General features: G+C 63.6%; 171 protein-coding genes, 1 rRNA gene, 2 pseudogenes, 2 CRISPR repeat arrays and 3 riboswitches. Of the genes and pseudogenes, 96 read left to right on the top strand and 78 right to left on the bottom strand.

The features are described 5' to 3' along the window. Nucleotides 1-222: 222 nt before the first annotated feature. The 4 genes from gyrB to dnaA are packed head-to-tail and all read right to left on the bottom strand — an operon-like array spanning nucleotide 223 to nucleotide 6,383. Nucleotides 223-2,643 (bottom strand): DNA topoisomerase (ATP-hydrolyzing) subunit B, encoded by a 2,421-nt coding sequence (gene gyrB, locus PSOLE_RS02860; protein ID WP_074856731.1) that lies wholly within the window; start codon nucleotides 2,641-2,643, stop codon nucleotides 223-225. Nucleotides 2,644-2,647: 4 nt separating this feature from the next. Beyond that, complete coding sequence (gene recF / locus PSOLE_RS02855) at nucleotides 2,648-3,751, bottom strand: DNA replication/repair protein RecF (RefSeq protein WP_074856728.1); 1,104 nt, start codon at nucleotides 3,749-3,751, stop codon at nucleotides 2,648-2,650. Beyond that, on the bottom strand, nucleotides 3,751-4,854 hold the full coding sequence (gene dnaN, locus PSOLE_RS02850) for a DNA polymerase III subunit beta (RefSeq protein ID WP_003458432.1): 1,104 nt from the start codon (nucleotides 4,852-4,854) through the stop codon (nucleotides 3,751-3,753). Before dnaN ends, recF begins: the two co-directional genes overlap by 1 nt. Before the next feature lie 38 nt (nucleotides 4,855-4,892). After that, nucleotides 4,893-6,383: a chromosomal replication initiator protein DnaA gene (gene dnaA, locus PSOLE_RS02845; RefSeq protein ID WP_074856725.1), complete on the bottom strand. Its 1,491-nt coding sequence runs from the start codon at nucleotides 6,381-6,383 to the stop codon at nucleotides 4,893-4,895. Between the two features lie 520 nt (nucleotides 6,384-6,903). Between dnaA and rpmH the strand changes: the two genes are divergently transcribed. The 15 genes from rpmH (at nucleotide 6,904) to PSOLE_RS02775 (ending at nucleotide 32,588) form a co-directional block, all read left to right on the top strand. Beyond that, nucleotides 6,904-7,038 (top strand): 50S ribosomal protein L34, encoded by a 135-nt coding sequence (gene rpmH / locus PSOLE_RS02840; protein WP_002551315.1) that lies wholly within the window; start codon nucleotides 6,904-6,906, stop codon nucleotides 7,036-7,038. Between the two features lie 13 nt (nucleotides 7,039-7,051). Continuing rightward, nucleotides 7,052-7,456 (top strand): ribonuclease P protein component, encoded by a 405-nt coding sequence (gene rnpA / locus PSOLE_RS02835; protein ID WP_003465119.1) that lies wholly within the window; start codon nucleotides 7,052-7,054, stop codon nucleotides 7,454-7,456. Then, nucleotides 7,449-7,694: a membrane protein insertion efficiency factor YidD gene (yidD, locus tag PSOLE_RS02830; RefSeq protein WP_003465117.1), complete on the top strand. Its 246-nt coding sequence runs from the start codon at nucleotides 7,449-7,451 to the stop codon at nucleotides 7,692-7,694. The genes rnpA and yidD overlap by 8 nt, the downstream gene beginning before the upstream one ends. Nucleotides 7,695-7,696: 2 nt before the next feature. Continuing rightward, nucleotides 7,697-9,442: a membrane protein insertase YidC gene (yidC, locus tag PSOLE_RS02825; RefSeq protein ID WP_074856721.1), complete on the top strand. Its 1,746-nt coding sequence runs from the start codon at nucleotides 7,697-7,699 to the stop codon at nucleotides 9,440-9,442. A gap of 177 nt (nucleotides 9,443-9,619) precedes the next feature. Next, nucleotides 9,620-10,987, top strand: coding sequence for a tRNA uridine-5-carboxymethylaminomethyl(34) synthesis GTPase MnmE (gene mnmE, locus PSOLE_RS02820; protein WP_074856718.1), 1,368 nt, complete (start codon nucleotides 9,620-9,622; stop codon nucleotides 10,985-10,987). A gap of 183 nt (nucleotides 10,988-11,170) precedes the next feature. After that, the gene (locus PSOLE_RS02815) at nucleotides 11,171-12,376 is read left to right on the top strand and encodes a tyrosine-type recombinase/integrase (RefSeq protein WP_074856715.1); all 1,206 of its coding nucleotides are present in this window, start codon (nucleotides 11,171-11,173) and stop codon (nucleotides 12,374-12,376) included. Between the two features lie 275 nt (nucleotides 12,377-12,651). Further along, entirely contained in the window at nucleotides 12,652-13,752 is a 1,101-nt protein-coding gene (locus PSOLE_RS02810; RefSeq protein ID WP_074856712.1) for a Fic family protein, read from the top strand. A gap of 9 nt (nucleotides 13,753-13,761) precedes the next feature. Next, nucleotides 13,762-19,035: a DEAD/DEAH box helicase gene (locus tag PSOLE_RS02805; protein ID WP_074856709.1), complete on the top strand. Its 5,274-nt coding sequence runs from the start codon at nucleotides 13,762-13,764 to the stop codon at nucleotides 19,033-19,035. Between the two features lie 6 nt (nucleotides 19,036-19,041). Beyond that, nucleotides 19,042-21,831 (top strand): helicase-related protein, encoded by a 2,790-nt coding sequence (locus tag PSOLE_RS02800; protein WP_074856706.1) that lies wholly within the window; start codon nucleotides 19,042-19,044, stop codon nucleotides 21,829-21,831. After that, the gene (locus PSOLE_RS02795) at nucleotides 21,831-23,258 is read left to right on the top strand and encodes an ATP-binding protein (protein ID WP_074856703.1); all 1,428 of its coding nucleotides are present in this window, start codon (nucleotides 21,831-21,833) and stop codon (nucleotides 23,256-23,258) included. Before PSOLE_RS02800 ends, PSOLE_RS02795 begins: the two co-directional genes overlap by 1 nt. Next, a complete protein-coding gene (locus PSOLE_RS02790) occupies nucleotides 23,255-28,147 on the top strand; it encodes an Eco57I restriction-modification methylase domain-containing protein (protein WP_223084750.1) in 4,893 nt (1,630 codons plus the stop codon). Before PSOLE_RS02795 ends, PSOLE_RS02790 begins: the two co-directional genes overlap by 4 nt. 3 nt (nucleotides 28,148-28,150) lie before the next feature. Beyond that, nucleotides 28,151-30,094 (top strand): coiled-coil domain-containing protein, encoded by a 1,944-nt coding sequence (locus tag PSOLE_RS02785; RefSeq protein ID WP_074856700.1) that lies wholly within the window; start codon nucleotides 28,151-28,153, stop codon nucleotides 30,092-30,094. Further along, on the top strand, nucleotides 30,091-30,591 hold the full coding sequence (locus tag PSOLE_RS02780; protein WP_244597233.1) for a hypothetical protein: 501 nt from the start codon (nucleotides 30,091-30,093) through the stop codon (nucleotides 30,589-30,591). The genes PSOLE_RS02785 and PSOLE_RS02780 overlap by 4 nt, the downstream gene beginning before the upstream one ends. Then, nucleotides 30,569-30,859, top strand: a complete 291-nt coding sequence (locus tag PSOLE_RS24515; protein ID WP_244597232.1) for an HNH endonuclease — start codon at nucleotides 30,569-30,571, stop codon at nucleotides 30,857-30,859. The genes PSOLE_RS02780 and PSOLE_RS24515 overlap by 23 nt, the downstream gene beginning before the upstream one ends. Before the next feature lie 13 nt (nucleotides 30,860-30,872). Beyond that, nucleotides 30,873-32,588 carry a DUF262 domain-containing protein gene (locus PSOLE_RS02775; RefSeq protein ID WP_074856697.1) on the top strand — a complete coding sequence of 572 codons (1,716 nt, stop codon included), beginning with the start codon at nucleotides 30,873-30,875 and terminating at the stop codon, nucleotides 32,586-32,588. 48 nt (nucleotides 32,589-32,636) lie between these two features. On the opposite strand, the gene PSOLE_RS02770 is transcribed toward PSOLE_RS02775, so the two are convergent. Further along, nucleotides 32,637-33,500, bottom strand: a complete 864-nt coding sequence (locus PSOLE_RS02770) for a phage integrase N-terminal domain-containing protein (protein ID WP_074856694.1) — start codon at nucleotides 33,498-33,500, stop codon at nucleotides 32,637-32,639. Nucleotides 33,501-34,083: 583 nt separating this feature from the next. Then, a complete protein-coding gene (locus PSOLE_RS02765; RefSeq protein ID WP_074856691.1) occupies nucleotides 34,084-35,253 on the bottom strand; it encodes an STY4528 family pathogenicity island replication protein in 1,170 nt (389 codons plus the stop codon). Nucleotides 35,254-36,385: 1,132 nt separating this feature from the next. On the opposite strand from PSOLE_RS02765, the gene mnmG reads away from it, so the two are divergent. The 18 genes from mnmG (at nucleotide 36,386) to PSOLE_RS02675 (ending at nucleotide 53,250) form a co-directional block, all read left to right on the top strand. After that, a complete protein-coding gene (mnmG, locus tag PSOLE_RS02760; RefSeq protein ID WP_074856689.1) occupies nucleotides 36,386-38,278 on the top strand; it encodes a tRNA uridine-5-carboxymethylaminomethyl(34) synthesis enzyme MnmG in 1,893 nt (630 codons plus the stop codon). Continuing rightward, nucleotides 38,275-38,922, top strand: a complete 648-nt coding sequence (gene rsmG, locus PSOLE_RS02755) for a 16S rRNA (guanine(527)-N(7))-methyltransferase RsmG (protein WP_088339289.1) — start codon at nucleotides 38,275-38,277, stop codon at nucleotides 38,920-38,922. Before mnmG ends, rsmG begins: the two co-directional genes overlap by 4 nt. Before the next feature lie 11 nt (nucleotides 38,923-38,933). After that, entirely contained in the window at nucleotides 38,934-39,722 is a 789-nt protein-coding gene (locus PSOLE_RS02750; protein ID WP_074856684.1) for a ParA family protein, read from the top strand. Nucleotides 39,723-39,733: 11 nt separating this feature from the next. Then, nucleotides 39,734-40,603: a ParB/RepB/Spo0J family partition protein gene (locus PSOLE_RS02745; protein ID WP_003465100.1), complete on the top strand. Its 870-nt coding sequence runs from the start codon at nucleotides 39,734-39,736 to the stop codon at nucleotides 40,601-40,603. A gap of 133 nt (nucleotides 40,604-40,736) precedes the next feature. Beyond that, nucleotides 40,737-41,135: a F0F1 ATP synthase subunit I gene (locus tag PSOLE_RS02740; protein ID WP_003465098.1), complete on the top strand. Its 399-nt coding sequence runs from the start codon at nucleotides 40,737-40,739 to the stop codon at nucleotides 41,133-41,135. 16 nt (nucleotides 41,136-41,151) lie between these two features. Continuing rightward, entirely contained in the window at nucleotides 41,152-42,003 is an 852-nt protein-coding gene (gene atpB, locus PSOLE_RS02735) for a F0F1 ATP synthase subunit A (protein WP_003465096.1), read from the top strand. Nucleotides 42,004-42,075: 72 nt separating this feature from the next. Continuing rightward, entirely contained in the window at nucleotides 42,076-42,315 is a 240-nt protein-coding gene (atpE, locus tag PSOLE_RS02730) for a F0F1 ATP synthase subunit C (protein WP_003284846.1), read from the top strand. Between the two features lie 89 nt (nucleotides 42,316-42,404). Next, nucleotides 42,405-42,875, top strand: coding sequence for a F0F1 ATP synthase subunit B (locus PSOLE_RS02725; RefSeq protein ID WP_074856681.1), 471 nt, complete (start codon nucleotides 42,405-42,407; stop codon nucleotides 42,873-42,875). Nucleotides 42,876-42,887: 12 nt separating this feature from the next. Further along, nucleotides 42,888-43,424 (top strand): F0F1 ATP synthase subunit delta, encoded by a 537-nt coding sequence (locus PSOLE_RS02720; protein WP_074856679.1) that lies wholly within the window; start codon nucleotides 42,888-42,890, stop codon nucleotides 43,422-43,424. A 15-nt stretch (nucleotides 43,425-43,439) separates the two neighbouring features. Beyond that, nucleotides 43,440-44,984, top strand: coding sequence for a F0F1 ATP synthase subunit alpha (atpA, locus tag PSOLE_RS02715; RefSeq protein ID WP_074856677.1), 1,545 nt, complete (start codon nucleotides 43,440-43,442; stop codon nucleotides 44,982-44,984). Nucleotides 44,985-45,032: 48 nt separating this feature from the next. After that, nucleotides 45,033-45,896 (top strand): F0F1 ATP synthase subunit gamma, encoded by an 864-nt coding sequence (gene atpG, locus PSOLE_RS02710; protein ID WP_003465092.1) that lies wholly within the window; start codon nucleotides 45,033-45,035, stop codon nucleotides 45,894-45,896. A gap of 49 nt (nucleotides 45,897-45,945) precedes the next feature. Continuing rightward, nucleotides 45,946-47,322 (top strand): F0F1 ATP synthase subunit beta, encoded by a 1,377-nt coding sequence (atpD, locus tag PSOLE_RS02705; protein WP_012020331.1) that lies wholly within the window; start codon nucleotides 45,946-45,948, stop codon nucleotides 47,320-47,322. Between the two features lie 79 nt (nucleotides 47,323-47,401). Beyond that, complete coding sequence (locus tag PSOLE_RS02700) at nucleotides 47,402-47,836, top strand: F0F1 ATP synthase subunit epsilon (protein WP_003465090.1); 435 nt, start codon at nucleotides 47,402-47,404, stop codon at nucleotides 47,834-47,836. A 123-nt stretch (nucleotides 47,837-47,959) separates the two neighbouring features. Further along, entirely contained in the window at nucleotides 47,960-49,318 is a 1,359-nt protein-coding gene (gene glmU / locus PSOLE_RS02695; RefSeq protein ID WP_074856674.1) for a bifunctional UDP-N-acetylglucosamine diphosphorylase/glucosamine-1-phosphate N-acetyltransferase GlmU, read from the top strand. Nucleotides 49,319-49,374: 56 nt separating this feature from the next. Beyond that, the gene (locus PSOLE_RS02690; RefSeq protein WP_074856671.1) at nucleotides 49,375-49,986 is read left to right on the top strand and encodes a LysE family transporter; all 612 of its coding nucleotides are present in this window, start codon (nucleotides 49,375-49,377) and stop codon (nucleotides 49,984-49,986) included. A gap of 73 nt (nucleotides 49,987-50,059) precedes the next feature. Continuing rightward, nucleotides 50,060-50,830, top strand: coding sequence for a DeoR/GlpR family DNA-binding transcription regulator (locus PSOLE_RS02685; RefSeq protein ID WP_003465087.1), 771 nt, complete (start codon nucleotides 50,060-50,062; stop codon nucleotides 50,828-50,830). A gap of 10 nt (nucleotides 50,831-50,840) precedes the next feature. Beyond that, nucleotides 50,841-52,691, top strand: coding sequence for a glutamine--fructose-6-phosphate transaminase (isomerizing) (glmS, locus tag PSOLE_RS02680; RefSeq protein ID WP_003465085.1), 1,851 nt, complete (start codon nucleotides 50,841-50,843; stop codon nucleotides 52,689-52,691). Nucleotides 52,692-53,061: 370 nt separating this feature from the next. After that, a complete protein-coding gene (locus PSOLE_RS02675) occupies nucleotides 53,062-53,250 on the top strand; it encodes a hypothetical protein (RefSeq protein ID WP_139204916.1) in 189 nt (62 codons plus the stop codon). Between the two features lie 222 nt (nucleotides 53,251-53,472). Here the strand turns inward: PSOLE_RS02675 and cobM are convergent, their stop codons facing one another. Beyond that, a complete protein-coding gene (cobM, locus tag PSOLE_RS02670) occupies nucleotides 53,473-54,228 on the bottom strand; it encodes a precorrin-4 C(11)-methyltransferase (protein ID WP_003464890.1) in 756 nt (251 codons plus the stop codon). Continuing rightward, nucleotides 54,225-54,662, bottom strand: a complete 438-nt coding sequence (locus PSOLE_RS02665) for a cobalamin biosynthesis protein (protein WP_074856665.1) — start codon at nucleotides 54,660-54,662, stop codon at nucleotides 54,225-54,227. Before PSOLE_RS02665 ends, cobM begins: the two co-directional genes overlap by 4 nt. An 86-nt stretch (nucleotides 54,663-54,748) precedes the next feature. After that, a riboswitch (cobalamin riboswitch) is annotated at nucleotides 54,749-54,943 on the top strand. 94 nt (nucleotides 54,944-55,037) lie between these two features. Between PSOLE_RS02665 and cobW the strand changes: the two genes are divergently transcribed. The 6 genes and pseudogenes from cobW to PSOLE_RS23555 all read left to right on the top strand — a co-directional run. Beyond that, nucleotides 55,038-56,087 (top strand): cobalamin biosynthesis protein CobW, encoded by a 1,050-nt coding sequence (cobW, locus tag PSOLE_RS02660; RefSeq protein WP_074856661.1) that lies wholly within the window; start codon nucleotides 55,038-55,040, stop codon nucleotides 56,085-56,087. Between the two features lie 74 nt (nucleotides 56,088-56,161). Continuing rightward, on the top strand, nucleotides 56,162-59,908 hold the full coding sequence (gene cobN / locus PSOLE_RS02655) for a cobaltochelatase subunit CobN (protein WP_074856658.1): 3,747 nt from the start codon (nucleotides 56,162-56,164) through the stop codon (nucleotides 59,906-59,908). 235 nt (nucleotides 59,909-60,143) lie between these two features. Beyond that, entirely contained in the window at nucleotides 60,144-61,145 is a 1,002-nt protein-coding gene (locus PSOLE_RS02650; RefSeq protein ID WP_074856655.1) for an ATP-binding protein, read from the top strand. Then, a complete protein-coding gene (locus tag PSOLE_RS02645; RefSeq protein ID WP_244597231.1) occupies nucleotides 61,127-61,876 on the top strand; it encodes a vWA domain-containing protein in 750 nt (249 codons plus the stop codon). The genes PSOLE_RS02650 and PSOLE_RS02645 overlap by 19 nt, the downstream gene beginning before the upstream one ends. Beyond that, complete coding sequence (gene cobF, locus PSOLE_RS02640; RefSeq protein ID WP_074856651.1) at nucleotides 61,873-62,634, top strand: precorrin-6A synthase (deacetylating); 762 nt, start codon at nucleotides 61,873-61,875, stop codon at nucleotides 62,632-62,634. Before PSOLE_RS02645 ends, cobF begins: the two co-directional genes overlap by 4 nt. 23 nt (nucleotides 62,635-62,657) lie before the next feature. After that, a pseudogene (locus PSOLE_RS23555) lies at nucleotides 62,658-62,840 on the top strand (IS30 family transposase); the annotation flags it as partial. Here PSOLE_RS23555 and PSOLE_RS02630 read toward each other — a convergent pair. Together PSOLE_RS02630 and PSOLE_RS02625 are read right to left on the bottom strand one after the other, a co-directional pair. Continuing rightward, nucleotides 62,837-63,826, bottom strand: a pseudogene (locus tag PSOLE_RS02630) (MFS transporter); the annotation flags it as partial. The pseudogenes PSOLE_RS23555 and PSOLE_RS02630 overlap by 4 nt on opposite strands. A gap of 101 nt (nucleotides 63,827-63,927) precedes the next feature. Next, nucleotides 63,928-64,839, bottom strand: a complete 912-nt coding sequence (locus PSOLE_RS02625) for a LysR family transcriptional regulator (RefSeq protein ID WP_074856645.1) — start codon at nucleotides 64,837-64,839, stop codon at nucleotides 63,928-63,930. Between the two features lie 140 nt (nucleotides 64,840-64,979). Between PSOLE_RS02625 and PSOLE_RS02620 the strand changes: the two genes are divergently transcribed. Further along, a complete protein-coding gene (locus PSOLE_RS02620; protein ID WP_074856643.1) occupies nucleotides 64,980-65,723 on the top strand; it encodes an SDR family oxidoreductase in 744 nt (247 codons plus the stop codon). An 83-nt stretch (nucleotides 65,724-65,806) separates the two neighbouring features. Next, a complete protein-coding gene (locus tag PSOLE_RS02615; protein WP_003464862.1) occupies nucleotides 65,807-66,376 on the top strand; it encodes a flavin reductase family protein in 570 nt (189 codons plus the stop codon). Nucleotides 66,377-66,388: 12 nt separating this feature from the next. On the opposite strand, the gene PSOLE_RS02610 is transcribed toward PSOLE_RS02615, so the two are convergent. Further along, nucleotides 66,389-67,000, bottom strand: coding sequence for a LysE family translocator (locus tag PSOLE_RS02610; RefSeq protein WP_074856640.1), 612 nt, complete (start codon nucleotides 66,998-67,000; stop codon nucleotides 66,389-66,391). 94 nt (nucleotides 67,001-67,094) lie between these two features. On the opposite strand from PSOLE_RS02610, the gene PSOLE_RS02605 reads away from it, so the two are divergent. Continuing rightward, entirely contained in the window at nucleotides 67,095-68,075 is a 981-nt protein-coding gene (locus PSOLE_RS02605) for a GlxA family transcriptional regulator (protein ID WP_074856637.1), read from the top strand. 81 nt (nucleotides 68,076-68,156) lie between these two features. Here PSOLE_RS02605 and PSOLE_RS02600 read toward each other — a convergent pair whose 3' ends face one another. From PSOLE_RS02600 to cobG, 5 genes are all read right to left on the bottom strand, one after another. Beyond that, on the bottom strand, nucleotides 68,157-68,999 hold the full coding sequence (locus PSOLE_RS02600; RefSeq protein WP_003464855.1) for an AraC family ligand binding domain-containing protein: 843 nt from the start codon (nucleotides 68,997-68,999) through the stop codon (nucleotides 68,157-68,159). A gap of 454 nt (nucleotides 69,000-69,453) precedes the next feature. Then, the gene (gene cobJ / locus PSOLE_RS02595) at nucleotides 69,454-71,103 is read right to left on the bottom strand and encodes a precorrin-3B C(17)-methyltransferase (protein ID WP_074856634.1); all 1,650 of its coding nucleotides are present in this window, start codon (nucleotides 71,101-71,103) and stop codon (nucleotides 69,454-69,456) included. Between the two features lie 123 nt (nucleotides 71,104-71,226). Beyond that, complete coding sequence (locus tag PSOLE_RS02590) at nucleotides 71,227-71,967, bottom strand: precorrin-2 C(20)-methyltransferase (protein ID WP_074856631.1); 741 nt, start codon at nucleotides 71,965-71,967, stop codon at nucleotides 71,227-71,229. Next, nucleotides 71,967-72,593: a precorrin-8X methylmutase gene (locus tag PSOLE_RS02585; protein WP_003464850.1), complete on the bottom strand. Its 627-nt coding sequence runs from the start codon at nucleotides 72,591-72,593 to the stop codon at nucleotides 71,967-71,969. Before PSOLE_RS02585 ends, PSOLE_RS02590 begins: the two co-directional genes overlap by 1 nt. Next, the gene (cobG, locus tag PSOLE_RS02580; protein WP_074856628.1) at nucleotides 72,586-73,899 is read right to left on the bottom strand and encodes a precorrin-3B synthase; all 1,314 of its coding nucleotides are present in this window, start codon (nucleotides 73,897-73,899) and stop codon (nucleotides 72,586-72,588) included. The genes PSOLE_RS02585 and cobG overlap by 8 nt, the downstream gene beginning before the upstream one ends. Nucleotides 73,900-73,992: 93 nt before the next feature. Then, a riboswitch (cobalamin riboswitch) is annotated at nucleotides 73,993-74,317 on the bottom strand. 180 nt (nucleotides 74,318-74,497) lie between these two features. On the opposite strand from cobG, the gene cbiE reads away from it, so the two are divergent. From cbiE to PSOLE_RS02510, 14 genes are all read left to right on the top strand, one after another. Further along, nucleotides 74,498-75,700, top strand: a complete 1,203-nt coding sequence (gene cbiE, locus PSOLE_RS02575) for a precorrin-6y C5,15-methyltransferase (decarboxylating) subunit CbiE (protein WP_074856625.1) — start codon at nucleotides 74,498-74,500, stop codon at nucleotides 75,698-75,700. Then, nucleotides 75,697-76,425: a cobalt-precorrin-6A reductase gene (locus tag PSOLE_RS02570; protein WP_074856622.1), complete on the top strand. Its 729-nt coding sequence runs from the start codon at nucleotides 75,697-75,699 to the stop codon at nucleotides 76,423-76,425. The genes cbiE and PSOLE_RS02570 overlap by 4 nt, the downstream gene beginning before the upstream one ends. Before the next feature lie 192 nt (nucleotides 76,426-76,617). Then, nucleotides 76,618-77,316, top strand: a complete 699-nt coding sequence (locus PSOLE_RS02565; protein ID WP_074856619.1) for a (2Fe-2S) ferredoxin domain-containing protein — start codon at nucleotides 76,618-76,620, stop codon at nucleotides 77,314-77,316. Between the two features lie 102 nt (nucleotides 77,317-77,418). Further along, a riboswitch (cobalamin riboswitch) is annotated at nucleotides 77,419-77,612 on the top strand. A gap of 334 nt (nucleotides 77,613-77,946) precedes the next feature. Beyond that, complete coding sequence (locus tag PSOLE_RS02560) at nucleotides 77,947-80,055, top strand: TonB-dependent receptor (protein ID WP_074856616.1); 2,109 nt, start codon at nucleotides 77,947-77,949, stop codon at nucleotides 80,053-80,055. Next, on the top strand, nucleotides 80,055-80,825 hold the full coding sequence (locus tag PSOLE_RS02555; RefSeq protein ID WP_074856613.1) for an ABC transporter ATP-binding protein: 771 nt from the start codon (nucleotides 80,055-80,057) through the stop codon (nucleotides 80,823-80,825). Before PSOLE_RS02560 ends, PSOLE_RS02555 begins: the two co-directional genes overlap by 1 nt. Then, complete coding sequence (locus PSOLE_RS02550; protein WP_088339287.1) at nucleotides 80,825-81,853, top strand: ABC transporter substrate-binding protein; 1,029 nt, start codon at nucleotides 80,825-80,827, stop codon at nucleotides 81,851-81,853. Before PSOLE_RS02555 ends, PSOLE_RS02550 begins: the two co-directional genes overlap by 1 nt. Continuing rightward, complete coding sequence (locus tag PSOLE_RS02545) at nucleotides 81,850-82,857, top strand: FecCD family ABC transporter permease (protein ID WP_074856610.1); 1,008 nt, start codon at nucleotides 81,850-81,852, stop codon at nucleotides 82,855-82,857. The genes PSOLE_RS02550 and PSOLE_RS02545 overlap by 4 nt, the downstream gene beginning before the upstream one ends. Before the next feature lie 84 nt (nucleotides 82,858-82,941). Next, entirely contained in the window at nucleotides 82,942-84,126 is a 1,185-nt protein-coding gene (gene cfaB, locus PSOLE_RS02540; RefSeq protein ID WP_074856606.1) for a C17 cyclopropane fatty acid synthase CfaB, read from the top strand. Nucleotides 84,127-84,166: 40 nt separating this feature from the next. Beyond that, nucleotides 84,167-85,924, top strand: coding sequence for a sensor histidine kinase (locus tag PSOLE_RS02535; RefSeq protein ID WP_074856604.1), 1,758 nt, complete (start codon nucleotides 84,167-84,169; stop codon nucleotides 85,922-85,924). 232 nt (nucleotides 85,925-86,156) lie between these two features. Beyond that, nucleotides 86,157-87,497, top strand: coding sequence for a sigma-54-dependent transcriptional regulator (locus tag PSOLE_RS02530; protein WP_074856602.1), 1,341 nt, complete (start codon nucleotides 86,157-86,159; stop codon nucleotides 87,495-87,497). Between the two features lie 638 nt (nucleotides 87,498-88,135). Then, nucleotides 88,136-89,089: a TAXI family TRAP transporter solute-binding subunit gene (locus PSOLE_RS02525; RefSeq protein ID WP_074855728.1), complete on the top strand. Its 954-nt coding sequence runs from the start codon at nucleotides 88,136-88,138 to the stop codon at nucleotides 89,087-89,089. Between the two features lie 243 nt (nucleotides 89,090-89,332). Next, nucleotides 89,333-91,360: a TRAP transporter permease gene (locus PSOLE_RS02520; protein ID WP_074855730.1), complete on the top strand. Its 2,028-nt coding sequence runs from the start codon at nucleotides 89,333-89,335 to the stop codon at nucleotides 91,358-91,360. Then, a complete protein-coding gene (locus PSOLE_RS02515) occupies nucleotides 91,357-91,764 on the top strand; it encodes a DUF1850 domain-containing protein (RefSeq protein WP_088339286.1) in 408 nt (135 codons plus the stop codon). Before PSOLE_RS02520 ends, PSOLE_RS02515 begins: the two co-directional genes overlap by 4 nt. A gap of 141 nt (nucleotides 91,765-91,905) precedes the next feature. Beyond that, complete coding sequence (locus PSOLE_RS02510) at nucleotides 91,906-92,418, top strand: DUF3617 domain-containing protein (RefSeq protein WP_074855732.1); 513 nt, start codon at nucleotides 91,906-91,908, stop codon at nucleotides 92,416-92,418. Between the two features lie 3 nt (nucleotides 92,419-92,421). Here the strand turns inward: PSOLE_RS02510 and PSOLE_RS02505 are convergent, their stop codons facing one another. Both PSOLE_RS02505 and cls read right to left on the bottom strand, forming a co-directional pair. Further along, on the bottom strand, nucleotides 92,422-93,147 hold the full coding sequence (locus PSOLE_RS02505) for a substrate-binding periplasmic protein (RefSeq protein ID WP_074855734.1): 726 nt from the start codon (nucleotides 93,145-93,147) through the stop codon (nucleotides 92,422-92,424). 58 nt (nucleotides 93,148-93,205) lie between these two features. After that, complete coding sequence (cls, locus tag PSOLE_RS02500; RefSeq protein WP_074855736.1) at nucleotides 93,206-94,651, bottom strand: cardiolipin synthase; 1,446 nt, start codon at nucleotides 94,649-94,651, stop codon at nucleotides 93,206-93,208. Nucleotides 94,652-94,933: 282 nt separating this feature from the next. On the opposite strand from cls, the gene PSOLE_RS02495 reads away from it, so the two are divergent. Further along, nucleotides 94,934-96,601 (top strand): BCCT family transporter, encoded by a 1,668-nt coding sequence (locus PSOLE_RS02495; protein ID WP_074855738.1) that lies wholly within the window; start codon nucleotides 94,934-94,936, stop codon nucleotides 96,599-96,601. A 354-nt stretch (nucleotides 96,602-96,955) separates the two neighbouring features. Here the strand turns inward: PSOLE_RS02495 and PSOLE_RS02490 are convergent, their stop codons facing one another. Further along, a complete protein-coding gene (locus PSOLE_RS02490) occupies nucleotides 96,956-98,344 on the bottom strand; it encodes an L-serine ammonia-lyase (RefSeq protein ID WP_074855740.1) in 1,389 nt (462 codons plus the stop codon). 183 nt (nucleotides 98,345-98,527) lie between these two features. Here PSOLE_RS02490 and PSOLE_RS02485 point away from each other — a divergent pair, with 183 nt between their 5' ends. Beyond that, nucleotides 98,528-99,430: a LysR family transcriptional regulator gene (locus PSOLE_RS02485; protein WP_074855742.1), complete on the top strand. Its 903-nt coding sequence runs from the start codon at nucleotides 98,528-98,530 to the stop codon at nucleotides 99,428-99,430. Between the two features lie 286 nt (nucleotides 99,431-99,716). Here PSOLE_RS02485 and PSOLE_RS02480 read toward each other — a convergent pair whose 3' ends face one another. From PSOLE_RS02480 to folE2, 4 genes are all read right to left on the bottom strand, one after another. Continuing rightward, nucleotides 99,717-99,878 (bottom strand): DUF2986 domain-containing protein, encoded by a 162-nt coding sequence (locus PSOLE_RS02480; RefSeq protein WP_074855744.1) that lies wholly within the window; start codon nucleotides 99,876-99,878, stop codon nucleotides 99,717-99,719. Between the two features lie 61 nt (nucleotides 99,879-99,939). Further along, complete coding sequence (locus PSOLE_RS02475; protein WP_074855746.1) at nucleotides 99,940-100,647, bottom strand: 3'-5' exonuclease; 708 nt, start codon at nucleotides 100,645-100,647, stop codon at nucleotides 99,940-99,942. Further along, entirely contained in the window at nucleotides 100,644-102,563 is a 1,920-nt protein-coding gene (locus PSOLE_RS02470; RefSeq protein ID WP_074855748.1) for a DUF294 nucleotidyltransferase-like domain-containing protein, read from the bottom strand. Before PSOLE_RS02470 ends, PSOLE_RS02475 begins: the two co-directional genes overlap by 4 nt. A gap of 236 nt (nucleotides 102,564-102,799) precedes the next feature. Further along, entirely contained in the window at nucleotides 102,800-103,690 is an 891-nt protein-coding gene (folE2, locus tag PSOLE_RS02460) for a GTP cyclohydrolase FolE2 (protein WP_074855750.1), read from the bottom strand. Nucleotides 103,691-103,761: 71 nt separating this feature from the next. Here folE2 and dksA point away from each other — a divergent pair, with 71 nt between their 5' ends. The 3 genes from dksA to PSOLE_RS02445 are packed head-to-tail and all read left to right on the top strand — an operon-like array spanning nucleotide 103,762 to nucleotide 106,049. After that, entirely contained in the window at nucleotides 103,762-104,184 is a 423-nt protein-coding gene (gene dksA, locus PSOLE_RS02455) for an RNA polymerase-binding protein DksA (RefSeq protein ID WP_074855752.1), read from the top strand. A 15-nt stretch (nucleotides 104,185-104,199) separates the two neighbouring features. Then, nucleotides 104,200-105,405 (top strand): zinc metallochaperone GTPase ZigA, encoded by a 1,206-nt coding sequence (zigA, locus tag PSOLE_RS02450; RefSeq protein WP_074855754.1) that lies wholly within the window; start codon nucleotides 104,200-104,202, stop codon nucleotides 105,403-105,405. Further along, nucleotides 105,405-106,049, top strand: coding sequence for a DUF1826 domain-containing protein (locus PSOLE_RS02445; protein WP_074855755.1), 645 nt, complete (start codon nucleotides 105,405-105,407; stop codon nucleotides 106,047-106,049). The genes zigA and PSOLE_RS02445 overlap by 1 nt, the downstream gene beginning before the upstream one ends. Before the next feature lie 384 nt (nucleotides 106,050-106,433). Here the strand turns inward: PSOLE_RS02445 and PSOLE_RS02440 are convergent, their stop codons facing one another. Continuing rightward, complete coding sequence (locus PSOLE_RS02440) at nucleotides 106,434-106,784, bottom strand: hypothetical protein (RefSeq protein ID WP_021487380.1); 351 nt, start codon at nucleotides 106,782-106,784, stop codon at nucleotides 106,434-106,436. 95 nt (nucleotides 106,785-106,879) lie between these two features. Here PSOLE_RS02440 and PSOLE_RS02435 point away from each other — a divergent pair, with 95 nt between their 5' ends. Further along, nucleotides 106,880-107,860, top strand: a complete 981-nt coding sequence (locus PSOLE_RS02435) for a CobW family GTP-binding protein (protein WP_074855757.1) — start codon at nucleotides 106,880-106,882, stop codon at nucleotides 107,858-107,860. A gap of 34 nt (nucleotides 107,861-107,894) precedes the next feature. Further along, a complete protein-coding gene (locus PSOLE_RS02430; RefSeq protein WP_003464779.1) occupies nucleotides 107,895-108,773 on the top strand; it encodes an alpha/beta fold hydrolase in 879 nt (292 codons plus the stop codon). A 94-nt stretch (nucleotides 108,774-108,867) separates the two neighbouring features. Here the strand turns inward: PSOLE_RS02430 and PSOLE_RS02425 are convergent, their stop codons facing one another. After that, nucleotides 108,868-109,263, bottom strand: coding sequence for a DUF3301 domain-containing protein (locus PSOLE_RS02425; RefSeq protein ID WP_003464776.1), 396 nt, complete (start codon nucleotides 109,261-109,263; stop codon nucleotides 108,868-108,870). A 172-nt stretch (nucleotides 109,264-109,435) separates the two neighbouring features. On the opposite strand from PSOLE_RS02425, the gene PSOLE_RS02420 reads away from it, so the two are divergent. Next, a complete protein-coding gene (locus tag PSOLE_RS02420; RefSeq protein ID WP_074855759.1) occupies nucleotides 109,436-109,969 on the top strand; it encodes a TFIIB-type zinc ribbon-containing protein in 534 nt (177 codons plus the stop codon). Nucleotides 109,970-109,997: 28 nt separating this feature from the next. On the opposite strand, the gene PSOLE_RS02415 is transcribed toward PSOLE_RS02420, so the two are convergent. Further along, nucleotides 109,998-110,489 carry an acyl-CoA thioesterase gene (locus PSOLE_RS02415; RefSeq protein ID WP_074855761.1) on the bottom strand — a complete coding sequence of 164 codons (492 nt, stop codon included), beginning with the start codon at nucleotides 110,487-110,489 and terminating at the stop codon, nucleotides 109,998-110,000. A gap of 84 nt (nucleotides 110,490-110,573) precedes the next feature. Between PSOLE_RS02415 and PSOLE_RS02410 the strand changes: the two genes are divergently transcribed. Both PSOLE_RS02410 and PSOLE_RS02405 read left to right on the top strand, forming a co-directional pair. Then, nucleotides 110,574-111,293, top strand: a complete 720-nt coding sequence (locus PSOLE_RS02410; protein ID WP_074855763.1) for a hypothetical protein — start codon at nucleotides 110,574-110,576, stop codon at nucleotides 111,291-111,293. Further along, entirely contained in the window at nucleotides 111,290-112,552 is a 1,263-nt protein-coding gene (locus PSOLE_RS02405) for a hypothetical protein (protein WP_074855764.1), read from the top strand. The genes PSOLE_RS02410 and PSOLE_RS02405 overlap by 4 nt, the downstream gene beginning before the upstream one ends. A gap of 47 nt (nucleotides 112,553-112,599) precedes the next feature. On the opposite strand, the gene PSOLE_RS02400 is transcribed toward PSOLE_RS02405, so the two are convergent. Together PSOLE_RS02400 and PSOLE_RS02395 are read right to left on the bottom strand one after the other, a co-directional pair. Further along, nucleotides 112,600-113,967: a glutamine synthetase family protein gene (locus tag PSOLE_RS02400; protein ID WP_074855766.1), complete on the bottom strand. Its 1,368-nt coding sequence runs from the start codon at nucleotides 113,965-113,967 to the stop codon at nucleotides 112,600-112,602. Between the two features lie 90 nt (nucleotides 113,968-114,057). Next, a complete protein-coding gene (locus PSOLE_RS02395) occupies nucleotides 114,058-115,449 on the bottom strand; it encodes an aspartate aminotransferase family protein (RefSeq protein WP_039965443.1) in 1,392 nt (463 codons plus the stop codon). Between the two features lie 240 nt (nucleotides 115,450-115,689). Between PSOLE_RS02395 and PSOLE_RS02390 the strand changes: the two genes are divergently transcribed. Beyond that, on the top strand, nucleotides 115,690-116,343 hold the full coding sequence (locus PSOLE_RS02390; RefSeq protein ID WP_074855768.1) for a GntR family transcriptional regulator: 654 nt from the start codon (nucleotides 115,690-115,692) through the stop codon (nucleotides 116,341-116,343). Nucleotides 116,344-116,496: 153 nt separating this feature from the next. Here the strand turns inward: PSOLE_RS02390 and PSOLE_RS02385 are convergent, their stop codons facing one another. Continuing rightward, on the bottom strand, nucleotides 116,497-116,904 hold the full coding sequence (locus PSOLE_RS02385; RefSeq protein WP_074855771.1) for an SMI1/KNR4 family protein: 408 nt from the start codon (nucleotides 116,902-116,904) through the stop codon (nucleotides 116,497-116,499). Between the two features lie 104 nt (nucleotides 116,905-117,008). Between PSOLE_RS02385 and PSOLE_RS02380 the strand changes: the two genes are divergently transcribed. Continuing rightward, nucleotides 117,009-117,479, top strand: coding sequence for a GNAT family N-acetyltransferase (locus PSOLE_RS02380; RefSeq protein WP_074855773.1), 471 nt, complete (start codon nucleotides 117,009-117,011; stop codon nucleotides 117,477-117,479). Nucleotides 117,480-117,757: 278 nt separating this feature from the next. Here PSOLE_RS02380 and PSOLE_RS02375 read toward each other — a convergent pair whose 3' ends face one another. The 5 genes from PSOLE_RS02375 to uvrD form a co-directional block, all read right to left on the bottom strand. Further along, a complete protein-coding gene (locus PSOLE_RS02375) occupies nucleotides 117,758-118,612 on the bottom strand; it encodes a Tim44 domain-containing protein (RefSeq protein WP_074855775.1) in 855 nt (284 codons plus the stop codon). 165 nt (nucleotides 118,613-118,777) lie between these two features. Then, nucleotides 118,778-119,359, bottom strand: a complete 582-nt coding sequence (locus tag PSOLE_RS02370; protein ID WP_074855778.1) for a TetR/AcrR family transcriptional regulator — start codon at nucleotides 119,357-119,359, stop codon at nucleotides 118,778-118,780. 177 nt (nucleotides 119,360-119,536) lie between these two features. Next, nucleotides 119,537-120,619: a TRAP transporter substrate-binding protein gene (locus PSOLE_RS02365; protein WP_074855780.1), complete on the bottom strand. Its 1,083-nt coding sequence runs from the start codon at nucleotides 120,617-120,619 to the stop codon at nucleotides 119,537-119,539. A gap of 234 nt (nucleotides 120,620-120,853) precedes the next feature. Continuing rightward, nucleotides 120,854-121,948, bottom strand: a complete 1,095-nt coding sequence (locus PSOLE_RS02360; RefSeq protein ID WP_003464762.1) for a TRAP transporter substrate-binding protein — start codon at nucleotides 121,946-121,948, stop codon at nucleotides 120,854-120,856. A gap of 23 nt (nucleotides 121,949-121,971) precedes the next feature. Next, nucleotides 121,972-124,155, bottom strand: a complete 2,184-nt coding sequence (gene uvrD / locus PSOLE_RS02355) for a DNA helicase II (protein ID WP_074855781.1) — start codon at nucleotides 124,153-124,155, stop codon at nucleotides 121,972-121,974. Nucleotides 124,156-124,443: 288 nt separating this feature from the next. Here uvrD and PSOLE_RS02350 point away from each other — a divergent pair, with 288 nt between their 5' ends. Continuing rightward, complete coding sequence (locus PSOLE_RS02350; protein WP_074855783.1) at nucleotides 124,444-127,326, top strand: GGDEF and EAL domain-containing protein; 2,883 nt, start codon at nucleotides 124,444-124,446, stop codon at nucleotides 127,324-127,326. A 33-nt stretch (nucleotides 127,327-127,359) separates the two neighbouring features. On the opposite strand, the gene PSOLE_RS02345 is transcribed toward PSOLE_RS02350, so the two are convergent. After that, nucleotides 127,360-127,785: a VOC family protein gene (locus PSOLE_RS02345; protein WP_074855859.1), complete on the bottom strand. Its 426-nt coding sequence runs from the start codon at nucleotides 127,783-127,785 to the stop codon at nucleotides 127,360-127,362. Nucleotides 127,786-127,928: 143 nt separating this feature from the next. On the opposite strand from PSOLE_RS02345, the gene PSOLE_RS02340 reads away from it, so the two are divergent. Further along, nucleotides 127,929-128,783 (top strand): LysR substrate-binding domain-containing protein, encoded by an 855-nt coding sequence (locus PSOLE_RS02340; RefSeq protein ID WP_074855785.1) that lies wholly within the window; start codon nucleotides 127,929-127,931, stop codon nucleotides 128,781-128,783. A 119-nt stretch (nucleotides 128,784-128,902) separates the two neighbouring features. Here the strand turns inward: PSOLE_RS02340 and PSOLE_RS02335 are convergent, their stop codons facing one another. The 7 genes from PSOLE_RS02335 to PSOLE_RS02305 all read right to left on the bottom strand — a co-directional run bounded on the left by PSOLE_RS02335 (nucleotide 128,903) and on the right by PSOLE_RS02305 (nucleotide 134,579). Next, complete coding sequence (locus tag PSOLE_RS02335) at nucleotides 128,903-129,673, bottom strand: MetQ/NlpA family ABC transporter substrate-binding protein (protein ID WP_003464754.1); 771 nt, start codon at nucleotides 129,671-129,673, stop codon at nucleotides 128,903-128,905. Between the two features lie 64 nt (nucleotides 129,674-129,737). Continuing rightward, nucleotides 129,738-130,406, bottom strand: coding sequence for a methionine ABC transporter permease (locus tag PSOLE_RS02330; RefSeq protein ID WP_003464751.1), 669 nt, complete (start codon nucleotides 130,404-130,406; stop codon nucleotides 129,738-129,740). Then, nucleotides 130,406-131,413 carry a methionine ABC transporter ATP-binding protein gene (locus PSOLE_RS02325; RefSeq protein WP_003464748.1) on the bottom strand — a complete coding sequence of 336 codons (1,008 nt, stop codon included), beginning with the start codon at nucleotides 131,411-131,413 and terminating at the stop codon, nucleotides 130,406-130,408. The genes PSOLE_RS02330 and PSOLE_RS02325 overlap by 1 nt, the downstream gene beginning before the upstream one ends. A 172-nt stretch (nucleotides 131,414-131,585) precedes the next feature. After that, nucleotides 131,586-132,431: a PA5502 family lipoprotein gene (locus PSOLE_RS02320; protein WP_074855787.1), complete on the bottom strand. Its 846-nt coding sequence runs from the start codon at nucleotides 132,429-132,431 to the stop codon at nucleotides 131,586-131,588. Between the two features lie 89 nt (nucleotides 132,432-132,520). Continuing rightward, on the bottom strand, nucleotides 132,521-133,309 hold the full coding sequence (znuB, locus tag PSOLE_RS02315) for a zinc ABC transporter permease subunit ZnuB (protein WP_003464741.1): 789 nt from the start codon (nucleotides 133,307-133,309) through the stop codon (nucleotides 132,521-132,523). Then, nucleotides 133,309-134,097, bottom strand: a complete 789-nt coding sequence (znuC, locus tag PSOLE_RS02310) for a zinc ABC transporter ATP-binding protein ZnuC (protein WP_074855789.1) — start codon at nucleotides 134,095-134,097, stop codon at nucleotides 133,309-133,311. Before znuC ends, znuB begins: the two co-directional genes overlap by 1 nt. Beyond that, complete coding sequence (locus tag PSOLE_RS02305; RefSeq protein ID WP_074855791.1) at nucleotides 134,094-134,579, bottom strand: Fur family transcriptional regulator; 486 nt, start codon at nucleotides 134,577-134,579, stop codon at nucleotides 134,094-134,096. The genes znuC and PSOLE_RS02305 overlap by 4 nt, the downstream gene beginning before the upstream one ends. A gap of 66 nt (nucleotides 134,580-134,645) precedes the next feature. Here PSOLE_RS02305 and znuA point away from each other — a divergent pair, with 66 nt between their 5' ends. Then, complete coding sequence (gene znuA, locus PSOLE_RS02300; protein WP_074855792.1) at nucleotides 134,646-135,584, top strand: zinc ABC transporter substrate-binding protein ZnuA; 939 nt, start codon at nucleotides 134,646-134,648, stop codon at nucleotides 135,582-135,584. Nucleotides 135,585-135,897: 313 nt separating this feature from the next. On the opposite strand, the gene PSOLE_RS02295 is transcribed toward znuA, so the two are convergent. Next, the gene (locus PSOLE_RS02295; protein ID WP_003458619.1) at nucleotides 135,898-137,271 is read right to left on the bottom strand and encodes an IS1182 family transposase; all 1,374 of its coding nucleotides are present in this window, start codon (nucleotides 137,269-137,271) and stop codon (nucleotides 135,898-135,900) included. A gap of 93 nt (nucleotides 137,272-137,364) precedes the next feature. Here PSOLE_RS02295 and PSOLE_RS02290 point away from each other — a divergent pair, with 93 nt between their 5' ends. Next, a complete protein-coding gene (locus PSOLE_RS02290) occupies nucleotides 137,365-138,606 on the top strand; it encodes an MFS transporter (RefSeq protein WP_074855793.1) in 1,242 nt (413 codons plus the stop codon). A gap of 14 nt (nucleotides 138,607-138,620) precedes the next feature. Here PSOLE_RS02290 and zwf read toward each other — a convergent pair whose 3' ends face one another. Further along, nucleotides 138,621-140,063 (bottom strand): glucose-6-phosphate dehydrogenase, encoded by a 1,443-nt coding sequence (gene zwf, locus PSOLE_RS02285; RefSeq protein ID WP_074855795.1) that lies wholly within the window; start codon nucleotides 140,061-140,063, stop codon nucleotides 138,621-138,623. Nucleotides 140,064-140,333: 270 nt separating this feature from the next. On the opposite strand from zwf, the gene hexR reads away from it, so the two are divergent. From hexR to PSOLE_RS02265, 4 genes are all read left to right on the top strand, one after another. After that, nucleotides 140,334-141,200: a transcriptional regulator HexR gene (gene hexR, locus PSOLE_RS02280; RefSeq protein WP_003464720.1), complete on the top strand. Its 867-nt coding sequence runs from the start codon at nucleotides 140,334-140,336 to the stop codon at nucleotides 141,198-141,200. 96 nt (nucleotides 141,201-141,296) lie between these two features. Continuing rightward, nucleotides 141,297-141,509, top strand: coding sequence for a PA3496 family putative envelope integrity protein (locus PSOLE_RS02275; RefSeq protein ID WP_003464717.1), 213 nt, complete (start codon nucleotides 141,297-141,299; stop codon nucleotides 141,507-141,509). Nucleotides 141,510-141,720: 211 nt separating this feature from the next. Further along, nucleotides 141,721-142,179 (top strand): (2Fe-2S)-binding protein, encoded by a 459-nt coding sequence (locus PSOLE_RS02270; RefSeq protein WP_003464715.1) that lies wholly within the window; start codon nucleotides 141,721-141,723, stop codon nucleotides 142,177-142,179. Nucleotides 142,180-142,193: 14 nt separating this feature from the next. Next, the gene (locus tag PSOLE_RS02265) at nucleotides 142,194-144,431 is read left to right on the top strand and encodes a xanthine dehydrogenase family protein molybdopterin-binding subunit (protein WP_003464713.1); all 2,238 of its coding nucleotides are present in this window, start codon (nucleotides 142,194-142,196) and stop codon (nucleotides 144,429-144,431) included. Nucleotides 144,432-144,699: 268 nt separating this feature from the next. On the opposite strand, the gene PSOLE_RS02260 is transcribed toward PSOLE_RS02265, so the two are convergent. Both PSOLE_RS02260 and PSOLE_RS02255 read right to left on the bottom strand, forming a co-directional pair. Further along, a complete protein-coding gene (locus PSOLE_RS02260; RefSeq protein WP_074855796.1) occupies nucleotides 144,700-145,887 on the bottom strand; it encodes an XdhC family protein in 1,188 nt (395 codons plus the stop codon). A gap of 71 nt (nucleotides 145,888-145,958) precedes the next feature. Continuing rightward, on the bottom strand, nucleotides 145,959-146,933 hold the full coding sequence (locus PSOLE_RS02255) for a LysR family transcriptional regulator (RefSeq protein WP_074855798.1): 975 nt from the start codon (nucleotides 146,931-146,933) through the stop codon (nucleotides 145,959-145,961). Nucleotides 146,934-147,087: 154 nt separating this feature from the next. Between PSOLE_RS02255 and PSOLE_RS02250 the strand changes: the two genes are divergently transcribed. The 4 genes from PSOLE_RS02250 (at nucleotide 147,088) to PSOLE_RS02235 (ending at nucleotide 152,157) form a co-directional block, all read left to right on the top strand. Then, on the top strand, nucleotides 147,088-148,503 hold the full coding sequence (locus tag PSOLE_RS02250) for an acetyl-CoA carboxylase biotin carboxylase subunit (protein ID WP_074855799.1): 1,416 nt from the start codon (nucleotides 147,088-147,090) through the stop codon (nucleotides 148,501-148,503). 8 nt (nucleotides 148,504-148,511) lie between these two features. Then, entirely contained in the window at nucleotides 148,512-150,323 is a 1,812-nt protein-coding gene (oadA, locus tag PSOLE_RS02245) for a sodium-extruding oxaloacetate decarboxylase subunit alpha (protein WP_074855802.1), read from the top strand. A 588-nt stretch (nucleotides 150,324-150,911) separates the two neighbouring features. After that, on the top strand, nucleotides 150,912-151,853 hold the full coding sequence (locus PSOLE_RS02240) for a sodium-dependent bicarbonate transport family permease (RefSeq protein ID WP_059391093.1): 942 nt from the start codon (nucleotides 150,912-150,914) through the stop codon (nucleotides 151,851-151,853). A gap of 1 nt (nucleotide 151,854) precedes the next feature. Next, nucleotides 151,855-152,157 carry a P-II family nitrogen regulator gene (locus tag PSOLE_RS02235; RefSeq protein ID WP_017676155.1) on the top strand — a complete coding sequence of 101 codons (303 nt, stop codon included), beginning with the start codon at nucleotides 151,855-151,857 and terminating at the stop codon, nucleotides 152,155-152,157. Between the two features lie 175 nt (nucleotides 152,158-152,332). On the opposite strand, the gene PSOLE_RS02230 is transcribed toward PSOLE_RS02235, so the two are convergent. From PSOLE_RS02230 to PSOLE_RS02215, 4 genes are all read right to left on the bottom strand, one after another. Further along, nucleotides 152,333-153,061 carry a carbonic anhydrase gene (locus PSOLE_RS02230; protein ID WP_003464702.1) on the bottom strand — a complete coding sequence of 243 codons (729 nt, stop codon included), beginning with the start codon at nucleotides 153,059-153,061 and terminating at the stop codon, nucleotides 152,333-152,335. A 34-nt stretch (nucleotides 153,062-153,095) separates the two neighbouring features. Next, nucleotides 153,096-153,389 (bottom strand): carbohydrate kinase family protein, encoded by a 294-nt coding sequence (locus PSOLE_RS25100; RefSeq protein ID WP_039965432.1) that lies wholly within the window; start codon nucleotides 153,387-153,389, stop codon nucleotides 153,096-153,098. A 38-nt stretch (nucleotides 153,390-153,427) separates the two neighbouring features. Beyond that, nucleotides 153,428-154,489 carry a PA0069 family radical SAM protein gene (locus PSOLE_RS02220; protein ID WP_074855805.1) on the bottom strand — a complete coding sequence of 354 codons (1,062 nt, stop codon included), beginning with the start codon at nucleotides 154,487-154,489 and terminating at the stop codon, nucleotides 153,428-153,430. A gap of 75 nt (nucleotides 154,490-154,564) precedes the next feature. Continuing rightward, the gene (locus tag PSOLE_RS02215) at nucleotides 154,565-155,551 is read right to left on the bottom strand and encodes a bile acid:sodium symporter family protein (RefSeq protein ID WP_003464696.1); all 987 of its coding nucleotides are present in this window, start codon (nucleotides 155,549-155,551) and stop codon (nucleotides 154,565-154,567) included. A gap of 81 nt (nucleotides 155,552-155,632) precedes the next feature. Here PSOLE_RS02215 and PSOLE_RS02210 point away from each other — a divergent pair, with 81 nt between their 5' ends. Continuing rightward, nucleotides 155,633-156,424 (top strand): AraC family transcriptional regulator, encoded by a 792-nt coding sequence (locus PSOLE_RS02210; RefSeq protein ID WP_074855807.1) that lies wholly within the window; start codon nucleotides 155,633-155,635, stop codon nucleotides 156,422-156,424. 69 nt (nucleotides 156,425-156,493) lie between these two features. On the opposite strand, the gene PSOLE_RS02205 is transcribed toward PSOLE_RS02210, so the two are convergent. Continuing rightward, nucleotides 156,494-156,787 (bottom strand): YheV family putative zinc ribbon protein, encoded by a 294-nt coding sequence (locus PSOLE_RS02205; RefSeq protein WP_003464693.1) that lies wholly within the window; start codon nucleotides 156,785-156,787, stop codon nucleotides 156,494-156,496. Beyond that, nucleotides 156,784-158,832, bottom strand: coding sequence for an oligopeptidase A (gene prlC, locus PSOLE_RS02200; protein WP_074855810.1), 2,049 nt, complete (start codon nucleotides 158,830-158,832; stop codon nucleotides 156,784-156,786). The genes PSOLE_RS02205 and prlC overlap by 4 nt, the downstream gene beginning before the upstream one ends. A gap of 120 nt (nucleotides 158,833-158,952) precedes the next feature. Here prlC and PSOLE_RS02195 point away from each other — a divergent pair, with 120 nt between their 5' ends. Beyond that, the gene (locus PSOLE_RS02195) at nucleotides 158,953-159,495 is read left to right on the top strand and encodes a gamma carbonic anhydrase family protein (protein ID WP_039965430.1); all 543 of its coding nucleotides are present in this window, start codon (nucleotides 158,953-158,955) and stop codon (nucleotides 159,493-159,495) included. Further along, complete coding sequence (locus PSOLE_RS02190) at nucleotides 159,492-159,992, top strand: GNAT family N-acetyltransferase (RefSeq protein WP_003464687.1); 501 nt, start codon at nucleotides 159,492-159,494, stop codon at nucleotides 159,990-159,992. The genes PSOLE_RS02195 and PSOLE_RS02190 overlap by 4 nt, the downstream gene beginning before the upstream one ends. Nucleotides 159,993-160,159: 167 nt before the next feature. Continuing rightward, nucleotides 160,160-163,311: direct repeats of the CRISPR family, unit length 28 nt; unit sequence TTTCTGAGCTGCCTACACGGCAGTGAAC. 130 nt (nucleotides 163,312-163,441) lie between these two features. Here the strand turns inward: PSOLE_RS02190 and cas6f are convergent. The 4 genes from cas6f to csy1 are packed head-to-tail and all read right to left on the bottom strand — an operon-like array spanning nucleotide 163,442 to nucleotide 167,388. Then, complete coding sequence (gene cas6f, locus PSOLE_RS02185; protein ID WP_074855812.1) at nucleotides 163,442-164,005, bottom strand: type I-F CRISPR-associated endoribonuclease Cas6/Csy4; 564 nt, start codon at nucleotides 164,003-164,005, stop codon at nucleotides 163,442-163,444. Between the two features lie 2 nt (nucleotides 164,006-164,007). Then, the gene (gene csy3 / locus PSOLE_RS02180; RefSeq protein WP_074855813.1) at nucleotides 164,008-165,027 is read right to left on the bottom strand and encodes a type I-F CRISPR-associated protein Csy3; all 1,020 of its coding nucleotides are present in this window, start codon (nucleotides 165,025-165,027) and stop codon (nucleotides 164,008-164,010) included. Nucleotides 165,028-165,032: 5 nt separating this feature from the next. Further along, the gene (gene csy2 / locus PSOLE_RS02175) at nucleotides 165,033-166,034 is read right to left on the bottom strand and encodes a type I-F CRISPR-associated protein Csy2 (protein WP_003464680.1); all 1,002 of its coding nucleotides are present in this window, start codon (nucleotides 166,032-166,034) and stop codon (nucleotides 165,033-165,035) included. Next, on the bottom strand, nucleotides 166,027-167,388 hold the full coding sequence (gene csy1, locus PSOLE_RS02170; RefSeq protein ID WP_074855815.1) for a type I-F CRISPR-associated protein Csy1: 1,362 nt from the start codon (nucleotides 167,386-167,388) through the stop codon (nucleotides 166,027-166,029). Before csy1 ends, csy2 begins: the two co-directional genes overlap by 8 nt. Nucleotides 167,389-167,636: 248 nt before the next feature. Here csy1 and PSOLE_RS02165 point away from each other — a divergent pair, with 248 nt between their 5' ends. Together PSOLE_RS02165 and PSOLE_RS02160 are read left to right on the top strand one after the other, a co-directional pair. After that, nucleotides 167,637-167,978: a helix-turn-helix transcriptional regulator gene (locus PSOLE_RS02165; protein ID WP_004425370.1), complete on the top strand. Its 342-nt coding sequence runs from the start codon at nucleotides 167,637-167,639 to the stop codon at nucleotides 167,976-167,978. Beyond that, nucleotides 167,978-169,243 carry a type II toxin-antitoxin system HipA family toxin gene (locus tag PSOLE_RS02160; protein WP_074855817.1) on the top strand — a complete coding sequence of 422 codons (1,266 nt, stop codon included), beginning with the start codon at nucleotides 167,978-167,980 and terminating at the stop codon, nucleotides 169,241-169,243. The genes PSOLE_RS02165 and PSOLE_RS02160 overlap by 1 nt, the downstream gene beginning before the upstream one ends. Nucleotides 169,244-169,374: 131 nt before the next feature. Here the strand turns inward: PSOLE_RS02160 and cas3f are convergent, their stop codons facing one another. Together cas3f and cas1f are read right to left on the bottom strand one after the other, a co-directional pair. Continuing rightward, complete coding sequence (cas3f, locus tag PSOLE_RS02155; protein WP_074855819.1) at nucleotides 169,375-172,725, bottom strand: type I-F CRISPR-associated helicase Cas3f; 3,351 nt, start codon at nucleotides 172,723-172,725, stop codon at nucleotides 169,375-169,377. Beyond that, the gene (cas1f, locus tag PSOLE_RS02150) at nucleotides 172,722-173,690 is read right to left on the bottom strand and encodes a type I-F CRISPR-associated endonuclease Cas1f (RefSeq protein ID WP_004425364.1); all 969 of its coding nucleotides are present in this window, start codon (nucleotides 173,688-173,690) and stop codon (nucleotides 172,722-172,724) included. Before cas1f ends, cas3f begins: the two co-directional genes overlap by 4 nt. A gap of 114 nt (nucleotides 173,691-173,804) precedes the next feature. Beyond that, nucleotides 173,805-174,194: direct repeats of the CRISPR family, unit length 28 nt; unit sequence TTTCTGAGCTGCCTATTCGGCAGTGAGG. A 263-nt stretch (nucleotides 174,195-174,457) separates the two neighbouring features. Here cas1f and PSOLE_RS02145 point away from each other — a divergent pair. Then, nucleotides 174,458-175,420, top strand: coding sequence for a hypothetical protein (locus PSOLE_RS02145; RefSeq protein ID WP_074855824.1), 963 nt, complete (start codon nucleotides 174,458-174,460; stop codon nucleotides 175,418-175,420). 65 nt (nucleotides 175,421-175,485) lie between these two features. Next, nucleotides 175,486-176,133 (top strand): HAD family hydrolase, encoded by a 648-nt coding sequence (locus tag PSOLE_RS02140; protein WP_004425362.1) that lies wholly within the window; start codon nucleotides 175,486-175,488, stop codon nucleotides 176,131-176,133. A 74-nt stretch (nucleotides 176,134-176,207) separates the two neighbouring features. Here the strand turns inward: PSOLE_RS02140 and PSOLE_RS02135 are convergent, their stop codons facing one another. Both PSOLE_RS02135 and PSOLE_RS02130 read right to left on the bottom strand, forming a co-directional pair. After that, on the bottom strand, nucleotides 176,208-176,438 hold the full coding sequence (locus tag PSOLE_RS02135; protein ID WP_074855826.1) for a DUF1161 domain-containing protein: 231 nt from the start codon (nucleotides 176,436-176,438) through the stop codon (nucleotides 176,208-176,210). Between the two features lie 63 nt (nucleotides 176,439-176,501). After that, complete coding sequence (locus tag PSOLE_RS02130) at nucleotides 176,502-177,563, bottom strand: aminopeptidase (RefSeq protein ID WP_074855829.1); 1,062 nt, start codon at nucleotides 177,561-177,563, stop codon at nucleotides 176,502-176,504. Between the two features lie 124 nt (nucleotides 177,564-177,687). Between PSOLE_RS02130 and PSOLE_RS02125 the strand changes: the two genes are divergently transcribed. Beyond that, complete coding sequence (locus PSOLE_RS02125; protein ID WP_004425353.1) at nucleotides 177,688-178,110, top strand: PA0061/PA0062 family lipoprotein; 423 nt, start codon at nucleotides 177,688-177,690, stop codon at nucleotides 178,108-178,110. A gap of 262 nt (nucleotides 178,111-178,372) precedes the next feature. Here the strand turns inward: PSOLE_RS02125 and PSOLE_RS02120 are convergent, their stop codons facing one another. The 6 genes from PSOLE_RS02120 to PSOLE_RS24895 form a co-directional block, all read right to left on the bottom strand. Further along, nucleotides 178,373-179,374 carry an LLM class flavin-dependent oxidoreductase gene (locus PSOLE_RS02120; protein WP_074855831.1) on the bottom strand — a complete coding sequence of 334 codons (1,002 nt, stop codon included), beginning with the start codon at nucleotides 179,372-179,374 and terminating at the stop codon, nucleotides 178,373-178,375. Nucleotides 179,375-179,509: 135 nt separating this feature from the next. Continuing rightward, nucleotides 179,510-181,105, bottom strand: a complete 1,596-nt coding sequence (locus PSOLE_RS02115; RefSeq protein ID WP_074855832.1) for a methyl-accepting chemotaxis protein — start codon at nucleotides 181,103-181,105, stop codon at nucleotides 179,510-179,512. Next, nucleotides 181,102-183,354 carry a putative bifunctional diguanylate cyclase/phosphodiesterase gene (locus PSOLE_RS02110; protein ID WP_074855834.1) on the bottom strand — a complete coding sequence of 751 codons (2,253 nt, stop codon included), beginning with the start codon at nucleotides 183,352-183,354 and terminating at the stop codon, nucleotides 181,102-181,104. Before PSOLE_RS02110 ends, PSOLE_RS02115 begins: the two co-directional genes overlap by 4 nt. A gap of 158 nt (nucleotides 183,355-183,512) precedes the next feature. Continuing rightward, nucleotides 183,513-183,818 carry a hypothetical protein gene (locus tag PSOLE_RS02105; RefSeq protein WP_039965426.1) on the bottom strand — a complete coding sequence of 102 codons (306 nt, stop codon included), beginning with the start codon at nucleotides 183,816-183,818 and terminating at the stop codon, nucleotides 183,513-183,515. A 70-nt stretch (nucleotides 183,819-183,888) separates the two neighbouring features. Further along, a complete protein-coding gene (locus tag PSOLE_RS02100) occupies nucleotides 183,889-184,167 on the bottom strand; it encodes an antibiotic biosynthesis monooxygenase family protein (RefSeq protein ID WP_244597230.1) in 279 nt (92 codons plus the stop codon). 293 nt (nucleotides 184,168-184,460) lie between these two features. Then, nucleotides 184,461-184,586: a hypothetical protein gene (locus tag PSOLE_RS24895; RefSeq protein ID WP_255312126.1), complete on the bottom strand. Its 126-nt coding sequence runs from the start codon at nucleotides 184,584-184,586 to the stop codon at nucleotides 184,461-184,463. Between the two features lie 395 nt (nucleotides 184,587-184,981). On the opposite strand from PSOLE_RS24895, the gene PSOLE_RS02090 reads away from it, so the two are divergent. From PSOLE_RS02090 to PSOLE_RS02080, 3 genes are all read left to right on the top strand, one after another. After that, nucleotides 184,982-185,953, top strand: a complete 972-nt coding sequence (locus PSOLE_RS02090; RefSeq protein WP_004425336.1) for a TAXI family TRAP transporter solute-binding subunit — start codon at nucleotides 184,982-184,984, stop codon at nucleotides 185,951-185,953. A gap of 147 nt (nucleotides 185,954-186,100) precedes the next feature. Next, the gene (locus PSOLE_RS02085; protein ID WP_074855836.1) at nucleotides 186,101-188,659 is read left to right on the top strand and encodes a TRAP transporter permease; all 2,559 of its coding nucleotides are present in this window, start codon (nucleotides 186,101-186,103) and stop codon (nucleotides 188,657-188,659) included. A gap of 266 nt (nucleotides 188,660-188,925) precedes the next feature. After that, entirely contained in the window at nucleotides 188,926-190,434 is a 1,509-nt protein-coding gene (locus PSOLE_RS02080; RefSeq protein ID WP_074855838.1) for a uracil permease, read from the top strand. 22 nt (nucleotides 190,435-190,456) lie between these two features. Here PSOLE_RS02080 and PSOLE_RS02075 read toward each other — a convergent pair whose 3' ends face one another. Beyond that, nucleotides 190,457-191,587 (bottom strand): PilT/PilU family type 4a pilus ATPase, encoded by a 1,131-nt coding sequence (locus PSOLE_RS02075; protein WP_074855839.1) that lies wholly within the window; start codon nucleotides 191,585-191,587, stop codon nucleotides 190,457-190,459. 279 nt (nucleotides 191,588-191,866) lie between these two features. On the opposite strand from PSOLE_RS02075, the gene PSOLE_RS02070 reads away from it, so the two are divergent. Beyond that, on the top strand, nucleotides 191,867-192,517 hold the full coding sequence (locus PSOLE_RS02070) for a substrate-binding periplasmic protein (protein WP_241197973.1): 651 nt from the start codon (nucleotides 191,867-191,869) through the stop codon (nucleotides 192,515-192,517). A gap of 4 nt (nucleotides 192,518-192,521) precedes the next feature. Here the strand turns inward: PSOLE_RS02070 and PSOLE_RS02065 are convergent, their stop codons facing one another. Continuing rightward, nucleotides 192,522-193,427, bottom strand: coding sequence for an AEC family transporter (locus PSOLE_RS02065; protein ID WP_074855841.1), 906 nt, complete (start codon nucleotides 193,425-193,427; stop codon nucleotides 192,522-192,524). 68 nt (nucleotides 193,428-193,495) lie between these two features. Here PSOLE_RS02065 and PSOLE_RS02060 point away from each other — a divergent pair, with 68 nt between their 5' ends. Further along, entirely contained in the window at nucleotides 193,496-193,900 is a 405-nt protein-coding gene (locus PSOLE_RS02060; RefSeq protein WP_074855843.1) for a GFA family protein, read from the top strand. Nucleotides 193,901-194,066: 166 nt separating this feature from the next. On the opposite strand, the gene PSOLE_RS02055 is transcribed toward PSOLE_RS02060, so the two are convergent. From PSOLE_RS02055 to PSOLE_RS02015, 9 genes are all read right to left on the bottom strand, one after another. After that, nucleotides 194,067-196,022, bottom strand: a complete 1,956-nt coding sequence (locus PSOLE_RS02055) for a DUF7844 domain-containing protein (RefSeq protein WP_074855845.1) — start codon at nucleotides 196,020-196,022, stop codon at nucleotides 194,067-194,069. Continuing rightward, nucleotides 196,019-196,339 (bottom strand): DUF2388 domain-containing protein, encoded by a 321-nt coding sequence (locus tag PSOLE_RS02050; protein ID WP_017676111.1) that lies wholly within the window; start codon nucleotides 196,337-196,339, stop codon nucleotides 196,019-196,021. Before PSOLE_RS02050 ends, PSOLE_RS02055 begins: the two co-directional genes overlap by 4 nt. A gap of 145 nt (nucleotides 196,340-196,484) precedes the next feature. Next, nucleotides 196,485-196,808, bottom strand: a complete 324-nt coding sequence (locus PSOLE_RS02045) for a DUF2388 domain-containing protein (protein WP_074855847.1) — start codon at nucleotides 196,806-196,808, stop codon at nucleotides 196,485-196,487. 83 nt (nucleotides 196,809-196,891) lie between these two features. Then, the gene (locus PSOLE_RS02040) at nucleotides 196,892-197,095 is read right to left on the bottom strand and encodes a DUF1127 domain-containing protein (protein WP_074855850.1); all 204 of its coding nucleotides are present in this window, start codon (nucleotides 197,093-197,095) and stop codon (nucleotides 196,892-196,894) included. Between the two features lie 224 nt (nucleotides 197,096-197,319). Next, nucleotides 197,320-197,535: a DUF1127 domain-containing protein gene (locus tag PSOLE_RS02035; protein WP_017676107.1), complete on the bottom strand. Its 216-nt coding sequence runs from the start codon at nucleotides 197,533-197,535 to the stop codon at nucleotides 197,320-197,322. Between the two features lie 358 nt (nucleotides 197,536-197,893). After that, nucleotides 197,894-199,330 (bottom strand): NAD(P)(+) transhydrogenase (Re/Si-specific) subunit beta, encoded by a 1,437-nt coding sequence (locus tag PSOLE_RS02030; RefSeq protein ID WP_074855852.1) that lies wholly within the window; start codon nucleotides 199,328-199,330, stop codon nucleotides 197,894-197,896. A gap of 2 nt (nucleotides 199,331-199,332) precedes the next feature. Continuing rightward, the gene (locus PSOLE_RS02025) at nucleotides 199,333-199,647 is read right to left on the bottom strand and encodes an NAD(P) transhydrogenase subunit alpha (RefSeq protein WP_072425293.1); all 315 of its coding nucleotides are present in this window, start codon (nucleotides 199,645-199,647) and stop codon (nucleotides 199,333-199,335) included. A gap of 11 nt (nucleotides 199,648-199,658) precedes the next feature. Then, entirely contained in the window at nucleotides 199,659-200,780 is a 1,122-nt protein-coding gene (locus PSOLE_RS02020) for a Re/Si-specific NAD(P)(+) transhydrogenase subunit alpha (RefSeq protein ID WP_074855854.1), read from the bottom strand. A 467-nt stretch (nucleotides 200,781-201,247) separates the two neighbouring features. Continuing rightward, the gene (locus tag PSOLE_RS02015) at nucleotides 201,248-202,144 is read right to left on the bottom strand and encodes a LysR family transcriptional regulator (protein WP_074855856.1); all 897 of its coding nucleotides are present in this window, start codon (nucleotides 202,142-202,144) and stop codon (nucleotides 201,248-201,250) included. Between the two features lie 180 nt (nucleotides 202,145-202,324). Here PSOLE_RS02015 and PSOLE_RS02010 point away from each other — a divergent pair, with 180 nt between their 5' ends. Continuing rightward, nucleotides 202,325-203,503 carry an acyl-CoA dehydrogenase gene (locus PSOLE_RS02010; RefSeq protein ID WP_003464657.1) on the top strand — a complete coding sequence of 393 codons (1,179 nt, stop codon included), beginning with the start codon at nucleotides 202,325-202,327 and terminating at the stop codon, nucleotides 203,501-203,503. A gap of 56 nt (nucleotides 203,504-203,559) precedes the next feature. Then, nucleotides 203,560-204,783 carry a CaiB/BaiF CoA transferase family protein gene (locus tag PSOLE_RS02005; protein ID WP_074855858.1) on the top strand — a complete coding sequence of 408 codons (1,224 nt, stop codon included), beginning with the start codon at nucleotides 203,560-203,562 and terminating at the stop codon, nucleotides 204,781-204,783. 62 nt (nucleotides 204,784-204,845) lie between these two features. Here PSOLE_RS02005 and PSOLE_RS02000 read toward each other — a convergent pair whose 3' ends face one another. Further along, nucleotides 204,846-205,256: a hypothetical protein gene (locus PSOLE_RS02000; protein ID WP_249044918.1), complete on the bottom strand. Its 411-nt coding sequence runs from the start codon at nucleotides 205,254-205,256 to the stop codon at nucleotides 204,846-204,848. 153 nt (nucleotides 205,257-205,409) lie between these two features. On the opposite strand from PSOLE_RS02000, the gene PSOLE_RS01995 reads away from it, so the two are divergent. Further along, nucleotides 205,410-205,501, top strand: a 16S ribosomal RNA gene (locus PSOLE_RS01995); the annotation flags it as partial.

Below are 205,501 nucleotides of genomic sequence, written 5' to 3'. Positions count from 1 at the left end.
TGCCTTCCGCTAGCACTTCCCCTTGCCGGGCGTGCAGAGGACTTTCACCTCCAAGTCGTCCGGTTCACCACCACAGTGAACCGAACAGCGCCAGTCACGGCGCTACGCGCCATGCCTGGCGCACCCAAAGAAAAACCCCGGCTCTAGGCCGGGGTAGTGACAGAAATTGTCATGACAATAACTTGCACAAACATGACAATTTATCTGCCCGTCGATAAATGATTAGAAATCCAGGTTAGACACCGCCAGGGCGTTTGACTCGATGAAGTCGCGGCGCGGCTCCACAGCGTCGCCCATCAGGGTGTTGAAGATCTGGTCGGCGGCGATGGCGTCCTCGATGGTCACCTTGAGCATGCGGCGCACTTCCGGGTCCATGGTGGTTTCCCACAATTGATCCGGGTTCATCTCACCGAGACCTTTGTATCGCTGGATGCTGTGACGCTTGGTGCTTTCGGTCATCAGCCAGTCCAGCGCTTCTTTGAAGGAGCTGACCGGTTTCTTGCGCTCGCCACGCTGCACGTAGGCGCCTTCTTCCAGCAGGTTATTCAGCTGTTCGCCCAGGGTAGTGACGGTCTTGTAGTCATTGCTGGCGAAGAAGTCGCGGTTGAAGGTAGTGTAGCTGGTAAGGCCGTGAGATTTGACCTCGACCTCCGGCAGCCACAGGTGACGCTCGCGGTCTTCACGCAGACTGGCACTGTAGGTCTGGCCTGACTTCTCGGTAGTCTTCAGACGTGCAGCGAAGCCTTCCAGCCAGTTTTGCATGAAGGCCTGATCAGCGAGCTGCTCCAGCGGAATGCGCGGCAGATAGACGAAGTGCTCGGTGATGTCCTTGGGATAGACACGCGACAGTCGATCCAGGGTTTTCATGACGCCACGGTATTCGCCCACGAGCTTTTCCAGCGCGCCGCCGGACAGGCCTGGGGCATTCTCGTTGACGTGCAGGCTGGCGTCTTCCAGAGCCGACTGGGTCATGTATTCCTCCATGGCCTCGTCGTCCTTGATGTACTGCTCCTGTTTGCCTTTCTTCACCTTGTACAGCGGCGGCTGGGCGATATAGATGTAGCCGCGCTCGATCAGCTCCGGCAACTGACGGAAGAAGAAGGTCAGCAGCAGGGTGCGAATGTGCGAACCGTCGACGTCAGCATCGGTCATGATGATGATGTTGTGGTAGCGCAGCTTGTCGATGTTGTACTCGTCACGGCCGATACCACAGCCGAGCGCAGTGATCAGCGTGCCGACTTCCTGCGAGGAAATCATGCGGTCGAAACGCGCGCGTTCAACGTTGAGGATCTTGCCCTTGAGCGGCAGGATCGCCTGGGTCTTGCGGTTGCGGCCCTGCTTAGCAGAACCGCCCGCGGAGTCACCCTCCACGATGTAGAGTTCGGACAGCGCCGGGTCTTTCTCCTGGCAGTCGGCCAGTTTGCCGGGCAGCCCGGCGATGTCCAGCGCCCCCTTGCGGCGGGTCATCTCACGCGCCTTACGCGCTGCTTCACGGGCACGTGCTGCATCGATCATCTTGCCGACCACAGCCTTGGCTTCGTTGGGGTTTTCCAGCAGGAAGTCGGCAAAGTACTTGCCCATCTCCTGCTCGACCGCGGTCTTCACCTCGCTGGAGACCAGCTTATCCTTGGTCTGCGAGCTGAATTTCGGGTCCGGCACCTTGACCGAGATAATTGCAGTCAGGCCTTCACGGGCATCGTCACCGGTGGTGGCGACCTTGAACTTCTTCGCCAGACCTTCGGCTTCGATGTAGTTGTTCAGGTGTCGGGTGAGGGCAGAGCGGAAGCCCGCCAGGTGAGTACCACCGTCACGCTGGGGAATGTTGTTGGTGAAGCAGAGGATGTTCTCGTTGAAACTGTCGTTCCACTGCAGGGCGACTTCGACACCAACACCGTCTTCTTCACGCTGCACACTGAAGTGGAATACCTGGTTGACTACGGTCTTGTTGGTGTTCAGGTACTCAACGAAGGCTTTCAGGCCGCCCTCGTACTTGAACAGCTCTTCCTTGCCGGTGCGTTCATCACGCAGCAGAATCCCCACGCCGGAGTTGAGGAAGGACAGTTCGCGCAGACGCTTGGCCAGGATGTCCCAGCTGAAGTGGATGTTGGCGAAGGTTTCTTCGGAGGGCTTGAAGTGGATTTGCGTGCCGGTACCGTCGGTATCCCCGACAGCAGTCAGGGGGGCTTGCGGCACACCATGCACATAGGTCTGTTCCCAGATCTTACCGCTACGGCGGATGGTCAGTACCAGCTCCTTGGAGAGGGCATTGACCACCGAGACACCCACACCGTGCAGGCCGCCGGATACCTTGTAGCTGTTGTCGTCGAACTTACCGCCGGCGTGCAGCACGGTCATGATGACCTCGGCCGCCGAGACGCCTTCTTCCTTGTGCATATCGACCGGAATACCACGGCCGTTGTCACGCACGCTGATCGACTCATCCGGGTGGATGGTGATGGTGATTTCGCTGCAATAGCCTGCCAGCGCTTCGTCGATGGAGTTATCGACCACCTCGAACACCATGTGGTGCAGACCACTACCATCGTCAGTGTCACCGATGTACATCCCGGGACGTTTGCGTACGGCGTCTAGTCCTTTCAGCACCTTGATGCTGGAGGAGTCGTACGTTTGGTTCTCGCTCATGCCTTCACTCCCGATGGTCTTGGGTCTGGGTGATACGGCCATGTTCCACGTGGAACATGGCAACCGGCGTATCCGTCTGCCAGCCTTCCCTCAACAATTCATGATCCACACAGGTGATGAACACCTGGCAGCGCAAATCTTCCAGCAACCGGCACAATGCCTGACGATGCTGTTCATCCAGCTCCGACGGTAGGTCGTCCACCAGATAGATACACTGGCCACGCTTGGCTTCGTTGACCAAGTGGCCTTGGGCGATGCGCAAAGCGCACACCACCAGTTTCTGTTGTCCTCGCGACAGAATCTCTGCCGCGTTATGCCCCGCCAGGCGCAGACGCAAATCGGCGCGCTGAGGTCCAGCCTGGGTGTGCCCGAGTTGCTGGTCACGGAACAGGGAAGTGGCGAGCACCTCACTCAGCTCTCGATCCTTGTCCCAACCTCGGTAGTAACTCAGGGTCAGACCTTCCAACTGCAGCAGCTCGGCAAGGGTTCGTTCGAACACTGGTTTCAAAGCCTGAATATAGGCTCGCCGATAGGTGTCGATCTCCTCGCTGGCACTGCATAGCTCGCGGTCCCATGCGGCCTGCGAAGCACCGTCAAGTATACCATGGCGCAGCCACGAGTTCCGCTGCCGTAGGGCTTTCTGCAGGCGTTGCCAGGCGCCGAGAAAGCGATGTTCCACGTGGAACACACCCCAATCGAGAAACTGCCGGCGAATCTTCGGGGCACCTTCAAGCAGTCGAAAACTATCGGGGTTTATCAGCTGTAGTGGCAACAGATCGGCTAGCTGCGCAGCGCTACGCGCATTCTGCCCATCAATACGAATCAGCAGCTCACCCTGACGATCGCGAGAGATACCCAGATTGCACGAGCCTCCCCCGGCCAACTGAACCTGACCGAAAATGGTGCAGGCGGGTTGTTCGTAATGGATGACTGGCTGCAGGCGGGTACTGCGGAAGGAGCGGGCGAGGCCGAGCAGATGGATCGCCTCGAGCACGCTGGTCTTGCCGCTGCCGTTGGCGCCGTGGAGGATGTTGATGCGGGAGGAGGGGGAGAGGGTCACCGGATGCAGATTGCGTACCCCGGTGACCGTGATACGGCTTAGGGACATTAAAGACGCATCGGCATGACAACGTAGGCAGAATCGTCGTTGTCGGCTTCCTGCAGCAGGGCACTGCTGTTGGAGTCGGAGAGGATCAAGCGCACCTGCTCGGTGCCCATCACGCCCAGCACATCCAGCAGATAACTGACGTTGAAACCGATCTCCAGGCCGCTGCCCGCATAGTCGACAACGATCTCTTCCTCGGCCTCTTCCTGCTCAGGGTTGTTGGCTTGAATCTTCAGCAGACCAGATGCCAGGGTCAGGCGAATGCCACGGTATTTCTCGTTGGACAGAATCGCGGTGCGGCTGAAGGCTTCGCGCAAGCCCTGACGATCCGCCAGCACCAGTTTGTCACCACCACGCGGCAGCACGCGCTCGTAATCCGGGAACTTGCCGTCGACCAGTTTCGAGGTGAAGGTGAACTCGCCGGTGTTGGCACGGATGTGATGCTGACCGAGAACGATGGCGACTTCGGCGTCCTGTTCGGTGAGCAGGCGAGCCAGTTCGAGAATACCTTTGCGCGGCACGATGACCTGATGCTTGCCTTCCTGCTGGATGACCGCTTCCATGGAGCACATGGCCAGACGGTGACCGTCGGTAGCGACCGCTCGCAGCAGACCGCTCTGTACTTCCAGGAGCATGCCGTTGAGGTAGTAGCGCACATCCTGCTGGGCCATGGCGAAGCTGGTGCCTTCGATCAAACGACGCAGCTTGGCTTGCGGCAGATTGAAGGTCAGCGAGCCTGGGCCTTCCTCGACGGTAGGGAAGTCGTTGGCCGGCAGAGTCGACAGGGTGAACCGGCTGCGCCCGGCCTTGACCAGCAACTTCTGCTCGTCGACGCGAATGTCAATCAGCGCGTCGCTCGGCAGGCTCTTGCAGATATCCATCAGCTTGCGCGCCGGCACGGTGATCTCACCCGGTTCGGCGGCATCTTCGAGTGTGACGCGGCCAACCAGTTCGACCTCGAGGTCGGTACCGGTCAGCGACAGCTGCTGGCCTTCGACCACCAGCAGGACGTTAGACAGAACCGGCAGCGTCTGGCGTCGTTCCACGACACCGGCGACCAGTTGCAGGGGTTTCAACAGGGCTTCGCGTTGAATAGTGAAATGCATGGTCTAGTCCCTTGCCTCGTGGAGCTGCATTGATTTGATCAGGTAGTCAGGGTGCGCAGCAGGTTCTTATAGTCCTCGCGGATGTCCGCGTCGGATCCCCTAAGTTCAGCAATCTTACGGCATGCATGCAACACCGTGGTGTGATCGCGGCCGCCGAAGGCCACACCGATTTCCGGCAGGCTGTGATTGGTCAGTTCCTTCGACAATGCCATAGCCACCTGACGCGGCCGGGCGATCGAGCGCGAACGGCGCTTGGAAAGCAAATCGGTGATCTTGATCTTGTAGTACTCAGCGGTGGTGCGCTGAATATTATCGATGCTGACCAGCTTGTCCTGCAGGGCCAGCAGATCCTTGAGCGACTCACGGATCAGCTCGATGGTGATGTCGCGGCCCATGAAGTGCGAGTGGGCGATCACACGCTTCAGCGCGCCTTCCAGTTCGCGCACATTGGAGCGAATGCGCTGAGCGATGAAGAACGCCGCATCGTGCGGCAGATCGACCTTGGCCTGGTCGGCCTTCTTCATCAGGATCGCCACGCGGGTTTCCAGTTCCGGTGGCTCGACGGCCACGGTCAGGCCCCAGCCGAAGCGCGATTTCAGTCGCTCTTCCAGGCCTTCGATCTCTTTCGGGTAGCGGTCGCTGGTGAGAATCACCTGCTGACCCCCTTCGAGCAGCGCGTTGAAGGTGTGGAAGAACTCCTCCTGGGAGCGCTCCTTCTTGGCAAAGAACTGGATGTCGTCGATCAGCAGCGCATCGACCGAGCGGTAGAAGCGTTTGAATTCGTTGATGGCGTTGAGCTGCAACGCCTTGACCATATCGGCGACGAAGCGCTCGGAGTGCAGGTACACAACCTTGGCGTTGGGGTTCTTCGCCAGCAGGTGATTACCCACAGCATGCATCAGGTGAGTCTTGCCCAAGCCAACGCCGCCATACAGGAACAGCGGGTTGTAACCGTGCTTAGGATTGTCCGCTACCTGCCAGGCTGCAGCGCGCGCCAACTGGTTCGACTTACCCTCGACGAAGTTATCGAAGGTAAAGGTGCGGTTGAGATAGCTGGTGTGCTTGAGGCCACCTTCGACCTGTACGGTACGTTCGGTGCGTGGCGCCACCGCGGGGGTCGGCGGTTGTGGCGCGGCTCCGCCCATGGAGTCGAAGCTGGCACGCGACGGCTCCTGCTGTGCAGGCGGCGGCACCGGCTTGCTGACGGATGCGGCGGCCTGAACCTGAGCGGCACGCGCAGCAGCAGGCAAAGGGGCCGTTGGCGCGACACGGGCAGTCGCTGCACGCTTGCTGCCTATTAATAAGGAAAGCGCAGGAACCAGACCGCCAGCGCGCTCACCGAGCAACTCGAGCAAACGGCCCAGGTACTTCTCGTTGACCCAATCGAGTACGAAACGATTCGGCGCATACACGCGCAGCTCGTCGCCTTCGGCTTCAACCTGCAGAGGACGGATCCAAGTGTTGAATTGCTGGGCCGGCAACTCGTCGCGCAAAAGCTCGACGCATTGCTGCCATAGTTCCACTGACACTGACTATCCCCTATCCAGGCGGCGATGCAAAAACAGCCGCCATTGTACCGGCCAACGACCGAGTTATCCACACAACAGGGACTAGATGGCCAAGTAAAATCAAAGCCTTAGTTCCATTCATCAGATTTATCAGTAGCTGCGTAAGCATTGTGGATAAGCCCCCCATAAGCTTCTGTAAAAGCCTGGGGATGAACGTGCGGATAACCCTGCTGTGGGTAACACGGCATTCTATCCTCAGGCTGTCTGCAGGACACGCACAGACGAACCACGCCTTTTGGACAGACTTATCATCGCCGGAAGAGCAAGCAGCGCGCAGCAGCCAAAGGGTTGTCCACAGACGCCGACAGCACCATTCAACATAAACATAGAAAAAGAGCTTTAAACCCTTTTCCTTCTTTCTATTTCTATCTAGCGAATAAGGTTGGTTGGAAATTGACCTGCAGCGTGGCTTTCTCTAGAATTGCCGGTCTCTTAAAACCGGGGTCATACCGACCCTAGTCGATCACCCAGGTAACGCACCATGAAACGCACTTTCCAACCCAGCACCATCAAGCGCGCTCGCACCCACGGTTTCCGTGCCCGTATGGCCACCAAGAACGGCCGCGCCGTCCTGTCGCGTCGTCGCGCCAAGGGCCGCAAGCGTCTTGCTGTCTAATTAATCCAGACAGGTGGTGAGTCGAGGCTTCGGCCGGGAAAAGCGACTGCTGACTCCCCGGCAATTCAAGGCAGTCTTCGACTCCCCAAGCGGTAAAGCTCCGGGCAAAAGTGTCCTGCTGCTAGCGCGCGATAACCAGCTTGATCATCCCCGCCTAGGTTTGGTGATCGGCAAAAAGAGCGTCAAGCTCGCCGTCGAGCGCAACCGCATCAAGCGTCAAATCCGCGAGTCCTTTCGCCTCAATCAGGACAACCTGACAGGCTGGGACATCGTGGTGGTCGCCCGCAAAGGGCTAGGCGATCTGGAGAATAGCGAACTTGCTCAGCAGTTCGGCAAACTCTGGAAACGCTTGGCCCGAAGCCGGCCCAGTCGCGACGCAGACTTATCCCCCGGGACAAGCGACAATCCCCATGCGTAAAGCGGCTCTAGCCTGTATTAAGGTGTATCGCTACGCCATCAGTCCGCTGATGGCCAGTCATTGTCGCTTCTATCCCAGCTGCTCCTGCTATGCCTACGAAGCCATCGAGCAACATGGCTTCCTGCGTGGTGGCTGGCTGACAGCGCGCCGTCTCGGTCGCTGTCACCCCTGGAATGCCGGCGGTTTCGATCCAGTTCCACCCGTTAAAACATCCCGTTCCCCTTCGATGGCCGAATAATCATGGATATCCAACGTTCGATCCTGATCGTCGCCCTGGCAGTCGTGTCCTACCTCATGGTCCTGCAATGGAACGAGGACTATGGCCAGGCTGCCCTGCCAGCCGAGGTTAGTACCTCGACCGCTGCGACGCCTGCCCTGCCCGACACCCCTGCTGCAACCGCCAGCACCAGCGGCGACGACATTCCCACTGCCGTGGCCGAGCCGACTGCTGCTGCCGTTGCGCCTACCGCCGCTGTCAGCGACGAGCTGATTCGCGTCAAGACCGATGTGCTGGACCTGGCCATCGACCCACGTGGTGGCGATATCGTGCAGCTGCGTCTGCCGCAGTACCCGCGTCGTCAGGACCGCCCGGACGTTCCGTTCCAGCTGTTCGATAACGGCAACGAGCGTACCTACCTGGCACAGAGCGGCCTGATCGGTCCGAACGCACCGGACAAATCCAGCGGTCGTTCCCTATGGAGCAGCGAGAAGCAGAACTACGAGCTGGCCGAAGGCCAGGACAGCCTGGTGGTCGATCTCAAGCTCAGCGAGAACGGCGTCAACTACATCAAGCGCTACAGCTTCAAACGCGGCCTCAACCCGCAGTGCTCGGCGCGTGAGCAACAGTTGAAGAAGCCTGGCTGCATCGATCCGTCCGCCTATCAGGTTGACGTGCGTTACCTGATCGACAACCAGAGCGAGCAAGCCTGGAGCGGTAACCTGTTCGCCCAGCTCAAGCGCGACAACAGCGGCGACCCGTCCTCGACCACCGCTACCGGCACCGCCACCTACCTCGGCGCGGCACTGTGGACCCCCGACGAGCCCTACAAGAAGGTGTCGATGAAGGACATGGACAAGCAGCCCTTCAAGGAAACCGTACAGGGCGGCTGGGTCGCCTGGCTGCAGCACTACTTCGTCACTGCCTGGGTACCGAGCAAGGACAGCACCAACCTGGTACAGACCCGCAAGGACAGCCAGGGTAACTACATCGTCGGCTTTACCGGCCCGTCCGTGCAGGTCGCAGCCGGCGCGCAGGGCGAAACTGGCGCGATCCTCTATGCCGGTCCCAAGCTGCAGGAGCACCTGGCCACCCTGTCGCCGGGTCTGGAACTGACCGTCGACTACGGCTTCCTGTGGTTCCTGGCGCAGCCGATCTTCTGGCTGCTGGAAGCGATCCACAGCGTGCTCGGCAACTGGGGTTGGTCGATCATTGTCCTGACCATCATCATCAAGCTGATCTTCTTCCCGCTGTCGGCTGCCAGCTACCGCTCCATGGCGCGTATGCGCGCCGTATCGCCGAAACTGCAGGCGCTGAAGGAGCAGTTCGGCGACGACCGCCAGAAGATGTCCCAGGCGATGATGGAGCTGTACAAGAAGGAGAAGATCAACCCGCTGGGCGGCTGCTTACCGATCCTGGTGCAGATGCCGGTATTCCTCGCCCTGTACTGGGTACTGCTGGAATCGGTCGAGATGCGTCAGGCGCCCTGGCTGCTGTGGATCACCGACCTGTCGATCAAGGATCCGTTCTTCATCCTGCCGATCATCATGGGCGCGACCATGTTCATCCAGCAGCAGCTCAACCCGACGCCGCCGGACCCCATGCAGGCCCGCGTGCTGAAGCTGATGCCGATCATCTTCACCTTTTTCTTCCTGTGGTTCCCGGCTGGTCTGGTGCTGTACTGGGTGGTCAACAACATCCTGTCCATCGCCCAGCAGTGGTACATTACGCGCAAGATCGAAGCGGCAGCGAAAACGGCCAACGCCTGATTCGCCAAGGCTTCCAAGCATCAAGCAAACGCCCCATGATTGGGGCGTTTTGCTATCCAAGCATTTATCGTAGGAGCGAGCTCTGCTCGCGAATCGCTGCATCCACAAGCTTCGCAAGCAGAGAATCAGGCTTCCCCCTCGCTCCCATATTCAGCCGTACGCATCGAGTAAACCGCCATGAGCCATGCCCGAGACACCATTGCCGCCGTCGCCACTGCCCAGGGTCGGGGTGGTGTGGGCATCGTGCGGGTATCCGGTCCTCTTGCAGGTCAATTGGCTAAGGCCATTTGCCGACGCGAGTTGAAGCCGCGCTTCGCTCATCACGGGCCGTTCTATGGCGAGAGCGAGCTGACGCTGGATGAAGGTCTGGCCATCTACTTTCCTGGCCCCAACTCCTTCACTGGTGAAGACGTACTGGAACTTCAAGGCCACGGTGGCCCGGTGGTGCTCGATCTGCTGCTGCGCCGCTGCATGGCGCTGGGGGCACGCCTGGCGCGACCTGGTGAGTTCAGCGAACGCGCCTTCCTCAATGACAAGCTCGACCTGGCTCAGGCCGAGGCCATCGCCGATCTGATCGAAGCCAGCTCCGAACAGGCCGCACGCAATGCCCTGCGTTCGCTGCAGGGCGAGTTCTCCAAACGCGTGCATGCACTGACCGAGTCTTTGATCCAGCTACGCATATACGTCGAAGCCGCCATTGATTTTCCCGAAGAAGAGATCGACTTTCTCGCCGATGGCCATGTGCTGAGCCAGCTCGACAGCGTGCGTACAGACTTATCCACAGTATTGCGCGAAGCGGGCCAGGGCGCCCTGCTGCGCGACGGTATGACCGTGGTCATAGCCGGCCGACCCAATGCCGGCAAGTCCAGCCTGCTCAATGCCCTGGCTGGGCGTGAAGCCGCTATCGTCACTGATATCGCCGGTACCACCCGCGACGTCTTGCGCGAACATATCCATATCGACGGCATGCCCCTGCACGTGGTCGATACAGCGGGTCTGCGTGATACCGACGATCAGGTCGAGCGCATCGGTGTGGAGCGTGCGCTCAAGGCCATCGGCGAGGCCGATCGCGTACTACTGGTAGTGGACTCCACTGCGCCGGAAGCCGCCGAACCCTTTGCTCTCTGGCCAGAGTTTCTGGAGCAGCGTCCGGATCCAGCACGGGTCACCCTGATCCGCAACAAGGCCGACCTTTCCGGCGAAGCGGTAGCGCTGCAAACCAGTGCCGATGGCCACGTCACACTCAGCCTGTCGGCCAAATCTACCGATGGCCTCGATCTGCTGCGCGAGCACCTGAAGGCCTGCATGGGTTATCAACAGACCGCAGAGAGCGGCTTCAGCGCTCGGCGGCGCCACCTCGAAGCGTTGCTGAAGGCGCAGCAGTACCTTGAGCACGGCCGCAACCAGCTCACTCTGATGGGCGCCGGCGAACTGCTGGCCGAGGATCTACGCATGGCCCAGCAGGCATTGGGCGAGATCACCGGCGCCTTCAGCAGCGACGACCTGCTGGGGCGGATCTTCTCCAGCTTCTGCATCGGGAAGTGAGGTGGGGTCCATGGACGTCCATTGATGTCTGCTGATACGCCTGTAATCCGCATAAATAAAGGGATTTTTGTCTACTGAGTGATTCGGTGATACAGTCAAAGCCACTCACTTTTATGTCCAAGTTTAGTTCCAAGTAGCGGGTTTATTGCTTTCTTCCCTCTACTTGGACATACGGAGGATGAGATGGCACTGACCGACAACGCACTCAAGGCGCTCAAGCCCAGAGACAAGACCTACACGGTCACCGACGATCGGGGGCTTCATGTGGAAGTCTTCCCGACCGGGGGCATCGTCTGGCGTTACCGCTACCGCCTGAATGGCAAGTACGAGAAGCTGACGCTGGGCAAATACCCCGCGCTGACTCTGAAGAATGCTCGCCTGAAACGGGATGAGGCGGCCCAGCAAGTAGCAATGGGCGAATCGCCAGCAAAGAAGAAACAGCAAGCCAAGGTGGCTGGTGCAGAAGACGCCACCGTGGCCAACTTCGCCGAACGCTTCTTCAAGGATATCCAGTCACGCGACCGCAAGGACGTGACCATGCCGCGCCGCTACCTAGAAAAGGACATCCTGCCCCACATCGGCAGCAAGCCGGTCCGGGACATTACCGCCGAGGACGTGCGCGGCGTCATCTGGCGCAAGAAAGAACAAGGCTTCGACGCCGCTGCTGGTCAGGTGCGTGGCCTGCTCAAGCGCATGTTCGACTACGCGCTGACCTGCGGGCTGGTACAGTCCAACCCGGTGATGGCCTTGCCGATGCGGCACGTCTACCGTTCAGTCGCTCGTGATCGGGCACTGACACCGGAAGAAATCAAGCTGTTCCTGCGCGCCATGCAGACCTCCAACATCCGCCGCCAGTTCAAGATCGCCTTCCAGTTGATCCTGATGACGCTGGTGCGCAAGTCCGAGCTGATGCTGGCGCAGTGGAAGGACGTGCATCTGGACGAAGGCGAATGGCACATCCCGGTTGAGAACTCCAAGACCGGCAAACCGCACATCGTCTACCTGTCCATCCAGGCGCAGACACTGTTCAAGGAACTCAAGCCGCTGGCCAGCAGCAGCGTCTGGGTGCTGCCAGGGCGTGGCACCCTGGCCAAGCCCTTCGCCAGCAACGCGCTGAACCAGGCACTGAAGGTGTCATTGCAGGGGCAGGAGATTCCCGCCTTCACCATCCATGACCTTCGGCGCACTGCTTCGACCTTGTTGCATGAGCAGGGCTGGCCTTCGGATGTGGTGGAAAAGGCGCTGAACCACACCATCGGCGGCGTGCGCGGCGTCTACAATCGGGCGGAGTACGCCGAGCAAAGGCGAGAGATGTTGCAGGCGTGGTCGGACTACATCGACGGGCTGGCGCCGTCGGGGAATTTGGTGATCGGTGCCGCTTCGGCTTAAGGGGGCCTTTTCCGGGTAGGGCCGTTGTCCCTTGGGCGCCATTCCCTTGCCTTCCCTTTGCGTTCTGATCCTTGCTGTCGGGGCAGTTATCAACCATTGGTTGACAACTGCCTTGGGAGCTCCGGTTAGCCATGCTTGCTGCGCAAGACTCTCATGGCCTGTTTTGCGCTCAGGAAATGGAGGTAATCAAACGATAGAATAGGGTATTTTCCATATTCAATGCCCTATTTAAAGGGTACAATTACCCCATTTACACAGCCTGGACTTGCCTTTCCATGCACTCGCTCACACCCGAGTACCTTGACGCGCTTCGCTTCGATGGCACCCAGGCCGCCACGTTGCGCACACTGGGCGAGTACCAGGGCAAGCAGCAGCTCTACGTAGCGCAGTCGCCCGAAGCCCTCAAAGGGCTACGCCAGATCGCGGTGGTGGAGTCCAACGAATCGTCCAACCGGCTGGAAGGCGTTGTCGTCGCACCCTCGCGGTTGAAGTCCCTGGTCATCCGCAACGCAACACCAAAGAACCGGTCGGAGCAGGAGATCGCCGGCTACCGTGATGCCCTGGCGCTGATCCACGAATCGGCCGCGCACATGCCCTTCAGCGAGGGCGTAGTGCTGCAACTGCACACCCTGCTGTACCGCTATATGCCGCAGGCGGGCGGGCGCTGGAAGGCTACCAATAACGACATCATCGAACGCCACCCTGACGGCACGTCGTGTCTGCGCTTCCCACCAGTGGCTGCGCACCTGACACCCATGGCCATGGCCGATCTGACTGGCCGCTACGCCACCGCCCTGGACCAGCACCTGGCCGACCCTCTGGTACTGGTGCCGCTGGCGATGCTCGACTTCCTGTGCATCCATCCCTTCCCTGACGGCAACGGCCGCATGTCCCGCTTGCTGACCTTGCTGCTGCTCTACCACTTCGACTATGCCGTGGGGCGCTATATCAGTCTCGAACGCATCTTCGAGGACACCAAGGAAGGTTATTACGAGACGCTGGAAGCCAGCTCTCAGGGCTGGCACCAAGGGCAGCATGACGTCAAACCCTGGCTCGACTACTTCTGGGGTGCCTTGCTACGGGCCTACCGTGAGTTCGAGGAGCGTGTCGGCACCATCGAGCGTGGCCGCGGCAGCAAAGGCGACCGGGTGAGGACGGAAGTTCTGGGGCGCACCCTGCCGTTTTCGATTTCCGAGATTGAAGAAGCCTGCCCGGGTGTGAGCCGGGACATGGTGCGGCTGGTGCTGCGAGCGATGAAATCAGAGGGGTTGATCGAATCGACCGGCAAGGGGCGGGGGGCGAAATGGAAGCGCATCACAGCAGGCACCTCCGGTAGTACAGCGGTTCTGGCGATTGGCCACAAGATGGATCAGTGAGGACTCTCCATGGATAACGTTTTCCAGTTCCGCGATCAGCTCATCGAACGATACGGCAGCTTTTCCCGCAGTTTTGTTCGCATCGCTGCGCCTGATATCCAGGCCGAGGTCGAGCATCAATATGCGCAAGGCCGCTACTGGCCTGAGCCGCTGGTACAGATCAACCCGAATTACCAACGCAAGGGCACGGTGCAGAACCTGGCGGCACAGGGGGTCTTGCATGCTGCCTGCGCAGAGATCTTCCAGGTCGGGAAGTCTGAAGGTTCGCCAGAACCCCTGCATCTTTACAAGCACCAGATGGAAGCCTTGGCCAAAGGCCAGGAACGCCAAAGCTATGTGGTCACGACCGGAACGGGGTCGGGGAAGTCCCTGTCCTTTTTCATCCCGATCATCGACCGCATTCTCAAGGCCAAGCAATCCGATGGCAAAGCACGTACCAGGGCCATTGTCATCTACCCGATGAATGCCCTGGCCAACAGTCAGCTGGAAGAACTCGACAAGTTTCTGCATGGCTATGCGCCAGAGCGTCGTCCCTTCACCGTCAAGCGCTACACCGGCCAGGAAAGCAAGGCGGAACGCAGCGCCATCGCGGATGACCCGCCCGATATCCTGCTCACCAACTTCATGATGCTGGAGTACATCCTGACCCGCTTCGACGAAGTGGATCGGCGTGTGGTGGAACACTGCGAGGGACTTGAGTTCCTGGTGCTGGATGAGTTGCATACCTATCGTGGCCGTCAAGGGGCGGACGTTGCCTTGCTGGTGCGGCGCCTGCGAGAGCGCTTGAAAGCCGAGCAACTGGTCTGCATCGGCACGTCGGCCACCATGTCCAGCACAGGTAGCCAAGCCGACCGCAACCGCGTGGTGGCCGATGTGGCCAGCAAACTTTTTGGCACCCAGATCAGCGAGCATGACGTCATCGGCGAGACCTTGGAGCGCGTCACCAACCCGCTCAAGGACGTCAACGCCATCCGCACAGAACTACTGGCGGCCGTTACGCGAAAGCAGGATATCTGGGCTGACTTCGATGCCTTTCGCAATGATCCGTTATCCATCTGGGTGGAATTGAACCTGGGTATCGAACTGCCTGCCGACGAGCCGCCAAGGCGCGCGAGACCCATGACGCTGGAAGAGGCAAGCCGCCGTCTCGCCGAAGACGCGGGCTGCCAGCCTGAAGCCGCTCGCACCGCCCTGCAGCGCTTTCTGGTGGCTGCCCATGATGTGCGCACGCCCCAGGGCAGGCCGCCTTTCGCGTTCAAGCTGCACCAGTTCATCAGTGGACCGGGCAAGGTGCTCACCACGTTGGAAGAGCGGGGTAAGCGCCATGTCACGCTCGATGCCCAGCGTTTCGCACCTGGGCGGCAACAAGAGAATGTGCTGCTTTACCCCACGCACTTCTGCCGCGATTGCGGCCAGGAGTACCTGCCTGTCTGGCACACGCAGCAACCGGTCAGCTTCAGCCCGCGTGAAATCGACGACATCGCGGCAGAAGACGACGCCAGCTATGGCTTTCTGTGCCCTTTGGTGCCCGGCCAGCAATACGGCGGCCTGCTCGAAGACCTGCCGGAAACCTGGATCGACCTCAGCCGTAGCGAGCCCAAAGTCAAGTCAGCCTACAAGAATGCCGTTCCCTATATGGTCACGGTCGATGCCAAAGGGCAATCGGGCTCGGGGACGGAGTTCTGGTTCATTCCGGGAAAGTTCCGCTTCTGCCTGAACTGCGGCACGACACACGAAGCCCACGGCAAGGATGCCAATCGCCTCTCCAGCCTGTCCGGCGAAGGCCGCTCCTCGGCCACGACCATGATTGCCCTGGCGGCCTTGCAGCAATTGTTCGCACTTTCCGAACCTGCGCCAGGGCAGCCTGACCCACGCAAGTTGCTTGGGTTTACCGACAACCGCCAGGATGCCGCCCTGCAGGCGGGGCATTTCAACGACTTCATTTTCCTGCTCACGCTGCGCGCCGGCTTGATCGGCGCACTACAGGGCAGCGGCGGCCAGCTCGATGAAGAACACTTGGCCGAAAGCGTATTCAAGGCCCTCGGCTTTCAAGGGGTCGATGAAGCCACCTTGGTGGAATATCTGCGCACCCCCAAACTCATGGGACTGGCCCGACAAGAAGCGCAACGCACATTGCGCTTCATCATCGCCTACCGGCTACTGCGTGATCTGCGGCGTGGCTGGCGCTTCAATAATCCGAATCTGGATCAACTCGGCCTGTTGCGGATTCGCTATCGAGACCTGGATGCCTTTTGCGCCGACGCCAGCATCTTTGCTGCAAACAGCACCTTGACCAAATTGACGGCAGTGCAACGGACAGTTCTGTTCGAATTACTGTTCGACACCTTGCGCCGCCATCTGTGCCTGGAAAGTCGTTACCTCGACCCGGTCGAGCAGGACAAGGCACGCACCAGCGCCCACACCTACCTGAATGAACGTTGGGCCTTCGCGCCCGACGAGAAACTCGATACCGGCCGCCATCTCATCCTCGGCAAGCGCCCGGAATACAAGGGCAAGCCGCGCACCGACCTGGTGACAGGTGGTCCACGTTCCCGACTGCTGCGGCAAATCAAGACAGACAAACTTTGGCGAGACAGCGCTTGCGCCAGCGAGGTCATTCAGTGGAAAGATGCTGAGTGGGTCGAGCTGATCGAATACATGCTCAAGGCAGCCGGCAACTATGGTTACGTGCAAAAACATGCCATTGATTCGCAGCTCGCAGGCTGGCGCCTGAACGCGGCTGCCCTGGACTGGTGCCTGATTGCCGATCAGCCGCAAACTGATAGCAATCGGATCAACCAGTATTTCCGCACCTTGTATCTCGGCATTGCCGACCTGCTGCGTCAGCCTTCGCATCCGCTGTTCGACTTCGAGGCCCAGGAACACACCGCCCAGGTGGATGCGCCACGCCGGCAACTGCTGGAGCAGCGTTTTCGCTACACCGAAAAAGACAGGCAGGACTGGGCGCAGAACCCGGCCCACGAAGCGCCGTTGGAACGTCTGCCGGTGATGTTCTGCTCCCCCACGATGGAGCTTGGCGTGGATATCTCCGCGCTCAACACCGTGTACCTGCGCAATGTGCCGCCGACCCCCGCCAACTACGCCCAGCGCAGCGGCCGTGCGGGTCGCTCGGGTCAGCAGGCGCTGGTCATCACCTATTGCGCGGCGCTCAGTCCGCATGACCAGTGGTTCTTCCACAATGCAGAGCAAATGGTGCATGGCGTCGTGCGCGCGCCAACCCTCGACCTGAGCAACCGCGATCTCATCGACAGCCATCTGCAAGCGGTCTGGCTGGCCAGCACCCAGGTGCCGCTGGACGACAGCATTGCGCCCATGCTGGATCTCGACCAACCTGGAAAACCACTGAAACAGCCCTTGCACGAAGCATTGCGGGCGCAGGCTGTCCAGCAGCGGGCCTTGGCCAGTGCCGACCGGGTCATCAACCAGCTTGAGGGCGAGCTTGAAGGCAGCGCCTGGTTCACGCCTGACTATGTGCGCCAGGTCATCGACAACGCGGCGCAAGCGTTCTCTGGGGCGCTGGAGCGCTGGCGCGTGCTGTTCGATGCCACCCGCCAACAGATGGATATGGCTGATCGCATCGTCAAGAGCCATACCGCCTCGCACACTGAACGCCAGAATGCCCAGCGCCGTTACGGCGACGCCGCGCGCCAGTACGCCGTGTTGCTCAAGTCCGGCAACGGCCAGAACAACGACTTCTACACCTATCGCTACTTGGCCAGCCAGGGCTTCCTGCCCGGCTACAACTTCCCGCGCCTGCCGCTGATGGCCTGGATTCCTGCCCGTGGAGGTCAGACGGTCAACGGCAAGGATGACGAAGGCAGCATGGTCAGCCGGCCGCGCTTCCTGGCCCTGTCCGAATTCGGCCCCCGCAGCCTCATTTATCACCAGGGCCGCATGTACCGCGTGGTGCGAGCCAAACTCAATGTAGGCAATACAGACCACATTTCCGGCAACAGCCAGTTGGCCACCATTGCCTCGTTGGTGTGCAGCCAGTGCGGCTACGGCCATCTCGGCGAGCCGGGCGGCGAACAGCCGCTGGTCAATCGCTGCGAGAACTGCGACGCCTTGCTCACCGAGCACGATTGGGTGCGCGAGCTCTACCGCATCGAAACCGTGGAGACCGTGGCCACCGAGCGCATCTCCATCAACGACGAGGAGCGCCAGCGTCAAGGCTTCGAGCTGCAAACCACTTACCGCTTCCTGCCCGGCCCCGATGGCCGTATCCAGCAGCAGAAGGCCACGATCCAACAAGGCGAGGACGTGCTGGGCGAGCTCACCTACGCGCCCGCTGCGCAAATCTGGCGCATCAACCGCGGCTGGCGCAGGCGCAAGGACAAGGAGCAACTGGGCTTCTACATCAACCCCATCACGGGCACCTGGAGCAAGCAGGATGCACCGGATGCGGAAGACGACCAGGGCGGCGACGATGCCTTGCTGGAAAAGGTGCCCAACCAACGCATCGTTCCCTTTGTGGAAGATCATCGCAATCTGCTGATCTTCGCTCCCGTACATGCCTTGCCTCTGGAGGCCATGGCCACTTTGCAGGCCGCGCTCAAGCGCGGTATCGAAATGACCTTCCAGATCGAGGAATCCGAACTGGTGGTCGAGCCACTGCCGAAGTCTGACGAGCGCCGCGCCTTGCTGTTCTACGAAGCGGCGGAAGGCGGTGCGGGTGTGCTCACACGCCTGGCAAACCATCGCGACGACCTTGCACTCGTCGCCAGCAATGCCCTGCAACTGATTCACCATCGCAAACCGCAGAGTGGCATTTGGACGCTGGACGATCTGCCGTCGCTGGAGCAGACCGATGAACTGGGCAATCATCAATGCGAGGCCGGCTGTTACCAATGCCTGCTCTCCTACTTCAACCAGCCGGATCACGAACACATCAACCGCCGCAATGCGGATGCGCTGAAACTGTTGGTCGCGCTGGCCAATGCTCAGGTGCAGCCCGTAACGAATAGCCCGGCCACCGTTGCCGCAACGACTTCAGAAGACGAGCTGCTCGACATCTGGCTGTCCGAACTCCGCCAGGCCGGGGCTAGACAACCTGATGCGGTCAATGTACCCGTCAACAATGGCGCGGCCATCGCCGCAGCCCAGTACAAGGCATCCCGTGCTCTGGTGTTTCTGTCCGCGGTGGATGAGCAGACCGCCAGCGTATTGCAGGACAAAGGCTGGCAGGTGCTCGATTTCTCGGACGCTTCACGCTGGCCACAACAATTCGCCGCGCACGCCGATGTGTTCGGTTCCAAGGAATAAAGGCGCATGACGATCCTCGAACACGACTTTCTACCCGGCAACCTGGTGCGCGCCCGAGGCCGCGAATGGGTGGTGCAGAGCGACTCCCGCCGCGACTGGTTGCGCCTGCGTCCATTGAGCGGCGCCGATGACGAAAGCATCGCCCTGATCCCCGAGTTGGAACTGCATCCCGTCGAACCTGCCACCTTCGACTGGCCCGATCCCGCACGCGCCGGCAACCACGCCGCCGCGCTGTTGCTACGCGATGCCTTGCGCCTCACCCTGCGCGCCGGCGCTGGGCCGTTCCGCTCCTTCGGCAACATCGCTGTCGAGCCGCGCGGCTACCAGCTTGTGCCGCTGCTGATGGCCTTGCGCCTGTCCACGGTGCGCCTGCTGATCGCCGATGACGTGGGCATCGGCAAGACCATCGAAGCCGGTCTGATCGCCCGCGAACTGATGGACCGTGGCGAAATCGCCCGCCTGGCCATCCTCTGCCCGCCACACCTGGTCGAACAATGGCAACGTGAGCTGGAGGCCCGTTTCAACCTGCATGCCATCGCGTTGACCTCGGCATCCGCATCGCGCATCGAACGCGACCTTCCGCATGGTGCGCGCCTGTTCGACCATCATCCCGTGGTGGTCGTCAGCCTGGACTACATCAAGAGCGAACGCCACCGCGAACAGTTTCTCGCCACCGCCCCCGAGTGCATCATCGTTGACGAGGCCCACACCTGCGCCAGCAGCGGCGCGGGCAAGCAATTGCGCTTCGAGTTGCTGCAACGCCTTGCCCGTGACGCGCAGCGACACCTGATTCTGCTGACCGCCACCCCTCACTCCGGTGACGAAACCGCCTTCTACAACTTGCTGTCGCTGCTCGATCCACGCTTTGCCGCCTTGCAAGGCCGCATGACAGCCTCCGACCCGCTGCGTCAGGAACTGGCGCGCCACTTCGTCCAGCGCCGTCGCAAGGACATCGTTGAATGGCAGGCCGAGACCCATGACGGACGAGGTTTTCCCCGCCGCATGAAAACCGAGCTGACCTACCAGCTCAGCGGCGAATGGGGCGCGTTCTTCGACGCCGTGCAGGATTACTGCCGCGAACTGGCTGAAACCATTGAGCAGCAAGAACAGCAAGGCGGCGCGCGCCTCATCTGGTACGCCACCCTGGCATTGTTGCGCTGCGTGGCATCGTCGCCCGCGGCCGCCGTCAAGGCCCTGACCACGAGGCTGGAAGGAACCCTGCCTGACGACGCCCTCCTCAGTGATGAACGCTTGCACGATGGCGAGGCCGATGATCTTTCCGGCAGTGATCTGGAGCCGCCCGCCCAGGTGCAGGATGCCGCGCCGCGCCTGCAAGCCCTGATCGCCGACGCGCAACGTCTTTCCGGCAAGGCCGGTGATCCCAAGCTGGCCGCGCTCATCCGGCATATTGACCTTCTTGTGAAGGATGGCTACCACCCGGTGGTGTTCTGCCGCTACATCGCCACCGCCCATTACGTGGCCGAACACATCAAGGCCGCTTTTCCGAAGGCCACCGTCGATGCCGTCACCGGCGAACTCACCCCCGAAGAACGCCGCGAGCGCGTGGACGACATGGAGGATGCCGAGCAACGCATCCTGGTCGCCACCGACTGCCTCTCCGAAGGCATCAACCTGCAACATCTGTTCACCGCTGTTGTTCACTACGATCTGGCCTGGAACCCCACTCGCCACGAACAGCGCGAAGGCCGCGTCGATCGTTTCGGTCAGCAAGCCGATGAAGTGCGCTGCACCATGCTCTACGGGCAGGACAACCCGGTGGATGGCTTCGTGCTCAACGTCATCCTGCGCAAAGGCGAGGCCATCCAGAAGGAACTCGGCGTGCTGGTGCCTCTGCCCGAGGACGAAGCCCGCATCAACCAGGCGCTGGTCAAAGCCGCGCTGATGAAACGCAGTGACAGCCGCGCCGCATCGCCCCAGGCGGCGTTCGACTTTGGCGAACCCGAACAGTTGCTGGCCCCGCTGCAAGCGCAATGGCAAGACGCCCTGGAAAAGGCCAAGGCCAACCGCACCGTCTTTGCCCAGCGCCGCATCAAGCCCGACGAAGTGCTGCCCGAATGGCACAAGCAGCAGCAGGCCCTGGGCACCCAGACTGACGTGCAGCGCTTCCTGCAAAGCGCCAGCGTGCGCTTGGGGTCGCCACTGGAAATCGGCCGCAAGCAAACCGCCCGTTTCCTGCCGCAACACCTGCCCGAAGCCCTGCGCCAACGCTTGGCCGACGAAGGCATAGACAGACCCCAGGTGATCGACTTCAGCGAACTGCACCGCAGCCATCCGCTGGTCGGCTTGCTGGCCCAACACCTGCTGGAAGACGCACTCGGCGGCGAACGTCCACTGGCCGCCCGTTGCGCCGCCACGCTGACCAATGACGTGGAAGTCGTCACCACCCTCTACCTGCTGCGCCTGCGCCACCAGCTCAGCTACGTGCGCCGCCGCGAGCCGTTCCAGATGATGGCCGAGGAAACCGTGGCCCTGGCCGTGCAAGGCCGCAACACGCCGCAATGGCTGGCCAATGACAGTGCCAGCCGTCTGCTCGAATGCACCCCCAGCGGCAACTTGCCGCCCGAGGCCGTGCAGCGTGAAGTGCGCGCCGCGCTGGATTATCTGGCTGCTCATCCACAGCAGTTGCAGGCACTGGCCGAGCAACGCGCCGCAGCGCTGCTGGCCGACCATCAGCGCGTGCGCGAAGCCGCCCGGGACATTGGCCAGTACAGCGTCAGCCCCTGCCTGCCCGTGGATGTGATGGGTGTGTACGTATTGCTGCCGGACGCTCTCTGATGATGCACGAGCCGCCCATGACAGAGACCGAAACCACCGAGCTCAAAAAGTCTCTGGCCGAACTGAAACAGGGGCTGGTTTCGCTGACCGCCATGCTCAACAAGCACGGCCAGGGCGAACTGTGGTTCGGCATTGCGCCAAACGGTAAAGCCGTGGGGCTGGAGATCAACGAAAAAACCCTGCGTGATGTCTCCCAGGCCATTGCCGCGCATATCGAACCCGCTATCTATCCACAAATCACCCAGCAGCTCATTGAGGGTAAGCATTGCCTGCAAATCAAGGCCGAGGGCTGGCAGCAGCCTTATCTGGCCTATGGCCGTGCCTACATGCGGGTGGCCGATGAAGATAAAAAACTCAGTGCCAGCGAACTGAAAAACCTCATCCTGCAAAGCAACCAGGATGCGCTGCGCTGGGAAAACGAACCCAGCGGCCTGGCGCTGGAACAATTGAACCCCGAAAAAATCAGCCGCTTCCTTGCACGCGCCGGCCTGCCGCCAGACAGCGTCGCCAACGCCCTGGAAAAGCTCGACCTGTTGCGCCAGGGTGCGCCCATCAACGCCGCCAAACTGTTTTTTGCCCACCAGCCCATCCAGTTGCGCTGCGCGGTATTTGCCACCACCACCAGCTCCACCATCATCGACCGTCATGATTTCGACGGCGATATCCTCGAACTGATCGAAGAAGCCGAAAAATACGCCCTCAAAAACATCCACATCGGCATGCGGCTGGAAGGCTTGCGCCGCGTGGACGTGCCAGAAATCCCCCTCAAGGCCATCCGCGAAGCGCTGGTCAACGCCTTTTGCCACCGCGACTGGCGCGACCCCGACTTTGTGCAGGTTGCCGTGTTCAAGGATCGCCTGGAAATCCGCAGCCCCGGCAGCCTCTACGGCAACCTGACCTTTGACGAGATACGCCAGGGCAACGTCTCCCGCCGCCGCAACCCGAAAATCGCAGAGCTGCTGCGCCGCATTCATCTGGTGGAAGCCTGGGGCCGAGGGGTGCCGTTGATTCTGGAAAACGCCCCGGATGCCAGCTTCATCGAAATCGGCGGGCTGTTCATTACCCGCTTCAAGCGGCCATCGGCGCTGGAGGTTGGTGCAGAAACCAGTACAGAAACCGTTGATACTAGTAGAGAAACCAGTACAGAAACTCTGAAAACTAGCAGAGAAAACGCCAAGACTGGTAGAGAAACCAGTACAGAAACTGCCCCTTCCGATGCACTGGCAGGGCTTTCAACAGCGCAAAAAATCCTGCACCACCTGCAATTGACACCGGCCAGCACCGCCAAAGACCTTGCCCAAAAAATCGGCATCACGGAAAAGGGCGTTCGCTATCACCTGGAGCAACTGAAGAAACAGGGCAGGCTGCGCCACGTTGGCCCGACCAAGGCTGGCCATTGGGAAATTCTGGGGGAGACCAAATCATGAAACGCATCCGCAAAACCCAGGCCACGCTCAACCTGCCCACCCTCAAGCTCGAAGGTGGCCTGTTCCTGCCCGACCAACTGGAAAAAGCCGCTCAGGGCCGCGCCAGTGCCCAGAGCGAGGCCGACTACGGCACCCCCAAAGGCGTCAAGCTCAAGGACGAATACAGCCGCGCTTTCCAGATCGCCTGCGCCCAATGGCAGCACTTTGCCGCGCAGATGGAACGCGCCGACGTCGATGCCGCGCAGCTCACCACCGCTTTCGTCCACGAACTGTTGCGCGACGCCTTTGGCTACACCACCTTGCAAGCCACGGCAGCACAGCCAGTGGGCGAACTGAGCTACCCGGTCAGCCTGATGGCAGGCAGCTTGCCTGTCCTGGTGGCACCACACACCCTGGGCCTGGACGAGGCCGACGCACGATTTGCCGTGCAGGGCGGCGGCAACCGCAGGAAAGCCCCGTTCCAGGCCATGCAGGAACTGCTCAACGCCAGCGAACCGCTGCAATGGGGCATCGTCAGCAACGGCAAGCAACTGCGCCTGCTGCGCGACGCGGCCAGCCTTACCCGCCCCAGCTTTCTCGAAGTCGATCTGGCCGACCTTCTGGGTGGCCAGCGTTATGCCGAATTCGCCAACGTTTGGCGTCTACTGCATGCCAGTCGCGCATTCCGCCTCGGCCAGGGCGCTATGGCGTGCATCTGGGAACAATGGCGCAGCGAAGGCCAGCAGGAAGGCACCCGCGTACGCGATGGCCTGCGCGATGGCGTCGAGCAGGCGCTGCTGACCTTCGGTCAGGGCTTCCTGCAACACCCCGACAACCACGCCCTGCGCACCGCCCTGCATGACGGCACACTCAGCAAGGACGCCTTTTTCCAACAACTGCTGCGCCTGGTCTACCGGCTCATCTTCGTCTTCACCGTGGAAGAGCGCGGCCTGCTGCATCCGCAGGACGATAGCGCCGAAGCACAAACCGCCCGCCGCGCCTATGCCGAAGGCTATGCCCTGGCCCGCCTGCGCGAGCTGTGCCTCAAACGCCGTGCCCGCACCCGGCACGACGACCAGTGGCAGGCCATCCGCATCGTCTTCCGTGGCCTGGCACAAGGCGAGCCGCGTCTGGCCTTGCCCGCCCTGGGCGGCCTGTTCGCTCCCGCGCAATGCCCAGATCTGGATGCCGCCAGCCTGGACAACGCCCACCTGCTGGCCGCCCTGCAGCACCTGCGCTGGGCCAAGCCGACCGGCGCGCAAAGCCTGGTGCCGGTGGACTACCGCAACATGGGCCCGGAAGAGCTGGGCAGTGTCTACGAAAGCCTGCTGGAACTGGTGCCCGCCATCGACCTGCCCGCCCGCACCTTCGGCTTCGTCGGCCGCACCGAGGAAGGCAGCACCGCCGGCAACGCCCGCAAGCTCACCGGCAGCTACTACACCCCCGACAGCCTGGTGCAGGAGCTGATCAGGAGCGCGCTCGACCCCGTCATCGAACAGCGTCTGGCAGCCAACCCGGCCAACCCCACCGAGGCGCTACTGGCCATCCGCGTCATCGACCCGGCCTGTGGCAGTGGCCACTTCCTGCTCGCCGCCGCTCGCCGGCTGGCGGAAAAACTGGCCCAGTTGCGCAGCCTGGAAGGTGGGCAGGAAGGCGCCATCCAGCCGCAGGACTACCGCCATGCCCTGCGCGAAGTGGTGGCCCGCTGCATCTACGGGGTGGACCGCAACCCCATGGCCATCGAACTGGCGCGCATGGCGCTGTGGCTGGAAGGCTACGAGGAAGGCCGCCCGCTGGGCTTTCTCGACCACCACCTGCAAGTGGGCGACGCCCTGCTGGGTCTGACCGACCTGAACGTGCTCGAGCAAGGTATCGCCAAGGATGCCTTCAAGCCCTTGAGCGGCGACGACAAGGACGCCTGCAAGGTACTGGCCAAGGCCAACGCCGCCGGTCTCAAGCAGATTGCCAGGGACCTGCAAGGCAAGCAGATGCTGCTGAGCGTGGACAACTGCAGCGGCCTCGATGCCCTGCGCGCCATCGAAACCCTGCCCGCCGACACCCCGGAGCAGGTGGCCGCCAAGGAACAGGCCTGGCGCCGCTTTCTGGAAGACTCCGCCCACAGCCCGCTCGCCCACGCCGCCGATGCGCTGGTGGGCGCCTACCTGCTGCCCAAGACGGAGGACACGGCAGAAACCGTGCCCACCAGCATCACCCTGCATGCGCTGCTGACCGACCCGCAACGCGCCCAGACCGAGCACGCCGCGCCCATCGCCGCCGCACGCGCGGCCTGCGAACAGGCGCGCGTGTTCCACTGGCCGCTGGCCTTCCCGCAGGTGTTTGCGCAGGGCGGCTTCGACTGTGTGCTGGGCAATCCGCCGTGGGAGGTGTCGCAGATGGGCGAGGAGGAATTCTTCGCCACGCGAGCACAGCACATTGCAGAACTGGCGGGCGATGCGCGCAAACAAGCCATTGCTGCACTGCCTGAAACCGATCCGCGTTTGTGGGATGAGTTTGTCAAAGAAAGCCAACGGATTGCGGCCGCCAACAACTTCTATCGGGAATCGGGACGCTTTCCGCTGACGGCTGTTGGCAAGCTCAACACCTATCCCTTGTTTGCCGAAACCATCCTGCAAATCCATGCCGACAGTGGCCGCGCCGGCTTCGTCGTGCCCACCGGCATCGCCACCGACGACAGCACCAAAGCCTACTTCGGGCACATCACCCAGAACCGGCGGCTGGTCAGCCTGTACGACATCGAGAACCGCGAAAAGCTGTTCCCCGCCGTCGATAGCCGCATGAAGTTCTGCCTGCTCACCCTGGGCGCAGCGGACCAGGCCGAATTCGTCTGCTTCGCCACCCAGGTCAGCCAACTGGCCGACCCGCGCCGTCGCTTCACCCTCACGCCCGACGAATTCCGTCTCATCAACCCCAACACGCTCACCTGCCCGGTGTTCCGCAGCGAGCGCGACGCGGAACTGACCAAGAAGCTCTACCGCGCCGCCCCGGTGCTGATGCGCGATGCCGTGATCGCAGGCGAGGGCAAGCAGGCCAAGGTGGTGGAACCCGCGCAAAACCCGTGGGGCATTACGTTCTCGCAAGGTCTATTCAACATGACCAGCGCAAGCCACCTGTTCAAGGACGAGCCAGCTGCCGATCGCCTGCCGCTGTACGAGGCCAAACTGATCCACCAGTTCGACCACCGCTGGGCCACCTACACACCGGACGGCAACAGCCGTGATGTCACGCCGGCGGAAAAGGCCGACCCGGCTTTCACCGTCACCCCGCGCTACTGGGTGCAAGCCCGCGAAGTCTGGCTGCGCGTCGCCCGCCTGCCCGAAGGCTTGATGAAGGCCCTCAAGGACGGCAACCCCCAGGCCACCGTGCTGTGTGTCACCCAGTTGCTGTTCGGGCGCTACCTGGCCGAACAACGCCAGACCCATCCCGGCCTGCGCCTTTACCCGGCCTGGCAAGGTTTCGTCAAACAGCATCCGTATGCGCAACAGGTCTCGCCGTGGTCCTTGGGGCTATGTGGCAATAACCCCACCGTGCTGCAACCACTCAATGACGACTACTTGCCCGGTGCGCCCGAACCGGAAGTGGTGCGCTACACAGAAGGGGCACGCAACGCCACCGGCTGGATTGCCATTGATCCGCAGATTGAAGAAGCCATGCTGAGATTGGCTGCTGATTACTGCCATCTACCCGCACCGGATGAGCCATTGGCAGACGAGCAGGCCGTGCTCGCCCTCGCCGAACGCTGGTTGCAGGCCGCCTGCCCACAGTGGCTGATGGGTTGGCGCGATATCACCAATGCGACCAATGAGCGGACGGTGATTGCGTCGGCGGTGCCGTTGGTGGGGGTGGGCCATACCATGCCGTTGTTCACCACGACCGCAAATGCTCAATTGGCGGCCTGCCTGCTGGGCAATCTGTGCTCACTGGTGCTTGATTACTGCGCTCGCGTGAAGGTGGGCGGTACACACCTGACGTATGGCTACTTGAAGCAGTTTCCTATCCTGCCACCCGAACACTACACCGAGGCTGACCTCGACTTCATCGTCCCGCGTGTGCTGGAGCTGACCTACACAGCCTGGGATCTGCAACCCTGGGCCGAGGAGTTGATAGGTGGATGGAAAACGGAAAATGGCGATTGGAAGCTTGGTACTCCCGACGCCATCCGTCGCTCGCCGCTGGTCCCATTCCCCTGTGATCCAGACCGTCGCGCCTATCTCCGTGGTCAATTAGATCAGTACTACGCCAAACTCTACGGCCTCACCGAGGAGGAACTACGCTATATCCTCGATCCCACCGACGTCATGGGCGAAGACTACCCCAGTGAAACCTTCCGCGTTCTCAAGGAAAAAGAAATTCGTGAGTATGGCGAATACCGCACGCGACGGCTGGTGCTGGAGGCTTGGGAGCGCTTGGAACAAGCACCCCCGGCCATCATTCCGCAAGCCCAACCTGCTCGCCCGAGCACGCCATTCCGTACCTATGCAGCGGGCTACACACCCGCTACCGAAGCTGAAGACTGGCTCGCGGGTTTAGTCTGCGACATTCTCCTTCAGACAGGTACTTGCGATGATGTTCGCCTGCGCCAGATTCTGCTGACAGACTTGCCGGAGCATATTCCGCACAGGGAGCTTCTGAGTGAGTGGCTGAAGCCGATCAAGAACGAGCGGTGGTCACATATCTGTGCCTGGCTGCGCAGCCTGTTGGGGGTGCCGACCACAGAACCTCTGTCTATCCGTGATGCGAAAGGTCTGGCACAGGTGCTGGGCGACAGTCGTACGGCATCGCTTGCCAGCGCCTTGATTGAGGCAAGGAAACAACAGGAGTTGGCTTTGGAGCAGGCATTGGCCGCACCAGAAACGCCCATGCAAACGGAAGGTCTGCAAAAAAGGGGATAAGGGATGAACGCTGTCGGTATGCCAGAACCATTTTCTACAAAGCCTCGCCTATGGGTAGAGACGTTGTGGCTGCTGGAGTCACTGACAGCGGATGAACCCTTGCGCGAAATACCGCTGCACCGCGGCCTCAACCTGATCGTATCGCCACCAGGAAAAGGCAGCTCTGGGCATGGCGTGGGAAAAACCGCTTTTTGCCAATTGCTGCGGTTCGCACTGGATGACCCCCTCTGGTCCGAGGGGTCAGCCTTGCGCGATGAACTGCTGCAAAGCGAGGATTTGAAGGAGGGGGCTGTTGCCGCCCGTGTGCATATTGGCGGGGAAGTATGGACAGTCTTGAAGCCGTGGCGACACCAGAAGATGTACCGCGCTTCCCGTCATGCGGATTGGCGGCAGCTGGCCGCAGGTAACGCTGAGAACGAATACCACGCTTACCAGAATGCACTGCGACAGCATTTTGTCGAAACCTTGCCGGTTCAGGAGTTGCCTGGCTCCGGGCAGCCTATTGAATGGCACCACATTCTGGCCTGGTGCTCCCGTGACCAGAACGCCCGATACCAGCATTACTTCCAATGGCGTGCGGAAGGTGTCCGGTTCAGTTTGCCGGCGAAGTCGCCATTGGCTCTCATACAGATCGTATTAGGTATGCTGCACGACGCCACGACGCTGCGTGATCTGGATAGCGCAGCAAAAGCGGTAGAAACCCATAAGGCGAGACTGGAGCAACTGCGAGAGGAACCTACGCGTTTGCTGAACCATGTGCGCCGGCAATTGGCCAACCGCCTTGAAGCGCCAATCAATACACCCTTCCGGCAGGAAGGATTGATCGAGCATCCCAACTTGATTGGTATCGCCAGGCAACGCCACGAAGCCTATCAGCAGGAACTGCGATCAATCGAGGAAGAGCGAAAGGCACTTGTACACGAACGCCAGTCCTTGCTGGAAAAGCGTGCCCCGCTGAAAGGCAATCTAGACGTCATTGCCAATGAAATAGCCCAGGTAGAAGCGTTGATTGCTGGCGATATCGAGCGGTTAGAGGCGTTGCAAAACGAAGCAGCATCACTGCAAAAGAATCTCTCCAAGCATTGCGACGCAGGAAATCGCCTGCTCAAGGAGTGTCACTATGTTACTCAGCGCATCGAACTGGTTCAGATTGACCGAAAGCAGCGCACCTTGAGTTATCAGCAAAACAAAGAATCCCTTGAGCGCAGTCTGGTTGCGCTGCGCCGCCGCCGGAATGGGCTGATTGACGAGATGGCACCGCTGGATAAAGCACTTGCCGCTATTGATGGAAGAAGTGCTGATATGGACCAGAGGTACGCCCAAGCAATGGTGGCTGATCAGCTGCTCACGGAGGCTATCGAGAGCTACGAATATTATGAAAGCCTTGCCTCTGGAAAGTCACAATCAACCGAAATGGATGCGTTACAACGCAAGCTGGATGAACATCGGCGTCGTTGCAATCAGTTGAAGCTACAGCTCGAACAACAGCGCCAGATGGTAGCGGGGCGCCGCCAGGCAATCAGCGACGCCATGATGGCTGTTGCCAGATCACTGCCTTCCTTCACGTGGGGCGTTTTCAACGATCAAGAAGAACACCGCAATCACCCCTTTCGAATGGGGCCGAGACACTCGACCACCTACAAAGTTCTGGAGATTCTCGCAGGTGATGTGGCCTGCTTGCTCGATAGCACTCAGGAGCAAAGCTTCCATCCCGGGTTTCTATTGCACGATTCTCCCCGCGAAGCGGAGATGAGCGAAGACATACTCTGGGCCCTGCTCGAACATGTCGCAAAAAAAGGTGGAGACTCGTTGCAATACATCGTTACCACTTCAACTGAACCACCTGAATCACTCCAGATTTATGAGCGGCACAGGCTCTCAACAGAGAGCGTGGACGGACTTCTTTTCCGTAAGCGCTTGGGTGCCGAACAGGCAACGATGGCATGAACCCACTGCAACGCACCCTCATCGAAAAAGCCGGCCACGACAATGGCTTCGAGCACGTGCTATCTCCGGCAGGCGATGCGGTGACACTGGCTTCGGCCCGTCATCGCAGCCAGGCGGTAGTGACGGCATCGGCCGATGGCTTCGGCTTGCGCCTTCAACCGGCTACGCCCGCGCTGCTGCCGGAACTGTTGCGTAGTTTCCAACCGCGGGCCGGAGCTGATGACGTGTTTTGTGTGCCGACCCTGCCCGATTTGGCGGCTCTCCTGCGTCGCACGGCCAGTTTGTCGCAGGCCTTGCCGAATCAGGCCGTGCGCGACTACCACACGGCCGTCGCGCAGGCTGTGGAGGCACTGCCTGTCGAGAACCGGGGCACGGAAGTCGAACGCCTGGTGCGCCAGCGCGTGGGGCAGGCGCGTTACCGCGATGCCTTGCTGACCTACTGGGGGGGGTGCCTGCGCGGTGACCGGCGTCACCGTGACCGAGGCACTGCGCGCTAGCCATGCCAAACCCTGGGCCGAATGCGCCGACGACGCCGAGCGGCTGGATGCCTTCAACGGCTTTCTGCTGGTGGCCAATCTCGATGCGCTGTTCGACCGCTTTCTGATCAGCTTCGACGATACCGGACATTTGCTGACCAGCGCCCGCCTGTCCCAAAGCGATCTGCCTGGGCTTGGCATTCATTCGGGAATGACGTTGCGCTGGCTGACCAGGGAGCACCGGCATTATTTACAGTGGCACCGCGAGCGCTTCCTGCTCGGTGCCTGATCGAAGGAAAAACATGGCCAAGGCCGAAGCAAGCGTCGAAGAGCTGGTATCAATGATCGAGCGGGGCGAACTGCGCTTGCCAGAGATGCAGCGCCAGTATGTGTGGCGCTCCACGCGAGTGCGCGATCTGCTGGATTCGCTGTACCGCGGCTACCCATCGGGCGCAATCCTGCTTTGGGAAACGGATGAAGCTGTGCCGCTGCAGGATTTCGCGGTCAGCCAGAGCACGAATCCTTACCAGAGCACGCGGCTTCTGCTGGATGGTCAGCAGCGTCTGACATCGCTCTCTGCCGTCATTCGCGGCGAGCCAGTATCGGTACGCGGCCGTCGTCGGCCGATCGACTTGCTGTTCAACTTGGAACATCCCGACCAGTTGGCGGTCGTGACCGAAGTGGAAGAGAACGGCGACGACGAGGACGATGTTGACGACGATAGCGAACTGATTGGCGATGAGACGGACTCGACCGAGGACGAACTGCTCAAGCGCTTCAACAAGATGACTTTCGTGGTGGCCACGAGGAAGCTGGAGCAGTTGCCGCATTGGGTGAAAGTGTCGGAAGTGTTCAAGACCGACAACGATGCGCCGTTCCTCAAACGTGCGGGCATCAGTGGTTTTGACGATCCTCGTTATGAGAAGTACAGCCAGCGCCTGGCCCGGCTACGTGGCATCCGCAAGTACGTTTATCGGATGGATGTACTGGAACGGACGCTTTCCTACGATGAGGTCACGGAAATCTTCGTCCGGGTCAATTCACTGGGAGCCAAGCTGCGCAGTTCCGACTTGGCTCTGGCGCAGATCACCGCCAAGTGGCGGCACTCGCTGCAGACGTTCCAGGATTTTCAGAAGGCCTGTGCCAAGACGGGCTTTGACCTCGATCTCGGTTTGCACCTGAAGAACCTGATGGCGTTTGCCACCGGTCAATCGCGTTTCCAGATCGTGGGTAGCCTGAGTGTGGAGAAGCTGCAGAAGGCGTGGAAAGAAGCCTGCGAGGGCATGGAATTCGCGCTCAACTTCCTGCGTAGCAATCTGGGCATCGATAGCCCGGCGCTGCTGTCGTCGCCCTTCCTGCTGGTGGTGCTGGCGTATTTCGGACACAACCGCAACTATGCGCTGAGCAACAATGAGGCCCGCCAACTGCGCTATTGGGCGCTGATGGCCAATGCCAAAGGCCGCTTCTCCCGAGGCTCCAGCGAAACCATTCTGGATCAGGATTTGGCAAGTATTCGTCAGGGCGGAGCGGTGAGCGAGCTGATTGACCGGCTGCGCCTGCAGTTCGGCCGCCTGGACATTACCGCGGAGGAGCTAGAAGGCCGCAACCAGCGCAGCGCGCTGTTCAAGACCATGTTCCTGGCTTTCCGCGCTGCCGGTGCGAAAGATTGGCGCAGCCATCTGGCCATTGCTCTGGATCATTCGGGCGCCCAGCATCGCTTGCAGTTCCATCACATCTTTCCCAAAGCCGTATTGAAGACCAGCTTCACTGCCCGCGAGGCGGATGACATCGCCAATCTGGCCTTCATCGGCGGCAAGACGAATCGCGCGATCAGCGACAAGGCCCCGGCGGTTTACCTGCCCCCGCTGGTGGACCAGCTTGGCGAGCCAGCGTTCGCAGCACAGTGCATCCCGGTCGAGGCATCGCTGCTGGAAGTGGAAAGCTACAAGGCTTTCTTGCTTGAGCGACGCAAGAGGATTGCAACGGCGCTGAATACGTTTGTTGGGCCTGCAGATTGAGCCGGTGGACGGCTGTGTATATAGGCCAGGGGGCTCATACTGCCTGACCTAGCTACCGAGGTAGATGGCAGTGATTTGAACGCGCTCGTGTCCCACCTCACGGCTGATGGTTTGGCGAGCACGGCTGTCTTCCATACGTTGTGTTGGGCTTAATGCCCTGACTGAAGGCCCACCCGCCGCCGGTGCCTTCCATCCCGTCAGCACCTCATACCGCATCTGCGCGTACCGATGCCGCAGTCCGTGCATGTTGCTCAACCCTGCCGCCTTGCATTGCCCGTCGTAGACGTGCCGCTGCTGGATGTAGGTCTTGTTCGCAGGGATCAGCGAGCCCAACCCTGTCAGCCGGTGTGCTTCGTCCAGCACCGTCCGCTGCTCCGGTGTCGTGATCGGTACCGTCCGGTCGCGCCCGCCCTTGGCCCATGAGCCTTTGATGGCGATGTGATCGCCACGGTCGGCATAGCGGGGCTGGAACTTGATGGATTCCTCTCGCCGCAGACCGAAGGCCGCTTGCAGACGCAGGCTCATGCGAACGTGTGGATCGGTGATCCTGTCCAGTCCGTCGCCCAGTTCCTTGGCCTTGCTTTCGCCGGTCACATAGCGCCGCTCGGGAATGCCCAGCTTGGTGTTGTCCGCTGGCAGGATGCCTGCCTTGCCGACCTTCTCGGCCCACCAGCGCAGGTGAGCCATGCGGTTCTTCAGTGTGCCGGCCGACAGGCCTTCGGCTTGCCAGCGCTGCAACAGGGCTTCGACGTGCTTGCCCTTGAGCGAGGTCGCCCGCATCTGGCGGAAGCCTGCTTCGCGCAGTTGGCGTGCGGCCAGGCTCAGTGAGCGCTGCCGGTCGGCCTGGGTGGCGTGGCTGCCGTCGCGGTTGCGCTGGCAAAGCTGGCGCAGGGTGTAGGTCAGGTCGTCCATTGCGATGTTGTTTCGTCGGTTGTCGGGGCTGAGAAGCGAACGGTCAGTGTTTTTGCCAACTCGCCAAGGCGAGATCCCCGAAGGGCAAGGGCCAGGTGCTCAGTTCACCTGTGGCCTCGAATGAGGCGTCCGCCTTGCTTCCTGTGGGAAGGCCGGGCGGAAGAGTTGCAAGGGACGACAACGCGATGTGCTGGGATAGGTACCTCCTGTGGAGTGGTGGAAACGAGCTGACAGACCGCGCGAGGTCGGGCGACCCGCGACGAGTGGCTGGAGCGCCGGATGTGTATTGCGACGATGGCGGGACGAACCACGCCGAGGATGAGGAAGGCTCTGCCCATCGGTAGGGCGGCACACAGAGCGAGCCGGGGTGTGCCAGGGATGGTTCCGTCCGGCGAGCCGGGTCGGCGCTTGCAGGAACCTGCGCCAGGGTTCCGGTGTTCATACCCACCGGCAGGTTGTTGCTGGGCCAGTGTCCCGGGGCATCGTCATGTGCGCCGCCATCAATGCGATGCCGCGCCAACCCGCATTGTTGCTGCAGTTCGCCGGGCCGTCACTGCGGCGGGCAGTGACGGCCCTATCTGTCTCATGCCGAGCCCAGGGACCCCAGCCGTGCAGCAGCAGGCGTGTTTCCCAGGGCTGTTGGCAGCATTTCGCTGCCAGCCATGCACCCGATGATCTGCCCGATGGGCAGCGATGGCGTCTTCAGCATGCGCCGGATCTGATCCAGATGCCGTTGCGCCACCTCGCGCGACGCAGGTTTTGCAGCTTGGTTGCTGGACGATGGAGAAGGGGCAGGCGGCGAGCCATGCTGGCTGTTGCTGACGGCCTGCACGGGTGTCTGCTGCGGGGCGGATTTGCGCGCCGCCCAGAGCTTGAAGACGCCTTCCACGGCCTTCTTGATCAACCCGTAGAGGTAGGCGATGGCGTTGTGCACACCACCTGATTCGCAGCGCACGTCCCACTCGGCCAGTACCGCCAGGCGTTGCTCCGGAGGCAAGCCCCTGAGACGCGCGGTGAGAACCCGTTGCTGATCCTGTGGCAGTTGCCGGAAGCGGGCCGGCACATACGGCCCAGATCCCTGCACTTCGGGTGGTGAGCGGTACGTACGTACTTCTTTTAATACTTCTTTTTCTACAGTACGTACTGTTGCTGCAGATGCCGGAACGGGTTTCGGAATGCCGCTGCTGGCTTCGGGAACGAGGGCATCGCGCGCAGTTGAGCCACCAGGATTGCCCGGATCATGGTCATCGTCATGCTGCTGCAGGCGCCTGATCCGCTCTTGCATCGTTGCAGGCAGCTTTTCCAACCTGTCCGGATGGCGCATGGCCTCATCGAGAATGGACTGCGCCAACTGGCGAATCGTCGCACTGGCATGGCCGAGCGCCCGTTCCAGCAGGGGCAGGTAATCCTCGTCCTCCAGGCAGGCCTCGTCGAACGCGAGGGGCTGATTCCGTACCGCGTAGCGGCTGGCCATCGAGAAGCCGGTCATCGGATTGCGGCGGTATTCGACCAGCGCAATCCACGTGGACAGCCGCAGGCACAGCACAGCCTTGGACACGGTTTCAAGGGCCGCCCGCTTGCAGCCCGGTGCGCTGGGCAGGTATTTGCGTAGCGCGTCGTAGCTGAGGACCACGGTGCCGTCGCTGCTGGCCAGCGCACGGAAAGTCAGCCAGGCGTTGCGCTCCAGCGGCGTCAGCCGCTCATCGAGCAACAGAGCTTTCGGGGTGATGATGTCTGAAGTTTGGTGTGGCATGGTGAGGCTCCTGTCGGTATCGGCCAACTGGCCAAAGGAGCCGCCATCTCACCCCGACATCACCGCTGCCGCAGCCATCAATCCGAACTGCGCGCCTCCCGTTTTTTCGGGCTGAAGCAGGGTGCAACATCCTTGGTGCTCCGGATCAGGAGGTGGGAAAATGAGCACGCTGCAGCGCATTGGACGTTGCTGAACGTCGATGGCCGGGTTCGCTGCCTCAGATCAGGTTGTCCGCTGACACGTTGCACCGGGAACAAGCAGAGCGAGGAGCGTCCAAGACAGGCCATTCGCCGCTACAAAGGGACACGCTTGGTATTTGGGTCCAAGAATAGGTCCAAGCGCGTTGCGGGACCGCCATGAGTACTTTGAAAATCAACGACATGCGGCGAAAACGCCACTTCTGCATCGGCAAGTGAAACCTTCCTCCATGCTCTTGCCAACAGGGCTCTTGTAGGAGCGGATTTATCCGCGAAAGCGCATGCGTGCCCGCCATTAATCTTTCCCCTCCTTGTCATTCCCGGGTTTTCACCCGGGTTAAGAACCCTTGCGCGTCGTCTTGATTCGCGGCGGGGCATCCACTCCTTCACACATCTGACTGGACTTACGCGCCGGGCAGATTTCCCCACAAACGAGCTTGCTGGATCACCAATGAATGGGCTGCTGTTGCGCATCTACTGAGTTATTCAGGCCCAAATAAACCCTGTGGAAAACCGCCCCTGAACCCTGCCCATAACCCTCTGACAAAGCTGGGCGTAACCACCCCTGTGGATAACTGGCACTTCCATCCACAGTGGTTCAGCAGCTTTCTCAGTGGAAGCGAGCAGGATCGACACAGGCTTATCATTCGCTATACACCTCTAAAAGCAAGGGTTACAGATGGTTATCCACAGAAAGGGCTTGCTCTATACATAAACATAAAGAACAAGCTTTATAAAAATTCTCTCTTTCTATTCTTTATAAGCCTGAGCGTATTTCTCACGGGTCAGAGGGTGATCAGTTAAGCAGGTCGATGGGAAAGTCCAGCGCTATCCGGTTGGCTATTTTTTGTGCAGAAGGCTTCATTCAGCAGCCTTAAGTCCCTATACTTGCCGCCTTTCTTTCAGACCCCTTCTCAACAGGCACGAGGTGCGTGGTGGATTTCCCTTCCCGTTTTGACGTGATCGTGATCGGTGGCGGTCATGCCGGTACCGAAGCAGCCCTGGCTGCAGCACGCATGGGCGTGAAGACCCTGCTGCTCACCCACAATGTCGAGACCCTCGGCCAGATGAGCTGCAACCCGGCCATCGGTGGGATCGGCAAGAGCCACCTGGTCAAGGAAATCGATGCACTTGGTGGTGCCATGGCCACTGCTACCGACAAGGGTGGCATCCAGTTCCGTATCCTCAACAGCCGCAAGGGCCCAGCCGTTCGCGCCACACGTGCGCAGGCCGACCGCGTGCTGTACAAGGCTGCGGTACGCGAAATTCTGGAAAACCAGGCCAACCTGTGGATTTTTCAACAGGCAGCTGATGATCTGATTGTGGAAAACGCTCAGGTCAAGGGCGTGGTCACCCAGATGGGCCTCAGGTTCCACGCGGATTCCGTGGTGTTGACCACAGGCACTTTCCTCGGCGGACTTATCCACATTGGTCTGCAGAACTACTCCGGCGGCCGTGCCGGTGATCCGCCCTCCATCGCTCTGGCGCATCGCCTGCGTGAGTTGCCACTGCGCGTCGGTCGCCTGAAGACCGGCACGCCGCCACGCATCGACGGTCGTTCCGTGGATTTCTCGGTGATGACCGAGCAACCGGGTGATACACCCACGCCGCTGATGTCCTTCCTCGGCAAGCGTGAGCATCAGCCCAAGCAGATCAGTTGCTGGATCACCCATACCAACGCCCGTACCCACGAGATCATCGCCGCCAACCTCGACCGCTCGCCGATGTACTCCGGGGTGATCGAAGGTGTTGGCCCGCGCTACTGCCCGTCGATCGAGGACAAGATCCATCGCTTCGCCGACAAGGACAGCCACCAGGTGTTCATCGAGCCGGAAGGCCTGACCACCCATGAGCTATATCCCAATGGCATCTCCACCTCGCTGCCGTTCGACGTGCAGCTGGAGATCGTGCGCAGCATCCGTGGCATGGAGAACGCGCATATCGTGCGTCCGGGCTACGCCATCGAATACGACTACTTCGACCCGCGCGATCTCAAGTACAGCCTGGAAACCAAGGTCATCGGCGGTCTGTTCTTCGCCGGGCAGATCAACGGCACCACCGGCTACGAAGAGGCCGGTGCGCAGGGCCTGCTGGCCGGCTGCAATGCGGCGTTGCGCGCGCTGGGCAAGGAGGCCTGGTGCCCGCGTCGTGACGAAGCCTACATCGGCGTGTTGGTCGACGACCTGATCACCCTGGGCACCCAGGAGCCGTACCGCATGTTCACCTCACGTGCCGAATACCGGCTGATCCTGCGCGAGGACAACGCCGACCTGCGCCTGACCGCTAAGGGGCGCGAACTGGGCCTGATCGATGACGAGCGCTGGGCAGCTTTCGAAGCCAAGCGCGAAGGCATCGTGCAGGAAGAGCAGCGCCTGAAGAACACCTGGGTGCGCCCGGGCACGCCGCAGGGCGATGCCATTGCAGCACGCTTCGGCACGCCGCTGGCCCACGAATACAACCTGCTCAACCTGCTAGCTCGCCCGGAGATCGACTACGCCACGCTGATCGAACTGACCGACGCGCCGGTTGTGGATAACCAGGTGGCCGAGCAAGTCGAGATCAAGACCAAGTACGCCGGCTACATCGACCGCCAGCAGGACGAGATCGCCAAACTGCGGGCCAGCGAAGACACCAAGCTGCCGGATGATCTGGACTATGCCTCGATCTCCGGGCTGTCCAAGGAAATCCAGTTCAAGCTCGGCAGCACCCGCCCGGCCACGCTTGGCCAGGCTTCACGGATCCCCGGGGTCACCCCGGCGGCGATTTCCCTGCTGCTGATTCATCTGAAAAAACGTAGCGCCGGACAGAAGCTGGAGCAGAGCGCCTGATGTCGGTCACTCAGCGTCACGCCGAAGAACTGCTGCAGGGTGCCCGCGAACTGGGTATCGAGCTCAGCGCGTTGCAACAGGAACAACTGCTCGCCTACCTGGGCCTGCTGATCAAGTGGAACAAGGCCTACAACCTTACCGCGGTGCGCGACCCCGACGAGATGGTCTCGCGCCATCTGCTCGACAGCCTGTCGGTAGTCCCCTTCGTGGCCGAACGTGGGGATAACTGGCTTGACGTCGGCAGCGGCGGCGGCATGCCCGGTGTACCGCTGGCGATCATGTTCCCCGAGCGCCGCTTCACGCTGCTCGACTCCAACGGCAAGAAGACTCGTTTTCTGGTGCAGGTGAAGCTGGAGCTGAAACTCGCCAACCTCGAGGTTGTCCACAACCGGGTCGAAGCGTATCGACCGGAGCAGCCTTTCGACGGCATCAGCTCGCGGGCTTTCAGCAGCCTGGAAGATTTCAGCAACTGGACGCGCCACCTCGGCAACGCCGACACGCACTGGCTTGCGATGAAGGGCGTGCACCCGGATGACGAGCTGCAGGCGCTGCCGACGGACTTCCGTCTCAGTGCCACGCACGTGTTGCGGGTTCCCGGTTGCCAAGGCCAACGCCATCTGTTGATACTGCGTCGCTCGGTCTAAGGGGAAAGAAGATGGCCAAGGTATTCGCGATCGCCAATCAGAAAGGCGGCGTGGGCAAAACCACGACGTGCATCAACCTGGCTGCTTCACTGGTAGCGACCAAGCGCCGCGTGCTGCTGATCGACCTCGACCCGCAGGGCAATGCGACCATGGGCAGCGGCATCGACAAGCACGCCCTCGAGCACTCGATCTACGACGTGCTGATCGGCGAATGCGACCTGGGCCAGGCCATGCAGTTTTCCGAACACGGTGGCTACCAGTTGCTGCCGGCCAACCGCGATCTGACCGCTGCGGAAGTGGCATTGCTGGAAATGAAGATGAAGGAAAGCCGCCTGCGTTATGCTCTGGCGCCGATCCGCGAGAACTACGATTACATCCTCATCGACTGCCCGCCGTCGCTGAACATGCTGACCATCAACGCCCTGGTCGCCGCCGATGGCGTGATCATCCCCATGCAGTGCGAGTATTACGCGCTCGAGGGCTTGTCCGATCTGGTCAACAGCATCCAGCGCATCGCCCAACTGCTCAATCCCAAGCTGCAGATCGAAGGTCTGCTGCGCACCATGTACGACCCGCGTATCAGCCTGACCAACGACGTCACCGCTCAGCTCAAGGAACACTTCGGCGACAAGCTGTATGACGCCGTGATTCCGCGCAATGTGCGCCTGGCCGAGGCGCCGAGCTTCGGCATGCCGGCGCTGGTCTACGACAAACAATCCCGTGGGGCCATTGCCTACCTGGCTTTGGCCGGCGAGCTGGTGCGCCGTCAGCGCGCCGCCGCGAAAACCGCTACCGCTTAAGGAACATCCGCATGGCTGCGAAGAAACGAGGTCTGGGTCGAGGTCTGGACGCCCTGCTTGGCGGCAACACCGTCAGCGCACTGCAGGAAGAAGCCGCCCAGGTCGACACCCGTGAGCTGCAATACGTGCCGCTGGAGCTGATCCAGCGCGGCAAGTACCAGCCGCGTCGTGACATGGACCAGACTGCGCTGGAAGAACTCGCCGCATCCATCCGCGCCCAGGGCGTGATGCAACCCATCGTGCTGCGTCCCATCGGTAACGGCCGTTTCGAGATCGTTGCCGGTGAACGCCGCTGGCGGGCCAGCCAACTGGCTGGTCAGGACAAGATCCCGGCCATGGTCCGTGATCTGCCGGATGAAGCCGCCATTGCCATGGCGCTGATCGAGAACATCCAGCGCGAAGACCTCAACCCCATCGAGGAAGCCGTGGCCCTGCAGCGCCTGCAGCAGGAATTCGAGCTGACCCAGCAGCAGGTCGCCGATGCCGTCGGCAAATCCCGCGTCACCATCACCAACCTCCTGCGTCTGATCGCCCTGCCCGAAGAGATCAAGACCCTGCTCGCTCATGGCGATCTGGAAATGGGCCATGCGCGTGCGCTGCTCGGTTTGCCCCTGGAACAGCAGGTCGAAGCGGCGCGACACGTTGTCGCACGCGGCCTGACCGTTCGTCAGACCGAGGCGCTGGTGCGCCAGTGGCTGAGTGCCAAACCGGCCCCGGTCAAGGCCAAGGCCGATCCGGACATCAGCCGCCTGGAGCAGAAGCTCGCAGAGCGTCTGGGCTCGCCGGTACAGATCAAGCACGGCAGCAAGGGCAAAGGACAACTGGTGATCCGCTACAGTTCACTCGACGAATTGCAGGGCGTACTGGCGCACATTCGTTGAAACAAAATGTTTGTAGTGCCAGTCGGAAATAACTACCTGAGTGTTGAACCCTGACTGGCCTGCTCCTATACTCGCCGCGCTTTTTTGACTGCGGACAATTATTTACGCAGCCTGCTGCGACGATGGAATTCAGGTGAACATACACAACAGAACACCCTTCCATCGTCTCCCGGCTTTTCGCGTATTGCTGATTCAGGCAATGGTCGTAGTAGTGACCGCTGTCTCATGTGGGTTGGTTTTTGGTATTGTCGCCGGCTACTCCGCGCTGTTCGGTGGTCTGATTGCGCTGTCGGCGAACGTGTATTTCGCGTACAAGGCTTTTCGTTACTTTGGCGCACGCTCGGCCAGGGCGATCATTCAGTCCTTATGGTCTGGGCAGATGGGGAAACAAATTCTGGCAGCAGCGCTGTTTGCGCTGGTGTTTGTGGGAGTGCGACCGCTGGAGCCGGTTGCCCTGTTCGTCGGTTACGTGCTGGTCCTAGGCACTTCCGCGAGCGCGCTCCTGCTGATGAAAAATAATCCGAAGCATTGAGCATTGAGGCGCGCACATGGCGAGTACCCCGGCGGAATATATTCAGCATCACCTGCAAAACCTGACCTACGGCAAGCTGCCGGCTGGCTACGAACGCGTTGACGGAACCGTGATCGACCAGGCCACCTGGACCATCGCGCAAACTTCGGCTGAAGCACAGGCAATGGGCTTCATGGCCGTCCACCTGGATACCCTGGGCTGGTCGCTGTTCGCGGGCTTTCTGTTCATCTGTATCTTTGCCATGGCTGGCCGCTCGGCTACCGCGGGTGTGCCCGGCAAGTTGCAGAACCTGGTAGAGATGGTCGTCGAGTTCGTCGAAGGCATGGTCAAGGACACCTTCCACGGTCGCAATCCTCTGATCGCGCCGCTGGCTCTGACCATCTTCATGTGGATCCTGCTGATGAACAGCCTGAAATGGATCCCCGTCGACTACATCCCCGGCCTGGCTGGCCTGCTTGGTCTGCCGGCATTCAAGATCGTCCCGACAGCCGATCCGAACGGTACCTTCGGTGTGTCCATCGGCGTGTTCTTCCTGATTCTGTTCTATAGCGTCAAGGTCAAGGGCTTCAGTGGTTTCAGCAAGGAGCTGGCATTCACTCCCTTCAACCACTGGTCGCTGGTGCCTTTCAACCTGTTCCTAGAGATTCTCGGTCTGCTGACCAAGCCGCTGAGCCTTGCGCTGCGTCTTTTCGGCAACATGTATGCAGGTGAGGTGGTGTTCATCCTCATTGCGCTGCTGCCGTTCTACGTACAGTGGACCCTGAATGTGCCGTGGGCGATCTTCCACCTCCTGGTGATCCCGCTGCAGGCCTTCATCTTCATGGTGCTGTCGATCGTGTACCTGAGCGCGGCCCACGAGGACCATTGAGACGCGAAAGCGACCGTAAACCCTTAGCAAACTTGAACTGCAACTCTAACCTCTGAAAACCTAGGAGTAATCATGGAACTCGTAATCATCGCTGCCGCCATCATCATTGGTCTGGGCGCTCTGGCCACCGGTATTGGCTTCTCCCTGCTGGGTGGCAAGCTGCTGGAATCCACTGCTCGTCAACCTGAACTGGCTCCGCAGCTGCAAACCAAGACCTTCATCATGGCTGGTCTGCTCGACGCCGTGCCGATGATCGGCGTTGGTATCGCGATGTACCTGATCTTCGTTGTTGCCCCTGGTATGGCTGCTTAATTCGCTGACCCGTCCGAGCGGCAGGGCGTTGCCCTGCCGGTTAGGCTTCAGCACCCGGGAAACAACGAGATAGCACGAGGTAAATCGCTGTGAACATTAACCTGACCCTGTTCGGTCAAACGATTGCCTTCGCTATTTTCGTCTGGTTCTGCATGAAGTTCGTATGGCCGCCGCTGACGCAGGCCATGCAGGAACGCCAGAAGAAAATCGCAGAAGGTCTGGATGCTGCCGGGCGCGCCGAGCGCGATCTGCAGTTGGCCCAGGAACGCGCTGCCCAGATGCTTCGTGAAACCAAAGAGCAAGCTGCCGAGATTCTCGACCGGGCGAACAAGACCGCCAACGCAATCGTCGAAGAAGCCAAGGCTCAGGCCCGCTCCGAAGGTGAAAAGCTGATCGCTGGCGCCAAAGCCGAAATCGATCTGGAAGTGAATCGTGCCAAGGATCAACTGCGTGCACAGGTAGCGGCTCTGGCCGTTGCAGGCGCCGAGCAGATCCTGCAGTCCACCGTGGACGGCGCTGCGCACAACGATCTGGTCGCAAAACTGGCCTCTCAACTCTAAGCGAGGCTCGCGATGATCAATACCAACACGCTCGCTCGGCCCTACGCGAAAGCTGCGTTTGAGTTTGCCAGTGCTGCACAGCAGGCCGATGCCTGGCTGAACATGCTGTCGTTGTCGGCAGCTGCCGTTCAGACGCCGGCCGTGGCTCAGCAGTTGGTCAACCCGGCGTTGACCGATGAGCAGAAAGTCAATGTACTGGTGCAGATTTGTGCCGGTCACATCGACGCTTCGTTCAGCAACTTCCTGCGTTCGCTGGGCAGCAACGACCGACTGTCGCTGTTGCCGGTGGTACGCGAACAATTTGCCGTGCTGAAGGCTGAAGCCGAACGCGCCCTCGATGTTGAGGTCGAGTCGGCTTTCGAGCTTAATGCCGAACAATTGCAAACTCTGGCTGCCGCCCTTTCCAAGCGGCTCGATCGCACCGTCCAGCCCAAGCCCGTGGTCAATCCCGCCCTGATCGGCGGCGTTGTCATTCGTGCAGGTGACCTGGTCATCGACGGTTCGGTCCGCGGCAAGCTGAACAAGCTGGCCGAAGCGTTGAAATCCTGATTTGAGGGAACTGGCATGCAGCAACTGAATCCTTCCGAAATTAGCGAAATCATCAAGCAGCGCATTCAGTCGCTTGATGTAACCGCTCAAGCCCGTAATGAAGGCACCATCGTCAGCGTTTCCGACGGTATCGTGCGCATTTACGGCCTCGCCGACGTCATGTACGGCGAGATGATCGAATTCCCGGGTGGCGTCTACGGTATGGCCCTGAACCTGGAGCAAGACTCCGTGGGTGCCGTGGTACTGGGTAGCTACCTGACTCTCGCCGAAGGCATGAGCGCCAAGTGCACCGGCCGCATCCTGGAAGTCCCGGTTGGTCCGGAACTGCTGGGCCGCGTTGTCGACGCACTGGGTAACCCGATCGATGGCAAAGGCCCGATCAACGCCGCCGCTAGCGACGCCGTTGAAAAGGTTGCGCCGGGCGTGATCTGGCGTAAGTCGGTCGACCAGCCGGTGCAGACCGGTTACAAGTCGGTCGATGCCATGATCCCGGTAGGCCGTGGCCAGCGTGAGCTGATCATCGGTGACCGTCAGATCGGTAAGACTGCTCTGGCCGTCGACGCCATCATCAACCAGAAAGACAGCGGCATCCGTTGCGTCTACGTCGCCATTGGTCAGAAGCAATCGACCATCGCCAACGTAGTCCGCAAGCTGGAAGAAGCTGGCGCCCTGGCCAACACCATCGTGGTTGCAGCGTCGGCTTCCGAATCCGCTGCGCTGCAGTTCCTGGCTCCTTACGCCGGCTGCACCATGGGTGAATACTTCCGTGACCGCGGTGAAGATGCCCTGATCGTGTACGACGACCTGTCCAAGCAAGCCGTTGCCTACCGTCAGATCTCCCTGCTGCTGCGCCGTCCGCCAGGCCGTGAAGCCTACCCGGGCGACGTGTTCTATCTCCACAGCCGTCTGCTGGAGCGCGCTTCGCGCGTTTCCGAAGAGTACGTCGAGAAGTTCACCAATGGCGCCGTGAAGGGCAAGACTGGCTCGCTGACCGCTCTGCCGATCATCGAAACCCAGGCCGGTGACGTTTCCGCGTTCGTTCCGACCAACGTGATTTCGATCACCGACGGTCAGATCTTCCTGGAATCGGCCATGTTCAACTCGGGTATCCGTCCGGCCGTCAACGCTGGTATCTCGGTATCCCGTGTCGGTGGCGCGGCTCAGACCAAGATCATCAAGAAGCTCTCCGGTGGTATCCGTACCGCTCTGGCTCAGTACCGTGAACTGGCTGCTTTCGCCCAGTTCGCTTCTGACCTGGACGAAGCCACCCGCAAGCAGCTCGAGCACGGTCAGCGTGTCACCGAGCTGATGAAGCAGAAGCAGTATGCGCCGATGTCCATTGCCGAAATGTCAGTGTCCCTGTACGCAGCCGAGCGTGGCTTCCTGCAGGACGTCGAAGTCGCCAAGGTCATCAGCTTCGAGCAGGCTTTGATCGCCTTCTTCAAGCGTGATTACGCCGACCTGATGGCGAAGATCAACGAGAAAGGTGACTTCAACGACGAGATCGACGCTGGCCTGAAAGCCGGTATCGAGAAGTTCAAGGCCACCCAAACCTGGTAACCGCAGCGGGGGCTTCGGCCCCCGCCTGCTTGAACCAAAAGGTGTGAAATGGCAGGCGCAAAAGAGATTCGCAGCAAGATTGCGAGCATCAAAAGCACGCAAAAGATCACCAGCGCCATGGAAAAAGTGGCGGTCAGCAAAATGCGCAAGGCTCAACAGCGCATGGCTGCCGGTCGCCCCTACGCCGAGCGTATTCGTCAGGTGATTGGTCACCTGGCCAACGCGAACCCGGAATACCGCCACTCGTTTATGGTGGAGCGTGATGTAAAGCGCGTCGGTTATATCGTGGTGACTTCGGATCGTGGTCTGTGCGGTGGCTTGAACATCAACCTGTTCAAGGCGTTGTTGAAAAGCCTGAAGGAATGGCGCGACCAGAAGGTCGAGGCCGATTTCTGCGTGGTAGGCAGCAAGGGCGCGAGCTTCTTCCGCAGCAACGGGGGCAACGTGGTTGCCGCCATTAGCAAGCTGGGTGAAGAACCGTCCATCAACGACCTGATCGGTAGCGTCAAGGTCGTGCTGGATGCCTACGCCGAGGGTCGTATCGACCGCCTGTATCTGGTGTCGAACAAGTTCGTCAACACCATGACGCAGAAGCCGGAAGTGCAGCAGTTGCTGCCGCTGGCCGCCAGCGATGCGCAGGGTGTACAGAAAGGTATGTGGGACTACGTGTACGAGCCGGATGCCCAGCAACTGCTGGATGCCCTGTTGGTACGCTACATCGAGTCGCAGGTCTATCAGTCCGTGGTCGAGAACAGCGCGTGCGAACAGGCTGCGCGGATGATCGCGATGAAGAACGCAACCGATAACGCCGGTGATCTCATCAAAGACCTGCAGCTGGTTTACAACAAGGCGCGTCAGGCAGCGATCACCCAGGAAATTTCGGAAATCGTCGGCGGCGCTGCCGCGGTTTAAGAACGGTTCAACTGTTTAGAACAGTTGAAAAAAGTCAGAGGAACCAAAGATGAGTAGCGGACGTATCGTTCAAATCATCGGCGCCGTTATCGACGTGGAATTCCCGCGCGATCAGGTGCCGAACGTATACGAAGCCCTGAAGGTACAGGGCGCTGAAACCACCCTGGAAGTCCAGCAGCAGCTGGGCGACGGCGTGGTACGTACCATTGCCATGGGTTCGACCGAAGGCCTCAAGCGTGGCCTGGACGTCAACAGCACTGGCAAGGCCATCTCCGTACCGGTCGGTAAAGCGACCCTGGGCCGGATCATGGACGTGCTGGGCAACCCGATCGACGAAGCCGGCCCCATCGGTGAAGAAGAGCAGTGGGAAATCCACCGCGCTGCACCGAGCTATGCCGAGCAAGCCGGTGGCAATGACCTGCTGGAAACCGGGATCAAGGTTATTGACCTGGTCTGCCCGTTCGCCAAGGGTGGTAAGGTCGGTCTGTTCGGTGGCGCCGGTGTCGGCAAGACCGTGAACATGATGGAACTGATCCGTAACATCGCCATCGAGCACAGCGGTTATTCCGTGTTCGCCGGTGTAGGTGAGCGTACTCGTGAGGGTAACGACTTCTACCACGAGATGAAGGACTCCAACGTTCTCGACAAGGTAGCCCTGGTCTACGGTCAGATGAACGAGCCACCAGGCAACCGTCTGCGCGTCGCGCTGACCGGTCTGACCATGGCCGAGAAGTTCCGTGACGAAGGCCGTGACGTTCTGCTGTTCGTCGACAACATCTACCGTTACACCCTGGCCGGTACCGAAGTATCCGCACTGCTCGGCCGTATGCCGTCGGCAGTAGGTTACCAGCCGACCCTGGCCGAAGAGATGGGCGTTCTGCAGGAGCGTATTACCTCCACCAAGAAAGGCTCCATTACCTCGATCCAGGCCGTCTACGTACCTGCGGACGACCTGACCGACCCGAGCCCGGCGACCACCTTCGCCCACTTGGACGCCACCGTCGTACTGAGCCGTGACATCGCTTCCCTGGGTATCTACCCGGCCGTTGACCCGCTGGACTCCACCAGCCGTCAGCTGGATCCGAACGTGATCGGCCAGGAGCACTACGAGACCGCTCGTGGCGTTCAGTATGTTCTGCAGCGCTACAAGGAGCTGAAGGACATCATCGCGATCCTGGGTATGGACGAACTGTCCGAAGACGACAAGCTGCTGGTAGCGCGCGCTCGTAAGATCCAGCGCTTCCTGTCCCAGCCGTTCTTCGTGGCTGAAGTCTTCACCGGTGCCCCGGGCAAGTACGTGTCCCTGAAGGACACCATTGCCGGCTTCAGCGGCATTCTCAAAGGCGATTACGACCACCTGCCGGAACAAGCGTTCTACATGGTAGGCGGCATCGACGAAGCCATCGAGAAAGCCAAGAAACTGTAAGTAATGGGTGCGCCCTCCAGAGGGCGTCCGCGCCGGAGCGGGCAGCAGCCCGATCCGGCCTCTCAACCGAGGCATTGTTATGGCTATGTCAGTCCACTGCGATATCGTCAGTGCGGAAGAAGAGCTGTTCTCGGGGCTGGTGGAAATGGTCATCGCCCACGGTCACCTCGGTGACCTGGGTATCCTGCCGGGCCACACCCCGCTGCTGACCGATCTCAAGCCGGGTCCGGTGCGAGTGATCAAGCAGGGTGGCACCGAGGAGGTGTTCTACATCTCCGGTGGCTTCCTGGAGGTTCAGCCGAGCATGGTGAAGGTACTTGCCGACACCGCTGTTCGCGCCGGCGACCTGGATGAAGCCGCCGCCATCGAGGCGCGCAAGGCGGCCGAGAAGGCGCTGAGCGAAAAGGGCACCGAGTTCGACTACGGCAGTGCGGCAGCACGCCTGGCCGAGGCAGCTGCCCAGCTGCGCACCATCGAAGAAATGCGCAAGAAGTTCGGCGGCCGCATCCGCTGATCGCGTATCGCGGTATCACGTAAAGGGGCGACTTAGGTCGCCCCTTTACGTTTCTGGCAAAATAGCGCTTTCTTCGCGCGGCCCTCTGGCCGCGGCCAACTCTTGCCCAGCAAGGAGCTTTCTATGAGTCTGGATATCGTCATTCTTGCCGCTGGCCAGGGCACGCGCATGCGTTCGGCGCTGCCCAAGGTACTGCACCCGGTCGCCGACAAACCCATGCTCGGGCATGTCATCGACACCGCACGCAGCCTGCAGCCGCAGAGCATCCAGGTGGTGATCGGGCATGGCGCCGACACCGTGCGCGAGCGCCTGGCCGCCGATGACCTGAATTTCGTCATCCAGGCCGAGCAGCTGGGTACCGGCCATGCCGTGGCTCAGGCTCTGCCACAGCTCAGCGCCGAGCGCGTGCTGATTCTCTATGGCGACGTGCCGCTAATCGAGCCTGCCACCCTGCAGCGCCTGCTGGCCCTGGTCAGCGATGATCAGTTGGGCCTGCTCACCGTCGAGCTGGCTGACCCGACCGGTTACGGCCGTATCGTCCGTGATGAGGCCGGCGTGGTGCAGGCCATCGTCGAGCACAAGGACGCCAGCGACGCGCAGCGGCAGATCCGCGAAGGCAATACCGGCATCCTCGCCGTACCGGGCAAGCGCCTGGCCGACTGGCTGGGGCGTCTGTCCAACAGCAACGCCCAGGGCGAGTACTACCTGACCGACGTGATCGCCATGGCCGTTGCCGATGGCCTGACCGTGGCCACCGAGCGTGCCGCCGACGAGATGGAAGTGCTGGGTGCCAATGACCGCATTCAGCTCGCGCAGCTCGAATGCCATTACCAGCAGCGTGTGGCTCGTCGCCTGATGGCTCAGGGCGTCACCCTGCGCGATCCGCATCGTTTCGATGTGCGTGGCGAAGTCAGCATTGGCCGCGACGTGACCATCGACATCAACGTCATCCTCGAAGGCAAGGTGGTGATCGAGGACGATGTGCAGATCGGCCCCAACTGCGTGATCAAGGACTCGGTGCTGCGCAAGGGCGCCATCGTCAAGGCCAACAGCCACCTGGAAGGTGCCGAGATGGGCGAGGGCGCCGACTGTGGTCCGTTCGCCCGCCTGCGTCCCGGCACCAAACTGGGCGCCAAGGCTCATGTGGGTAACTTCGTCGAGCTGAAGAACGCCGTGCTGGGGCAGGGCGCCAAGGCCGGCCACCTGAGCTATCTGGGCGATGCCGAGATCGGTGCGCGCAGCAATATCGGCGCCGGCACTATCACCTGTAACTACGACGGTGCCAACAAGTTCCGCACCATTATGGGCGAGGACGTATTCATCGGCTCCAACAGTGCCCTTGTGGCGCCTGTCACGCTGGGCGACCGTGCGACCACGGGTGCCGGTTCGGTAGTGACCAGCGATGTGCCGGCCGATATGCTGGCAGTGGGTCGGGCCAAGCAGCGCAATATAGAAGGCTGGAAGCGCCCCACCAAGAAGTGAACCCGATCGGGTCTGGGTGACCGGGCCTGTGGATAACCTGCCGGAGACAGTCCTGTATGCTCGGTGTGACGGATTACGCTGCCTTCGTGGTGGCCTTCATCATTCTTCTGGCCATTCCCGGGCCGGGTAACCTGGCCTTGATTCTCTCCACGGGCAAGGGCGGCATTCGCGGTGGTCTGGCCTCGACTTTCGGCATCATCTTTGGTGATCAAGTGTTGCTGTGGTTGGCGGTAGCCGGTGTCGCCGCGCTACTCAAGGCCTATCCGGCAGCCTTCCATCTGGTGCAATGGCTTGGCGCCGGCTATCTGGTCTACCTCGGCCTGCGCATGATCCTGGCCAAGCCGGGGGCGGCGCCGACACTGGAGATCAAGCCGCGCCAGTACCTCTGGCAAACCCTGGTGATCACGGTCTTCAACCCCAAGGCCATCATTTTCTATATTGCCTTCTTCCCGCTGTTCATCGATCCGCAGCGGCATCAGGGCTTGATTACGTTCGGTTTCATGGCCGTGACCATCATGGCGCTGACCTTTCTCTACGGCTTGCTCGTCGTACTGCTGACGCACTTTCTCGCCGAGCGCATGCGCTCCAACCCGCGTATCGCCCGTGGTCTCGAGAAGCTGGCGGGGCTGTGCCTGGTCGGCTTCGGGGTCAAACTGACATTGAACTGATCGACGGACGCTTGCGGGCTTTTCGATCATATGTTTTGATTCGCGCCATTATCTTTCGAATCGAAACTTAAGCATGTCGAAGCGCAACACGCCGCAACGTCGTCACACCATCCTCGCCTTGCTCGCCGAGCAGGGCGAAGTGAGCGTGGACGCCCTGGCCCAGCACTTCGCCACCAGCGAAGTGACCATTCGCAAGGATCTCGCCGCTCTTGAAAAGAACGGCCTGCTGCTGCGTCGCTACGGCGGCGCGGTGCCGGTGCCGCAGGAGCTGATCAGCGAGCCGACGCAGCCCATTTCTCCCTACAAGCAGGCGATTGCCCGTGCCGGCGTGGCGCGCATCCGCGAACACGCACGCATCATCATCGACAGCGGCACCACCACGGCGGCGATGATCCCGCAGCTTGGCTACAAGCCCGGGCTGGTGGTGATGACCAACTCGCTCAATGTGGCCAACGCCCTGCGCGAACTCGAACACGAGCCGGTGCTGCTGATGACCGGCGGTACCTGGGATCCGCACTCGGAATCCTTCCAGGGCCAGGTGGCCGAACAGGTGCTGCGTTCTTACGACTTCGACCAACTGTTCATTGGCGCCGACGGCATCGACCTGGAGCGTGGTACCACCACCTTCAACGAGCTGCTCGGTCTGTCGCGGGTGATGGCCGAGGTGGCTCGCGAAGTCATCGTCATGGTCGAGAGCGACAAGATCGGCCGGCGCATTCCCAATCTGGAACTGCCCTGGAGCAGCCTCCACACCCTGATTACCGACGAGCGCCTGGATACCCAGGCCGCCGAACAGATACGCGCGCGTGGCATCCAGCTGATCCTCGCGCCGCTGGAAAACTAAGGAGAGCCCCATGTGTGGAATCGTAGGCGCCATCGCCGAGCGCAATATCACCCCTGTCCTGGTCGAAGGCCTCAAGCGCCTGGAATACCGCGGTTACGACAGCGCCGGTGTAGCGCTGCTGACCGAGCAGGGTGCACTGGATCGCCGTCGCCGGGTCGGCAAGGTCAGCGAACTGCAGGCCGCGCTGGACGCCGAGCCGCTGGCCGGGCGTCTGGGCATCGCCCACACTCGCTGGGCCACCCACGGTGCGCCGAGCGAGCGTAACGCCCACCCGCATTTTTCTGGTCATGAGCTGGCGGTAGTACATAACGGCATCATCGAGAACCACGAAGAGTTGCGTGAGCGCCTCAAGGGCCTGGGCTATGTCTTCAGCTCCGATACCGACACCGAAACCATCGTCCACCTGCTCGAGCACAAGCTGCAGCAGTTCGGCGACCTTGCGGCCGCGCTCAAGGCTGCAATCCCGGAACTGCACGGCGCATACGGCCTGGCCGTGATCAGTGCCAAACAGCCGGATCGTCTGCTCGCTGCGCGCAGTGGCAGCCCGCTGGTGATCGGTCTCGGTCTGGGGGAAAACTTCCTCGCCTCCGACCAGTTGGCCCTGCGCCAGGTCACTGACCGTTTCATGTATCTGGAAGAAGGCGATATCGCCGAAATCCGCCGTGACAGTGTGCAGATCTGGGACGCCGCCGGTCAGCCGGTGCTGCGTGAAGCCGTGCAGTACCACGAAGGTGCCGAAGCCGCCGACAAGGGCGAGTACCGCCACTTCATGCTCAAGGAAATCCACGAGCAACCGAAGGTGGTGCAACGCACCCTGGAAAGCCGTCTGGGCAGCGATCATGTACTGGTGCAGGCCTTCGGCGCGCAGGCGGCCGAGCTGTTCGCCAAGGTGAAGAACGTGCAGATCGTTGCCTGCGGTACCAGCTACCACGCTGGTATGGTCGCCCGTTACTGGTTGGAAGAGCTGGCTGGCATTCCCTGCCAGGTCGAGGTGGCCAGCGAATTCCGTTACCGCAAGGTGGTGGTGCAGCCGGACACCCTGTTCGTCAGCGTCTCGCAGTCCGGCGAAACCGCCGACACCCTGGCCGCGCTGCGTAATGCCAAGGAGAAGGCGCCGGGGCAGGGCGGCTACCTGGCCAGCCTGGTGATCTGTAACGTCGGCACCAGCTCGCTGGTACGCGAATCCGACCTGTGCCTGCTGACCCAGGCCGGCCCGGAAATCGGTGTGGCCTCGACCAAGGCCTTCACTACCCAGCTGGTCGGCCTGATGCTGCTGACCCTGTCCCTCGGCCAGGTGCACGGCACCCTGGACAAGGCGCTGGAAGCGCAACTGGTCGACGAACTGCGTCGCCTGCCGACCCGTCTGGGCGAAGCCCTGGCCATGGACAAGACCGTGGAGAAAATCTCCGAACTGTTCGCCGAGAAGCACCATAGCCTGTTCCTCGGCCGTGGCGCGCAGTATCCGGTGGCCATGGAGGGCGCGCTCAAGCTCAAGGAAATCTCCTACATCCACGCCGAGGCCTACCCGGCCGGCGAGCTCAAGCACGGTCCTCTGGCCCTGGTGGATGCCGACATGCCGGTGGTCACAGTCGCGCCGAACAACGAGCTGCTGGAAAAGCTCAAATCCAATCTGCAGGAAGTGCGTGCACGGGGTGGCGAACTGATCGTCTTCGCTGATCAGCAGGCCGGCATGAGCAACGGCGAGGGCACTCATGTGGTGGCCATGCCGCATATCCACGACCTGCTCGCGCCGATCCTCTACACCGTGCCGCTGCAGCTATTGTCGTACTACGTCGCCGTACTCAAGGGCACCGACGTCGACCAGCCGCGTAATCTGGCCAAGAGCGTGACAGTCGAATGAAGCGTGAGGACGTGATCAAGCGGTTGTGGGATGCAAATAAAGTTTCATCCTTAGAAATAAAGTGTCATCCCGAGCAATCGGGTTCTGGCCTTGTCCGCCCCTGGAACCCCCAATGATTGCGGCCTGCAAGGCCGCAATCAGGGAGGAAATTAGCAAGGTCACAATAGAAATCAACGACTTACGATTTCAGGTAAGGATGACACTTTATTCGCATGGCTCCGGGGTTTTCCGACCATTTGAAGGCCGCTGCGAGGCATTAGGATGAGACTTTAGGTACAGGTCGGGCAGTGAGCTTCCCAGCCAGCCCAGCAAATCGTTCCCGTTAGGATGAAACTTTATTTGCATCCCACAGCGGTTGGCTGATGGCGTGGTGTTCCACACCCAGGTCATGGTCAACCCGGCCAATACCAGCGAATGGATCGTGTTCTTCAACAAGGATGCGGGGCGCAGCTTCTTTCTGGTGGACGCTGCCGAGCAGGTGCAGACCTTTACCAGTCTGGATGCGTTGATGGTTGAGCTGCGTGGCTTGGGTATCAAACGGGTGGAAGTACAGCTCTGAGCAGTTGCTCACAGTTGGCGTGGATCAAGCTGTGGATATCCTAGTGACAGTTGGCTGAAACCCTTGAAAATAGGGCTCTACAGCCAGTTGTACAGAAAGTGCTCGCCAGCTCGCCCACTATCCACAGGGTGATTGGATAAGTCGCTTCCTATGCTGTTGATAAGGCTCTGAAAGCCGCACGAAGAAAGGCTTTCAGCGCTTTGTACGGTTTATCGCCAGGGTTCAGGCACTGCCGGGGCGGTAGAGGTGCCGATGCGCTGCGTCATACAGCGCAGATTCCGCAAAGGCGCCTGGATCGAGCACGCGGCCGACCAGGATCAGCGCCGTGCGGCGGAAGTCTTTGGCGGCGACCCTTTCTTCGATATCGCTCAGTGTGCCCAGCACCCAGTCCTGATCCGGCCAGCTCGCTCTGTGGATAACCGCGATGGGGCAGTCGGCGCCATAGTGCGGCAGCAGTTCTTCGACGATGGCCGGTAGATGGCGCACACCGAGGTGGATGGCCAGGGTTGCGCGGTGTCGCGCCAGGTCGTGCAGTTGCTCGCCCTCGGGCATCGGCGAGGTGGTGCCGTAGCGGGTGAGGATCACCGTCTGAGCAATGCCGGGTAGGGTCAGCTCGGATTCCAGCAACGCCGCACAGGCAGCGGTGGCGGTAACGCCGGGAATGATCTCGAAGGGAATGCCGAGCGTGCGCAGTTCGCGAATCTGTTCGCCAATGGCGCCGTATAGCGACGGGTCGCCCGAGTGCACGCGGGCCACGTCCAGGCCGCGTTCATGGGCCTGGCGTAGCAGCGTGATGATCTCGCCCAGGTGCAGCTCGGCGGTGTTGACTACCTGCTCGGCGCTGTGACCCTGCAGCACGGCTTCGGGCACCAGCGAGCCGGCATAGAGAATCACCGGGCAGCTGTGGATAAGTCGCTGACCCTTGACGGTGATCAGTTCAGGATCGCCGGGGCCGGCACCGATAAAGTAGACAGTCATGCAGGTTCTCTATCGAAGGTGGCCAGTGCACAGGTGGCGCTGGCGCTGCGGGTTTTCTCTCCGAGCAGGCAGGGCGATGTGCCCAGGCGCGCTGCCAATGCCAAGGCACAAGGCTCCGCTACGGCGGGACTGCCTGTGGCTGCTTGAGTCAATGCACTGCCGGCGGTCATGGCTTGATAGGTGCTCAGTTGCTCGGGTGCGAAGAACACCAGCTCCAGAGCTAGGTGCTCGGCCAGGCCGTGCAGGCCGGCTTCGTCGCGCTTGTGAGCGATGCTGGCCAGGGCGGCGAGGTTGTTCACCGTCAACTCATGCAAAGCCAGGCTGTGGATAAGCAGGTCGAGCAGCTCGTCCTGGCTGCAGCCACGGCGGCACCCCAACCCGGCGACGACCAGTGTCGTTGAGGCGGATAGGCGATCTGAGGGGGTCGGCAACATGAGTGATGTTCGGGCTGTGCGGTGGCGTAGCTCATCATGGCACCTGCCAACGGTCAACCGCGATTGACCGGCCGCTGCGGCCTGCGTAGCCTTCTCGCTTTCGAGGTTCTTCCCGGCATGGCGCCGGGGAGCTAAGAGGGAACAGGGTCGATGCCCTGGCTGCCCCCGCAACTGTAAACGGTTATGCCCTTCGTTAGACCACTGCCAACCGGCGGGAAGGTGAAGGGATGCGCGTAGCGCAAGCCGTGAGCCAGGAGACCTGCCTCGACTGATAGCCACTTGCTCGGACGGGGTGATCCGACGCGGCCAGCACGCCCTTGCGTGCTCGCCTGCGCGTACCCGTCCGCCGAACTTACCGACGCCACGGGGCCCTCCATGAAAACCCTCGCCAAACTGCCTGTCACCATCGTCACCGGTTTTCTCGGTGCCGGCAAAACCACGCTGTTGCGCCATCTGCTGTCCAACGCTGGCGGTCGTCGTATCGCGGTGATCGTCAACGAGTTCGGCGAGCTTGGCATCGATGGCGAAATCCTCAAGCAATGCTCCATCGGCTGCAGCGAGGAAGAAGCCAACGGCCGTGTTTTCGAGCTGGCCAACGGCTGCCTGTGCTGCACCGTGCAGGAAGAGTTCTTCCCGGTGATGCGCGAGCTGGTGGCGCGCCGCGGTGACCTTGACCATATCCTCATCGAGACCAGTGGCCTGGCGCTGCCCAAGCCTTTGGTGCAGGCCTTCAACTGGCCGGAAATCCGCAACGCCTGCACGGTCGACGCGGTGATCACTGTGGTCGACAGCCCGGCGGTGCTCGCCGGCACCTTCGCCGCCTTCCCCGATCAGGTGGACGAGCAGCGCAAGCTCGACCCCAACCTCGACCACGAATCGCCGCTGCACGAGCTGTTCGCCGACCAGTTGGCCAGCGCCGACCTGGTGATCCTCAACAAGGCCGATCTGCTCGACGCCGAGGCACTGGCCGCCGTGCGCGCCGAGGTGGCCGAAGAGCTGCCGCCGGCAGTCAAGGTGATCGAGGCGCACGGCGGCGAACTGCCGCTGGACGTGCTACTCGGCCTGAACAGCGAAACCGAGCTGCATATCGACAGCCGTCGCACCCACCATGACGATGAAGACGAAGACCACGATCATGAGGAATTCGACTCGTTCCACGTGGAACTACCGGAAACAGAGGAGGCGCGCCTGCTGGCTGCGTTGAAGGACGCTGTGGCCAAGTACGGCATCCTGCGTGTGAAAGGCTTCGCTGCCATCCCTGGCAAACCCATGCGTCTGCTGGTGCAGGGCGTTGGCCAGCGTTTCGACCGCCACTTCGACCGCGCCTGGCAGGCCGACGAGCCGCGCCTGAGCCGCCTGGTGGTGATCGGCCAGCAGCTCGACCGCGCGGCTATCGAAGCCGAGCTGAAGGCGGCGCTGGCTTGATAATGATCGCCCGCAAGCGGGCTCCTACACACCCTGTAGGAGCCCGCTTGCGGGCGATGTACTTGGATTCGTAGATGCACTTACTGCGCACCCAACCCGGCGCTCAACTGCCGGCAGACAGCATCGCCGACCTCGGCCAGACGCCTGCCGATCTGGTGATCCTGTGCACGGGTGATTCGCACCTTTCCCTGTTAGCCGAAGCCGCCCGGCAACTGCCGGACGACTACCCCAGTCTGCGTCTGGCCAGCCCGGCGCAACTGAGCAACAACGCCTCGGTGGATTATTACGTCGAGCAGGTGCTGCAGCATGCCAAGGTCATCCTGATCTCGGTGCATGGCGGCGTGAGCTACTGGCGCTACGGCGTCGAGCGTCTGGTTGAGCTGGGTGCGCGCGGTGCCACGATGATCATGGTGCCGGGCGACGACAAGCCCGACCCGGAGCTGAATGCCCTTGGCAACGTCGCCGAAGAAGACAGCCAGCGCCTGTGGCAATACCTGCGCCAGGGCGGGCTGAATAACGCCCGCCAGCTGTTTCGCTGCATCGGCAGTCGTTGGTTGGGGCGTGGCGACAGTTGGCAGGAGCCGCAGCCGCTGCCGCGTGTCGGTCTCTATCACCCGCAGTGCAGCCTGGCGACGCTGGCCGCCTGGCAGGCGCAGTGGCGACCGGACGCGCCTGTGGTGGCGCTGCTGTTCTATCGCAACCATGTGCAGTCGGCGAACACCGTCTTCGTCGATACCTTCTGCCAGCACCTGTTCGGCCAGGGCCTTAACCCGCTACCCATTGCTGTGGCCAGCCTCAAGGAACCTGCCTGCCTGGATCAGGTGCAGGCCTGGCTGGATGACACCGACGCCGCGCTGATCATCAACACCACCGGCTTCGCCCTATCCAACCCCGAGGCGCCGCAGGCGCGGGTCTTCCGCCGCGATATCCCGGTACTGCAGGCCATCTGCTCGCTGGACAACCACGCGCAGTGGCAGGCCAGCACTCAGGGCCTGGGCTCGCGTGACCTGGCCATGCATGTGGTGTTGCCCGAGCTGGATGGCCGGCTGATCGGCACCGCCATCAGCTTCAAGGGGCTGGCCTGGCGTAGCGAGCGCAGCCAGAGCGATGTGGTGTGCTACCAGGCGCATGAACCGGGTATGGCTTATGTCGCGGAACTGGCGCGGAACTGGTGCCAGTTGGCGATCAAAAGCAACGATCAGAAGCGAATCGCGCTGATTCTTGCCAACTACCCGACCCGTGATGGTCGTATCGGCAACGGCGTCGGCCTGGATACGCCGGCCGCCGCGCTGAATATCCTCCTCGCCCTGCAGTCCCAGGGCTATCCGGTGGATAACCTACCGGACAGCGGCACCGCACTTGTCCACAGCCTGCTCGGCGGTGTCACCAACGACCTCGACGGCCTGGATACGCGCCCCTGTGCGCAAAGCCTGGCGTTGGACGACTATCTGAAGTTTTTCCACAGCCTGCCGGCGGCCAACCAGCAGGCGGTGCGCGAGCGCTGGGGTGAGCCGCAGGACGATCCCATGTTCCGCAGCGGGCGGATGATGGTTGCTGGCCTGCGTTTCGGCCTGACCTTCGTCGGCATCCAGCCGGCACGCGGTTATCAGCTCGATCCGGCGGCGGTCTACCACGACCCCGATCTGGTGCCGCCACACGGCTATATCGCCTTCTACGCCTGGCTGCGCACGGCGTTCGTCGCCGACGCGCTGATCCATGTCGGCAAGCACGGCAATCTGGAGTGGCTGCCGGGTAAGAGCGTCGGCCTCTCCGAGGGCTGCTGGCCGCAGGCGCTGATCGGCCCGCTGCCCAACGTCTATCCCTTTATCGTCAACGATCCGGGCGAGGGCGCGCAGGCCAAGCGCCGCACCCAGGCAGTGATCATCGACCACCTGATGCCGCCGCTGACTCGTGCCGAAAGCTATGGCCCGCTACGCGATCTGGAGCGCCTGGCCGACGAATACTATGACGCCAGCCAGCTCGACCTGCGCCGAGCCGTGGAGCTGCGTGGCGAGATTCTGGCCAAGGTGCGCGAGGCCAGCCTCGACCGCGAACTGGGTCTGCAACTTAACGATGACGGCGACAGCTGGTTGCCGCAGCTCGACGCCTACTTGTGCGACCTCAAGGAATCGCAGATTCGCGATGGCCTACATGTGTTCGGTGAGTCGCCGACTGGCCAGCTGCGCCGCGACACCCTGCTGGCGCTGCTGCGCATTCCCCGTGGTGATGGCCAGGGCGCCAATGCCAGCTTGCTGCGGGCCCTGGCCCGTGGCCTGGAGCTGGGCCTTGATCCGCTGGACTGTGATATGGGCCAGCCCTGGGAGGGGCTGCGTCCACAGGCGTTGCAGGTTGTGGATAACAGTCTTTGGCGTACCATCGGCGATACCCGCGAGCGTCTGGAACTGCTGGCGTTGAGGCTGATCGAGCAGCGCCTGGCGGGGGTGACCTGCGGCGACTTCGGCGCCGAGGTGGCGCTGATTCTCGACGGCCTGGCCGAGCATATCGCGCCGCTGCTGGATGCCTGTGGCGACGCCGAGATGGGCGGCCTGCTGGCGGCGCTGGAGGGACGTTTCGTGCCGGCTGGGCCAAGCGGTGCGCCCAGTCGCGGGCGCCTCGACGTACTGCCCACCGGGCGCAACTTCTTTACTGTCGACGTGCGTCACCTGCCCACGCCCACCGCCTGGCGCCTCGGCGTGCAGGCGGCGGATCGCCTGCTCGAACGACACCTGCAGGACGAGGGCGATCACCTGCGCCAACTCGGCCTGTCGGTATGGGGCACGGCGACCATGCGCACCGGTGGCGACGATATCGCCCAGGCACTGGCGCTGATGGGTGTGCGCCCGGTATGGCAGCCCGGCAGCCAGCGTGTCGAGCGCTTCGAGGTGCTGCCGCTAGAGCAGCTCGGTCGGCCTCGGGTGGACGTGACCCTGCGCGTGTCGGGCTTCTTCCGCGATGCCTTCAGCAACCTAATTCGCCTGTTCGACGAGGCCGTGCAGGCGGTGATCGAACTGGATGAACCGGAAGATATGAACCCGCTGTCGGCGAGGGTCTGGCGCGAATCGCTGGTACTCAAGGACAGTGGCCTGGATGAAGCCGAAGCGCGGCGGCAGGCCGGTTGGCGGGTGTTCGGCGCCAAGCCGGGCGCCTATGGCGCCGGGGTGCAGAACGCCATCGAGGAACGCCTGTGGCAGAGCCGTGCGGATCTCGCTGAGGTCTACCTCAACTGGGGCGGTTACGCCTACGGCAGCGGCGCCGAGGGGCTGCCTGCGCGGCAGCGCTTCGTCGACCGCCTGGAGCAGATGCAGGCGGTGCTGCACAACCAGGACAACCGCGAGCACGACATCCTCGACTCCAACGACTACTACCAGTTCCAGGGCGGCATGCTGGCGGCGGTGGAAACCCTGCGCGGGCTCAAGGTGGCCAGCTACTTCGGCGACAACAGCCAGCCGGACACGCCGCGCATCCGCAGCCTCAAGGAAGAACTCAATCGCGTGGTACGTGCTCGCGCCGCCAACCCCAAGTGGATCGCGGGCATGAAGCGCCATGGCTACAAGGGCGCCTTCGAACTGGCCGCGACCATCGACTACCTGTTCGCCTTCGACGCCACCAGCGAACTGGTCGATGACCACCAGTACGCGCTGCTCACCGATGCCTACCTGCTCGATAGGGATACCCGCGACTTTATTCAGCAACACAACCCTGGCGCGCTCAACGACATCCTCGAACGCCTGCTGGAGGCTCAGCAGCGCGGCCTGTGGGAGAATCCCGGCGAATACCGAGAGGCGCTGGAAAACCTGCTGCTCGATAGTGAGGAGTCATGAAGCGCTTGAGTGCGGGGGGGTTGTGCTCCCTCTCCCGCTTGCGGGAGAGGGCTGGGGAGAGGGTGGTTCAGGTCGCTCGGTGTCGCTGGATAAACCCTCTCCCCCGGCCCCTCTCCCATAAATGGGAGAGGGGAGGAATCCCTCTGATCCGCTGCAATCGCCAATTGCCCGCACCGCCATTCCCGGATTTTATCCGGGCTACCGTCGGAACCATGTTTATCCACAGGCCAGAGCCATGACCGAACATCACTTCCCCCTCGCCGCCGTGGTCGGCGCCGATTCGCTGAAGCTGGCGCTGTGCCTGGCGGCCATCGATCCGGCCATCGGCGGCGTGCTGATCGAGGGCCCGCGCGGTATGGCCAAGTCCACCCTGGCCCGTAGCCTGGCCGATCTGCTCGACGGTGGCCGCTTCGTCACCCTGCCGCTGGGGGCGAGCGAGGAGCGCATCGTTGGCACCCTGGATCTGGACGCGGCCCTCGGCGAGGGCCGCGCGCAGTTTTCCCCAGGCCTGCTGGCCCGTGCCGATGGCGGCGTTTTGTATGTGGATGAGGTCAACCTGCTGCCCGATCATCTGGTCGATCTGCTGCTCGATGCCGCCGCCAGTGGGGTCAACCACGTCGAGCGCGACGGCATCTCCCATCGCCACGCCGCGCGCTTCGTGCTGATCGGCACCATGAACATCGAAGAGGGCGAACTGCGCCCGCAACTGCTCGACCGCTTCGGCCTCAACCTGGCGCTCGATGGCCAGCCGCAGCCGGCTGAGCGCGCCGAGATCGTCCGTCGCCGTCTGGCCTTCGATGCCGACCCCGCCGCTTTTCTGCAACGCTGGCAGGATGAGCAGGATGCCCTGGCGATGCGTTGCCAGAACGCCCGCCAGCGCCTGGCGGATATCCCGCTGGATGACGCCGCCCTGGGCGAGATCAGCCAGCGCTGCTTCGCTGCCGGTGTCGACGGCCTGCGCGCCGATCTGGTCTGGCTGCGTGCCGCTCGTGCCCATACGGCCTGGCGTGGCGCGGCGGGCATCGAGCCTGTGGATATCGAGGCGGTGGAGGACTTCGTTCTGCGCCATCGCCGTCGCCAGCAACAACCGCCGGCTGCCACACCGCCCGAGCAGAGCCAGGCGCCGCAGCAGGCGCAGGAACAGAGCCAGGGCGAGAGCCAGTGGGGCGAGCTGCCGGCGCAGCCGCAGGCCATGGGCGAACGGCGCGTGCCGCCGCGTTGGCCAAAAAAGTCCTGAGCATCCGCCCGCGCACAGCCACTGGCGCGGATGCCCGTAACCGGCCCGGACGACTCGGCGGAGGCCTGCGCGGTGCTGCGCGTAGCGGCGTGGCCGGTCGTATCGACTGGGCGGCCACTCTGCGCCAGGGCCGGCCGCAATGCCGCGAACAGTTGGTGCTGCGCCCGCGCAGCCAGCAGGCTGAGGAACTCTGGCTGGTGCTGGTCGATGCCTCTGCCTCGATGCGCCGGCATAGTGCTCTGAGCCTGGCCAAGGGCGTGCTCGCCGAGCTGTTCGACAACGCCTATCGCCAGCGCGCGCGCCTGGCCGTGCTGCAGGCCGGCGGCCGCGAGGCACAATGGTTATGGCAAGGGCGCAAGGCCAGCGCCGAGCTGCACCGTTGGCTGCACGAGTTGGGTGCGGGAGGCGGCACGCCGCTGCTCGATGCACTGAATCAGGCGGGTGACTGGCTGCTGCGTCGCCAGCGGGCGAAACCGAGCGAACGCCAGCGCCTGCTGATCCTCACCGACGGCCGCTTGCGTGATCAGTCAAATCTGGCGCCGCTGCCGTGCCCAACCCTGCTGCTCGACACCGAGCGTGCGCCAATCCGCCTGGGCCGCGCCCGGCAACTGGCGCAGGCGCTGCAGGCCGAGTACCAACATATTGATGATTTACTGCCTGTAGGAGCCGAGGACGCTGATCGCCGGCAAGCCGGCTCCTACGGGTTGTCCGTTACCTGGAGAACCCCATGAAAACCCTGCTGCTGGTCGGCATCGGCGCCGGCGACCCGGACTACATCACCTACCAGGCGATCAAGGCGCTGCGCCGCAGCGACGTGATCTTCCTGATGGACAAGGGCCCGGCCAAGCACAAGCTCAACGCCCTGCGCCGGGAAATCTGCGCGCGCTTTCTCGAAGGCCACACGCCGCGTTTCGCCGAAGGCCAGCAGCCGGAGCGCGAACGCGAGGCGGCGGACTACCGCGCTAGCGTCGACGAACTCAACCGCGACAAGCAGGCGGTGTTCGAGCAGCTTATTGACGAGCAGATGGCCGATGGCGAAACGGCGGCTTTCATGGTCTGGGGCGACCCGTCGCTGTATGACAGCAGCATCCGCATCATCGAGGCCATCGCCGCGCGCCGTAGCGATTTCGCCTATGACGTGATCCCCGGCATCACCAGCCTGCAGGCGCTCACGGCGCGGCATCGCATCCCGCTCAACAGCATTGGCCGCGCCGTGGAAATCACCACCGGCCGCCTGCTCGCCGAAGGCTGGCCGCAGGGCGTGGACAGCGTGGCGGTGATGCTGGACGCCAAGGACACTTACCGCCGCTTCGTCGGCCAGGGCCTGCATATCTACTGGGGCGCCTATGTCGGCACTGCCGATGAAATCCTGATCGCCGGGCCGCTGGATGAGGTGGCTGAGCGCATCGTCACCACCCGCGCCGAGGCGCGGGAGCGCAATGGGTGGATCATGGATAGTTATTTGTTGCGTAAGGATCGGGTGGCGTAGGGGCACGCTGGACGTTAATTACGCAGGCCCGCCGTCAGGTGTGTCGACCGAAGCGAAAGCTGTTGCCGGGTGGTGAGCGCTTCGAGTTGGTGGCGCATATGCTGCGTGAGCGTTTGTCTCCCGAGCAGATTGCCGGCAAGCTGCGCAGCATGAACATTCCCAGCCTCAGAGAGGCCTACGTCTGTCGCGAGACGATCTACGGGGCGGCCAGGGTAAAGGCCGGATACACCGCGACGATCAACGCCACCACGGCAGTCAGGATGGTGCGGCGGCGCCCGACGCGATCCGAATAGCGCCCGACGAAGGGACACAGCAGGGCGGCGAAGAACAGCGCGATCAGGCTGGCCAGCAAAGCCACCGGCCGTGCTGCGCCACCGACCACCTGCATGTAGGTGGTCAGGTAAGTGGTGAACATGTAGAACGACAGCGCCGTGGCGGAGATGAACGCCGACAGGCAGAGCACGGTGCCGCCGTGCTCGCGCAAGGTTTCGCGCAGTGGTGAATGTTCGGGATGAGGTTGCGCAGCCAGGGCCTGGAAGGCCGGTGATTCGTCCAGACGCAGACGCATGTACAAGCCGACCAGACCCAGCGGCGCAGCGATCAGGAAGGGCACGCGCCAGCCCCAGGCCTGCATCTGCGCTTCGTCCAGCCACAAGCCCATGCCGAATACCAGGCCGGCGGCGCAGGCGAATGCCATGAAGGTCGAGACCGGCACGAAGCTGCCATAACGGGCTTTCTGCTCGGTGGGCGCATGCTCCATGACGAAGGCGCAGGCACCGGCGTATTCGCCTCCGGCGGAGAAACCTTGCAGGCAACGCGCCAGCGCCAGCAGCAGCGGGGCGAACAGGCCGATGCTGGCGTAGGTGGGCAGCAGGCCGATCAGCGTGGTGGCGCCGGCCATCAGCAGCACGGTGATCGACAGCACGCGCTTGCGTCCGATCCGATCACCGAGAATGCCGAAGACGATGCCGCCCAGTGGGCGCAGGGCGAACGACACGGCAAACACGGCGAAGGTCTGCAGCAGCGCCAGGGTCGGATTGCCCGGCGGGAAGAACAGCGAAGCGATGGTCACGGCGAGAAAACCGTAGACGGCGAAGTCGAACCACTCGACGAAGTTACCGATGGCCGAGGCGGCGATCACCTTGTGCAAGGTGGCCGGGCTGACCTGCTGGCCCGTGTGGATGGCATTCATGTAACGCTCCTGATCCCTGATTTAGACGGCTTCAGGCAGGTTACGGAGCGATAGCCGGGGTGGGCGCTTCGCAGGCGACAGCGGCGTTGTCGTGAGCGACCTCAGCCCTGGGGAAACTGCGCCGGATTGGAGAAGCAGGCGCGCAGGTGATCGAACACCAGACGCACCCTTGGCGGCACCGGGCCCTGCTGTGGGCGGTAGATGAACAGCTGCCAGGGATCGGGCGCCTGCTCGGTCAGCACCGCCTGCAGGCGGCCGTTCTCCAGGTACGGTTGCGCCAGGTAGGCGGGTAACTGGCCGTAGGCCAGGCCGGCGAGCACGGCTTCCAGCTCGGCTTCAGGGTCGTCGCACACCAGCGCTGGCGCGGGCGGATGCAGGCTGGGGCCGTGAGCGAATGTCCACGGCCAGGGGCGGCCGTTCTTGCGGTCGATCAGCACCGACAGCGGCCGCTGCTGCAACTCGTCGAGGTCACGCGGCGCACCGCTGGCGGCGATCAGTTGCGGTGTGGCCACCACCTGCAACGGTACGGGTGCGAGGGCGCGGGCGACGTAGCGGCTGTCACGCAGGAAGCCGACGCGGATGCCGATGTCGATCTGCGCTTCCACCGCGTCGGTGATCTCGTCCTCCAGGCGCAGGTTCAGCACCAGCTGTGGGTGCTGCTTGAGCAAGGGCTGCAGGAACGCCACCAGAAAGCGCTTGCCAATGGCCTGCGGCGCGGTGATGCCGATGCGCCCGGCGATGGCCGATTCGGCCTCGGCGCGATGGCCGCGAAACAGCGCATCGAAGTCTTCCAGCATCTGCCGGGCGCGCAGCGCGTAGGCCTCGCCAAAGGCGGTGATATGCACCTGGCGGGTGTTGCGGTGGAACAGAATCTCGCCGAGTTCTTCCTCCAGCGCCTTGATCGCACGGGTCACCGCCTGCGGAGAAATCCTCAGGCGAGTCGCCGCCTCGCGGAAATTGCTGCAGTCGGCCGCGCTGCAGAAGATGCGGATCATCTCCATGCGATTGAGCATGTCGGGGCGCCTTCATATTCCAGAATATGGAATATTTTAATCCAAACTCTTCCATTCATTGAAACGGGAATCGCCTATAACGTGAGCTCATGTCCGGCGTATGGCGTGGACACTCCAATCAATCGAGAGAGGGCTTACCCATGAGCAACAATATTTCCGGCAAGGTCGTGGTCATCACCGGCGCCAGCAGCGGCCTGGGCGAAGCCACCGCCCGTCATCTGAGCAAGTTGGGCGCCAAGGTGGTGCTGGGCGCACGGCGCAAAGAGCGTCTCGAGCAACTGGTCAGCGAACTGGTTGCCGCTGGTGGCGAGGCCGTGGCCTACCAGACCGACGTGACCCGCGCCGACGAGGTCAAGGCACTGATCCAGGGCGCACTGGACACCTTCGGCCGCGTCGATGTGCTGATCAACAACGCCGGCCTTATGTCCATTGCACCGATGAGCGATGTGCGCGTCGAGGAGTGGGAGCGCATGATCGACATCAACATCAAGGGCGTGCTGTACGGCATCGCCGCGGCGCTGCCGGTGTTCCAGCAGCAGAATGCCGGGCACTTCATCAACATCGCCTCGGTGGCCGGGATCAAGGTGTTCAGCCCCGGTGGTACCGTCTACAGCGGCACCAAGTTCGCCGTGCGCGCCATCTCCGAAGGCCTGCGCCATGAAGTGGGCGGCAGCATCCGCACCACCACCATCGAGCCGGGCGCGGTGGATTCGGAGCTGAAGTTCGGCAGCTCGCACCAGCAGAGCCGCGACTTCGTCGTCGACTTCTACAAGCAGGCGATTCCGGCGGAATCGGTGGCACGCGCCATTGCCTACGCCATCGAGCAGCCGGCTGACGTCGACATCAACGAGATCGTTCTGCGTCCGACCACGCAGGAGTTCTGATCCATAACCGCTGTTGCAGGCGCTTGCGATGCTGGTTCACCCGAGCCAGCATGCAGGCGCCTTTTTCGCTTTCAGGAGTCTGCATGAGCGCGTCCATTCATTCCGTCGACCTGGCCAAGGCCTACCGTCTACTCAACCACGGGCCGACCGTGCTGGTGTCGGCGCGTCATCAGGCTGTGGATAACGTCATGGCGGCAGCCTGGTGCTGCGCCCTGGATTTCGATCCGCCGAAGCTGACCGTGGTGCTGGACAAGGCCACCCGCACCCGCGCGCTGATCGAAGGCAGCGGCCTGTTCGCCATCCAGGTGCCGACCGTGGCTCAGCTGCAACTGACCCAGGCGGTGGGCAGCGCCAGCCTGGCCGATGATCCGGCGAAGCTGGCCCATGCCGGGGTCGAGTTGTTCGAGATGGCAGGCCACGATGTGCCATTGGTGGCCGGCTGCTCCGCCTGGCTGGTCTGCCGGCTGATCGATGAGCCGCATAACCAGCAGGCCTACGACCTGTTCATCGGCGAGGTGATCGCGGCCTGGGCGGACGAGCGCGTGTTCCGCGACGGCCGCTGGCATTTCGAAACGGCCGACCCGAGCCTGCGCAGCCTGCATCACGTCGCGGGCGGGCACTACTACGCGATTGGCGAGGCGCTCAAGGCCTGATGTCGGGCGTGCTCAGCGCGCCAGCGGTAGCGCTACACCGATCAGCACGAAGAGCACGCCGCAACTGCGGTTGAAGGTGCGGCCGCCGCGTTGCAGCCAGGGCCGTACGCGGAAGGCCAGCAACGCCAGCAGCAGCTCGACGAGGAACTCGACCACGGCGAAGGTCGCTGCCATCACCACGAACTGCACGGCCAGGCCACGCTGCGGGTCGACGAACTGCGGTAGAAAGGCGCCGTAGAACAGGATCACCTTGGGATTCGACAGCGCCGACAGCAGGCCTTGGCGAAACAGCCGGCTGGCGCTGGGGCGCACACCGCTGTCGGCCAGGGTCAGGGTCATCGGTGGCGAGCGCCACAGCTGCACGCCCAGCCAGATCAGGTAGGCGCCGCCGATCCACTTCAGCGCCAGCAGCGCGTTGGGCGCGGTCTTGAGCAGCGCACTGAGGCCGAACATGGCCAGTGCGATCAAGGTACTGAAGCCAACCACACCGCCAAGGATGGTGGCCAGTGCCATGCGCGAGCCGTACAGCCCGCCGTGGGTCAGCGCCAGAAGGCTGTTGGGGCCGGGCGTCAGAGCCAGGCCAAGGGTGGCGACGAAGTAGACGAGCCAGAGTTCTAGAGCCATGCGGGTCTCCTGTTTGGGCGCGGCCAGTCTAGTCAGCGGCAGGTACTTGAATAAGGTAGATTCTGGCTATCTAGCAGTTGATTCTGGACATAACATGGCCGAAAGCCCCGATCTGCGTTTTCTCCTGTTGCCCTTGCCGGAGTTCGCCCTGCTGCCGTTTGGTGGTTTTCTCGACAAGTTGCGTTTTAGCGCCGACGACGAGGACTACAGTCGCCAGCGTTACTGCACCTGGACGATTCTCGGCCTGCAGCCAGGGCATGTGCTGTCCAGCAGCGGTGCGGCGCTGCGTATCGAGGCGACGCCGGACGAGCTGAAGCTGGCCGACTACGACTATCTGGTGTTGTTCGGTGGGCGCAACGCACAGGCCACCGCTGCGCTGGCGCCGGCCTACCAGCCGTTGCTGCGTCGCGCCGCACGCGCCGGAGTGAAGCTGGTGGCGATCGACAATGCCAGCTTCCTGCTCGCCGCCTGCGGCCTGCTCGACGGTCATCGGGTGGCAGTGCACTGGCGCCATGAGGCGGAATTCCGTGCCAGCTTCCCGAACTTGCGCCTAGCCCGCGAGCGCCTGTACTGCTTCGATGGCGCGCGGATCTCCTGCGCTGGCGGTACGGCGGCCATCGACCTGGCGGTGGAGCTGTTGGCCCAGGGCAGCGGCCGGGCGCGGGCGCTCAAGGGCCTGGCCGACATGCTGGTGGACGAGACGCGCAGCGGCCAGCACGCGCTGCGTTCACTGCACACCACACCGAGCGGCGAGCGCCATGTCGACCGCGCCATCGCCCTGATGCGCCACGGTCTGGCCAGTGCCGATGGCATCGAGCAGTTGGCGGCCAGCGTTGGCATCAGCCGGCGTCAGCTGGATCGCCTGTTCCACGCCAGCCAGGGCATGAGTGCGCGCGAATACTGGAACGAGCTGCGCCTGCAGCATGTGCGCTGGCGCCTGCTCAACTCCAGCCACAGCCTGGCGCAACTCGCCGACGAGATCGGCGCCGGCGATGCCAGCCACCTGGGCAAGCTGTTCCGCCAGCGTTTCGGTGTTGCGCCTGGCGCCTTCCGCCGTCAGGGCGGTGTGTTGTAGGAGCCGCGCCCCGCGGCGAATGCTGCGGATAAGCTCGGTATCGCGGCATCGCCGCAATCGCTTCGCGCCGGGGCGGCGCTCCTACAGGCTTGCCAGCGGCGGCAGCCACACTGAAGCCAGTAGCAACAGGGCCATGCTGCGGTTGAACAACAGCAGCCGGGCCGGTTGTCGCAACAGGCGCGCGCCGCCGACGCCCAGCACACCCCAGACCAGCAGGCAGGGCGTGGATACCAGCAGGAACAGCGTCGCGTAGCTCGCCACCGCGCCGAACGAGGCCTGGCCGTCGAGGAAGATCGCCGTGACCGAGATGCTCATCAGCCAGGTCTTGGGGTTGATCAGTTGCAGGCCAGCGCCCTGGGCGAAGCCCTGGCGCCGGTCGACGCCGCAGACTCGCGCCAGTTCGTCGAGGCCGATGTTCTGGTGAAAGTGCGCATGCAGATAATCGCGAGCACGCAGGGCCACACTGGCGATCTGTGGGTTGCCCGACAGGCGCTGGCGCCAGTGCAGACTGCGCGAGATACGTTCCAGCAGCGCATCCAGCGTGGCGTCGCGCACCATGCGTGGCTCGCCGTCGCGCAGCGCCTGCAGGGCGTTGGCAATACACGGCAGCAAGCCAGGATCGTCCGGCTGGGTGCGCCGCACGCCGGGCAGGCAGTCGGCGGGTGCCTGCTCGAACAGTCCCGGCAATGCCTTTTCCAGCCAGGCTGGTTCGAGGTAGAGCGTGGAATAGGTGAAGCCACCCGGCGTCGGCGCGTGGCCGTCATGGATATCGCCGGGTTCGAGGAAGAAGGTCTGGCCGGGCACGCTACTGAACAGCGCGCGGCGGCAATGAAACTGCTGCACACCCTGCTCGGTAAAGCCGATCAGGTAGCTGTCATGCCAGTGTGGATCGTAGGCGTGCCCCTCGAAATGCGCGCGGATCACCTCGATGCCGGTATCGGCATCCTGCTTGAGGTCGACCCATGATTGCGCGTTCGTCGACTGTTGCCTGTCGTTGCTGTGAACGCCCGAGCTTAGCGCGTCCGACGCGCAGGGCTAGAAGGTTTGTGCAGACGCGCTTTTCGTAGGAGCCGGCTTGCCGGCGATCAAGGTGTCCGACGGTGCTGTATCGCCCGCAAGCGGGCTCCTACGGGTCGGGATATCGGCACTTGGTGCGTGGGTCTGTGAGGTGTGCGCAGACGCGCTTTTCGTAGGAGCCGGCTTGCCGGCGATCAAGGTGTCCGACGGTGCTGTATCGCCCGCAAGCGGGCTCCTACGGGTTGGGATACCGGCACTTGGTGCGTGGGTCTGTAAGGTGTGCGCAGACGCGCCGTTCGTAGGAGCCGGCTTGCCGGCGATCAAGGTGTCCGACGGTGCTGGATCGCCCGCAAGCGGGCTCCTACAGATCGGGATACCAGCGCGGCGTATAGACCCACTCGCCGCCATCGGCGCGCGGGAAGCGGCGGGTCTGACTGGAGCCGATGATCACCAGGGTGCGCATATCGACCAGCTCCGGCGTCAGCTCGCCGAGGGTGAGGGTGCGCAGGGCTTCGGCCGGGCGGCCGATATCGCGGCCGAGCACCACCAGCGTTTCTGGCGTGCGGTGCTGGCGCAGCAACTCCAGCGCGCGGCCGAGCTGCCAGGGGCGCGACTTGGAGATCGGGTTGTAGAAGGCCATGGCCAGATCGGCTGCGGCGGCATGCTCCAGGCGCTTCTCGATCACCGCCCAGGGCTTGAGGTTGTCGGACAGGGAGATCAGGCAGAAGTCGTGGCCCAGCGGTGCGCCGGCCTTGGCGGCGGTGGCCAGGGCGGCGGAGACGCCCGGCAGCACCTCCAGTTCGACGCCGTGCCAGGCCTCGTTCTGCGGGCTTTCCAGCGCCTCCATCACCGCCGCGGCCATGGCGAACACGCCGGGGTCGCCCGAGGAGATCATCACCACCCGGCGGCCAGCGGCGGCCAGCTCGAAGGCGTGAGCGGCGCGCTGCAACTCTTCGCGGTTGTCGCTGGGATGCACGCATTGATCGGCGCGCAGCGGGCCGGCCATCTTCACGTAGGTGTCGTAGCCGAGTAGGTCTTCGGCCTCGTCGAGGGCACGGCGCACGGCGGGCGTCATATGTTCGGCGGCGCCGGGGCCGAGGCCGACCACGCTGAGGCGGCCACGGCGCTGGCCGAGGCGTTCGATATCCAGTGGTTGTTCGCCCAGCAGCAGGCGCAGGCCGTCGCCGGCATGGTGCTCGGGCGGCAGCTCGGCTGTGCTGTGAATAAAGCGCAGTGGCAGGTTCAACTCGGCTGCAGCAGCGTGTAGCTCGGCATTGGCCATCCAGTCTTTGTCCGCGAGCAAAACGGCCAGCGCTTGCGGCGCCAGGTTGGCATCGCTATACGCCTGCTGCAGGCGAGCCGGTAGGTCGGCGCCGGGGCGTTCGATAAGTGCGGCGGCGCTGCGCGGGTGGATCAGCAGTTCGTCCGGCTGCGCCGGGCGTGCCTGCGCGGTGATGTGGATTACACGATCGGCAGCGTTATCCACAGGCAACTGCGCGGCTTCCAGCCAGGGCGCCTGGCCTTCGATGCGGACCGTCTCGCCGCCGAGCAGGTCGCTGACGAAGCGCTTGCCTTGTTGTAGGTCGGCCAGCGCGTAGCCGGCCGGTGGTTCCAGCAGACAGGTGCCGAAGCGCAGCTCGCCGCTGGTGGTGATGGCCGGCGTCACACCCAGGTGCGCGGCGATCTCGCGGGCCAGGCGGTTGACCCCGGCCAGGCCGCCGAGCAACGGCACCACGGCGCTGCCGTCTTCGGCCAGGGCCAGTACCGGCGGCTCGGCGCCTTTTTCCGCCAGCAGCGCGGCCAGGCTGCGGATGACGATGCCGGCGGCGCACAGCACCAGCAGCGGCTGGCCGGCGCGATACAGGGCGCGCAGGTGTTCGCCGAAGTCGTCGTAGTGACGTTCGGCGCCATCGGCACGGCCGCGCAGGCCATGGATCACGGCCTGTGGATAAAGTGACTTGAGGCGTTGTGCAGTGGCCAGCGCGCTGGCGCCGAGGATGACGATGTTCATGCGGTAAATCCTTGCAATCCGGGGAATGGGTTTCCCGGGGTGCATCCGTATACGGTCTTGAGACGGGTAGGGCGGGTGCAACCCGCCAGCTCGCTGCAGGCGGGTTGCACCCGCCCTACGGCATTACCCCCGCCATTTCTGCCCAGGCACCAGAATCATGGAAAAGTACGGCGAATCCATCGGCTCCACCTCGTCCAGCGGCACTATCTTCTGGCTGGCCATGGTCGCGCGCTCGACGTAATGGGCGCGGTCGTCCAGGCCGAGCTTGCGCAGCACGCGGCGCACCTTGTCGAAGTTGCGCCCGAGCTTCATCACAACCGCCGCTTCGGCGTCGCGCAGGCGCTGTTCCAGCTCGTCTTCCGGCAGCACGCCAGAGAGCACGCTCAAGCTCTGGTTGCGGTAGACCAGCGGCGTGCCCAGCACCGAGGCGCAGCCGAGCATGGAGCAGACGCCGGGCACCACCTCCACCTTGTAGCGGTCGGCCAGGCGGTCGTGCAGGTACATGTAGGAGCCGTAGAAGAACGGGTCGCCTTCGCAGATCACCGCCACGTCCTGGCCGGCGTCCAGTAATTGGGCGATCTGCTGCGCGCAGGTGTCGTAGAAGTCGGCGATCACATCCTCGTAGCTCAGCGGCGGGGCGAGCTTCTCGGTGGTCACCGGGTAGACCAGCGGCAGGCGCTGCTGGGCGGCGTCCAGATGTTCCTCAATGATGCTGAAGGCGTTACCGCCATGGCCGGCATTGTGCTTGGCCTTGGCCACGAAATAGGCCACCACGGGCGCCGATTTCAGCAGGCGCAGCGCCTTGAGGGTAAGCAGCTCGGGGTCGCCGGGGCCGACGCCCAGGCCAAGCAGACGGCCAGCCATCACTCCACCTCCGAGGCGAGGGCGTTGACTGCCGCCACTGCCATGGCGCTGCCGCCGCGGCGACCACGGACGATCACGTAGGGCACGCCACGGCTGTCTGCGGCCAGCGCATCTTTCGATTCTGCCGCGCCGATAAAGCCCACCGGCATGCCGATGATCAGCGCCGGTTTCGGCGCGCCGGCGTCGAGCATTTCCAGCAGGTAGAACAGCGCGGTGGGCGCATTGCCGATCACCACCACGCTGCCTTCCAGATGCTCGCGCCAGTGCTCCAGGGCCACCGCCGAGCGGGTGTTGCCGACTTCGCGGGCCAGCTCCGGTACGCCGGCGTCGTGCAGGGTGCAGATCACCTGGTTGTTCGCCGGCAGGCGCGGGCGGGTGATGCCCTCGGCGACCATGCGCGCATCGCAGAGGATCGGCGCGCCGGCTAGCAGGGCGGCGCGGCCAGCGGCGCCAGCACCGGGGGAGAAGCGCAGGTCCTCCACCACATCGACCATGCCGCAGGCATGGATCACCCGCACGGCGAGTTTTTCCAGGTCGGCGGGAATGCCGTTGAGGTTGGCCTCGGCGCGGATGGTGGCGAAGGAACGGCGGTAGATTTCCTGGCCGTCGCGGATGTAATCAAGCATCGGGGGTTCCTGCGGGGTGTTGGCGGGCGAACCAGGCGCCGGCTTCGTCGATGGTCATGGCTGGCACCAGCAGACGGCCGAAACCGGGCGCCTCGGGTGTGCGTTGGTAGAGCTGGTAGTGATCGGGCGTGCTGGCCAGCAGGGTATAGGGCAGCACGCGGGCGCTGGCGCAACTGCGCGGGCAGGCGCTGAGATGCACCTGCGGGCGGGCGCCGCTTTCGCGCAGCAGCTCCGCCAGGTGCAGGGCGTGGTGTTTGCTATCGGCCAGGCCGCGCTCGCAGGCCGCCGCGCCGGTGCAGGCGACCAGGCCGAGCAGCGGTTCGTCGATATGCGTCAGCAGGCCGAGCTCGCCTAGCGCCGCCAGCAGCTCACCGCTGGCGGCTTCCGGCACATTGCCCAGCAGCACGCCCTGCCAGGGCGTCAGGCGTAAATTTCCATCGCCGTGGTGCTCGCTCAGTTGGGCCAGCGTCAACAGTTGCTCGGCGTGCAGCCGGCCTAGTTGGGCGCCAGCAGCGACCATACACAGGCCGCTCTGCGCCTGTGGATAAATACCAGCCGGGACGTGGTCGAGCGGAGCGCTCTGCTGCCAATTGACCGGCACCGGTTGCAAGGGAAAATCCAGACGTGCTTGCAGACGTTGCAGCAGTTCGTCGGCTGGGATCTGTTGCAGCAACTGGCGCATGCGCGATTGCTCGGGTGTCGCCAGTTCGAGGAACAGCTGCAGGAGTTGGCGCACCAGCTCTACGCCGTGTGTCGCTTCGATGCGCGCCAGCGGCGTCTCGACAGGGCAGCCGGCCAGGCCCAGCAGCAGGTGCTGCTCGTTCTCGGCGACCAGCCATAGATCGTGCGGGTGTTCGCGCATGGCCAAGGTTTCGCCGCCATCCAGTTGCAGGGCGAACTTGGGCGACAGTGCGTGCAGCACCGGGGTGTCCTGCAGCAGGTCGAGCAACTGATTGGCCAACGGGCGCACGTCCATCCGCGCCTGTGGGTCAAGGCCGGCGGCGGGGCTGAGCAGCAGGTTGCGCACATCGTCTGCGTCTGCCACGCGCGGGCCAAGTCCGGCGCTCAGCAGGGCGTCGATCAGCGCGCTTTCCTGGCCAGGCAGCACGCCGCGAACCTGCAGGTTGCTGCGGTTGGTCAGCTCCAGCACGCCGCTGGCACAGTGCCTGGCCGCCTCGGCAATCGCCCGCGCCTGGGCGCAGCGCAGCACGCCGCCAGGCAGCTTGATGCGGCAGATGCCGCCATCGAGCGCGGGGACGATGCGCAGCAGGCCGGGGCAGGCGGAAGGGCGGACGGATGTGGGCAAGCGGTCACCTGTGGATAACGACGCGGCGACCGAACCAGCGAAATCCCATAGGGGACTCCATGGCATCGGTACACCCCGCCCGATGTTGGCACTCGCGACCAGCGTTCGTCGGCAGGTCTCCTGGCTGACAGGTCTTGATCCGCTGCGCCTTCCCGGTACAGGCCGTTGAAAAACTATCTGCGTTGGCAATACGGCGTTAAAAACGGCCTCAAAATGCTCATTTACAACACGTAAACTGCGCTTTTTCGGTCGTTTTTGCCTTGTCTTGCCTGCCTCGCTTACGTTTTTCAGCGGCCTGTTTCCAGTGGCCGATTGCGTAGGACTCGCTGTTTACAGTTGCGGGGGCAGCCACGGTTTTACCGTGTTCCCTCTTGGGGAAACTCTGAAATGACCATTTACCGTCACTCCCGCGAAGGCGGGAGCCCAGGTAGTACTGAGATTATGGATTCCCGCCTGCGCGGGAATAACGACTATTTCAGAGTTTCCTTAGGCCCTTTACTGAGTCGTATCGACTCAAGGGCACCGACGAAGGCGCTATTATGCCCGCTTTGCCCCGAGCGCGGACAGGCGCTCCGTCGGGCCTGTGCGAGGACATTGGATGAAACCCTGGTTGACCCTGGTTGGCATCGGCGAAGACGGCTATCCCGGCCTGGGCAAGGCCGCGCGCCGCGCACTGTTGGCGGCCACGCGTATTGTCGGTGCACCGCGCCAGCTGGCGCTGTTGCCACCGTGCATCACGGGCGAGCGGGAAACCTGGCCGAGCCCCTTCGATCTGCAACCGCTGCTGGCCCGGCGTGGCGAGGCGGTGTGCGTGCTGGCCAGCGGTGATCCGATGTTCTATGGCGTTGGTGCCAGCCTGGCGCGCCAGGTGCCGGTCGACGAACTGCAGGTTTTGCCGGCGCCGTCCTCGGTGTCGCTGGCAGCGGCGCGTCTGGGCTGGCCGCTGCAGGAGGTGGAGGTGGTCTCCTTGGTCGGCCGGCCGCTGACCACGCTCAACGCCCGGTTGTATCCCGGTACGCGCCTGCTGGTATTGAGCGCCGATGGCGATACGCCTGCGCTGGTTGCCGAAGCGCTGCGTGCGCGCGGTTTCGGCGCCAGCCGCCTGAATCTGCTGGAGCACCTTGGCGGCCCCAACGAGCGCCGTATCGATGGCCTGGCCGCGAGCTGGAACCTTCCGCGTGGCGCCGACCTCAACCTGCTGGCGGTGGAGTGCCTGGCTGATGCCGGGGCGCAACTGTTGCCACCAACTTGCGGCCTGCCGGACGAGGCCTACCGCCACGACGGCCAACTGACCAAGCGCGACGTGCGCGCGGTCACCCTGGCGCGCCTGGCCCCGCTACCCGGCGAGCTGCTGTGGGATGTCGGTGCCGGTTGTGGCTCCATCGGCATCGAGTGGATGCGCGCACACCCGGCCTGCCGGGCCATCGCCATCGAAGCCAACGAGGGGCGCCAGGAACATATCCGCCATAACCGCGACACGCTCGGCGTACCCGGCCTGCAACTGGTCGCCGGGCACGCGCCTGAGGCGCTGGATGGACTGCCCGCGCCGGAGGCGATCTTTATCGGCGGTGGCGTCACCGTGCCCGGCGTGCTGGACGCCTGCTGGGACGCGCTCAAGTCCGGCGGGCGTCTGTTGGCCAATGCCGTGACCATTCAGAGCGAGGCAGCGCTGGTCGCCTTCCGCGAACAGAATGGCGGTGAGCTGCTGCGTCTTACCGTGGCCCAGGCGCAGCCGCTGGGCGGCTTCGACACCTGGCGCGCGGCGCTGCCGATCACCCTGCTGGCGGCCTATAAATCGTGACGGCGCGTATCCTGTTGCTCGGTGGCACCACCGAGGCGCTGCGTCTGGCGCGTCGACTGGGGCCGGAAACCATCTACAGCCTGGCCGGCCTTGGCCGGGTGCCGGATGACCTGGCCTGCCGCGTGCGCGTCGGCGGCTTTGGCGGTGCCGATGGCCTGGCCGCCTTTACCGCCAGCGAAGGCATCGAGCTGCTGCTGGATCTGACCCACCCCTATGCGGCGCAGATCAGCCATAACGCGGCCCGCGCTGCAGAACTGGCGGGCGTGCCCTGCTGGGCATTGCGTCGCCCTGGCTGGCAACCCGGCGCGGGTGACGACTGGCGCGAGGTGGAAGGCTGGGATGAACTGACCCGTGCACTGGCGCCTTTCGAGCGGCCGTTTTTCACCTCCGGGCGTGAGCCGCTGGCGCATCTGCATGAAATACCCGAACACCAGCACTGGACGGTACGCTGCCTGCAGGCCGAGCCGGCGCCGCCGCGCGCAGAAGTGATCGGCGCACGTGGGCCGTTCTCGCTGGATGAGGAGCGCGCGCTGTTCGCCCGTATCCGCTGCGACGTGCTGGTGAGCAAGAACAGCGGCAGCGCCTCCACCGAACCCAAGCTGCAGGTCGCCCGTGAGCTTGGATTGCCGGTTTTGCTGTTGCGTCGCCCGCAGTTGCCGGTGGTAACGCGTGATTTCGCGGAGTTGGACGCTCTCTACGAGGCGCTGTCCTTGTCGGGCGGGTGAAACCCGCCCTACGCTTGACGCAACGCCGCCTGCCATTGCCAGTGGTGACGCGCGAGTTCACTGAGTTGGATGCCTGGGGCGAAGCGCTGCTTCTGTAGGGCGGGTGAAACCCGCCACTGCCGATCTGGCGGGTTGCAGCCGCCCTACGCTTGCCGTTGCGCTGCTAGACTGCCGGCCCTTTTGGAGACTGTCATGAGCCAAGCCCCTTACGCGCGCATCCTGTTCATCGGCCCCGGCCTGGGGCGTGGTGCATCGTCCGAGCGTCTGCAGCAGCGCATTGAAGCGTTGCTCGGCGAGGCGCATCTGCATGACAGCGAGCAGGATGGCTTCTGGCAGGCCATCGATGAGGCGCCACGCCCGTTGCTGGTGGTCGATCTGGAGCCACGCGCCGATGCCGCGCACCGCGACTGGCTGCGCGAGTGCATCGCCGAACGCGGTAACGGGAGCGAGGTATTCGTGGTTTGCAGCGCCATGGAAGATGCCTGGCTCGATGGCCTGAGCGCACTGCTGGCGCATCGTCAGGCGCATCTGCCCTGCAGTGACGTGCCGCCCGTGCCTGCGCACCACGCCTGGTCGCAGATCCCGCCACACGCCCAACGCCTGCTGCTGTGCAATGGCCCGCGCTGCACGCGCAAGGGTGCGTTGGGCCTGTGGAAAACCCTGCGCCAACGGCTCAAGGCAGCAGGCAAGCTGGAGTGCGAGGGCGGTGTGCATATCACCCGCAGCCAGTGCCAGTTCCCCTGCGACCTGGGCCCCACCGCGAGTCTATATCCACAGGGCGAGTGGTACGGCATCCAGGACGAGGCGGCGGTGATTCGTCTGGTCGATGAGCGCCTGGTAGCGGGCAGGGCGCTGCCGGAGTTGCGTATCGATGAGCAGGGCAACAATTAGCAACTCGGATTACGCCTGCGGCCAATCCAGGCTACGAGCAATCGCCGCTAAAGCACCTCCCACAATTGCCCCCGCGCCTTGACTTGAGCGGGTGCGGGTGGTCATATCCGCCCCGCTTCAGGTGTCTCACGCCGCCGCGCGTGAGGTGAAACGGGAAGTCGGTTGAAGTCCGACGCTGCCCCCGCAACGGTAAGCGAGCGACCGCATCGATACGCCACTGTGCGCCACGCGCATGGGAAGGCGATGCGTTCATGACCCTCGCAAGCCCGGAGACCGGCCTGGAGTCGTTTGTGTCTGGCAACCCGCGGTGGGCGGGCGTTGACTCCAGTATGGCGCCGCCGTGCCCCTGTCTGCTGTTGCGCATTTCCATCGGATTGCCGTGCCTTTTCTCTTTGCGATGGAAGCAATATGGCGCGCCATTTCCGCTACAAGAACCTCTCTTCTGCATGCCTGAACGAAGGGCGTGAGCCCGTCTCGGGCTACCTGCGAAAAACGATAATGTTATGTTATAACAATAACATTATCGCCTCAGGCACTGACTGCGAAGCGTCAAGGCTGGCCGCCTTCAACTCGCACACCCGGAGCCTGGAGCGTCCTGACGACTCTCCTGGAAGATCCGGAATCACTCACGTGCAGCACCTTCTACGCCTCTGCTCCCTGCCATTCGCGCTGCTGCTTGGCGGTGTGGCCATGGCCAGCGAATCTCCTGTCGATCTCCCTGCCGTCACCGTCCAGGCGCATGCTGCCGAGGAAGGCGAGAGCGATCTGCATACACCTACTACGTCCGGCTCGCGCCTGGAGCTTTCGGCCCTGCAAACGCCGGCCAGCACCAGCAGCCTGAGCGGCGCCGAGGTACGCGGGCGCAACAACCTGACGGTGCAGGACGCCGTGACCCGCACGCCGGGTATCAGCAGCATCGGCTCGCCCGGCAATGGCGGCACCGCGCTGTCGGCGCGCGGCTTCACTGGCCATTCGGCGACCATGCAGCTGTACGATGGCACCCGCCAGTACGTCGGCGCCGGCACCGTGACCTTCCCGGTGGACACCTGGTCTGTAGCGCGCATCGACGTGCTGCGCGGCCCGGCTTCGGTGCTCTATGGTGAGGGCGCCACCGGCGCGGTGATCAACGTAGTGCCGAAGAAGCCCTTCGCCGGCGAGATCCGCAACCAGCTGCGCCTCGGCTACGGCAGCGACGACCGCCGTCAGGCTGCGCTGGACAGCGGCGGTTCGCTGAGTGACGAACTGAGCTACCGCTTCAACATCAATCAGCAGGCCAGCAATGGTTGGGTCGACCGCGGTGATTCGGACAGCCTGGCGCTCAGCGCCGCCCTGCGCTGGGACGCCCATGACGACCTGAGCTTCACCCTGTCCCACGACCATGGCGACCAGAGCCCGATGCGTTATCTCGGCACGCCGCTGGTGGCCGGCAAGTACCGCGAGAGCATCCGCGAGCGCAATTACAACGTCGCCGACGCGGATATCCGCTACAACGACCAGATCACCCGCCTGGTGACGGACTGGCGCATCAACGACGCGCTCAGCGCCAGCAACCAGCTCTACTACATCAAGACCCAGCGCTACTGGCGCAATGCCGAGGCCTATCGCTGGCAGCCGGGTGATACGGTCGAGCGCAGCGAGTTCTACCGGATCAAGCACACCCAGGAGCAGGTCGGCGACCGCCAGACCTTCACCCTCGATCACGCCCTGTTCGGCCTCGATAGCCGCACGGTGGTCGGTGTGGATTACAACCGCATCCACTTCGCCCGCCAGCACGATTTCGCCAGCAGCTTCAGCGACAGCGTGCCGCTGGCCGGCTCCGGCGGCGGTCAGTACCAGAGCACCGACCCGCTCGGCTACGGCCCGCGTGAGCGCAACCTGGCGCGGCAGTTCTCGCTGTTCGCCGAGAACCGCACCCAGCTGACCGAGCGCCTGTCGCTGGTCACCGGGGTGCGCCGGGATCAGGTGCATCTGCAGCGCGACAACCTGATCGATGGCAGCAGCGCCGACCGTAGCCTGAGTGGCGACAACTGGCGCGCCGGGCTGGTCTTCGCGCTGACCCCGGAGCTGTCGCTGTACGGTCAGTACGCCACCAGCACCGAGGGGGTGAACAACCTGCTGACCCTGAACCCGACTCAGCAGCAGTTCGACCTCAGCGAAGCCAGGCAGAGCGAAATCGGCCTCAAGCAGATGTTCTGGGGCGGGCAGGGCGAGTGGACGCTGGCGGCCTACCATATCGTCAAAAAGAAGCTGCTCAGCCGCGAAACCCCTACCTCGCCCACCGAGCAGATCGGCCAGCAGTCTTCCGATGGTCTGGAGGCCACCCTGGAATTGGCGCTGGGTCGGGGCTGGCAGGTGTCGGCCAACGCCGCCTTGGTGCGCGCCGAGTACGACGACTTCATCGAAGGTGGTGGCGACCGCAGCGGCAAGCGCCCGACCGATGTGCCCAAGCGCACCGCCAACCTGTGGCTGAACAAGGCGCTTGGTGGCGGCGTGGATGCCGGCATCGGCGCGCGTTATGTCGATGCGCGGTATGCCGATACGGCCAACACCGCCAAGGTCCCTGGCTACACCGTGGTCGATGCCAACGTCGCCTGGCAGGCATTGCCGGACGTGCGCCTGGGCCTGGAGCTGAACAACCTGTTCGACCGCCAGTACGCCACCACCGCCAGCAGCGACGGCGAGCAGTGGTATCTGGGGGCGCCGCGTTCGTTCTTCGTCACCGCGGATTACAGCTTCTGATGACTCCGCGTTTGCGTATTCAGGCGCTGGCCTGGTCGCCCGACGGCCAGCGTCCGCTGCTCGACGGCATCGACCTGGACGTCGGCGATGGCGAGCTGCTGGGGCTGATCGGCCCCAACGGCAGCGGCAAGACCAGCCTGCTGCGCTGCGCCTATCGCTTCCAGCGGCCCAGCGCCGGCCAGGTCAAGCTGGACGGCGAGGCGCTGTGGCAGCGCCCGCCGCGCTGGAGTGCGCAGCGCGTGGCCGTGGTGCTGCAGGAATTTCCGCAGGACTTCGGCCTGCGCGTGCACGAGGTGGCGGCCATGGGCCGTACGCCGCACAAGGGGCTGTTCGATGGCGACGATGCCGAGGATCGGCGCCTGGTGGATGAGGCGCTGGCCCGTGTCGGTTTGAGCGGCCTGGCGCAGCAGCCCTTCGCCTGCCTCTCGGGTGGCGAGAAGCAGCGCGCTCTGCTCGCCCGTGCCCTGGTGCAGCAGCCGCAAGTGCTGATCCTCGACGAGCCGACCAACCACCTCGATCCGCGCTACCAGCTCGAACTGCTGGGCCAGATCAAGGCGCTGGGCCTGGCGACACTGGCCAGCTTCCACGACCTCAACCTGGCGGCGGCCTTCTGCGACCGCCTCTGCGTGCTCGACCAGGGCCGTCTGGTGGCCATCGGCACGCCTGCCGAGGTGCTGACCGCCGAGTTGCTGCGGCAGGTGTTCGGCCTGCAGGCGCTGGTCGATACCCATCCACTGGCGGGTTATCCGCGCATTACCTGGATTGTTTGATGAAGCGTTTACGCACGGTTGCATCTGTAGGAGCGAGCTCTGCTCGCGAACCCTGGGGAACGACAGAAGCTTCGCGAGCAAAGCTCGCTCCTACACTCATTGGCGTGATCCTGCTGGCGCTGGCCAGCCCCGCCTGGGCCGCCACCGTCACCAGCTGCGATCGCCAACTGACCATCGAGCGACCGCCGCAGCGTGCGGTCAGCCACGACATCACCCTGACCGCCATGCTCCTGGACCTCGGTCTGAGGCAGCGCATGGTCGGCTACAGCGGCATCAGCGGCTGGAAGACCGTCGAGCCGGCCATGCAGGCGCAGCTCGATGGGCTGCCCGAACTGGCCGCGCGCTATCCGTCGCTGGAGAATCTGCTCGATGCCGACGCCGACTTCTTCTTCGCCGGCTGGAACTACGGCATGCGCATCGGCGGCGAGGTCACCCCGGCCAGCCTGGCGCGCTTCGGCATCCCGGTGTACGAGCTGAGCGAGTCCTGCGCGCACGTTATGCCCAAGCGCGTCGCCAGCCTGGACGATGTCTATACCGACCTGCGCAATCTCGGGCGCATCTTCGCCGTCGAGGATCGTGCCGAGACCCTGGTACAGGGCATGCAGGCGCGGGTAGCGGCGGTAAGTGCGCAGCTCGGTGAGCAACCGACACGGCCGCGGGTGTTCGTCTACGACAGCGGCGAGGACCTGCCCTTCAGTGCCGGCCGCCTGGGCATGCCGCAGTCGCTGATCGCCGCGGCCGGTGGGCGCAACGTGATGGACGGCGTAGCGGCCAACTGGATGCAGGTAGGCTGGGAAGCCGTGGTCGAGCAGGACCCGGAGCTGATCCTGATCGTCGACTATGGTGAGCGCACGGCTACGCAGAAGCGCGATTTTCTCCTGCAGCACCCGGCGCTGCAGGGCGTCACGGCGATTCGCGAGCAGCGCTTCGTGGTGCTCTCCTATCTCGCCGTCACACCGAGCCTGGACAACGTCGCCGCCATCGAAACCCTGGCTGCCGCGCTGCATCCCGAGGCCTTCGCGCAGTGACGCGTTTTCGCTTGCTGCTGCTCGGCCTGGCGGTATTGCTGGTGCTGTCCTGTGCGCTGTCGCTGGTCTTCGGCGCGGCTCAGGTGCCGCTGGAGCGCGTGCTGGCAATACTCGCTCGGCAGCTGTTCGGCATCGAGCCCGCAGTGGCGGTGAGCGTCGGCCAGGACAGCATCGTCTGGCAACTGCGCGCGCCACGGGTGTTGCTCGGCGCGCTGGTGGGCGCCGGGTTGGCGCTGGTGGGTACGGCGCTGCAGGCGGTAACGCGCAACCCGCTGGCCGACCCGCACCTGCTCGGCGTCAGCTCTGGCGCAGCCTTCGGTGCGGTGCTCGTGGTGCTTTATCTGGGCGAGTTCGCCGGGATGCTCAGCCTGCCGCTGGCGGCCTTCGTCGGCGCCATGGCGAGCATGCTGCTGGTGCTGGCCATCGCCAGTCGCGGCGGTCGGCTGCACAGCGAGCGCCTGCTGCTGGCCGGCGTGGCGGTGTCGTTCGTGATGATGGCGGCGAGCAACCTGTTGCTGTACCTGGGCAACCCGCACGCGGCCAGCTCGGTGCTGTTCTGGATGCTTGGCGGCCTCGGTCTGGCGCGCTGGGAGCTGCTCTGGCTGCCGGCGCTGTGCCTGCTGCTGGCGCTGGCGGTGCTGCTCGGCCTGGGTCGCGCGCTGAATGCGCTGATGGCCGGCGAGCAGAGCGCGGTGAGCCTGGGCCTGGAGCCACGGCGGGTACGTCTCGTGGTGTTCGTGGTGGCCTCGCTGCTCACCGGCGTGCTGGTATCGCTGTCCGGCGCCATCGGTTTCGTCGGGCTGATGCTGCCGCACGTGGCGCGCTTTCTGGTCGGCGCCGAGCATCGTCGCGTGCTGCCGGTGGCGGCGCTGCTGGGGGCGCTGTTCCTGGTCTGGGTCGATGTCGCCGCGCGCACCTGGCTGGCACCGCAGGATCTGCCCATCGGCATCGTCACCGCCGCCATTGGCGGAGCATTCTTCGTGGCCCTGCTCAGGCGCCGCTAGTCGCCAGGATCGAACTGCTGCAAGGGCGCAAAGGTCATCTAAGCTAGTCTCTGTAACACAGACTCCTGGCCAGGAGGGATGCCCATGCTCGCGCAACTGCCCACCGCACTTCGTGATCTACGACTGCCGCTGCGCCTGAAACTGTGGGACGGCAAGCAGATCGACCTTGGGCCCAAACCCAGGGTGACGCTGGTGGTGAAAGATCCCTCGCTGGTCACGCAATTGGCCCACCCCAGCCTGGATGCATTGGGCGCTGCCTATGTCGAGGGGCGTGTGGATCTGGAAGGCCCCATCGAAGAGGCCATCGAGGTTGGCGATGCGCTGAGTACGGCGCTGCTCGGGGATGAATCCACACCAGCTGAGCCATACGCCGCCCACGACAAACGCAGCGACGCCGAGGCCATCAGCTACCACTATGACCTGTCCAACGAGTTCTACCGACTTTGGCTGGACCGCGACATGGTCTACTCCTGCGCCTACTTCGAAACCGGTCAGGAAGACCTGAACCAGGCCCAGCAGGCCAAGCTGCGCCACCTGTGTCGCAAGCTGCGTCTGCAGCCGGGTGACAGGCTGCTCGACGTCGGTTGCGGCTGGGGCGGCCTGGCGCGTTTTGCCGCGCGCGAGTTCGACGTCGAGGTCTACGGCATCACCCTCAGCCAGGCGCAGCTGGAGCTGGGCCTGCAGCGCGTGGTCGAGGAAGGTCTGGAAGGGCGCGTGACCCTGGAGCTGCTGGATTACCGTGACCTGCCGCAGGACGGACGCTTCGACAAGGTGGTCAGCGTCGGCATGTTCGAGCACGTCGGCCACGCCAACCTGCCGCTGTACTGCCAGCGTCTGTTCGGCGCGGTCAAGGCCGGCGGCCTGGTGATGAACCATGGCATCACCTCGCGCTTCACCGACGGCCGTCCGGTCGGTCGTGGCGCCGGTGAGTTCATCGACCGCTACGTGTTCCCGCAAGGTGAGCTGCCGCACCTGGTGACCATCAGCAAGGCGATCAGCGAGGTCGGGCTGGAGATCGTTGATGTCGAGAGCTTGCGCCTGCACTACGCGCGCACCTTGCAGCTGTGGAGCCAGGGCCTGGAGCGGCAGCTGCAGAAGGCCGCGCAGTGGGTACCGGAAAAGTCCCTGCGTATCTGGCGCCTGTACCTGGCCGGCTGCGCGTACGGCTTCCAGCATGGCTGGATGAACCTGCATCAGATCCTGGCGGTGAAACCGCGCGATGACGGCGGTCATGATCTGCCGTGGACCCGTGCTGACCTGTATTCGTGATGGAGTAACATGCGGCTCGTATTGATCCCGCGAGCCGCCTATGCCCTTGCCGCAGCGTCCCCGTTATCGCTCCCGCGTTCTGCTCACCGTCCTGGCGATTCTTGCCGGCCTGCTGCTGAGCCTGTGGCTGGGTGGACGCTATGCCGAGCAGCGCGCCTGGGACGAGCGCAGCATCGAGGCGCGCGGGCAACTGCAGCTCTATGCCCAGTCGATCCGCACCCTGGTCGAGCGCTTCAGCTCGGTACCCGAGGTGCTGGCGCTGGACAGCGACATTCGTAGCCTGCTGCGCGCACCGCATGATCGTCAGCTGCGCCTGGCGCTGAACCAGCGCCTGGAGCGACTCAACGCGGCGGCCGGCTCCACCGTGCTGTACCTGCTCGATGCCCAGGGCGAAACCCTGGTGGCCAGCAACTGGCGCGACTGGAGCAGCTTTGTCGGCAACAACTACGCCTTCCGGCCCTATTTCCAGAACGCCCTGCGCGATGGCGGCGCACGCTATTTCGCGGTGGGCGTGACCACCGGTATTCCCGGCTATTTTCTCTCCCACGTGGTGCGCGATGCCAAGGGCGAGCTGCTCGGCGTGCTGGTGGTCAAGCTGGAGCTGGAGGACCTGCAGCGCGAATGGGTCGGCCAGCCCGGGGTGCTGATGGTCGCCGACAGCTATCAGGTGGTGATCCTCAGCAACAAGCCGATCTGGCGCTTCCGCGCTCTGCAGCCGCTCGACGAACAGGCGCGTGCCGAACTGGTGGAGGTGCGCCGCTACGCCGAGCAGGCGCTGCAGCCGCTGGCGCATCAGGTGCATCGGCACATCGACGACGATGCTGACTGGGCACGCGTCGATGGCCCCGACGGTAATCGCGACTATCTCTGGCAGCGTCTGCACATGCCCGAAGAGGGCTGGAACCTGCATCTGCTCAGCGAGCCGGTCGGTCTGGCGGACAGCGTGCGCAGCTATCGCCTGGCTGCTGCCGGGGTATGGATGACCCTGGCCTTCCTCCTGCTATTCCTTATCCAGCGGCGCAAGAACCAGCGTTTGCAGGCCGGTATCCGCGAGCGCCTGGAGCGCGAGGTGGCGCTGCGCACCGCCGAGCTGCGCCAGGCCCAGGAAGGCCTGGTGCATGCCGCCAAGATGGCCGCGCTGGGGCAGATGTCGGCGGCGCTGGCGCACGAGATCAACCAGCCGCTGACCGCCCTGCAGATGCAGCTCGGCAGCCTGCGCCTGCTGCTCGACAGTGGTCGGCCGGAAGCGGTGCGCGACGGCCTGCAGCGCATCGATGGTCTGCTGCAGCGCATGGCGGCGCTGACCGGCCACCTCAAGACCTTTGCCCGCAAGACCCCGGCCGGCCTCAGCGAGCGCCTGTGCCTCGGTGACGTGCTGGAGCAGGCCTTGCAGCTGCTGGCGCCGCGCATGCGCAACGAGCAGATCGAACTGCGCACGCAGATCGACGATGACGCCGAAGTGCTCGGTGATGCCATTCGCATCGAGCAGGTGATTCTCAACCTGCTGCACAACGCCCTCGATGCCATGGCCGAGAGCGAGCCGCGCGTTTTGCTGGTGCGCATCGCCCGCGAAGGCGACAGCTGCCTGCTCAGCGTCGAGGACAGTGGCGGCGGCATCGCCGAGGAAACCCTCGGGCGGGTGTTCGAACCCTTCTTCACCACCAAGCCGGTGGGGCAGGGGCTGGGGCTCGGGCTGGCGGTGTCCTACGGTATCGTGCGCGATCTCGGCGGCACGCTGGAGGCGCACAACGGCGAGCTGGGTGCAGTGTTTACCTTGCGTTTGCCCGCCGCGCCGTAACCCGGATTGCTGCGCGTAGGCCTTGTAGGAGCCCGCTTGCGGGCGATGCTCCGCGCCACAAAGGCCTATCGCCGGCAAGCCGGCTCCTACACGGGGCATATCGGTGGGCCTGGGGTGGGTTGGTGCTCGCTGCGCGGCGCTGCCTGATCGTAGTGTGCGCGGTGCGCACCGGTCGTTGCCCCGGATTGCATTCGTCGGGCTACACTGCCCGCCGTTCTCAAGAGGAGGTGCCATGAGCGCTCAGGTCATAGTGGTCGACGACGAAGCGGCGATTCGCGAGGCGGTGCAGCAGTGGCTGGAGCTGTCCGGTTTCGACGTACGTACCTGCGCCAGTGCGGCCGAAGCCTTGGCTCTGGTCGACCGCGACTTCCCCGGCATCGTCGTCAGCGATGTGCGCATGCCCGGCAGCGATGGCCTGCAATTGCTGGACAAGCTGCTGCAGGTAGACACCGACCTGCCGGTGATCCTGGTCACCGGTCATGGCGATGTACCCATGGCGGTACAGGCGCTGCGTCAGGGTGCCTATGACTTCATCGAGAAACCCTTCACCCCCGAGCGTCTGCTCGACAGCGTGCGCCGCGCGCTGGACAAGCGCCGGCTGGTTTGCGAGAACCGCCAACTGCGTCGGCAGGTGGCCGACAAGGGCCGTATCGAGAGCCAACTGATCGGCATTTCGCGGCCGATGGAAAACCTGCGGCGGCAGATCCTCGAACTGGCCGGCACCTCGGTCAACGTGCTGATCCGCGGCGAGACCGGCAGCGGCAAGGAGCGCGTGGCGCGCAGCCTGCACGATTTCAGCCCGCGTGCCAGCAAGGCCTTCGCCGCGCTGAACTGTGCGGCGATTCCCGAGACCATCTTCGAAAGCGAGCTGTTCGGTCACGAGAGTGGCGCCTTCACCGGCGCCCAGGCACGGCGCATCGGCCGTATCGAGCATGCCGATGGCGGTACCCTGTTTCTCGACGAGGTGGAGAGTCTGCCGCTGGCGCAACAGGTCAAACTGCTGCGCGTGCTGCAGGAAAAGACCCTGGAACGCCTCGGCTCGAACAAGAGCATCCAGGTCGATCTGCGAGTGATCAGCGCGGCCAAGCCGGATCTGCTCGACGAGGTCAAGGCCGGGCGTTTCCGCGAGGACCTGGTGTACCGCCTCAACGTCGCTACCCTGCATATTCCGCCGCTGCGCGAGCGCCGCGAGGACATTCCGCTGTTGTTCGAACATTTCGCCCACGAGGCGGCGCTGCGTCATGGGCGCGAAGCGCCGCCACTGGCGCCGAGCGAGCTTGCTCGGTTGCTCGGTCATGACTGGCCGGGCAACGTCCGTGAGCTGATCAACGCTGCCGAGCGCCATGCCCTGGGGCTGTCCAGCCCGCCGCCGGCCGAGCGCTTTGCCGGCCAGGCGCTGGCGCAGCAGATGGAAGCCTTCGAGGCGCAGTGCCTGCACAACGCCTTGCTGCAGTGCCAGGGCAACATCACCGCGGTGATGGAAATGCTGCAGCTGCCGCGCCGCACCCTCAACGAGAAGATGCAGCGCCATGGCCTGGCGCGCGGTGATTACCTGCCTGGCGGCGAAGAATGAGCACGCGCTATAGGAGCCGGCTTGCCGGCGATCTTGGGCGGCTGCTCACCTTGGGATGTTCTGAAAAGGCCACTTATCGTCACTCCCGCGAAGTCGGGAGCCCTGGTGATTTGCAGATTCTGGGTGCCCGTCTGCGCGGGCATGACGGTTTCCCTTGACCTGTGGCAGCCCCGCCCCGGGCGACGCTTTTGGGTAGGAGCTTGGCATTGCGCGATGGCCGCCATTCGCCGCGGGGCGCGGCTCCTACAGGGCGCGTGACGTGATAAGCGGATTTTTGCCGACCCTGTCACGGATGTAGGCGATTTCCCGCTCAATGACCCATTGGTCTTTAGATGTAACCCCTCTATCTCGGGCTTTCCAGGCCCTGGCACGGCATCTGCTATGACAGTTGCAGCCGCGCAGCATCTTGCCGACGTGGCGACCATAACAACGACAAGAGGTCAGCCCATGAACTGCCATGCCCCTCGCGCCATGCCGCATTCGCTGCCGTGCATGGGCCGCCTTCCTACCGCGCCCGCTGCGGCTCTTGTCCGACGCTGCACCCTGCGCTGCTGATCGCGCAACGTCGACGTCGCCTGTGCGGCGTCGTCTAGAGTGAAACTCTGCATATAGCCAATAACAACGACGGAGATACTTCCATGCGACTGACCAAGAAAATCAGCCTGTTCGCCGCTGCCGCGGCCATCACTGCCAGCACCGCAGTGCTCGCTGCCCCGACTTTCATCAACGTGCTCACTGGCGGTACCAGCGGTGTGTACTACCCGATTGGCGTGGCCCTTTCGCAGCTCTACAGCAACGGCATCGAGGGCTCCAAGACCTCGGTCCAGGCGACCAAGGCGTCGGTGGAAAACCTCAACCTGCTCGAAGCCGGTCGCGGTGAGCTGGCCTTCGCCCTCGGTGACTCGGTCGCCGATGCCTGGAACGGCGTCGAAGACGCTGGCTTCAAGGCGCCGCTGAAGAAGATCCGCGCCATCGCCGGTACCTACCCGAACTACATCCAGATCGTTGCCAACGCCGAATCCGGCATCAAGACCCTGGAAGACCTCAAGGGCAAGCGCATCTCCGTGGGCGCGCCGAAGTCCGGCACCGAGCTCAACGCTCGCGCCATCTTCGAAGCCGCTGGCCTGACCTACAAGGACATGGGCAAGGTCGAGTTCCTGCCGTACGCCGAGTCGGTCGAGCTGATCAAGAACCGTCAGCTGGACGCCACCCTGCAGTCCTCCGGTCTGGGCATGGCCGCCATCCGTGACCTGGCCTCGACCATGAAGATCAGCTTCGTCGCCATCCCGGCCGAAGTGACCGCGAAGATCGACAACGCCGCCTACGAGGCTGCCACCATTCCGGCCGGCACCTACGACGGCCAGGACGCTGACGTACCTACCGTGGCCATCACCAATATCCTGGTCAGCCATGAAGGCGTCTCCGACGAAGTGGCCTACCAGATGACCAAGCTGATGTTCGACAACCTCGGCCGTCTGGGCACCGCTCACTCCGCCGCTCAGGACATCAAGCTGGAGACTGCCACCCAGAACCTGCCGATCCCGCTGCACCCGGGTGCCGAACGCTTCTACAAGGAAGCCGGCGCGCTGTAATACCGGTTCAGGCCGCGGCATGGGTCGCGGCCTGCTTGCTCTGTATCCACGCCGATGTTGCTTTTGTAGGAGCGGATTCATCCGCGATGTTCGCGAGGAAATCGCGGATGAATCCGCTCCTACAGCGCACAGGCTGGAGCGGACAGAGCCCCCAGAATCGCGAATAAAACCGGCGTTCATGGACGGTGGGTTTTGTTGGCGACTCTGTCACCGCAATCAAAGTAGTCATGAGGTTTGCACTCCATGAGTGAGCAGAATCAGGGTATGGGCGCCAGCCCGTCCGACTGGCCGAAGGCGTTGTTCGCCGTCGCGCTGCTGTTTTCCATCTTCCAGATCGTCACCGCCGCTTTCCACCCGGTATCTACCCAGGTGCTGCGCGCGGTGCACGTCGGCTTCCTGTTGCTGGTGGTGTTCATCAGCATCCCGGCTTTCGGCGCCAAGCGCCCTTGGCAGCCTCTGGCCTGGCTGCTCGGCCTGGCCGGCATGGCCACGGCGGCCTACCAGTGGTATTTCGAGGCGGACCTGATCCAGCGTTCCGGTGACATGACCACCAGCGACATGATCATCGGCATAACCCTCATCGTGCTGGTGTTCGAGGCCGCGCGCCGAGTCATGGGCATCGCCCTGCCGATCATCTGCGCGCTGTTTCTTGCCTATGGCATGCTCGGCCAGTACCTGCCGGGCGAGCTGATGCATCGCGGCTACGGCTTCGACCAGATCGTCAACCAGCTGGCCTTCGGTACCGAGGGCCTGTACGGCACGCCGACCTACGTGTCGGCTACCTACATCTTCCTGTTCATCCTGTTTGGCGCCTTCCTCGAGCAGGCCGGGATGATCAAGCTGTTCACCGATTTCGCCATGGGCCTGTTCGGCCACAAGGTTGGCGGCCCGGCCAAGGTGTCGGTAGTGTCCTCGGCGCTGATGGGCACCATCACCGGGTCCGGCGTGGCCAACGTGGTCACCACCGGCCAGTTCACCATTCCGCTGATGAAGCGCTTCGGTTATCGCCCGGCCTTCGCCGGTGGCGTCGAGGCCACCTCGTCGATGGGCAGCCAGATCATGCCGCCGATCATGGGCGCCGTGGCCTTCATCATGGCCGAGACCATCAACGTGCCGTTCTTCGAAGTGGCCAAGGCCGCGCTGATCCCGGCGCTGCTGTACTTCGGCTCGGTGTTCTGGATGGTCCACCTGGAGGCCAAGCGCGCCAACCTGCGCGGCCTGCCCAAGGACGAATGCCCGAACCCGTGGAAGGCCGTGCGCGAGCGCTGGTTCCTGCTGATCCCGCTGTTCATCCTCATCTACCTGCTGTTCTCCGGGCGTACCCCGCTGTTCTCCGGCACCGTTGGCCTGGCGTTGACCGCCATGGTCATCCTCGGCTCGGCGATCATCCTGCGGGTATCGTCCAAGGTCATGCGCTTCGCCTTCTGGATCGCCCTCGGCGTGCTCTGCGCCGGCTTCTTCCAGCTGGGTATCGGCGTGGTGTTCGGGGTTATCGCCCTGCTGGTGGCGGCCTGCTGGTTCGTCAAGGGCGGCCGTGAAACCCTGACCCTGTGCCTGCACGCGCTGGTCGAAGGTGCGCGCCATGCCGTACCGGTGGGTATCGCCTGTGCCCTGGTCGGCGTGATCATCGGTGTGGTGTCGCTGACCGGGGTGGCGTCCACCTTCGCCGGCTACATCCTCGCCATCGGCCAGGACAACCTGTTCCTGTCGCTGGTGCTGACCATGCTCACCTGTCTGGTGCTGGGCATGGGTATTCCGACCATCCCCAACTACATCATCACCAGCTCGATTGCCGCGCCGGCCCTGCTGGAGCTGGGCGTGCCGCTGATCGTCTCGCACATGTTCGTCTTCTACTTCGGCATCATGGCCGACCTCACGCCGCCGGTAGCGCTGGCCTGCTTCGCCGCTGCGCCGATCGCCAAGGAGCGTGGTCTGAAGATCAGCTTCTGGGCGGTGCGCATCGCCGTGGCCGGCTTCGTCGTGCCGTTCATGGCGGTCTACTCGCCGGCGCTGATGCTGCAGGGCGACAGCCTGCTGGCAACTGTCTACGTCGGTTTGAAGGCAATGCTGGCTATCGGCATCTGGGGTGCCGTGTTCACCGGCTACCTGCAGGCCAAGCTGACCTGGTGGGAACGCATTCTGGGCCTGGCCGCCGGTGCCAGCCTGATTCTCGCCACCCCGATCAGTGACGAAATCGGCTTTGCCCTCAGCGCCATCTTCATCGCGCAACACGTCTGGCGCGCTCGCCGTGCCGAGGCGGCGACGGCGTGATCGGCCTGTGCCTGGGGTTGGCCGGCGTGGTATGGGCAGAGTTGCCCACGCCGGCCTTCACCCTGGCCTGGACCCACACCATCGAGAAGGTGCGCTGGGAAGAGGATTACCGTGTCACCGCCGAGGGCCTGGTCCTCGGCGAGGCGCGGGTCAAGGGTTCCGGCGCCGGAATGGAAATTCCCGACGGCGCCGAACTGCGCAATGGCAGCTGGCACTACCAGCGTCAGCTACCGCCTTTGCAACCCCTGCGAGTCGGGCGTACGCCTGAAGCCGGGGATTACCAACTGTGTTTCAACCAGCGTTGTCGCCCGATGAGCGATTGGCTCGGCCCGCCACAAGCGAGCCAGCCGGCGTTGGAACTCTGGAGCTGTGAGCTGAGCTCCCCTGCGGCTGACGCGGGCTAGGTTCGCCAGAGCGGACTCAGGCTTCCGGCGCCACAAGTGCCGGATCAAAAGAAGGAAACCCCCATGCGGCGCGAGCCGGTGGGGGTTTTGTTCATCTGCGGCCTGCTAGGCTTGGCTAACCACCTGCCCAGGAGACCCGTCATGCGCCCTATCTTTCGTTTCACCCTCCCGCTCGCTCTCTGTCTGTCGCCCGTCGTGGCCAGCGCTCTGGATCTGCAGCCCGGTGTCTGGGAAGTCAGCTCGCACAACATGCAGGTGGGCGGTCAGGCCATGCCCGGCATGGAGGAAATGCTGGCGCAGATGCAGAACCTGCCGCCCGAGCAGCGGCAGATGATGGAGAGCATGATGGCCGAGCAGGGCATCAAACTCGGTGCCGGTGGCGTGCAGATGTGCCTCACCGCCGAGCAGATCAAGGCTCAGGAAATCCCCCTGCACGATCCCGACTCCGGTTGCAGCAACGAGATTCTCGAACGCAGCGCGACGCTATGGAAATTCCGCTTCAACTGCCCGGATGCTCAGGGCGAAGGGGAGACGCGTTTCGTCAGTGACAAGGAATTCACCACCCAGGTCAAAGGCACTTACAACGGCCAGCCGAGCAGCATGGAAAGTCGAGCTCGTTGGGTAGGGGCGGATTGCGGGGCGCTGAAGCGCTGATGCTCACAGCCCGTGGCGACGGCGGATTTCTCCCACCAGCGCGGCTCGCTCTTCGAGAAAACGGTTGAACGCCTCGATCAGTTGCGGGTGGTGGATGCTCGACAGGTAGTAGTGATCTTCCACGTGCGGCAGCTCTGGGTCGAACACCAGGCTGTCGGCTGCCATGCGCATCTGCCTGAGTTGGTGAGCCACTACCCTGGGGTTGAGGTAGACCGCGTCGACGCGGTCACTGCTTGCCATGCGCAGCAACGAGTCGATCTGGTTGGCCTGGATCAGGCGGATTTTTCCGGCGCGGATGTCCGGCAGGTAGGGCCAGGGCGTGAAGCCATTCTGCGTGCCAAGCAGTTCGATGCGCTGCTGGCCCTGACCGAGGTGCTGCGGCTTGACCAGAATGCCGTCGACATAAGGCGCTGCCGGGGCGCTGTAGTGGATGTCATGGCCGGCTTTCTGGTCGGCGTTCCATTGTGGGTGATCGGGGAACTTGAGGTCGATCCGGCCAGACAGGAAACCGCCGAGCAGGCGCCTGACCGGCAGCGGCATGTAGACGAAGCGATAGCCATGCTCGGCGGCGAAGGCGTCCAGCAGATCGCGTGCATAGCCACGGTATTCGCCGTTCTCCACATCCGAGTAAGGCTGATAGGGCTGCAGTTCGACACCGACGTGAATCTCCTCCTGTGCCAGAGCGGGCAGGACGAACAGGCAGAGCAGCAGGGCAAAGCACTTGGTCATGGTAGGCGGGTTCTCGCTGACAGCTAACAGCGGCTGGCACCCTAACCATAGCCGCGGCTCAGAGAATCGGCGAGATCAGCCGCGCTACGCGCATGCCCAGTTGCTGCAGGCGGTGCAGGTTGCGCCGGTCGGCGTTGACCAGCTCGCGTGAGCGGCTGAAATCCTCTTCCAGCATGTTTGCCACCTGAGCGTTGAAGCCCTCGTCGAAGGTCAGCAGGCTGGCCTCGAAATTCAGGCGGAAGGAACGGTTGTCCAGGTTGGCGCTGCCCAGCATGCTGACATCGTGGTCGATCAGCAGCGCCTTCTGGTGCAGGAACCCCGGTTGGTAACGGAAGATGCGCACGCCGGCGCGTAGCGCCTCGAAGGCGTAGAGGCTGGAGGCGGCATAGACAATGCGGTGATCGGGGCGTGACGGCAGCAGCAGGCGCACGTCCACGCCGCGCATCACCGCCAGACGCAGCGCGGCGAACAGCGCCTCGTCGGGCACGAAATAGGGGCTGCTCAGCCACACCCGCTCGCGCGCTGCGTGAATCGCTTCGACAAACAGCAGCGAGCAGGTTTCCTGCGGGTCGGCCGGGCCGCTGGCGATCACCTGGCAGAGCAGGCCGGGGTCATCCTGCTTGCTCGGCATCAGTAGCGGCGGCAGCTTCTGGCAGGCCCAGTACCAGTCTTCGGCGAAGGCTTCCTGCAGGCTGGCCACCACGGGGCCGCGCACTTCGACGTGGGTGTCGCGCCAGGGCGCCAGCGGCGGCTTCTGCCCGAGGTATTCGATACCGACGTTGAGCCCGCCGAGAAAGCCGATCTCGCCGTCGACCACGACGATCTTGCGGTGGTTGCGGAAATTCAGCTGAAAGCGATTGAACAGCCCGGAGCGTGTGGGGAAGGCGTGTATCTGCACGCCGCCGCGGCGCAGGCGATCGATGAAGGCGGCGGACAACGAATGGCTGCCGACGCCGTCATACAGCACATGCACCTGTACGCCCGCGGCGGCGCGCTCCAGCAGTACGTCTTGCAGGCGCCGGCCGAGGCGGTCATCGCGGATGATGAAGAACTGCAGCAGGATCACCTGCTGGGCGCTGGCCAGGGCTGCGAAGATGGCGGCGAAGGTGGCTTCGCCGTCGATCAGCAGTTCGACGCGGTTGCCGATCAGGCCGGGCAGATGGGACAGGCGTGGCAGCGCGCGCAGGCGGTCGTAGGCCGGCGACAGGTGCGCCGCCTTGGCTTCCTCGACCCAGGGGCGCCAGTCCTGTTCGGCCATGGCGTGGTGCATTTCCTTGTCGGCCTGGCGCCGCGCCTTGACGTAGGCATCGAAGCGGCTGCGGCCGAACACCAGGTACGGCAGCAGCGTCAGGTAGGGCATGAAGAACAGCGACAGGCCCCAGGCCAGCGCGCCCTGGGCGGTGCGCACGGTCAGCACGGCGTGGATCGCGGCCAGTACGCCAAGGGCGTGGATGGTGGCGATCAGGTACGCGAACAGGTGGGGAATGCCGAAATCCGCAGGCATGCAGGGTCTTCCTTTGCACAGGCTGTGTGCAGCTGACCATGGGGGTTATGCAGCGTTCGCGAGCATCCTGCCATGGCTATCTGGCAAATGGCAGTGTCGGGCAAATTGCCACCTTTCGAGGAATTATTCAGGGCTCTCATGTGTCTGTGAGTCTGAGTGAGCGGAATTCATGTGTTACCCTTTCCGGTTCGACCCGTTTGCAGGTCGTCTTTAATTGGAGGAGGGCATCCGTCCTGTTCACGCTCGTCTAGCGAGTCAAACGCATCAAGGAGCACGCCACGTATGGGAAACGTCCCTTCGCATGACACGTCCCCGCCATCCGCAGCGGAAACCCACGAAGGCATCCCGGCACCGACCGGTGAAGCCAACCTGATCGACACCGATTACGTCATCGGTCAGGACAACATCAAAGGGCAGTTCGTCTTCGCCCTCGACATTCACGGCAAGGTCTTCACCATCTCCGCGCTGGTCGCGGTGATCTTCGTGATCCTCGCCCTGGCCCTGCAGAATCAGATCGAACCGCTGTTCAGTGGTGTGCGCGACTGGCTCACCCACCATATGGCCTGGTTCTTCATCGGCGCCGCCAACATCTTCGTCCTGCTCTGCCTGGGGCTGATCGTCTCGCCACTGGGCAAGGTGCGCCTCGGTGGCAAGGACGCGACCCCCGACTACACCTACATGGGTTGGTTCTCCATGCTGTTCGCCGCCGGTATGGGCATCGGTCTGATGTTCTACGGTGTGTCCGAACCCATGTCGCACTACAGCGCGGCGATGGGCGGGATCACCGTCGGTGAAGATGGCGTGCGCACCGACTGGGCTCCGCTTGGCGGCGCCGCCGGTAATGCCGAGGAGGCCGTGCGCCTGGGCATGGCCGCGACCATCTTCCATTGGGGCCTGCACCCCTGGGCGATCTACGCCATCGTCGCGCTGGCGCTGGCGCTGTTCTCGTTCAACAAGGGCCTGCCACTGTCGATCCGCTCGATCTTCTACCCGATCCTCGGTGAGCGCGTCTGGGGCTGGCCGGGGCATATCGTCGACATTCTCGCGGTATTCGCCACCCTGTTCGGTCTGGTCACTTCGTTGGGGTTGGGCGCGGAGCAGGCGGCGGCGGGTGTGGAATACCTGTTCGGCATCCCGGCCACGGACACCACCAAGGTGCTGCTGATCATCGCCATCACCCTGATTGCCCTGGCCTCGGTGGTCGCCGGCCTCGACAAGGGCGTCAAGCGCCTGTCGGAGATCAACATGGGCCTGGCCATGGCCCTGCTGCTGTTCATCATCATCGCCGGGCCGACCGTGGTGATCTTCACCGACTTCTTCAAGAACCTCGGCGCTTACCTGCAGTACCTGCCGGCGCTGTCCAATCCAGTCGGCCGTGAAGATGCCAACTTCAGCCAGGGCTGGACCGCCTTCTACTGGGCCTGGTGGATCAGCTGGTCGCCGTTCGTGGGCATGTTCATCGCCCGCGTCAGCCGTGGCCGCAGCGTGCGTGAATTCCTCGTTGCCGTACTGCTGGTGCCGTCGCTGGTGTCGGTGCTGTGGATGACCGCCTTCGGTGGCACCGCCATCAACCAGTTGCTGGTCGATGGTTTCACCGGCGCGCAGGACGCCGGCCTGGAGCTGAAGCTGTTCAGCATGCTCGGTGAAATGCCGCTGACCGGCATCACCTCGTTCATCGGCATCGTGCTGGTGGTGGTGTTCTTCATCACCTCGTCGGACTCGGGCTCCTTGGTGATCGACACCATCACCGCCGGCGGCAAGGTCAACGCGCCGGTACCGCAGCGCGTGTTCTGGGCCAGCATCGAAGGCGTGATCGCCATCGCCCTGCTGCTCGGCGGTGGTCTGGTGGCGCTGCAGGCCATGGCCGTGTCGACGGGCCTGCCGTTCACCATCGTGCTGCTGGTGGGCTGTATTTCCATCGTCAAAGGCCTGATGAGCGAGCCGCGTTAGGCGGGCTACCCCCGCATCCGGCGCTTGGCGCCACCTTCTCCCAAGGGAGAAGGGCATCGAGGAGAGCGTCGCTGTGTCCCTCTCCCATTTATGGGAGAGGGATAGGGTTGCCGATCAGATAAGGCCGCCAAAGTTGCCTTTCGTAGGAGCCCCGCCCCGGGGCGAAGCTTTTCAATTGCGCATCGCCCTGGTTCGCGGCGGGGCGCCGCTCCTACGCATTCGCAGCGTCGACGCTCAACTGACTGGCATCAAGGTGAGAGGGGGCTTTAAACGCCCTATCATCGCCCCCTGCCACACACAAAAACGCCGCGAACCTGTGCAGGTTCGCGGCGTTTTGCATATGGCGATAGCGTATCAGCACTCGATGATATTCACCGCCAGGCCGCCACGGGCGGTTTCCTTGTATTTGGTCAGCATGTCGGCGCCGGTTTCGCGCATGGTCTTGATTACCTTGTCCAGGCTTACGTAGTGCGAGCCATCGCCGTACAGCGCCATACGCGCGGCGTTGATGGCTTTGACCGAAGCGATGGCGTTGCGCTCGATGCAGGGGATCTGCACCAGGCCGCCGACCGGGTCGCAGGTCAGACCCAGGTGGTGCTCCATGCCGATCTCGGCGGCGTTCTCGACCTGCTCCGGGGTGCCGCCGAGTACCGCGCACAGCGCGCCAGCGGCCATCGAGCAGGCCACGCCCACTTCACCCTGGCAGCCGACTTCGGCGCCGCTGATCGAGGCGTTTTCCTTGTACAGGATGCCGATGGCGCCGGCGGTCAGCAGAAAATCGATGATGCCACGCTCGCTGGCGCCGGAAATGGCATTGGCGTAGTAGTGCAGCACGGCCGGGATGATACCGGCGGCGCCGTTGGTGGGCGCGGTGACCACGCGGCCACCGGCGGCGTTTTCCTCATTTACCGCCAGGGCCCAGAGGTTGACCCAGTCGAGCATGCGCAGCGGGTCTTCCAGGTAGCTGCGCTGGAAGCCGCCCAGCTTGCGCGCCAGGATCGCTGCACGGCGACGTACCTTGAAGCCGCCCGGCAGAATGCCCTCGGTGCGGCAGCCACGGTCGACGCAGGCCTGCATCACCTTCCAGATTTCCAGCAGGCCTGCGTCGGTTTCTTCGTCACTGCGCCAGTGGCGTTCGTTGCGGCGCATCACCTCGGCGATGCCGATGCCGTTCTCGCGGGACAGGCGCAACAGGTCTGCGCCACTGCTGAACGGCAGCGGCAGACTGGTGGCGTCCGGGGCGATGACCTTGTGCTTGGAACCGTCGGCGAGGATCGCCTCGCTGACCACGAAGCCGCCGCCCACCGAGTAGTAGGTGGCCTCGTGCACCTGAATGCCGGCGGTGTCGAAGGCGGCGAAGCGCAGGCCATTGGCGTGCAGCGGCAGCGCCTTGCGGAACATCTTCAGGTCGGCCTTCTCGTCGAATGCGACGGCGTGCTTGCCGGCCAGGACGATGCGCTTGTCGCGGCGGATGGCCTCGATGTAGCCGGGCACCTGATCCACGTCGACGGTGTCCGGCTCGTAGCCGCTGAGGCCGAGCAGCACCGCCTTGTCACTGCCGTGGCCCTTGCCAGTGGCGCCCAGCGAGCCATACAGCTCGGCGGCGACACGGGTCACCTGCGGCATGTGGCCGTGGTTTTCCAGGGCGTGGGTGAACAGCGCGGCCGCGCGCATCGGGCCGACGGTGTGGGAGCTGGAAGGGCCGATACCGACTTTGAATAGGTCGAAAACGCTGATAGCCATGGCGAGATTCTTCTTCTGTGGGCATCGCTGAAAACCGGGTTTTCAGCGATGCCTGTATGTGGGTGAACCACGCGCCCGGTTCAGCGCGTGTGGATATCTCTATCTAAGGCCGGCCATATCATTATGTATACTGATTTATTTTTAACCTATTCGTTAGCGACCCTTAACTATTGAGATCGCGCCATGGACATCACCCGCCTGCGCACCCTGCGTGAACTGGCCCGCTGCCGCACCATGGCGGCCGCCGCCGAGTCGCTGCACCTGACGCCTTCGGCGGTTTCGCAGCAGGTGTCCCAGCTCGAGCGTGAGGCGGACATGGCGCTGATCGAACGGCGCGGGCGCGGCGTGGTGCTGACCCCGGCCGGCGAGCGCCTGGTGGCGCATGCCGAACGCATCCTCATGGTGCTCGACGAAGCGCGCTCGGAGCTGGCGCTGCTGCGCGGGGAAATCGCCGGTGAATTGCGCGTGGCAGCCTTCCCCTCGATCGCCGTGGCGGTGATAGCGGAAACCGTGCGCGCGCTGCGCAGCGCTTACCCGCGGCTGAACGTGGTGGTGCTGGAGCTGGAGCCGCAGGAAAGCCTCAGCGCTCTCGGCGCCTGGCAGATCGATGTGGCGGTGATCGACGACCTGGCCGTGCAGCCCGACGAGAACCGCGAGAACTACGCGCTGATTCCCCTGACCCAGGACCTGCTGCACGTGCTGCTGCCGATTGATCACGCGCTGGCCAGGCGCGACAGCCTGACTATCGCCGAGCTGCGCGACGAAGCCTGGGCGCTGGACTCCACCGGCAGCTCGTTCGGCGAATTCATCACCAACCTGTGCCGCCGCTCGGGCTACGCGCCGCGCATCAACGCCCACTGCGCCGGCTTCGAGATGGTCGCGGCCATGGTCGCCTCGGGCAACTCCATCTCCATCGTCTCCGGCCTGCGTTTGGTACGAACGCTACCTGGTGTCACCGCCATACCGCTGCTGCCGGTTATCCAGCGCGGCGTCTTCCTCGCCTACCGCAAGGGTGAACGTGATCATCCTGCGGTCAACGTGTTTCTCGATGAGGCGGTGTATACGGCTGACAAAGTCCTAGGCTAGCGCCATCCCGCCGGGTAGGACCGGCTGGGCTTAGCCGCGAGGCTTTTGCTCCCCTCTCCCATTCATGGGAGACGACTGCATGGATGCAGGAGGTAGAGCAACGCAGGATGCCCACGCCGAGGGGCCGGGGGAGAGGGTGCTTTTGATGGTACCCACGCTCTGCATGGGCACCTCCGTTCGAGACGCTCTGCGTCGGCGGACTCTGCGTAAACCGTAACGGACGCAGAGCGTCCTTGGCTGCGTTCCCACGCGGAGCGTGGGAACGATCGTGTCCGTTTGCCGAATTTTACTCAGCGGGCGTGACAGGCTCTTGAGCCGCTTCAGCCTCTAACTTCAGCCTGTCAGCTTTGCTGATGTACTTGGGTTTGTTGCTTTTAGGCGCGAGCTTGGCGTTGGCCTTCTTGGCGTGAGCTTCGAGCAGTTGTTTGATCTTTTTGCGGCGATTCATGGGCCTGTGCTTGTGTTGTCCTGATTCGAGAGTACCCGCGCGTCGCGCGGGTGGCTGGGGTTCAGCTCCAGAGAGCGCTGATCGGTGTACGCCCCGGATAGTGCGTCGCCACCTGCGCCTGCAGCAACTCTCCACAAGCCAGCGCGTCGGTCAGTGCATGGTGCGCGGAGTACAGCGGCAGGCCGTAGCGCAGGCGGCTGTCGGCCAGGCGGATGGAGATGGGCTCGCGACCGCGCAGGCGGTCCCACCAGCTCACCCTGCGCTTGGGGTGCAGGCGGGCTTCCAGTTCCATGGTATCGATGATGGGGAAGATCAGCCCTTCGCCCAGGTGCTGGCGCACAGCCTGGTCGAGGAAGCTGCGTTCGATATTACGGTAGTGCGCCACCACCACCTTGCCGGCCATTGCTTCGAGCAACTCGTCGAGCACGCTGGCCAGGCGTGGGGCGTGGCGGATGTCGCTGTGGGTGATGTGGTGGAAGGTGACCGATTCGGCGTTCAGCTCGCCGGTGGGCTTGACCACCCAGTAGCGCGCCTCGCTGCAACGGATGCGTTGCAGGCTCAGCGGCAGCAGGCCGAGGCTGACGATGGCGTTTTCACGTGGGTCGAGGCCGGTGGTTTCAACGTCCAGCGCCACCAGCGGGGCATCCTGCAGCGGCGTATCGGCGGCGACGCAGCCGGCGCCGTAGAAGGCGCGTAGGCGCGGGTCGCGGCTGCTGTCGGCGAGGCTGGCGAACAGTTGCGGCCAGTCCTGGGCCGCGCGCTCGCTCATCGCGGGCGGCCCGCCGGTTGCGCCGGGTAGCGAAAGCGCAGGAATTTCTGCGCGTTGCTGATCACCTGGAAGGCTTCCTTGAGGTGCTGGCGTTCGCTGGCGCTGAACTGTTCCGGCTCGATGTAGTTGCTCGGCGCGTTGCCAGCCTCTACTTCACGGGCCTGGTGGCGCACGCGCACCAGGCTGAGGAACTCGAAGGCGTAGCGCAGGTGCTCCAGCGCTTCCTTGGGCAACAGTTTGGTGGCGGCGATGGCGTCGAGGCGATCCAGCGAGTTCTGTGCCTTGGAACCACAAGCCAGGGCGTGCACGCGGATCAGGTCGGTGAGCGGCGCGGTGCCGCGGCCCTTGAGGTTGATGATGTTGCGGTGGCGGCCGTCGGTTTCCATCACGAAGGTGCGGAAGAAGCCCAGCGGCGGCGTGCGGTTGAGCGCGTTACGCGCCAGCGCGGCGAGGAAGGCGGGGCTGGCGCTGGCCTTCTGTGCCAGCAGATCCTTGAGATTTTCCACCAGCTCGGTTTCGCCATAGAGGCCGTCGAGGTCGAAGAAGATGCTGGCGTTGAGCAGGGTTTCCGGGTTGGGCCGCTCGATCCATTCGCTGAAGTACTGCCGCCACACCTTCAGCGGCTGCCGCCACTTGGGATTGGTGGCCATGATGCCGCCCTTGCAGTAGCTGTAGCCGCAGGCGGCCAGGCCGTCGCTGACGAACTGCGCCAGTTCGGCGAAGTAGGCGTCGTGTTCGTCCGTATCGAAGCGGTCGTCGAGCACCAGAGCATTGTCCTGGTCGGTGAGCAGCAGCTGTTCGTCGCGGGCCATGGAGCCGGCAGCCATGAAGCAGTAGGGCACCGGCGGCGGGCCGAGCTTCTGTTCGGCCAACTCCAGCAGGCGCTGGCTGAAGGCGCGGCCGATGCCGCTCATGGCGCTGCCGACCATGTGTGCGCTGGCGTCGTCGGCGACCATGCGCACGAAGGTGGCGCGCAGGTCTGGCAGCAGGCTCTTGAGTCCTTCCACCGAGGTCTTGTTGAAGATGCCGTTGACCAGATACAGGCTGCTGCGCGACTCGTAGCGGATGATGTCGGCCAGCGCCACCACGCCCACCGGGCGCCGGCGATGCAGCACCGGCAGATGGTGGATGTTGTTGCGCAGCATGCACAGCATGGCCTCGAACACCGAGTCGTCGGCCTGCAGGGTGATGGGGTTGGGCGTCATGATCTGGCTGACCGGGGTGTCGCTGGGCAGACCGGCGGCAACCACGCGGGTGCGCAGGTCGCGGTCGGTGAGGATGCCGGCCATGACCTGGCTCTGCTGGTCGGCGACATCCACCTGGTGCGGGTCGGGCCAGCGCGTGCCGGGGTCGACGACGATCACCGAGGACACGCTGTGTTCGGTCATCACCTGCGCTACCTGCTGGATCGGCGTATCCAGCGGCACGCTGACAGCGCCGCGCGAGATCAGCTTGCGCACCTTGATCTTCATCAGCTCGCTGGCCTTGCCGTGGCTGTCTTCCAGGGCGGACTTGAGGCGCGACTGACCTTCGGCCTCGACGAAGTCGGCGAAGCTGTCGAACTGCTCGCAGAGCTGATGGAACAGCGCGCCGGGGATGAAGTAGATCAGGCTGTCTTCGATCGCGGTGGCACCCAGGCGTACCTTGTTGCCGCGCAGCAGGCCGGCCTGACCGAAGATGTCGCCCTCGCTGAGGCGGTTGTGCAGTTCGCCGCCACGCCGGTGGATTTCCACCGCGCCGCTGCGCACGTAATGCAGCTCGTGGATCGGCGCACCGACGGCGAGGATTTCGCTACCGGCCTTGAAGTAGCCCACCTGCACCTGGCGGGCGATCTCGTCGAGAGTTTGTTCCGGCAGGTTGTCGAAGGGGGCGTAGCGATTCAGGTGGTCGCGGATCTCGATCAGTTCGATCTGCATGCGGTGTCCTTTACAGCGTGGGCGTCTATCTAAGCACAGACGCCACAGGCTTTGCCCGGTTCCAGGCCGCTCAAGCAGCCGCTCCGGGAATGGCCGTTACCCGTTCAGGATAGCCACCGCGCCCTTTGCTGCGCAGGCCGCTGACATAACCCCGGCTGCTGTACATCAGTCATGACGATGTTTCTGGGGGCAACGATCGGTGAGCGGTACTGGGTCGTGGCCGCCCGCATGCCTGTTCAACACCAGTTCCAGCTGCTTTCGGCCACTGCGTCGTGGGCGTGCAGGCTTTCCGCATGCACGACCCGCAAGCGGAAGCCGCTGGCCTGCGGCAATTGGCGAAGGGCACGGTGCAGACGGCGTGCGGCATCTTCACAGAACATCAGATTTTGCCCGTTGGCCAGGGCGAAGGCCTGTTCGTCGGCGCGCTTCACCGCGGTCTGTACCGGCGTGCCGAGGGCCTGCTCGGCACTGTCGATCAACTCCAGTACGGGCAGTTCGACGCAGCCCGGTGCCAGGCGCAGTTGCAGGGTCGCCGTGCTGCGCTGACTGTGCGGGGTGGCGACGATGCCCTGGGTCGAGCCGAGCCAGTCGAGCACGCTGGAGTAATCCACCTGCTGGTCGGGAAAGTCCCAGGCGAAGCGTTGCTGGATCAGCTGCCGTGCCAGCGCTGCCGAGCAAGGGCAGGTGGACGAGTAGCTGACCTCGACCTGCAACTCGATGTTCACGCCCCGGCCGTCCTGCCGGGCGTGTAGTTCGAAGGGGTAGGTCTTCCAGCCGTGCAGCGGGCTGACCAGCGCCGGACGCTTGAGCGGCACTTCGCCGCGCAGAGTCAGGGTGGCGCTGTCGGACAGTTCCTGGTGGCTGCTCAGGCAGTCGTCCAGCACCTGAAGCACCGCCGGCACGTTCAATGGCTGATGCACCAGGCGCTGCGCCGCCAGGTACAGGCGCGACATGTGGATGCCGCGTGCGCCGGCATCGTCGAGGCTCACGCCGATATCGACGCAGGCGGTCACGGCGGCGTCCGCCAGACGAAGGGGCAGGGCGATGCCGGCCATGCCGACCCAGTCCAGCGGCAGGTCATGGTGGGTGGCTTGGGCGGCAATATCCGGCAGAGGCTGTTCGTTCATCGTAAATCCGTGGGTAGCGGTCAGAAATAAATGTTATGTTATAACAATTAAAACAAGCCAGCCGATTTGCCATGACCCTGACCGCGACCACCGAAGCCGAACTGTTGGCCCAGCCAGCCGACGACTACATGAACGACGCCCAGCAGCAGTTCTTCCGCGAGCTGCTGCTGACTCAGCGTGCCGAGTTGCAGGCGCGCATCGATGAGGAATTCACCGAGCTGCGCCAGCCCGAGATCAGCAGTGACGTGGCCGACATCGGCGCCGCCGAGGAGCAGCGCCAGTGGCAGCTACGCCTGCTGGAGCGGGAAAAGAAGCTGCTGGACAAGATCGACCAGGCGCTCGAACGCCTGGCGCGTGGCGAATACGGCTGGTGCGCCGAAACCGGCGAACCCATTGGCCTCAAGCGCCTGCTGCTGCGCCCGGCCGCGACCCTGTGCATCGAAGCCAAGGAGCGCCAGGAGCAGCGCGAAAAACATCAGCGTGACCGTGACTGAACGAGGAACACCCCCATGAATCAGCGTCTACCCGTTACCGTGTTGTCCGGCTTTCTCGGCGCCGGCAAGAGCACCCTGCTCAACCATGTGCTGAAGAACCGCGAAGGCCGCAAGGTCGCGGTGATCGTCAACGACATGAGCGAGATCAACATCGACGGTGCCACCGTCCAGCAGGACGTCAGCCTCAACCGTGCCGAAGAGAAGCTGGTGGAGATGAGCAACGGCTGCATCTGCTGCACCTTGCGTGAGGACCTGCTCGACGAGGTCAGCCGCCTGGCCAGCGAAGGCCGCTTCGACTACCTGCTGATCGAGTCCACCGGCATCAGCGAGCCGCTGCCGGTGGCCGAAACCTTCACCTTCCGCGACGAGCAGGGCCGCAGCCTGTCCGACCTGGCGCGGCTGGACACCATGGTCACGGTGGTCGACGGGATGAACTTCCTGCGCGATTTCCATGAGGCCGACAGCCTGGCCAGCCGTGGCGAAACCCTGGGCGAGGAGGACGAACGCTCGATTACCGACCTGCTGATCGAGCAGGTGGAGTTCGCCGACGTCATCCTCATCAGCAAGATCGACCTGATCAGCCAGGCCGAGCGCGAGGAGTTGATGGCCATCCTCCGTGGGCTCAACACCCACGCCGACATCCAGGCCATGAGCATGGGGCAGATCGCCCTGGACAAGATCCTCGACACCGGCCGCTTCGACTTCGACCGCGCCTCGCAGGCACCGGGTTGGCTCAAGGAACTGCGCGGCGAGCACGTGCCGGAAACCGATGAATACGGCATCGCCTCCAGCGCTTACCGCGCGCGCCGGCCGTTCCATCCGCAGCGCTTCTTCGACTTCCTTTCGCAGGAATGGCGCAACGGTCGTCTGCTGCGCTCCAAGGGCTTTTTCTGGCTGGCCAGCAAATACCAGGAAGCCGGCAGCTGGTCGCAGGCCGGCGGCCTGATGCGCCACGGCCTGGCCGGACGCTGGTGGCGCTTCGTGCCCAAGCAGCACTGGCCGCAGGACGAGGAAGGTCTGCAGACGATCATGAAGCACTGGAGCGCCGAAGTCGGCGACTGCCGCCAGGAGCTGGTATTCATTGGCCAGAACATCGACTTCCCGCAGTTGGTGCGTGAGCTGGACGCCTGCCTGCTGACCGACGAGGAAATGGCCGGCGGCCCGGATGCCTGGTGCCTGCTCGCTGACCCGTTCGGTGCCTGGCAGCAGGAGGCCGCCTGATGTTCGCCCTGCAGTTGCCGAAAGTGTCCCGGCAGGTGCTGGGCGAGGATATCCAGGTGCTCAGCGAGGTGCTGCATGACGGCGTCAATCTGGCCGTCTGGCAGCGCCGCCTGCCGGCGCAGATCGCCGACTTCGCCGAGGCGCTGCTGGCCCAGGGTGAGCCGCTGGCGCAGTCCATGACCCTGGAGCTGGCGCAGCCGGACAGCGAGCCGAACCTCGATGGCCTGGTGGCGCAGTACGCCGATCTGCCGGGTCAGGCGGCCTTTCTCGCCGACGTGGTTTGGCTGGTGCGGGCCTACGCCTGCCTGCTCGACGCCCGGCGCATCGGCCTGCGCCTGCGCGCGCTGGACAAGGCCATGTGCCCGCGCTTTCACGTCGACCATGTACCGCTGCGGCTGATCACCAGCTATGCCGGTGTCGGCAGCGACTGGCTGGAGGAGGGCGCGATGCCGCGCAGCAAGCTCGGTCAGCCGGGCGCAGAGCCGCAGGACGAGGCGTTGATCCAGCGTCTCGACGCCGGCCATGTAGCGCTGGCCAAGGGCGAGAAGTGGCAGGGTAACGAGGGGCGTGGGTTGATTCACCGTTCGCCGCAACCACCTGCCGGGCAGCGACGCTTGCTGTTGACCCTGGATTGGTTGGCCTGAATATCGCCCGCTGACGACGGTAGGAGCCCCGCCTCGGGGCGAAGCGATCGTGGCTGTTCAGGAAACCTGCGGCGTGATCACTATTCGCCGCGAGGCGCGGCTCCTACGAGAAATGATCCACTGCAATGGGGCATAACAAAAAATAGGCCGGAGCGACTGCCCCGGCCTTAAGCACCAAGAGATCATGCCGACGCGTGTCTCGGCATGAGGGTTACGTGAGGTACCCGAAGTCATTAAGCGTTTTATTGGTGACGCTTTGATGTCAGGATCGTTGCGTTTCCTCGTAGGGCGGGTGCAACCCGCCATTCGCAGCCTGGCGGGTTGCACCCGCCCTACGCTATTCAGAGTCACGTGGCTCGGCGTTGCGCAGGTGATTGCAGGTACTCAGGGCTTGATCCACTGGCCCTGATACTGCGTCTTGCAGGCCGGCTCCAGGTACAACGCGTCGCTGGCCACGCCGTAGTAGTGGATGTTCTGCAGGTACATACCGCTACCGGCGCGCGCGTTCTGGCAGACGCCGTGGGCACCCTTGGGGCACTGCTCGACGAACTCCACCTCGACCGTCTGGCCTTGCAACTGCGGTTGGCAGAAGCCCTCGCGAAACAGCGTGGCGGGGATGTTGCGATTCTCCTGGCAGACCTTCACGTCCAGGCGTTCGGCCTGGCTATGCACCACACAGGCTTCGGCCAGGGCCAGGCCCGGCAGCAGGGAAAACAGCAACAGCCATGCACGCATCGTTTCGACTCCCGAAAAACTGCCGGCGAATCTAACATGCTGCTTAATCGCAGTCTGTGCTGGCACTTGTCTGGCGAACCACCGAACATAAATTCATGCTCAGTCAAATCCCTACCCACCTCATTGCCGGCCCGCTCGGTGCCGGCAAGACCACGTTGATCCGTCACCTGCTGGCGCAGAAACCGGCGGGCGAGCGCTGGGCGGTGCTGATCAACGAATTCGGCCAGATCGGTCTGGACGCCGCCTTGCTCGAGCAGGGCGACGACGGCATTGCCATGGCCGAAGTGGCAGGTGGTTGCCTGTGCTGCGTCAATGGTGCGCCGTTTCAGGTCGGCCTCGGGCGCCTGCTGCGCAAGGCCAGGCCCGACCGCCTGCTGATCGAACCGTCCGGCCTGGGGCATCCGGCGCAGGTGCTGGCGCAATTGCGCCAGCCGCCCTGGCTCGATGTGTTGGCCATGCAACCGGCACTGATGGTGCTGGATGCTGCCGCGCTGGCTAGCGGTCAGCCGCTGCCGGACGTGCAGCGTCAGGCGCTGGCTGAGGCCGGCTTGCTGCTGTTGAACAAGAGCGAAGGCTTGGACGCCGAGGCGCGAGCGCGGATTGCTACCGATCTGCCATCCGTGCCGCTGCACTGGACCGCGCAGGGCCGGCTCGACCTGGCCCTGTTGCCGGGGCTGGCGGCGCAGGCCTCGCCCATCGGGGTGAGCGCCGAGTTACCCACAGCTGCACCCGGCCTGGCGCAGATCTGGCGCAACGCCGCCGAGCCTGTCTGCCAGGTGCAGGATCAGGTCGAAGGCTGGAGTATCGGCTGGCGCTGGCACCCGAGCCAGCGTTTCGACCTCGAGCAGGTCAGCCGCTGGCTGCAAAGCCTGGGTTGGCGCAGGGCCAAGGCCGTGCTGCATGGTGCCGCAGGCTGGCACTCGTTGAATGCCTTGCAGGGGCAAGCGTTGGCGGCCTGGAGTCCGAGCGAATGGCGCAGGGACTCACGGTTGGAGCTGATCTTCGATCAGGCACAGAGCGTCGACGTGCTGACTACCTCCTTCGCCACCTGTCGAATCCGGGCGACAGACTGCTAAACTCGCCGCGCTTTCGTCGCTGTGGATAACCTCAATGCAACTGCTGCCCTGGTCTCATGACACCTCTGCCGGTTTCACCCTGCGTGGCTGGCACACGCCGCCGTCGGGCAAGCCGCTGCTGCATTTCCTGCACGGCAATGGCTATTGCGGGCGTGTCTACACGCCGATGCTGGCGCTGCTGGCCGAGGACTTCGACCTATGGCTGTGCGATGTGCAGGGCCATGGTGACAGCGACCATGGCGGCCGCTTTCACGGCTGGAACCGCAACGCTGAGCTGGCGGTGGAGGCCTTCGATACCCTGCGAGGACCGTTCGGCGACGTGCCGCGCTTCGCCCTTGGTCACAGCTTCGGCGGTGTGCTCACCAGCCTGATCCTGGCGCGTCATCCCGAGCTGTTCCGCCGTGCCGTGCTGCTCGATCCAGTGCTATTTAGCCCAGCGATGATCGGGGTGATGGCATTGTCCGACGTGGTCGGCCTGGCGCAGCGCACCGGCATGGCGAAGAAGGCGCAGAAGCGCCGCCGGCAATGGCCGGATCGTGCCAGCGCGCACGCCGCACTGCATGGTCGTGGCATGTTCCGTGGCTGGGACGAGGCGGCATTCGACGCCTATATCGAGCATGCGCTGAAGGAGGTCGAGGGCGGTGTCGAACTCAAGTGTCGACCCAGCCGCGAGGCGGATATTTTCGGTTCCTTCCCGCGGCGCCTGTGGCCTTCGCTGGCCAAGGTGACGACGCCGACCGAAGTGATTCACGGCTCACGCACCTATCCCTTCGTTGCCAAGTCCGTGGCGCGCTGGTGCGCGAGCAACCCCCATGTGCGCAGTCAGGTGGTGCCGGGTGGGCACTGCTTCATGCAGGAGCAACCGGCAGACAGCGCCGAGCGCGTGGCTGACTTTCTGCTGCAGCGCAGCTGATAGATCTCTACATCATGTAGGAGCCGGCTTGCCGGCGATCAAGTAGCGAATATCACCGGCAAGCCGGCTCCTACGATTGAGGCTGCACGCTGCTCTACTGCGCCTTGCGCCGCCAGTCTTCCAGGCGGATGACGTTGCCTGGCTGCTGCACCGCAACCGGCTCGGGTTGCGGCTCCAGTATCGGATGGGGCTGCAGTTCGATGCGGCCGAGATGCGGGCCGAACATGCTGATATGCCCGCGCAGTCGTTGCTCGCCGGTGACGGTGAACTCGAAGTCATAGAGTCGCGCCAGGCGCCGGTGGCCCTTGCCGTCGCGCTGGATGGCCAGGCGGCGCAGCGCCACGGCACCGTCGAGCAACTCCACGTCGAGCTTGGCGCAGTGCTGCTTGGCGAACGCCAGTGCACGCTCGCGAATACCATGGCCGCGCCACAGCCAGGCGCAGACGGCAGCGAACAGCATCAGCAGGAAGACATCGAACAGGTTGATCATGACGACTCCAGATCCGGGAGACAGAGCTTAGCCTATCCGCCAAGTAGTTCTCAGGGTCGCTCTTGCTCTCGTATTTGCCCTAGGGTCTGTTGCCGTTTCGTCGCGGCCGTGCGCGAAACGGCAACAGACCCTAGATTAGCGTTCGCGCACTCAATAGGAAAAGGACGTCACCATGCATTGCCCCGCCTGCCGTACGACTCGCCTGCAACCAGCAAAACTCGAAGATGGCCTGCTTGGCCATGGCAGTGCACAGTGCCAAGGCACACTGGTCAGCCTGCTGCACTACCGCGACTGGGCCGAGCGCCAGCCAGCACACGAGACATCAGTTGAGCTGGCCGCCGAGGCCGAAGCGGGCGAAACCAGTCATGCCCTGAGTTGCCCCAAGTGCGCCAAGCTGATGAGCAAGTTTCAGTTCAGCGGCACCCGTGCCAACCGTCTCGACCTATGCGGTACTTGCGACGAAGCCTGGCTGGACAGTGGCGAATGGCAATTGCTCAAGGCCCTGGAGCTGAGCCAGCGCATGCCGGCGATCTTCACCGACGCCTGGCAGCGCCAGGTGCGGCAGGAAGCCAGCGAACAGGCACGTCGCGAGCGTTTCAGCCGCATCGCCGGCGAGGACGCCATCGCCCGTGCTGACGAAATTCGTACCTGGCTCAAGGATCATCCGCAGCGCCGCGAGCTGCTGTTCTATATCGGTCACGATTGAAGGGGGCGATGGCCCGCCCGTTACGACCCTATGCCAGGTTCTTTTCGTCGCTCAACGCCTGGTAGCGCTGTTGCAGCTCTTCACGAATCTGCCGGCGCTGTTTGGCCTGGCGCTGACGGCGCAGGCCGTCGGGTGTGTCCGGGTGCAGTTCGGGCACCACTGCCGGGCGACCCTGCTCGTCCATCGCCACCATGGTGAAGAAGCTGCTGTTGGTATGGCGTACCGAGCGTTCGCGGATGTTCTCGGTGATCACCTTGATGCCGACTTCCATGGAGGTGCGACCGCAATAGTTGACCGAGGCGAGGAAGGTGACCATTTCGCCGACATGCACCGGCTCGCGAAAGATCACCTGATCCACCGACAGCGTCACCACGTAGCGCCCTGCGTAGCGGCTGGCGCAGGCGTAGGCGACTTCGTCCATGTATTTGAGCAGGGTGCCGCCGTGGACGTTGCCCGAGAAGTTGGCCATGTCCGGGGTCATCAGTACGGTCATCGTGAGTTGTGCGGTTCCGGCTTCCATGGTGACTCCGAAATTGGGAGGCTGTGCGCTGCCGCGCTGTGCGTCGCCCGGCTAATATGGGGTTTTGCTTGGTTAGGATGCCAGATGATGCCCTTGCGCCACATTCCCCTTATGTTGCTTGGCCTGCTCGCCCTGCCGGCACTGGCAGAACAAACGTGCGATACACCGGCGCAGTGCAACCAGGAGGGCTCGGCCGCCTATCAGGCCGGTCGTTTCGAGGTGGCCATCGAGTCCTTCGAACGTCAGCTGCGTCGCGTCGAGAACGAAGATGAAGCTGGGCTCGAGCTCGCCGTTAACAATCTGATGTTGGCCAACCTGCGCGCCGATGACGCCGGCATGGCCCGCGCCTGGCTGCAGTTGGCACTGGACACCAACCTTTACGGTTCGGCAACGCGGCACAACCTGATCAAGGTCAGCCAGGCGCTGGATTACCCGGCACTGAGTGCCAGCCCGGTAGGCCGCTACCTGCGCTACAGCGGCCAGGCGGTGTGGAGCGAACTGCAGATCAGCGAGATTCCTGGCGGCGGTTATCACGCCAGCTTCGCGCCGTTGCGCGCGGGGGCGCGGGTCGAGGAGTACGGCCCGGCGGCCGTCGGTGAGCTTGAGGGCAAGCTGGTCGGCGACGCTGTGCAGATGCGCCTGGAGGATGCCGCGCTGAATGCTGGTTGCGCGGTGAGTCTGCTGCGCGAGGGAATCTCGCTGCGCGTGCTGGAAGTGTTCGCCGATGGCTGCCAGGACTATGGCGGCATGGGCATCAGCGTGGCGGGCGACTACATCAAGGTCGATGCGCAGGTGCGTCAGTGAGCCGACGGGATGGCCTGCTGGGTGCTGTGATTCTGGCGCTGGCGCTGCTGGTCGGTGGCAGCGCCTGGCTGCGTGATGAGCCGCTTGGCACTCAGGTGCAGGACTGGCAGCAGCAGGTGCAGGCGGCGACCGGCGAAAGCCGCGCGTACCTTTTCCTCAACGGGATCGATGCGCCTTTCGATGAGCAGCCCGAGGCACTGGGTAAGGCCCGTCTGCAGCACTACGAGCGCTGGTACGCCGGGCGCGGCGTGACCGATAGCGATTATTCGGGGCCGACCGTTGCCAGCCTGTCGTTGCCAGAAGGGCGACTGTTCTGCCGAATCGAGGCGCTCGGCTGCTTCGACAGCCTGCTGGCACAGGCCGACCTGGGCAGCCGTATCGCCCCCGATTGGTTCGCTCTGCAGCGGCGCTACTGGGATTTTCTCAACATGGACGACTACCGCACGCTGACCTCGGTGAGTGTCGCCGAGCCGGTACCGCGACTCACTTATGTGTACGCGGGCCAGCAGGTGCTCAATCTACTGATGCTGCAAATGGCCCGTGATGGTCAGGGTGATGTGGCACAGGGAGGGCTGCGCGAGGAGCTCAGGCTACTGCGCCAGCAACTGGCGCGTGCGGACAACCTGGTGCTGAAGATGCTGCTGGGCGTGTTGGTCAACCGCAATCTGGAATGGCAGGTCCGCCTGTATCGCCAGGGGCTGATCCCGCGCCCGTCGGTTCCGAAGCCGTTCAGCGTGGACGAGCGCTCGCTGCTCAAGCCCATGCAGCGCGAGTTCTACGGTATCGCGCAGATGTATGCGCAACTGCCGGAGAGCGTCTCCGGCCGGGAATACCTTGGCCTGCAGCTGTTCTTCCGCCCGCAGATGACCATCAACGCCAGCCTGGCGCCGTATGCGCGGGCTGTGCAGTTGTCGCAGCTGGAGCCAGAGGCGTTTGCCGCAGCGATGCAGGAGCCGGCTCCCGGGCCGGCCTCGGTTGGCGGCATACGCAACCGGGCCGGCAATATCCTGCTGACCGTTGCCGGCCCTGACATGCGCCGGTATGCCGGGCGTTTGCATGACCTGGAGGCCAAGCGCCGTTTGCTGGCCGTGGTGGTGAGCCTGCCTCCGGGGCCTTTCGATGCCGAGCAGCTGGCCAAGATGCCGGATGCCCGCAACCCCTACCATCCGACACAGCTGGCCGAACCCGACGGACAAGGCCAGCTATGCTTCGACGGCCCGCACGAGGCAGGATTCAATGGGCGCTGCATGCCGCTGTAGATAAGGGTGTGCGGCAGGGCTCGCCGCCAACTTATCGTCCGCGACGATCAGGCGTGAGTCAGATACCAACGCCAATCCTGCTCGCCCACTTCGCCCATGAACTGACGGAACTCGGCCCACTTGATCGCCAGGAATACCCTGAGGAAGTCCTCGCCTAGCGCTTCGCGTGCCCAGCTCGAATCTTCCAGGTTGCGCAGGGCGGTGAGCCAGTCGGTGGGCAGGGTTTCACGGGCCTGTTCGTAGCCATTGCCGACGATGGCTGCGCCTGGGTCGAGCTGCTCGCGGATGCCCTTGTGGATGCCGGCGAGGATCGCGGCTGCCGCCAGATAGGGGTTGGCATCGGCACCGCAGATGCGGTGCTCGACATGGCGACTGTTGGCCGGCCCGCCGGGAACGCGGAATGACACGGTGCGGTTGTTCACCCCCCAGCTCTTGGCCAGCGGCGCGTAGCTGTTGGCCTGGAAGCGGCGGAAGGAGTTGGCGTTGGGGCAGAAGATCGCCATGGCATCGCCCAGCGTTGTCATCATGCCGCCAATGGCATGGCGCAGCAGCGGCGTGCCTTGTGGGTCTTCCGATGCCATCAGGTTGTTGCCCTCGGCATCGGCCAGCGACACGTGCATATGCATGCCGCTGCCAGCCAGGTCGCCGAACGGCTTGGCCATGAAGCAGGCCTGCAAGCCGTGTTTGTTGGCCACGCCCTTGACCAGGCGCTTGTAGCGTACGCCTTCGTCTACCGCCTGCAGTGCATCGAAACGGTGCTCCAGGGTCAGCTCGAGCTGGCCCGGCGCGTATTCGGAGATGGCCGTGCGCACCGGCAGGCCCTGCGCCTCGCAGGCGGCGTAGAGGTCGTCGAGGAACGGCTGCATCTGCTCCAGCTCGTACACGCCGTAGACCTGCGGCGCCTGTGGGCGCACGCCGTTCATCTGTACGGCGGGCTGTGGGCGGCCATTGGCGTCACGCTGCTTGTCCAGCAGGTAGAACTCCAGCTCCACCGCCATTACCGGGTGATAACCATCGGCCTTGAGCGCCTCGATGGCACGTACCAGCACGTGGCGTGGGTCGCCCGGCGTGGCCGGCAGACCCTGGGTCGGGTGCATGCTCACCTGCACCTGGCCGGTGGGCACCACGCGCCAGGGTTGCAGGGTCAGGCTGCCGGGCAGCGGGTAGGTCCAGCAGTCGGCGTCGGCCACTTCCCAGACCAGGCCGCTTTCCTCGACGTCCTCGCCCTGGATGGTCAGCGACAGGATCGAGCTGGGCAGCGGTCGGCCGTTTTCGTAGATGGCCAGCAGCTCGTCGCGATGCAGCAGCTTGCCGCGCGGGATGCCGTTGGCGTCGATCAGCATCAGCTCGATGCTGCGGACCTCGGGGTGGGCGGCGAGAAAGTCGCGGGCTTCCTGCGGGTTGGCGAATTGCATGGTGATTCTCACAGTGAGTCGTTATCTCGTGGGAGGCGCTTTAGCGGCGACTGTCGCGGCTAAAGCCCCTCCCACAGGCTGATCGATGAATTACTCGCGGGCGCCGGGGATGGCCAGCAGCTCGGTGAGGGCTTGATCGAGCATCGTGATCAGCTTGTCCACATCCTGCGCTGTGGTGCTCGGGCAACACAGGGTCATATTGTGGAACGGGGTGATCAGGATGCCGCGGTTGATCAGGTACAGGTGCAGGGCCATCTGCAGCTCGTCATGGAATGCCGCTTCAGCCTCGGCACCGGTGCGTGGCGACGTGGCGCAGAACTGGAATTCGCAGCGTGCGCCCAGCTCGGTCACCGACCAGTTCAGGTTGTGCTTGCCGATCAACTGACGCAAGCCCTCGGCCAGGCGCGCCGCCAGCGGCAGCATGTGGTCGTAGGCCGCCTGGGTCATCACCTGTTCCAGGTTGGCGCGCATGCAGTGCATGGCCAGGGCGTTGGCCGACAGGGTGGTGCCCATGCCGCTGTGGCCGTGACCGTGGCTTTCTTCACTGTCGCGCTGACGCGCCTTAGTCATGGCGCCTGCCATCTCTGCGCTGCAACCGAAGACGCCGCAAGGCACGCCGCCGGCGATGGGTTTGCCGACCACGAAGAAGTCCGGGTCGAGGCCCCACAGTCGCGTGCAGCCGCCGATGTCGGTGGAGATGGTGTGGGTTTCGTCGATGATCAGCAGGCTGCCGTACTTGCGCGTCAGCTCGCGGCACTTCTGCATAAAGCCCGGATCGGGCAGCACCATGCCGATATTGGTCATCGCCGGCTCGCAGAGCAGGGCGCAGACATCGCCCTGAGCCAGCGCCGCTTCCAGCGCCTCGACATCGTTGAAGGGTATGGCGCGGCTGTGCTCGGTCAGGTCATAGGCCTGGCCGACCAGACCGGAGCGGTGCACGGTCTGGCCATCGCGATGACGCACCATGACGTCGTCGACGGTGCCGTGGTAGCAGCCGTCGAACACCAGCAGGGTCTTGCGCTGAGTGATGGCGCGCGCCCAGCGCAGCACGTAGCGGTTGGAGTCGGTGGCGGTGGCGGTCACCTGCCAGTAGGGCAGGCCGAAGCGCTGGGCCAGCAGCTCGCCGCATACCACAGCGTCCTCGCCGGGCAGCATGGTGGTCAGGCCATTGTTCGCTTGCTCGGCGAGGGCGCGCGCGACCGGGTCGGGCGAGTGGCCGAACATGGTGCCGGTGTCGCCCAGGCAGAAGTCGATGTACTCGTGACCGTCCACATCGAAGAAACGTGCGCCCTTGGCACGTTCGACGAACAGTGGCACCGGCGTCGACCAATCGGCCATCCAGTGCATCGGTACGCCGCCGTACAGCGAGTGGCGGGCGCGTTCGGCCAGGGCCACCGACTTCGGGTTGCGTTCGAGGAAGCGCGCGCGCTCACGGGCAGCGAAGGTTTCCACGGCGGTTGCGGCGATACCACTGGCAGTCATCTTGAACACCTCGTTCGGATTTCCGCACATCATATTTTGTGATCACAGAAATCGCAATATCCACTTATTGAACCTATATGAGTTAGTATTTGGCTAACTTTGTGATCACAAAAAAATGAAGCAGACGAACGGCGATCACTCGTTCCTGTCGGCCCGATCTTCGTTCAATGGAGAAACTCATGCGTGACTGCCTGCTTACCCTCTCCCAGCTTCCTGCACCGCCAAAGGGGCATTGAAACCATGAGCGATAATCTGCAGGAACAGCTGTACCAACGTATTCGTGAGGGATTGCTGGCCGGACGTTTTCAGCCGGGGCAAGCCTTGAAGATCCGCGACCTGGCGGCCGAGTGGGGTACCAGCCCGATGCCGGTGCGTGCGGCTCTGCAACGTTTGGTGGCCGAGGGCGCGCTGGAGGGCGAGCAGCAGCGCTCGGTGCGAGTCCCGTCGATGACCCGCGAGCGCTACAAAAACATCTTTCAGGTGCGCCTGGCGCTGGAGGGTCTGGCCGTTGAACTGGCGACACCGCGTCTCACGGCCGATGATCTGGGCACGCTGCGCGAGTGTGTCAAAAGCATGGACAGTGCCATCGAGCAGCGCCAGGTGCAGGACTACCTCAACGCCAACAGCCAGTTTCACCTGCATTTGTACGGTGCATGTGGCAACCCGGTGTTGCTGCGTTCGATCGAGTCGCTATGGCTGCAGATCGGCCCCTTCTTCAACCGCCTGTTCACCGGCGCCGACCTGTCGCTGCGGCTCAATGACTTTCATGAAGACGCCTTTGCCGCTATCGAAGCCGGCGATGCCAAGGGCGCTCGCCAGGCGATGGAACAGGATCTGCTTTACTTCGCGCGCTTTCTGCTCAACCTGCTGGCGTTGGAGCAGGGCGAGGTGTGAGGGTGCTGTTCGCGTAACTCGCTTGATGAGGTTCGCGGCTGAAGCCCCTCCCTCGGGGCTGAGTCTCGGAGACATATCGTGGGAGGCGCTTCAGCGGCGACGGCGTTCGCGAAGCCGATAGTCCGTATGGCGCACCCCAGGGCGAAGGCGTGATCAGCTTTCCAGCCAGACGTCACGGCACCAGTGCCAGACCGAGTCCCAGCTTTCGTCGGTCAGCTCGCCTTCGTCGCCATCCCACAGCCAGACCTGGCCTTCCACGTCCACCGCGTAGTAATCGCGGCCGTCCTGGCACAGTGGCACCAGATCGCGCGGCAGGCCGAGATCCCAGGCCACCGAGGCGACTTCCGGCAGGTAGGTGTGCGAGTGCGGATCACTGGCGGTCACCGGCTCCAGGCGGCCGTAGACCACATCACTGACCTTGAGCAGGTATTCGCGCAGCTCGAAGGGCAAGTGGATGAGGATCTGCTCCTGAATCTCCACCAGGGTTTCTTCTTCCGGCAGCTCCAGCGGTACCGGTACCGGCTCGTTGAGTTCGCGCAACTGTTCGATGACTTCTTCCACGGCGTCGGCTCCTCATCAGGGTGGATCGGCTTTATACAGTAGCTGGCCGGCAGAATGAAAACATGTCGTCGTCACTGCATACTGGCGCTTTTGCGGAGCCTTTCATGTCATCTCTTACCTGGCACTGCCTGCACCACAGCGAACTCGATGCTGCGACCCTCTATGAACTGCTGGCACTGCGCACCCAGGTGTTCGTGGTCGAGCAGAACTGCCCCTATCTGGAAACCGATGGCCAGGACCTGGTCGGTGACACCTGCCACCTGCTGGCACGCGACGAGTCGGGGTTGGTGGGCTATCTGCGCCTGCTCGATCCGCAGCATATGGAAGGCGAGGTGGTGATCGGTCGCGTGCTGACCGCCGAGCGGGCACGCGGCAGCGGGCTGGGCCATCGGCTGATGGAGCGGGCGCTGGTCGAGTGTGGTCAGCGTTGGCCGGGGGCGCCGGTTTATCTGTCGGCGCAGGCGCACCTGCAGGGCTACTACGGGCGTTATGGCTTCGTGGCGGTGACCGAGGTGTATCTGGAGGACGACATCCCGCATATCGGCATGCGCCGGGCTGCTACTGATCTGTCGTGAGGGGCTGTAGGAGCGGCTTCAGCCGCGATAACCGGCAAATGCCGAAATAAAAACCCGGGCAAGCCCTAATGCTGTTCACTTAAGGTTGCACACGTTTGGCTCCCCTCTCCCATTTATGGGAGAGGGGCTGGGGGAGAGGGCAGAAAACACCGCAAAACTGCCAGTTTCCCCCTCTCCCTAACCCTCTCCCCGGAGGGGCGAGGGGACTGATCGAGCTCGACCGTTTCTTAAGTGAACAGCATTACGGGCAAGCCCGGGTTTTTAGTGCGCCGTAGCGATCAGTTCTGGCGAATGCCGGCGATCAGCCACGGCTGGTTGTCGCCCTGGGCACGCTCCAGGCGCCAGCTTTCGCTGAAGGGCTCGCCCTGGTCGAAGCGCGAGGTTTTCGACACGCCGCTGAAGGTCAGGGTGGCGATGGTCTTCTCGGCGTTGTCGTCGACACCGTCGAGTTGCACGTCGAGGTTATCGACATAAGTGGACTGGAAGCCGTCACCCAGCTCGGCGCGCTCGCGCTTGAGGAAGTCCAGCAGTTGCGGCGTGACGAACTCGGCGATCTTGTCCATCTCGTCGGCGTCCCAGTGCTGCTGCAGGTTCATGAAGTGCTCGCGACCGGCGGCGATGAAGCTCTGCTCATTGAACCAGGCCGGTGCGTTGATCACCGGAGCGGCCGAGGCCAGACGACCACCGAAGATATTGCTGCCAGCGGCCGGGGCGTTGTCGGCATTTGGCATTTCACGCTGGTACGGCGCACCGGCAGCGGCCATTTGCGGCTGTTGGCGAGCGCGACGGGCGGCGAGGAAGCGGAACAGCAGGAAGGCGATCAGGCCGAAGATCAGCATGTCCATGATCTGCAGGCCTTCGAAACCGTCACCCATGAACATCGAGGCCAGCAGGCCACCGGCGGCCAGACCGGCCAGCGGGCCGAGCCAGCGCGAAGCACCGCTGGCGGCAGCGGCAGGCTGTTGACGACCGGGTGCCTGGGCAGCCGATTGCGCCGGCGGCGTGGCCTGGCGGGTCTGGTGGCTGGGTGCGGAGCCGAAGGATTTGCCACCGCCAAAACGCTTGGCGTGGGCTTCGAAACTGAAGGTCAGTGCCAGGCACAGAACCATGGCGATACTGAGGAAACGCTGCATCACGGTTTTCTCTCTTATGGAAAAGCTTGGCCGGCATCTTGCCCGTCATAGGGGGGGCATGACCAGTGACAGAATGTTTCCGGCTTTTGCCTGTAGGGCGAGCACCCTGCGATTTGTCCGTGTAGCCCGATGCAATCCGCAACCATGGCCCCGGATTTCATCGGGCTACGGGCGTTGCAGCAGCAGAGGCAGCGGGCCGCAGCGCAGTTGAGCGCGCAGGAAGCCGCGGAAGGTTGCTGCGTCTTCTTCGGGATGGCGCAGCCAGTGCACGAAGCTGCGCAGGTAGGCGCCGGTGAGCAGGGTTTCTTCGGCGATACGGCGCAGGTGCAGGCTTTGCCGGCCGGCTGCTTCGCGCCACCACTGCACGGTGCGGCTGATGCGCATCAGGCCGAGCACCTGCAGGTGGATATGCCCGGGTTCGAGCTTGTACAGCAGCATCTGCCCGGTCACTGCGCGATGGGCTGCCAGGCTCTCGAGCCAGGCCAGCAGGCAGCTTTCCAGACGTTGTTCGGCGTTCAGACCCTGCAGATCGGGATTTCTGGCGTGGCCGAGCATGGCCAGATCGGCGCGGTCGAACCAGGCTTCCACCAGGTCGTCCTTGTCGCGGTAATGGCGGGCGATATCGTCCAGGCCGATGTCGAGTGCGGCGGCGACGTCGAACAGGTGCAGGCGCTCCCAGCCACATACGTCGGCCAGGTGCAGGGCGCTGTCGAGGATCTGGGCGGGGTCAGTCGGTTTGTTCTTCATCCGTGAAGTATGGCCGCCAGGGCATGAGGCGCAGCCTGGAACGACAAACGGAGCCGGATAGGTCAGATGTGGCCGCGCCGAACGGGTAGGAGCGGCGCTCCGCCGCGAACCTGAGGTAATACAGCTTCGCCCCGGGGCGGGGCTCCCACAAGGGTAAGGGCTATAACCCTGAGCGGCTCAGCGCCAGTCGTACAGCTCTTTCTCCGACAGCGCCTGCATCGAGGTGGCCAGCGCCTGGAACGCCTGCATCGAGGCCCAGATGCGGCCATTGAGTTCGCTTTGTGCGGCCAGCTCGCCCAGTACCTGTTCGCTCTCGTTTTGCATCGCCTGCAGCACTTCGTCGGGGAAGCGTTTGAGCAGCGTGCCGCTCTTCTTCAGTTCATCCAGCGCCAGGGCGTTGTGGTAGACGTAGTCGTCCATCATGTCCTGGGTCGCCGCACGCGCCGCTTCGGTGACGATGGCCTGCAGGTCGGCGGGCAGGGCGTCGAAGGCTTTCTGGTTGATCAGCAGTTCGAGCACCGACTGCGGCTCCTGCCAGCCCGGGTAGTAATAGTACTTGGCGGCTTTGTGCAGGCCGAAGGCCAGGTCGTTGTAGGGGCTGACCCAGTCGGTGGCGTCGATGGCACCGGTCTGCAGGGCGGTGAAGATTTCGCCACCCGGCATCACTACGGTGGTCGCACCCAGGCGGCTCCAGACTTCGCCGCCGAGGCCCGGCATACGGATCTTCAGGCCTTTAATGTCAGCCAGGCTGTTGATTTCCTTGTTGAACCAGCCGCCCATCTGCATGGTGCTGTTGCCCGCCGTCAGCGGCTTGAGGCCGAACGGCGCGTAGGCTTCGTCCCACAGCGCCTGGCCGCCGCCCTTGTTCAGCCAGGCGTTCATTTCCAGGGTGGACAGGCCGAAGGGCACCGCACCGAAGAACTGCGCGGCCGGCACCTTGCCCTTCCAGTAATAGGGTGTGCCGTGGCCGAGTTCCGCCGTACCGCGCGACACGGCGTCGAACACCTCCAGCGCCGGCACCAGCTCGCCAGCGGCATAAACCTTGATGGTCAGACGCCCGGCGCTCATGGCGTTGACGCGCTCGGCCAGGCGTTCGGCCGCGGTGCCGGTGCCGGGTGCGTTCTTCGGCCAGGTGGTGACCATCTTCCAGTGGAAGGTTTGCGTGGGGGCTGCGGCCTGGTCGGCCGGTGCGGAGTCGTCCTTGCAGCCGATCAGGCCGAGGGCGAGCAGAGGCAGGAGAAGCAGAGAGCGAAGGCGCATGGGCAGTCATCCCTGAGGAAGAACGGGGCTCTTGGTGGTCGATACCTGTTAGTCAAGCTACGCGCCGAGTCTGTAGGAGCGGCGCCTCGCCGCGAACCCGGGCTCGAAACAATGCCGGGTGCGCTCTTGGCTATCATTGCGCCGATGGCGGGCGGTATAAGCTTCGCCCCGAGGCGGGGCTCCCACACACAATAATGCGTTGGGAGCCTGGCCTGAAGGGACTCTCTTGTTGAATCAACGCCAGTTGTACAGCTCTTTCTCGGTCAGCGCCTGCATGGCGCTGGCTTCTTCGAGGAAGGCTTTCTGCGAGGCCCAGATGCGACCGTTGAGGTCGTTCTCGGCGGCCAGGGCTTCGAGCACCAGGTTGGACTGCTCACGCATGGCTTGCAGCACCTCATCCGGCAGGCGCTTGAACTGCACGCCTTCGCTCTTCAGGCTCTGCAGCGCCTTGGCGTTGTTGAACACGTAGTCGTCCATCATGTCCAGGGTCGCGGCACGCGCGGCTTCGACGACGATGGCTTGCAGGTCGGTCGGCAGTGCGTCGAAGGCCTTCTGGTTGACCATGGCCTCGACCACCGCCTGCGGCTCCTGCCAGCCCGGGAAGTAGTTGTACTTGGCAGCCTTGTGCAGGCCGAAGGCCAGGTCGTTATAGGGGCCGACCCAGTCGGTGGCATCGATGGCACCGGTCTGCAGGGAGGTGAAAATCTCGCCGCCCGGCAGGTTGACGGTGATCGCACCCAGACGGCTCCAGACTTCGCCGCCGAGGCCCGGCATGCGGATCTTCAGGCCTTTGATGTCGTCCAGGCTGTTGATTTCCTTATTGAACCAGCCGCCCATTTGCATGGTGGTGTTGCCCGCCGACAGCGGCTTCACACCGAACGGTGCGTAGGTTTCATCCCACAGCGCCTGGCCACCGCCGTGGCTGAGCCAGGCGTTCATTTCCAGAGTCGAAAGACCGAACGGCACGCTGCTGAAGAACTGCGCAGCCGGGATTTTGCCTTTCCAGTAGTACGGCGTGCCGTGGCCCATCTCGGCGGTGCCGCGCGAGACGGCATCGAACACTTCCAGCGCTGGCACCAGCTCACCAGCGGCGTAGACCTTGACGGTCAGGCGCCCGGCACTCATGGCGTTGATGCGCTCGGCCAGGCGCTCGGCAGAGGTGCCCAGACCAGGGAAGTTCTTCGGCCAGGACGTGACCATCTTCCAGTGGACGGTTTCTGCCGGCTTGGTAGCGGCTTGTTCGCTGGCGGCCTTGTCTTCTTTGCAGCCAGCCAGGCCGATGGCGGCGATCAGTGCCACGGCGGCGCCGAACAGATTGCGGCGTTTCATCGATTCTCTCCAGATAGGGTGTGCTAGTAGGCTTCCAGCTTGGCGTACGCCAGCATCAGCCACTTACTGCCTTCGTTTTCGAAGTTCACTTGGACCCGCGCCTGGGCGCCAGCACCCTCGAAATTGAGGATGGTGCCCTCGCCGAACAGGCTGTGACGTACGCGCTGGCCCAGACTAAAGGGCGTTTCCGGCACGGCGCTGCCGGCGAACAGGCTGCCGCCACCCATCGAGCTGGTGCTCACCGGGCGGCTGACGCTGTTGCTCAGGCGCACCTCCTGAATCAGCGGTGCGGGGATTTCGCGGACGAAGCGCGACACCTTGTTGTAGGTCTCGCTACCGTAGAGACGCCGGGTTTCGGCGTAGCTGATCACCAGCTTCTGCATGGCACGGGTAATGCCGACATAGGCCAGGCGGCGTTCTTCTTCCAATCGGCCCGGTTCTTCCAGGCTCATCTTGTGCGGGAACAGACCCTCTTCCATGCCCACCAGGAACACCAGGGGGAATTCCAGGCCCTTGGCGCTGTGCAGGGTCATCAGTTGAATACTGTCTTCGTTCTCTGCGGCCTGGGTGTCCCCGGCCTCCAACGAGGCATGGGTGAGGAAGGCCTGCAGCGGGGTCAGCTCGTCGTCTTCATCGTTCTCGAAGGTGCGTGCGGCGCTGACCAGTTCCTCCAGGTTTTCCACCCGGGCCTGGCCCTTCTCACCTTTTTCCGCCTCGTGATAGGCGAGCAGGCCGCTCTTTTCGATGACCACCTGGGTCATCTGGTGCAGCGGCATGGCCAAGACCTGCTCGGCCAGGCTGTCGATCAGTTCGATGAAGCCGGCCAGGGCCCCCGAGGCACGGCCCGGCAGAGCCTTGACCGCCAGCATCAGGCGGATCGCCTCCCACATGTGCACGTCATGGGCGCGGGCGTACTCGCGGATGGTTTCGATGGTCTTCTCGCCGATGCCGCGCGCCGGCACGTTGATGATGCGCTCCAGCGCCGCATCGTTACCGCGCCCGTCGAGCAGGCGCAGGTAGGCCATGGCGTTCTTGATTTCGGCACGCTCGAAGAAGCGCTGACCGCCGTAGATGCGGTAGGGGATCTTCTCGCGCAGCAGCGCCTCTTCCAGCACCCGCGACTGGGCGTTGGAGCGATAGAGAATGGCGATCTCGCTGCGCTTGAGGCCGTCCTTGCGCAGGGCGTCCTCGATGGTCTCGACCACGTAGCGCGCTTCGTCGTGCTCGTTGAAGGCGGCATACAGGGCCAGCGGCTCGCCATCGCCGACGTCGGTGCGCAACTCCTTGCCGAGGCGGCCCTGGTTGTTGGCGATCAGCGCGTTGGCGGCATTGAGGATATTGGCGGTGGAGCGGTAGTTCTGCTCCAGGCGGATGATCTCGGCATCGGCGAAATCGCTGTCGAACTGCTGGATGTTCTCGATCTTCGCGCCGCGCCAGCCGTAGATCGACTGATCGTCGTCGCCCACGACCATCAGGCTTTCGCCGCCCTTAGCCAAAAAGCGCAGCCAGGCGTACTGCACGGCGTTGGTGTCCTGGAACTCGTCGACCAGGATATGGCGGAAGCGGCGCTGGTAGTGCTCCAGCAGGCCGGCGTTGTCGCGCCAGAGGTCGAGGGCGCGCAGCAGCAGTTCGGCGAAGTCGATGACGCCGGTGCGCGCACAGGCCGCCTCGTAGGCTTCATAGATGCCGCGCATGGTGGCCAGGAACAGGTCGCCGCTGGCCTGGATGCCTTGCGGGCGGATGCCCTCGTCCTTCTGCCCGTTGATGAACCACTGCGCCTGCTTGGCCGGCCAGCGCTGTTCATCCAGGCCGAGGTCGCGGATTACCCGCTTGATCAGGCGCTGCTGATCGTCGGAGTCGAGAATCTGGAAGTTCTCGGCTAGCTTTGCCTCCTGCCAGTGTGCACGCAGCAGGCGGTGAGCCAGACCGTGGAAGGTACCGACCCACATGCCCGCAGGGGCGTGGCCGAGCACGTCTTCGATGCGGTGGCGCATCTCGGCGGCCGCCTTGTTGGTAAAGGTCACCGACAGGATGCTGTGCGGCGACACGTCCAGGCGCTGGATCAGGAAGGCGATGCGGTGCACCAGCACACGGGTCTTGCCCGAGCCGGCACCGGCCAGCACCAGCTGATGACCCGGCGGCGTGGTAACCGCGTGGTGCTGGGCGGGATTGAGGGTAGTGAGTCTGTGATCGAGGTCATTTTGCATCGCGGCATTCTAGGGGGCCGGACAGGGGAGGGCAAACCGTTGGCCGAGCGTGGAGAAACGCGTCCGATGCAACCGACGACTGGCAGGTCAGGGCGCAGATGCGCCTGGTCAGGCGGCCAAAGGCCATCATGCTCTGCCGGTGCCCGCCAAAAGTTGGGCGTCAAGCTGTGAAAGGGGCCACATCATTGTTGGGCAGAGCGTCTGTCTCGGGTATTCTCCCGCGACGTCAGGGCTGAGGCAGCTGAAAAACACCGCGGCCCCTCAGGCAATCATTACAAGAAATCGCCCATGACCGCCACGACTAGCGCCGAAGTTCAAGAGGTGACGCTGGACCCGCATCAGGCTGAACGTCAGTTCGCCACGGATATTGCCGTCGAGCGTACCCGACTGTTGTTTCAGGGCTCGCGTCTGCCCACGTTGCTCATGCTGCTGGTCGGGCTGGCCTGCAGCCTGTTGCTGTGGAGTCAGCAGAGCGCCCTCATGCTCGCAGCATGGTTGGGCTGGGTGGTGTTGCTGGTGCTGCTGCGTCTGACCCAGGTGAACGCCTTCAACGCGGCGCTGCCGAGCCGCCAGGCCGAACCCTACTGGCGAAACATCTTCCTGTTCGGCGCGGGGGCCTCCGGCCTGACCCTCGCCTTTGCCGTGATCGAGCTGGTGCCGGCCGATGTCTTCTATCAGCAGGCACTGGTTTATGGCCTGATCGCTGCGGCGATTCTGTCGGCCAGCGTGGCCTATGCCGTCAGCTTGTCGGCCTTTCTCAGCTTCGCCTTGCCCTGCCTGCTGCCTTCGGTGGCCTATCTGCTGCTGGCCGACAACAGCCTGCAACGCGGTTGGGGGCTGCTTGGGCTGATCCTGTTTCTTGCCCTGCTGATCGTGGCCTGGCAGGTCAACCGCCTGGTACAGCGCAGCCTGCTGCAACGGTTCTATAACCTGGCGCTGATCAGCAACCTGGAGCATGCCAAGCAGCGCGCCGAAGGGCTCAATGAAGAGCTGGCGCGCGAGGTTGAGCAACGCCGTCGCGCCGAACGTGAGCTGCGCGGTGCCCATGGTGCGCTGGAAATGCGCGTGGCCGAGCGCACCCTGGAGCTGGACGAGGCGACCCATGCCCTGGGCAAGAGCCAGGAGCGCCTGGCCCTGGCGCTGGAGGCCAGTGAGCTGGGGCTGTGGGACTGGGATCTGGAAAGCGATCAGGTGCATCACTCGCACTTGCATGAACTGTTCGGTCTGACGGCGGAGCAGGTGCAGGTGATGCTGCGCGACCTCACCCCGCGTCTGCACCCGGACGACCTGCCACGGCTGCGCCGAGCGCTGGTTCAGCACCTCAAGGGGCGTAGCGAGGATTACCAGATCGAGTACCGCGTGCGTCATGTCGATGGCCACTGGGTCTGGGTCGAAGACCGTGGCCGTGCGGTCGAGCGCGACGCCGCCGGTCGTGTCCGGCGCATGCTCGGCACGCGACGTGACGTCAGCGCGCGGCGCCAGCAGGAGCAGCAGCAACGTCTGGCCGCGACCGTGTTCGAGGCCGCCAGCGAGGGCATCTTCATTCTTGACCCCGACTACCGCGTGCTGGCAGTCAACCGCGCCTTCAGTGCGGTAACCGGCTACAGCAGCGAGGAAGTGATCGGGCGCACGGTGACCAGCCTGTTCAGCAGTGGTGAGATGCGCAGGCAGTATCAGTTGATCCGCCAGGAGCTGGACAGCAACGGCACCTGGCAGGGTGAGCTGATCGAGACGCGCAAGAGCGGTGAACTCTATCCGCAATGGTTGCAGCTCAATCTGGTGCGCGATACCAGCGGTCGGTCCAGTCATATCGTCGGCTTCTTCGCTGATCTCAGTGCGCGGCGCGAGGCCGAGGAGCGCCTGCGCTACCTGTCGCACTACGATGATCTGACCGGCCTGGCCAACCGCAGCCTGTTCAAGGAGCGTCTGCACGATGCCAGCCAGCGCGCCCGCCAGAGCGGCCGCAGCATCGCTCTGGTGCATATCGACCTGGACCGCTTCAAGCTGCTCAACGACAGCCTCGGCCATGAAGTGGCGGATCAATTGCTGCGGCAGATGAGCCGTCGCCTGACCCAGGCCGTGCCGGAAGCTGACTGCATTGCACGGCTCTCGGGTGATGAGTTCGCCATCATCCTCGATGCCTATGGCAGCCTTTCCAGCCTGGCACGGGTGGCCAGTCGGCTGCTGGCCAAGTTGCGTGTGCCAATGACCGTTGGTGGCCACGAACTGGTGATCAGCGCCTCGCTGGGCATCAGCCTGATGCCGGACTACGCGCGCGAGATCAGCGCGCTGATCAGCCAGGCCAATATGGCCGTGCAACATGCCAAACACCTGGGCGGCAACACCTTCCAGTTCTTCACCGACAACCTGCAGGCCTGCACCCTGGAGCGCCTGCAACTGGAGAACCAGCTGCGCAAGGCCATCGACGAAGGCCAGCTGGAGGTGTTCTACCAGCCCAAGCTGAACCTTGCCGACGGCCAGCTCAACGCCGCCGAGGCGCTGGTGCGCTGGCGCCATCCGCAGCAGGGCATGGTGCCGCCGAGCGAGTTCATCGGTCTGGCCGAGGAAACCGGGCTGATCGCACCGATTGGCGAGTTTGTGCTGCGTCAGGCCTGCCGCCAGGCGCGCCAGTGGCAGGAGGAGGGGCTGGCGCAGATACGGGTGTCGGTGAACATCTCGGTGTATCAGTTGCGCCAGGGCAACCTCACCAGCCTGGTGCGCCAGGTGCTCGAAGAAACCGGCCTGGCGCCGCAGTATCTGGAACTGGAGCTGACCGAAAGCCAACTGCTGGATAACGTCGACAGCGTCATCGTCACCTTCCGCCAGCTGCGCGAACTGGGGGTCAAGCTGGCCATCGACGACTTTGGCACCGGCTATTCCTCGCTCAGTTACCTTAAGCGCTTCCCGGTGCATTACGTGAAGATCGACCAGACCTTCATCCGCGACCTGTCACCCGGTGGCGAGGATGCCGCAATCACCCGCGCGATCATCGCCATGGCTCACAGCCTGGAGCTGAAAGTGGTGGCCGAGGGCGTGGAAACCCAGGCACAGATGGACTTTCTCAAGAGCCAGAACTGCGATGAGATCCAGGGCTTTCTGATCAGCCGCCCGGTGGAGGCGAGCACCTTCGCCGAGCTGCTGCGTGCGCAGATCGATAATCCACTGGATTGAACGGCATTTGCTCGCTCCCCAGGTAGCCTGCGTTCACTTGGCGAACAGCTGGCCGATGTCCTTGAACGCCTTGAACTCCAGCGCGTTGCCGCAGGGGTCGAGGAGGAACATGGTGGCCTGCTCGCCGACCTGGTCCTTGAAGCGTACATAGGGCTCGATGACGAATTTCGTTTCGCGGCTGCGCAGGCGCTCGGCCAGCGCTTCCCAGTCAGCCCAGCCGAGCACCACGCCGAAGTGCGGCACCGGTACGTCGTGGCCGTCCACGGGGTTGCTGGCGGCCGACTCCTGGTAGGCCATCTTCGGCGCTTCATGGATCACCAACTGGTGGCCGAAGAAGTCGAAGTCTACCCAGTGGTCGCTGCTGCGACCCTCGGCACAGCCGAATACCTCGCCGTAGAAATGCCGCGCGGCAGCCAGGTCGTACACGGGAATCGCCAGGTGAAAGGGAGCAAGGGCCATCACGCAATACCTCTGATTGTTGTGGGTAGGGCGGGTGAAACCCGCCATCGGTGTTCATTGCACCAGCCTATCAACAGCAAAATTGTTCTAAAGCGAATATCCTTGCGCGCAAGCTCAAATATTTTTGATCAATCGAGGCCTCGATGCTGCGCGAACTGAAAACCTTCGTCACCGTCGCTCGCCTGGGTACCTTCGCTGCCGCTGGCCAGCAGGTGGGGCTGACCCAGTCGGCGGTCAGCGCGCAGATGCGCGTACTCGAGCAGCACCTCGGCGTGCGCCTGTTCGACCGCAGTGGCCGCGCTGCCGTGCTCAACGCCGCCGGCCGGCACGCCTTGCCGCTGGCCGAGCAGATGCTCGCGCTGTATGCGCAGATGGCGCTGCCACAGGCCGCCGATCAATGGCAGGGCGAGTTGCGCGTCGGTGCCATCGCTACCTTGCAGACTGGTCTGCTGGCCGAGGCTTTACCGCGTTTTCGCCAGCTGGCACCGCTCGTCGAGCTGAAGCTGGTGCCGGGCGTTTCCCTACAGCTGTTCAGCCAATTGGATGCCGGTGAGCTGGACCTGGCCCTGTTGATCAAGCCGCCGTTCGCCTTGCCCAAGGAAATCCTGGAAGTGCCGCTGGCACAGGAGCCTTTCGTGCTTATTGCGCCGCTGGACGTGCCGGGCGACGACCCGCTGCGGCTGCTCGCGGAGCAGCCCTTCGTGCGCTACGACCGCGCCTCGTTCGGCGGTCGTCAGGTCAGCCGCTTTCTGCGCGAGCAGCGCCTGAGCGTACGTGAGGCGCTGGAGCTGGATGAACTGGATGCCATCGTGCGCCTGGTGGAAAACGGTATGGGCGTGGCCCTGGTTCCGCGTGCGGGCCTGTGGCTGCAACGGCCGACGCGGCTGTGGGTGATCGAGCTGGGCGCGCTGACCTTCCATCGCGAGCTGGTTGCCCTGGTGCGCCGTGCGCAGCGCCAGCCGGCGCTGGATTGTCTGCTGGAGTGCCTGCGGCGCTGATCCGTATTGTTGGCAGTGCGTACGGCGCACCCTACGGATCGCTGAGATTCCACGCATAAAAATACCGCGCAGCTTTGCAGCGGCGCGGCATTGTTTACAGCAAGAGCGGTCGGCGGCGATCAGAACGCCGGGACGACGGCGCCCAGGTACTTCTCTTCGATGAACTGCTTCACTTCGGCGCTGTGCAGGGCCTTGACCAGCTTCTGTACGGCCTCGCTGTCCTTGTTGTCAGCGCGGGTCACCAGGATGTTCACGTACGGCGAGTCGCTGCCTTCGATGGCCAGGGCGTCCTTGGTCGGGTTCAGCTTGGCTTCCAGGGCGTAGTTGGTGTTGATCAGGGCAAGGTCGACCTGGCTCAGTACGCGCGGCAGGGTGGCCGCTTCCAGTTCACGCACCTTGATCGCTTTCGGGTTCTCGACGATGTCCTTCGGCGTGGCGAGGATGCCGGCTTCCGGCTTGAGTTTGATCACGCCGGCCTTCTGCAGCAGCAGCAGGGCACGGCCGCCGTTGGTGGCATCGTTGGGGATGGCCACGGTGGCGCCTTGCGGCAGCTCGCTCAGATCCTTGATCTTGCTGGAGTAGGCGCCGAAGGGCTCGACGTGCACGCCGGCAACGCTGACCAGCTCGGTCTTGCGGCTGGCGTTGAACTCGTCCAGGTACGGCTGGTGCTGGAAGAAGTTGGCATCGAGGTTCTTCTGCTGTACCTGCAGGTTGGGCTGCACGTAGTCGGTGAACACACGCACCTTCAGCTCCACGCCTTCTTTGGCCAGGGCCGGTTTGACGAACTCGAGGATCTCCGCGTGCGGCACCGGGGTGGCAGCGACGTTGAGGGTTTCGGCCTGGGCCGAGAAGGCCGCGCAGGCGGCGATGGCAGTCAGCAGCTTCTTCATTTCAAGGTTCCTTTTGGGAAGGTTGGTGCGGGTCTCGCAGGTAGCGAGTCGCCGCTTGTCGTGATTACTTGCGAGAAAAATGTATGACCAGTCGATCACCGACCATCTGCAGCACCTGAACCAGAATCAGCAGCAGGATCACGGTCACGGCCATCACGTCCGGTTGGTAGCGCTGGTAGCCGTAGCGCACGGCCAGGTCTCCGAGGCCGCCGCCGCCGATCAGGCCGCTCATGGCGGTGTAAGACACCAGGGTAATCGCGGTGACGGTGGTGGCCGCGAGCAGGCCGGGCAACGCCTCGGGCAGCAGCGCGCGGGTGATGATCTGCCAGGTAGTGGCGCCCATCGCCTGGGTCGCTTCGATGATGCCGCGCTCGACTTCACGCAGGGCGGTTTCCACCAGTCGTGCGAAGAACGGCGTGGCGCCTACCACCAATGGCGGGATGGCGCCGGCCACGCCCAGCGAGGTGCCGACCAGCAGCTCGGTGAAGGGAATCATCAGGATCAGCAGGATGACGAAAGGCACCGAGCGCAGGATGTTCACCACCAGCGACAGCGCGCCATACAGGGCTTTCTGCTCGAACAGTTGGCGCGGGCCGGTGAGGAACAGCAGCACGCCAAGTGGCAGGCCGAGCAGCACGGTGAACAGCATCGAGCCGAGCAGCATGTTCAGGGTGTCGAGGCTGGCCTGCCAGATTTCCGGCCAGAACACGTTGGGCAGCAGTTGTTCGAGCATCAGCGCAGTACCTCCAGATGCACGTCGGCGGCTGCGAAGCGCGCCAGCGCGGCGTCGATGTCGCCACCGGTCAGGGCCAGGGTGAGCTGGCCATAGGGGGTGTCCTTGATGCGGTCGATGCGCCCGGCGAGGATGCTGTAGTCCACCCCGGTCTCACGGGCTACGGTGCCCAGCAGCGGGGCGTAGGTGGCCTCGCCCTGGAAGGTCAGGCGCAGGATACGGCCTTCGACATGGGCGAAGTCATCGCGCTGCTCGGCTTCGTCGACGTGCTCGGACTCCTGCACGAAACGCTTCGTGGTCGGGTGCTGCGGGTGCAGGAACACCTCGGCCACCGGGCCTTCCTCGACGATGATGCCGGCGTCCATCACCGCCACCCGGTCGCAGACGCGGCGGATCACGTCCATCTCGTGGGTGATCAGCACGATGGTCAGGCCCAGTTCGCGGTTGATCTCGGCCAGCAGCTGCAGCACGGCGGTGGTGGTCTGCGGGTCGAGGGCGCTGGTGGCCTCATCGCACAGCAGGATCTTCGGTCGCGTGCTCAGCGCACGGGCGATGCCGACACGCTGTTTCTGTCCGCCTGAGAGCTGCGCGGGGTATTTGTTGGCGTGATCCTGCAGGCCGACGCGGGCCAGCAGCTCGGCGACGCGGGCGTCGATTTCGGCACGGCTCAGTTCGCCGGCCAGACGCAGCGGCATGGCGATGTTGTCGGCCACGGTCTTCGACGACAGCAGGTTGAAGTGCTGGAAGATCATCCCGACCTGCTGGCGGAAGCGGCGCAGGCCATTGGCATCGAGGGCGGTGACGTCGACACCGTCGATCTCGATGCGCCCGCCGGAGGGTTCTTCCAGGCGGTTGATCAGGCGCAGCAGGGTGCTCTTGCCGGCGCCGGAGTGGCCGATGATGCCGAACACCTGGCCGCTGCCGACCTGCAGCGTGGTGGGCTGCAGCGCCGGAATCTCGCGACCGGCGACGCGGTAGGCTTTGTGGACGGATTGAAACTGGATCACGCGAACGACCTTTTGGGTGTGTTCAAGGGCGAGCCCCAAGGTGGAAGGGGCCGGCCATCGGGCGCCGGGTGAGGCGCAAAAGGGCGCTAGTTTACCCGGCGGTGTTTAGGTCTAGAAAATCTTTGTTGGCCTATGGTTATTACAAAATGGCATTACCGATAAGCGACAGACATCAGTTGCGCTTTGGGCTCAACAGCAGGCGTGGCACCTGTTGCGGAGCGATCTTCTGGCTCAACTGCGGACGAAAGCTTGGGTCGAGTTTCTTGATGCGTGCCGACAACAGCGCCGCAACCCAGGGATAATCCTTGGCCTCGCGTACTTCGATGCGCACGGCGCAGCGAAAGGTCACGACATCCGCCGCCACGCTGTCGAGCAGGCGGCGCAGGTTTTCGTTGTCCTGGTTGTCCAGCATAGGCATGGCCACGCTGCTGGTGGCGGCGTTCGGATCGATCAGGCGTGCTGTGGGCTTGCTCTCGACCACTGGTGCTGGCTGGCTTGCGGCTATCGGAGCGGTTGCTACCTTGGCGGCAGCCTGGCGCTCACTGTCTAGGCGCTGCTGACGCAGTTGTTCCTGGCGCTCGGCATCGAGCTTGGCGGCCGCTTCGCGGGCCTGTTGCTCGGCTGCTGCCTGGCGGGCAGCGCGGGCGCTGTCGATGGCCTGGTTGAGATCGTGACTCAGGGCCGGCGCCTGCGGCATCAGGTTGCGGGCCTGGCCCAGTGCCTGCGCGGCGCGATCCAGATCGCCCTGCTGCAGCGCTTCGCGACCTTGTTCCATATAGGCCTCGGCCAGCTGGCGCTGGTACTGCTCCAGACGGGTATCGCGGCTGGCGCGCTGCTGCAGTGTGCTGAGCTGGCTGCGTGCGTCGTCGAGGCGTTCTTCGGCCAGGCTCAGGTCGAGCTGACGGAAGGCGACGACCAGATCGTCGACCGGCGGAAGGCTGTGCTGCTGGCTGCTCTGGCAACCGGCCAGAAGTAGAACCAGAAAAAGCGGAAGACCACGAAAAGCGAACGACCTCATAACTACGCGTCTCGAATTGTGCAAAAAACGCGCAATCATACAGGTTCGTACCGCTGATTTCATCTTGATCGGCTACGCAGAGCGCGCCATCAGCTATTGCGCTTGGGCAGCGCAAAGCTGGCCAGGAACAACGCAGCAGCGCTGACCACGATGGACGGTCCGGCCGGCGTGTCCTGATACCAGGACAGCGCCAGGCCGCAACACACCGCCAGCAGGCCTAGCAGGCTGGCGCCCACGGCCATCTGTTCCGGCGTGCGTGCGTGGCGCTGGGCGGCGGCGGCGGGGATGATTAGCAGGGAAGTGATCAGCAGCACACCGACGATCTTCATCGCCACGGCGATTACCACAGCGATCAGCAGCATCAGCGCCAGGCGGATTGCCGCGACCGGTAGGCCTTCGACCCGCGCCAGTTCCTCGTGCACGGTGATTGCCAGCAGTGGCCGCCACAGCCAGGCCAGCAGCGCCAGCACCAGCGCACTGCCGCCGATGATCCAGGCCAGATCGGTGGGGCTGACGGCGAGCAGGTCGCCGAACAGGTAGCTCATCAGGTCGATGCGCACGTCATGCATGAAGCTCAGCGCCACCAGGCCCAGTGACAGGGTGCTGTGGGCGAGGATACCCAGCAGGGTGTCGGAGGCCAGTGGCTGGCGCTGCTGCAGGGTCACCAGCAGCACGGCGAGCAGCACGCAGCCGACGGTCACGGTGAGGGTCGGGCTGACGTCGAGCAGCAGGCCCAGCGCCACGCCGAGCAGGGCGGCATGGGACAGCGTGTCGCCAAAATAGGCCATGCGCCGCCAGACCACGAAGGAGCCGAGCGGGCCGGCTACCAAGGCCAGCGCCAGGCCGGCGAGCAGAGCGTTGAGGAGAAAGTCAGGCATCAGTGTTTACAGTTCGGGCCGTGGACGTGGGCCGGGCCGTGAATCGTCAGGCCGGGCTTGACCACGCCGCCATGCAGGTCGTGATCGTGGTCATGATGGTGGTGGTAGACGGCCAGGCTCTTGGCGTCCTGGCCGAACAGTTCGATAAAGGCCGGGTCGCCACTGACCTGCTCCGGGTGCCCCGAGCAGCACACATGGCGGTTGAGGCAAACCACCTGATCGGTGGCGCTCATCACCAGATGCAGGTCGTGCGAGACCATCAGTACGCCGCAGCCATGCCGTTCGCGCAGCCGTGAGATCAGCCGATACAGCTCGGCCTGGCCGGCGACGTCGACGCCTTGTACCGGCTCGTCGAGCACCAGCAACTGCGGCTCGCGCAGCAGGGCGCGGGCCAGCAGTACGCGCTGCATCTCGCCACCGGAAATGCTCTGCAGCGGGCTGTCGATCACCTGCTCGGCACCGACCTCGGCCAGTGCTGCCAGAGCGCGCTTGCGATCCACCCCAGGCACCAGGCGCAGGAAACGCAGCACCGAGAGCGGCAGGGTGGCGTCGACGTGGAGTTTTTGCGGCATGTAGCCGATGCGCAGGCGCGGCGCTCGGCGCACGTTGCCGCTGTCGGGTTGGAGCAAGCCGAGTACCACGCGCACCAGGGTGGTCTTGCCGGCGCCGTTGGGGCCGATCAGGGTGACGATCTCGCCGGGCTGTACGCTGAGCTGCACGTTATCCAGCACCGGCTGGCCGTTGAAGCTGACAGCGACGCCGTCGAGGCGGATTAGGGCGTCGCTCATGCCGTGCCCTTGCAGCCGGCGCACAGGCCGACGACTTCCACGGTCTGACCCTCGACGACGAAGCCGACGCCGGCTGCACTGTCGACGATGGCCTGACTGATGGTGGCTTGTTCCAGTTCGGTCGCCGCATGGCACGCTCGGCAGATCAGGAACTGGCCCTGATGCGGGTGCTCGGGATGGCTGCAGCCGACGAAGGCGTTAAGTGATGCGATGCGGTGTACCAGGCCGTTTTCCAGCAGGAAATCCAGTGCGCGGTACACCGTGGGCGGCGCCGCGCGGCGACCGTCTTCATCGCTCAATACGCCGAGGATGTCATAGGCGCCGAGTGGCTTGTGACTGGCCCAGACCAGTTCCAGCACGCGTTTGCGCAGAGCAGTCAGGCGCAGGCCCTGGCGCGCGCAGATGGCTTCGGCCTCGGCCAGAGCATGGCTGACGCAGCGAGAGTGGTCGTGAGGGCGTGCAGCCAGGGGTGTGTCGGTCATGGGCAAGGACGGCGATGGAGAGAGACGTTATTATATTACCTGTTCAATGCCATTCGAGTATGCCCCGTGTTGCGTCTTTTCTGCCTCTTTACCCTGTTTTTCGTCGCCAGCGCTCAGGCCGAAGTGCGTGTGCTGACCAGTATCAAACCGCTGCAACTGATCGCCGCAGCGGTGCAGGACGGCATCGGTGAACCTGAAGTGCTGCTGCCGCCTGGCGCTTCGCCGCACCACTATGCGTTGCGCCCGTCCGACGTACGGCGTGTGCGTGATGCTGACCTGCTGTACTGGATCGGCCCGGACATGGAGGCCTTCCTGCCGCGCGTGCTGGGTAGCCGTGACAAGCCTCAGGTGGCCGTGCAGGACCTGCCCGGTATGACCCTGCGTCATTTCGGCGAGAGTCATGAGGAAGACGATCACGACGATCATGATCACGAGCACGCACATGCTGGCGACGACCTGGGCCACGATCACGACCACCGCCCGGGTAGCCTGGATGCTCATTTGTGGTTGGCAGCAGACAACGCCAAGGTCATCGCCGCACGCATGGCGGCAGACCTGGCCAAGCTGGATACCGCCAATGCCGGGCGTTACGCCGCCAACCTGAAAGCCTTCGAAGCTCGTCTGGATGTGCTCGATGGCCGCATTCGCCCGCAACTGGCCGCCTTGCAGGGCAAGCCGTATTTCGTCTTCCATGAGGCCTTCGACTATTTCGAGGCCGCCTACGGCCTCAAGCACGCAGGCGTGTTCAGCGTGCTGACCGAAGTACAACCCGGTGCGCGGCATGTCGCTGCCATGCGCAAGACGCTGCAACAGGCTGGCCCGAGCTGCGTGTTCAGCGAACCGCCGCTACGTCCGCGTCTGGCTGAAACCCTGACCGCAGGCTTGCCGGTGAAACTGGCGGAACTGGATGCCTTGGGCGGCGCCTTGCCGGTCGACGCCAGCGGTTACGAGCAACTGCTGGAGAATCTGGCTGGCGGCCTGAGCGAGTGCCTGAATAGCCTGTAGGACACGCATTGGAGAGTCCAGCGGCAGGCCCTGTGTAGGAGCGAATTCATTCGCGATTGAAGCGCCCCGGATTGCATCCAGAGCACGGGCTGGCCAGGCTTTTGTGGGAGGGGCTTCAGCCGCGACTCGCCGCGCTACGAACTGTAACCACCGCCTCGTTGCCGCCCGCATGCGCAAACCACTAGCAGCCTGTCGGACTTGAATTCATAAATGGACAGAGCGCGACAAAGACAAAGCGAATTGCCCACTATTTGAGCGTTTTTAACCGGTTGTTGCCCTGAATTTCCTGAATTCGAGCGGATTCAGCCTCTGTTCACGCATTTTGAACGGAATGCGGGCGCAACGTGGCCATGCGTTTCAAGTTCCACGCCAGGCACACCAGGGTCCATTCGTTCTGGACATTCGCCAGACCGCGCAGCAGGAACTGACGGAAGCCCATCACCGACTTGATGATTCCGAATACCGGTTCCACCGTCTGCTTGCGCTGCCCATAGGCCGCGCGCCCGGCCTTGGTCTTGAGTCGGTGCTTCATTTTGTCGACCGGACTGGTCGGCTCCGATGACGCTGCCGGCTCTTCGAAACGCTCGCGCCAGTGCCGATGGTGGGCGTCGCGGCCCACGGCAATCAGGGGCTCGATCCTGGCGGCCTCGCAGGCTTCGACATTCTTCTCGCTGAAGTAGCCGCTATCGGCCAGGAATTTCTCCGGCTGGTTCAGCTCCTCGGGAAGCGCTTGAAGCTTGGCCAGCATCGGTACGACCTGTTCCTTGTCGTTGCCCGCCTGGGTCACATGCGGCGCCATGACCAACATGGATTCGCTATCGACCAGCGCTTGGGCGTTGTAGCACTGCTCGAAGCCGCCACCAGCCACCTTCATGATGCGCGACTCTTCGTCGGTCAGGTTGATCTGGTCGTCCGGGCGCGGGCCCACCTGCGGCGGCTTCGGCGGTTTGCCTCCAGGCTTCTTGCCGTTGGCCTTTTCCTTGGCCTCGCGCTTGTCCAGCTTGGCTTGATACTCGGCCTGCTCGCGCTCGAGGCGTTCCTTGGCCCGCGCTTCGATCTTGGTCTTGGCTTCTGCTATGGCGGCCAGGCGGTCTTCGCGCCGCTTGATCTCGTCGGGCAGACTGACCCCGTCGGGGAGGTCGCTCTGATCGGCCGCTTCTGCCAGCTTGAGCATCTCCTGGACCTCGGCCTTTAGCTGGGCCTCGATCTTCTCGGCGTGAGCATAGGACAGGGCGCTGTGCCGCGAGGCATTGGCGTGGATCTTGGTGCCGTCCAGACTGACCGTGCCAAAACGCGAGACTTGGTTCTCGCGCGCGATTTGCAGTACCTGCACAAAGGTCGCGGCGAACTGCTCTCCGTGGCGACGGCGGAAGCTGGCCAGGGTGTCGTGATCCGGGTGCTGGTCGCAGGCGATAAACCGGAACGCCAGGGAGTCATAGCTGGCTCGCTCGATCTTGCGGCTTGAATACGCACCCGTGGCATAGCCGTAGATCAGCAACGACAGCAACATAGCCGGATGGTAGGCAGCGCTGCCACGGCCCGCATAGACGCTCTCCAGCTTCGACAGATCCAGGCCCTCTACGACCTCCACCACGTAGCGCGCCAAATGTGACTCGGGCAGCCAGTCCTGCACCGACGGCGGGAGCAAGTAGTCGATTTCGCGGTTTATCGGTCGAAAGCGGCTCATACAGTCAGGTTCCAGGAGCGATGCGCAATTCTACCGGCGAGGGGAAAAGTCCGACAGGCTGCTAGGCTTGCGCTTTTGCCGCGAGCGCCCGTCATGTCGCCCACTGCACCTCGCCCGTCCAACGCCACACTGGTGCTGCTGGCCTCGCTCTATTGTGCTCAGGGTTTGCCATCCGGTCTGATCGCCCACTCGCTACCGGTGCTGCTGCGCCAGCATGGCGTCGACCTGGCGCTGATCGGTCTGCTCAAACTATTGGCGCTGCCCTGGCTACTCAAAGTCTTGTGGGCACCCTGGATCGACCGTCTGGCCTCGCCCCGACTGGGCCATCACCGTGGCTGGATCCTGCCGCTGCAAAGCGGCCTCATCGCCTGTGTCGCGGCACTGGCGCTGCTCGCCCCGCAGACGTTGTTCGGCTCCGGCCTGTGGTTGTTGCTTGGTTTGCTGCTGCTGATCAACCTGCTGGCCTCGACCCAGGACATCGCCACCGACGGGCTCACCGTACGCTTGCTGCCCGAACGCTGGCGTGGCCTGGGCAATAGCCTGCAGGTGGGCGGCTACAAGGTTGGCATGATCGTCAGCGGCAGCGGCCTGTTGCTGGTGATCGACCCGTTGGGCTGGAACCTGGCTGTGGGGCTGGTGGCCGGCCTGATCCTGCTGATGACCGTACCGATCTGGCTGTTTCCCGAGCGCCGCGTGTTGCCGTTCCAGCCCGCTCTGGCTGAAAACGCCCTCGGCCCGCGCCTGCTACTGGATCACTACCGTGGCCTGTTGGCGCAACCCGGCATGCTGCTGTGGCTGGCTGTGGTACTGACCTTCAAATTGGGCGACTCGCTCGGCTCGCCGATGATCAAGCCGATGCTGGTGGATCAGGGCTGGAGCACGGGCGCGCTTGGCCAACTGACCCTGATCAGCAGCCTGGCCGGCATCGGCGGCGCCTTGCTCGGCGGCCTGCTCTACGCCCGCATCGGTGTGCTGCGCGCTCTGATCCTGTTCGGTGCCCTGCAGGCCATCGGCATCGCCGCCCTGGCCTTGCTGGTGGGGCAAGGTGCCAATACCGGACTGGTCTATGCCGTGACCTTGATCGAGCAGGTGGCCGACGGCATGTCCACCGTCGCCCTGTTCGCCGCGATGATGCGCATGTGCCGCCCCGAACACGAAGGCGCCGACTTCACCTTGCAGGCCTCGGCACAGTTGCTGCTGTCCGGCTTCGTCGGGGCCAGCAGCGGGGTGCTGGCCAAGGCATTGGGCTACGAGGGTTTGTTCGTCGGAGCGGGGGTGTTGGGGATGCTTGTGCTGGTGGTCGTGCTGCTGCATGGGTGCCGCAAGCCCGCCTGAGTAATCGGGGCGGATCACTCCGCCCAATGCCGGCCGTGACGCTCCAGCAAGTGTTGCAGTTGTTCCGGCCCATCGCTGCCGGCCGGGTAGGGGCGCGGGCTCTGGTAGTGCTGGTGCCAGCCCTGCAGGATCGGGTCGACCCATTGCCAGGCCGCTTCCACTTCATCGCGGCGCATGAATAGGGTGGAGTCGCCCTCGATCACGTCGAGCAGCAGACGTTCGTAGGCGTCCCAGCGGCGCTGCTGGTTGAAGACATTGGCCAGGTTGAGGTCCAGCTCCACGGGTTTGAGATGCATGCCCTTGCCGGGGTTCTTGGCCATCAGTTGCAGGCTGATGCGCTCTTCCGGCTGCAGGCGGATCAGCAACTGGTTGGCTTCGCCTTCATGGAACAGGCGGTGCGGCACCGGCTTGAACTGGATGAGGATTTCCGAGGTTTTCTTCGCCAGGCGTTTGCCGGTGCGCAGGTAGAAGGGCACGCCGGCCCAGCGCCAGTTGTCGATCTCAACCTGCACGGCGGCGAAGGTCTCGGTATCACTGTCGTTGTCGACGTTCTTCTCGAAGTAGTAGGCGGGCACGTCATGGCCGCCGATCTTGCCGGCGGTGTACTGGCCGCGCACGGTCTTGTCCTGCACGTCGAGGCCGGAGATGGGTTTCAGCGCTTCGAGGATCTTCACCTTTTCGTTGCGCACCGCGTCGGCGTCGAAGCGCACCGGCGCCTCCATGGCCACCAGGCAGAGCAGTTGCAGCAGGTGATTCTGGATCATGTCGCGCATGGCGCCGGCCTTGTCGTAGTAGCCGCCGCGGTTTTCCACGCCCAGGGTTTCGCACACGCTGATCTGCACGTGATCGATGTGCCCAGCGCGCCACACCGGCTCGAACAGGGCGTTGGCGAAGCGCAGCGCCATCAGGTTCTGCACGGTTTCCTTGCCCAGATAATGGTCGATGCGAAACACCCGCGCCTCGTCGAACACGGCGCCGATGGCGGCGTTGATCGCGCGGGCCGATTCCAGCGAGTGGCCGATGGGTTTTTCCAGCACGATGCGCGCGGCAGGACCAGCCAGGCCGGCGTTGGCCAGGTGCGCTGCGATGGCTTCGAACAGACTCGGTGCGGTGGCCAGGTAATAGACCCGTACGCGCTCGTCATCACGCCCCAGGCGCTTGGCCAGGCGACCGAAATCGGCGCTTTGCGCCGCATCCATGGCGAAGTAGTCGAGGCGCGCGGCGAAGCTGGCCCAGGTTTCGTTGGCGAAATCGGCGCGCGCCACCTGGGCGCGGCAGTGACGCTCGGCCAGGGCTTGATAGGCCTCGCGGCTGTGACTGCTGCGGGCCAGAGCGAGGATGCGCACATCGGCGTGCAGGCGCCCTTCGCGGTGCAGGTGATAGAGAGCCGGCAGCAGCTTGTGCAGGGCCAGGTCGCCCGTACCACCGAAGACCAGCATGTCGCAGGGGATGCTCAAGGGAAGACTCCGACTCGTTGTGGCAGGCCATTGCAAGTGACCTGCGTTCGCATGAGAGGGGCGCGAAAACGTCCTCAGGTATGCCTGTGTTCTTCGGCATGCGGGCATACCGGAAAGTTCGTTCAGCGAATTGGCAGTGGCTTGGCTGTGCGCGAGCGCGAGCTATGTAGTATAACTACAAGGTCACTACAACCGCCGCCCGCCGATCATAACCGAGCTATGACCCGCCGAGTGCCGCGGTAGACCCTTTTCTGCATAGAGCCTATCTCAGTGAATCTGTTGCAACACATCGCCCAGTCGCGCCACCTGCTGCGCAAGTCCGAGCTCAAGGTGGCCGATCACGTCTTGCTCGATCCTGCATCGGTGATGCACAGCTCCATGGCCGAACTGGCGCACAGCGTCGGCATCAGCGAGCCGACCATCGTGCGCTTCTGCCGCGCCATCGGTTGCAGTGGCTTCCAGGACCTCAAGCTGAAGCTGGCGCAGAGTCTGGCCGCCGGGGCCAGCTTCGGTCAGTTCGCGATTCACGAGGATGACTCGGTCGCCGACTTCAGCCTGAAGATCTTCGACACCACCCTGCATACGCTGATGGAGGTGCGCGAGAAGCTCGACCCCGAGGCGCTGCAGCGCGCCATCGCCGCCTGCTCCAACGCGCAGCGCGTGGAGTTCTACGGCTTCGGTGCATCGGGCGCGGTGGCTGCCGATGCCCAGCACAAGTTCTTCCGCCTGCTGCTCAACGCCGCGGCCTATTCCGACCCGCACATGCAGGCGATGAGTGCGGTGACCCTGCAGCCGGGCGACGTGGCGGTGTGCATCTCTCAGTCGGGCCGTTCCAAGGACCTGCTGATCACCGCCAACCTGGTGCGTGAGTCCGGCGCCAGCCTGATCACCCTGTGCCCTAGCCAGACGCCACTGGCGGAGCTGTCGACCGTCAACCTGGCCATCGACGTGCAGGAAGACACCGAAATCTACACCCCGCTGACCTCGCGTATCGCCCACCTAGTGGTGATCGATGTGCTGGCCATGGGCGTGGCCATGGCACGCGGGCCGAGCCTGGTCAACCACCTCAAGAGCGTCAAGCGCAGTCTGCGCAGTCTGCGTCTGTCGCCGAAATCGCTGCGTAACAGCGAGGATTGAGAGAACGGGTTCATCGCCTGTTCATCTTCACGCCGTCAAAGCGTCATCTCCTCGGGCGAAGCTGGGTACTCCAGTCCTCGTTCCGGGAGAACCGAGATGCCTCGTATCTTCGATGACGCGCAACTGCACGACCAACCTGACGCCAAGACCCGGCGCAAACTGCAAGACCAGCGCCGCATGGCCTATCGCCGGGCCATCGAGCACTATGCCGAGCAGTGCCAGCTGCAACGCGAGCTTGCCGACTTCCCCGAGCTGCTTTCCGCCAGCTACCTTCAGCACGGCGAACCTGATTCGCGCCGCGCCGCCTGACTTTCTTGTTGCCCTGCCTGCGGGCAGGGTAGTGAGCTTGCCCGATTCTACGAACTTATTGCCCGGTTCTGCCGATCTCTGTGGTCGGCGGCGACAGGTGCTTTTGTGCCCACTACAGTGATGACCTGGCCCCCTGTGTGCGGGGTTGACCGTGACCACCGGCACGCCATGCCGGAACCATCAGACACCATCAGAACAAGGTGGGTAGACCATGATTACCCTGAATCTCAATGGCAAGGACCATGAGTTGGACGTGGCCGATGACATGCCGCTGCTCTGGGCGTTGCGCGACGTCGCCAATCTCACCGGCACCAAGTACGGCTGTGGCATGGCCTTGTGCGGCGCCTGCACGGTGAACGTCGAAGGCCAGCCGACCCGCTCTTGCGTCACCCCGGTATCGGCGGTGGTCGGCAAGCGCATCAGCACCATCGAGGCGGTCGGCGAAGACGCCGTGGGCAAGGTGGTTCAGGACGCCTGGCGCCAGCTCGACGTGGTGCAGTGTGGCTACTGCCAGTCCGGGCAGATCATGGCGGCGACGGCGCTGCTGAACAGCAACAAGGCGCCGAGCGATGCCGATATCGACGCGGCCATGAGCAGCAACATCTGCCGCTGCGCCACCTATGTGCGGATTCGCGCCGCCATTCACGAAGCTGCCGGCAAACTGACCTGAGGAGGCGCATAGACATGGGCAAGATCGAAACCCCCGATAGCGCGACTCGCGGCATCCTCAATGTCAGCCGTCGCACCCTGCTCAAGGGCGCAGGTGGCCTGGCGCTGGGCATCTTCTTCGCGCCGCTGATGCGCGGTATGGATGCGCTGGCGGCAGGTGGCCCGCTGGAACCGAATGCCTTCGTGCGCATCGACCTCGATGGCACGGTGACCGTTCTGGCCAAACACCTGGAAATGGGCCAGGGCAGCTACACCGGCCTGGCCACCCTGCTCGCCGAAGAGCTGGATGCCGACTGGGACAAGGTACGCGTCGAAGGCGCGCCGGCCGATGTGAAACGCTACAACAATCTCGCCTTCGGCCCCATGCAGGGCACTGGCGGCAGCACCGCCATGGCCAACTCCTGGGAGCAGATGCGCAATGCCGGTGCGACCGCCAAGGCCATGCTGGTGGCGGCTGCCGCGCAGCGTTGGAGCGTGCCGGTAAGTGAAATCAGCGTCGACAAGGGCGTGGTCAGTCACGCCGGTTCAGGTCGCAGTGCCGGCTTCGGTGATCTGGTCGAGGCGGCGGCATCACTGCCGGTGCCGGAGCAGGTGCAACTCAAGGACCCCAAGGACTTCAAGCTGATCGGCAAGCTCGAGCTGCGCCGCAAGGACAGCACCGACAAGACCGATGGCAGCGCCATCTTCACCCAGGACTTCAAGCTGCCCGGCATGCTGGTGGCCATGGTTGCTTATCCGCCACGCTTCGGCGGCGTGCCGCGCTCGGTCGACAGCAGCAAGGCCAAGGCCGTGCGTGACGTGGTCGAGGTGGTGGAGTTTCGCGATCTGCCCCACGGTCGTTCGGGCGTCGCCGTGTTGGCGAAGAACACCTGGGCGGCGCGCCAGGGCCGCGATGCGCTGGTGATCGAGTGGGACGAGAGCCAGGCCTTCACCCTGGGCAGCGAGGAAATTCTCGCGCAATACCGCGACGATGCGGGCAAGCCAGGCCTGCCGGCCACGAGCAAGGGCGATACCGATGCGGCGTTGGCCCAGGCGGCGAAAACCGTCGAGGCCGACTACGAGTTTCCTTATCTGGCGCACGCGGCGATGGAGCCGATGAACTGCCTGGTGAAACTCTCCAGCGACCGCTGCGAAATCTGGAACGGCGAGCAGTTTCAGACCGTCGACCAAACCATCATCAGCGGCTACCTGGGCCTGACGCCCGAGCAGGTGTCGCTGACCCAGCTGTATGCCGGCGGCAGCTTTGGTCGCCGCGCCAGTTCGGTGTCGGACTACCTGCTGGAGGCGGTGGCGATCACCAAGGCTGCGCGTGACAAGGGCGTGGACGCGCCGGTGAAGATGGTCTGGACGCGCGAGGACGATACTCGTGGCGGTTATTTCCGGCCGCTGTACCTGCACCGCGTGCGCATCGGCCTGGACCAGGCCGGCAAGCTGCAGGCCTGGCACAACCGCATCGTCGGCCAGTCGATCATGGCCGGTACTTCGATGGAGCCCTTCATGATCAAGGACGGCATCGACCATACCTCGGTCGAGGGCCTCGCCAACCTGTCCTATGCGGTGCCCAACCTGCAGGTGGAGCTGAGCACGCCGAGCAATATCAAGGTGCCGGTGCTGTGGTGGCGTTCGGTCGGTCATACCCACACCGGTTACGTCGCCGAAACCATGATCGATGAGGCCGCCGTCGCTGCAGGGCAGGATCCTTACGCCTTCCGTCATGCGTTGCTGGAAAGTCATCCGCGTCACCGCGGTGCGCTGGAGCTGGCCGCCAAGCAGGCCGGCTGGGACAAGCCACTGGCGGCGGGTGCCGAGGGCGAGAAGCGCGGGCGTGGCATTGCCGTGCACGAGTCGTTCGGCTCGTTCGTGGCCCAGGTCGCCGAAGTCACGGTGAAGGCCGATGGCAGCTACCGTCTGGATCGCGTGGTGTGCGCCGTGGACTGTGGCATCGCGATCAATCCGGATGTGATCAAGGCGCAGATGGAAGGCGGCATTGGCTTCGCCCTGGCGGCTGCTCGGCACAGCGCAATCACCCTGAAGGAAGGGCGGGTCGAGCAATCGAACTTCCACGACTTCCAGGTGCTGCGCATGAACGAGATGCCCAAGGTCGAGGTGCATATCGTGCCGTCGGCGGCGAATCCCACCGGTGTCGGTGAGCCGGGCGTGCCACCGCTGGCGCCGGCCCTGGCCAACGCCCTGTTCGCGGCCACTGGCGTGCGCTTGCGCAAGCTGCCGTTCCCGGCGCAGATCAAGGCCTGACGTCCGATACTGGAAACACGAACGCCCGGGGTAATCCCGGGCGTTCGTGTTTATGGGGCAGCTGGGGGCGTTTGCGGCCAAAGCCTGCCACAGAATTGCGCCAGGGGTAGATCTGAGGTCTCTCGCGGTATCGCTCTTCGTAGGAGCCGCTATAGCGGCGAGCCAGGTGATCGCGGCTGAAGCCGCTCCTACGGAGATGGCGGGCAAGTAGCCGTAGGGTGGGCTTTAGCCCACCCTACGAGTCTGTGGCCTCGATGCAATCCGGGGATCAGGATGCACTTAGCCTGGTCGCCGGCACGATCTCGCTGCAGTCCAGTGGTGTTGGCGTGTGGATCGCCGCCTGGCGATGCTTGAGCATGCCGCCTGCACGGAGGTTAATGGCGGCGGTCATCTCGGCGAGAATCGCCGTGGCCACGCTCTCCGGCGTATCGCCGCCGATGTCCAGGCCGATCGGGTAGTGCAGGCACTCCAACGCCGGCAAGTGCGGGCTGTGTTGGCGGATCTCGTCCAGTAGCCGTTCGGTGCGATCGCGTGGCCCCAGTTGGCCGATATAGGCCGGCGTGCCCTGCAGCACGCTGCCCAGCCAGTGGCGATCCTGGCTGTAGCTGTGGCTCATGATCGCCACCATGGCGCCGTCGGTGAGCGTGTGCAGGTCGTAGGGTGGGCGTGCATCGACCTGCAGCACCGTATCTGCGTCGGGAAAGCGCTCGGCGCGGGCGAAATGGGCGCGGCCATCGACCACGCTGACGTGCCAGTCCAGCAGTTTGGCCATATGCGTCAGCGGCTGTGCATCATGCCCGGCGCCGAAGATCACCAGGCGCCGCTGTGGCGCCAGGTATTCGCAGAACACCTCGATCTCGCCACGCTCATCACGGTAGCTGCGCAGCGAGGAGCGGCCATCGGTCAGGGTTCGTTGCAGATCGGCGCGAACCTCGGCGTCGAGTGCGGAATCGAGTAGGCGGCTGCCGTCGCTCAGTGATGGATGCAGATACAGACGCTCGCCCACGCGTACACGGGCGTTGCGATAGCTGCCGATCACCGTGGCGACCGCCCCGGCCTGGCCGCTTTCGCGTACCAGGCGCAGCAACTCGAGCACGGCCAGCGGCTTTTCCGCGCTGTGGCGCTCGAGCAGCACGTGCACGGTGCCGTTGCAGCCGAGGCCGAAGGTCAGTGCTGCGTCCTGGTCGTCATCGTCGTCCTGGGTGGCGGTGCTGTAACGGCGGATCACGGCTTCGCCGCTATCAGTCAGCCACCAGGCCTTCTTCGCCACTTCGGACTCCAGGCAACCGCCGCTGATGGTGCCCACGGTGCCGCCGTAGAGCGGGATCAGCATGCGCGCACCGGGGCGGCGGTAGGCCGAGCCTTCGACCTTGACCACGGTGGCGAGCACGGCCTGGCCGTTGTCGCGCTCCAGAGCGCGAAGGGCGCCGAGCAGGGCGCTGATTCCCGACAGCATAGGTTTCTCCCAGGCAGGTTTTGGTAGAGCGATCCCAGGATGCCAATGTCCCGTATCTCAGTTAAGAAGGGTTAGGCCGATCCTGCGAGATTCTTGCCCGATCCTGTGTGGCTGGGCTGGAAGCGCTCGGCCAGTTTGACGATCTGCGCGCGCTCGGTGCGGATGAAGTCGACGAAGGCCTGCGCTACCGGCGACAGGCGCCGACCGCGGATATTCACCACGCACCAGCTGCGCTGTAAGGGCAGCTCTACCACCGGCAGCTCGCGCAGCAGGCCGTGTTGCAGCTCCAGACGCACGGCATGGCGTGGGAGCAGGGCAATGCCGAGGCCGGCGAGCACCGCCTCGCGCTGCGACTCCAGCGAGCCGATCTCCAGGGTGTTGGGGAAGTGTGCACGTTTCTGGTGGCAGTACTCTTCGCAGGCGCGACGAGTGCCTGAGCCGCTTTCGCGAATCAGCAGGGGATAGGCGGTGAGGTCCTGCAACTGCAGGCTGTCCGCCTCGCACAAGGGGTGATCCGGCGGCGCCGCGGCGATGATCGGATTCTCGAGAAAAGGCATGAAGTCCAGCGCCAGGTCCTGCGGCACCTGGCTCATGATCATCAGGTCGTCGCGGCTCTGGGTCAGGCGGCGCACCACCAGGGCGTGATTGACCACCGTGAGATTCAGGCTGACCTCCGGGTATTGGCGGCGAAATTCGGCGAAAAGGTGGGGAACGAAATATTTCGCGCTGGACTCCACGCACAGGTTGAGCTGCCCCTGTAGTGAGCCCTGCAGGTCGGACAGCTGCATGTCGAGGCTCTCCAGGCGGCCGAAGATATCGCTGCTGGCGCGTTTGAGTGCCTCGGCGGCTCCGGTCAGGTAGAGCTTCTTGCCGACGTACTCGAACAGCGGCTGGCCGACCAGCTCCTCCAACTGACGAATCTGCAGGCTGACGGCGGGCTGGGTCAGCGCCATTTCCTCGGCCGCACGGCTGTAGGAGCCGTGCTCGCACACGGCACGGAACACCTGGAGCTGGCGCAAGGTCATGCGCAGCAGGGTTTTACGCACGGTTTCGTCCTCGTTCGGTCAATGCATAAGTAATTACTTATGCACGATCAAATAATTATTCATTTTTGTTAATTCGTATAGCCGGATAGGGTTTCACCAGCTTTGCAACCAACTGTTGCAGCGAGCCTTGCAGCTCTGCGCTGAGGATTGGATCGTGATAAGAAAAATACTGATCGCCAACCGTGGTGAGATTGCCGTCCGCATCGTGCGGGCCTGTGCCGAGATGGGTATTCGCTCGGTGGCCATCTATTCCGACGCCGATCGCCATGCCCTGCACGTCAAGCGTGCCGACGAGGCACACAGCATCGGTGAAGATCCGCTGGCCGGCTATCTGAACCCGCGCAAGCTGGTCAACCTGGCCGTGGAAACCGGCTGCGATGCGCTGCATCCCGGCTATGGCTTCCTCTCCGAAAACGCCGAACTGGCGGAAATCTGCGCCGAACGCGGGGTCAAGTTCATCGGTCCAAGCGCCGAAGTGATCCGCCGCATGGGCGACAAGACTGAAGCACGCCGCAGCATGATGGCCGCTGGCGTCCCCTGCACGCCCGGCACCGAAGGCAATGTCGCCGACCTGGCCGAGGCGCTGCGCGAAGGCGAGCGCATCGGTTATCCGGTGATGCTCAAGGCCACCTCCGGTGGTGGCGGTCGCGGGATTCGCCGCTGCAACAGCCGCGAGGAGCTGGAGCAGGCCTACCCGCGGGTCATTTCCGAGGCGACCAAGGCCTTTGGCAGCGCGGAAGTCTTCCTGGAAAAATGCATCGTCAACCCGAAGCACATCGAAGCGCAGATCCTCGCCGACAGCTTCGGCAACACCGTGCACCTGTACGAGCGCGACTGCTCGATCCAGCGCCGCAACCAGAAGCTCATCGAAATCGCCCCCAGCCCGCAGCTCACCCCTGAGCAGCGCGCCTACATCGGTGACCTGGCCGTGCGCGCCGCGCAGGCCGTGGGCTACGAGAACGCCGGTACCGTGGAGTTCCTGCTCGCCGAGGGCGAGGTGTACTTCATGGAGATGAACACCCGGGTGCAGGTGGAGCACACCATCACCGAGGAAATCACCGGCATCGATATCGTTCGCGAGCAGATTCGCATCGCCAGCGGCCTGCCGCTGTCGGTCAAGCAGGAAGACATCATCCACCGCGGTTATGCCCTGCAGTTCCGTATCAACGCCGAGGACCCGAAGAACAACTTCCTGCCCTCGTTCGGCAAGATCACCCGTTACTACGCGCCCGGCGGCCCCGGCGTGCGCACTGACACGGCGATCTACACCGGCTACACCATTCCGCCCTATTACGACTCGATGTGCCTGAAGCTGATCGTCTGGGCGCTGACCTGGGAAGAGGCGCTGGATCGTGGCCTGCGTGCGCTGGACGACATGCGCGTGCAGGGCGTGCGCACCACCGCGCCCTATTACCAGGAAATCCTGCGTAACCCGGAATTCCGTAGCGGCCAGTTCAATACCAGCTTCGTCGAAAGCCACCCGGAACTGACCCAGTACTCGATCAAGCGCAACCCGTCGCACCTGGCCATCGCCATCGCCACCGCCATCGCTGCCCACGCGGGCCTGTAGGGGACATCATGAGCAAGAAGATCACCGTTACCGATACCGTCCTGCGCGATGCCCACCAGTCGCTGCTGGCGACCCGCATGCGCACCGAGGACATGCTGCCGATCTGCGACAAGCTCGACCGCGTCGGCTACTGGTCGCTGGAAGTCTGGGGTGGCGCCACCTTCGACGCGTGCGTGCGCTTTCTCAAGGAAGACCCCTGGGAGCGCCTGCGTCAGCTCAAGGCGGCGCTGCCCAACACCCGCCTGCAGATGCTCCTGCGCGGGCAGAACCTGCTCGGCTACCGCCACTACAGCGATGACGTGGTCAGGGCGTTCGTGGCCAAGGCCGCGGTCAACGGCATCGACGTGTTCCGCATCTTCGACGCGATGAACGACGTGCGTAACCTGCGCGTGGCCATCGAGGCGGTCAAGGCCGCCGGCAAGCACGCCCAGGGCACCATCGCCTACACCACCAGCCCGGTGCACACCACCGAGGCCTTCGTTGCCCAGGCCAAGGCCATGCAGGCGATGGGTATCGACTCCATCGCGATCAAGGACATGGCCGGTCTGCTCACGCCTTACGCCACCTTCGCGCTGGTCAAGGCACTAAAGAGCGAAGTCGACCTGCCGGTATTCATCCACAGCCACGACACCGCCGGTCTCGGCGCCATGTGCCAGCTCAAGGCCATTGAAGCCGGCGCCGATCACATCGACACCGCCATCTCCAGCCTGGCCTGGGGCACCAGCCATCCGGGTACCGAGTCGATGGTCGCTGCGCTCAAGGGCAGCGAGTTCGACACCGGCCTCGACCTTGCGCTGATCCAGGAAATCGGCATGTACTTCCACGCCGTGCGCAAGAAGTATCACCAGTTCGAGAGCGAGTTCACCGGCGTGGATACCCGCGTGCAGGTCAACCAGGTGCCGGGCGGGATGATTTCCAACCTGGCCAACCAGCTCAAGGAGCAGGGCGCGCTGAACCGCATGAACGAAGTGCTGGAAGAGATTCCGCGCGTGCGTGCCGACCTCGGCTTCCCGCCGCTGGTGACCCCGACTTCGCAGATCGTCGGCACTCAGGCGTTCTTCAACGTGCTGGCCGGCGAGCGCTACAAGACCATCACCAACGAAGTGAAGCTTTACCTGCAAGGTCGCTACGGCAAGGCGCCGGGCAAGGTCGATGAGCAACTGCGCAAGCAGGCCATCGGCAGCGAAGAAGTGATCGATGTGCGCCCGGCCGACCTGCTCAAACCCGAGCTGGCGCGCCTGCGTGAAGAGATCGGCAGCCTGGCCAAGTCCGAAGAGGACGTGCTGACCTTCGCCATGTTCCCCGATATCGGGCGCAAGTTCCTCGAAGAGCGCGCGGCCGGCACCCTCAAACCGGAAGAGCTGCTGCCCATGCCGAACGGCCAGGGCAAGGCGGCGCCAGTCGGCGGTGAAGGCGTGCCGACCGAGTTTGTGGTCGATGTGCACGGCGAAAGCTACCGCGTGGACATCACCGGTGTCGGCGTCAAGGGTGACGGCAAGCGCCACTTCTACCTGTCCATCGACGGCATGCCGGAAGAAGTGGTGTTCGAGGCACTTAATGAGTACGTCGCAGGCGCCGCTGGCAAGCGCAAGCAGGCCGCTGCACCGGGCGATGTCTCCACCACCATGCCGGGCAACATCGTCGATGTGCTGGTCAAGGAAGGTGACACGGTCAAGGCTGGTCAGGCGGTGCTGATCACCGAAGCGATGAAGATGGAAACCGAAGTGCAGGCGCCGATTGCCGGCACCGTCAAGGCCGTTCACGTGGCTAAGGGCGACCGCGTCAATCCGGGCGAAGTACTGGTGGAAATCGAAGGTTAACCTCTATGGAGCCCGGCCTGTTGGATGGGCAAGTTTGACGGGGCGTAACCCGGGCTCCTTTTTTATTCAGCGCCAGGGCGCAGGTTTGTCCCGGGGAGCCGCAAGGCTAATGCTGATCAGATAAGTTCGTCACCACCCCCTCCTACTTGCAGTAGAGGGGGGCGCTTTTCGTAGGAGCCAGCTTGCTGGCGATGCTTTTTATGGCGGATCGCCGGCAAGCCGGCTCCTACAAAGATCGAGTGCAACGGCTTAACTGACTGGCATTAGCCGCAAGGCTCCTTTTTTTGCACGGCACATCCATGTGCTTCACCCCCTTCGGTGGCCTCGTGAAAACGCTAACGGCGTCTTTGCGACTCGCCAGCGCGGGGGCCAAGCCTGGCGTGCCGGCTAAGCTTTCCGGTCATGCCCCGGCGCTTCGCCTGCGTGGCGAGGCAAAACAGGGCGATCAGCACCGCCTTGTGCCGGGGCATGGCCCTTTCCTTTGGTTGGGTAGCCGTCCGGGTAGGGTGCGCCGTGCGCACCGGGGCGCTTGGTGAACAGTGACAGGTGCGCACGGCGCACCCTGAGACGCAGGGGAGGTGAACTGAAGTGGGTCTGGATCCGGTGGTGCTGTTCTTCGTCTTCGGCCTGGTCGCCGGCCTGCTCAAGAGCGAGCTGAAGCTGCCGGCGGCGCTGTACGAGACGCTGTCGATCATCCTCCTACTGGCCATCGGGCTGCACGGCGGGGTGGAGCTGGCGCAGCAGGCCAGCCTGCAGCTGCTCGGTCAGTCGGCTCTGGTACTGGCGCTCGGCGTGCTGCTGCCGATCCTGGCGTTCATCCTGCTGCGCGGCCTGCGCTTCGACCGCGTCAATGCAGCGGCGGTGGCGGCGCACTACGGTTCGGTCAGCGCCGGTACCTTCGCCGTGGTGGTGGCCTACATGCTGGCCAAGGGCATCGAGTTCGAGAGTTATATGCCGCTGTTCGTGGCCATCCTGGAGATTCCGGCGATCCTGGTCGGTATCGTCCTGGCCAAGGGCATTTCGCGCGAGACGCACTGGGGCGAACTGGGCCGCGAGATCTTCCTCGGCAAGAGCATCATGCTGCTGCTCGGCGGCCTGGTGATCGGCGCGATCGCCGGCAAGGAGGCGATCAAGCCGCTGGAGCCGCTGTACACCAGCATGTTCAAGCCGGTGCTGGCGTTCTTTCTGCTGGAGATGGGCCTGATCGCCTCCGGCCAGCTCGGTGCGCTGAAGCAGTTCGGTGTGCGCCTGGCGGCCTTCGCCCTGCTGATGCCGCTGCTTGGTGCGCTGATCGGCGCCTTGCTGGCGCGCTTCATGGGCCTGAGCCTGGGCGGCACGGCGATGCTTGCCACGCTCGCGGCCTCGGCGTCCTATATCGCGGTACCGGCGGCGATGCGCCTGGCCTTGCCCGAGGCCAACCCGTCGCTGTCGCTGACCGCCTCGCTGGGCATCACCTTCCCATTCAATATCCTGATCGGCATTCCGCTGTACCTGGCGCTGGCCGAACGACTGATCGCCTGGGGGTTCTGAGATGAACGCACATAGCCGCACTCTGCTCACCGTGATCTGCGAGGCGGCGCTGGAGAAGCGCCTGCTGGCCGATCTGGAAGCGCTCGGCGCACCCGGCTGGACCATTTCCGACGCGCGTGGCCGTGGACACCGCGGCGTGCGCAGCGCCGGCTGGGATACCGAAGGCAACATCCGCCTGGAAATCATCTGCAACCGCGAATTGGCCGAGCGCATCGCCGAGCATCTGCAGGTGCGTTACTACGACCACTTCGCCATGGTCTGCTACCTGGCGCAGGTGGAAGTGCTGCGCGGGGAGAAGTTCTGACTGGACCCTAGGGTGCGCTATGCGCACCAGCCCAGGTTAGCCGTGATCGGGGGAGTCTGGTGCGCGCGGCGCACCCTACGGCCTAAAGTCCTTCCCACGTCCACGGTGCGTTTTGTGGGAGGGGCTTTAGCCGCGATCGGGTGAGGCTCGGTGCGCGGCCACCCTGCAAGGGCTTTCAGCTTTGTGGAAAACGCGCGCGTGGCGTTGCCATTGGAATCTTGTCGCCATCGAGCGGCAGGAAGCTGCCCAGCTCGGCGTCGTAGGCCTTGATCTGACTGGTTTCGATGTCGTACACCCAGCCATGGATGAACAGTTGGCCGCGCGCCAGCTTGGCTGCCACCGACGGGTGGGTGCACAGGTGGTTGAGCTGCGCCACCACGTTCTCTTCGGTCAGCACGGCCAGGGCTTCCTTGTCGTCGCTGCAGTTGCAGTTCTCTGCCACCACGCTGCGCGCGACCTCGGCATGACGCAGCCAGGCTTTCACCGTGGGCATGGTTTCCAGCGAGGCCGGGTTGAGCACCGCTTTCATCGCGCCGCAGTCGGAGTGGCCGCAAATGACGATGTGTTGCACGCCCAGGGCCATCACCGCGTATTCGATGGCGGTGGAGACGCCGCCCATCATCTGCCCGTAGGCCGGCACCACGTTACCGACGTTGCGGTTGACGAACAGGTCGCCGGGCGAGCTCTGGGTGATCAGCTCCGGCACCACGCGCGAGTCGGCGCAGGTGATGAACATGGCGCGTGGGTTCTGGGCGGTGGCGAGCTTCTTGAACAGCTCTTCCTGCTGCGGGAAGACCTCGTTGCGAAAGCGCTTGAAGCCATCGACGATGCTGTGCAGCGCCTGCTCGGCGGTTTCGTTGCCCTCGTGGGCCTGAAGCGGAATCACCTGATGTTTGTAAGGCATGCCCTGAACCTCTGGGTTGTCTGAAAATACGCTGCTAGAACGACTGTCGCTGCGCTGTGCGAGTCACACGCCAAGTGTCACCTCCAGCGAGCTGAGCGACAACCGGCGGTTTCGGGTAATTCGCCCAGGCGCCTGTTGCCGCGACCTGCCGCAGGTCGCGCTCGGGGTACAGCAGCTGCAGATCCTTTTCGCTGGCCTTGATCAGATGCGCGCAGCCAGCGAAGGTCCCGACGCGCTCGCGCCAGTGGGCGATATACGGCGTCGGGCCAAGGCGTACGTTGGGATCGAGGGCGGGTGTTCGCGCTGCGCCAGCTGCGGCAGCGTCCATGCCGACCATCGCCAGGGTGGCCGGTGCGCGCCGCCAAGTCAGAGCAGGCTCAATTGCGCACCCGGTGGGCAGAACTGCGAACAGTCCAGCACCACGCTGCCTCGCTGATCCAGGCCGAGCCTGCGCCGCGCCAGGCGAAAACGCTGCTCCAGCAGGTCAGCGAACAGGCCCTCGCCACGCATGCGGCTACCGAAGCGGCTGTCGTAATTCTTGCCGCCACGGCTCTGGCGAATCAGGCTCATGACGTGGGCGGCGCGATCCGGAAAGTGCACCTGTAGCCATTCCTCGAACAACCCGGCGATCTCCAGCGGCAGGCGCAGCAGCACGTAACCGGCCGAGCGAGCACCGGCATCCCGGGCGGCTTCCAGGAGTGCCTCCAGCTCCATGTCGTTGATCTGCGGAATCATCGGCGCGCAGATGGCGCTGACCGGGACACCCGCTTCGTGCAGCGTGCGCATGGCACGCAGGCGCGCTGCTGGGGCGGCAGTGCGCGGCTCCATGATGCGTTTGAGTTCGTCATCCAGGGTGGTCAGGCTGAAGGCCACGCTGACCAGGTTGTGGCTGGCCAGCTCGCTGAGCAGATCCAGGTCACGCAGGATCAGCGAACCCTTGGTGATGATGTGCAGCGGGTGCTTGTAGCGCAGCAGGATTTCCAGGGTCCGGCGGGTCAGGCGCTGTTCGCGCTCAATGGGCTGGTAGGCGTCGGTGTTGATGCCCAGGGCGATGGGCTGCGGCACGTAGCCAGGGTTTTGCAGTTGCTCTTCGAGGCGCTCGGCCAGGTTGGTCTTGGCGATCAGGCGGGTTTCGAAGTCGATGCCCGGCGACATGTCCCAGTAAGCGTGAGTTGGCCTGGCGAAGCAGTAGATGCAGCCGTGCTCGCAGCCACGGTAGGGGTTCACCGAGCGGTCGAAGCCGACGTCCGGTGAGTTGTTGCGGGTGATCGCCGTCTTCGCCTGCTCCTTGCGCACTTCGGTGGCGCGGCTTGGCGGTGTTTCGTCCTGATACCAGCCGTCGTCTTCCTGCTGCGAGCGGGTTGGCGCATAGCGGTTGTGCGGGTTGCTGGCGGTGCCACGGCCACGTGGCGGCAGGCTGACGGACATGCTCGGACTCCAAAATATACTGTATAAAAATACAGTTATTTAGCGCCCGAGCAAGTCCTTCTATCGCGGCGTCGATCAGACGGCCGCGGTCTGCGGTGCCTCCTCACGTTTGGCGTAACGTTGTGCCAGCACCGCGCAGACCATCAACTGGATCTGGTGGAACAGCATCAGCGGCAGGATCAGCACGCCGATGGCGCTGCCGGCGAACAGCACCTGGGCCATCGGCACGCCGGTGGCCAGGCTCTTTTTCGAGCCACAGAAGAGGATGGTGATGCGGTCTTCCAGGCTGAAGCCCAGCCATTTGCCCAGCAGGTGGGTCAACATCAGGGCCAGCGCCAACAACACGCAGCAGGCGGCAATCACCAGCAGCAGAGTGGCCAGCGGTACCTGCTGCCACAGGCCGCCGATCACCGCGGCGCTGAAGGCGGTGTAGACCACCAGCAGGATCGAGCTCTGGTCGACGTATTTCAGCCAGCTCTTGTTCTGGTTGACCCAGCCGCCGATCCAGCGTTGAGCGATCTGGCCGAGAACGAACGGCAGCAGCAACTGCAGGCTGATCTTGCCGATGGCATCGAGGGTCGAGCCGTTGTCGCCGTGCACGCCCATCAGGAAGGCCACCAGCAGCGGAGTGAGGAAGATACCCAGCAGGCTGGAGGCTGCTGCGCTGCAGATCGCCGCCGGGATGTTGCCGCGCGCCAGCGAGGTGAAGGCGATGGCCGATTGCACGGTGGCCGGCAGGGCGCACAGGTAGAGCATGCCCAGATACAGCTCTTTGCCCAGCAGCGGCTCCAGAGCCGGCTTGAGTGCCAGGCCGAGCAGCGGGAAGAGGATGAAGGTGCAGGCGAACACCAGCAGGTGCAGACGCCAGTGCCCGGCACCGGCAAGAATCGCCTGACGCGACAGTTTGGCGCCGTGCATGAAGAACAGCAGGGCGATGGCCAGGTTGGTGATCCATTCGAAGATCGTCGCGACCTGGCCGCTGGCGGGTAGCAGTGTGGCGGCGAGCACAACGGCGAGCAGAGTCAGGGTGAAATTGTCGGGCAGCAGGCGGCGCAGGAACATGGCGAATCTCGGACTTGCGATACAGGAGGGCGCCAGACTATCGTCGTCGAAAATTTCCGGCTAACGCTAAAGAGCCAGCAAGTGTCGCCAAACAGACATCGCGCCACCCTGCATCGCAGCCTGCCCGAGCTGCGCAGCCTGCCTCGGCCGCTGTATGGCCGCACCGAATCGCTGACCAACCGCGCCCTGACCTTTCGTCATACGCACCCCTGGGTGCAGCTGTCCTACGCCATCGCCGGGGTGCTCGAGGTGCAGACCGCTGGCGCCCGTTTCGTCGCCCCGCCGCAGCGCGCGGTGTGGGTGCCGGCGGGTGTCGAGCATCAGGTCTTCAGCTCGCCACGCACCGAGATGCGCAGCCTGTACATCGACGGCAGCGCGGTGCCCTGGGGGCCGGCCGAGTGCCGGGTGCTGGCGGTCAGCCCGCTGCTGCGCGAGCTGATTCGCGGTTTCAGTGCGTTGCCGGTCGAATACGACGAGCAGGGCGCGCCTGGTAGATTGGCGGCAGTGTTGCTGGACGAACTGCGCGCTGCGCCAGAGGTGGCGTTGATGCTGCCGCTGCCGCAAGACGCGCGGCTGCGCGAGGTGTGTCAGGGGTTGGAGGATGCGACGCTGCGCCAGCTCGGCCTGGGCGAATGGGGCGAGCGCCTGGGGGTGTCGGAAAAGACCCTGAGCCGGTTGTTCCTGCGTGAAACGGGCCTGAGCTTTCGCGTGTGGCGCCAGCGCCAGCGTCTGCTCGATGCGCTCACCCTACTGGAGCAGGGTGAGCGTGTAACCGATGTGGCGCTGGCCTGCGGCTATGACTCGTTATCGGCGTTTATCGCTGCCTTTCGCCGCCAGTTCGGCGCAACGCCTGGGGAGTTTTTCCGCGAGTAAAGTCATGCGGGTGCAACTCGCCTGCAGCATCGGCGCTCGGCACCGCTAACCCACCCGAGAATGCCCGGGCTAGGTGGGCTCGCTCGGTTTCTTCAGCTTCGGGTTGGGAAAGAACTGCACCGCCTGCACGTTGGGGGCGGCCGCCTTGGGCTTCAGGCCGCTGACGTTGACCCGCGTGGGGATCTCCTTGGGCACCGAATTACCGCGTGCGTCGAGGGTGTCGGCATAGCCGCACTTGACGCATTCTCGGTTCGGCACGCCGTCGACGTTCCACATCTTGATGCTGTCGGTCTCGCTGCACGCCGGGCACACGGCGCCGGCGATAAAGCGCTTGGGCGTGCTGTTCACAGGAGCATCGCTCATGCGGCCTCCTGGCTCAGGCCGAGGTGGCGCAGCAGGGCGTCGATGCTCGGCTCACGGCCGCGGAATTCGACGAACAGCACCATCGGTTCCTGCGAGCCGCCACGGGCGAGGATCGTTTCGCGGAAGGCGCGGCCGGTATCGGCGTTGAACACGCCTTCTTCCTCGAACTTCGAGAAGGCATCGGCGCTGAGCACTTCGGCCCACTTGTAGCTGTAGTAACCGGCCGCATAGCCACCGGCGAAGATATGCGCGAAGCCGTTGGCGAAACGGTTGTAGGCTGGCGGGCGCAGCACCGAGACCTCGGCGCGCACGCCTTCGAGCACGTCGAGCACGCTGCGGCCGTCGCCGTGGGTGGCGTGCAGTTCGAAGTCGAACAGCGAGAACTCCAGCTGGCGCACCATCATCAGCCCGGACTGGAAGTTCTTCGCCGCCAGCATCTTGTCCAGCATGGCCTGTGGCAGCGCCTCGCCGGTTTCATAGTGGCCGGAGATCAGCGCCAGGCCGTCCGGCTCCCAGCACCAGTTCTCCATGAACTGGCTGGGCAGCTCGACCGCGTCCCAGGCCACGCCGTTGATGCCCGAGGCGCCGGCGTGCTCGACGCGGGTCAGCAGGTGATGCAGGCCATGGCCGAATTCGTGGAACAGGGTGGTGACCTCATCGTGGGACAGCAGCGCCGGCTTGCCGCCGACTGGCGGGGTGAAATTGCATACCAGGTTGGCCACCGGGGCGATCAGCTTGCCCTGGGCGTCGCGGCGCTTGTCGCGGGCGCCGTCCATCCAGGCACCGCCGCGCTTGTTGGCGCGGGCATAGAGGTCGAAGAAGAAGCGCCCGACGTGCTGGCCGTTCTCGGTGATCTCGAACAGGCGCACATCCGGGTGCCAGGTGTCGAAGTCTTGCAGCTCGCGAATCTCGATGCCGTAGAGCTTCTGCACGATGGCGAACAGGCCGGTGAGTACCTTGTCCACCGGGAACCAGGCGCGCACTTCTTCCTGGGAGATGCTGTAGCGCTGCTGGCGCAGTTTCTCGCTGTAGTAGCCGACGTCCCAGCTTTGCAGGTCATCCAGGCCTTGCTCGGCGGCGAAGGCTTTCAGCTCGGCGAGATCCTGCTCGGCGAAAGGCTTGCTGCGCACCGCCAGGTCACGCAGGAAGCTCAGCACCTGGTCGGTGGATTCGGCCATCTTGCTGGCCAGGCTCAGCTCGCTGTAGTTGGCGAAGCCGAGCAAGCGCGCCAGTTCCTGGCGCAGGTCGAGGATTTCGGCCATCAGCGGGCCGTTGTCGTTCTGCCCGGCGTTCGGCCCTTGGTCGGAGGCTCGGGTGCAATAGGCGGCGTAGACCTCTTCACGCAGGGCGCGGTCGTCGGCGTAGGTCATCACCGCGTAGTAGCTGGGGAATTCCAGGGTGATCAGCCAGCCGTCCAGCCCCTTGGCTTCGGCGGCCTGCTTCATCTGCGCCTTGGCCGAGTCGGTCAGGCCGTTCAGGCGTGCTTCGTCGGTGATGTGCTTGGTCCAGGCCTGGGTGGCGTCGAGCAACTGGTTGGAGAATTTGCTGGTCAGCTCGGACAGGCGCATCTGGATTTCGCCATAGCGCTTCTGCTGCTCGACCGGCAGATCGATGCCGCTGAGGCGGAAGTCACGCAGCGCGTGTTCGAGAATGGTCTTCTGCGCCACGTCGAAATTGGCTGCAGCCGGACTCTTGGCCAGCGCGTCATAGGCCTCGAACAGCGGCTTTTTCTGGCCCATTTCCGTCCAGTATTCCGACAGCTTGGGCAGGCAGGCCTCATAGGCCGCGCGCAGTTCGGTGCTGTTGCACACCGCGTTGAGGTGGCTCACCGGGCTCCAGGCACGGCCCAGGCGCGCGCCGAGTTCGTCCAGCGCCAGCACCAGGCCGTCCCAGCTCGGATTGGCCTGCTGCGCCTCGAGCAGCTTGGCGATGGCGGCGCGGCTGTCGGCCAGGATCTGGTCAACGGCGGGCTCGACGTGCTCCGGTTTGATCTGCGAGTAGGGCGGCAGGTCGAAGTCTTGCAGCAGGGGGTTGTTCGCGGTCACGACGAGGCACCTGTGGCGAAGGAAGAAGGGCAACAGCCGGCAAATACCGGGGCGATTTCAGTCGATATGGGGGCCATCTTAATTACAATCAAGCTTTCCCGCAGCCCAGGAGCCTCTATCGTGGCGATTCGCAAATACCAGCAGCACCTCCCACAACTGGGCGCGCGCGTCTTCGTCGACGCCTCCGCCGTGGTCATCGGCGACGTGGTGCTGGGTGAGGACAGCTCGGTATGGCCGCTGACCGTGATTCGCGGCGACATGCACCGCATCCGCATTGGCGCGCGTACCAGCGTGCAGGACGGCAGCGTGCTGCACATCACCCACGCCGGGCCGTTCAACCCCGATGGTTACCCGCTGATCATCGGTGACGAAGTGACCGTCGGGCACAAGGTCACCTTACACGGCTGCACCCTGGGCAACCGGATTCTGGTCGGCATGGGCAGCATCGTCATGGACGGCGCGGTGGTCGAGGACGAGGTGATCATCGGCGCAGGCTCGCTGGTGCCGCCGGGCAAACGCCTGGAAAGTGGCTATCTCTACGTCGGCAGCCCAGTGAAACAGGCGCGCCCGCTGACCGACAAGGAACGCAACTTCTTCAGCTACACGGCCGGCAACTACGTGAAACTCAAGGATCTGCACCTGGCCGAAGGCTACGACCAGTGAGCGATGAACTGATCATCCGGCCCATCGAGGCAGCCGATTTCGACCAGGTCTGGCCGATCATCCGTGACGTGGTGCAGGCGCAGGAAACCTACGCCTTCGACCCGAACATGGATCGTGAGACGGCCTGGAAAACCTGGGTCGAACTGCCGCGCGCCACCTTCGTTGCCGAGCAGGACGGGCAGATTCTCGGCACCTACTACATCAAGGCCAATGCCGCTGGGCCGGGTGACCACGTGTGCAACTGCGGCTATATGACCGCCCCGGCCGCCCGTGGCCGCGGCATCGCCAGCCGGCTCTGCGCCCATTCGCTGCAGGTGGCGCGTGAATTGGGCTTCAGCGCCATGCAGTTCAACAGCGTGGTGGCCACCAACGAGGTCGCGGTCGCGCTGTGGCAGAAACACGGCTTCGCGATAGTCGGCACCTTGCCCAAGGCCTACCGCCACGCCCGGTATGGCCTGGTGGATTGCCATGTGATGTTTCGTAGTTTGGACACCTGAAAGTCCGTGCGGCAGCGAGTCGTATCTGCGATTCCGCTTAGACCGGCGGCTTGGTTCCGGACACGGATTTTTGCGTAGGGCGGGCTCAGGAGCGAAGCGAAGTGCGCGCAAATTGCTGCCTACACGGCAGTGAACGAGCGCAAGCGGATGCAACGCGTTCTGCAGCATTTCTGAGCTGCCTACACGGCAGTGAACCAGTGCGGCGCCACCAATGGCGAAGCCTTCAATTTCTGAGCTGCCTACACGGCAGTGAACAAGTGGGGGAAGTTTGCGCCAAATCATTACGATTTCTGAGCTGCCTACACGGCAGTGAACCATCGCCAGGGGGGCAAACTTCGCCGGTGCTATTTCTGAGCTGCCTACACGGCAGTGAACAACCCGGACAAAGTCCTGGTCTTCATCGACCATTTCTGAGCTGCCTACACGGCAGTGAACGCTGCCACCAGCACCGCCGCCGACCAACCCATTTTCTGAGCTGCCTACACGGCAGTGAACTCCTCGTTTCGCCTCGCCGTTGTGGTTAGCATTTTCTGAGCTGCCTACACGGCAGTGAACCCGAAACCTGCTGCAGTTCGCGTTCTGGACGGTTTCTGAGCTGCCTACACGGCAGTGAACCATCCGAGGCTATCCACTGCTCGGCATCGCCTTTTCTGAGCTGCCTACACGGCAGTGAACTGCCGACGGATTGCCGCGCACTGGCTGCTGCTTTTCTGAGCTGCCTACACGGCAGTGAACAACTGCAAAACCTGCAACGCCCAGATCGCCAATTTCTGAGCTGCCTACACGGCAGTGAACACCATCGGCGCCATCCTCGCCACCATCGCCCATTTCTGAGCTGCCTACACGGCAGTGAACTGGATTTGTGGCTGGAGCGCAGGCCGTTTCATTTTCTGAGCTGCCTACACGGCAGTGAACAAAATCCATGACCCTGAACCAGATCCGTGACCATTTCTGAGCTGCCTACACGGCAGTGAACATGGCCATCAGCACCTTCTCCGCTTCGGCCACTTTCTGAGCTGCCTACACGGCAGTGAACCTGAGCTGCCCGAGCCAGACTTCGCCTTAGACTTTCTGAGCTGCCTACACGGCAGTGAACAGTATTACAGACGATCAGTTGGCGGAGCTGGATTTCTGAGCTGCCTACACGGCAGTGAACGACGCGACTGGAATCCCTAGTCGCCGCCTTATTTTCTGAGCTGCCTACACGGCAGTGAACCGAGGCAGGTACTGCAACTACGCGCAGGGCGTTTTCTGAGCTGCCTACACGGCAGTGAACACCACGCTCTACGCCTGCGGCCGCGTGTGGCATTTCTGAGCTGCCTACACGGCAGTGAACTTCTGGACTGACCCGAACCCGCTGCCGGAGCTTTTCTGAGCTGCCTACACGGCAGTGAACCCCGAGATCTACCGCGACGAGCGCACTGGCGATTTCTGAGCTGCCTACACGGCAGTGAACACGCCGCCGATAGTGCGCGCGGTTTGCAGCTTTTTCTGAGCTGCCTACACGGCAGTGAACGCCAATATCAACCTGCCCGGCGTCAACGCAGTATTTCTGAGCTGCCTACACGGCAGTGAACGGCGAGAAATCAGCTCGCGCGCCTCGGGCGCTTTTCTGAGCTGCCTACACGGCAGTGAACGGATCACGGGAACGAGGTCACGTCATGCGGATTTTCTGAGCTGCCTACACGGCAGTGAACACACCACCCAGGCCGTGGCCAGTGAGGCGCTTTTTCTGAGCTGCCTACACGGCAGTGAACTTAGCATTACTGCCGCGCTCAATAATAGCCCCTTTCTGAGCTGCCTACACGGCAGTGAACCTGCTGCTCAACCTGCAAGACCCACTCGAACTTTTCTGAGCTGCCTACACGGCAGTGAACCATGTATAGTCGCGGTAGTTGTATCCCGATCTTTTCTGAGCTGCCTACACGGCAGTGAACGGGATGTTCGGGCATTGTTCGTCCTGCCAAGTTTTCTGAGCTGCCTACACGGCAGTGAACTACGGGATCGACTACGGTTATCAGCACACGCTTTTCTGAGCTGCCTACACGGCAGTGAACAGCATGCGCACGATGATGCCGACCACAGCCATTTTCTGAGCTGCCTACACGGCAGTGAACGCTGGAACTGGCAGCCCGGCCGCGTGTGGCTTTTTCTGAGCTGCCTACACGGCAGTGAACCACCGCCTGCCGCTCGATGCACGCTAGCACCTTTTCTGAGCTGCCTACACGGCAGTGAACGACCTTACCATCAACGCCCCTTCGTTCAGCCTTTTCTGAGCTGCCTACACGGCAGTGAACGTCGAGGCGCGATCAGCTCAGCGCTCATATCGTTTTCTGAGCTGCCTACACGGCAGTGAACGCCCGCCGCGGCGGCGAGCTCTTTCATGGTCGTTTCTGAGCTGCCTACACGGCAGTGAACTTCCACCAGGCGGTCATAGATGCCAGCGCCCATTTCTGAGCTGCCTACACGGCAGTGAACTACACATCCTCGCTCCTGCCTTACTCCACTGTTTTCTGAGCTGCCTACACGGCAGTGAACGACAGCCAGCGCGAACACCTGGCGCGACTCATTTTCTGAGCTGCCTACACGGCAGTGAACGTCAAGAGCAGCGCGTTGTTTCTATTGTGTGATTTCTGAGCTGCCTACACGGCAGTGAACCATCGGCAGCGTGATGCCTGCCTGATATGCTATTTCTGAGCTGCCTACACGGCAGTGAACGTCTTTACTCTCTACGTGCTGGCTCTGGGGCTTTTCTGAGCTGCCTACACGGCAGTGAACCCCTCAGTGGTGCAGTTGCAGGCCCAGCTCGATTTCTGAGCTGCCTACACGGCAGTGAACCTGATATACCACGCCGTCAACCTCTGACAGTGCTTTCTGAGCTGCCTACACGGCAGTGAACTGGTGGGGCATGGCGCCGCGTATCGATATCGATTTCTGAGCTGCCTACACGGCAGTGAACCGGCCGAGCTGCCCAGCCTTGTTCGAATGTCTTTTCTGAGCTGCCTACACGGCAGTGAACACCCAGCTCGCGTGCAGCCTCGCTGATGCGCATTTCTGAGCTGCCTACACGGCAGTGAACCGGTTGGGGATATGTGGATTTCGTGGCGCGGCTTTCTGAGCTGCCTACACGGCAGTGAACCACCTGAGTGTGTCAGTCTGGCAGATCCAGCATTTCTGAGCTGCCTACACGGCAGTGAACCTGGAGGCCGGGCAAACCGCACCGGCATACATTTTCTGAGCTGCCTACACGGCAGTGAACGCGAATCAGCGCGTAGTCGGTGGCCTTGAACATTTCTGAGCTGCCTACACGGCAGTGAACTAGAGCCTAATAACCCTAACGGCTTGATTGTTAAAGAACCTGCCCGATTTTTCCGGTGCTACCCCTTTTTTCGGAGCCGCTTGCAAGTGCTTGATTTTGCAAGGGCTCCGTTTTGGGCTGGGAAAAAGGGTCAGAACCAGGGCACGCTGGCCTGGGCGCTAAGGCCGTAGGCGCCGAAGGTGCCGGGGGTGGGTTTGTCGAGCAGTGGGCCGTGGCGGATAAACAGGCGGAAGCTGTGACCGCTGCCGTTGCTGCGCAAGGTGGCATAAGGCAGGTCGCAGCGTTTGCCGGCGCTGTCGGGGATGCGCTGGCGCGCCTCTGCTTCGCTGATGCCGTGGCGCTTGATCAGGCGGCGGCGGGCGCGCTCCGGGTTGCTGTCCACCTGTACGCGGCTGACGCAGCGCCAGCGCACCTTCGCCGGGATGGGCGCCAGTTCACCCAGGTTCAAGTGGTCGCGCATGCCGCTGAGCCAGTTCAGCGCCAGCAACTTATCCAGCGCTTCGGCACTGCCATGCAGGCGCAGGCGGGCGCCGAGGCCGTGGCCCGCCGTTTCCACATCCGGGAAGCTGATGCCCACATCGCTACGACGCAGGTCATGCAGGCCTCGGTGCAACTTGGCGAGCAGGGCGCTCATCAACTGCGTGGCCGGAAATTCTGGGTCGGGCAGCAGTTTCAGGTCGAGGTAATGGTTCATGGCTAGCCCGCCTCGCCAAACACGCCACCGCGAATCAGGGTGGCCATGACGAAATGCTGGTCACCGATGTTGGGCACTTTGTCCTTGAGCAGCCAGTTGTCCAGCAGGTTGTAGAAGTCCGCCTTGGCCTTGGGTTGGCGATAGGCGCGGCCTTCGGTGGTGACCGAGCCGTAGGGTTCGACGGCGATGGGGCCGAGTTCGCCAGCGTCCGGATACCAGGTGTCGATGGTGCGCAGGGCATTGCCGAGTTTCTGCGAGTGCATCCCGGCGACGCCGTCGACGCTGTACAGGGTCTTGCTCTTGTCGCCCTTGCCCCGGTCGAGGATCAGCTCCTGGGAGGGGAATACCTCCTGGCCAGCACCCATGCGTACATGAGCCGTGATGCCCAGCAGCAGGTGACGCTCGCCGCTCAGGCCGGCAGCGATCAGCTTGGCCAGTTCGTCCAGCGCTGTGGCCGCCGGGCCGCTGGCGTCGAAGTTGCGCAGGGAAAGGCTCAGCGCATCGAAGCTCCACTGCTTGGCCGCTTTGCCATCGACCAGGTGGGCAATCTGTACCTCTACCTGTTCAGCACCGATACGGTTGCGCCACAAGAAGCGACCATTGGCCAGGTTGTGTGCGTAGCGGCGTGCCAGTTCAGCGAAGCCGTGGCTGGCGACGTAGCTCTGCACGGTATCCAGCAGCTTCTGTCGGTAGGCGGCATCGTTGCAGGCTGAGGGCGTGCCGGCACCACCGAGTACGCGCAGGGTGAAGCTGACGCGCAGCGTATCGGCGTCATGCGGCAGGGCCGCGACGTCGACGGTCTGCAGGTTGGGGTTCTCGATGGCGGCGTCGAGCTTGGCTGGGTCTTGGTCTTTGGCCTTGAGGCGATTGGAGATGGTGCCGCGCACGGATTTTTCCCGCACGGCGAGCGGTTGCCAGGTGTCGCGCGTCTGCCAGTCACCGGCATGAAACAGCGCATCGGAAGGGTCGAGCTTGCGCTCGAAGGCCAGGACGGAAGCAGTTTTCAGAGGGGTGGTGGTCATGATGGTCACTCCATGTCATCAGTGCAGAGGGTTTGGCTGTAGAGGTTGTGGCAGCGGTACAGGCCGGCCTGGGGATCGGCGCTGGCGTACCAGAGCAGGTCATCGACATCGCGCAGCCGGTGCGGGCTGAGCCATTGGCCGATGGAGTAGAGGCTTTCAACGAAACGCAGCGGGGTTTGTCCGTCCCGCGCGTTGGCCACGCTGCCGGCGGCTTGCATTGGGCCGAGGGCGCCATAGCCGACCGGGATCGGCACCAGCCAGCCGTTGGGCATTACGCGCTGGGCGCGCCACTCGACTTTGGCAGGCTGGCTTTCGCTGGCCGGGCGGGCTTCCTGGGCGCGCAGGTTCAGGCGTGAAAGGTCGAGCCAGCCATCGAGCAGATCGGCGCTGGCGTTCTCGCCACGCAGTTGCTGCAGGTGGTTTTGCAGCAGGTCGTCGCGACTGACCAGGGCGAAGCCCGGCAGCCAGCGGCGACGCAGGCGGCGGAACTGCTTGCTGCGCTCCTCGCCTTGTGCCAATGGCTCCAGTACCGGCTGGTGTTGCGGATCGAGGAACACGCTACCGCCGGCGATACGCATGCTGCCCAGCAGATTTGCGATTTCAGCGGCGATCGTGCGGCGCTTTTGCCAGTCGCCCTGCACCGGGTCTGGCTGGCCGTCTTCGCTATAGCCGCTGACGCCGAAGATCAGCGTGATATCCAGGTGGATGCGCCCCTCTTCGACGATGGCGGCGGTTTCACCGCGCTCGTTGACCGGGTTGCGGGTCAGGCGGAAGGCGCGTTGATAGCCCCCGGTGACCTGGGTGTCATGGCTATGGCAGACCACCCCGACGCTGTCGAACATCAGAGCGAAGCGACCCTCGAGCTTGCGTTCGACGGCCTGCATCAGGCCGATAAAGGCGCTGATGGCGGGGAAGCCCCAGGTCAGCGGGCTGGAAATGGCGTTGGCGTTCTGCACCCGCAGGTGGGGGACGATCAGCAGGCCGTTGGAGGTGGGCAGCTCACTCATGTTCGGCCTCCAGGTCGCGTTGCTCGCGCTCGAATTGTTCGACCCAGGCCCGGTTCAGCCAGTCGAGGTCGAGCCACAGGGCATTGCTGCCGGCCTGTTTGGCCCAGTAGCTGTTTTCCACATCACCGACCGAAAGCTTGCTGACCAGCCGCGCATTGAGCCAGTTGGCGAAGCGCTCGCGAATTTCCGTGAGCCACTCCATGCGTCGCCATTCGCTGGCGAAGATGGCGTCGTGCTCGGCGCGGCGGAAATCCAGCCACAGCTGCTCGGCGCGGTTGAGGTTGCACTCGGGCTTGGCCGACCAGCCGGGCTCGAAGGCCCAAAGCTCGACGGCGTACAACAGCAATTCGTCGATCAGCTCGGTGAGCAGTTCATCGCGGCTGTTGCGGGTGTGCACGTTCGCTGGTGGGCCGCTGAGCAGAAAGTCGCGCAGGGTGCGCACCAGTTCGGCCACTGCCGGGCGCTGGCCGAAAGCGGGGAAAATCGAACCGTCACGGGTACGGATCGGCAGGCGCACATCGCGCGGCTGCCAGCTTGGCGGCAGGGAGGCGAGCAGGTAGTTGTCGCCACGCCGTTCGCTGTTGAGCTGGGAGATGTTCTGCGGTTTGGTGCCGCCGAGCTTCTGCACGGCCAGGTCGGGGTATTCGTGGATCACGCCAGGGTGAAACTGCTTGTCGCGTCGTGCCTGGCGCGCTTCCTTGGCCGGCTCGCCGAAGCGGTCGGCCTGGATCTCCTGATACACCCGATGCGCCAGCGAGCTGGCATACAGCGGGGCGAGCAGATGGTAGTGCTCATCGTTGCGCGGATCATCGCCGACCAGCCAGTACAGCTGCTTGCCGTAGGTGTGGGAGGCCAGGCCGTCGCGCGCGCGGGTGATGCCGGTAAAGGCTGCGGCCAGACTCCGGGCCTGCTCGTCATCTGTATGCAGCGCGGCAATGGCATCGGCATCTGCGGCCAGCAGCAGGTCGAGCAGTGTCTGGCCGTCGTGCTCCAGCTTGAGCAGCTTGTAGACATCCAGCGCGGCGGCATTGCCCACCACATCGCCGGCAAAGTCGTCGCCCAGGCAATGGCTGCCGACCAGCGCATGTTGCGGCAAGCTGTTCGGCAAACAATATAGGTTGGTGCCCTTGGCGTCCGGGTGAATGGCTTTGAGCGTATGCGTCACCGCCTGGATCTGCCCGGCGCGGCGAGCGGCATCTTCCAGCCATACGTCCGGGGCGTATTGGGCAAGCAGGGTGGCGCGCTTGGGGTCATCATCGGCCAGGCCTTCGAGCTTGGTGGTCAGACGCTCGGCGATAAAGCGCTCGATCAGGCTGCGGATGGCCTGTCGTCGGCCAGGGGAAGGGCTGTGCATAGCGACAAATCCTTATGCTGGGAGGCAACACAAAAAGTAGCATTGTTTTGCCACTAATCTTGACTGCCCGTCTGATCCAGAGCATTGAGCCTTTTATGCTACATTAGCTTTAAAAGCAGCATTTATACTGCAAATAAATACTAGTGAAGCTCATAAGCTTCAAGTAGATTTATTTGCAGCATCAAAGGCTCTTCATATCCAATAGAGCCTTATCTGCTGCACTCTGGATAGAGCGAGTGAGGTAGCCCATGCGCAGTACAGTGCTGACCCAGATCAAACGTCGACGCCTGCAGCTTGGCCTGAAAGGTACGGATATGCCGTTGCGGGTGGGGTTGAATCGCCAGCAGTACGGCAAGATCGAGAAAGACGGTAACCCCAGCCTGGCTACCCTGGACAAGATCGCCGAAGGCCTGGACGCCACGCTGATGCTGATCCCCAAGGAGCTGGCACGTCAGGTCGAGCAACTGCTGGAGGCCGGCCCCGCCAGGGCGCAACAGAACTACGCCGTGGATCGCTCGCCATCGTCTGCGCCTGGTGCGGGCGTCAAGGAAACTATCGAAGACCCCTGGCAAGACCTGGGTGACGACTGATGGCCGGCGAGCAGGTTTCGGCACTCAGGTTGACGCTGCATGGGCAGTTGGTGGGTTACGTGGCCGGCTATGCACATAACCGCACGGTGTTGTCGCTGGCGCCGTCGTTTGTTGAGGATGCCAACCGCCCCGCGCTGACCCTGTCACTGGCCAACCCGGCCACTTTCGCGACCCGTGCTGGCAAGAGTTTCCCGGTGGTGACCAATATGCAGTTGCACCCGCTGCTGAGCAACCTGCTGCCCGAAGGCGCGCTGCGCCAACTGCTGGCCCAGCGCTTGAAGGTCCATGAGCACAACGAGTTCCCGCTGTTGGTACACCTGGGCGGCGACCTGCCCGGTGCGCTAATCGCCGAGCCGGTTGCTGCCGAGGCTATCCCGGATGCGGCTTTTGGTGACCGTGGGCGGCTCGACCGAGTGGCGGTAGATACCGTGGACCGGGTGGCGCATTTTTCCCTGGCCGGGGTGCAGATGAAGTTTTCCATGCACCAGCGCGATGGCCGTTACCAATTGGGGGATACGGCGGCGCCCGGTGACTGGATCATCAAGACGCCCTCCACGGTGCATGATCATGTACCGCTCAACGAATATACCTGCATGCACCTTGCGGCACTGGCCGGCGTGGATATACCGGAAATCCGTCTGGTAGAACTCGACAAGCTCGAGCGTCTGCCGCAGATCAAGCTGCCGGATGAAGGCTATGCCTATGGCATCCGCCGCTTCGACCGGGCCGAGGGCAAGCGCGTGCATGCCGAGGACTTCGCCCAGGTGCTGTTCGCCTATGCGGCGGACAAGTACCAGAGGGCCAGTTACGAACAGATCGCCCGGCTGATCTATCAGAACACCTACAGCGGCCAGCGTGACGTGGTGCAGATGGCTGTGCGCTTGCTGGTCAACATCCTGTTGGGCAACGGCGATGCGCATCTGAAGAACTGGAGCATTCTCTATCCCGATGGCGTGAACCCGGTGCTGTCGCCGGCCTACGACATCCTCTTCACCAAGGCCTATATCCCTGCCGAGCAGCACTACGCGCTGAACATGGCGCAGACCAAGCAGTGGTATGAGGTATCGCTCGAGCACTTCCGGCGCTGGGCCAGGCGCGCGGACCTGCCGGAGTCGCCGATTCTCTACAACCTCAAGGCCGCCATCGATAAGGCTCGCGCGCTATGGCCGGCAGCCCTGCGCGATAGCCCCATGCATGAGGCGCACAAGGCCGTATTGCGTGAGCACTGGCGGGCGCTGCATGGGGATTTTCGGATTGATAGTTAGCTGCTGACATCACGGTTCCTACCCAACGGAGTCGCGGCTAAAGCCCCTCCCACAGGTCTTCAATGCTGTGGGAGGGGCTTTAGCCGCGATGCTGTAGCCCTGCTACACGCCGCGCAGGGTGTAGGGGAATCTCACCTGCGTTTGGCAAAGCCCAGCGCGGGGTGAAAGCGCCAGCCGCGCTCGCTCTCGGGCAGACTGACGGTGCCGAGGCGCTTGGCGCAGCCCTCCAGACTCATGTCCAGCTCCTGTGCCAGTTCAGACAAGGCCTGGAGGTAGTCGGTAGCACCCCAGGGGCTGATGCGCGGTCCGGCCAGTTCGCTGTCGGCGATGCGCTGGTGCAGGCTGTTTTCCACCGGCACGTAGATTTGCTCGTAGCGGCGCTGGCCGGGGTCGATGCGGTGTAGCTGGTAATCCTCATCGTCTTCGTCCGGCAGCAAGATCAGCTCGACCTTTGGCTGGGTGTCGAGGCGAAAGGGTTGTTGCTGCTGGGCCAGGGCCGTGAGGTGCAACAGCGGCTGGCTCCAGCCGTCATGGGCATTCATTTCACGCGGCTGGCTGCTTTGCCGCCGCCGTTCGCGCTCTGACAGCGTGGCCGGATCGGGTGCGGCGGGTTGCAGCATCCAGCCTTGCAGGCGCGCGTGTTCCAGATCGACCAGGTTGCCCTTGGCATCCAGTGGCGCGGGGCGTTCGAGAATGCGCGGGCGGGCGTCGATCCGTTGGTATTGCTCGGCTTCCAGCAGCCTGTCCAGACGATGGCTGTTCAGCCGCCAGGGGTGTTCCGTCTCGAAACCGGGTTTGCAGAAAGCTGGCTGGTCGCGCCGTTCGGCATGGCGCAGGTTGCTGTCGAATATCTGCACATTGGTTGTGCTCCAGGGCTCGGGGCGATGGCGCCGCACGCGCCCGGCCAACTGGATCAGCGAGCGCATGGAGGAGGGTTCGACCAGTGCCCAGTCGTAATCATGGTCGCGGCCCACTTCGGTGACCGGCGAGCCGAGCACGATAAACAGCTGCTCCGGCTCGTCGAAGCGCTCCAGGCGTTGGCGAATCTCCGGCAGTGCGAATACCGCATCGGGCTGCTCACGTTTGAGGGTGGCATCCAGCCGACTCTCGATGGCCGAGCGCAGCAGCAAAGGAAATTGCGAGTGGTAGACGCACAGGTGAATCCGCGTGCCGGCGGCCGCACCCAGACGGAACAACGCCAGGGCCACATCGAACAGGGGCTCGATATTGGCCATGCGTACCATGCCGAAGCTTACGCGCTTGCCGCTGTGCGGGTCGGTTGTGGCGTTGGTGTCGTGCAGGCTGCGGGCGGCGGTCAGTATCTGCTCGGCGAAAGCCTGGCGAATCTCCTCCGGGCGCTGGCTGGCAAAGCGCAGCGGCAGCAGTTGCGCCTGGCGGCGCGTGGGCTGCGTCGCGAGCCAGGCGTGGCGGCGTTGGGCGAAGTCCAGGTGGGCGGCGCTGAAACTGGCGCTGTCGCTACAGTCCAGGCGGCTTTGTCGCTGTTCATCGACCCAGGCACAGGCGATGGCCGACAGCTCGCCAGGGCGTTCGCCACGATGATGCTGATACTCGACACGCCCGGCGCGATAGGCCTCGAACAAACCCTGGATCAGGGCAGGCGGCAGGGTGGCCGAGGACAGTAGCACGCGGCTGCCCAGCAGCCCGGCCCAATGCACCAGGCGCGCCAGGGCCGGCAGGTCGGCGATATCGAAATCGTCCGGCTCGTCGAGCACCAGGTCGCCGCTCATCAGGCGCAACATGGGCGCTATCTGTCGCCCGCCGCGCTGACTCTCGGTGGCAGGGGTCAGGTGGTCGATGGTGCAGACCAGTACCGGCGCGATCAGCAGGGCGCGCACCTGGGGTTCGTGGATCACCTTGTTGAGCAGCGGATGGGCGTCCACATTGCCGTCGAAGCGTACATGACCATCGTCTTCGAACAGTGCCTGGCTGGAGGCCGAGCCGCTGCGTTCGGCGAGCGCCTGCTGGTGCTCGAACAAGGTACTGTTGGCCGCGCCACCGACGCGAATGGCCAGGTCATCCTCGTCCAGTCGAAGGCGTTGGCGGAAGGCGCGCCCGGTTTGCAGGGTCAGGCTGCGCAGGCCAAGGGCGAAGGCACAGCGCATGCCGCGCTCGGGGTCGCTCAGGGCATACATGATGCGTGCATTGCCCAGGGTCTTGCCGCAACCGGTGGAGGCCATATTGACGATGAACGCACCGTGCCGAGCAGCCTGTTCGCGCATGCCGGCGGCCAGGTCGAAGGCCTTGTCCTGCCAACGAAAGCGTTCGTTGCCGCTGCGCTTCTTCAAGCCCTTGTGCCGGCTCAGGCGTGGCAGGCTGCGCTCGAAGTCGGTCAGGCGATGGCCGATCAGCCCGGCATTGGCCTCGACCCCCAGCAGATGTTCGTCGAGGCCCTGGTTGAACTTGCCGCTTTTGCGCTCGGTATTGGCCCACAGCGGATAGCCCGCCTCGCCCTGCACCCGGCCTGGGCCGGTGAGGCTGGAATAGTGGTGGTCGGCGAGCATCAGGTTCAGGCGTGCCAGGTGCATCAGGTAGGGGCTGCCTAGCCAGTCGCGCTGTGGGCGGCGTGGCAGTAGGGCGAGCAGACGTTGGGCCTGCTTGCTGGCCCGTTTGCGCCAGCGCTCGGTGGTCACGGGCAGGCCGTGGGGGAAGTGCCAGTAAGGTTCGATCTGCGCCCTGTCCTGGGTGGTGCAGTGCTCGTTCCAGCTGGCGTCGATATCTCCTGGCAGGTTCTTCAGCATGCCCAGCTGGAAGTGGCGGATCTTGCTGCCCAGGCGCGTGTCCTCGCTGGGCATCAGGGGCAGGCGGTGATGGGTCAGTACCAGCCAGGCCAGGGCGGCGGCCAGGGGCGGTAGGTGGCGAAAGGGCTTGTCGCAGTCGGGGTCGAGGCCGTCGCGTTGCAGGCGGCTCAACCAGCTGGCGTCATCCTGCTCGCTGGGGTTGGCCAGGCGCGCCAGCCAGGTCGGGTCGTCGTCGTTGCCGACGAAGGCCTGGAACAGACGCAGCGATGTCCATTCGTGGCGATACAGGTTGCGCTCCATGGGCGCGCCAGGTTTGAGGCGATTCTGGAAGGCCAGGCTGGCTTTGCCCAGATCATGCAGTAGCGCGGCCAGGGTGCTGAGCAGGTGAAGATCCTCGGCGCTGTGCCAGTCGTTCTCGTCATCCTTGCGCAATACGTCGCGGCGGGTGCTGTTGGTCGGCACCGCGCCCTGAGCGTTGAAGCGGCTGGCATCGCCGACTATCCACAGCAGTTCGCTGTGATCCTTGCCGCGGATCCAGTGGCAGGCCACGGCGGTATTGCGCCTGGCGCTCTTCTTCAACAGCTTGCGCAGGGTATCCAGCCCGGCCTGGGTGATCGGCGTTTGCCAGGTGCGCTCGCCGCGGCGCTCGGCGAACTGGTCGAGGATGCGCCGGCTCTCCACCAGGGCGCGTTTGTCGCACTGGGCGATCAGCAGCACATTCATGCGCCAACCTGCTCGGCCACGGCCTTGAGGGTGTCGATCATGAAGTCCAGTGACTCGCCACGGGTGAGGTTTTCGATGCAGGCCTGGCGAAACTCCTGTTCCTCGTCGCCGCGCACGGCGCTGACGAAAGCTTGCGGCAGGATGGTCGCGTCCTTGACCAGGTCGGCCACGTCGAACACCAGGCCGCCGCGCCGCGTCTTGCCGTGCAGCACGGCCAGGCCATGAGGGATGCCGAGCACCCAGGTGGCGCTGGCGGCCAGGCCGTAGGCCAGGTAATTACCGTGGTCGAGAAAACGGTTGGCCGGGTCGCCGCCGGAGCCGTGCTTGGCGCGGGTGAAGTCGCCATAGCTGACGGCACGGGCGGCGAGGGCGAACAGTTGCTTGCTCAGGCGGGCCTCTTCAGTAAGCAGGAAGGTGTTATCCGGTGCCGCCATGATGGCGCGCTGCGAGGCATCGAGGGCATTTTCCAGGGCAGTGGCGTCGACCTGGAAGCCGGCATCCTTCAAGGGCCGGCTATGCAGCCAGCCCTGGCGGATACGTTGCAGGCGCGCCAGTTGAAAGGCTTTGGCCGCCTCCAGGCGCTTGCCGTCATCGAACCAGAACCCTACCCACTTCTGCAGGTACTCGGTGGGGCGGTACTCGCTCTGCGGCGAGAACCAGGCGACCTCCACGTCCATCTCGTTGGCCGAGAACAGCGGTGTGCCGCCACCGCCACAGAAACCCACCAGCACGCCGGCCTTGGCCAGCTCACGCATCGCCGCCTGGGTGATCGAGGTGCCGGTGCCGAGGAGGATAGTGGTGGTGTTGGCGATGGGGATATTCCAGTACAGCGACTGCTTGCCTGCGTCGGTCACGTACTCCACCCGCCCACCGTTGACCAGCACCCGGCAGTGCTGCAGGTAGTAGAGGTTGGCGCGTTTGGAATGGAGGATGGTCTTGAGGTCGGAGGGGCTGATGTCGTCCATGAGGGGCTCCTGAAACAATGCTGGCAGTTAAGCCCTTTTGCTTGTGGCTGCCAAGTGGCGGGCTGCCTATACGGCAGTGAAGCTCAGTCCGCAGCGACTCGGCCTCTGCGTGCATTTCTGAGCTGCCTACACGGCAGTGAAGTTGATGGTGGCCGACGGGCGTTTGGCCGTGATCTTTCTGAGCTGCCTACTCGGCAGTGAAGGAGAAGATCAAGCCACGCGCCGCGCACATGAATTTCTGAGCTGCCTACTCGGCAGTGAAGGGGCGGGGCGTAGAGCTGGGCGGATTCGACCATTTCTGAGCTGCCTACTCGGCAGTGAAGGAAAACCCAGCTGGTGATGAAAGCGTGGGACGTTTTCTGAGCTGCCTATTCGGCAGTGAGGATGCTGTTCGCCTTTGATGACGGAGTTGGTCATTTCTGAGCTGCCTATTCGGCAGTGAGGTGTCGTAGGCTCGTCGAAGCCTGGTTGGAACTTTTCTGAGCTGCCTATTCGGCAGTGAGGTAGGCGCGATAGCCGGCAAACTTGCATCGCTCAAGGTATGGCGGGATTCGGTGGTGGTTGACCATTTTTTCTCGTCATCCGGCAACTCATTGATTTTTAAAAGACGATTTGTCCGTCGTAGAAAAATGGGTATGGGCATGCCTTGTAGGTGCTGACCGTTGTCTGGCCATACCGCACAGTTCTGCCATCTCGAGCTATTGCCCTGCTGGGAGGGGCGGTACTCTCGCGTTTCGATGGATTCAGACCTCGACAGGGAGTACCTCATGAGCCAAGCCAATCCCTTCGAACCTTTGCCGGCTGCGGCAGTGAATTCCAGTCCGGGCGAGTGGCCGGCATTGCCGCGCCACGTGGCTTGGGTTGCCTTGGCGGTCGGGGTGATCGGCATTGTCATCACATTGATTACCTGGGGTCGGATCGATGAGGTCGACTACGTCAGTTTGTTGCGTCAATCGGTGTCGTTCTGGCTGAGTCACCTGCTGCTGTCGGCGTTGGCCGCTTACTGGTTGACGTTGGTCTATCTGGAGCGCAACGGCCTGGCGGACTACCCGCAATCCGCGTCGCTTATGCTGGCCTATGGCGTGGCCTGGTTCCTGGTGTCCTGGGCGCTGGGGTATGCCCTGAGCTACCTGCACATGGGGCTTTACGAGCATTTCGATCATTACGGCGCTGGCGGCCTGCTCAGTGTTGGGTTGTGGTGGCTGGTCGGTCTGTTGCGTTTTACCGTCGAGGCGTTGTTGACGTTGTGGCTGGTGCTGCATCTGTTTCGCCACCAGGCCAGGCCGGCAGAGGCTGCCTTGCCGGTGTCGGCGACCACGCTGGCCTGGTGTTTTGCGTTGGGCATGGTGGTGGTCAACCTACAGTTGAATGCACTGGTGACACGCCTGTCGATGGGCGGTATGGCAAATGAGGTGCTCGACGGCTGGGCGGGGTTGAGCGGGCTGGTCAGCGCCGGCTTGTCCCTGCTGGTCGCCTTCTTCGCCGCACGTTCGGTGTTGCCGTCGCAGATGCTGGGGTTCAAGGGTGGTCGGCTGGCGCTGGCCTGTCTGATTACCTTTGCCTTGTGGTTCTGCAGCGGGATGCTGGGCATGATCCTGGTGCTGGCAGCGCTTTGGTTCGGTTTCGCGGGTAGCCTCGTGTTGCTGGGGCTGTTCGCTTTGCTGCAGCTGGCGCTGCTCTGGCCGTTCACTCGGCTGGGGCTGCGCTGGGGTTATCGGGTGCATGCCTGAGCGTGAAGTGGGCGCTGAAGGCGGGTATCCTTCGCGGCCGTTCCGATTGCGAATAGGCGCCCGCCATGCATCACTCCACCATTCTCTTCGACCTCGACGGCACCCTGACCGACCCGCGTGAGGGCATCACCCGTTCGGTGCAGTACGCCCTGACCAAGCTGGGCATCGATGAGCCGGACCTGGCCGCGCTGGAGCATTTCATCGGCCCGCCCCTGTTGCAGTGCTTCATGGCCACCTACGCGCTGGATGAGGCCACCGGCTGGCAGGCGGTCAATCACTACCGCGAGCGCTTCCGAGTGACCGGGCTGTACGAAAATCGTGTATTCGACGGCGTGGAAACTCTGCTCGAGGCGCTGGTGGCGCAGGGCCGAACGCTCTATATCGCGACCAGCAAGCCGACGGTGTTCGCCGAGGAAATCGCCCGGCACTTCGGCTTCGACCGCTACTTCAAGCGCATCTACGGCAGTGAACTGGATGGCACCCGCACCAACAAGGTGGAGCTGTTGGCGCATCTGCTGGACTCGGAACGACTGGCGCCCGGCTCGGCACTGATGATCGGCGACCGCAAGCATGACCTGATCGGCGCACGCAGCAATGGTTTGCAGGCGGTGGCGGTCGGTTACGGCTTCGGTAGTCGTGAGGAATTGCTCGGCGAGACGCCGGACTTTCATTTCGAGACGCTGGAGGAAATGCGCCGGGCATTCATCTGCTGAAAACTGTAGGAGCGAGCTCTGCTCGCGAATGAAATCGAAAGCTTCATGAGCAAGCTCGCTCCTACAGGGGTGTATCAGCCGTTGCGCTGATAGACGATCTTCTTGGTGCCGCCGTCGCAGCTGCCGACGACCATGCTCTGATCCTGAACTTCGCCGTTGGGCACGATCTCCAGGGTGTAGCTGGGCACGTTGTTGGCCTGAATCTTCACTTCGATTTCCTGCTTGAGTTCTTCGCAGGGCTTGGGCGCGGCCAGCGCGCCGCCAGCAAGAAGCATCAGGGCCAGGGCGGGAATCAGTCGTTGCATCGCTTGTACCTCCGGTGTTGGGCGAAACCTGAGTAGGCTGGACTGGCAATCTGCCCCGCAGTTCTAGTTGGTTTGCCTCAGGCTTTCCAGCGCGGCCCGACGATCTGCCTGCGGCAGCCGACCGAGCGCGGCCACGGCGGCGTAGAACGCGCGCCAATCCCGGCCCTCACGCGTGAACAGTGCCGCGAAAGCCGGCACCCATTGGTCGTAGAGGCCGAAGGGCAGCAGCTTGGCGTTGTTCAGCGGGCTTTCGATCCAGGCGTCATAACGCCCCTGGCCACCCCATTCGCGCTGGCGCAAGGCGCGGTAGTCGCGGCGCAGGCGCTCGAACTCGGTTTGCTTGGCGGCGCGCATGGCTTCTTCTGACAGATTGCTGGCATAGAGCTGACGCAAACGCTCGCGGCTGGCCAGCACCAGTTCGATGAACTGCTGGCGCTGGCGCTCGTCGCTGGCCGGCGGCGTTTCACCACGGGCCGCGTGCCACTGACGCAGCCCCTCGCGTTCGACGAAGGTGGCGAAGGACTCGTTGAAGGCGGTATCGCCGGGCAGGTAGTACTGCTGGTGCGCCAGCTCGTGGAAGATCACCGCGATGAAACGCTCGTCGCTCCAGCGCAGCATGGTGTTGAGCAGCGGGTCATCGAACCAGCCCAGGGTGGAGTAGGCCTCGACACCGCCGATGTAGGTATCCAGGCCCTGCTGGCGCAGCAGCGCGGCAGCACCGCGGGCTCGGCCCTGTTGATAGTAGCCGCGGTAGGCGACGCAACCGGCGATGGGAAAACAGTGCAGCTCGGGGTCGAGGGAGAACTCTGGAGTGGCGAACACATTCCACACCACGAAGGGACGCTCCAGGTCGGCGTACAGGCGATAGCTGCGGTTCTCGGGCAGTTGCAGCTGCGCGCTGGCAAAGTCCCGCGCTTGCTGGCTCAGCGTCAGGCGCCTGGCCAGGTCGGGGTCTGTCGCAGGGTTGCTTAGCAGCCGTTCGACTGGCTGGCGCGCCTGCAGCAATTGCCATTGGCCCTGGCCAAGATGGGCGTAGTAATCGAGGGTCGAGCAGCCGCCCAGCAGCAGGGCAAGCAGGGGAACCGCGCAGCGGCGCAGCAGGTCTTTAGAAGAGGCGTTGGGCATGCCGTCACGCTAGCTGATCGCGTTGCTTGTCTCCAGCCCTGTGTGCGTGAATACGCTCGTTTCGCCTCGGTTTTGCAAGCCTCCCGATGTAGGCTGGTGTCTGAACCCTACCGTGGAAGTCGCCATGCGCGCCCTGTTTCTCGCTCCCGCCCTGATGATGCTCGGGGCCTGTGCTTCACCGCTGCCCAAGCCCGACCCGCAGCAGGCCTGGGTCGAGTTGTATTCCAGCGCCGATACCTTGCTGATGGCCGACCGCCTGGACGGCAAGCGCTGGCCGGATGGCCGCTACTTTCAGGTGACGCCCGGCCGGCACGAGCTGCAAACGCGCTTTCAGTTCGAGGTGCGCGGCGGCGGGGGGCTGGGCATGATGAGCGAGCCGTTGCGCATGACCTGCGAGATTCGTCTGCGTTATGACGACTTCGCGGCGGGACAGCGTTATCGCATCGAGGCGCGCCAGCAACTGATGAAGGCGCAGGCCTGGCTATATGACGAGCAACGCAACGTGTTGGCGCGTGGCGAGGTGCTGCGTTGCGGGACGGCCATCTAGGGTCTGTTGCCGTTTCGCGCACGGCTCGCGTCGAAACGGCAACAGACCCTAGGCCAGGGCTGATCCGCACGGCGCACCCCGCTGATCAATGGGTGCGCCGCGGGTGCAAGGTCAGGCTTCGAGTGTGCCTTCCAGGGTGATCGTGGCGTTCAGTCCCTTGGATACCGGGCAGCCGGTCTTGGCCGCTTCCACCGTATGAACGGGGCCACCGATCTGGCGGCCTGTTCTGATTCAGAGGGCAGTCACGCGTACAAGTTCGCACTTAGCCGTGTTGCAGCTCGGCGAGGATGTCGAAGGCGTGCAGGCGGTCGGCGAAGTCGTACATGTCGCAGGTGAAGATCAGTTCGTCCGCTTCGGTTTGCTCCAGCAACTGTTCCAGGCGTTGGCGCACGGTCTGCGGCCCGCCGATGGCGGCCAGGCCGAAGAACTCGCCCACGGCCTGACGCTCGTGCGGCAGCCACAGGCCGTCCATGCTCGGTACGGGCTTGCGCTGCACCAGGCTCTGGCCGCGGATCAACGCAAGGATGCGTTGGAACGCGGAGGTGGCCAGGTATTGCGCCTGCTCGTCGCTGTCGGCTGCCAGCAGCGGTACGCCAAGCATCACATAAGGCTTGTCCAGCACCGCCGAGGGGCGGAAGTGGTTGCGGTAGATGCGGATCGCCTCGTGCATGTAGCGCGGTGCGAAGTGCGAGGCGAACGCATAAGGCAAACCTTTCATGCCGGCCAGTTGGGCGCTGAACAGGCTGGAGCCGAGCAGCCAGATCGGCACATTGGTCCCCGCCCCGGGCATGGCGATCACCCGCTGGCCTTCCTGGCGCGGGCCGAGGTAGGCCTGCAGTTCTTCGACATCATTGGGGAAGTCGTCGGCGCTGCCATCGCGGCTGCGGCGCAGGGCATGGGCGGTGTACTGATCGGCGCCGGGCGCGCGGCCCAGGCCCAGATCGATACGACCGGGATAGAGCGTGGCGAGGGTGCCGAACTGTTCGGCAATCACCAGCGGCGCATGGTTGGGCAGCATCACGCCGCCAGCGCCCAGGCGGATTTTCGAGGTGCCGGCGGCCAGATAGCCAATCAGCACGGAGGTGGCGGAGCTGGCGATGCCGTCCATGTTGTGGTGCTCGGCCACCCAGAATCTCTCGAAGCCGAGGCTCTCGACATGTCGGGCCAGCGCCAGCGAATTGTGCAGGGCCTGAGCGGCATCGCCATCGTCGCGAATCGGCGCCAGGTCGAGGGTGGAGAGTTTGATGGAGGCCAGTCGGCTCATTGGGGAATTCTCCTCGTTGCATGGCCGGTCACTCTAACCCCTCGGGTTCAGGTAGCGCACGCCAGGCACAGGCATAGTCATCATCGACGTGGGTGATGCGCTGACACTTGCGCGCGCAGATGGCCGTGTAGGTGTTCACCCCGGTCGGCTCTGGCGCTGGCTCCAGAACTGCTCCGCCAGCAATTGCAGGCGCCCGGCCAGGCCGGCCAACTGCTCGGCGCTGCAGTGGCTGCGGGCGCTGGCTTCGGCGGTGCCCTCGCAGGCCTGGCGGATGCCCTGCAGGTTACGCTGGATATCGTCGCCGACGGCGCTCTGCTGTTCCACCGCGCTGGCGATTTGGATGCTCATGTCGCTGATCTGGCTGACGCGCTGGGTGATGCCGGCCAGCGCCTGGGCCGCCTGTTGCGCCTGGGCGGTGATGGCCTGGGCGCGCCGCTGGCTGTCGCCCATGGCCGCCACGCTGCTGGCCACCGTGTCCTGCAGGCCGGCGATGAGGGCGTCGATCTCGCCGGTCGAGGCCTGGGAGCGCTGGGCCAGGGCGCGCACCTCATCGGCTACCACGGCGAAGCCGCGGCCCGTTTCGCCGGCGCGCGCGGCTTCGATGGCGGCATTGAGCGCCAGCAGGTTGGTGCGCTCGGCGATGTCGCCGATCACTGTGAGCACCCGGCCGATATCGCGGCTGCTGTCGGCCAGCTGTTGCACCAGAACGTGGCCGGCCTGCAGCTCTTCGGCCAGGGCGGCGATATGTTGCCGGGTGCTTTCGACCAACTGGCGGCCGTCGCTGCTTTCCTGGTCGGCGGCGCTGGCCGCGCTGGCGCTGAGTTGAGCGTTGCGTGCCACCTCCTGGACGCTGACCGCCATCTGCCCCATGGCGCTGGCGACCTGCTCGGTCTCCTGGCGTTGTTGCAGGGTGGCGCTGTTGTGATGTTCCACCGCGTTGGCCAGTTGCCCAGCCTCGCCGCTGAGCTGGCGCGCCGAGTCGGCGATACGCCCGACCACGGCGCCGGCTTCGGCCTGCAGGCTGTGCAGGGCGAAGGCGATGGTGCCGAAGGCGTCGCGGCGACCGGTGTATAGCCACTGGCTGAGCGGGTTGTCGGCCTGCTGGCGAGCCTGGGTCGCCAGGCGCTCCAGCGGACGCAGGGCCAGATGGTTGATCAGCCCTAGCAGCAGGCCAAGCGCACCGGCACCTGCCAGCAGCGGCAACGGCGGCAGACCCAGGCTGGCGCTCAGCAGCAGCGCGGCCGCTGGCGGCAGGACGATGGCGCTGAGCACCAGGCGCAGACTCAGGCTCAGGCGTGGCCGGCGCAGTGCCCGCGGTGTGCGGCCGGCGCGCAGCTCGGCATAGAGCGCCTCGGCGGCGGCGATCTGCGCCTCGCTGGCGGCGGTGCGCACCGACTGGTATTCGACGATGCGCCCGTCCTGGCGCATGGGCGTGACGTAAGCGCTGACCCAGTAATGGTCGCCGTTCTTGCAGCGGTTCTTCACCAGCCCCATCCACGAGCGCCCCGCCTTCAGGGTCTGCCACAGGTGGGCGAAGGCGGCCGGCGGCATGTCCGGGTGGCGCACCAGGTTGTGATTGCGGCCGATCAGTTCGTCCTCGGCGAAGCCGCTGATGTCGATGAACTCCGGGTTGACGTAGGTCAGCGCGCCCTTGAGGTCGGTGGTGGAGAGGATGTTGGTCTGCGCCTGCACCGGCACCTGGCGTCCGCTGACGGGCAGGTTGAGCTTCATGGCTGTACCTCCCGGGCCTCGGTCTGGCTGTCTAGTGGGCAGCAGAGGCCGTCGAAGCGGTCCTCGCCACTGAGCAGGCGTTGCAGTTCTTGTGGTGCGCGTGGTGGACTGAACCAGTAGCCCTGGGCGTAGCGGCAACCTTCCCGGGCGAGGAACTCGAGCTGCTGCACCTGTTCGACGCCCTCGGCCACCACGGTCAGCCCCAGGCTATCGCCGAGGCCGATGATCGCCCGGCTGATGGCCAGCGCCTCGGCGTCCTGCGGGGTGCCGGCGATGAAGCTCTTGTCCACCTTGATGATGTGCAGGGGGAAGCGCTTGAGGTAGCCCAGCGAGGAGTAGCCGGTGCCGAAGTCGTCGAGGGCCAGTTGCACGCCGAAGCTGGCCAGTTCGCGCAGGCAGGCGAGGTTCTGCGCGCTGTCCTGCATCAGCTGGCTCTCGGTGATCTCCAGCACCAGGCTCGCCGGCGCCAGGCCGGTTTCGCGCAGCACGTCGGCGACCCGGGCGGCGAAATCGCCTTGCTGCAGCTGGCGGCTGGACAGGTTGACCGAGCAGCGCAGCTGTGTCTGCCCGGCCAATTGCCAGGCGCGCACCTGACTGCAGGCCTGACGCAACACCCAGTCGCCGACGGCGAGAATCTCGCCGGATTCCTCCAGACAGGGAATGAACTCCAGCGGCGACACCTCGCGTCCGTCGTGTCGCCAGCGCAACAGGGCCTCCACGCCCATCAGGCCCGCCTGGCCCTGATCGAGCTCGCAGATCGGCTGGTAGACCAGGCGCAGTTCGTCGCGAACCAGCGCCTGGGCCAGGGCGTTCTGCAGTTCCAGCTGGCGCTGCGCCTGCTGCTGCAACTCGGCGCAGTAGCGGGCGAACTGCGCCTTGCCCGCGCTCTTGGCACGGTACAGGGCCAGGTCGGCGGCCTGCAGCGGGTCGAGCGTCTGGTCGCGTTCTTGTAGCGCGGCGATGCCGATGCTGGCGCTGACCGCCAGGGTCTGCTCCTGCAGCTGCAGCGGCGGGTGCAGGCTGTCCAGCATGCGCTGGGCGACCCGCTCGGCGTCGCCCATGCAGGCCAGGTCATCGAGCAGGGCGACGAACTCGTCGCCACCGAAGCGGGCCAGGTGGTCGCCGGGACGCAGGCAGTGGGCGAAGCGTTCGGCGACCTCCACCAGCACTCGGTCGCCGACCTGATGGCCGAGGCTGTCGTTGATCAGCTTGAAGCGGTCTAGGTCGATGAACAGCAGGGCGGCCTCGCGCGCCCCGGGGCGCTGGTGGCGCTGCACGGCCTGTTGCAGCAGCTCGCCGAGGCGGGCGCGATTGGCCAGCCCGGTCAGCGGGTCGTGGCGGGCGGCGTGGTGCAGCTGTTCCTGGGCGGCGCGGCGCTGGCTGATATCGCTCTGCGAGCCGGCGATACGGCGCAGACCGCGGCTGCAGGTGTTCGCCACGCCGCGTACCAGCACCCACAGGTAGCTGCCGTCGCGGCGGCGGATGCGGTATTCGTGGTGCAGGCTGGGGCTGAGGCCACGCAGGTGATTGTCGATGGCCTGGCGCAGGCCGGGCAGGTCGTCGCCATGCACGCGGCCGAACCAGCTCTGGCTGGTGGGCGCCAGGCTGTCGCGATCGAGGCCGAGCATGCTCGTCCAGCGTTCGGAGAGGTACAGCTGGTCCTGTTCCAGCTGCCATTCCCACAGGCCGTCGTTGGCCCCGCGCATGGCCCGCGCGTAGCGCGCCTCGCTGTCCTGCAGGGCCTTGCGCTGGGCCGCTCCATAGCTTTCCAGGGCCAGGTCGATATCGAGGAAGACCTTCTTGACCAGGCTGGCGAAGCAGTCGGCGGCCGGCGAGGCGCCGAGCAGTTCGCCGAGCACTCGGTCCAGGTACAGGCGGTAGGCGCCCAGGTACCATTTGAGGTCGACGCCGACACACTGGTGCACCCAACCGATGCGCAGACGTTCGAGCACGTAGTCCTGGTCCGGGCGGCCCTGCCACAGGCGTCGGTAGTAGTCGGCCTGGCTGTGCTTGAGGCGCGCCGTGGTGGCAGGGTTCCCGAGGATGGCCGCTGGGGCGGGATAGTCGGCGAGCCGTTCGTAGAGTTCGTCGATAAAGGCCTGGGTGATGGGTTCCACGCGCTGGGTGTGGCGCGCCAGGCGCTCATTGTCGGCCTGGCCCCAGTCGAGAAAGCGCAGGCGCTGGAGCAGTTCCTCGGGATCCGGGGCGATGTGTTGGAGCAGTTCTAGGAATTCCTGTTCGTTACCCATGTCAGCCTCCTGCGTTTCTTCGGCGCAAAAAAAAGCGCCGTAGGTCGCCCTCGTTCGAAGATGGCGGCCTACGGCGCTCTGTCTTGCAGGTCCTGTGTCCTGCCCGGCAAAGCCGGTCTCCGCTCGGGGAGCGGAACCTACTGCGGCTAGGTTCTACCTTAATTGTCGGGCTCGGACAACTCCTCCAGCAGGCGGCTCAGTTGTTTGCGCAGCTCGGCCAGTTGCGCGGACTTGAAGGCATGGCGGCTGCGTTCCAGCACAAGCACGGCCTCGTCCAGGCGCGCCTGCACTTCGCCCAGGCTGTGCGCCGGCAAACACTGCAACCAGCGGCACAGGGGGCGATGACGACAATCATCGAGGCTGTCGATGATCTGGCAGTGCGGAGCCTGGCTGCGCAGCAGATGCGTTACCCGTTGGCACGATTCCGTATCCGGCAGGCTGAGCAGCAGATGGGTCTGAGGCATGGCGATGGCCGTTATATGGCGAATGGCCATTAATGCTAGTGCGCGCACACCGCGAAAATATTGATCAGTGTCAGTCCATGCCGTAGTCGCGTTCGACTTTGGCGATGCGCAGGCGAAAGCCGCCGCACCAGCGCTCGTGGCCCAGGCGCTGGGCTTCGCGGTGTTCGGCGTTGGCCTTCCAGGCGGCGATGGCGTGCAGGTTGCGCCAGTAGGACACGGTGATGCCGAGGCCGTCGCGGGCCGCTTCGAGACCGAGAAAGCCGGGCTGCTCGGCGGCCAGTTCGACCATGCGCGCGGCGATGGCGGCGTAGCCCCGATCATCGGCGTTCAGCGTCGAGGTGAAGATCACCTCGTAGTAGGCGGGGCGGCCATGGCGGCGAAGGGGGCCATGCCGGGCTCTCGGACTCAGGTGGCGGGGCCGCCGTGTGCCAGTTGCTCGCCGAGCAGGCCGATGACCCGCGCACTGAGGCTGACACTGGTAGGCGGGCGAGCAGGGTTTCGGCATGCTGGCGCAGCAGTTGCTGCAGCGGCGGGTTGGCCTGGATCAGGGGCGCCTGACCCAGGGGCCGGGGCAGGGCTTTGGCGTAGGGTCTGTTGCCGTTTCGCGCAGCAACGCGGCTCGCGTCGAAACGGCAACAGACCCTAGTCGTCGCTGGCGAACTGCAGTGGGCAGGCGAACACGTTCTGACAGGGCGCAAGGCCGGCTGGTGCAGCGTGACGAAATTGTGCGCCGAGCAGGCGGAAGTCGTCGAGCAGCGGCATGGTCATCTGCACCCAGCAGGCCGGGTTCCGGGTGCTGCAGGCGCGAGTCCAGCACGTGCCAGAGGGTCTGCTGGACGCTGAAGGGGGTCAGCCAGTTGCTGGTCAGTCAGGTTACAGACGCTGAGCAGTGCCTGACGGTCGAGGCCGAGGAGACTGGCTGCGTGCAGCACAGCCTGGGGCAGACTGGCGCTGACCGAGGACTGCGATGATTCATGAAGGACGTCCGACATTGGCTGATTCTGCCCAATGCCGGGGTTGGACGATAGCCTGTGCTCCAACACAATGAGATACGACCGGTTGGTCAACAAGGCGTACATATTCGTCGCAAGCGGTTAGACTTCCCTCCCTGACGCCGCTCACAAGGCGCGTTCGCTCACAATAACAGAGAAAGGAGATATCCCATGAAAGGCAAATCCTTGGCATGGGTCCTGTCTGCCGCGCTTGCGGGTACTGCCCTGAGTGGCACAGCACAGGCCGAAGAAAAGTTCGTCACCATCGGTACCGGCGGTCAGACCGGCGTGTATTACGTGGCTGGTCAGTCCATCTGCCGCTTCCTCAACCGTGGCTCGGCTGAGCACGGCATCAAGTGCAACGCCCCGGCCAGTGGCGGCGGCGTGGCCAATGTGAACGGCATTCGCAGTGGCGAATTCAACTTCGGCATCATGCAGTCCGACCACCAGTACAAGGCGCTGAATGGCGCTGCACCGTTCGCCGCTGAAGGTGCAATGAGCGATCTGCGCGCGGTGTTCTCGCTGCAGAGCGAAGTGTTCACCATCCTCGCTCGTCGCGATGCCAACATCGCCAGCTTCGATGACCTCAAGGGCAAGCGCGTCAACGTCGGCAACCCGGGTTCCGGCCAGCGTGACACCCTGGAAGAAATCATGGCCGTCAAAGGCTGGGATCGTTCCGCCTTCGCCCTGGCTGCCGAGCTGAAGCCGGCCGAGCAGGCCAGCGCGCTGGGCGACAACAACATCGATGCCATGACCTACTTCGTCGGTCACCCCAATGGCGCGATCCAGGAAGCCACCACCACCACTGACGCGGTGCTGGTACCGGTGACCGGCGCCGAGATCGACAAGCTGCTGGCCGAGAAGACCTACTACACCAAGGCAGATATCCCGGGTGGCCTGTACAAGGGCAACGATCAGCCGACGCCGTCCATCGGTGGCAAGGCCGTGCTGTCCACGAGCGCCCAGGCGGATCCGGAAGTGGTCTACCAACTGGTCAAGTCGGTATTCGAGAATATCGACCGCTTCAAGCGTCTGCACCCGGCCTTCGCTGACCTGAAGGAAGCCGACATGATCAAGGCCGGTCTGACTGCCCCGCTGCACGAGGGCGCCGAGCGTTACTACAAGGAACGCGGCTGGCTGTAAGCCTTCGGCCCTGTCGATCCCGTCGCAGGGCTTATGGGTGGTGCGCAGCGAGCGCATTGCCCGATTCGCCTCTAGTGTTAAGCAAACCCGTAGGCTGCGGCCTACGGGTTTTGCCGTTTTTCGTTTACTCAAATGCAGGTTCGCCCCATGCATGACAAGCAACTGTCCACCGAAGAACTGATTGCCCAGGACGTCGGCGCGCGTTCGCCCGTCGGTCTGATGGCCCAGGTGATTACTGGCCTGGCGCTGCTCTGGTCGCTGTTCCAGCTGTGGATCGCTTCGCCGCTGCCATTCATTTTCGGCGTTGGTGTGTTCAACGATACCCAGACCCGCGCCATTCACCTGGCCTTTGCCCTGCTGCTGGCGTTCCTCGCCTATCCGGCGTTCAAGCGCTCACCGCGTGATCGTGTGCCGCTGCTGGATATCGCTCTGGGCCTGGTCGCCGCGGCCAGTGCCGCCTACCTGTTCATCTTCTATCAGCAGTTGGCCCTGCGCCCTGGCAGCCTGACCACGGGTGACCTGGTCACCGCCTGCATCGGTATTCCCCTGTTGCTGGAGGCCACGCGCCGTGCGCTTGGCCCACCTCTGGCGATCATCGCCCTGGTGTTTCTTCTCTACAGCCTGGCAGGCCCTTATATGCCGGGCCTGCTGGCGCATCGCGGGGTCAGCTTCAATGCCCTGGCCAACCACCAGTGGATCACCACCGAAGGCGTATTCGGCATCGCCCTGGGGGTGTCCACCAGCTTCGTGTTCCTCTTCGTGTTGTTCGGCGCGTTGCTCGAGCGCGCCGGTGCCGGGCATTACTTCATCCAACTGGCGTTCAGCCTGCTCGGCCACTTCCGTGGTGGCCCGGCCAAGGCGGCGGTGCTGGCGTCGGGCCTGACCGGGATGATTTCCGGTTCGTCGATCGCCAACGTGGTGACCACCGGTACCTTCACTATTCCGATGATGAAACGCACCGGCTTCTCTTCGGAGAAGGCTGGTGCGGTGGAGGTGGCCTCCTCGGTCAACGGCCAGATCATGCCGCCGGTGATGGGGGCTGCAGCCTTCCTGATGGTCGAATACATCGGCATGCCGTATGTGGAGATCATCAAGCATGCCTTCCTACCGGCGACGATTTCCTATATCGCGCTGCTCTATATCGTTCACCTCGAGGCGCTCAAGCTCGGCTTGCAGCCTATCGGCAGCGCCCAGCCCAAGCCCTGGCTGCGCCGCCTGACCGGCTTCGCCTTCGGTGCGGCGCTGATCAGTGGTCTGTCGCTGGCGGTTTACTACGGCCTCGGCTGGCTCAAGCCGGCACTTGGCGAATATGCCTTGCCGGTCATCGGTGTTCTGCTCGCGGTGGTCTACCTGGCGCTGCTGAAAGTCGCCGCCAGCGTACCGGTACTGCCGCCGGAAGACCCCAATGCGCCGCTGGAAGAACTGCCGCAGACCCGCGCGGTGCTGCTCTCGGGCCTGCACTTCCTGCTGCCGGTGGTGGTGCTGGTCTGGTGCCTGATGATCGAGCGCCTGTCTCCCGGCCTGTCGGCTTTCTGGGGCAGCGTGATGCTGATCATTATCCTGCTCACCCAGCGCCCGCTGCTGAGCTGGATGCGTCGCGATGGCAGCCATGACCATGGCCGTTTCATCGATGGCGTGATCGACCTGCGTGAAGGCCTGATCGCCGGTGCGCGCAACATGATCGGCATCGGTATCGCCACGGCGGCGGCCGGCATCATCGTCGGTGCGGTGTCGCAGACCGGCGTCGGTCTGGTGCTGGCGGATCTGGTCGAACTGCTGTCGATGGGCAACCTGCTGCTGATGCTGATCCTGGTGGCAGTGTTCAGCCTGATCCTCGGCATGGGCCTGCCGACCACCGCCAACTACATCGTGGTGTCCAGCCTGCTGGCGCCGGTGGTGGTGGCGCTGGGGCAGCAGAACGGCTTGATCGTGCCGCTGATCGCGGTGCACCTGTTCGTCTTCTACTTCGGCATCATGGCCGACGTGACCCCGCCGGTGGGGTTGGCCTCGTTCGCTGCGGCCGCGGTGTCCAAGGGCGATCCGATCAAGACCGGTATCGTGGCCTTCTTCTACAGCCTGCGCACCGCTGCGCTGCCGTTCCTGTTCATCTTCAACACCGACCTGCTGTTGATCGACGTCGACTTCTGGCACGGCGTGATCATCTTCATCGTGGCGACCATCGCCATGCTGATCTTCGCCGCCGGCACCCAGGGCTTCTTCCTGGTGCGCAGCCGCTGGTACGAAAGCGTTTTGCTGCTGCTGGTGGCCTTCACCCTGTTCCGCCCCGGCTTCTGGATGGACATGCTGCACGACCCCTACCAGGAGGTGCCGCCGGCCGAGCTGGCGCAAGCGCTCGATGGGGTCGAGGACGGCAGCTCGCTGCGTCTACGTATTCTCGGCGAGAACGCCGTGGGCGACTCGCGTGAGTTTACCGTGCTGCTGCCGGTGCCTGATGGTGCCAGCGGAGAGGAGCGTTTGCAGAAGCTCGGCCTGGCCCTCTACGAAGAGGGTGACAAGGTGCTGGTGGACAACGTCACCTTCGGCAGCCTGGCCGCCGATGCCGGTCTGGAGTTCGACCAGCAGATCCTCAACGTGCGGGCACCGACCGACCGCTGGATGAAGGAGTTGATGTGGATTCCGGGCTTCCTGCTGTTCGGTCTCGTGGTGTTGCTGCAGCGCCGTCGCAAGCTGGCGCAGACCGCATAGCTGGTTTGGCACTGACGACAAGGCAGCTTCAGCTGCCTTGTTCGTTTATTGATCATGCCCCCATTTGCGTAGGCGCGGCGCCCCGCCGCGAACCAGGGCGACGCAGACTCAAAAGCTTCGCCCCGGGGCGGGGCTCCTACGCAAGAGGGGATTTGCGAAACCTGTCTGACGGGTATTGAGCTTCGGCTGCCTTGTGCGTTTATGCGCGCCTGCCAGGTTGTTAGACTCGCCGCCCTGACCACTCAGACAACAAGGACGCAGCCAGCATGTCGACGCCGCGCGTGCATTACCCCTGGTACAAGAAGGAAGACACCGACGCGTTCTTCGCCCTGTTCCAGAACAACATCGCCAACTTCGTGATCATCGCCATCAGCATGCTGGGCATGGGCTTTCCCGCCGAAATCGTGTTCGGTCAGGTACTGCCGGGGGCGGCGGTGGCGGTGATGGCCGGTAACTTCTACTACGCCTGGAGCGCCGCGCGTCTGGCGCGCAAGGAGAACCGCGCCGACGTCACCGCGCTGTCCTACGGCATCAGCACGCCGGTGATGTTCGTCTTTCTGTTCGGGGTGCTGCTGCCGGCGAAAAACCTCACCGGCGATGCAGAACTGGCCTGGAAGGTGGCCGTGGCCGCGTGCTTCATCAGTGGCCTGATCGAGGCGGCTATCAGCCTGATCGGCAACTGGGTGCAGCGTCATCTGCCGCGTGCGGCCATGCTCGGCGCGGTGGCCGGGGTGGCACTGACCTTCATCGCCGGGGAAATGCTGTTCAAGACCCTGGAAATTCCGGTGATCGGCCTGCTGGTGCTGGCCATCACCATCGTCGGCCTGGTGGCGCGGGTGAGCATGCCGTTCCGCCTCCCTGCCTCGCTGTTCGCCATCGTCGTCGGCACCGCGCTGGCCTACCTGATCGGCGCGGCTGACGGCGGCAAGTTCAGCGATGCCTTCACCCACCTGGGTTTCTACCCGCTGCTGCCCAACCTGGCCTGGTACGAAGGTCTGGGCCTGCTGTTCACCACTCTGCTGGCGCTGATGACGGTAATTTTACCGATCACCCTGTACAACGCCATCGAGACCATGAACAACGTCGAGGCCATGAGCGCCGCCGGTGACAGCTACAGCGTGCGCGAGTGTCAGGCGGTAGACGGACTCGGCACCTCGCTCGGGGCGCTGTTCGGCGGCGTGTTCCCGACCACCGTGTACATCGCCACCGTGGGTTCGAAGTGGATGGGCGCCGGGCGTGGTTACAGCCTGCTCAATGGCGCGGTGTACGGCTTGGCGACCATGTTCGGTCTGATCGCCTTTATCGCCGCGCTGATTCCGGTGTCGGTGGTGGCGCCGATCCTGGTATTCGTCGGCATGTCGATGATCGCCACCGCGTTCAACAGCAACCACGCCCGTTACTACCCGGCAGTGGCGCTGGCGATGCTACCGTATTTCGCCAACTACCTGATGACCCGCTTCAATCGGGGCGCGCCTGAGGTGGTCGAGGGCATTTCCAGTGCCATCGGCGCGTTGGGGCAGGGCGCCATGTTCAGCGCCATCCTGCTCGGTGCCATGTGCGTGGCGGTGATCGATCGTCAGTTCCGCCAGGCCACCGTCTTCGCTCTGGTGGCGGCCGGCATGGCCTTCGTTGGTCTGATGCACGCACCGAAACTGGCCTGGTACGCCGCGCCGGACTTCGTCCACGGCTATCTGCTGATGGCGCTGTTCTTCGCCTGGTATGCCTGGCGCGGCGTGGAGCCGGCCGCGCCCGAGCGAGTGAGCAGCGGCGACTGAAGGCGCTGACCGTCGGTGCTGCTCAGCCGTCGCGCAGCACCTTGAGCTCGGCGTCGTCGGCGGAGAAGCCGCGTTCGAGTTTGAACTTGAGGCTCAGGTCGGTGCGCGAGTCGGCGAACTTGAGTGCTTCGGCCAGGCTGATGCGCCCGGTTTCGAGCAGGGCGAACAGGTGCTGGTCGAAGGTCTGCAGACCTTGTTCGGCCGCTCGCGCCGTGGCCTCGCGCAACTCCTCCAGCTCGTCGCGCTGGATCAGGTCGCGGATATAGGGCGTACCGAGCATCAGCTCCACGGCCGCCACGCGCTTCTGGGCGATACCCGGCACCAGACGTTGGCCAATGACCGCCAGCAGGTTGTGCGCCACATCGGCCAGCACCTGCTTGCGTGCATCGTCGGGGAAGAAGCGGGCGATCCGCTCGATGGCGTGGCTGCTGCTGGTGGCGTGCAGCGTGGCGACGCACAGGTGGCCGGTTTCGGCGTAGTGCAGGGCATGCTGCATGGTGGCGGCGTCGCGGATTTCGCCAAGCATGATCACGTCCGGCGCCTCACGCAGCACGTTGCGCAGGGCATCAGCGAAGCTGTGGGTATCCAGGCCGACTTCACGCTGGTCGATGATCGAGCGCTGGTGGCTGTGGAGGAACTCGATGGGGTCTTCGATGCAGACGATATGCCCGCTCTTGTGGCGGTTGCGAAAATCCAGCATCGCCGCCAGCGTGGTGGACTTGCCCGAGCCGGCCGCGCCGGTGACCAGGATCAGCCCGCGGTCCTGCATGGCCAGTTTCTCCAGCAGCCCGGGCAGGCCAAGTGCCTCGAAGCTGGGGATCTCGCTCTTGATCAGGCGCACCACCATGGCCACTTCGCCGCGCTGGTAATAGACGTTGACCCGATAACGCCCGGCGCCCTGCAGGCTGACGGCCAGGTTCATCTCCAGGTCGCGTTCGAACTCGGCGATCTGCTTCTGCGTCATCAGTTGATAGGCCAGCTGCTGCACCTCACCGGCCTTCATGATGCGCTGGCCGACGGGCTGGCTATGCCCTTCGACCTTCATGTGCGGCGGCGCGCCGACGCTGAAGAACAGGTCCGAGCCGGCATGTTGATGCATCAGCTGCAGGTAGGGGAAAACATCGGGCTGGTCGTTGGCGCTGGTATCGTTCATCGGCGTGTCGCAGTCGGTTCGTGGTGCAGCAAGGATAGTCGTAGTCTTGCAATGCCTCTTGTTCCGTATCAAGAGAACCTGATGAATTGTCGCTCTATAACCGGGTTGCACTGGACAGCCTGGCTTGCGACAGCGAGAGTCAATGATCAGGGTTAGTAAGGCGCATGCACGCCAGTTATTGGAGATTGATGGTGGAATTCTGGGGGGCGGCTCTGCTTGGCCTGCTGTTGTGCACATCGGTGCGAGCGGAGGTGCTGCACCTGGCTACGGGCGATGACTATGCGCCGTTCACTGGCAAGGCATTGGCCTGGTCAGGGCATGCTCACCCAGGTGGTGCGGGCTGCGCTGGCCGAGCAGGGGGCGGCAATCACACTCGACTGGCTGCCCTGGAACCGCGGTTACCTGAAAGCCAAGCGCGTTGAGTACGACGCCACCTTTCCCTACATCCGTTCTGCCGAGCGCGAGGCGGAGTTTTTCTACTCGGCGCCCATTTATGTGGCCGAACCATACATCTTCAGCCGGGCCGGTGATCACATCGAGCTCGATGATCTGCCCGCCATGATCGGCCGGCGACTCTGCTATCCGCTGGGCTGGCAGCCACCGGCGGCGATCCAGCAAATGGTCGAGCAGGGTGTGCTGCGCCGTCATTCTCCACTGGGTCTGCAGGAATGCGCACGGCTGCTGCTGCTCGAACGTGACGACCTGTTCATTGCCGACCGTAACCTGGGGGGCAGTGCTTTGCACAGTGCTGGCGCTGAACTGGCGCAGTTTCACCGGTCACGGGTGCCGTTTCAGAGCAGTACGCTGCACTTCATCGTCTCGCGGCAGCACCCGCGTGCTACCGAGTTGATCGAGCGCTTCAATCGTGGGCTCGAGGCGCTCAAGGCACGCGGAGAGTATCAGCGGCTGATCGAGAGTTACGCGCAGTAGCCGTTCACGCCAGCATCATCATGATCGCCACCAGACTTCCTGCTGCCAGCAACGTCTGCAGGGTGATTATGCCGGCCATCAACTGGCTGTCGCCGCCAAGTTGGCGAGTCAGCACATAGGCCGTGGGGGCGGTGGGCAGAGCAAAGAACAGCACCAGCACTGCGCTCTCCATCGCCGGCAGTGCCAGCGCCCAGGCCACGCACCAGGCCAGCAGCGGCATCGCCAGCAGGCGCAGGGCGCTGTTCCAGGTCAACGCCGGGATTTCTCCGCCCAGTTGCTCTGGCTTGAGTGCGGCACCCACACAGAGCAGGCCCAGCGGCAGGCTAGCAGCAGCCAGCAGGTTGAGTAGACGGTCGCTGCCACCCGGCAGGCCGATACCCGTGAGGTTGAACAGCGCTCCGCCGACGCAGGCGAGGATCAGCGGATTCTTGATGATCGGCAGCAGCAGGCTGCGCGCACTGATGCCGCGTTCGGCGGTCAGCGACCACACCGACAACACGTTCACCGTCGGCACCATCAGGGCCAGCATCAGGGCAGCGAGCGTCAGGCCTTCCTGGCCGAACAGGCTGCCGACCGCAGCCAGGCCCAGGTAGGTGTTGAAGCGCAGAATGCCTTGAGTGAATGCGCCAAAACGCCCAGCGGGCCAGCCGCGCAGGCGCCGCACCAGCAGCAGCGCCAGCCAGGCGATGCCCAGGCCGAGCAGCACGGCCAGCGCCAGGCGCGGCAGTGCCGGATTGTTCAGCGGCGCACGGGCCAGGCTGGAGAACAGCAGGGCAGGGAACAGAATGAAGTAATTGAGGCGCTCGGCACCCGGCCAGAAAGCCTCGCTGGGGAACTCACGCAGGCGCAGCCAGTAGCCGGCGACTATCATGGCGAACAGCGGCCACAAGGCCAGCAACAGGTCTATCACGGGAACCCCCGGTGGTGGTGAACGCCCATCTTGGTCAGCGGCGCGGGGCAATGCAAGGCGGAGGCGGGATGAAGGTCGAACATCAGGGCGGCTGCCAGTGTGGTGCACTGCGCTATCGGATCGATGCGCCGCTGGAGGACATCGCTCATTGCCACTGCTCGGTCTGCCGGCGGAGCACGGGCGGGATTCTCACCACCTGGGGCACCGTGCCCCGTGAGACGTTTCACTGGTTAAGCGGCACGCCGAAGGCTTTCAAGTCCTCCGCCAGCTGTACGCGTTATTTCTGCGCGGACTGCGGCGCCCATCTGGCGCTGTTCACCTCGCTCAGCCCGGATACGCTGGATGTGACCGTGGCTACTCTGGACGAGCCGGAGCAAGTCCCGGCGGATCGGCATATCTGGGTGGGCAGCCGGCTGCCCTGGCTGACGGTCGATCCGCAGTTGCCGGAAGAGGATCAGGAGTTGATACCCTAGGGTGCCGACCGTAGCTCGGATGCAATCCGGGACGCTGCTGTAGGAGCGGCGCCCCGCCGCGAATCGTGGTGCTACAGGCTCGAAAAGCGTCGCCCCGGGGCGGGGCTCCTACGAACGGCTGCTGCGAAGCTGATTGCTCCGGATTGCATCCGGGCTACTCGATAGGCTAGGGCAGCTCCAGCCCGCCGCTGGCCTTGTGCAGGGCGCGCAGGTGTTCGCCTAGCGCTATCAGGTTGGCCTCGTTGGCCTCCAGTTCGGTCAGGCGTTCGGGTTGCAGCAGGTTGCGCACTTCGCCGTCGAGCTCGTCGCTAAGCTGGCGCAGTTGCTGCTGGCGCTCGCTGCTGCTGGCTTCCAGACGCTCCCATTCCTGCTGTTGCGGCAGCCCGTAACCGCCTTCGAGCAGTTCGGCCGGGCGGCTGAGAAAGCCGCTGTTGGCCAGGATCTGCTCCAGCGCGGCGCCGGCCTTGTTCAGGTTCGGATCGCCCGCCGCGCGGCCAGTGAGGTAGCGCTGCTTGAGTTCGTCCTGGGCCAGCAGCAACTGCCGGCGCAACGCGGCCTGTTCCAGCAATAACAGGGCAGCGCTGGCGCGCAGGTCGGCCTGGGCGAACCATTGGCTGCGCGCCGTTGCAGACTGTTCCAGCCAGGCCTCGACGCTGTCGTGCGGGATCGGCAGGCGCTGGCGCAGCACGGCGAACATGGCCTGGTAACGCTCGCGGAAGGAGTCGAAGCGATAGCCCAGGCGCAGCGCCTCGCGCGGCTCGTCGAGCACTGTGGTGTCGGCCAGCCCGCGTGCATCCATCAATTCCAGCAGGCCATTGGGCAGGATGCTGTCGAGGGCATGCAGGCGCGGATTTCCGGTGCCGCTGCGCAGTAGCTTGAGGGTTTCCACCGCACAGTTGTTGGAGACGAAGTAGTAGTCGCCGTCATAGCTCCAGTGCTGTTCGGCGGCGCGTACCACCAGTTGCTCGACCTCGTCGCGCGACAGGCGCAGCGGTACCGAGGCCAGGCTGCGCAGCTCGACCTTGGTGTATTCATCAATCACCTGCTCCAGCGGCAGCACGAACAGGCGTGAGGGGTAGACGCCGGTCAGGCCATCCCAGCTCGACAGTTGCAGGTCGCCGACGAAGGCACGGTAGGACAGCACCAGATGGTGGTCGAGATCCAGGCGGCAGTCCGGGCCACGTGGCCGGCCCGGTGCGCAGACCACCAGGCGCAGCATGCTGTGGCCCCAGCGGCTCATCCAGGCATCGTTGGCTTCGGCGAGCAGGTAGTCGACTTCATACACGCGCTCAGGGTCGAGGCGCCCCAGTGGCTGCAGGGCGAAGTCGCGCCCGGCATTGAGGTAGGGGTAGTCGTTGCTGCAGTTCTCGCTGGGCGGCGTCCAGTCGAAGTGCTCACGGAAATAGCGCGCCAGCGAGGGGCGGCGGCAGGCATAGCTGGGGTCGAGCAGAAAGTATTCGAGGTTGACCGCGACGAACTCCAGCGCGTTGGTCAGCTCGTAGCTGTCCGGGCTGCGTGCGATCTGGCCGTTGTCCAAATCGCGCGCGCCTCGCTGGCCGACCCGTTGCTGCCAGCCAGCCAGATCGAGCAGGCGCGGGTCGTCGCTGAGGGTGAAGCGGCGCTCGGTCTGGCCACGACAATCCTCCGGCAGCCCAACCGGGCCCATGGAGCTGACGCGCTGTCGGCATTGGCTGATGTGGCGGCGCTCGGCCGCAGACCAGAGGCGGGCGCGGTCGTAGAGGTGGGTCAGTTCATGCAGCAGGGTGGCCAGCAGTTCCTGGCGCTGGGTGCCGTGCGGGCGACCGGTGCGATTTTCTGCCGCCGAGCCATCGACCAGCTTCGGCAGCAGCTCGGCGTTGAGCTCGATGCCGCTGAAACGACCGACCTGGCCGTAGATCTCCGAGGGCAGTCCAGCGCGCCAACTGACCCTCACTTCTCGGTCCAGTTGCTGGGCGAAGCGCGGGGGCAATGCGGCCATCGCCTCGTCCAGCAGGGCCTGGCTCGCCTGGCGTTCGGCTGCGCCTAGAGCGCTGTCGTCCAGCGTCAGACGCAACTGCGCCTGGGCGAAGCCTGCGGCCAGCGCCAGCAGCGCGCCGCAGCACCAGGCGGCGAGGTGGGTCACAGAGCGAGAATGGCTTCGGCCAGTTGCAGATCGCTGGCAGCCTGCGCTTGCGGCAACTGCTGGCGGATGGTCTGCAGCGCAGCTTCCAGTTGCGCGCCGCGAATCTCGCCAGCGCTGGCGACGAAGCTGGCGGCATCGTCACGGGCTTGCACCACGGCTTTCATATCGCGCAGCGAGGTGGTGGTATCGGACGTGAAGTTGATGCTGCGATCCAGGGCGCGCACCACGATGTTGCTGGTGGCGACCACGGTTTGCGCCTGAGCGATACCGCTGAACAGGGCGCAGGCGGCGACGGCGATGACGAATGAACGACGCATGATAAGGAGCTCCGAGAACTGCAGAACGGACGATTTGACGTGGACAGGCCGGCGCGGTTCCCCGCGACCAGGCAGGTAGGCGAAGTTTACGGGGCCAGGCAGCGTCGGTCAGCAGCGAGCTGATCGATAGACGTGTGCAAAGTTTTCACAGGCTGAGGATGGCCTGAGCCAGGGCTAGGTCATCCGCCGTCGCCAGCGCGGCGTCATGACGGCGAATGTGCGCCAGGGCCGCTTCGAGTCGTACGCTGCGGATCGCGCCAGCGCTGGCGACGAAACTGGCGGCGTCATCGCGGGCCGCGCGCAGCTGTTTCATGTCGCGCAACGAGCTGGTCGCGTCCGAGGTGACCTCGACGGTGCCGGCCAGGGCGCCGCCCAGAGTGTCGGTGGTCGCGACCAGGCTGCTGGCGCAGGCGGTGCCTGCCAGCCCTAATGAAAGAAGCGCTGCAATCAGGGATTTCTTCAGGTGCATATGGGGTAACTCCGGTAGGGCGGGGCGCTGTTCTGCCCGCATCCGCAGCTTAGCCCAACGGCATTCCTAGCTCCATTACTGGCTCAGCGCCAGAAGGGCTTGGCCAGTTCCTGCTCACGCTGAGCTGTGCTGATGCCGGCGTCAGCCAGTTGTTGCTCATTGAGCAAGGCAAGCTGCCGACGAGTGCAGCGGTTGCGTTGCCAGTGACGCAGCGTCGAGTAGAGGCCGAGCCAGTGCAGGGACTTGCCGTGTGCAAGTTGCGAGAGCGGTTCGTGAGTGCGGTCCATGGCGTTCTCCTGTCGAGAGACAAGGGTGGCAGCTCATGTTCTCGCAAGCGCTCTTAGGCGAGCAGATACAACCTGGGGGAATTGTGCGGGGGCAGTGGCGGTTTTATGGCAACTGTACTGCTCGCTCGGGCGATGACTGTTGCAGATAAAACGAAAGCCCCACCGCAACAGAGACGGTGGAGCTCTCAGAAGATCCCAACTTGGGATGGAGCAAAGCGGGGGTGTTAACGCCAGAACGGCTTCTGCAGTTCGACGTAACGCTGATTTTCGCTAATGCCAGCGTCAGCGAGCAGGCGGGCATCCAGTCGAGCCAGTTGACGACGGCTGACGATACGGCGCTGCCACAGACTGAGGGTGGCGATAACGCGGAGCAGCCAGGCCGATTTGTCGCTGGCAACGCTGTGAGTTTGAAGCAGGGCGGAACTGAGGGTACGTTCCATGGTGGTCATCCTTCCGCTTGTGGCGGCGCTGGTGTTTGCTTTCGATGGGCAAATTATCCCGAGCGCAGTGGTGGCTCAGTAGTCACAGCTGGATGAAATTGTCGTGCTATTAGATAGGTTGCTTTGTAACTGTTCGGTCAGTAATCGATATTACTGTACTGGTCATAAGTGAAAAGACTGGGTGCAACCGACTTCAGCGAGATTTTTAACTGGGTGCAACCCAATTATATTGGTCTTTTAAGCAGTACAGTTTGAAATTGATTTGCCGCGATGATTGACCTGAAAATCAGTTTTTTTGCTGGTTACATAAGCAGGAAACCCGGCACATGGCCGGGTTTCCTGTCTGACCGGTCAGGGCTTATTCCACAGCCTTGACCATGTCCTCGATCACCTTCTTGGCGTCGCCGAAGACCATCATGGTCTTGTCCATGTAAAACAGTTCGTTGTCCAGGCCCGCGTAGCCGCTGGCCATCGAGCGCTTGTTGACGATCACGGTCTTGGCTTTGTAGGCCTCGAGGATCGGCATACCAGCGATCGGCGACTTCGGATCGTTCTTCGCCGCCGGGTTGACCACGTCGTTGGCACCCAGCACCAGCACCACGTCGGTCTGACCGAGCTCGGAGTTGATGTCCTCCATCTCGAACACCTGCTCGTACGGCACCTCGGCCTCGGCCAGCAGTACGTTCATGTGGCCAGGCATACGCCCGGCGACCGGATGGATCGCATACTTCACGGTCACGCCGCGATGAGTCAGCTTCTCGGCCAGTTCCATCAGTGCATGCTGGGCACGCGCCACGGCCAGGCCGTAACCGGGCACGATGACCACGGTGTCGGCGTTGGTCAGCAGGAAGGCGGCGTCGTCGGAAGAGCCCGACTTGACGCTGCGCTGCTCCTGGCTGCCGCTGGCTGCACCGGCATCTGCATCGGCGCCGAAGCCACCGAGGATGACGTTGAAGAACGAACGGTTCATCGCCTTGCACATGATGTACGAGAGGATGGCGCCCGAAGAGCCGACCAGGGAACCGGCGACGATCAGCATCGAGTTGTTCAGCGAGAAGCCGATACCGGCAGCTGCCCAGCCCGAGTAGCTGTTGAGCATCGACACCACCACCGGCATGTCGGCGCCGCCGATAGGGATGATGATCAGCACGCCGATGACGAACGCCAGCGCCACCAGGATGGCGAACGAGGTGATGTCACCGGTGAAGGTGTAGACCAGGCCCAGACCGAGAATGGCCAGCCCGACGGCCAGGTTGAGCAGGTGCTGGCCCTTGAAGACCACCGGCGCGCCCTGGAACAGGCGGAACTTGTACTTGCCCGACAGCTTGCCGAAGGCAATCACCGACCCGGAAAAGGTGATGGCGCCGATGGCTGCACCGAGGAACAGTTCCAGGCGGTTACCGGCCGGGATCGGGTCGGCCATGCCGGCGACGATGCCCAGAGACTGTGGTTCGGCCACCGCGGCAATGGCAATGCACACTGCCGCCAGGCCGATCATGCTGTGCATGAAAGCGACCAGCTCCGGCATCTTGGTCATTTCCACGCGCTTGGCCATGACAGTGCCGATGCTGCCGCCGACCAGCAGGCCGGCGATGACGAAGCCCAGGCCCTGCACGGCCAGTTCGCTGCCCAGCTTGTGGATCAGGCCGACCGTGGTGACGATGGCGATGCCCATGCCGACCATGCCGAAGACATTGCCGCGTCGCGACGAAGTCGGGTGCGACAGGCCCTTGAGCGCCTGGATGAAGCACACCGAGGCGACGAGGTAGAGAACAGTGATCAGGTTCATGCTCATGGTCAGTGCTTCTCCGCCTGCGCTTTCGGCGCCTTCTTCTTGAACATTTCCAGCATGCGCCGGGTTACCAGGAAGCCGCCGAACACGTTGACCGCAGCGAGGGCCACGGCCAGGGTGCCCATGGTCTTGCCCAGCGGGGTGACGGTAAGCGCGGCAGCCAGCATGGCACCGACGATCACGATCGCCGAGATGGCGTTGGTCACGGCCATCAGCGGGGTATGCAGGGCCGGGGTGACGTTCCACACCACGTGGTAGCCGATATAGATGGCCAGCACGAAGATGATCAGGTTGTAGATGCCGTCGGAAATCAGATCCATGTCCCTACTCCTTAGCCGTTCTTGCGCACGACTTCGCCGGCATTGCACATCAGGCAGGCCGCGACGATGTCGTCTTCGAGGTTGAGTTGGAACTGGCCTTCCTTGTCGATCACCAGCTTGAGGAAGTCCAGCAGGTTGCGTGCGTACAGGGCGGAAGCGTCTGCCGGCACCAGTGCAGCCAGGTTGGTGTGGCCGACCAGGGTCACGCCATGCTTGACCACTACCTTGTCGGCCTCGGTCAGCGGGCAGTTGCCGCCTTGCGCAGCTGCAAGGTCGATCACTACGGAGCCAGGCTTCATCTCGGTGACGGTGGCTTCATGCAGCAAGGTCGGTGCCTTACGGCCCGGAATCAGCGCAGTGGTGATGACGATATCGGCCTGCTTGGCGCGCTCGTGCACGGCCTTGGCCTGACGTTCCATCCAGGACTGCGGCATCGGTCGGGCATAACCGCCCACGCCTTGGGCGCATTCACGCTCTTCATCGGTCTCGAAAGGCACGTCGACGAACTTGGCGCCGAGCGACTCGATCTGCTCCTTGACTGCCGGACGCACATCGGAGGCCTCGATCACCGCACCCAGGCGCTTGGCCGTGGCGATGGCCTGCAGACCGGCAACGCCGGCACCGAGAATCAAAATGCGCGCGGCCTTAACGGTGCCAGCAGCAGTCATCAGCATCGGCATAAAGCGTGGATAGTGATGGGCTGCCAGCAGCGCGGCCTTGTAGCCGGCGATATTGGCCTGCGAGCTCAGTACGTCCAGGCTTTGCGCGCGGGAGGTGCGCGGTGCGGCCTCCAGGGCGAAGGCAGTGACGCCGCGAGCGTTCATGCGCGCGATGGTGTCGTTGCAGAACGGGTTGAGCATGCCCACCAGGACGGCGCCGCTCTTCATATGAGCCAGTTCGGCGTCGGTTGGTGCGACCACCTTCAGCACCAGGTCGGCGCCAAACGCGGCCGAGTCGTTGCCAATGGTGGCTCCAGCGGCTTCAAAGGCGCTGTCCGGGATGCTGGCACTGATGCCTGCACCTGCCTGGACGGTCACCTGATGGCCCTGGCCAACCAGTTTCTTGACGGTCTCGGGCGTCGCGGCAACCCGCGTCTCCCCAGCATGGGTTTCGAGAGGAACACCGATGTGCACTTCTAATCTCCTGCGTGATCTTTTGAGTGAACCTGCGCACTACGCTGGCACGCCGGTGATTGGGGATCAGCACATAACCCGCCGGAAGGTGGCGAGCGCGGCGATTGTGCAATCGAACGCAGACCCTTACAAGAAGTTATGGAGTAAAAAAAATGGATTACTACAAGTAATGGGTCTATGAGGGATTTTTATACTGCGCACAGCCCGCGTGGATTCTGGGGAAAGGCAGGTAAGACGTAGCCTAGAACGTTGCTCAGGCATTCGCGGCGAGAATGACCACTGGTCGACTAGTAGCGGGTGTGGAAGGTAATGCACAGGGTGTTCGAAATAGTGCTATAGCCCGAAAGTAGTGGCTTTGGCGTACTTTTCGCTAATCGGTCATGTAGCGTGACTAATTTCATGCTACCAGTCCCTATATGCTCTTTTGGGTTTGTTGGGTGTTGGTGGTGGCGACGGCTGCGCGTCGGTCATCGTTGCTGGTAAGCGTGCGCCTCGCCCAGTAGCCAGTCACGAAAGGCTTTTAGCGCTGCAGACTCGGACTTGCGTTCCGGCACCATCAGGTAATAGGCGCGGTCACTGTTCGGCACGGTGCGGTCGAGGGCGATCACCAGGCTACCCTCTTCCAGTTCGCGCTGGATCAGGAAGGGTGGGATCAGCGCGATGCCCATTTCATGTTGAGCGGCCTGCGCCAGCATGGAAAACAGTTCAAGTCGCGGGCCGGTCATATCGCGGGCCACATTCATGCCTTGGGCGGCGAACCACTGGCGCCAGGCATAGGGGCGTGTGGTCTGCTGCAGCAGTGGCAAGTTGGCGATGCGTTCGGCGTCGACTGGGGCATCGCCCAGCAGCGCCGGGCTGCACACCGGCAGCAGATGTTCGTGCATCAGGAAATGGGCTTCGGTGCCCGACCATTCGGCGTCACCATAATAAATGGCGGCATCGAAGTGAGTGTCGGCGAACAGGAAGGGGCGTGTGCGGTTGGTCAGGTGCACCGTCACCTCCGGGTGCAGCTGCTGAAAGGCACGCAAACGTGGCAACAGCCACTGCGTGCCAAAGGTCGGTACCACCGCCAGCTCGATGCTGGTGGTGCCCTGGTTGCCCATCAGTGCCAGGGTGTCGCGTTCCACTGCATCGAGTTGCGCTGCCACCTTGCGACTGTAGGCGACGCCCGCTTCGGTCAGCACGACGCCGCGCCGGGAGCGGCGAAACAGTTCGACATTGAGAAAGCTCTCCAGTCCGCCGATCTGCCTGCAGATCGCGCTCTGCGTCAGGTTCAGCTCGTCGGCGGCCTTGGTGAAGCTTTGGTGGCGAGCGGCGGATTCGAAGGCGACCAGGGCAGCGGTGCTGGGTATCTTGCGACGCATGTATGCAAAAGCCTCACTCGTAAGCGATAAATCTAGATGAATAAACTATCTCGGAGTGAGAAAAATGCACAGGTCTGTGCAGATTCTGCGTTTGTCCTCTGCTCGAAGCCGGCCTAGGATCAAAACCATTCGGGGTTGGCTGGACCGACCGCTCACTTCACCGCTTCGAGGTTTCTCGCAATGGCCAAGGCAAGCTTCAACTGGATCGACCCGCTGCTGCTCGATCAGCAACTGACCGAAGAAGAGCGCATGGTGCGTGATAGCGCCCAGCAGTTCGCTGACGACAAGCTGGCGCCCCGCGTGCTGGAAGCCTTCCGTCATGAGCAGACCGATCCGAAGATCTTCCGCGAAATGGGCGAAACCGGCTTGTTGGGTGCGACCATTCCTGAGGCCTATGGTGGCAGTGGCCTGAACTACGTGTGCTATGGCCTGATCGCCCGTGAAGTGGAGCGCATCGACTCCGGTTACCGCTCGATGATGAGCGTGCAGTCCTCGTTGGTGATGGTGCCGATCAACGAATTCGGTAATGAAGCGACCAAGCAGAAGTATCTGCCCAAGCTCGCAAGTGGCGAGTATATCGGTTGCTTCGGCCTGACCGAGCCGAACCACGGCTCCGATCCGGGCTCCATGGTCACGCGCGCCAAGAAGGTCGACGGCGGCTACCGCCTGAGCGGTAGCAAGATGTGGATCACCAACAGTCCGATCGCCGATGTCTTCGTGGTCTGGGCCAAGGACGATGCTGGCGAGATCCGTGGCTTTGTCCTGGAAAAGGGCTGGGAAGGCCTCTCCGCTCCGACGATTCACGGCAAGGTCGGCCTGCGCGCGTCGATCACCGGCGAGATCGTCATGGACAACGTGTTCTGCCCCGAAGAGAACGCCTTCCCTGATGTACGCGGCCTGCGCGGCCCGTTCACCTGCCTGAACTCCGCCCGTTACGGTATCAGCTGGGGCGCACTGGGCGCCGCCGAATTCTGCTGGCACACCGCGCGCCAGTACGTGCTCGATCGCCACCAGTTCGGCCGGCCGCTGGCGGCTAATCAGCTGATCCAGAAGAAGCTGGCCGACATGCAGACCGAAATCACCTTGGCTCTACAAGGCTGCCTGCGCCTCGGGCGAATGAAGGACGAAGGCACTGCTGCGGTGGAAATCACCTCGATCATGAAGCGCAACAGCTGCGGCAAGGCGCTGGATATCGCCCGCATGGCGCGCGACATGCTCGGCGGTAACGGCATCAGTGACGAGTTCGGCATTGCCCGTCACCTGGTCAACCTTGAAGTGGTCAATACCTACGAGGGCACCCATGACGTGCATGCGCTGATCCTCGGTCGCGCGCAGACCGGCATTCAGGCGTTCTTCTGAAGGCTCGCGCCTCTCACTGATCCATGGTGCGCGTGGCGCACCCTACGGAGAAGCCCATGTCCGGTGCACTGTCCCATATCCGCGTGCTTGATCTATCTCGCGTGCTGGCTGGCCCTTGGGCCGGGCAAATATTCGGTGACCTTGGTGCCGAGGTGATCAAGGTCGAGCGTCCAGGTTCCGGTGACGACACCCGGCATTGGGGGCCTCCTTACATAAAGGATGCCGAGGGTAGTGATTCGCGTGAGGCGGCCTACTTCCAGAGCGCCAACCGCAACAAGCAGTCGCTGACCCTGGATTTCACCCAGCCCGAAGGCCAGCGCCTGGTGCGTGAGTTGGTCGCGCAGTGCGATGTGCTGCTGGAGAATTTCAAGGTCGGCGGCCTGGCGGCTTATGGCCTGGATTATGAGTCGCTGAAGGCGATCAACCCGCGTCTCATCTATTGCTCCATCACCGGCTTCGGTCAGACCGGCCCCTATGCCAAGCGTGCCGGTTACGACTTCATGATCCAGGGGCTCGGCGGGCTGATGAGCCTGACTGGGCGCCCGGAAGGCGAGGAGGGTGCCGGCCCGATGAAGGTCGGCGTGGCCCTGACCGATATCCTCACTGGTCTCTACGCGACTGTGGGTGTGCTGGCCGCGCTGAATCAGCGTGAGCAATCCGGTGTGGGTCAGCATATAGATGTGGCCTTGCTTGATGTGCAGGTCGCCTGCCTGGCCAATCAGGCGATGAACTACCTGGCGACAGGTGTATCACCCAAGCGCCTGGGCAATGCCCATCCCAATATCGTGCCCTACCAGGATTTCCCCAGTGCCGATGGCAACTTCATCCTTGCGGTGGGTAACGATGGGCAGTTCCGTAAGTTCTGCGAAGTGGCGGGTATTGCGAACCTTGCCGATGACCCGCGCTTTGTCACTAACAAGGCCCGGGTTGCCCATCGTGCCGAGCTGATCCCGCTGTTGCGCCAGGCCACGGTATTCAAGACCACCGCGCAGTGGATCGAGCAGCTGGAAAAGGCCGGCGTGCCCTGTGGGCCGATCAATGATCTGCAGCAGGTGTTCGCCGACCCTCAGGTACAGGCGCGAGGTTTGCGTCTCGACCTGCCTAATGCCCTGGGCAGCAGTACGCCGCAGGTCGCCAGTCCGCTGCGCCTGTCTGCGACGCCAGTGGCCTATCGTTCGGCTCCGCCACTGCTGGGCCAGCACACCGAAGCCCTGCTGCAGAGATTGCTGGGCATGAGTGAAACGCAGATTGCCGAGCTGCGCGAGGCAGGGGTGATCTGAGCCTCTATATATAGAGGTGGGGGGATTGATCCGATTTACGCAATTATTTGCATGTCAGGGGTTTACAGCTCGCCGTGCTGATGTAGAATGCGCGCCACTTCAGCAATGAAGCGCTTCAAAAACTGCTTGTTAATCAATAAGTTAAGTTGAATGAAGGGCTTGCAAAGCTGGATCTGGCGTGTAGAATGCGAACCGGTCGACAGGGTGGTGGTTTGATCCTGTTGATGCTTCGATCGAATGGATCGAAAGCGGTTTGAAAGAGGTGGTTGACAGCGGTTTTGAACGCTGTAGAATGCGCCTCCCGCTGGAGAGAAGAGGTTCGGATCGAAAGCGCAAGTGGTTGAGTAGAAAGAAGTTTCTCCGGAAACAAAATCGAAAAACAGCTTGACAGATAGAGAGGCTGCTGTAGAATGCGCGGCCTCGGTTGAGATGAAAGACTTAACCAACTGTTCTTTAACAACTGAATCAAGCAATTCGTGTGGGTGCTTGTGAGGTAAGACTGATAGTCAACTGATTATCAGCATCACAAAGCAACACTCGTTAATTCGAGAGTTACCTTTCATTAATTTGAAAGTTTTGCGATTGCTGAGCCAAGTTTAGGGTTTTCTCAAAACCCAAGCAGTATTGAACTGAAGAGTTTGATCATGGCTCAGATTGAACGCTGGCGGCAGGCCTAACACATGCAAGTCGAGCGGATGAAGGGAGCTTGCTCCCTGAT

It is taken from the genome of Pseudomonas oleovorans subsp. oleovorans (genome assembly GCF_002197815.1).
GTDB lineage: Bacteria > Pseudomonadota > Gammaproteobacteria > Pseudomonadales > Pseudomonadaceae > Aquipseudomonas > Aquipseudomonas oleovorans.
This window is presented reverse-complemented; position numbering and strand designations above follow the sequence as displayed.

What these genes read in the sequence shown, in the direction of transcription:
- gyrB (WP_074856731.1), bottom strand. Translation starts at nt 2,643, where the DNA reads ATGAGCGAGAACCAAACGTACGACTCCTCCAGCATCAAGGTGCTGAAA.
- recF (WP_074856728.1), bottom strand. Translation starts at nt 3,751, where the DNA reads ATGTCCCTAAGCCGTATCACGGTCACCGGGGTACGCAATCTGCATCCG.
- dnaN (WP_003458432.1), bottom strand. Translation starts at nt 4,854, where the DNA reads ATGCATTTCACTATTCAACGCGAAGCCCTGTTGAAACCCCTGCAACTG.
- rpmH (WP_002551315.1), top strand. Translation starts at nt 6,904, where the DNA reads ATGAAACGCACTTTCCAACCCAGCACCATCAAGCGCGCTCGCACCCAC.
- yidD (WP_003465117.1), top strand. Translation starts at nt 7,449, where the DNA reads ATGCGTAAAGCGGCTCTAGCCTGTATTAAGGTGTATCGCTACGCCATC.
- yidC (WP_074856721.1), top strand. Translation starts at nt 7,697, where the DNA reads ATGGATATCCAACGTTCGATCCTGATCGTCGCCCTGGCAGTCGTGTCC.
- mnmE (WP_074856718.1), top strand. Translation starts at nt 9,620, where the DNA reads ATGAGCCATGCCCGAGACACCATTGCCGCCGTCGCCACTGCCCAGGGT.
- PSOLE_RS02815 (WP_074856715.1), top strand. Translation starts at nt 11,171, where the DNA reads ATGGCACTGACCGACAACGCACTCAAGGCGCTCAAGCCCAGAGACAAG.
- PSOLE_RS02810 (WP_074856712.1), top strand. Translation starts at nt 12,652, where the DNA reads ATGCACTCGCTCACACCCGAGTACCTTGACGCGCTTCGCTTCGATGGC.
- PSOLE_RS02805 (WP_074856709.1), top strand. Translation starts at nt 13,762, where the DNA reads ATGGATAACGTTTTCCAGTTCCGCGATCAGCTCATCGAACGATACGGC.
- PSOLE_RS02800 (WP_074856706.1), top strand. Translation starts at nt 19,042, where the DNA reads ATGACGATCCTCGAACACGACTTTCTACCCGGCAACCTGGTGCGCGCC.
- PSOLE_RS02795 (WP_074856703.1), top strand. Translation starts at nt 21,831, where the DNA reads ATGATGCACGAGCCGCCCATGACAGAGACCGAAACCACCGAGCTCAAA.
- PSOLE_RS02790 (WP_223084750.1), top strand. Translation starts at nt 23,255, where the DNA reads ATGAAACGCATCCGCAAAACCCAGGCCACGCTCAACCTGCCCACCCTC.
- PSOLE_RS02785 (WP_074856700.1), top strand. Translation starts at nt 28,151, where the DNA reads ATGAACGCTGTCGGTATGCCAGAACCATTTTCTACAAAGCCTCGCCTA.
- PSOLE_RS02780 (WP_244597233.1), top strand. Translation starts at nt 30,091, where the DNA reads ATGAACCCACTGCAACGCACCCTCATCGAAAAAGCCGGCCACGACAAT.
- PSOLE_RS02775 (WP_074856697.1), top strand. Translation starts at nt 30,873, where the DNA reads ATGGCCAAGGCCGAAGCAAGCGTCGAAGAGCTGGTATCAATGATCGAG.
- PSOLE_RS02770 (WP_074856694.1), bottom strand. Translation starts at nt 33,500, where the DNA reads ATGGACGACCTGACCTACACCCTGCGCCAGCTTTGCCAGCGCAACCGC.
- PSOLE_RS02765 (WP_074856691.1), bottom strand. Translation starts at nt 35,253, where the DNA reads ATGCCACACCAAACTTCAGACATCATCACCCCGAAAGCTCTGTTGCTC.
- PSOLE_RS02750 (WP_074856684.1), top strand. Translation starts at nt 38,934, where the DNA reads ATGGCCAAGGTATTCGCGATCGCCAATCAGAAAGGCGGCGTGGGCAAA.
- PSOLE_RS02745 (WP_003465100.1), top strand. Translation starts at nt 39,734, where the DNA reads ATGGCTGCGAAGAAACGAGGTCTGGGTCGAGGTCTGGACGCCCTGCTT.
- atpB (WP_003465096.1), top strand. Translation starts at nt 41,152, where the DNA reads ATGGCGAGTACCCCGGCGGAATATATTCAGCATCACCTGCAAAACCTG.
- atpE (WP_003284846.1), top strand. Translation starts at nt 42,076, where the DNA reads ATGGAACTCGTAATCATCGCTGCCGCCATCATCATTGGTCTGGGCGCT.
- PSOLE_RS02720 (WP_074856679.1), top strand. Translation starts at nt 42,888, where the DNA reads ATGATCAATACCAACACGCTCGCTCGGCCCTACGCGAAAGCTGCGTTT.
- atpA (WP_074856677.1), top strand. Translation starts at nt 43,440, where the DNA reads ATGCAGCAACTGAATCCTTCCGAAATTAGCGAAATCATCAAGCAGCGC.
- atpG (WP_003465092.1), top strand. Translation starts at nt 45,033, where the DNA reads ATGGCAGGCGCAAAAGAGATTCGCAGCAAGATTGCGAGCATCAAAAGC.
- atpD (WP_012020331.1), top strand. Translation starts at nt 45,946, where the DNA reads ATGAGTAGCGGACGTATCGTTCAAATCATCGGCGCCGTTATCGACGTG.
- PSOLE_RS02700 (WP_003465090.1), top strand. Translation starts at nt 47,402, where the DNA reads ATGGCTATGTCAGTCCACTGCGATATCGTCAGTGCGGAAGAAGAGCTG.
- glmU (WP_074856674.1), top strand. Translation starts at nt 47,960, where the DNA reads ATGAGTCTGGATATCGTCATTCTTGCCGCTGGCCAGGGCACGCGCATG.
- PSOLE_RS02690 (WP_074856671.1), top strand. Translation starts at nt 49,375, where the DNA reads ATGCTCGGTGTGACGGATTACGCTGCCTTCGTGGTGGCCTTCATCATT.
- PSOLE_RS02685 (WP_003465087.1), top strand. Translation starts at nt 50,060, where the DNA reads ATGTCGAAGCGCAACACGCCGCAACGTCGTCACACCATCCTCGCCTTG.
- glmS (WP_003465085.1), top strand. Translation starts at nt 50,841, where the DNA reads ATGTGTGGAATCGTAGGCGCCATCGCCGAGCGCAATATCACCCCTGTC.
- cobM (WP_003464890.1), bottom strand. Translation starts at nt 54,228, where the DNA reads ATGACTGTCTACTTTATCGGTGCCGGCCCCGGCGATCCTGAACTGATC.
- PSOLE_RS02665 (WP_074856665.1), bottom strand. Translation starts at nt 54,662, where the DNA reads ATGTTGCCGACCCCCTCAGATCGCCTATCCGCCTCAACGACACTGGTC.
- cobW (WP_074856661.1), top strand. Translation starts at nt 55,038, where the DNA reads ATGAAAACCCTCGCCAAACTGCCTGTCACCATCGTCACCGGTTTTCTC.
- cobN (WP_074856658.1), top strand. Translation starts at nt 56,162, where the DNA reads ATGCACTTACTGCGCACCCAACCCGGCGCTCAACTGCCGGCAGACAGC.
- PSOLE_RS02650 (WP_074856655.1), top strand. Translation starts at nt 60,144, where the DNA reads ATGACCGAACATCACTTCCCCCTCGCCGCCGTGGTCGGCGCCGATTCG.
- cobF (WP_074856651.1), top strand. Translation starts at nt 61,873, where the DNA reads ATGAAAACCCTGCTGCTGGTCGGCATCGGCGCCGGCGACCCGGACTAC.
- PSOLE_RS02625 (WP_074856645.1), bottom strand. Translation starts at nt 64,839, where the DNA reads ATGCTCAATCGCATGGAGATGATCCGCATCTTCTGCAGCGCGGCCGAC.
- PSOLE_RS02620 (WP_074856643.1), top strand. Translation starts at nt 64,980, where the DNA reads ATGAGCAACAATATTTCCGGCAAGGTCGTGGTCATCACCGGCGCCAGC.
- PSOLE_RS02615 (WP_003464862.1), top strand. Translation starts at nt 65,807, where the DNA reads ATGAGCGCGTCCATTCATTCCGTCGACCTGGCCAAGGCCTACCGTCTA.
- PSOLE_RS02610 (WP_074856640.1), bottom strand. Translation starts at nt 67,000, where the DNA reads ATGGCTCTAGAACTCTGGCTCGTCTACTTCGTCGCCACCCTTGGCCTG.
- PSOLE_RS02605 (WP_074856637.1), top strand. Translation starts at nt 67,095, where the DNA reads ATGGCCGAAAGCCCCGATCTGCGTTTTCTCCTGTTGCCCTTGCCGGAG.
- cobJ (WP_074856634.1), bottom strand. Translation starts at nt 71,103, where the DNA reads ATGAACATCGTCATCCTCGGCGCCAGCGCGCTGGCCACTGCACAACGC.
- PSOLE_RS02590 (WP_074856631.1), bottom strand. Translation starts at nt 71,967, where the DNA reads ATGGCTGGCCGTCTGCTTGGCCTGGGCGTCGGCCCCGGCGACCCCGAG.
- PSOLE_RS02585 (WP_003464850.1), bottom strand. Translation starts at nt 72,593, where the DNA reads ATGCTTGATTACATCCGCGACGGCCAGGAAATCTACCGCCGTTCCTTC.
- cbiE (WP_074856625.1), top strand. Translation starts at nt 74,498, where the DNA reads ATGAAACCCTGGTTGACCCTGGTTGGCATCGGCGAAGACGGCTATCCC.
- PSOLE_RS02565 (WP_074856619.1), top strand. Translation starts at nt 76,618, where the DNA reads ATGAGCCAAGCCCCTTACGCGCGCATCCTGTTCATCGGCCCCGGCCTG.
- PSOLE_RS02555 (WP_074856613.1), top strand. Translation starts at nt 80,055, where the DNA reads ATGACTCCGCGTTTGCGTATTCAGGCGCTGGCCTGGTCGCCCGACGGC.
- PSOLE_RS02550 (WP_088339287.1), top strand. Translation starts at nt 80,825, where the DNA reads ATGAAGCGTTTACGCACGGTTGCATCTGTAGGAGCGAGCTCTGCTCGC.
- cfaB (WP_074856606.1), top strand. Translation starts at nt 82,942, where the DNA reads ATGCTCGCGCAACTGCCCACCGCACTTCGTGATCTACGACTGCCGCTG.
- PSOLE_RS02535 (WP_074856604.1), top strand. Translation starts at nt 84,167, where the DNA reads ATGCCCTTGCCGCAGCGTCCCCGTTATCGCTCCCGCGTTCTGCTCACC.
- PSOLE_RS02530 (WP_074856602.1), top strand. Translation starts at nt 86,157, where the DNA reads ATGAGCGCTCAGGTCATAGTGGTCGACGACGAAGCGGCGATTCGCGAG.
- PSOLE_RS02525 (WP_074855728.1), top strand. Translation starts at nt 88,136, where the DNA reads ATGCGACTGACCAAGAAAATCAGCCTGTTCGCCGCTGCCGCGGCCATC.
- PSOLE_RS02520 (WP_074855730.1), top strand. Translation starts at nt 89,333, where the DNA reads ATGAGTGAGCAGAATCAGGGTATGGGCGCCAGCCCGTCCGACTGGCCG.
- PSOLE_RS02510 (WP_074855732.1), top strand. Translation starts at nt 91,906, where the DNA reads ATGCGCCCTATCTTTCGTTTCACCCTCCCGCTCGCTCTCTGTCTGTCG.
- PSOLE_RS02505 (WP_074855734.1), bottom strand. Translation starts at nt 93,147, where the DNA reads ATGACCAAGTGCTTTGCCCTGCTGCTCTGCCTGTTCGTCCTGCCCGCT.
- cls (WP_074855736.1), bottom strand. Translation starts at nt 94,651, where the DNA reads ATGCCTGCGGATTTCGGCATTCCCCACCTGTTCGCGTACCTGATCGCC.
- PSOLE_RS02495 (WP_074855738.1), top strand. Translation starts at nt 94,934, where the DNA reads ATGGGAAACGTCCCTTCGCATGACACGTCCCCGCCATCCGCAGCGGAA.
- PSOLE_RS02490 (WP_074855740.1), bottom strand. Translation starts at nt 98,344, where the DNA reads ATGGCTATCAGCGTTTTCGACCTATTCAAAGTCGGTATCGGCCCTTCC.
- PSOLE_RS02485 (WP_074855742.1), top strand. Translation starts at nt 98,528, where the DNA reads ATGGACATCACCCGCCTGCGCACCCTGCGTGAACTGGCCCGCTGCCGC.
- PSOLE_RS02480 (WP_074855744.1), bottom strand. Translation starts at nt 99,878, where the DNA reads ATGAATCGCCGCAAAAAGATCAAACAACTGCTCGAAGCTCACGCCAAG.
- PSOLE_RS02475 (WP_074855746.1), bottom strand. Translation starts at nt 100,647, where the DNA reads ATGAGCGAGCGCGCGGCCCAGGACTGGCCGCAACTGTTCGCCAGCCTC.
- PSOLE_RS02470 (WP_074855748.1), bottom strand. Translation starts at nt 102,563, where the DNA reads ATGCAGATCGAACTGATCGAGATCCGCGACCACCTGAATCGCTACGCC.
- folE2 (WP_074855750.1), bottom strand. Translation starts at nt 103,690, where the DNA reads ATGAACGAACAGCCTCTGCCGGATATTGCCGCCCAAGCCACCCACCAT.
- dksA (WP_074855752.1), top strand. Translation starts at nt 103,762, where the DNA reads ATGACCCTGACCGCGACCACCGAAGCCGAACTGTTGGCCCAGCCAGCC.
- zigA (WP_074855754.1), top strand. Translation starts at nt 104,200, where the DNA reads ATGAATCAGCGTCTACCCGTTACCGTGTTGTCCGGCTTTCTCGGCGCC.
- PSOLE_RS02445 (WP_074855755.1), top strand. Translation starts at nt 105,405, where the DNA reads ATGTTCGCCCTGCAGTTGCCGAAAGTGTCCCGGCAGGTGCTGGGCGAG.
- PSOLE_RS02440 (WP_021487380.1), bottom strand. Translation starts at nt 106,784, where the DNA reads ATGCGTGCATGGCTGTTGCTGTTTTCCCTGCTGCCGGGCCTGGCCCTG.
- PSOLE_RS02435 (WP_074855757.1), top strand. Translation starts at nt 106,880, where the DNA reads ATGCTCAGTCAAATCCCTACCCACCTCATTGCCGGCCCGCTCGGTGCC.
- PSOLE_RS02430 (WP_003464779.1), top strand. Translation starts at nt 107,895, where the DNA reads ATGCAACTGCTGCCCTGGTCTCATGACACCTCTGCCGGTTTCACCCTG.
- PSOLE_RS02425 (WP_003464776.1), bottom strand. Translation starts at nt 109,263, where the DNA reads ATGATCAACCTGTTCGATGTCTTCCTGCTGATGCTGTTCGCTGCCGTC.
- PSOLE_RS02420 (WP_074855759.1), top strand. Translation starts at nt 109,436, where the DNA reads ATGCATTGCCCCGCCTGCCGTACGACTCGCCTGCAACCAGCAAAACTC.
- PSOLE_RS02415 (WP_074855761.1), bottom strand. Translation starts at nt 110,489, where the DNA reads ATGGAAGCCGGAACCGCACAACTCACGATGACCGTACTGATGACCCCG.
- PSOLE_RS02410 (WP_074855763.1), top strand. Translation starts at nt 110,574, where the DNA reads ATGATGCCCTTGCGCCACATTCCCCTTATGTTGCTTGGCCTGCTCGCC.
- PSOLE_RS02400 (WP_074855766.1), bottom strand. Translation starts at nt 113,967, where the DNA reads ATGCAATTCGCCAACCCGCAGGAAGCCCGCGACTTTCTCGCCGCCCAC.
- PSOLE_RS02395 (WP_039965443.1), bottom strand. Translation starts at nt 115,449, where the DNA reads ATGACTGCCAGTGGTATCGCCGCAACCGCCGTGGAAACCTTCGCTGCC.
- PSOLE_RS02390 (WP_074855768.1), top strand. Translation starts at nt 115,690, where the DNA reads ATGAGCGATAATCTGCAGGAACAGCTGTACCAACGTATTCGTGAGGGA.
- PSOLE_RS02380 (WP_074855773.1), top strand. Translation starts at nt 117,009, where the DNA reads ATGTCATCTCTTACCTGGCACTGCCTGCACCACAGCGAACTCGATGCT.
- PSOLE_RS02375 (WP_074855775.1), bottom strand. Translation starts at nt 118,612, where the DNA reads ATGCAGCGTTTCCTCAGTATCGCCATGGTTCTGTGCCTGGCACTGACC.
- PSOLE_RS02370 (WP_074855778.1), bottom strand. Translation starts at nt 119,359, where the DNA reads ATGAAGAACAAACCGACTGACCCCGCCCAGATCCTCGACAGCGCCCTG.
- PSOLE_RS02365 (WP_074855780.1), bottom strand. Translation starts at nt 120,619, where the DNA reads ATGCGCCTTCGCTCTCTGCTTCTCCTGCCTCTGCTCGCCCTCGGCCTG.
- PSOLE_RS02360 (WP_003464762.1), bottom strand. Translation starts at nt 121,948, where the DNA reads ATGAAACGCCGCAATCTGTTCGGCGCCGCCGTGGCACTGATCGCCGCC.
- uvrD (WP_074855781.1), bottom strand. Translation starts at nt 124,155, where the DNA reads ATGCAAAATGACCTCGATCACAGACTCACTACCCTCAATCCCGCCCAG.
- PSOLE_RS02350 (WP_074855783.1), top strand. Translation starts at nt 124,444, where the DNA reads ATGACCGCCACGACTAGCGCCGAAGTTCAAGAGGTGACGCTGGACCCG.
- PSOLE_RS02345 (WP_074855859.1), bottom strand. Translation starts at nt 127,785, where the DNA reads ATGGCCCTTGCTCCCTTTCACCTGGCGATTCCCGTGTACGACCTGGCT.
- PSOLE_RS02340 (WP_074855785.1), top strand. Translation starts at nt 127,929, where the DNA reads ATGCTGCGCGAACTGAAAACCTTCGTCACCGTCGCTCGCCTGGGTACC.
- PSOLE_RS02335 (WP_003464754.1), bottom strand. Translation starts at nt 129,673, where the DNA reads ATGAAGAAGCTGCTGACTGCCATCGCCGCCTGCGCGGCCTTCTCGGCC.
- PSOLE_RS02330 (WP_003464751.1), bottom strand. Translation starts at nt 130,406, where the DNA reads ATGCTCGAACAACTGCTGCCCAACGTGTTCTGGCCGGAAATCTGGCAG.
- PSOLE_RS02320 (WP_074855787.1), bottom strand. Translation starts at nt 132,431, where the DNA reads ATGAGGTCGTTCGCTTTTCGTGGTCTTCCGCTTTTTCTGGTTCTACTT.
- znuB (WP_003464741.1), bottom strand. Translation starts at nt 133,309, where the DNA reads ATGCCTGACTTTCTCCTCAACGCTCTGCTCGCCGGCCTGGCGCTGGCC.
- znuC (WP_074855789.1), bottom strand. Translation starts at nt 134,097, where the DNA reads ATGAGCGACGCCCTAATCCGCCTCGACGGCGTCGCTGTCAGCTTCAAC.
- PSOLE_RS02305 (WP_074855791.1), bottom strand. Translation starts at nt 134,579, where the DNA reads ATGACCGACACACCCCTGGCTGCACGCCCTCACGACCACTCTCGCTGC.
- PSOLE_RS02295 (WP_003458619.1), bottom strand. Translation starts at nt 137,271, where the DNA reads ATGAGCCGCTTTCGACCGATAAACCGCGAAATCGACTACTTGCTCCCG.
- PSOLE_RS02290 (WP_074855793.1), top strand. Translation starts at nt 137,365, where the DNA reads ATGTCGCCCACTGCACCTCGCCCGTCCAACGCCACACTGGTGCTGCTG.
- PSOLE_RS02275 (WP_003464717.1), top strand. Translation starts at nt 141,297, where the DNA reads ATGCCTCGTATCTTCGATGACGCGCAACTGCACGACCAACCTGACGCC.
- PSOLE_RS02270 (WP_003464715.1), top strand. Translation starts at nt 141,721, where the DNA reads ATGATTACCCTGAATCTCAATGGCAAGGACCATGAGTTGGACGTGGCC.
- PSOLE_RS02265 (WP_003464713.1), top strand. Translation starts at nt 142,194, where the DNA reads ATGGGCAAGATCGAAACCCCCGATAGCGCGACTCGCGGCATCCTCAAT.
- PSOLE_RS02260 (WP_074855796.1), bottom strand. Translation starts at nt 145,887, where the DNA reads ATGCTGTCGGGAATCAGCGCCCTGCTCGGCGCCCTTCGCGCTCTGGAG.
- oadA (WP_074855802.1), top strand. Translation starts at nt 148,512, where the DNA reads ATGAGCAAGAAGATCACCGTTACCGATACCGTCCTGCGCGATGCCCAC.
- PSOLE_RS02235 (WP_017676155.1), top strand. Translation starts at nt 151,855, where the DNA reads ATGAACGCACATAGCCGCACTCTGCTCACCGTGATCTGCGAGGCGGCG.
- PSOLE_RS02230 (WP_003464702.1), bottom strand. Translation starts at nt 153,061, where the DNA reads ATGCCTTACAAACATCAGGTGATTCCGCTTCAGGCCCACGAGGGCAAC.
- PSOLE_RS25100 (WP_039965432.1), bottom strand. Translation starts at nt 153,389, where the DNA reads ATGGACGCTGCCGCAGCTGGCGCAGCGCGAACACCCGCCCTCGATCCC.
- PSOLE_RS02220 (WP_074855805.1), bottom strand. Translation starts at nt 154,489, where the DNA reads ATGTCCGTCAGCCTGCCGCCACGTGGCCGTGGCACCGCCAGCAACCCG.
- PSOLE_RS02215 (WP_003464696.1), bottom strand. Translation starts at nt 155,551, where the DNA reads ATGTTCCTGCGCCGCCTGCTGCCCGACAATTTCACCCTGACTCTGCTC.
- PSOLE_RS02205 (WP_003464693.1), bottom strand. Translation starts at nt 156,787, where the DNA reads ATGAGCGATGCTCCTGTGAACAGCACGCCCAAGCGCTTTATCGCCGGC.
- cas6f (WP_074855812.1), bottom strand. Translation starts at nt 164,005, where the DNA reads ATGAACCATTACCTCGACCTGAAACTGCTGCCCGACCCAGAATTTCCG.
- csy3 (WP_074855813.1), bottom strand. Translation starts at nt 165,027, where the DNA reads ATGACCACCACCCCTCTGAAAACTGCTTCCGTCCTGGCCTTCGAGCGC.
- csy2 (WP_003464680.1), bottom strand. Translation starts at nt 166,034, where the DNA reads ATGAGTGAGCTGCCCACCTCCAACGGCCTGCTGATCGTCCCCCACCTG.
- csy1 (WP_074855815.1), bottom strand. Translation starts at nt 167,388, where the DNA reads ATGCACAGCCCTTCCCCTGGCCGACGACAGGCCATCCGCAGCCTGATC.
- PSOLE_RS02165 (WP_004425370.1), top strand. Translation starts at nt 167,637, where the DNA reads ATGCGCAGTACAGTGCTGACCCAGATCAAACGTCGACGCCTGCAGCTT.
- PSOLE_RS02160 (WP_074855817.1), top strand. Translation starts at nt 167,978, where the DNA reads ATGGCCGGCGAGCAGGTTTCGGCACTCAGGTTGACGCTGCATGGGCAG.
- cas3f (WP_074855819.1), bottom strand. Translation starts at nt 172,725, where the DNA reads ATGAATGTGCTGCTGATCGCCCAGTGCGACAAACGCGCCCTGGTGGAG.
- cas1f (WP_004425364.1), bottom strand. Translation starts at nt 173,690, where the DNA reads ATGGACGACATCAGCCCCTCCGACCTCAAGACCATCCTCCATTCCAAA.
- PSOLE_RS02145 (WP_074855824.1), top strand. Translation starts at nt 174,458, where the DNA reads ATGAGCCAAGCCAATCCCTTCGAACCTTTGCCGGCTGCGGCAGTGAAT.
- PSOLE_RS02140 (WP_004425362.1), top strand. Translation starts at nt 175,486, where the DNA reads ATGCATCACTCCACCATTCTCTTCGACCTCGACGGCACCCTGACCGAC.
- PSOLE_RS02135 (WP_074855826.1), bottom strand. Translation starts at nt 176,438, where the DNA reads ATGCAACGACTGATTCCCGCCCTGGCCCTGATGCTTCTTGCTGGCGGC.
- PSOLE_RS02130 (WP_074855829.1), bottom strand. Translation starts at nt 177,563, where the DNA reads ATGCCCAACGCCTCTTCTAAAGACCTGCTGCGCCGCTGCGCGGTTCCC.
- PSOLE_RS02125 (WP_004425353.1), top strand. Translation starts at nt 177,688, where the DNA reads ATGCGCGCCCTGTTTCTCGCTCCCGCCCTGATGATGCTCGGGGCCTGT.
- PSOLE_RS02120 (WP_074855831.1), bottom strand. Translation starts at nt 179,374, where the DNA reads ATGAGCCGACTGGCCTCCATCAAACTCTCCACCCTCGACCTGGCGCCG.
- PSOLE_RS02115 (WP_074855832.1), bottom strand. Translation starts at nt 181,105, where the DNA reads ATGAAGCTCAACCTGCCCGTCAGCGGACGCCAGGTGCCGGTGCAGGCG.
- PSOLE_RS02110 (WP_074855834.1), bottom strand. Translation starts at nt 183,354, where the DNA reads ATGGGTAACGAACAGGAATTCCTAGAACTGCTCCAACACATCGCCCCG.
- PSOLE_RS02105 (WP_039965426.1), bottom strand. Translation starts at nt 183,818, where the DNA reads ATGCCTCAGACCCATCTGCTGCTCAGCCTGCCGGATACGGAATCGTGC.
- PSOLE_RS24895 (WP_255312126.1), bottom strand. Translation starts at nt 184,586, where the DNA reads ATGACCATGCCGCTGCTCGACGACTTCCGCCTGCTCGGCGCACAATTT.
- PSOLE_RS02090 (WP_004425336.1), top strand. Translation starts at nt 184,982, where the DNA reads ATGAAAGGCAAATCCTTGGCATGGGTCCTGTCTGCCGCGCTTGCGGGT.
- PSOLE_RS02085 (WP_074855836.1), top strand. Translation starts at nt 186,101, where the DNA reads ATGCATGACAAGCAACTGTCCACCGAAGAACTGATTGCCCAGGACGTC.
- PSOLE_RS02080 (WP_074855838.1), top strand. Translation starts at nt 188,926, where the DNA reads ATGTCGACGCCGCGCGTGCATTACCCCTGGTACAAGAAGGAAGACACC.
- PSOLE_RS02075 (WP_074855839.1), bottom strand. Translation starts at nt 191,587, where the DNA reads ATGAACGATACCAGCGCCAACGACCAGCCCGATGTTTTCCCCTACCTG.
- PSOLE_RS02070 (WP_241197973.1), top strand. Translation starts at nt 191,867, where the DNA reads ATGCGCCGTTCACTGGCAAGGCATTGGCCTGGTCAGGGCATGCTCACC.
- PSOLE_RS02060 (WP_074855843.1), top strand. Translation starts at nt 193,496, where the DNA reads ATGAAGGTCGAACATCAGGGCGGCTGCCAGTGTGGTGCACTGCGCTAT.
- PSOLE_RS02050 (WP_017676111.1), bottom strand. Translation starts at nt 196,339, where the DNA reads ATGCGTCGTTCATTCGTCATCGCCGTCGCCGCCTGCGCCCTGTTCAGC.
- PSOLE_RS02045 (WP_074855847.1), bottom strand. Translation starts at nt 196,808, where the DNA reads ATGCACCTGAAGAAATCCCTGATTGCAGCGCTTCTTTCATTAGGGCTG.
- PSOLE_RS02040 (WP_074855850.1), bottom strand. Translation starts at nt 197,095, where the DNA reads ATGGACCGCACTCACGAACCGCTCTCGCAACTTGCACACGGCAAGTCC.
- PSOLE_RS02035 (WP_017676107.1), bottom strand. Translation starts at nt 197,535, where the DNA reads ATGGAACGTACCCTCAGTTCCGCCCTGCTTCAAACTCACAGCGTTGCC.
- PSOLE_RS02030 (WP_074855852.1), bottom strand. Translation starts at nt 199,330, where the DNA reads ATGAGCATGAACCTGATCACTGTTCTCTACCTCGTCGCCTCGGTGTGC.
- PSOLE_RS02025 (WP_072425293.1), bottom strand. Translation starts at nt 199,647, where the DNA reads ATGGATCTGATTTCCGACGGCATCTACAACCTGATCATCTTCGTGCTG.
- PSOLE_RS02015 (WP_074855856.1), bottom strand. Translation starts at nt 202,144, where the DNA reads ATGCGTCGCAAGATACCCAGCACCGCTGCCCTGGTCGCCTTCGAATCC.
- PSOLE_RS02010 (WP_003464657.1), top strand. Translation starts at nt 202,325, where the DNA reads ATGGCCAAGGCAAGCTTCAACTGGATCGACCCGCTGCTGCTCGATCAG.
- PSOLE_RS02005 (WP_074855858.1), top strand. Translation starts at nt 203,560, where the DNA reads ATGTCCGGTGCACTGTCCCATATCCGCGTGCTTGATCTATCTCGCGTG.